At 36.5% G+C, this 230686-nt stretch carries 213 protein-coding genes, 4 tRNA genes and 1 pseudogene (2 of these 218 running past the window's edge); 126 read left to right on the forward strand and 92 right to left on the reverse strand.

The features are described 5' to 3' along the window. Nucleotides 1–399, reverse strand: partial view of an HYC_CC_PP family protein gene (locus APB85_RS08380; RefSeq protein WP_027884435.1) — the 5' portion only. It extends 18 nt beyond the left edge of the window; 399 of the gene's 417 nt are visible here — the first part of the coding sequence; it begins with the start codon at nt 397–399; its stop codon lies off the left edge, out of view. Between the two features lie 237 nt (nt 400–636). Here APB85_RS08380 and APB85_RS08385 point away from each other — a divergent pair, with 237 nt between their 5' ends. The 29 genes and pseudogenes from APB85_RS08385 (at nt 637) to APB85_RS08530 (ending at nt 30849) form a co-directional block, all read left to right on the forward strand. Next, nucleotides 637–1053: an HYC_CC_PP family protein gene (locus APB85_RS08385; protein ID WP_057481156.1), complete on the forward strand. Its 417-nt coding sequence runs from the start codon at nt 637–639 to the stop codon at nt 1051–1053. A gap of 135 nt (nt 1054–1188) precedes the next feature. Further along, nucleotides 1189–4971 carry an efflux RND transporter permease subunit gene (locus APB85_RS08390; protein WP_057481157.1) on the forward strand — a complete coding sequence of 1261 codons (3783 nt, stop codon included), beginning with the start codon at nt 1189–1191 and terminating at the stop codon, nt 4969–4971. 64 nt (nt 4972–5035) lie between these two features. Further along, nucleotides 5036–6244 carry a TolC family protein gene (locus APB85_RS08395; RefSeq protein WP_057481167.1) on the forward strand — a complete coding sequence of 403 codons (1209 nt, stop codon included), beginning with the start codon at nt 5036–5038 and terminating at the stop codon, nt 6242–6244. Nucleotides 6245–6269: 25 nt separating this feature from the next. Continuing rightward, nucleotides 6270–8099, forward strand: coding sequence for an efflux RND transporter periplasmic adaptor subunit (locus tag APB85_RS08400; RefSeq protein ID WP_057481158.1), 1830 nt, complete (start codon nt 6270–6272; stop codon nt 8097–8099). A 43-nt stretch (nt 8100–8142) separates the two neighbouring features. Next, a complete protein-coding gene (locus tag APB85_RS08405) occupies nt 8143–8655 on the forward strand; it encodes a DUF3347 domain-containing protein (protein WP_034892138.1) in 513 nt (170 codons plus the stop codon). Between the two features lie 73 nt (nt 8656–8728). Further along, entirely contained in the window at nt 8729–9175 is a 447-nt protein-coding gene (locus APB85_RS17410) for a hypothetical protein (protein WP_037314436.1), read from the forward strand. A 245-nt stretch (nt 9176–9420) separates the two neighbouring features. Continuing rightward, nucleotides 9421–9546 (forward strand): annotated as a pseudogene (locus APB85_RS17665) (P-II family nitrogen regulator); the annotation flags it as partial. Between the two features lie 124 nt (nt 9547–9670). Then, complete coding sequence (locus APB85_RS08425) at nt 9671–10258, forward strand: DUF3347 domain-containing protein (RefSeq protein ID WP_057481159.1); 588 nt, start codon at nt 9671–9673, stop codon at nt 10256–10258. Then, nucleotides 10259–10711 (forward strand): heme-binding domain-containing protein, encoded by a 453-nt coding sequence (locus tag APB85_RS08430; protein WP_057481160.1) that lies wholly within the window; start codon nt 10259–10261, stop codon nt 10709–10711. It abuts the gene before it with no gap. A 301-nt stretch (nt 10712–11012) separates the two neighbouring features. Next, nucleotides 11013–11909, forward strand: coding sequence for an IS1595 family transposase (locus APB85_RS08435; protein WP_057481168.1), 897 nt, complete (start codon nt 11013–11015; stop codon nt 11907–11909). 48 nt (nt 11910–11957) lie between these two features. After that, a complete protein-coding gene (locus tag APB85_RS08440) occupies nt 11958–12527 on the forward strand; it encodes a helix-turn-helix domain-containing protein (RefSeq protein ID WP_057481177.1) in 570 nt (189 codons plus the stop codon). A gap of 77 nt (nt 12528–12604) precedes the next feature. Next, the gene (locus APB85_RS08445) at nt 12605–13150 is read left to right on the forward strand and encodes a DUF3347 domain-containing protein (RefSeq protein ID WP_083482177.1); all 546 of its coding nucleotides are present in this window, start codon (nt 12605–12607) and stop codon (nt 13148–13150) included. A 32-nt stretch (nt 13151–13182) separates the two neighbouring features. After that, nucleotides 13183–13677: a DUF305 domain-containing protein gene (locus tag APB85_RS08450; protein ID WP_057481170.1), complete on the forward strand. Its 495-nt coding sequence runs from the start codon at nt 13183–13185 to the stop codon at nt 13675–13677. 11 nt (nt 13678–13688) lie between these two features. Then, entirely contained in the window at nt 13689–16139 is a 2451-nt protein-coding gene (locus APB85_RS08455; RefSeq protein ID WP_011709133.1) for a multicopper oxidase domain-containing protein, read from the forward strand. A 5-nt stretch (nt 16140–16144) separates the two neighbouring features. Then, entirely contained in the window at nt 16145–17461 is a 1317-nt protein-coding gene (locus APB85_RS08460) for an APC family permease (protein WP_057481171.1), read from the forward strand. A 107-nt stretch (nt 17462–17568) separates the two neighbouring features. After that, nucleotides 17569–19248: a multicopper oxidase family protein gene (locus APB85_RS08465; protein WP_057481178.1), complete on the forward strand. Its 1680-nt coding sequence runs from the start codon at nt 17569–17571 to the stop codon at nt 19246–19248. A gap of 75 nt (nt 19249–19323) precedes the next feature. Continuing rightward, nucleotides 19324–19938 carry a hypothetical protein gene (locus APB85_RS08470; RefSeq protein ID WP_057481172.1) on the forward strand — a complete coding sequence of 205 codons (615 nt, stop codon included), beginning with the start codon at nt 19324–19326 and terminating at the stop codon, nt 19936–19938. Nucleotides 19939–19948: 10 nt separating this feature from the next. Continuing rightward, nucleotides 19949–20140 (forward strand): SHOCT domain-containing protein, encoded by a 192-nt coding sequence (locus tag APB85_RS08475; RefSeq protein WP_034892159.1) that lies wholly within the window; start codon nt 19949–19951, stop codon nt 20138–20140. 3 nt (nt 20141–20143) lie between these two features. Then, a complete protein-coding gene (locus APB85_RS08480) occupies nt 20144–20530 on the forward strand; it encodes a DUF302 domain-containing protein (protein WP_034892162.1) in 387 nt (128 codons plus the stop codon). Nucleotides 20531–20563: 33 nt separating this feature from the next. After that, nucleotides 20564–20722, forward strand: coding sequence for a hypothetical protein (locus APB85_RS17290; protein ID WP_160319236.1), 159 nt, complete (start codon nt 20564–20566; stop codon nt 20720–20722). A 170-nt stretch (nt 20723–20892) separates the two neighbouring features. Next, nucleotides 20893–21057: a hypothetical protein gene (locus tag APB85_RS17480; RefSeq protein WP_229792230.1), complete on the forward strand. Its 165-nt coding sequence runs from the start codon at nt 20893–20895 to the stop codon at nt 21055–21057. A 63-nt stretch (nt 21058–21120) separates the two neighbouring features. Continuing rightward, a complete protein-coding gene (locus APB85_RS08485; RefSeq protein ID WP_229792231.1) occupies nt 21121–21582 on the forward strand; it encodes a DUF2231 domain-containing protein in 462 nt (153 codons plus the stop codon). Between the two features lie 9 nt (nt 21583–21591). Continuing rightward, a complete protein-coding gene (locus APB85_RS08490) occupies nt 21592–23088 on the forward strand; it encodes an FMN-binding glutamate synthase family protein (RefSeq protein WP_057481173.1) in 1497 nt (498 codons plus the stop codon). Between the two features lie 102 nt (nt 23089–23190). Beyond that, the gene (locus APB85_RS08495) at nt 23191–23898 is read left to right on the forward strand and encodes a PepSY domain-containing protein (protein ID WP_057481174.1); all 708 of its coding nucleotides are present in this window, start codon (nt 23191–23193) and stop codon (nt 23896–23898) included. Between the two features lie 37 nt (nt 23899–23935). Continuing rightward, entirely contained in the window at nt 23936–24508 is a 573-nt protein-coding gene (locus tag APB85_RS08500; protein WP_051931246.1) for a DUF3347 domain-containing protein, read from the forward strand. 340 nt (nt 24509–24848) lie between these two features. Continuing rightward, entirely contained in the window at nt 24849–25127 is a 279-nt protein-coding gene (locus APB85_RS08510) for a helix-turn-helix domain-containing protein (RefSeq protein WP_051931248.1), read from the forward strand. Between the two features lie 78 nt (nt 25128–25205). Continuing rightward, entirely contained in the window at nt 25206–26219 is a 1014-nt protein-coding gene (locus APB85_RS08515; RefSeq protein ID WP_057481175.1) for a potassium channel family protein, read from the forward strand. Nucleotides 26220–26906: 687 nt separating this feature from the next. Beyond that, nucleotides 26907–27071, forward strand: a complete 165-nt coding sequence (locus tag APB85_RS17295; RefSeq protein ID WP_169929152.1) for a hypothetical protein — start codon at nt 26907–26909, stop codon at nt 27069–27071. Nucleotides 27072–27840: 769 nt separating this feature from the next. Beyond that, on the forward strand, nt 27841–30849 hold the full coding sequence (locus APB85_RS08530) for an efflux RND transporter permease subunit (protein ID WP_262506235.1): 3009 nt from the start codon (nt 27841–27843) through the stop codon (nt 30847–30849). Between the two features lie 86 nt (nt 30850–30935). Here the strand turns inward: APB85_RS08530 and APB85_RS08535 are convergent, their stop codons facing one another. The 16 genes from APB85_RS08535 to APB85_RS08605 all read right to left on the reverse strand — a co-directional run bounded on the left by APB85_RS08535 (nt 30936) and on the right by APB85_RS08605 (nt 40625). Further along, nucleotides 30936–31421 carry a heavy-metal-associated domain-containing protein gene (locus APB85_RS08535; RefSeq protein ID WP_034892175.1) on the reverse strand — a complete coding sequence of 162 codons (486 nt, stop codon included), beginning with the start codon at nt 31419–31421 and terminating at the stop codon, nt 30936–30938. A 27-nt stretch (nt 31422–31448) separates the two neighbouring features. Next, nucleotides 31449–32288, reverse strand: a complete 840-nt coding sequence (locus APB85_RS08540) for a hypothetical protein (RefSeq protein WP_103294440.1) — start codon at nt 32286–32288, stop codon at nt 31449–31451. Between the two features lie 11 nt (nt 32289–32299). Next, a complete protein-coding gene (locus APB85_RS08545) occupies nt 32300–32698 on the reverse strand; it encodes a hypothetical protein (RefSeq protein WP_013073423.1) in 399 nt (132 codons plus the stop codon). 25 nt (nt 32699–32723) lie between these two features. Beyond that, nucleotides 32724–33101: a heavy-metal-associated domain-containing protein gene (locus APB85_RS08550; RefSeq protein WP_197055441.1), complete on the reverse strand. Its 378-nt coding sequence runs from the start codon at nt 33099–33101 to the stop codon at nt 32724–32726. Nucleotides 33102–33235: 134 nt separating this feature from the next. Further along, complete coding sequence (locus tag APB85_RS08555; RefSeq protein WP_034892182.1) at nt 33236–33583, reverse strand: nuclear transport factor 2-like protein; 348 nt, start codon at nt 33581–33583, stop codon at nt 33236–33238. Between the two features lie 54 nt (nt 33584–33637). Then, nucleotides 33638–34093, reverse strand: coding sequence for a hypothetical protein (locus APB85_RS08560; protein WP_075327054.1), 456 nt, complete (start codon nt 34091–34093; stop codon nt 33638–33640). Further along, nucleotides 34090–35283: an MFS transporter gene (locus APB85_RS08565; protein WP_103294441.1), complete on the reverse strand. Its 1194-nt coding sequence runs from the start codon at nt 35281–35283 to the stop codon at nt 34090–34092. The genes APB85_RS08560 and APB85_RS08565 overlap by 4 nt, the downstream gene beginning before the upstream one ends. Nucleotides 35284–35308: 25 nt before the next feature. Next, nucleotides 35309–35527, reverse strand: a complete 219-nt coding sequence (locus tag APB85_RS17415) for a hypothetical protein (protein ID WP_201780895.1) — start codon at nt 35525–35527, stop codon at nt 35309–35311. 69 nt (nt 35528–35596) lie between these two features. Beyond that, nucleotides 35597–36430: a permease gene (locus tag APB85_RS08570; protein ID WP_201780896.1), complete on the reverse strand. Its 834-nt coding sequence runs from the start codon at nt 36428–36430 to the stop codon at nt 35597–35599. Between the two features lie 144 nt (nt 36431–36574). Continuing rightward, nucleotides 36575–36787 (reverse strand): hypothetical protein, encoded by a 213-nt coding sequence (locus APB85_RS17300; protein WP_169929153.1) that lies wholly within the window; start codon nt 36785–36787, stop codon nt 36575–36577. Nucleotides 36788–37134: 347 nt separating this feature from the next. Beyond that, complete coding sequence (locus APB85_RS08580) at nt 37135–37407, reverse strand: thioredoxin family protein (protein ID WP_013073416.1); 273 nt, start codon at nt 37405–37407, stop codon at nt 37135–37137. A 158-nt stretch (nt 37408–37565) separates the two neighbouring features. Beyond that, complete coding sequence (locus APB85_RS08585; RefSeq protein ID WP_011709211.1) at nt 37566–37940, reverse strand: metal-sensitive transcriptional regulator; 375 nt, start codon at nt 37938–37940, stop codon at nt 37566–37568. Nucleotides 37941–38002: 62 nt separating this feature from the next. Further along, entirely contained in the window at nt 38003–38209 is a 207-nt protein-coding gene (locus APB85_RS17485; RefSeq protein WP_075325753.1) for a GDCCVxC domain-containing (seleno)protein, read from the reverse strand. 13 nt (nt 38210–38222) lie between these two features. Further along, nucleotides 38223–39569 (reverse strand): dihydrolipoyl dehydrogenase family protein, encoded by a 1347-nt coding sequence (locus APB85_RS08595; RefSeq protein WP_103294442.1) that lies wholly within the window; start codon nt 39567–39569, stop codon nt 38223–38225. Next, nucleotides 39570–40211: a mercuric transport protein MerTP gene (gene merTP / locus APB85_RS08600; protein WP_103294443.1), complete on the reverse strand. Its 642-nt coding sequence runs from the start codon at nt 40209–40211 to the stop codon at nt 39570–39572. A 42-nt stretch (nt 40212–40253) separates the two neighbouring features. Next, the gene (locus APB85_RS08605; protein ID WP_103294444.1) at nt 40254–40625 is read right to left on the reverse strand and encodes an ArsR/SmtB family transcription factor; all 372 of its coding nucleotides are present in this window, start codon (nt 40623–40625) and stop codon (nt 40254–40256) included. A gap of 702 nt (nt 40626–41327) precedes the next feature. Here APB85_RS08605 and APB85_RS08610 point away from each other — a divergent pair. From APB85_RS08610 to APB85_RS08640, 7 genes are all read left to right on the forward strand, one after another. Beyond that, entirely contained in the window at nt 41328–41675 is a 348-nt protein-coding gene (locus APB85_RS08610; protein WP_037314305.1) for a single-stranded DNA-binding protein, read from the forward strand. 104 nt (nt 41676–41779) lie between these two features. Next, entirely contained in the window at nt 41780–42229 is a 450-nt protein-coding gene (locus APB85_RS08615; RefSeq protein ID WP_037314303.1) for a JAB domain-containing protein, read from the forward strand. Between the two features lie 691 nt (nt 42230–42920). Next, nucleotides 42921–43322 carry a BfmA/BtgA family mobilization protein gene (locus APB85_RS08620; RefSeq protein ID WP_057481270.1) on the forward strand — a complete coding sequence of 134 codons (402 nt, stop codon included), beginning with the start codon at nt 42921–42923 and terminating at the stop codon, nt 43320–43322. An 11-nt stretch (nt 43323–43333) separates the two neighbouring features. Next, nucleotides 43334–44365, forward strand: a complete 1032-nt coding sequence (gene mobB, locus APB85_RS08625; RefSeq protein ID WP_057481271.1) for a MobB family relaxase — start codon at nt 43334–43336, stop codon at nt 44363–44365. An 11-nt stretch (nt 44366–44376) separates the two neighbouring features. Next, complete coding sequence (locus tag APB85_RS08630; protein ID WP_057481272.1) at nt 44377–45966, forward strand: type IV secretory system conjugative DNA transfer family protein; 1590 nt, start codon at nt 44377–44379, stop codon at nt 45964–45966. Between the two features lie 102 nt (nt 45967–46068). Then, nucleotides 46069–46794, forward strand: a complete 726-nt coding sequence (locus APB85_RS08635; protein WP_057481273.1) for a DUF6088 family protein — start codon at nt 46069–46071, stop codon at nt 46792–46794. Continuing rightward, a complete protein-coding gene (locus APB85_RS08640) occupies nt 46794–47771 on the forward strand; it encodes a nucleotidyl transferase AbiEii/AbiGii toxin family protein (protein ID WP_057481274.1) in 978 nt (325 codons plus the stop codon). The genes APB85_RS08635 and APB85_RS08640 overlap by 1 nt, the downstream gene beginning before the upstream one ends. 34 nt (nt 47772–47805) lie before the next feature. On the opposite strand, the gene APB85_RS08645 is transcribed toward APB85_RS08640, so the two are convergent. The 8 genes from APB85_RS08645 to APB85_RS08680 are packed head-to-tail and all read right to left on the reverse strand — an operon-like array spanning nt 47806 to nt 54772. Continuing rightward, a complete protein-coding gene (locus APB85_RS08645; protein ID WP_057481275.1) occupies nt 47806–48639 on the reverse strand; it encodes a DUF4138 domain-containing protein in 834 nt (277 codons plus the stop codon). Between the two features lie 10 nt (nt 48640–48649). After that, nucleotides 48650–49636, reverse strand: coding sequence for a conjugative transposon protein TraM (gene traM / locus APB85_RS08650; RefSeq protein WP_057481276.1), 987 nt, complete (start codon nt 49634–49636; stop codon nt 48650–48652). Between the two features lie 11 nt (nt 49637–49647). After that, nucleotides 49648–50262: a hypothetical protein gene (locus APB85_RS08655; RefSeq protein ID WP_057481277.1), complete on the reverse strand. Its 615-nt coding sequence runs from the start codon at nt 50260–50262 to the stop codon at nt 49648–49650. A 46-nt stretch (nt 50263–50308) separates the two neighbouring features. Further along, a complete protein-coding gene (locus tag APB85_RS08660; RefSeq protein WP_373295156.1) occupies nt 50309–51154 on the reverse strand; it encodes a hypothetical protein in 846 nt (281 codons plus the stop codon). After that, nucleotides 51154–51735, reverse strand: coding sequence for a hypothetical protein (locus APB85_RS08665; RefSeq protein WP_057481279.1), 582 nt, complete (start codon nt 51733–51735; stop codon nt 51154–51156). Before APB85_RS08665 ends, APB85_RS08660 begins: the two co-directional genes overlap by 1 nt. Before the next feature lie 29 nt (nt 51736–51764). Continuing rightward, a complete protein-coding gene (locus tag APB85_RS08670; protein ID WP_057481280.1) occupies nt 51765–54167 on the reverse strand; it encodes a TraG family conjugative transposon ATPase in 2403 nt (800 codons plus the stop codon). After that, nucleotides 54154–54438, reverse strand: coding sequence for a hypothetical protein (locus APB85_RS08675; protein WP_057481281.1), 285 nt, complete (start codon nt 54436–54438; stop codon nt 54154–54156). The genes APB85_RS08670 and APB85_RS08675 overlap by 14 nt, the downstream gene beginning before the upstream one ends. A gap of 46 nt (nt 54439–54484) precedes the next feature. Then, nucleotides 54485–54772, reverse strand: coding sequence for a hypothetical protein (locus APB85_RS08680; protein ID WP_083482182.1), 288 nt, complete (start codon nt 54770–54772; stop codon nt 54485–54487). Between the two features lie 183 nt (nt 54773–54955). Here APB85_RS08680 and APB85_RS17210 point away from each other — a divergent pair, with 183 nt between their 5' ends. The 6 genes from APB85_RS17210 (at nt 54956) to APB85_RS08705 (ending at nt 61958) form a co-directional block, all read left to right on the forward strand. Further along, a complete protein-coding gene (locus APB85_RS17210; RefSeq protein ID WP_111327969.1) occupies nt 54956–55171 on the forward strand; it encodes a hypothetical protein in 216 nt (71 codons plus the stop codon). Nucleotides 55172–55616: 445 nt separating this feature from the next. Continuing rightward, nucleotides 55617–56705 carry an AAA family ATPase gene (locus tag APB85_RS08685; protein ID WP_057481283.1) on the forward strand — a complete coding sequence of 363 codons (1089 nt, stop codon included), beginning with the start codon at nt 55617–55619 and terminating at the stop codon, nt 56703–56705. A 1-nt stretch (nt 56706) separates the two neighbouring features. Continuing rightward, a complete protein-coding gene (locus APB85_RS08690) occupies nt 56707–59394 on the forward strand; it encodes a S8 family peptidase (RefSeq protein WP_057481284.1) in 2688 nt (895 codons plus the stop codon). A 271-nt stretch (nt 59395–59665) separates the two neighbouring features. After that, nucleotides 59666–60109, forward strand: a complete 444-nt coding sequence (locus APB85_RS08695; protein ID WP_057481285.1) for a multiubiquitin domain-containing protein — start codon at nt 59666–59668, stop codon at nt 60107–60109. 20 nt (nt 60110–60129) lie between these two features. Beyond that, nucleotides 60130–60471, forward strand: coding sequence for a hypothetical protein (locus tag APB85_RS08700; RefSeq protein WP_146035376.1), 342 nt, complete (start codon nt 60130–60132; stop codon nt 60469–60471). A 14-nt stretch (nt 60472–60485) separates the two neighbouring features. Next, nucleotides 60486–61958 (forward strand): ThiF family adenylyltransferase, encoded by a 1473-nt coding sequence (locus APB85_RS08705; protein ID WP_160319237.1) that lies wholly within the window; start codon nt 60486–60488, stop codon nt 61956–61958. A gap of 389 nt (nt 61959–62347) precedes the next feature. On the opposite strand, the gene APB85_RS08715 is transcribed toward APB85_RS08705, so the two are convergent. The 5 genes from APB85_RS08715 to APB85_RS08735 all read right to left on the reverse strand — a co-directional run bounded on the left by APB85_RS08715 (nt 62348) and on the right by APB85_RS08735 (nt 67636). Then, nucleotides 62348–63010, reverse strand: coding sequence for a hypothetical protein (locus APB85_RS08715; protein WP_057481288.1), 663 nt, complete (start codon nt 63008–63010; stop codon nt 62348–62350). Beyond that, entirely contained in the window at nt 62994–63746 is a 753-nt protein-coding gene (locus APB85_RS08720) for a hypothetical protein (RefSeq protein WP_057481289.1), read from the reverse strand. The genes APB85_RS08715 and APB85_RS08720 overlap by 17 nt, the downstream gene beginning before the upstream one ends. A 2-nt stretch (nt 63747–63748) precedes the next feature. Next, on the reverse strand, nt 63749–64030 hold the full coding sequence (locus APB85_RS08725; RefSeq protein WP_057481290.1) for a helix-turn-helix domain-containing protein: 282 nt from the start codon (nt 64028–64030) through the stop codon (nt 63749–63751). 253 nt (nt 64031–64283) lie between these two features. After that, nucleotides 64284–65117 (reverse strand): RteC domain-containing protein, encoded by an 834-nt coding sequence (locus tag APB85_RS08730; RefSeq protein WP_057481291.1) that lies wholly within the window; start codon nt 65115–65117, stop codon nt 64284–64286. 101 nt (nt 65118–65218) lie between these two features. Continuing rightward, the gene (locus tag APB85_RS08735; protein ID WP_057481292.1) at nt 65219–67636 is read right to left on the reverse strand and encodes a bifunctional aminotransferase class I/II-fold pyridoxal phosphate-dependent enzyme/GNAT family N-acetyltransferase; all 2418 of its coding nucleotides are present in this window, start codon (nt 67634–67636) and stop codon (nt 65219–65221) included. 224 nt (nt 67637–67860) lie between these two features. On the opposite strand from APB85_RS08735, the gene APB85_RS08740 reads away from it, so the two are divergent. From APB85_RS08740 to APB85_RS08750, 3 genes are all read left to right on the forward strand, one after another. Beyond that, nucleotides 67861–68232, forward strand: a complete 372-nt coding sequence (locus APB85_RS08740) for a DUF7793 family protein (RefSeq protein ID WP_057481293.1) — start codon at nt 67861–67863, stop codon at nt 68230–68232. Between the two features lie 20 nt (nt 68233–68252). Continuing rightward, on the forward strand, nt 68253–69176 hold the full coding sequence (locus APB85_RS08745) for a helix-turn-helix domain-containing protein (RefSeq protein ID WP_057481294.1): 924 nt from the start codon (nt 68253–68255) through the stop codon (nt 69174–69176). Between the two features lie 218 nt (nt 69177–69394). Further along, on the forward strand, nt 69395–69682 hold the full coding sequence (locus APB85_RS08750; RefSeq protein WP_037321861.1) for a DUF6520 family protein: 288 nt from the start codon (nt 69395–69397) through the stop codon (nt 69680–69682). Nucleotides 69683–69745: 63 nt separating this feature from the next. Here APB85_RS08750 and APB85_RS08755 read toward each other — a convergent pair whose 3' ends face one another. Genes APB85_RS08755 through APB85_RS08765 form a run of 3 tightly spaced genes read right to left on the reverse strand, consistent with a single transcriptional unit; the run spans nt 69746 to nt 77043 of the window. After that, nucleotides 69746–72634, reverse strand: a complete 2889-nt coding sequence (locus APB85_RS08755) for a M16 family metallopeptidase (RefSeq protein WP_057481295.1) — start codon at nt 72632–72634, stop codon at nt 69746–69748. A 1-nt stretch (nt 72635) separates the two neighbouring features. Further along, nucleotides 72636–74042 carry a RagB/SusD family nutrient uptake outer membrane protein gene (locus tag APB85_RS08760; protein WP_057481296.1) on the reverse strand — a complete coding sequence of 469 codons (1407 nt, stop codon included), beginning with the start codon at nt 74040–74042 and terminating at the stop codon, nt 72636–72638. Nucleotides 74043–74052: 10 nt separating this feature from the next. After that, nucleotides 74053–77043, reverse strand: a complete 2991-nt coding sequence (locus APB85_RS08765) for a SusC/RagA family TonB-linked outer membrane protein (protein ID WP_057481297.1) — start codon at nt 77041–77043, stop codon at nt 74053–74055. A 713-nt stretch (nt 77044–77756) separates the two neighbouring features. On the opposite strand from APB85_RS08765, the gene APB85_RS08770 reads away from it, so the two are divergent. The 16 genes from APB85_RS08770 to APB85_RS08845 all read left to right on the forward strand — a co-directional run bounded on the left by APB85_RS08770 (nt 77757) and on the right by APB85_RS08845 (nt 96875). Next, the gene (locus APB85_RS08770; RefSeq protein ID WP_057481298.1) at nt 77757–78005 is read left to right on the forward strand and encodes a helix-turn-helix domain-containing protein; all 249 of its coding nucleotides are present in this window, start codon (nt 77757–77759) and stop codon (nt 78003–78005) included. Nucleotides 78006–78087: 82 nt separating this feature from the next. After that, complete coding sequence (locus APB85_RS08775) at nt 78088–78297, forward strand: hypothetical protein (protein ID WP_083482184.1); 210 nt, start codon at nt 78088–78090, stop codon at nt 78295–78297. A gap of 153 nt (nt 78298–78450) precedes the next feature. Further along, a complete protein-coding gene (locus APB85_RS08780) occupies nt 78451–79875 on the forward strand; it encodes a KAP family P-loop NTPase fold protein (RefSeq protein WP_057481300.1) in 1425 nt (474 codons plus the stop codon). A gap of 163 nt (nt 79876–80038) precedes the next feature. Continuing rightward, a complete protein-coding gene (locus APB85_RS08785) occupies nt 80039–81115 on the forward strand; it encodes a serine hydrolase domain-containing protein (RefSeq protein ID WP_057481301.1) in 1077 nt (358 codons plus the stop codon). 103 nt (nt 81116–81218) lie between these two features. Next, nucleotides 81219–81881: a DUF6904 family protein gene (locus APB85_RS08790; RefSeq protein WP_057481302.1), complete on the forward strand. Its 663-nt coding sequence runs from the start codon at nt 81219–81221 to the stop codon at nt 81879–81881. Between the two features lie 356 nt (nt 81882–82237). Continuing rightward, complete coding sequence (locus tag APB85_RS08795; RefSeq protein WP_057481303.1) at nt 82238–82756, forward strand: GNAT family N-acetyltransferase; 519 nt, start codon at nt 82238–82240, stop codon at nt 82754–82756. Nucleotides 82757–82983: 227 nt separating this feature from the next. After that, a complete protein-coding gene (locus APB85_RS08800) occupies nt 82984–83679 on the forward strand; it encodes a cyclase family protein (RefSeq protein ID WP_057481304.1) in 696 nt (231 codons plus the stop codon). 55 nt (nt 83680–83734) lie between these two features. Further along, complete coding sequence (locus APB85_RS08805; RefSeq protein WP_057481305.1) at nt 83735–84295, forward strand: GNAT family N-acetyltransferase; 561 nt, start codon at nt 83735–83737, stop codon at nt 84293–84295. Nucleotides 84296–84634: 339 nt separating this feature from the next. Then, entirely contained in the window at nt 84635–88465 is a 3831-nt protein-coding gene (locus tag APB85_RS08810; protein WP_057481306.1) for a DUF7149 domain-containing protein, read from the forward strand. Further along, complete coding sequence (locus tag APB85_RS08815; RefSeq protein ID WP_057481307.1) at nt 88458–89195, forward strand: hypothetical protein; 738 nt, start codon at nt 88458–88460, stop codon at nt 89193–89195. Before APB85_RS08810 ends, APB85_RS08815 begins: the two co-directional genes overlap by 8 nt. 346 nt (nt 89196–89541) lie before the next feature. After that, entirely contained in the window at nt 89542–90429 is an 888-nt protein-coding gene (locus APB85_RS08820) for a hypothetical protein (RefSeq protein ID WP_057481308.1), read from the forward strand. Between the two features lie 144 nt (nt 90430–90573). Next, a complete protein-coding gene (locus APB85_RS08825) occupies nt 90574–91380 on the forward strand; it encodes a deaminase (protein ID WP_057481309.1) in 807 nt (268 codons plus the stop codon). 87 nt (nt 91381–91467) lie between these two features. Next, a complete protein-coding gene (locus APB85_RS08830) occupies nt 91468–92430 on the forward strand; it encodes a competence protein CoiA (RefSeq protein WP_057481310.1) in 963 nt (320 codons plus the stop codon). A gap of 101 nt (nt 92431–92531) precedes the next feature. Further along, on the forward strand, nt 92532–94490 hold the full coding sequence (locus tag APB85_RS08835; RefSeq protein WP_057481311.1) for an AAA family ATPase: 1959 nt from the start codon (nt 92532–92534) through the stop codon (nt 94488–94490). Between the two features lie 420 nt (nt 94491–94910). After that, a protein-coding gene (locus tag APB85_RS08840) for an IS3 family transposase (RefSeq protein ID WP_103294447.1) occupies nt 94911–96043 on the forward strand; the annotation gives its coding sequence in 2 pieces (ribosomal slippage) (nt 94911–95172 and nt 95172–96043; 1134 coding nt in all). Between the two features lie 211 nt (nt 96044–96254). Next, nucleotides 96255–96875 carry an SOS response-associated peptidase gene (locus tag APB85_RS08845; protein WP_057483007.1) on the forward strand — a complete coding sequence of 207 codons (621 nt, stop codon included), beginning with the start codon at nt 96255–96257 and terminating at the stop codon, nt 96873–96875. Here the strand turns inward: APB85_RS08845 and APB85_RS08850 are convergent. Together APB85_RS08850 and APB85_RS08855 are read right to left on the reverse strand one after the other, a co-directional pair. After that, nucleotides 96872–97273 (reverse strand): hypothetical protein, encoded by a 402-nt coding sequence (locus tag APB85_RS08850; protein WP_057483008.1) that lies wholly within the window; start codon nt 97271–97273, stop codon nt 96872–96874. The genes APB85_RS08845 and APB85_RS08850 overlap by 4 nt on opposite strands. Nucleotides 97274–97697: 424 nt before the next feature. Continuing rightward, nucleotides 97698–97771 (reverse strand) — tRNA-Met (locus APB85_RS08855). 182 nt (nt 97772–97953) lie between these two features. On the opposite strand from APB85_RS08855, the gene APB85_RS08860 reads away from it, so the two are divergent. Together APB85_RS08860 and APB85_RS08865 are read left to right on the forward strand one after the other, a co-directional pair. Beyond that, on the forward strand, nt 97954–98343 hold the full coding sequence (locus tag APB85_RS08860; protein ID WP_057483009.1) for an START-like domain-containing protein: 390 nt from the start codon (nt 97954–97956) through the stop codon (nt 98341–98343). Between the two features lie 51 nt (nt 98344–98394). Further along, nucleotides 98395–99240 (forward strand): aminotransferase class IV, encoded by an 846-nt coding sequence (locus tag APB85_RS08865; RefSeq protein WP_057483010.1) that lies wholly within the window; start codon nt 98395–98397, stop codon nt 99238–99240. Here the strand turns inward: APB85_RS08865 and APB85_RS08870 are convergent. The 5 genes from APB85_RS08870 to APB85_RS08890 form a co-directional block, all read right to left on the reverse strand. Continuing rightward, a complete protein-coding gene (locus APB85_RS08870; protein ID WP_057483011.1) occupies nt 99237–99797 on the reverse strand; it encodes a YqgE/AlgH family protein in 561 nt (186 codons plus the stop codon). The two genes, APB85_RS08865 and APB85_RS08870, sit on opposite strands and share 4 nt — an antisense overlap. A 121-nt stretch (nt 99798–99918) precedes the next feature. Further along, a complete protein-coding gene (locus tag APB85_RS08875; RefSeq protein ID WP_057483012.1) occupies nt 99919–100191 on the reverse strand; it encodes an HU family DNA-binding protein in 273 nt (90 codons plus the stop codon). 185 nt (nt 100192–100376) lie between these two features. Then, on the reverse strand, nt 100377–101324 hold the full coding sequence (gene fmt, locus APB85_RS08880) for a methionyl-tRNA formyltransferase (protein ID WP_083482232.1): 948 nt from the start codon (nt 101322–101324) through the stop codon (nt 100377–100379). Beyond that, a complete protein-coding gene (locus APB85_RS08885) occupies nt 101324–103225 on the reverse strand; it encodes a RecQ family ATP-dependent DNA helicase (RefSeq protein WP_057483014.1) in 1902 nt (633 codons plus the stop codon). Before APB85_RS08885 ends, fmt begins: the two co-directional genes overlap by 1 nt. 5 nt (nt 103226–103230) lie before the next feature. Continuing rightward, nucleotides 103231–103767 carry an AAA family ATPase gene (locus APB85_RS08890; protein WP_057483015.1) on the reverse strand — a complete coding sequence of 179 codons (537 nt, stop codon included), beginning with the start codon at nt 103765–103767 and terminating at the stop codon, nt 103231–103233. Nucleotides 103768–103851: 84 nt separating this feature from the next. Between APB85_RS08890 and APB85_RS08895 the strand changes: the two genes are divergently transcribed. The 3 genes from APB85_RS08895 (at nt 103852) to murA (ending at nt 106403) form a co-directional block, all read left to right on the forward strand. Next, complete coding sequence (locus APB85_RS08895) at nt 103852–104145, forward strand: DUF493 family protein (protein WP_057483016.1); 294 nt, start codon at nt 103852–103854, stop codon at nt 104143–104145. 279 nt (nt 104146–104424) lie between these two features. Further along, nucleotides 104425–105072 carry a DUF4290 domain-containing protein gene (locus tag APB85_RS08900; RefSeq protein ID WP_057483017.1) on the forward strand — a complete coding sequence of 216 codons (648 nt, stop codon included), beginning with the start codon at nt 104425–104427 and terminating at the stop codon, nt 105070–105072. A gap of 17 nt (nt 105073–105089) precedes the next feature. Continuing rightward, on the forward strand, nt 105090–106403 hold the full coding sequence (gene murA, locus APB85_RS08905) for a UDP-N-acetylglucosamine 1-carboxyvinyltransferase (RefSeq protein ID WP_057483018.1): 1314 nt from the start codon (nt 105090–105092) through the stop codon (nt 106401–106403). Nucleotides 106404–106513: 110 nt separating this feature from the next. Here the strand turns inward: murA and APB85_RS08910 are convergent, their stop codons facing one another. Beyond that, nucleotides 106514–107974, reverse strand: coding sequence for a hypothetical protein (locus APB85_RS08910; protein WP_057483019.1), 1461 nt, complete (start codon nt 107972–107974; stop codon nt 106514–106516). 105 nt (nt 107975–108079) lie between these two features. Between APB85_RS08910 and APB85_RS08915 the strand changes: the two genes are divergently transcribed. Both APB85_RS08915 and APB85_RS08920 read left to right on the forward strand, forming a co-directional pair. Continuing rightward, nucleotides 108080–108841 (forward strand): MBL fold metallo-hydrolase, encoded by a 762-nt coding sequence (locus APB85_RS08915; RefSeq protein WP_057483020.1) that lies wholly within the window; start codon nt 108080–108082, stop codon nt 108839–108841. Nucleotide 108842: 1 nt separating this feature from the next. Beyond that, nucleotides 108843–109340: a hypothetical protein gene (locus APB85_RS08920; RefSeq protein ID WP_057483021.1), complete on the forward strand. Its 498-nt coding sequence runs from the start codon at nt 108843–108845 to the stop codon at nt 109338–109340. Here the strand turns inward: APB85_RS08920 and APB85_RS08925 are convergent. From APB85_RS08925 to APB85_RS08965, 9 genes are all read right to left on the reverse strand, one after another. Further along, the gene (locus tag APB85_RS08925) at nt 109337–109996 is read right to left on the reverse strand and encodes an alpha/beta hydrolase (protein WP_057483022.1); all 660 of its coding nucleotides are present in this window, start codon (nt 109994–109996) and stop codon (nt 109337–109339) included. The two genes, APB85_RS08920 and APB85_RS08925, sit on opposite strands and share 4 nt — an antisense overlap. Then, nucleotides 109997–110323 (reverse strand): DUF4870 domain-containing protein, encoded by a 327-nt coding sequence (locus tag APB85_RS08930; protein WP_057483023.1) that lies wholly within the window; start codon nt 110321–110323, stop codon nt 109997–109999. It lies immediately after the preceding gene. Between the two features lie 44 nt (nt 110324–110367). Then, complete coding sequence (locus tag APB85_RS08935) at nt 110368–111618, reverse strand: dihydroorotase (RefSeq protein ID WP_057483024.1); 1251 nt, start codon at nt 111616–111618, stop codon at nt 110368–110370. A 90-nt stretch (nt 111619–111708) separates the two neighbouring features. Next, nucleotides 111709–113631, reverse strand: a complete 1923-nt coding sequence (locus APB85_RS08940) for a BatA domain-containing protein (RefSeq protein ID WP_057483025.1) — start codon at nt 113629–113631, stop codon at nt 111709–111711. A gap of 43 nt (nt 113632–113674) precedes the next feature. Further along, nucleotides 113675–114877, reverse strand: a complete 1203-nt coding sequence (locus APB85_RS08945; protein WP_057483026.1) for a sensor histidine kinase — start codon at nt 114875–114877, stop codon at nt 113675–113677. Between the two features lie 40 nt (nt 114878–114917). After that, nucleotides 114918–116129: a sensor histidine kinase gene (locus APB85_RS08950; RefSeq protein ID WP_057483027.1), complete on the reverse strand. Its 1212-nt coding sequence runs from the start codon at nt 116127–116129 to the stop codon at nt 114918–114920. 59 nt (nt 116130–116188) lie between these two features. Next, nucleotides 116189–116953 (reverse strand): TIGR02757 family protein, encoded by a 765-nt coding sequence (locus APB85_RS08955; RefSeq protein ID WP_057483028.1) that lies wholly within the window; start codon nt 116951–116953, stop codon nt 116189–116191. 5 nt (nt 116954–116958) lie between these two features. Next, nucleotides 116959–117633, reverse strand: a complete 675-nt coding sequence (locus tag APB85_RS08960; RefSeq protein WP_057483029.1) for an ABC transporter ATP-binding protein — start codon at nt 117631–117633, stop codon at nt 116959–116961. A 50-nt stretch (nt 117634–117683) separates the two neighbouring features. Further along, nucleotides 117684–120122: a DUF5916 domain-containing protein gene (locus tag APB85_RS08965; protein ID WP_057483030.1), complete on the reverse strand. Its 2439-nt coding sequence runs from the start codon at nt 120120–120122 to the stop codon at nt 117684–117686. 134 nt (nt 120123–120256) lie between these two features. Here APB85_RS08965 and msrA point away from each other — a divergent pair, with 134 nt between their 5' ends. The 5 genes from msrA to APB85_RS08990 all read left to right on the forward strand — a co-directional run bounded on the left by msrA (nt 120257) and on the right by APB85_RS08990 (nt 123210). Continuing rightward, the gene (msrA, locus tag APB85_RS08970; protein WP_057483031.1) at nt 120257–120799 is read left to right on the forward strand and encodes a peptide-methionine (S)-S-oxide reductase MsrA; all 543 of its coding nucleotides are present in this window, start codon (nt 120257–120259) and stop codon (nt 120797–120799) included. Between the two features lie 4 nt (nt 120800–120803). Then, the gene (gene folE / locus APB85_RS08975; RefSeq protein ID WP_057483032.1) at nt 120804–121400 is read left to right on the forward strand and encodes a GTP cyclohydrolase I FolE; all 597 of its coding nucleotides are present in this window, start codon (nt 120804–120806) and stop codon (nt 121398–121400) included. A 45-nt stretch (nt 121401–121445) separates the two neighbouring features. Beyond that, complete coding sequence (locus APB85_RS08980) at nt 121446–121754, forward strand: hypothetical protein (RefSeq protein WP_057483033.1); 309 nt, start codon at nt 121446–121448, stop codon at nt 121752–121754. Nucleotides 121755–121940: 186 nt separating this feature from the next. Further along, nucleotides 121941–122789 (forward strand): YihY/virulence factor BrkB family protein, encoded by an 849-nt coding sequence (locus tag APB85_RS08985; RefSeq protein ID WP_229792222.1) that lies wholly within the window; start codon nt 121941–121943, stop codon nt 122787–122789. 181 nt (nt 122790–122970) lie between these two features. Then, entirely contained in the window at nt 122971–123210 is a 240-nt protein-coding gene (locus APB85_RS08990; protein ID WP_103294448.1) for a hypothetical protein, read from the forward strand. A gap of 96 nt (nt 123211–123306) precedes the next feature. Here APB85_RS08990 and APB85_RS08995 read toward each other — a convergent pair whose 3' ends face one another. From APB85_RS08995 to APB85_RS09030, 8 genes are all read right to left on the reverse strand, one after another. Next, on the reverse strand, nt 123307–125649 hold the full coding sequence (locus APB85_RS08995; protein ID WP_057483035.1) for a TonB-dependent receptor: 2343 nt from the start codon (nt 125647–125649) through the stop codon (nt 123307–123309). Between the two features lie 47 nt (nt 125650–125696). Then, nucleotides 125697–126014, reverse strand: coding sequence for a hypothetical protein (locus APB85_RS09000; protein ID WP_057483036.1), 318 nt, complete (start codon nt 126012–126014; stop codon nt 125697–125699). Nucleotides 126015–126020: 6 nt separating this feature from the next. Beyond that, entirely contained in the window at nt 126021–126323 is a 303-nt protein-coding gene (locus tag APB85_RS09005) for a DUF6787 family protein (protein WP_057483037.1), read from the reverse strand. Between the two features lie 44 nt (nt 126324–126367). Continuing rightward, nucleotides 126368–126787, reverse strand: coding sequence for a DUF6146 family protein (locus tag APB85_RS09010; RefSeq protein ID WP_057483038.1), 420 nt, complete (start codon nt 126785–126787; stop codon nt 126368–126370). 99 nt (nt 126788–126886) lie between these two features. Next, nucleotides 126887–127507: a DUF937 domain-containing protein gene (locus tag APB85_RS09015; RefSeq protein WP_057483039.1), complete on the reverse strand. Its 621-nt coding sequence runs from the start codon at nt 127505–127507 to the stop codon at nt 126887–126889. Nucleotides 127508–127571: 64 nt separating this feature from the next. Next, on the reverse strand, nt 127572–128525 hold the full coding sequence (locus APB85_RS09020) for a D-2-hydroxyacid dehydrogenase (RefSeq protein WP_057483250.1): 954 nt from the start codon (nt 128523–128525) through the stop codon (nt 127572–127574). 152 nt (nt 128526–128677) lie between these two features. Continuing rightward, the gene (gene serC / locus APB85_RS09025) at nt 128678–129742 is read right to left on the reverse strand and encodes a 3-phosphoserine/phosphohydroxythreonine transaminase (RefSeq protein ID WP_057483040.1); all 1065 of its coding nucleotides are present in this window, start codon (nt 129740–129742) and stop codon (nt 128678–128680) included. A gap of 32 nt (nt 129743–129774) precedes the next feature. After that, complete coding sequence (locus tag APB85_RS09030; RefSeq protein ID WP_057483041.1) at nt 129775–130824, reverse strand: acyl-CoA reductase; 1050 nt, start codon at nt 130822–130824, stop codon at nt 129775–129777. 134 nt (nt 130825–130958) lie between these two features. On the opposite strand from APB85_RS09030, the gene APB85_RS09035 reads away from it, so the two are divergent. Further along, complete coding sequence (locus APB85_RS09035) at nt 130959–131312, forward strand: 4Fe-4S dicluster domain-containing protein (RefSeq protein ID WP_057483042.1); 354 nt, start codon at nt 130959–130961, stop codon at nt 131310–131312. A gap of 73 nt (nt 131313–131385) precedes the next feature. On the opposite strand, the gene APB85_RS09040 is transcribed toward APB85_RS09035, so the two are convergent. Beyond that, on the reverse strand, nt 131386–132264 hold the full coding sequence (locus tag APB85_RS09040; protein ID WP_057483043.1) for an AraC family transcriptional regulator: 879 nt from the start codon (nt 132262–132264) through the stop codon (nt 131386–131388). 218 nt (nt 132265–132482) lie between these two features. Here APB85_RS09040 and APB85_RS09045 point away from each other — a divergent pair, with 218 nt between their 5' ends. The 7 genes from APB85_RS09045 (at nt 132483) to mscL (ending at nt 143789) form a co-directional block, all read left to right on the forward strand. Then, nucleotides 132483–133055, forward strand: a complete 573-nt coding sequence (locus APB85_RS09045) for a T9SS type A sorting domain-containing protein (protein WP_057483044.1) — start codon at nt 132483–132485, stop codon at nt 133053–133055. 279 nt (nt 133056–133334) lie between these two features. After that, nucleotides 133335–137678, forward strand: coding sequence for a PAS domain-containing protein (locus APB85_RS09050; RefSeq protein ID WP_057483045.1), 4344 nt, complete (start codon nt 133335–133337; stop codon nt 137676–137678). 113 nt (nt 137679–137791) lie between these two features. Next, a complete protein-coding gene (locus tag APB85_RS09055) occupies nt 137792–138220 on the forward strand; it encodes a response regulator (protein WP_057483046.1) in 429 nt (142 codons plus the stop codon). A gap of 123 nt (nt 138221–138343) precedes the next feature. Next, complete coding sequence (locus APB85_RS09060) at nt 138344–140206, forward strand: DNA topoisomerase IV subunit B (RefSeq protein WP_057483047.1); 1863 nt, start codon at nt 138344–138346, stop codon at nt 140204–140206. Next, nucleotides 140203–140685, forward strand: a complete 483-nt coding sequence (locus APB85_RS09065; protein ID WP_057483048.1) for a hypothetical protein — start codon at nt 140203–140205, stop codon at nt 140683–140685. Before APB85_RS09060 ends, APB85_RS09065 begins: the two co-directional genes overlap by 4 nt. Further along, entirely contained in the window at nt 140685–143333 is a 2649-nt protein-coding gene (locus APB85_RS09070) for a DNA gyrase/topoisomerase IV subunit A (protein WP_057483049.1), read from the forward strand. The genes APB85_RS09065 and APB85_RS09070 overlap by 1 nt, the downstream gene beginning before the upstream one ends. Beyond that, nucleotides 143334–143789: a large-conductance mechanosensitive channel protein MscL gene (mscL, locus tag APB85_RS09075; RefSeq protein ID WP_057483050.1), complete on the forward strand. Its 456-nt coding sequence runs from the start codon at nt 143334–143336 to the stop codon at nt 143787–143789. Nucleotide 143790: 1 nt separating this feature from the next. Here mscL and APB85_RS09080 read toward each other — a convergent pair whose 3' ends face one another. Then, entirely contained in the window at nt 143791–144165 is a 375-nt protein-coding gene (locus APB85_RS09080; RefSeq protein WP_057483251.1) for a hypothetical protein, read from the reverse strand. 49 nt (nt 144166–144214) lie between these two features. Next, the gene (locus tag APB85_RS09085; protein ID WP_057483051.1) at nt 144215–144625 is read right to left on the reverse strand and encodes a helix-turn-helix domain-containing protein; all 411 of its coding nucleotides are present in this window, start codon (nt 144623–144625) and stop codon (nt 144215–144217) included. A 248-nt stretch (nt 144626–144873) separates the two neighbouring features. Between APB85_RS09085 and APB85_RS09090 the strand changes: the two genes are divergently transcribed. The 6 genes from APB85_RS09090 (at nt 144874) to APB85_RS09115 (ending at nt 151504) form a co-directional block, all read left to right on the forward strand. After that, nucleotides 144874–146067 (forward strand): M14 family metallopeptidase, encoded by a 1194-nt coding sequence (locus APB85_RS09090; protein ID WP_229792220.1) that lies wholly within the window; start codon nt 144874–144876, stop codon nt 146065–146067. 75 nt (nt 146068–146142) lie between these two features. Beyond that, nucleotides 146143–146622 (forward strand): Lrp/AsnC family transcriptional regulator, encoded by a 480-nt coding sequence (locus APB85_RS09095; RefSeq protein ID WP_037314044.1) that lies wholly within the window; start codon nt 146143–146145, stop codon nt 146620–146622. A 95-nt stretch (nt 146623–146717) separates the two neighbouring features. Next, nucleotides 146718–149291 (forward strand): phosphoenolpyruvate carboxylase, encoded by a 2574-nt coding sequence (locus APB85_RS09100; RefSeq protein ID WP_057483053.1) that lies wholly within the window; start codon nt 146718–146720, stop codon nt 149289–149291. 1 nt (nt 149292) lies between these two features. Then, on the forward strand, nt 149293–149817 hold the full coding sequence (locus tag APB85_RS09105) for a DinB family protein (RefSeq protein ID WP_057483252.1): 525 nt from the start codon (nt 149293–149295) through the stop codon (nt 149815–149817). 41 nt (nt 149818–149858) lie between these two features. Then, a complete protein-coding gene (locus tag APB85_RS09110; RefSeq protein ID WP_308430025.1) occupies nt 149859–150824 on the forward strand; it encodes a YihY/virulence factor BrkB family protein in 966 nt (321 codons plus the stop codon). Between the two features lie 131 nt (nt 150825–150955). Then, nucleotides 150956–151504, forward strand: coding sequence for a type 1 glutamine amidotransferase domain-containing protein (locus tag APB85_RS09115; RefSeq protein WP_057483253.1), 549 nt, complete (start codon nt 150956–150958; stop codon nt 151502–151504). A gap of 81 nt (nt 151505–151585) precedes the next feature. On the opposite strand, the gene APB85_RS09120 is transcribed toward APB85_RS09115, so the two are convergent. Next, nucleotides 151586–152875, reverse strand: coding sequence for a dipeptidase (locus tag APB85_RS09120; RefSeq protein WP_057483055.1), 1290 nt, complete (start codon nt 152873–152875; stop codon nt 151586–151588). 163 nt (nt 152876–153038) lie between these two features. On the opposite strand from APB85_RS09120, the gene APB85_RS09125 reads away from it, so the two are divergent. From APB85_RS09125 to APB85_RS09135, 3 genes are read left to right on the forward strand one after another with little or no spacing between them, the layout of a single operon-like run. After that, on the forward strand, nt 153039–154490 hold the full coding sequence (locus APB85_RS09125) for a RimK family protein (RefSeq protein WP_057483056.1): 1452 nt from the start codon (nt 153039–153041) through the stop codon (nt 154488–154490). Between the two features lie 2 nt (nt 154491–154492). Continuing rightward, a complete protein-coding gene (locus tag APB85_RS09130; protein WP_057483057.1) occupies nt 154493–155713 on the forward strand; it encodes a carboxylate-amine ligase in 1221 nt (406 codons plus the stop codon). Continuing rightward, the gene (locus APB85_RS09135; protein WP_057483058.1) at nt 155710–156393 is read left to right on the forward strand and encodes an N-formylglutamate amidohydrolase; all 684 of its coding nucleotides are present in this window, start codon (nt 155710–155712) and stop codon (nt 156391–156393) included. The genes APB85_RS09130 and APB85_RS09135 overlap by 4 nt, the downstream gene beginning before the upstream one ends. Nucleotides 156394–156467: 74 nt before the next feature. Here APB85_RS09135 and APB85_RS09140 read toward each other — a convergent pair whose 3' ends face one another. Beyond that, on the reverse strand, nt 156468–156881 hold the full coding sequence (locus APB85_RS09140; protein ID WP_057483059.1) for an OsmC family protein: 414 nt from the start codon (nt 156879–156881) through the stop codon (nt 156468–156470). Nucleotides 156882–157125: 244 nt separating this feature from the next. Then, on the reverse strand, nt 157126–157557 hold the full coding sequence (locus APB85_RS09145) for an FKBP-type peptidyl-prolyl cis-trans isomerase (protein WP_057483060.1): 432 nt from the start codon (nt 157555–157557) through the stop codon (nt 157126–157128). 286 nt (nt 157558–157843) lie between these two features. On the opposite strand from APB85_RS09145, the gene APB85_RS09150 reads away from it, so the two are divergent. Genes APB85_RS09150 through APB85_RS09160 form a run of 3 tightly spaced genes read left to right on the forward strand, consistent with a single transcriptional unit; the run spans nt 157844 to nt 160864 of the window. Beyond that, a complete protein-coding gene (locus tag APB85_RS09150) occupies nt 157844–159310 on the forward strand; it encodes a Gfo/Idh/MocA family protein (RefSeq protein WP_057483061.1) in 1467 nt (488 codons plus the stop codon). Between the two features lie 25 nt (nt 159311–159335). Further along, on the forward strand, nt 159336–159794 hold the full coding sequence (locus tag APB85_RS09155) for a 3D domain-containing protein (RefSeq protein WP_057483062.1): 459 nt from the start codon (nt 159336–159338) through the stop codon (nt 159792–159794). Beyond that, nucleotides 159794–160864, forward strand: coding sequence for a transporter substrate-binding domain-containing protein (locus tag APB85_RS09160; protein WP_057483063.1), 1071 nt, complete (start codon nt 159794–159796; stop codon nt 160862–160864). Before APB85_RS09155 ends, APB85_RS09160 begins: the two co-directional genes overlap by 1 nt. Here APB85_RS09160 and APB85_RS17590 read toward each other — a convergent pair whose 3' ends face one another. After that, nucleotides 160865–160996 carry a hypothetical protein gene (locus APB85_RS17590; protein ID WP_262506276.1) on the reverse strand — a complete coding sequence of 44 codons (132 nt, stop codon included), beginning with the start codon at nt 160994–160996 and terminating at the stop codon, nt 160865–160867. A 151-nt stretch (nt 160997–161147) separates the two neighbouring features. Here APB85_RS17590 and APB85_RS09165 point away from each other — a divergent pair, with 151 nt between their 5' ends. Both APB85_RS09165 and APB85_RS17305 read left to right on the forward strand, forming a co-directional pair. Then, nucleotides 161148–162026 carry an NHL repeat-containing protein gene (locus tag APB85_RS09165; protein ID WP_146035377.1) on the forward strand — a complete coding sequence of 293 codons (879 nt, stop codon included), beginning with the start codon at nt 161148–161150 and terminating at the stop codon, nt 162024–162026. Between the two features lie 61 nt (nt 162027–162087). Further along, a complete protein-coding gene (locus tag APB85_RS17305; protein WP_169929154.1) occupies nt 162088–162243 on the forward strand; it encodes a hypothetical protein in 156 nt (51 codons plus the stop codon). A gap of 107 nt (nt 162244–162350) precedes the next feature. On the opposite strand, the gene APB85_RS17310 is transcribed toward APB85_RS17305, so the two are convergent. Both APB85_RS17310 and APB85_RS09170 read right to left on the reverse strand, forming a co-directional pair. Continuing rightward, on the reverse strand, nt 162351–162506 hold the full coding sequence (locus tag APB85_RS17310; protein WP_160319259.1) for a hypothetical protein: 156 nt from the start codon (nt 162504–162506) through the stop codon (nt 162351–162353). 90 nt (nt 162507–162596) lie between these two features. Continuing rightward, entirely contained in the window at nt 162597–163241 is a 645-nt protein-coding gene (locus tag APB85_RS09170) for a hypothetical protein (protein ID WP_057483065.1), read from the reverse strand. A gap of 141 nt (nt 163242–163382) precedes the next feature. On the opposite strand from APB85_RS09170, the gene APB85_RS09175 reads away from it, so the two are divergent. Then, nucleotides 163383–164720: an aspartate kinase gene (locus APB85_RS09175; RefSeq protein WP_057483066.1), complete on the forward strand. Its 1338-nt coding sequence runs from the start codon at nt 163383–163385 to the stop codon at nt 164718–164720. A 174-nt stretch (nt 164721–164894) separates the two neighbouring features. Here the strand turns inward: APB85_RS09175 and APB85_RS09180 are convergent, their stop codons facing one another. Further along, the gene (locus tag APB85_RS09180; protein ID WP_057483067.1) at nt 164895–166136 is read right to left on the reverse strand and encodes a glycosyltransferase; all 1242 of its coding nucleotides are present in this window, start codon (nt 166134–166136) and stop codon (nt 164895–164897) included. A 42-nt stretch (nt 166137–166178) separates the two neighbouring features. Then, nucleotides 166179–167990 carry an SLC13 family permease gene (locus APB85_RS09185; protein ID WP_057483068.1) on the reverse strand — a complete coding sequence of 604 codons (1812 nt, stop codon included), beginning with the start codon at nt 167988–167990 and terminating at the stop codon, nt 166179–166181. 136 nt (nt 167991–168126) lie between these two features. Between APB85_RS09185 and APB85_RS09190 the strand changes: the two genes are divergently transcribed. Genes APB85_RS09190 through APB85_RS09200 form a run of 3 tightly spaced genes read left to right on the forward strand, consistent with a single transcriptional unit; the run spans nt 168127 to nt 171871 of the window. Then, nucleotides 168127–168621, forward strand: a complete 495-nt coding sequence (locus APB85_RS09190) for a GreA/GreB family elongation factor (RefSeq protein WP_057483069.1) — start codon at nt 168127–168129, stop codon at nt 168619–168621. Then, nucleotides 168621–170525 (forward strand): NADP-dependent phosphogluconate dehydrogenase, encoded by a 1905-nt coding sequence (gene gndA / locus APB85_RS09195; RefSeq protein WP_201780901.1) that lies wholly within the window; start codon nt 168621–168623, stop codon nt 170523–170525. Before APB85_RS09190 ends, gndA begins: the two co-directional genes overlap by 1 nt. Then, nucleotides 170525–171871 (forward strand): GntP family permease, encoded by a 1347-nt coding sequence (locus APB85_RS09200; RefSeq protein WP_057483070.1) that lies wholly within the window; start codon nt 170525–170527, stop codon nt 171869–171871. The genes gndA and APB85_RS09200 overlap by 1 nt, the downstream gene beginning before the upstream one ends. On the opposite strand, the gene APB85_RS09205 is transcribed toward APB85_RS09200, so the two are convergent. The 7 genes from APB85_RS09205 to APB85_RS09235 form a co-directional block, all read right to left on the reverse strand. Beyond that, nucleotides 171872–174439, reverse strand: a complete 2568-nt coding sequence (locus tag APB85_RS09205; protein WP_057483071.1) for a carboxypeptidase-like regulatory domain-containing protein — start codon at nt 174437–174439, stop codon at nt 171872–171874. It abuts the gene before it with no gap. Between the two features lie 17 nt (nt 174440–174456). After that, nucleotides 174457–174975: a DUF4402 domain-containing protein gene (locus APB85_RS09210; RefSeq protein WP_083482233.1), complete on the reverse strand. Its 519-nt coding sequence runs from the start codon at nt 174973–174975 to the stop codon at nt 174457–174459. Between the two features lie 10 nt (nt 174976–174985). Continuing rightward, nucleotides 174986–178600, reverse strand: coding sequence for a hypothetical protein (locus tag APB85_RS09215; RefSeq protein ID WP_057483073.1), 3615 nt, complete (start codon nt 178598–178600; stop codon nt 174986–174988). Nucleotides 178601–178613: 13 nt separating this feature from the next. Next, nucleotides 178614–179432 carry a fimbrial biogenesis chaperone gene (locus APB85_RS09220; RefSeq protein WP_083482234.1) on the reverse strand — a complete coding sequence of 273 codons (819 nt, stop codon included), beginning with the start codon at nt 179430–179432 and terminating at the stop codon, nt 178614–178616. An 81-nt stretch (nt 179433–179513) separates the two neighbouring features. After that, nucleotides 179514–180008, reverse strand: a complete 495-nt coding sequence (locus tag APB85_RS09225; protein WP_057483074.1) for a DUF4402 domain-containing protein — start codon at nt 180006–180008, stop codon at nt 179514–179516. 91 nt (nt 180009–180099) lie between these two features. Next, nucleotides 180100–180576 (reverse strand): DUF4402 domain-containing protein, encoded by a 477-nt coding sequence (locus APB85_RS09230; protein ID WP_057483075.1) that lies wholly within the window; start codon nt 180574–180576, stop codon nt 180100–180102. 174 nt (nt 180577–180750) lie between these two features. Then, on the reverse strand, nt 180751–181251 hold the full coding sequence (locus APB85_RS09235; RefSeq protein WP_057483076.1) for a DUF4402 domain-containing protein: 501 nt from the start codon (nt 181249–181251) through the stop codon (nt 180751–180753). A gap of 264 nt (nt 181252–181515) precedes the next feature. Here APB85_RS09235 and APB85_RS09240 point away from each other — a divergent pair, with 264 nt between their 5' ends. Both APB85_RS09240 and APB85_RS09245 read left to right on the forward strand, forming a co-directional pair. Continuing rightward, nucleotides 181516–181932: a DoxX family protein gene (locus APB85_RS09240; RefSeq protein ID WP_057483077.1), complete on the forward strand. Its 417-nt coding sequence runs from the start codon at nt 181516–181518 to the stop codon at nt 181930–181932. After that, nucleotides 181932–183323 carry an amidohydrolase family protein gene (locus tag APB85_RS09245; RefSeq protein WP_057483078.1) on the forward strand — a complete coding sequence of 464 codons (1392 nt, stop codon included), beginning with the start codon at nt 181932–181934 and terminating at the stop codon, nt 183321–183323. Before APB85_RS09240 ends, APB85_RS09245 begins: the two co-directional genes overlap by 1 nt. Before the next feature lie 71 nt (nt 183324–183394). On the opposite strand, the gene APB85_RS09250 is transcribed toward APB85_RS09245, so the two are convergent. Then, on the reverse strand, nt 183395–183682 hold the full coding sequence (locus APB85_RS09250) for a hypothetical protein (RefSeq protein ID WP_057483079.1): 288 nt from the start codon (nt 183680–183682) through the stop codon (nt 183395–183397). A 137-nt stretch (nt 183683–183819) separates the two neighbouring features. Then, nucleotides 183820–184647 carry an OmpA/MotB family protein gene (locus APB85_RS09255; RefSeq protein ID WP_057483080.1) on the reverse strand — a complete coding sequence of 276 codons (828 nt, stop codon included), beginning with the start codon at nt 184645–184647 and terminating at the stop codon, nt 183820–183822. Between the two features lie 720 nt (nt 184648–185367). Between APB85_RS09255 and APB85_RS09260 the strand changes: the two genes are divergently transcribed. The 4 genes from APB85_RS09260 to APB85_RS09275 all read left to right on the forward strand — a co-directional run bounded on the left by APB85_RS09260 (nt 185368) and on the right by APB85_RS09275 (nt 194647). After that, entirely contained in the window at nt 185368–190266 is a 4899-nt protein-coding gene (locus APB85_RS09260; RefSeq protein WP_229792218.1) for a translocation/assembly module TamB domain-containing protein, read from the forward strand. 94 nt (nt 190267–190360) lie between these two features. Beyond that, complete coding sequence (gene tamL, locus APB85_RS09265) at nt 190361–192631, forward strand: translocation and assembly module lipoprotein TamL (protein WP_057483082.1); 2271 nt, start codon at nt 190361–190363, stop codon at nt 192629–192631. 106 nt (nt 192632–192737) lie between these two features. Continuing rightward, complete coding sequence (locus APB85_RS09270) at nt 192738–193310, forward strand: Crp/Fnr family transcriptional regulator (RefSeq protein WP_057483083.1); 573 nt, start codon at nt 192738–192740, stop codon at nt 193308–193310. Nucleotides 193311–193534: 224 nt separating this feature from the next. Further along, complete coding sequence (locus APB85_RS09275; RefSeq protein ID WP_057483084.1) at nt 193535–194647, forward strand: alkene reductase; 1113 nt, start codon at nt 193535–193537, stop codon at nt 194645–194647. Between the two features lie 188 nt (nt 194648–194835). On the opposite strand, the gene APB85_RS09280 is transcribed toward APB85_RS09275, so the two are convergent. Both APB85_RS09280 and upp read right to left on the reverse strand, forming a co-directional pair. Next, entirely contained in the window at nt 194836–195849 is a 1014-nt protein-coding gene (locus APB85_RS09280) for a zinc-binding alcohol dehydrogenase family protein (protein ID WP_057483085.1), read from the reverse strand. Between the two features lie 97 nt (nt 195850–195946). Continuing rightward, the gene (gene upp, locus APB85_RS09285) at nt 195947–196606 is read right to left on the reverse strand and encodes a uracil phosphoribosyltransferase (protein WP_057483086.1); all 660 of its coding nucleotides are present in this window, start codon (nt 196604–196606) and stop codon (nt 195947–195949) included. Between the two features lie 195 nt (nt 196607–196801). Here upp and APB85_RS09290 point away from each other — a divergent pair, with 195 nt between their 5' ends. Both APB85_RS09290 and APB85_RS09295 read left to right on the forward strand, forming a co-directional pair. Beyond that, nucleotides 196802–197419: a hypothetical protein gene (locus APB85_RS09290; protein WP_057483087.1), complete on the forward strand. Its 618-nt coding sequence runs from the start codon at nt 196802–196804 to the stop codon at nt 197417–197419. A gap of 92 nt (nt 197420–197511) precedes the next feature. After that, nucleotides 197512–197973, forward strand: coding sequence for a universal stress protein (locus APB85_RS09295; RefSeq protein ID WP_057483088.1), 462 nt, complete (start codon nt 197512–197514; stop codon nt 197971–197973). A 174-nt stretch (nt 197974–198147) separates the two neighbouring features. Here APB85_RS09295 and APB85_RS09300 read toward each other — a convergent pair whose 3' ends face one another. After that, a complete protein-coding gene (locus APB85_RS09300; protein ID WP_057483089.1) occupies nt 198148–198759 on the reverse strand; it encodes a thioredoxin family protein in 612 nt (203 codons plus the stop codon). Nucleotides 198760–199182: 423 nt separating this feature from the next. Beyond that, nucleotides 199183–199256, reverse strand: a tRNA-Arg gene (locus APB85_RS09305). Between the two features lie 288 nt (nt 199257–199544). Between APB85_RS09305 and APB85_RS09310 the strand changes: the two genes are divergently transcribed. The 4 genes from APB85_RS09310 to APB85_RS09325 all read left to right on the forward strand — a co-directional run bounded on the left by APB85_RS09310 (nt 199545) and on the right by APB85_RS09325 (nt 203527). Beyond that, the gene (locus APB85_RS09310; RefSeq protein WP_057483090.1) at nt 199545–200261 is read left to right on the forward strand and encodes a glycosyltransferase family 2 protein; all 717 of its coding nucleotides are present in this window, start codon (nt 199545–199547) and stop codon (nt 200259–200261) included. Beyond that, nucleotides 200254–200883, forward strand: a complete 630-nt coding sequence (locus APB85_RS09315; protein ID WP_057483091.1) for a lipid-A-disaccharide synthase N-terminal domain-containing protein — start codon at nt 200254–200256, stop codon at nt 200881–200883. The genes APB85_RS09310 and APB85_RS09315 overlap by 8 nt, the downstream gene beginning before the upstream one ends. Further along, complete coding sequence (locus APB85_RS09320; protein WP_057483092.1) at nt 200867–202492, forward strand: ArnT family glycosyltransferase; 1626 nt, start codon at nt 200867–200869, stop codon at nt 202490–202492. The genes APB85_RS09315 and APB85_RS09320 overlap by 17 nt, the downstream gene beginning before the upstream one ends. A gap of 63 nt (nt 202493–202555) precedes the next feature. Continuing rightward, complete coding sequence (locus tag APB85_RS09325) at nt 202556–203527, forward strand: type I phosphomannose isomerase catalytic subunit (RefSeq protein ID WP_057483093.1); 972 nt, start codon at nt 202556–202558, stop codon at nt 203525–203527. 51 nt (nt 203528–203578) lie between these two features. Here the strand turns inward: APB85_RS09325 and mgrA are convergent, their stop codons facing one another. The 5 genes from mgrA to deoC form a co-directional block, all read right to left on the reverse strand. Next, nucleotides 203579–204577 (reverse strand): L-glyceraldehyde 3-phosphate reductase, encoded by a 999-nt coding sequence (gene mgrA, locus APB85_RS09330; RefSeq protein ID WP_057483094.1) that lies wholly within the window; start codon nt 204575–204577, stop codon nt 203579–203581. Between the two features lie 42 nt (nt 204578–204619). After that, nucleotides 204620–205384, reverse strand: a complete 765-nt coding sequence (locus tag APB85_RS09335; protein ID WP_057483095.1) for a 3-keto-disaccharide hydrolase — start codon at nt 205382–205384, stop codon at nt 204620–204622. A gap of 23 nt (nt 205385–205407) precedes the next feature. Beyond that, nucleotides 205408–206295 carry a serine hydrolase gene (locus APB85_RS09340; RefSeq protein ID WP_057483096.1) on the reverse strand — a complete coding sequence of 296 codons (888 nt, stop codon included), beginning with the start codon at nt 206293–206295 and terminating at the stop codon, nt 205408–205410. A gap of 135 nt (nt 206296–206430) precedes the next feature. After that, nucleotides 206431–207129: a purine-nucleoside phosphorylase gene (gene deoD, locus APB85_RS09345; protein ID WP_057483097.1), complete on the reverse strand. Its 699-nt coding sequence runs from the start codon at nt 207127–207129 to the stop codon at nt 206431–206433. A gap of 1 nt (nt 207130) precedes the next feature. Continuing rightward, nucleotides 207131–207781, reverse strand: coding sequence for a deoxyribose-phosphate aldolase (deoC, locus tag APB85_RS09350; protein ID WP_057483098.1), 651 nt, complete (start codon nt 207779–207781; stop codon nt 207131–207133). A 193-nt stretch (nt 207782–207974) separates the two neighbouring features. Between deoC and APB85_RS09355 the strand changes: the two genes are divergently transcribed. The 5 genes from APB85_RS09355 to APB85_RS09375 all read left to right on the forward strand — a co-directional run bounded on the left by APB85_RS09355 (nt 207975) and on the right by APB85_RS09375 (nt 215668). Further along, nucleotides 207975–208712 carry a hypothetical protein gene (locus tag APB85_RS09355; protein WP_057483099.1) on the forward strand — a complete coding sequence of 246 codons (738 nt, stop codon included), beginning with the start codon at nt 207975–207977 and terminating at the stop codon, nt 208710–208712. Continuing rightward, the gene (locus tag APB85_RS09360) at nt 208709–211462 is read left to right on the forward strand and encodes a TonB-dependent receptor (RefSeq protein ID WP_057483100.1); all 2754 of its coding nucleotides are present in this window, start codon (nt 208709–208711) and stop codon (nt 211460–211462) included. The genes APB85_RS09355 and APB85_RS09360 overlap by 4 nt, the downstream gene beginning before the upstream one ends. A 5-nt stretch (nt 211463–211467) precedes the next feature. Then, nucleotides 211468–212634 (forward strand): DUF4249 domain-containing protein, encoded by a 1167-nt coding sequence (locus tag APB85_RS09365; RefSeq protein ID WP_057483101.1) that lies wholly within the window; start codon nt 211468–211470, stop codon nt 212632–212634. A gap of 15 nt (nt 212635–212649) precedes the next feature. Next, on the forward strand, nt 212650–214359 hold the full coding sequence (locus APB85_RS09370) for a hypothetical protein (RefSeq protein WP_057483102.1): 1710 nt from the start codon (nt 212650–212652) through the stop codon (nt 214357–214359). Nucleotides 214360–214567: 208 nt separating this feature from the next. Continuing rightward, nucleotides 214568–215668, forward strand: a complete 1101-nt coding sequence (locus tag APB85_RS09375; protein WP_057483103.1) for a DUF4249 domain-containing protein — start codon at nt 214568–214570, stop codon at nt 215666–215668. 25 nt (nt 215669–215693) lie between these two features. Here the strand turns inward: APB85_RS09375 and APB85_RS09380 are convergent, their stop codons facing one another. Next, on the reverse strand, nt 215694–215921 hold the full coding sequence (locus tag APB85_RS09380) for a hypothetical protein (protein ID WP_057483104.1): 228 nt from the start codon (nt 215919–215921) through the stop codon (nt 215694–215696). 1201 nt (nt 215922–217122) lie between these two features. Here APB85_RS09380 and APB85_RS09385 point away from each other — a divergent pair. The 8 genes from APB85_RS09385 (at nt 217123) to APB85_RS09420 (ending at nt 226602) form a co-directional block, all read left to right on the forward strand. Then, nucleotides 217123–217437, forward strand: a complete 315-nt coding sequence (locus APB85_RS09385; RefSeq protein WP_146035378.1) for a hypothetical protein — start codon at nt 217123–217125, stop codon at nt 217435–217437. A 475-nt stretch (nt 217438–217912) separates the two neighbouring features. Continuing rightward, entirely contained in the window at nt 217913–221377 is a 3465-nt protein-coding gene (locus APB85_RS09390) for a sensor histidine kinase (protein ID WP_160319260.1), read from the forward strand. A gap of 10 nt (nt 221378–221387) precedes the next feature. Continuing rightward, nucleotides 221388–222713: an ATP-binding protein gene (locus APB85_RS09395; RefSeq protein WP_057483107.1), complete on the forward strand. Its 1326-nt coding sequence runs from the start codon at nt 221388–221390 to the stop codon at nt 222711–222713. Nucleotides 222714–222722: 9 nt separating this feature from the next. Further along, entirely contained in the window at nt 222723–223097 is a 375-nt protein-coding gene (locus APB85_RS09400) for a response regulator (RefSeq protein WP_057483108.1), read from the forward strand. A gap of 21 nt (nt 223098–223118) precedes the next feature. Beyond that, nucleotides 223119–224162 (forward strand): response regulator, encoded by a 1044-nt coding sequence (locus APB85_RS09405; protein WP_057483109.1) that lies wholly within the window; start codon nt 223119–223121, stop codon nt 224160–224162. Nucleotides 224163–224227: 65 nt separating this feature from the next. After that, complete coding sequence (locus tag APB85_RS09410; RefSeq protein ID WP_057483110.1) at nt 224228–225118, forward strand: YitT family protein; 891 nt, start codon at nt 224228–224230, stop codon at nt 225116–225118. An 18-nt stretch (nt 225119–225136) separates the two neighbouring features. Continuing rightward, nucleotides 225137–226024 (forward strand): YitT family protein, encoded by an 888-nt coding sequence (locus APB85_RS09415; RefSeq protein ID WP_057483111.1) that lies wholly within the window; start codon nt 225137–225139, stop codon nt 226022–226024. Further along, complete coding sequence (locus APB85_RS09420; RefSeq protein ID WP_057483112.1) at nt 226021–226602, forward strand: HD domain-containing protein; 582 nt, start codon at nt 226021–226023, stop codon at nt 226600–226602. The genes APB85_RS09415 and APB85_RS09420 overlap by 4 nt, the downstream gene beginning before the upstream one ends. A gap of 43 nt (nt 226603–226645) precedes the next feature. Here APB85_RS09420 and APB85_RS09425 read toward each other — a convergent pair whose 3' ends face one another. The 4 genes from APB85_RS09425 to APB85_RS09440 form a co-directional block, all read right to left on the reverse strand. Next, complete coding sequence (locus APB85_RS09425) at nt 226646–226858, reverse strand: hypothetical protein (RefSeq protein WP_057483113.1); 213 nt, start codon at nt 226856–226858, stop codon at nt 226646–226648. A gap of 215 nt (nt 226859–227073) precedes the next feature. Continuing rightward, nucleotides 227074–227148 (reverse strand) — tRNA-Pro (locus APB85_RS09430). Nucleotides 227149–227367: 219 nt separating this feature from the next. Further along, nucleotides 227368–227450, reverse strand: a tRNA-Ser gene (locus tag APB85_RS09435). 146 nt (nt 227451–227596) lie between these two features. Then, a complete protein-coding gene (locus APB85_RS09440) occupies nt 227597–228835 on the reverse strand; it encodes an NAD(P)/FAD-dependent oxidoreductase (RefSeq protein ID WP_057483114.1) in 1239 nt (412 codons plus the stop codon). A 119-nt stretch (nt 228836–228954) separates the two neighbouring features. On the opposite strand from APB85_RS09440, the gene APB85_RS09445 reads away from it, so the two are divergent. Continuing rightward, complete coding sequence (locus APB85_RS09445; protein ID WP_057483115.1) at nt 228955–230490, forward strand: HAL/PAL/TAL family ammonia-lyase; 1536 nt, start codon at nt 228955–228957, stop codon at nt 230488–230490. A gap of 53 nt (nt 230491–230543) precedes the next feature. Next, a protein-coding gene (gene fabG, locus APB85_RS09450) for a 3-oxoacyl-ACP reductase FabG (RefSeq protein WP_057483116.1) crosses the window boundary here: on the forward strand, nt 230544–230686 show its 5' end (the start). It continues 589 nt past the right edge of the window; the window shows 143 of its 732 coding nt (coding positions 1–143); it begins with the start codon at nt 230544–230546; the stop codon falls past the right edge of the window.

Here is a 230686-nt window from a genome sequence, read left to right on the forward strand (position 1 = left end):
GTGGAGTACTTGAAAATCTTTCGGTATGAGGGGTGGGTCATAATCCCTAAAAGGGATTATATTTTGTTCCAACCCTTCGAATAGATTTACGTAAGTGTAAAAAAATGTGTGTAGGAAAATCAGTTTATGATTTTCCATCTCAAATGAAGCTTTTTGAAAGTTATCGCCACTTTCTTTAACTATAGATTTATTAGCACAGCAACCTTTTTTTTCGAACGAACATTTTTTTGAAGGATTGGTCTGAGCCTTCACCGCATTATCACAAACCTGAGCTTTATTTAAAACCGCCATATCCACGAGTTTATCACAGCAGAAATGCATATTCACAGTAAAAGACGATGAAGCAAACATTACTGCAAGTACCAATGAAACAGCTATTATTTTATTAAAGCTTTGCATAATACGAATATAAAAAAAATTAACAAATGTTAACTAATTTTTAATAATGAATTTTTTAGGACTTATTTTTGCCGAACATACTGCAAAAAAGAAAATAAAAATATGATATTTATCATATTTTTAGAAGTTTGATTCTTTTATTTTTGTCGAAAATAGTATAGGAAGTAAAAGTTTAACATAACGAAAAGAATTATTAATGTTTTTATATTTCGTTGTTTTATATATATTTGCAATCTTATGAAATCGTTTTTCCATAAAATATTATCTGTAGCCTTGGCGAGTTTGGTATTTGTTACCACTATGTCGTTTACTGTAAATATGCATTATTGTGGAGATTCATTGGTTGATTTTGCTTTATTTCATAATGCTCAAACCTGTGGTATGGAAAATCAATCATCCCAAAAAAGTTGTGAAGCAGGTTTTTCGGAAAAATCTTGCTGTTCAGATGCACAAATAGTGAATGACGGTCAAGATGATTTAAAAACATCTTACACCAATTTAAGCTTTGAGCATCAAGCCTTTGTTGCTACTTTCTTTTATACTTATATTAATCTTTTTGATGGACTGGATAAGAACATTGTTCCATTTAGAGATTATACACCTCCTTATCTTGTAAGGAACGTACAAAAACTACACGAAACTTATTTAATTTGATTTTAAACAGTTTCCGATAATTATCGGAAAGATTTGCTCTATGGTTACTTCCATCTTGGGCTTACTTTGTTGTGTTTAATTTTCTGATATTATCAGAAAGTTATTCAATGTATAACTGTTTAATTATCAATAAAGATGCTAAATAAAGGCATAAAATTTCTTATAGAAAACAAACTAGTAGCAATTATCCTCCTAGTCCTTTTTGTAGGCTGGGGCGTGGTAAATGCCCCTTTTAATTGGGAAACCGGTTTAATTCCGCGCGATCCCGTGGCGGTAGATGCCATCCCCGATATTGGCGAGAATCAACAAATTGTCTTTACCAAATGGGAGGGGAAATCCCCCCAGGATATAGAAGACCAGATTACCTATCCCCTTACTACTTCGCTCCTGGGAATTCCCGGTGTGAAAACCATCCGGAGTTCCTCTATGTTTGGGTTTTCCAGTATTTATATCATTTTTGAAGAGGATATTGAGTTCTACTGGAGCCGTAGCCGGATTTTGGAAAAACTCAATTCCCTGCCGGCAAACCTGCTTCCCGAAGGTGTAAACCCTGCCCTGGGTCCCGATGCTACCGGGCTGGGCCAGGTTTTTTGGTACACCTTAGAAGGACGTGACAAAGATGGCAATGTTACCGGGGGCTGGGATTTGCACGAACTGCGAAGCATTCAGGATTATTATGTGAAATATGGACTTTCCGGTGCCAGCGGGGTTTCCGAAGTTGCATCCATAGGTGGCTATGTGCAGGAATATCAGGTAGATGTGGATCCCGAACTGATGCGTCAATACGATATTTCCCTGGCACAGGTGGTAAAGGCCGTAAAGGAAACCAACCGTGATATTGGTGCACAAACCTTGGAAATAAATCAGGCCGAATATTTGGTACGTGGGCTGGGCTACGTTCAGGAAATAGAAGATATTGAAAATGCCGTGGTAACTTCAGAAGAATTTACCAGTATCAAAATAAGCGACATTGCCAAAGTAAACCTGGGTCCGGAAACCCGCCGTGGTATCCTGGACAAAGAAGGTGCCGAGGTGGTTGGCGGAGTGGTTGTGGCTCGTTATGGCGCAAATCCGCTGGAAGTAATCAATAATGTAAAGGATAAAATAAATGAACTTAGCCCCGGCCTGCCCACCAAGGTGCTGGAAGATGGTCGCGAGTCGCAGGTAACTATTGTTCCATTTTACGATCGTACGCAACTGATTCAGGAAACCCTGGGCACGCTTAATGAAGCCCTTACATTGGAAATCCTGATTACGGTACTCGTAATTATCGTTATGGTTTTTAACCTACGGGCCTCCATCCTCATTTCCGGTTTATTGCCAGTAGCGGTTTTAATGGTCTTTATCTCGATGAAGTTCTTTAATGTCGATGCCAATATCGTGGCCCTTTCCGGTATTGCCATTGCTATTGGGACCATGGTGGATGTGGGCGTGATCTTATCTGAAAATATCATCCGGCATCTCGATCAGGACAAAGAACGGAAATATTTGACCACGAATGAAATCGTGTACAATGCCACTGCCGAGGTTTCCGGGGCAATTATGACGGCCGTGCTTACCACCATTATCAGTTTCCTTCCCGTCTTTACTATGGTGGGGGCAGAGGGGAAACTGTTCCGCCCACTGGCATTTACCAAGACCATGGCACTGGTGGCTTCCCTAGTGGTTGCGCTTTTCCTTATTCCGCCATTTGCCGCATCTTTCTTTAAGAAACGGACCCGGCGTACTTCCGCGGGCTGGGTAATACAGGGGATTCTGATAATTGCAGGGCTTACCGCTATTGTTTTTGGATATTTCATCGGTATTGTCCTAATTGCTTTTGGCGTAACCGGAATACTGCTTCTTAAAAAGAAAATTAGTTCCAAAAGATCAAATGTTATCAATATAGCTATTTCGGCTTTCGCCATAGTGCTACTTTTAGCCGAGTATTGGCGTCCGTTGGGTCTGGAAAAAAGTGTTTTCTGGAATTTTATTGTGGTAGGGATTATATCCTTTGGTTTGCTGGGTGTTTTTGCCCTGTTCCAAAAATTTTATACCCGCATCCTCAATTGGGCCTTGCGCAATAAGTTGTTGTTCTTGTCGGTGCCCACCGTTTTGGTTATTCTCGGTTTTATGATTATGCGCAACATTGGGCAGGAATTTATGCCCTCACTCAATGAAGGCTCCTTCTTGTTGATGCCCACTTCGCTGCCCCATGCAGGTGTAGAGGAGAACAAGCGGGTCTTGCAGCAGCTGGATATGGCCGTGGCCGCTATCCCGGAAATTGAGACGGTAGTGGGCAAGGCAGGTCGTACAGAGTCTGCCCTGGACCCTGCACCTATATCCATGTATGAAAATACAATCCAATACAAACCTGAATATATGCTGAATGAACACGGCGAACGCCAGCGCTACCAGGTAAATGAAGACGGTTTATTTATGTTAAAAAATGGCAAATTGGCAATAAACCCAAGTTTAGAGGTGGACGAAGATGCAGCTGGCAGTTATAATGACAGCGAAATCGTGGAATTCCACCGCGTAAAAAACAAACAGCTCATTCCAGATGATGACGGGGAATATTACCGTAACTGGCGCCCCGAAATAGAGTCGCCAGATGATATCTGGAACGAGATCACCGCCGCCACCAAGCTGCCGGGGGTAACCTCGGCGCCCAAGCTCCAGCCCATCGAGACACGGCTGGTAATGCTTCAAACGGGGATGCGCGCACCTATGGGAATCAAAGTGCAGGGGCAAAACCTTCGACAAATAGAAGATTTTGGACTCCAACTGGAAGACCTGTTAAAGCAAGTGGAAGGTGTAAAAGACGAAGCCGTTTTTGCCGACCGTATTGTTGGAAAACCTTACCTGCTTCTTGATATCAAGCGTGAACGTTTGGCTCGTTATGGTATTAGCATAGAAGAAGTTCAGCAACTTTTGGAGGTTGCTGTGGGAGGAAAACGCCTAAGTCAAACGGTGGAAGGACGCGAACGCTACGGTGTACGCGTGCGCTACCCAAGGGAATTGCGGGACAGCCCGGAAGATATGGGCAATATCTATGTTCCGGTTGAGGGCGGCTCGCCGGTGCCGTTAGATGAGTTGGTAGATATCCGTTACGAGCAGGGGCCGCAGATAATAAAGAGTGAAGATACCTTCCTTATTGGCTATGTGCTTTTCGATAAACTCGATGGTTTTGCCGAAGTGGATGTAGTAGAAAATGCCCAGGCCCTTATTCAGGATAAAATCAATAACGGGGAGCTTAGCGTGCCCAAAGGCCTCAGCTATAAATTCACGGGGACTTACGAAAACCAGATTCGCGCTGAAAAAACGCTGAGTGTTGTGGTGCCACTGGCACTGATGATCATCTTTTTGATCCTGTATTTCCAGTTCAAAAAGGTTTCGACCTCATTGATGATCTTTAGCGGCATCCTGGTGGCATTTTCCGGTGGGTTTATCCTCATTTGGCTCTATGGCCAGGGTTGGTTCCTGAATTTCGACTTTTTTGGCGAAAACCTTCGGCATATGTTTCAGATAAAAACCATAAACCTGAGTGTGGCGGTATGGGTAGGCTTTATCGCCCTCTTTGGCATTGCGACCGATGATGGCGTTGTAATGGGGACCTACCTTACTCAAACCTTTGATAGGAACGAACCCAAGGACCGGGAAGAAATCCGTAAATCAGTAGTGGAAGCAGGGTCCAAGCGTGTTCGCCCCGCCTTGATGACCACGGCTACAACAATCCTGGCACTCCTGCCCGTACTGACGTCTTCGGGGCGTGGCAGCGATATTATGATCCCTATGGCCATCCCCGCGGTTGGAGGTATGTCTATAGCACTAATCACATTGTTTGTAGTGCCGGTGTTGTTTAGTTGGAGAAAAGAGGCCGGTTTAAAAACCCTGGAGACGGCGAATAATGACAAGAGAATAGAAAATAGAAATTAGAAGAAAGCTTTTTACTATGAAATCAAAAGATATTTTAATAATAAAATTGAATAGAAGAAGCGGAATGCTGACGGTGCTTGTCTCTCTTTTCTTTTTTCTTACAGGAACAGCCCAGCAGCTACAGCCTTATCTTACCGAGGCTTTGGAAAACAACCCGGACATACAGGCCTTTGAACTGCGCTATGAGACGGCAAAAGAAAAGGTGGAAGAAGTGGGGGTGCTCCCGGAAACCCAGTTCAGCGTAGGCTATTTTGCCAGCGAACCGGAGACCCGAACAGGCCCGCAGCAGTACAAACTATCGGTACAGCAAATGATTCCGTGGTTTGGGACTATTACGGCAAGAGAGAATTATGCATCAAGCCTTGCCGATGCACAATATGTGGAAATCGCCACGGCCCAGAGGCAACTGCTGCTAAATGTGGCCGAAAATTATTACAGGCTTTATGCCATTAGGGCAAAGCAACGCGTATTGGAGGAAAATATAGACCTGCTGGAAGCCTATGAGCAGCTTGCACTTACTTCCCTTGAAGTGAACCAAGCTTCATCGGTAGATGTGCTTCGCCTGCAAATGCGGCAAAACCAGCTACGGGAACGTTTTGAAAACTTCGATGAAGAATTTAAAGCTGAACAAGCTACTTTCAATGCCTTGCTCAATACCAGGCCCGGTGCCGCGGTAGAAGTTTACGATTCTCTGGCGGTGCCACAGGAAGACCCGGTACAGTTGCCAGAAGTTCCACAGGTGCACCCGGAGTTGTTGCGTTTTGACAAGCTGTATGAATCGGTAGGGGAAGCAGAAAAAATGAACCGAAAGGAAGCCCTGCCCGATCTGGGATTTGGCCTGGATTACGTTGCGGTGGGGGAAGCCACTGCGATGCAAGCCCCGGATAGCGGAAAGGACATCCTGATGCCGATGGTCTCTATAACGGTTCCAATTTTCGGTAATAAATACAAATCGGTTACGCGGCAAAATGAACTGAAGCAACGTGAGCTAAATGCACAACGGGAGAACCGGCACAACGAATTGGTGTCGCGCCTGGAAGCCGCGGTGAGCAATAGGGCAGAGGCACGCATAAGCTACCGTACCCAGTTGCTCAACATCGAGCAAGCCAATGATGCCGAAGAAATCCTCAGGCGGAATTACGAAACCGGTACCATAGATTTCAATGATGTGCTGGACGTACAGGAGTTACAGCTAAATTTTGAGCTGAACCTGATAGAAGCGGTAAAAAACTATTACCAAGCCAGTGCGAACATTAATTATTTAAGTGAATAATTCAGAATAAATTAAAACAAAAACGATGAAGAAATATATCATTTACACCGGATTAGTGTTAGCAGGATTGCTCCTTGGCTATCTGTTCTTTGGTGGCAATTCGTCTGAAAAAAATGTCGAAACAGCCACTACAGAAGAACACAATCACGAGGAGGAAAACCAGCTGTGGACCTGCTCTATGCACCCGCAGATTATGCAGCCCGAACCGGGCGATTGCCCCATTTGCGGGATGGACCTTATCCCTGCCGAGAGTGGCGGCGGCGAGGTTGGGCCGCAACAAATAGAAATGTCTGAAACCGCCCTGGCTCTGGCCAATATCCACACCGTGGAGATCGGCGATAGCCTCTTAGGGGATCACGACCTGGTGCTCTCCGGGAAGATCGTGGAGAACGAAGAGGTGAAAAGTGTGCAGGCTTCTTATTTTGGCGGCAGGATAGAAAAACTTTATATAAATTACACCGGGGAGGAAGTACGCCGCGGGCAGGTGTTGGCCACTATTTATTCCCCAGAGCTGGTCTCTGCCCAGCAGGAATTGCTTACCGCTGTGGGGATGAAGGACTCTCAGTCCCGGTTATACGAATCTGTACGCCGAAAATTGAAATTATGGAAACTCAGCGACAAGCAAATTGAAGAAATTGAAGCTTCTGGGGAAGTTAAAGAATATTTCCCTATTTATGCTACGGTTTCAGGTACGGTGACCGAAAAACTGGTGGAAGAAGGTGATTATGTAGAGCAGGGCCAGTCCCTTTATGAGATTGCCAACCTTAGTATTGTATGGGCACAATTTGATGCTTATGAAAACCAGATTGCCCAGCTTGAAGAAGGGCAACAGATTAGCGTGACTGCCAATGCCTTGCCGGGAAAAGAATATGAAGTGCCCATTACTTTTATTGAACCACTGCTTAATACTGCCACCCGTACGGTAACTGTACGTGCAGTCCTGCCCAATAAGGAAGGTCGTCTAAAACCCGGAATGTTCGTGCGTGGAAAAGTGGCACCGGCCAAGAAAAAAAATGCAGATATTGAAGAACCCCAGCTTATTACAGTGCCAAAATCGGCCGTGATGTGGACCGGGGAACGTTCGCTGGTTTACGTACAACCCAATCCAGACAGGCCTGTCTTTGAAATGAGGGAAGTGAGCCTGGGTGCCGCAGCGGGTGGTAATTATGCGGTTACAGATGGCTTGAGTACCGGAGAGCGCATTGTGGTAAACGGTGCCTTTACCGTAGATGCTGCCGCACAACTCCAGGGCAAAAAGTCTATGATGAACAAGGACGGAGGCAAGACATCTACCGGTCACGAGGGCCACGCCGGTATGGACATGGCAGGTAGCGAGGGTAATGCCAATATGGAAACGGCAGGAACCGGCAACGTTGACCATACCGAAATGCAGGAACGCATCGTGGTACCTGAAGAGTTCACCAACCAGCTAAATGGCGTTTTTGATCAATATTTGAAGTTGAAAAACGCCCTGGTGGAAGATGAGGCCAAAACCGCCCAAGCAACTGCAAATAAAGTACTGGAAGCAATGAACAAGATAGATATGAGTCTTTTAGAGGATCGTGAAGCTCACGACCACTGGATGCTGATTTCAAAAGAAGTAATTGGTGCTGCGGAAAAAATAACGGAGAGTGAAGATATTTCTACTCAGCGGGATCATTTTAAACACCTGTCTGCCCATTTGAGCAAAGCGATGCAACTTTTTGGAGTGGGACAGACCGTTTATAAGCAATTTTGCCCTATGGCAGATGACAATGCGGGAGCCTACTGGCTCAGCCGTTCAGAAGAGATCAAAAACCCTTATTACGGTAGCGCAATGTTAACCTGCGGCGAAATCGTGGAAACTATAAACTAAAGCAGGGAAGAACAAATTTTTATAACCTTTAAAACCTATTAAGATGAAAAGAACAATGATGATGCTCCTTCTAACTTTGTTAAGCATGGGAGTTTATGCACAACACGACCACGACAATATGGCTGGTCATGGTGAAGAAATGCAAATGTCGCCTAAGTTCAAAGACAAAGATCTGGGCGCTGCTTATGAACATTACCTATTGGTAAAGGACGCTTTAGTGGCTTCAAATGATGCAAAGGCCGCCAAGCATTCGATGAAACTCGAGAAAACTTTGGCAAAAGTGGAAAATGCTGAGACGGCTCGCAAAGAAGCTTCGCAAATGGCCGGTGCCACTTCTCTGGAAGACCAACGTGACAATTTTAATGCTCTTAGCGATGCAATGTTGAAACTGGTTAAAAATGGGAAGCTTGCCAAAGGTGAAATTTACCTGGAATATTGCCCTATGGCAAACTCTAATAAAGGCGGCTATTGGCTTTCCAATGAAAAGGCGATCAAGAACCCATATATGGGCCAAAAAATGCTGAAATGTGGTAGTGTAAAAGAAACTATCAATTAATAAAGTCCTGCAAGGTATGGATAGACTCTTTTTTATAGGTCTATCCATTTTGCAGGCACAAAATTAGAATGAAATGAAAAATACATTCAAAGTTCTAACAGCGGTATTTCTTCTGGCCGTGGTTTTTGGTGCTTGTAACTCCTCTGGGGAGCAGCAAAAACAAAAAAAGCAAGACAAACTGGCTACAGAAATTAGTACAAGTACCGCCAATAAACAAACCTTTTCTTTAGATTTTCAGATAGGAGACAAGTTGCCTAATGACCTGGTATGTATGGTAAACGATGCCTATATGGCCAAACCGCAAATCCCGGTTCCGGTAAACGGGAAAACCTATTATGGTTGCTGCGAGATGTGCGTGGGCACCTTGAACAACGAAGAATCTGCAAGGATGGCCACCGATCCCCAAACAGGGGAAAGAGTGGATAAAACCGAAGCCTTTATTGTACTGCTTGACGCGAATGGCCGGGTTGGCTATTTTAATTCAGAAGCGAATTACACAGCTTACACAAAAAAGAGCTAAGCATAACAAAACTTATTTCAACTTAAATTTAGAAGATATGAATGAGATCAAAGCCTTTATCAGACCCGAAAGACTTAGTGAAGTGACCATGAATCTGCGGGAAGAAAACTTTTGTTGTTTTACCGTATTTCAAGGCGAGGGGGTTGGAGATTACACTGATTCCAAAACCGCTTCCCCCAGTTTGAATTTTCCATTTATGCACAGCAAAGTCATTAAAATGGAGATAGTGTGCGAAAAATGAGGATGTAGATAAAATTGTAAATATTATAAAAGTAAGTGCCCGTACTGGCAAAAGCGGGGACGGGCTCATCTATGTAAGCGACGTGGAACAGCGTATAAAAATAAGGACTGGGGAAAAGGAAAGCCGGTAAGTGCTTTTTTTGTTTCCGGTCGAACAACCAAGTAAAATACTAAGTTCCGGGCTGTGTTTTATGGCATCCGGAAAATTTAATTAATTGCAGTAACAGAAATATCAACCTTTTAAAAACAAGAAAAATGAAAACAGTAAAAGTAAGTTTGGGAGTGATGGCTATGGCATTTGCCGTAATAAGCACTTCTTGCAAGAACAACGAGAAAAACAGCAATACAACTATTGAAGACGCGGCGACCGAGCGCGCTGTCCCGATGGAAGAAAACAGGATGGAAAGCAGCAATGCTGCCCAAACCGATGCCAGCCTGACCACATACTTGGAGCTTAAAAATGCCTTGGTAAATGACGATCAGGAGGCCGCGGCCAAAGCCGGGGAAAAAATGGTGGGACAGTTAAAGACCTTTAAAACGGAAAACTACGAACAGAACGACCAACAAGAACTGCAAGATATCATAGAAGACGCCACTGAGCATGCCGAACACATTGCGGAAAGCCCCATAGGCCACCAGCGGGAGCATTTCGACATTTTGAGCAAGGACATGATAGACTTGGTGGCCATTACCGAAACCGACCAAAAGCTGTATCAGGCTTATTGCCCCATGTACAATAATAACAAAGGTGCGCAGTGGTTGAGTGCAACCAAAGAAATCAAAAACCCCTATTATGGAAGTAAAATGATGAACTGTGGAGAGGTGCAAAGAGAGATTAACTAAATGAAGACAATCAAAATCATTGTACTGGTTTTTTTTGTTGTGTTCGTGGGTATCCAGTTTGTGCCCACCAACCGCAACCAAAGTGAAGTGGTGCCAAAATCCGATTTTATGCTGGTGAACAATGTCCCGAAAGACGTACAGGATAAATTAAAGGTTTCCTGTTATGATTGCCATAGCAACAATACAGCATACCCTTGGTACAATAAAATACAACCAGCTGCCTGGTTTTTAGAGGATCATATAAAAGAAGGAAAAGATGAATTGAATTTTAATGAATGGGGTGAATATTCCGACCGAAGAAAAAACAGCAAACTCCGGTCAATCATCAGTCAGATTGAAGATGATGAAATGCCGCTGGATTCCTACACTTTTATCCATTGGGATGCTAAATTTTCAGAATTGGAGAAAAAGGAAATCATAAAATATATGACCCAGCTTAAAAATAGTTTATAGGGGATTTTTAAAATAAACAATATCATATCCCAAAAAAGGAAAGGAATTTTTTCATTGATTGGTTAGTTAATCTTTTTCTTTTGAGAGTATGATGTTAAAGTCCTGTGAGGGAAGGGTATTCTTAAATTTAATTAGTTTATAAAGCCTCTTCCCTTGACAGGCACAAAAACCAAAAAATGAAATATTGTTGGGCCGCTTGGTAAAATGAGCATGGTAGCTTAATTAAATACTTAGGGTATGATAAAAAAATAATTGAGTTATACATATAAGAGCCGTATATTAGCCCTTGTAAACATTGATTATGGATAAATTTAAAGGTAAAAATATCCTAGACTTTATGAAAGTCTTTCCGGATGATGGGTCATGTAGGGAATATTTGGCTAACTTGAAATGGCACGATGGATTTACTTGTCCAAAATGCGGTCATACTAAAGGATGCTTAAAAAAAGACCATAAGTATCATTGCTATGGTTGTGGAAAGGTAGAATCTTCAACGGCCGGAACACTTTTTCATAAGGTCAAGTTCGGGCTACGAAAAGCCTTTTGTATCGTTTTTGAGATGAGTACAACTAGCAAAAGCCTCTCCAGTATCCAAATGGGCGAACGTTATGGTATCCGCCAGGGCACAGCCTGGTATTTTATGCACAAAGTACGCTCGGCAATGGAAAGCAGCAAAAAACATCCTTTGAAAGGTTTGGTTCATGTCGATGAATTTATCATTGGCGGACAAGAAGAAAATGCTCCTGGCAGAAGCTACAACACCCGTAAAACCAAGGTTATAATAGCGGTGGAGCTTAATGAAGAACGCAAAGTTAAACGTGCCTACGCCAAGGTAATTGACGATTATTCCGCCAAGTCATTTACCCCATTGTTCGAACAGCATATATCTGAAGAAGCAAAGGTGGTTACCGACAAATGGCGAGGTTACAGCCCATTAAAGAAAAAGTATAATATCGAGCAGGTACCTAGTAATAAAGGAAAAAATTTCAAGGAACTTCATATTATAATCCACAAGATAAAGTCTTGGTTGAGGACAGTTCATGCGCCTATTTCAAAACAACATGTCAGAAGGTACCTGGATGAATATTCATACAGGTTGAATCGATCACAGTCAAAACAAACCATTTTTCACAATAATATAAAGAGAATGATACAAGGAAAACCACGGCTACATTCCCAAATTATTAATGGTAGCTAAATGTATAGCTCAATAAAAGAGATTTTCAGAAAACATTACCAAAAAATTATGATTATAGAAGTCTTTGTTAAAAATATGGTTTGCAATAGATGTATTAAGGTGGTAAGGAATGAGTTACTTGAAGCAGGTATAGATCTACAGGAGGTTGAGTTGGGTCGTGTAGTTTACCAAAGTAACCACCCTGATATGGATCATGCCAAGTTGCTTAAAGTACTTAGCGAAAACGGCTTTGAACTATTAGAGAGCGATGAAAAAATTTTAATCGAAAAGGTAAAACTTAGTCTAATACGGCTTTTGGAAAACCTTCCCCTGCAAAAATCAGGGACTTTATCCCGCTACTTATCCAAAGAAACCAAAATTGATTATTCGCGGTTGAGTCGGATTTTTTCCTATACCGAAAACATAACGGTAGAAAAGTATTTTATAAAGCTGAAAATTGAAAAAGTAAAAGAGCTCATTCAGTCCAAACAATATAATTTTACCCAGATTAGTCAGCTATTGGATTATACTAATGTAAATTATCTTTCCAGGCAATTTAAAGCAGAAACAGGGATGAATTTATCTCAATATAAAAAACTTAATAACAATTTTAGAAATTCTTTAGACCAAATTGTGTAAGTATCTATCATAATTGTAACAATATAAGTTGCCGATAAAAAGTAATTTAGAAAATTGTAACCAATCAAAAATATCAAATGAGAAAATTATCAAAAATTGGGATGTTATTTCTAGTGGTCTTGATCTTTGTTTCCTGTATGGATAAAGAAAAAGGCCAAAGTGTAGAAATTAATACTCCAGAGGAAGTAAAAAATGCTGAAAAGCAAACTGAAGATATTGCTGACCAGGATTTTATAGATGGTATGACTGGAAAAATCTGGCATAATTACCTGGAAATTAAAATGGCACTTACCAATGATGACTCCGGCCAGGCAAAGGATGCAGCGAAAAGTATGGCCGATTCTTTCTCAGAAGAGCGTGCAGAATTAAAATCTATCGCTGAGCAATTGGGAGACACTGATGATATTGGGGAGCAGAGAAGATTATTTTCAAAGTTTACAGAATTGGCTGGGCCTATGTTTGAGGAAGCCCTATCCGGTGGGACCATTTACAAGAAATTCTGTCCTATGGCTTTTAATAATGATGGTGCATACTGGTATGCTGATGTAGAGGAGATTAAAAATCCATATTTCGGTGATAAAATGCTGAATTGTGGTTCCGTAAAAAAAACTATAGAAAAGTAAAATTTCCCAATAAACCTTAAAAACCCAATTAGATGAATTCAGAAAATAACAATAACCACAAGTCTGGTGGAAGCAATTATGGTCGGTTTTTCCTAATGCTCGGCTTGTCTTTCGTAGCCATGTATATCACGATGTATCTTAATACTTATGAATATGATCATGTGTACTTTAGTTTAACCCGTTTCTATATGACCTGTCTGGGAATAGCGGCTATGGCAGTAATCATGTTATCTCTTATGCTGAAAATGTATAAAAGTAAGAAGAAGAATATCGCTATTTACATCGGTAGCCTGGTGTTATTTGTTTCAGCCTTAGGTTTGGTAAGGGCACAACGTCCCATTATTGGAGATGTCTTATATATGAAAGCGATGATCCCTCACCATTCCATTGCAATTTTAACCAGTAAACGGGCAGACCTTCAGGATCCTGAAACCAAGAAACTGGCCGAAGAAATTATTGAGGCCCAGAAAAGGGAAATCGCCCAAATGAAGAAGATCATTTATCGTTTGGAGAACGAAAATAAATAAAATAACAAACTATGAAATTGAAAAATTACTTTCTAATCCTACTGATATTTTTAGGTTTTTCGGGTTACAGCCAGGAAGAATTAGAGGCATCCGTAGAAGGAAACGTTGACGATCTGCCTGTGCGGGAATACACGTTGACCTTGCGGGAAGAACAGGTCAACAAGGCTGGCAAGCCGGTTATGGGTATGACCGTAAACGGTCAGATCCCCGGGCCCACATTAGATTTTAATGAAGGGGAATATGCCATAATTTATGTGAAGAATGAAATGAGCGTAGAGTCTTCCATTCACTGGCACGGTATGTTGCTGCCCAATTTTTATGATGGTGTACCCTACCTTTCTACCCCACCTATAGAACCCGGCAAAACCTTAAAATATGAATTTGCAATAAAGCAAAATGGTACCTATTGGTACCATTCCCATACGATGTTGCAGGAACAGAGTGGTGTTTTTGGCTCCATCGTCATACAACCGAAAGACAAAACATTGGAGTATGATAAAGAGCAGGTTTTGGTATTGTCTGACTGGACCAATGAAAAGCCCCAGGATGTAATGCGGTTTTTAAAACGGGGCACAGAATGGTACAATATAAGAAAAGGGACGGCCACACCGCTCAACCAGGTTATTGCCAGGGGGGCACTGGGCGCGCAGGTCGATTTTTGGAGACAGCGTATGGAAAGCGCGGATATAGCGGACATATATTACCCGGCGTTCTTAATAAATGGAGAAGAAAATGTGGAATATCCCGAATTCAAACCTGGGGAGAAAGTACGCCTGCGCATTATTGACGGCTCTGCATCAACTTCATTTTGGATGGCCTTTGGCGGCCCAGACCCTTTGCTTGTCTCGGCAGATGGTAAAGATGTTGTTCCTGTTAAAAGAAACAAAACCTTTATTGCCGTTGCGGAAACCTACGATTTTATCGTGACCATACCGGAGAACGGCAAACTGGAATTTAAAATTATGGCCCAGGATGGCTCCGGAACCGCAACTGCTTACTTGGGCCAAGGCCCTATCGTTGCCGCCCCTGATGTTTCCAGACCGGATAAAATCGGGATGATGCAGCAAATGGCCAAAATGAAAATGAAAATGGGTGCACCCGCTTTAAAATTCCGCCCGGGCAAAGACGAGCGATATCAGATGAAGGAGAAATGGGGCATGCAAATGGACGATAATATGCAGATGGAAGGAATGAAGGAAATGAATATGGATATGATGAATGGGGACAAGTCCAATGGTAAGGATATGGAAATGAAGAAAGATGAAATGGACGGAATGCAAATGGATATGAAAAAGGATTCGATGCAGATGGACCGTTCCAAAATGGCCGGGATGGATACGAAAAAGGATACCAAAATGAAAGAGGCCTCTCAAATGGAGGATATGAACAAGACGAACCCGACTGCCGGACGGGAAGTAATGGACGAAGCAGATGGCATGCAGGGAATGGCTATGTTTTCGCAATACAACTATGACTACCTGAAGTCGCCAGAGAAGACCAGCTATGATCCCGATGTGCCCGTATCCGAAATCCTACTGAACCTTACCGGGAATATGCAACGCTATATCTGGAGTATGAACGGTGTCCCTTTATCTGAGGCAGATAAAATAAAAATCAAGGGAGACGAGGTGACCAGGATTACTTTTAACAACCTGACTATGATGCACCACCCCATGCACCTTCACGGCCACTTCTTTAGGGTCATCAATGAAAACGGGGAATATTCCCCTCTAAAACACACGGTCAATGTACCGCCAATGCAAAAGGTGACCATTGAATTCTATGGCAATGAATACGGCGATTGGTTTTTCCATTGCCATATCCTTTACCATTTAGTAGGTGGTATGGCACGCATTGTAAGCTATGACACCCCTAGGGATCCAAGGTTAGAGGAATATCCTGTCTCCAAGCTCTTGGATGAGACCGATCAGTATTATTCCTACGGAATGATAGATGCGGCATCGCATATGACCACATTGAACCTGATATCGTCCAATATCCGAAATCAATTCAGTTTTCGGGGGGAATACGGGTGGAACAAGAATATGGAGGTGGAAGCTGCTTATGATAGATACCTTTATGATTATTTGACAGTTTTTGCCGGTGTAAATGTCGAGAACGGAATGGAGGATAGCCTCGATGAGATAACAACAACAGCAATAGCAGGTGTACGATATCTCACTCCTTACTTATTTACGTTGGATGTGCGAATGGACAGCAAATTGCGCCCGCAAATTAGCCTGAGCCGTGCGATCAGTATTTTTCCGCGAACAATATTGTTCGGAATGTACGAGTACCAGGCAGATTTTGGGTGGGTAGATGAACTGCCTCAAGGAAATAATTTCAAAAAAGAGGTTACCTGGAGTACAGGTATTGAATATTTTTTATCCAAGAATTTTTCCTTGATGGGAAGCTATGACAACCGTTTTGGCGCTGGTGGTGGATTATCATTACGATTCTAAACAATATGGGAAATTATAAAGAAAACAGTCTAAGCCTGGTGGGTGCAATATCAATGGGAACCAATGTTATGATTGGTGCAGGGATCTTTGCGCTTCTTGGTCAAGTGGCAGAACTTTCTGGTGAGTATTTTCCAATAGCTTTTATTGTGGGTGGAATTATATCAGGATTTAGTGCTTATTCCTATAACAAGATGTCTAATGCGTATCCATCTGCAGGAGGTATCGCCATGTATTTGGAGAAAGCTTATGGAAAGGGACTTGTAACTGCTTTTGCAGCTTTACTGATGACGTTCTCTATGATTATTAATGAAAGTCTGGTGGCCAGGACCTTTGGTAGTTATACGTTGCAATTGTTCGATGCGCCAAAAGACAGTTATCTCATTCCCGTTTTAGGGGTGGGCCTACTCATTTTTGCCTTTGTAATTAATATTGCAGGCAATAAGGTAATAGGGAAATCCTCCCTTGCCATGGCGATCCTCAAAACCGGTGGGTTATTGATCTTTGCCGGAGGAGCTATCTATGCCTCGGGTTTTGTAGTATCAGATTTAGTACCTTCAGGAGGTACCGGCGGGGAAAGGGGAGTAATGGAGTACCTTGGAGCACTGGCTTTATCTATCCTTGCCTATAAGGGTTTTACTACTATAACCAATAGTGGTGGTGAAATTGTGAAACCACACAAAAACGTGAGCAGGACCATTATCATTTCATTGCTTATTTGCGGGCTAACCTATTTACTCGTTTCGTGGGGGGTGATTTCCAACTTGAGTATTCCTGAAATCATTGAGGCCAAAGATTATAGTCTAGCTGAAGCTTCCAGGCCATTATTTGGTCAATTTGGTTTATGGTTTACCGTGGCTATTGCTATTATCGCCACTATTTCTGGAGTAATTGCCAGTGTTTTTGCAGTTTCAAGAATGACTGCTATGTTAACTGACATGAAGTTGATACCTCACAGTCACTTTGGTATGAAAGGGAGTATACAAAAGCATATGCTGGTGTATATTATAGTAATTGCCATTGTGCTTACTATCTTTTTCGACCTTTCCAGGATAGCCTCCCTTGGCGCAATATATTATTTGGTGATGGATATTATTATTCATTGGGGAGTGCTTACCAAAATGAGAAAGGACATAGAAGCCAAAGCTGGGATCGTAATAAGCGCAATAATTTTGGATGTGGTAGTTTTGGGTTCCTTCGTTTATATTAAAATAGAACGTGATCCCACCCTAATTTGGATAGCATTTGGTTCTATGTTGCTCATATTTTTAGGTGAAAAATGGTTTCTAAATCGAAAACCTCCAGAAAAAGGGGCGGTAGATTAGCTGTTAAGCAGCCTGCGACTTTTAAGTTGTCGAAGTATCTAAAATTTAAGCGGGGCTGTAACTTTCCTTGTGCTGAAATTGTTACGGATGCCATTCAAAATAATATAATGATGAAAAAAAACGTAAACAGAAGGAATTTTATACAAACTGCAAGCCTGGCAGCAGCAGGTTTCTATGTAATGCCTTTTTTTGCCTCCTGTAAATCGGATACCTCCACCCGGCATCCTGAGACCGTAAATAAAATGGACAAGGATTTTATTGCCGATTTAGATCTACAACTTACCGCATTACCTTCCCAGACCAGCATCTATCCAAACAGTAGTACCAAAACATATTCCTATAAAGCATCTATCATAAAAGGTAGCGAAGATAATTTACAAAATATAGAGGGTAGCTATTTAGGACCTGTTATTCGGGTAAAGAAAGGGGATAAGGTTAGGGTGAGGTATGAAAACCAGATTCCGGCCGAATCTATTGTGCACTGGCATGGCCTGCACGTGTCTCACGAGAATGATGGCCACCCAGAGCATGTAATAAGTGAAGGCGAAACCTACTATTATGAATTTGAAGTAATGAACAGGGCTGGAACGTATTGGTTTCACCCACATCCGCATAAACATACCGGGGAACAGGTATATAAGGGACTGGCAGGATTGTTTATCGTATCTGATAAAGAAGAAGGAAAATTAAATCTACCCCAGGGTGAATATGATATTCCCGTGGTGATCCAGGACAGGACTTTTAATGATAATAAACAGCTCCAATACCTGGGCGATGGAGAGATGGATCGAATGCAGGGTTTTTTAGGTGAGCAAATATTGATCAATGGTAAAATTGATAATACCCTGAACCTGGGCGCAAACGGGAAATATCGTTTAAGGCTCTTAAACGGTTCCAATTCCAGGGCTTATAAGTTGGCGTGGGACAATGGTGAACCTATCACAGTATTTGGTGTGGACGGGGGGCTATTGGAAGCGCCAAAAAAATTGCCCTTTCTAATTTTAGGGCCAGCGCAGCGGGTAGATGTATGGTTGGATTTATCTCAACAGTCAGAAAATAGTCGTATTAAACTGGTCCATTTACCTATCCCACTGGACATGATGGGTGGTGGCATGATGAATGGCGGGATGATGGGAAATAGCAGTAGCAATCACTTGCCTTATGACACTCAGTTTGATATTCTGGAAATAAATGTGGGGGCTTTCGCAGAAAACAATGCTCAATTACCTGGTGAGCTCAGTTCTTTCAATACATTGGCGGCCACAGATGCCATCAATAAAGACAATCCCAGGACTTTCACCTTCGCTATGGGCGGAATGATGGAATGGACCATTAACGGTCGCACCTATAATGGCACCGAAGTAGCTGAAGAAGAGACCGTGAAATTAGATACTACCGAAATTTGGCGTATCAATAATGGAAACCAGTTTTCTTCAGATCCTGATGATGACAGCGGAATGATGGGCGGCGGAATGCATGGCAACGGCGGAATGATGGGCGGTCAGGGAGGCATGGGAAATATGATGCAAATGCCACATCCTGTTCATATCCACCAATTACAATTCAACATCTTAAACCGAAACGCTGATAAGGTAGATGATAAGCTTTGGGAAGCAACCAAAGACGGTTTTATCAACGAAGGCTGGCAGGACAGCGTTTATCTTTTACCAGGAATGCAAATGGATTTGATCATGCGATTTGAAGACTATAAAGGATTGTTTCTATACCATTGCCATAATCTGGAGCATGAGGATATGGGCATGATGAGGAACTTTAAAATAGTGTAGAAAGAACAGGATAAGAGAATTATAAAAAAATATAACTGAACGATGAAAATTTTATTAACTCTAAAACAAAGTAAAATGAAAACAATTGTAAAAACCTTAATGATTATAGTAGCAGTAGGAACATTGGTAAGCTGTAAATCAACATTTAACGCTTCTGAAGCAATGGATGTTCCAGACAATCGAAACGCTGTTTACCAGGAAATTATTTCGAACCCAAACCAATTCAATGAATTTATTGATCTGGCACAACAAGACGAAGGGGCAAGAAAACTCATGATGCAAAACCATATGCAAATGATGGAATCTGGCAAAATGAAAGCCATGATGCAAAAGAACCCGGGGATGAAAAAAAAGATGAAATCCCACATGGAGAAAATGATGGATGATCCTGAAATGAAAGAAATGATGGGGAAAATGATGAAGAAGAAAATGAAGGAAAATCCGGAAATGAAAGAAAAAATGATGCATGAGATGATGCATTCCATGGAGAATGATCCTGGATTCAGAAAAAAAATGATGCAGGGGATGATGAAAAAAATGAAAGAAAACCCGCAAATGATGCAGGAAATGATGGAAAAAATGCATGATGATCCCGAGATGATGGAAAGAATGAAGCAACATATGGATAAAAAGAAAGGGGATGATTCCAAAAAAGAAGCCGGAAAACATGAACATAATCCAAAACCATAATTAGGGGATAATGATGATGTTTTGGTGGATTGTAATAGGGCTTATTGTCGTGGCAGCAGTCTTTCTGCCCTTAAGTAATTGGTTAGGTAAAAATCAGAGAACAGGCGATAGCCCTATACAAATACTTGAGAAAAGATACGCAAAGGGAGAAATAAGTAAAGAAGAATTTGAAGAGCAAAAAAATAATCTCAAAAGAAAATGACTTATGAAATACTATTTTAATAAAACGATAAAAGGAGATTTTGAGCAGGTAATTGATCAGGTAACCCGGGAACTGGAAAAAGAAGGCTTTGGCGTTTTAACTGAAATTGATGTTACTGGCACTTTAAAGAAGAAACTGGATGTGGATTTCAGAAATTATCGCATCCTGGGAGCATGTAATGCGCCTTACGCCCATAAGGCATTAGAGGTCGAAGATAAGATTGGCACCATGCTGCCTTGTAATGTTATAGTTCAGGAGAAAGAATCGGGCCAAATTGAAATTGCGGCCGTTAACCCTATAGCCTCGATGCAGGCTGTAGAAAATAAAGCTTTGGGAAAAGTTGCCCAGGAAATAAAAGGGAAACTCGAAAAAATTATTTCAAAATTATAGTTAGACGTTTTTAAAACTAACCAGATGAAAAATATGAAATTTATACTGTTGCTCGTTTTTATTGTAGGAATTAATTTTTCTTTAATGTCCTGTAGGGAAACCACAGAGACAGAGCATGACGATATGGATGATATGGAAATGCAGGATGAAGGGATGATGGAAGAAGATGATATGCAAATGGATCACGACTAGGATATGGATCTTGAAGGAGGTCACGATCATTAAACAACATATTTGATCAAAGTTTTTTGAAAATGGAGGGATTTTGTCTTAATATTAATTAGTTGAAAACTTCGATTCCTCTCCATTTTCTTTCCTACTTGCTTTATGACATATTTCTAATAACCAAAAAAAGATAACAGATGAAAAATTTTTTTCTCATATGCCTTGTTTCTTTGGTGCCAATTATGGTACAGGCTCAGGAAAATCATGAAAGCCACGAACACCCTTCAAACACTGAAGAACGAAATATTGAAAAGGATTCAATTCCTGCTCAAGATTTGGAGTCTAAAGAAACCAATGAATAAAATTTAGAACAGCACAAGAATGAAGTGAAAGCCGGGTTGGACGAATTTCCAAACCTGCATCCTATGGTTGTTCATTTTCCTATTGTCCTACTCATTTTTGGGGTAATTTTACAACTTATCCAAATTTTTATATTAAAACCTAATATGGATTGGGTGATTTTGCTTATGGTGGGTGTTGGCTTTATGGGAGCTTATATTGCCGGGGTATATGCCCATCCTCATACACATGATTTAACTGAAACAGCCAAAAGTGTGCTGGAACAACACGATAAATTTGCTGAATGGACTATCTATTCCAGTGCCATCGCGGCTACTTTAAAATTGGTGAGCGTGTTTTTACTTAAACAGAACCGCCTTTTTGAAATTTTAGTTTTTCTGGTGCTGGCTTTTTCAGCTTATTCAGTTTCAGAAGCTGGGCACTATGGCTCGCAATTAGTTTACCTTGAAGGCGTAGGACCACAGGGCAACTACCTGGAACCTGAAAAAACAAATGAGAATAGCAAAGACGAAGGACATTCGCATTAAATTGCATTTATGAGAAATTCTTTTTTAATAGGTTCTTTAGTGTCCGTGGTAGTGCTCACAATCCTTATATTGTGGCAGCCGAATTTATGGTGGGTAGCGGTTTTACTGCTTCCTGTTTATATTTTGGGCTTTAAAGATTATTTTCAAAAAGCGGACAACATACAGCGTAATTATCCTTTATTTGGTAGGCTTACCAATCTTTTAGAAGAACAACGCCACGTTTTGCAAGAAGCTTTGTTCCTTAATCGCACCGAGGGTATGCCCTTCAACTGGATCCAGAAAGAAATCGTTTATAAGCGGGCCGCAAACGCAAACAAGAATCAGCCCTTTGGCACCCAGTTATCTTATGAGAGTGTTGGCCGAGAACGGTTTTTGCATTCTACATTTCCGTCAAAGGAATTCCGGGATAATTTTCGTATTAATATTGGAGGCCCAAATTGTACTAAACCCTACAGCTCAAGTATTTTAAATCTCGGGGCGATGAGTTATGGCTCTATAAGTAAAAATGCAACTTTGGCATTAAATGCTGGGGCTAAAATTGCAAATTTTGCACAAAATACAGGAGAGGGAGGTTTAACCCCATATCACAGGAAATACAAAGCTGATTTAATTTTTCAATTTGGCACGGGTTACTTTGGTTGCAGGAATAAGGAAGGGGATTTTGATGCTAAAAAATTTAAAAAAATAGCTGAAGATAAACTCGTGAAAATGATAGAAATTAAAATCTCACAAGGAGCTAAGCCAGGTTTTGGTGCTATACTTCCTGCCAGTAAAAATACCAGGGAGATTTCAGAATATAGGGATATTGAAGCACATACAGAGATTCATTCCCCGGCGCACCACAGTGCTTTCAGTAACCCTAACGAGTTGCTTAAATTTATCAAAGAATTACGTGATCTTTCCTCTGCAAAACCTATAGGGATTAAACTCTGTATTGGTTTAAAACTCGAATTTGATGAGATGATTGAAATATTTTCGAAAAATAAAGAAAATAATTTTCCAGATTTTATTGCGGTAGATGGAGCAGAAGGTGGTTCTGGGGCTGCAAGCATGGATGGATTACATTGGGGCGGAACACCTTTATTTGAGGCGCTCCACTTTGTGGATATAACTTTAAAAAAATATAATCTGCGCAAACATATTAAGGTTATAGCTGCGGGAAAAATAATTTCTTCTTTCGATATTTATAAAGCATTAGCCGTTGGGGCCGATGCTTGTTACAGTGCCAGGGGTATGATGTTTGCCCTGGGGTGTGTCCAATCTTTAAAATGCAATTTAAATACCTGCCCTACCGGAATAACCACTATGGATTCAAAGCGGGTAAAGGCTTTGGTAGTTGAGGATAAGAAACATAAAGTGGCTAATTATCATAAAAACACCATTCAGGGTTTAAAGGAATTGTTACTATCAATGGGTATCTCAGATAGAAATGGAATAAACAAAACCAGTATTGTAAGAAAAATTAGTGAGTCGGATAGTAAATCCTATAGTGAACTTTATAAGTGATCTTTAATGACTAAAAGTAAATTTGTAATGGATTACGTAGGTAAACGTAAACATAATTGCAAACGTAAAAAGAATAATCTAATATATGGAAGTTAATTAGAAATGGTGAAGAGAAAAACAGCGATGAAAATTCGTAAAGCCCATCGATATCTGGGAATCTTTATAGGCATTCAGTTCTTGATGTGGACTATTAGCGGGATGTATTTTAGCTGGACCGATATCGATGAAATTCACGGAGATCACTTTAAAAAATTGCCTCCTGAAACTTCAAATTTTGAAAATCTTGCCGGTATTTCCACGCTCATTCCAGAAATGAAAATTCATAGTATTAGTTTAAAAGAAGTTTCGGGAATGCCTTACTATTTTGTAAACAACGAAAAACTGGTACACGCACAAGATGGCAAAGTTATCGATGAAATTTCAGAAGAAGATGCCAAGAATATTGCGCAACGATATGTAAAAGATGATTTTAAAATAATTTCAGTAGAAAAAATCAACAAAGTCGGGGATCATCATGAATACCGTAGTGGATCTTTTCCGGCTTATGTTATTAATTATGCCCAACCTAAAAACCTAAAAGCCTATGTGGGTGCTACCGATGCAAGTTTTAAAACGGTACGTTATCGCGACTGGCGTTGGTTCGATTTTCTTTGGATGACCCATACCATGGATTACGAAGGAAGGGACGATTTTAATAATCTTATACTACGTATTTTTTCTCTTATGGGCCTTATAACGGTCTTGAGCGGTTTTTTACTCTGGTATATTTCATCACCATCAATAAGAAAATTTCAAAAAAAATTCAAATAAACCTAATTTTGAACATTAATAGCGATAAAATCGGAAAATGAAAAAAATAATTAGAAGTATAACAGTTTTAAGTCTCATTGCTGGAAGTTTAGCGATATTCTCCTGTAAAAATGACCAAAACACAAAGGATGCCCCAAAGCCTATGCAAAATGAAATGCACCAGCCAAACATTGATGAAAATGCTGAAGCAAAAGGCTATGAGGATGAAGGATTGCAAGCAGAATTTAAGGATGAAAAAACTGCTGATCTCTATGACCTGTATGTAGCTATTAAAGACGCATTTGTAAATACCAATTCCCAAGCCGCTAGTGCAAAAGCAGCAGAACTTGCGGAAACGGCAACCAATAAGAAGGGTATAGTGGCTATTGCAAATGAAATTGCAGAAAGCGGTAATATAAATAAGCAGCGGGAAGCTTTTTCTAAACTTACAGAAGCTATGGAACCTGTTTTAAGGAATGCATTAGCCTCTGGAGAAATCTATAAGCAATACTGCCCCATGGCTTTTGAAGGAAAAGGAGACTATTGGTATTCAAATTCAAAAGATATTTTTAATCCATATTACGGAAATAAAATGTTGAAATGTGGTAGAGTTCAAGAAACAATCAAATAAGCGTAAGAATAACTTGCTTGGTTTTCGCACCTTGTAGGTTGTTCAAAAGTTTTTGGGTCAAAGTAAATAAAGGGTGCATAAATAAACGTGGTGTGCTAGAGGTGCTTATAGTGGTAAAAGAAATTTTTAATAATTTGAATATTCCTTTTTCCGTGGTAAACCTTTGTGAGGCCATTATAGAAAGGAAGCTCTCTGCTGTTGAGAAAGAGCAACTATAAACAGAATTTGAAAAATTAGGGTTCGAGATCATTGAAAGCCGTAATGAAAAATTAATTAGATAAAATCCTTAATTATTAAAAAGGTTTATTCAAAAGACACCGCAAACGATAAATTTTCAACTATGCCTAGCTCGCACCTGCACTTCGATTATAGACATATAACCCACATCTTTACAGATAGGGAGGGACAGAGTATTCAGCAGCTTTACATCTCGGTTCGAATTGAACGCGTAAAAGAACTTTTAAATTACGATGATTGGAGTATCGCGATGATTGCAGATAACCTTGGATATTCCACAGCCGCCTATCTTTCAACTTCATTTAAAAAGGCAACTGGGCTTTCCCCTTCAGGTTATAGGAAGTTACAAGTAAAAGACCGGAAAAGTATAAATATGGTCTAAGTTTCCCTTGGTATGGAAGTTTAACAGGGTTAGCTTGTTCAAGGGGCTACTTAGGTCAAATAAAATAAAGCATAAAATATGAACATTCTTTCAATCTTAGGCATAATTATTTATCTATTAATTGTGTTAGATGTTATTCAAACAACTCTTTCCTTGCAGGGTGGGGGGTGGTTAACCAGCCGGTTTTCCCATTTTTTCTGGAAAGGATTTTTAAATATTTCTGGCAAAGACGGAAGCTCAAAATTTTTAAGTCATGCAGGTTATATCCTGCTTATTGCAATTGTAATAATTTGGGTCTTTGCCCTGTGGAGTAGTATGGTGTTGATTTTATATTCCAATCCTGGATCAATAATTCAAAGTTCCACCAAGACCACCGCAGGATTATGGGAGGTAATATATTATAGCGGTTTTACCCTCTCCACTCTGGGCGTTGGTGATTTTATAGCGGCAGGAAATTATTGGAGGCTACTAACCACTATTTATTCCTTTACAGGTCTTATTCTTCTTACTATGTCGGTAACTTATTTTATTCCCGTTCTTTCAGCAGTTATAGACCAACAAAAATTGGGGATAAAACTTAGTACCTTAGGAAGCACACCGCAAGAAATTGTACTTAATTCCTGGAATAAAAAAGACTTTTCAAGACTGACGAATAAAATTGATGATATATCCGACTCTATTATTAAATACAGCCAGCATCATAGAACATATCCGGTTATTCATTATTTCCACAACCCAAATCAAAGTAACAATGTAGTTTTGCAACTGGCGCGCCTATACGAGGCATTAGTTATCCTTACCCATAAAATAAAAAAGGAAAAACAGCCCCCCTTAGAAGATATTCGGCCTTTGATTGTAGCTTTTGAAAATTATTTTAAAATTATATCTGAAGTTACCCATATCAATATTAAAGAAAAAAATACTGCAAAAATTTCGGTTGCAATTTTGCAGGAACACGGCTTGGTGTCTACCACTATAGAACAAAAAGATATAGAAGAAAATATTATGGAAAAACGTAGGTTTTTTAAAACCTTATTATATCAGGATGGTTGGGAATGGGCTGATGTTGAGAAAGAAAAGCTTAAAATTTAAAGTGCTTTGTTAAATATCTTTAGAATTGAAACATCTTGGTAGAATTTTAAAACCCCATTTAGTTTTTAGTTTATAATTTCAACATTATGAGAAATGAGAAATTAATTCATGCGTTTCGACGTTACATTATTCATTACAGTTATTGGCTGATGCCTGTCTAGATGAAAATAATGTAAAGATGATGAAAGATTGGATTAGAATTGACAAGATATGTGCTGAAGTTTATGCCACTTAAAACCATTTTAGTACAAGCTATAGCGATGTGAATGACTTAATATTGTAAAAAAGTATGTCTGGATTGTGTGCAGGTTTGTAAAGAATGTGTAGAAGCTTATTTGACTTAAGTGGACGTGAATTAGTTATTTGATACCCGTTTAGCCCAGATTTTTTATTTACGATTTAGCGGGATACGTCAGTTTTTGAACCTATTGGAATATTACGTCTTTTTTGAGGTCGCGACCGGTGAATTGCCAGCTTGAGGCTCTTAATCTATAATATTTAGTGTTTTTGTAGTTCTTGAAAATACTCTTTCATTTCACTGTCAAATATGCGTTTAAAGTAATTTCAGGGCGATCTTTTGCCTATGACTACTTAATAAATTAGGGCGATCATAACTTTTGATTTTAGCTAATTATAAGAAATAACTCTTAACTGGGCAATTTTGACTAATCATATAAATATAATATAATGAGTGCAAATAGAAGAGAGAGAAGAAAAAATAAAAACAGGAAAAAGTCAAAATCCAAGAAAGATACTGTTTCCAAAAAAGATAAAATTTATGGTATTCTTGCTTTAATTATTTTGTTTTTTGCAGCCTTATTTGCTGCCATTTCTTTTGCTTTTATGGCTTAGAGTATATATTTAAAACCTAAATTATGATTAATACTCTTTATCGAGTTATCAATTTAAGTTCCATTTTAAATGACCAGAATAATGCGGGTACTTCTAAATAATTTAAGATGTTTGGGCCTAATGAATTTACCTTAAAGACATATTTATATTATATTCTGCCACCAATCCACGAATACTTTCTACAATTTATTGGTGGATTCGTGGCTCCTTTGCGCATTTTTGGGCAGACTAAGAATATTCTATGGTCCCGGTAATTGACTTTATAACTCCAACTCTTTATATTAAAAATATGGTGTGTGCACGCTGTATAAGCTCAGTCGCGTTTATCTTAGATAAGTTGAAAATTTCTTACAGTGTCATCAAACTGGGTGAAGTATATTTAGAATAAGAATTAAATGAACAAACAAAAACCTTTTGAAAAAAGAACTTCGGAATTCTGGTTTTAGTCTAAAAACCGATCGAAAAAGTCAACTCATTGAACAAATGAAAAGCCTGGTAGTGGAAAAAATTCACCACTCCAATAAGTTTTTCGATATAAAATGGCCAGAATTTATAAGTGAAAAATTACATCTTAACTATAAGTACCTTAGCTCTTTTTTTCTGCTGTAGAAGGCATAGCATTTGAGTTATACATCATCAACCAGAAAATTGAATGTGTTAAAGAATTCATTGATTATTATAAATTGACTTTAAGTGAGATAGTTTTTAAACTAGATTATAGTAGCGTTGCCTATTTAAGCAATCAGTTCAAAAAAGTAATGTACTGAGCATCACCGGGTTTTACCTCGCACGTAATATGAACGTGGATGTATTTCCAGACCTTACCGCGCCTACCGTGACCATACTAACGGAAGCACACGGAATGGAAAGTGAAGAGGTAGAGAAACTAGTGACCTATCAGCTCGAAACCGCGATGAACGGTTCGCCGAATGTAAGAAGGATTCGTTCTTCCTCAGCCGCCGGGATCTCCATCGTTTGGGTTGAATTCGACTGGGGTACTGATATTTACAAGGCAAGACAGATCGTAAGTGAACGTATTCCAATGGTTCGTGAAAACCTACCCACAGGAAAAGGAGCTCCTACTATGGCACCCATTTCCTCGATTATGGGAGAAGTAATGCTATTGGGAGTCACTTCAGATAGTTTGAACCCAATGGAACTAAGAACATTATCTGACTGGCAGATACGTCCACGGATCAAAGCCATCGGAGGGATTGCAAACGTGGTGGTGATTGGAGGAGATTATAAACAATACCAGGTTTTTGCCGATCCCGGAAAAATGAAATATTACGATGTAAGTCTCGAAGAATTAACCGAGAAGGTTAAAGAGGCAAATACGAATGCTCCCGGTGGTTTTCTGAATCAATACGGAAATCAATACATCATCAAAGGAAGTGGTAGGGCTTATGCGATAGATGATCTGGAGGAAGCTGTGGTAAAACAGGTAAACGGTCAGAGTATTAAAATAAAGGATATTGCGGAAGTACAGATAGGCGCTGCCGATAAGATCGGGGATGGCTCCCTGAATGCGGAACCTGCGGTTATTTTGACAATTTCCAAGCAGCCCGATGTCAATACGCTGGAACTCACGGAAAGACTGGATGAGGCCATTGCCGAACTGGAAACAAGTCTCCCTGAAAGCGTGGAGATCAAAAGTCAGATCTTCCGACAGGCAGACTTTATTGATGCTTCCATCAGTAACCTGAATATGACCCTGCTGGAAGGTGCCTTTTTCGTGGTCATCGTGTTATTCATATTCCTGATGAACTGGCGTACTACCCTAATTTCGCTATTGGCGATCCCAATTTCGTTACTGGTATCGATTATCGTATTAAAAATGCTGGGCTATACCATCAATACCATGAGTTTGGGTGGAATGGCAATTGCAATTGGAGCACTGGTAGATGATGCTATTATTGATGTGGAGAATGTTTATAAACGCCTGCGCGAGAATATTCGAAAACCTAAAGCTGAAAGGCAGTCGGTGATCACCGTGGTAAGGGATGCATCGGTGGAAATTAGAAGTTCCATCATCATAGCAACCCTTATCATTATCGTCTCTTTTGTGCCGCTGTTTTTCCTTGGCGGAATGGAAGGCCGATTGCTGAAACCTCTGGGAATTGCTTTTATCACTTCAGTATTGACGTCGCTGATTGTAGCGGTAACCGTTACTCCCGTGCTGTGTAGCTATCTTCTGAAAAAGGAGAAAATGCTGAAAAAGCAGTCCGAAGGAACAAAAGTGGAAAGATGGTTACAGAAGGCCTACGCCGATATTCTAAATCGTGCCTTAAAGATCCCTAAAACCGTGATCACGGTAACAGTGGTTGCTTTTTTACTGAGTATTGCGTTATTTACGCAATTAGGAAGAAGTTTTCTTCCTGAATTCAACGAGGGATCACTAGTGATAAGTGTGGTGGGGCCTCCATCCATGTCGCTAGAAGAAAGTAATAAGACTGGAAACCAGGTAGAGCAATTATTGCTTGAAATGGCTGAAGTGGATGTGGTTACCAGAAGGACTGGTAGGGCTGAACTGGACGAGCATGCCCAGGGAGTAAATGCCGCCGAGATCGATGTACCATTCACCCTGGAAGATAAATCGAAGGAGGAGTTTTTTGAAGAGGTACGGAAGAAATTAAGTATCGTTCCGGGGGTTAATATTACGCTGGGGCAGCCCATTGCTCACCGTATCGATCATATGCTTTCAGGTACGAGAGCCAATATCGCAATTAAGATCTTTGGACCCGATCTTCAACAGCTATATGAAATAGGTAAAAACGTGGAGGAGAATATTACTCCTATCGATGGGCTTGCCGATGTAGCTGTTGATCAGCAGATCGAAGTACCACAGATCAAGATAAGCCCAAAACGACAGATCCTTTCAGCTTATGGAATGACCGTAGGACAGTTAATGGAGCAGGTAGATATCGCCTTTGCCGGTCACGAAGTTGGTGAGATTTATGAAGGTCAGAAGTATTTTGACCTGGTGGTGCGTTATAAGGAGGATGTTAGAAACAGCATTGAAAAAATCAGAACTGCCTTGATAGGATTGCCAAATGGTTCACAGGTTCCATTGGAACAGCTCGCTAGTGTTTCTTCTGTAAGCAGTCCTAATACCATTAGCCGGGAAGATGTGCAAAGGAAAATCGTTGTTGCTGCCAATGTGCAGGGTCGGGATTTAAGAAGTGCGGTGGAAGAGATCCAGGTAACCGTGAATTCTTCAGTGACTATTCCCGAAGGTTACAGGGTACAATATGGCGGACAATTTGAAAGTGAATCCAGAGCTTCACAAATGCTGTTGATCACTGCCATTATTGCAATCTTCGTGATTTTCCTCCTGTTGTATTTTGAATTCAACAATGTGAAACTCGCTTTTGTTGTGCTTATCAATTTACCCCTGGCTTTGATTGGTGGAATCTTAATCGTATACTTTACTTCAGGAATTGTAAGTATAGCTTCCACGATAGGTTTTATCAGTTTATTTGGGATCGCGACACGAAACGGAATTCTGCTGGTTTCGAGATATGAAGATCTGCGGAAGGAAGGCCTTAGGGGTTATGAGCTCATTAAATCTGGTGCGCTCGACAGGTTAAATCCAATTCTGATGACCGCGTTTACCACAGGACTGGCACTTATTCCGCTAGCTTTAAAAGGAGGCGAACCGGGAAGTGAGATTCAAAGCCCAATGGCGGTGGTGATACTTGGAGGATTGCTCTCAGCAACGGTACTAAACCTGGTTGTGATACCTTGTGTGTATGAATTAGTTACGAGGGAAGATTAATTCATTTCTAAAATTTTAAAAAAAATTGGCGGGCTCGATGTAGAGTCCGCCATTAATTAATGTTCTTTAAAACTCCCTTTTTCCGGCTAATAAACCTGGGTGATATTTAATTTCCACTTATTAGTTAAATTACCGTCTTCTTCATCCTGAACTATCCCTTTTACTTTTACAATTCCGGGTTTTAACCTGGAACGTAAGTTGGTAGAAGTTGCTTCAGCTATCTTAAAAGTTTCTTTCCCGGTTTGTATTGCATAAGTGCCATCCTGCTCAACGAAGTTGCCCTTTATAACTATTTCGGCATTCTTAGCTGAAAAACCATTCTTTTTTACTTCCTCCTGAATTTGCCTAAGGCTCAAGTTATTGTTATTTGCCAAATCAAGATAAGCTTTACCGTCATTCAGGCTAACCTGCACTTTTTCCAGGCCATCCAATTTTTCAAGACCTCGCTCCAGTCCATAAGCACAGGGGGCACAGTCCATTCCAAACACTTCCTGATCTATTTTCTGAATCTGGGCATTGGAACTAAAACTTCCAAATACAACAACTACAATTAATAATACTATTTTTTTCATCTGTTTATTTTATTAAATTTATTTATACTATAACCAATAACTTAAATTAATGGATACCCGATAGTTTTCTTTGATTGCCTTTGGGGTTAAATCCTGTACCACTGGAAACAGCGCTCCGAAAGAAATACCCCAAGCCCCGTAAAGTCCTAAGAATGAAGGTCCCACTAATACTTTTTTGCTACGTTCGTCTGTAAAATTTTGTTGACCGGTATATTTATTGTCTCCTGGAAACTCGACTAATGATTCAATAAAAACCCGCCAATCGGGTTTAGGATAATCCCCCATAAAAACATCGGGACGATAACCTATCACCATGCTTGCATAGGGTAAATCGCCTAATTGCTCGTTGTCCTTTTCAAAATAATATTGGTAACCGCCACCTAACCAGGCGTACCAGGTACGTGAGGCATATCCCGTAGAAATGGCCCCATGGATAGAGTTCCCTACATTCACCTGTCCGCGAACATCCTCAGTAGGGGCAGATACACCTAAAATTGCTGTGGATTCAAACCTCTTTCCTACCCCAAAAGCATTTGAAAAAAAACGATACCACAAAGCAGCCTCGATATCTCCATTGGAAGGCATCATACTATTTCCACGGGTTCGTGGAGCATTTTCCAGACGCTCAATCACAGTAGGAGTGGTAAGGGTAACCTGTAAATCTTCCGTAATGCCATAGAAAAATGTATACCGAAGCATATAAGAGGCCTCGTCTTCGGTCGCTATACTCATTCCGGAAGCGTTCATGATTATACCGCCTTTTGCCAGGGTGGGGGTTTGTAATCCATAAATTGGGCCATGCCCCTGGGCTTCTACTTTATACAGTGTCGATAACCCTATGAATAGGATCAAAAAATAATTTTTCATGTTTTGTAAATTTAAACTTCTAAAAATCTTTGAATGGGCAATAGTAAATAAGCAGCAAACAATCCAAGGACATAAAGGCCAAAGGAAAACCAAAGAATGGCTTTGCTCCATCTTGTTGCTGTATCACATGCGGTCTCATTTCCGTTTTCATCGATCTCGCAGGTTTGGTTTCTTTTTCTTCCGTAGAACAACCAGAAATTAAAGCCTATCATAATCCCGGCAATCAGGAAGGTCCAGTCTTTATATTTGCTCATGGTAATGAGCCAGGGCAGGTCAGAAGCCAATCCCGCAACCACAGCTCCCATTCCCAGGGCAACCAGTAGCGAAGGCAGGGCGCAACACAGTAAGGTGGAAACCGAGGTAAAAAGGGATCCTATACTTACGAAGTCTTCTTTTATTTTAGCAAACATCTTTATTGTTTTTATACAGGTATCTCTATCCGTTTACAGAAGCCCCCTTTTCGGTTACAACTTCCACTTCAAACCCACGGTCTTTGATAAGGGAGAGTATCTTTTCTTCTGAAATCTGCTTTGGATCATATTCAATTATCGAGGAGCTTTTATCAAAGCTTGTTTCACTTTTAATAATGCCTTTTTGCTCCTTCAACATTGAATCGATACCATTAGCACAACCGGACTGGCAATGCATGCCTTTAATTTTTAAGTGTAAGATTTTTTCCGTCATCTCCTTTTGGATTTTAAATTCAATTTGATTTTCATTTTTCTGATCCATAGCGCTAGCGGTATTTCCAGAAAACGCAAGGGTCGTTCCGGTTAACAATACCGCGAATAATTCTTTATGTAAACCTATCATCTTATAATTGATTTTTAAAAATTAACTATGTCAAAATTAGGGGCAGCAGGGGGGTGGTAACCAAATTAGATTTTATTTTTTTCTTTAAAAAAATCCTACTGCTTAATCTTCTAAAAATCTGAAATATTCTTTTTTCATTTTTTCTTTCGGATAGTATAATGAATGGTCTGGGCAATTATCAGCCCCTCGCGCACTATGTAGGAATCTGCTCCGTCATCTATTTGTGAACTGTCTGAATATGCAGTCCATTCCAGAAAAGCTATTTCATCTTCAAAAAGAAAATTGATATAGTTAAACTCCGCTTCGGGGAAATCCTTTATCAGCATTTTATTTAATTCCCTTAGTCCTTCATGTCCTTTATAAATACCATGCGTAGTAAGCAGGATCAAATCTTTGGAAAAGTTTTTCTGCAGATCCTCTTCTATAGATCCCTTTTTAGAAAGTTCTAGATGATCTTTTAATACTTCTTCTGTAGTTCTCATAGGCTAAAAATTTTAAATTTAAACTAGGCTTTAAAAAATTGTTTGCAGCACATTCTATTTTTCGGGATTAGCCCTTATGGATACCTTATTTGTTGTTGAGACCCAAATATTGATCACTGCTGCCAGTATAATTATATTTTTCATTACATATTGACCTTTCATAGTTAATACAAATGGGAAATGGGAGAACATTTTTTCGGGAAAAATGAAGAAGGTTGAAAAAGTTCCTAACATATGCAGGAAAAGTAAGCCTAAAGCCCATTTCAAAAACTTCCCCGATAACAAGCATATGCCAATAAGGCTTTCACAAATAGCCAATACAGGCATACAACTTCCTTGTGGAAAGAAATGGCCGCTCAGGGTACAAATGGTTGAGGAAGCTAAATCTTCCGCCGGGCTCAGCCCAACAAAAAATTTAACCATCCCAAACCAGATGAAAATTATGCCAATGCTCCACCTTAAAAAGGTTATGGCCTTACCAGAATCTAAATGGTTGTTGTAGCTTATCATTTAGTTGATAATTTTATTTCTGTCTTTAAAAGTTTTGCGGCTACAATCGTAAATACTACCTGTACAACCGCAAAAATAATTAACGCCTGATCTAACCCTAATTTCAATAATTCCCCAAACAATAAGCTCCCAAGGCCAAAGCCGGTAAACAATGCAAAAACATTCAGTCCCATGGCCTGGCCTCCCTTTGTTTTACCACCCAATTCGGTTACTATACCTGCAAATAGAGGTTGAGTGAGGTCGTATCCCAAAGAGATCAAGGTGACTGCAAGGGCCGCGACAAGAACGGGTATTTCCAGGGCGAGACTGGCTGTTGCTATGGCCGCTGTTGCCAAGCCTGTTAAAATAATAGGATATCGCCCCCTGCGATCGGCTGCGCGCCCTATAAGGGAACCAAAGAAAAATCCTGGCAGGCCATAACCCAGAATGGCCAAACCAATTTCTATTGGCCCCAGATCATACTTTTGTACAAAATAGACCCCTAACCAGGTATAAATACCTGAATGGAAGATCCCATTCCAGAATACAAATAAATAGGTCCTTAACCCGCGTGGGAAAGCAAGTAGCCTGTAAAACCCACCTACCATTTTTTTGAATGAAGTACGATTGGATTTATGAGGTTCCTGTTTCCAGCCCATTCGGGCTACCTGTATCCACAAAGCCAAAGCGGCCAAGAGGACAGTTGCCAAAAATAACATACGCCAGCCTGTATAAGGTTCCAACATTACCCCGGCGGTAGAACCTAAAGCCATTCCCCCTTCCATAGCGGCAAATAAAAGTCCCAGGGGTCTCCCTCTCTCTGAAGGTTTGAACATATCTCCTACAAGTGCCAGGGACATTGGCACCACACCGCTTGCCCCTAAACCCGTTAGCAATCGTAACAGGATGAGTTGTGAAGCAGATTGCACCAGGGCGGTTATCGCTGTTAATACAATAAAAGCCAGTAGGGATATTTGAAGTATGCGTTTTCTTCCAAATTTATCGGATATGAAACCATAAAACAGGACTGAAACTCCGTAAGCCAGCATATAAGCTGGTACTATAAGACCAATCCGCTGTTCTGATACATTAAAAATAGTTGCCAGTTTAGGAATAAGTGGCGCTATCATATACGCCTGAAAAAATATTAAACCCGCTGCCATGGCCAGGGGAGCAAAAATGGTTTTTAAGGGTTTATTTAGATTGTCCATTATTGGAAGGTTTTGAAATTTATATTCATTTGGCTTTTTGAATAAACTGCCATCTCACAATTAGCAGAACAATCCCGATGATCCCAAAAATAATATTCAGATAAAAAGTATGGGAATTGGTATCAAAACTTAGCATGTTTTGTAAAGATTCAGGGCGTGCTGTGGGAATTGCATTAAAAACGGCAAAAAGATAATGTACGGTTATCCCGGCAGCTACCATACATACGTATAGCAATAGAGACATATAGATGGTAAATTTCCAGCCGTAGTACTTTGCATTAAGATATATTACCGTAGCCGCAACCAGGTCTGCTCACAGGAAAGCCATTACCCCGGCAAAAGAAGCATTTTTTGACCATAAGATCGCCGCCAATGGTATATTGCCCAGGGAACCAACAAAAGTAAAGACAGCCAGGATAGGAGCTACCAAAGCATGTTCCACTATTGCGAGGAAAGACTGGGTTTCGGCACCACTTTCAAGAAAAATTGAATTCCAAAAACTGTCGGGTACAAAAGCCGAAACGATTCCTGCAATGGTAAAACCTATCAATACTTCTTTGTAGGCCATTTTCCATTCTCCAAGAAATTTATAGCTGATGATTTTAATCCCTTTCTTAGAAGTAAGCTTTTCATACCATTTCATTCCCTCGGGAGAAGGGTGTTTCAATTCTTCGGCTTCCAGTTTTTCGGCATGTTCCTTTCCGGCCCGGGCAACTTTTTTTGATATAAAAAAGCGGTACAATAAATAAGCATATATAATCATTATTGTCCCGAGTGCGAAATTGGCAACAACAAATTTCCATCCTACCAACAGCCATAATACTATTCCTGTTTCTATTACAAGATTTGTAGTGGCTATTAAAAAAGAAATAGCATTTTTAGGATGGGCACCCTTTACCATTACTGATCGCGTGGCCGCCAGAGAAGCGAAAGAACACGAAGAAGATATAAAACCAAAAAATCCGCCAAGACTCATTTGCTTTATCCCGGTTTTACCTAACACATTGGACATTTGTTCCCTGGTGACCAAAGTTTGGATAGCAGCGGAAAGGATATAGCCTAAAATAAAAGCCCATAAAGTATACCATATTAATAATCCGGTAGTTTTTAAAGATTCGACAAGGAGTTGTAAAATATTTGATTCCATAATGGGTTGGTTTTGATAAATATTTATTTAAAAATGCATTAAACAAAAATTAAAGAGGTGCCAAACATAAAATCGAACATAGGGTGGTATCCTAATGTTAGCTTTCTTTATTAAAAAAAAGGAGCAACTTTTTAGCCGCTCCTTTTAAATTTTTTTTACATTTTTTTTAAGCTGCCATTTCTTTACAGCTTTCGGCACAGGTTCGACATTTTTCTGCGCATTGCTGGCAAACTTCACTGTCAAACTTTGCACATTCATCAGCACAGGCTTTACATAAGTCGGCACAAATGGCACATAGGCGTTTTGAATAATCAGACTGGCTTGCAAGTAGTTGAACACAGGCTGTGCATAAAGCAATACAATCCAGACAAAATTTGTGGCATTCTTTCATGTCTGGTTCCCCCAAATGTTGGTCAAGGCAAATTCTCGCCGCAGTAATGCAGGCGTTGCAATCATCGATACATTTTTGCATTTCTGAACTTAATGGTTTCATAATTTAAATGGTTTTAGTTACTTCCTGATTTGCTCGGAAATCAGAAATAAAAGATTAAGAGCCGAACCTCTTTTCAAATATCGACTCATAGCCCGGGGGGTAGGCAAGCCGATTAATAAAGATTTAACATTTTAATTTGATTAAAAAAAAAGGCAGCCAAAAATGGCTGCCATAAAAAGTTTCAGATTTTAATTTCAGTACGATGGTTTTGCTAACTGGCTTTTCCTATTCCTGCTTCGATAAGTTTTTCTTTGCTTATACCATTGTTTGTACAGCACTCAAGCAATTTTCCATCAACCGCCACCGCGGGAATTCTCTTTACACCGTACTCCTGCACTTTGTCTATACAGGTCTTATCCTCACATTGTTCCACCAGGTTATAGGTGGTAATCTCGCAACTATCGCAGGACAACTCTTTCACCATTTTTACAACCGGATCACAAACCGGACAATTTGCCGTAAATATTTCTATTTGTCTTTTCATTTTTTTTTGAATTTAAATTAACAATCAGTTTTATCCTTCTTATTAAAGAACAATCCAAAGATAAGAGCGGAACCGGGGTGGTCTCCAAATAAAAAAACCTGCTTTTTTACGACAGATTTTTATTAGTATTAAAATTAAATGGAAAATTTTTGAATGTTTTACTCTGATCTATTTTCGGAAATGTAAGATTCCAGCCTTCGTTTAAGTTCATCAATCTCCTTCATTTTATCGGTAAGGCTGTTAAGCTCAAGGTCGGGAAATTGTTTGCGAATAAATTCAATTCGCTCTTCATTACCGCAATTACCGGGACAGGCTTCCACAGTTTCTGAAATTGTGATCGCCAGCGCTTTGCGGTACACTTCATCTAAAAGAAGAAAATGCGCCTTATCAAGTCCTTTTTGCGCCGCTTTGAACTGGATCAGAATCTTTTCTGGATCTTTATTTTCATCCAGCATTTTTATAAGTCCGTTAAGCTGGCCGCTGATGCTCTGCAAGCGAGTTTTTATATCTTTACTTAGATCTCTAGGAATCATACTTTTAATTTTCAGCAAGATACATCTGGAGTGGGGGAGGTCACCAAAAGTATTTTAAATTTTTAGCAGCAATTTGTTCCTTCCTGAATGGGTGGACAGGCAACATTACCATAAGAACAATAAACACAGCAATCACCTTCTTTTGGTTTTAATAAATGCTTGCAATTATCACATTGGTAAAAAAACTGACAGGCTGTTGTGGGCATTTCCTCTTCTTTTGTGTGTCCGCAACCAGGACATGTAATGGTAGAAACTAGTTCTATTTCCATAATCTATTTATTTTTAAAGCATATGAGGGATATCTGATGACAAAGTCGGATACGTAAATATCATCGTCCTTAACTCATTAATTTTCATTTTGGTCTTTATCGCCATGGCGAATAAATTGATGGTTTCTTCCGCGTTAGGGCCTATTAGATGTGCGCCAAGAATAGTCTGATTTTCTTTATTAATGATGGTTTTATAGGCATATTCCTTAACATTCAGTCTTTTTGCATTGAACCAGCTTTCCGCATGGTTATAATTGACCTGATATTCTATCTGTTTTGATTTGGCTTCTGCTTCGGTCAATCCTACTGATGCCAGGGTAGGTAAAGTAAAAACTACGGAAGGCATTGGTGGATAATTAACTTTTTTCTTGTTCCCTTTGATGATGTTTGATGCTACAACATGTCCTTCCATCACCGCGACCGGTGTAAGGGGCAAGCCTCTGGAATCTGCCGAATCTCCTGCTGCATAAATATTAGGGTTAGAGGTGCTTTGAAGGTATTCGTTGACCAGGATTCCTTTTTTTGAAAAAGATATCCCTGCTTTTTCCAAATCTAAATCAAAAATAGCGGGAGGACGACCGGCCGAGTTAAAGACAGAGTCAGTCCTATAAGTTACCTCTTTTCCATTGGATTTTCCTGTTACTACAAAATGATCTTCTTTCTTTTCAATTTTTGAGACTTCAGTTTCCAAAACCAGTTTAATTCCCAGGTTTTGCGTTGCATTCACAAGATGTTGTACAATGTCATGGTCAAAGTTTTCCAATGGATGATCACCACGATGTAATATGGTTACATCGGCACCGGCCCGCGCAGCGATATGGGCAAATTCAAAGGCAATGTAGCCTCCTCCAATAAATAAAAGTGATTCAGGTAGCTTTTTCAGGTTAAGGAAATCTGTACTTGAAAGTGCTAATTTTCCACCTTCAAAATCCAGTACCCGGGGTTTTGCACCTGTTGCGATCACGAATTTATCAGCTTCAATAACTTCATCACCTAACTGTAAGGTGTTATCAGATAAAAATTTAGCTGAAGTGTGATAGGTGTCTATGTCTTTATTCTTATATCCTTTTTCAATTTTAGGAGGCATGGCATCGACAAAAGATTGCTTAAAAGCCATAATATCTTCCCAATTGACTTCAGGCACAGTATCTATTCCATTTCCTTTAAGTCTTTGGGCAAAATCACGTACTTCCGTTGCTCCTATAATCACCTTTTTAGGATCACAGCCTCTTAGGGCACAGGTTCCACCGTAGGGAAGTTCATCAGTAATGCCCACCTTAAGGCATTTGGAGGCACATTTATTAGCAACAGTCATACCTGACATCCCGGAACCTATTACAAATACATCATATTTTTTCATCTACTTCTCTTTTTTATTTTCTGTATCGATTACTTTATAACCAGTTGTATTTATTGCTTTTCTGATTGCGGTTAAATCGACTTTAGTTTTATCATATTCTACCACGGTATTGGTATTTTCGTAACTCGCTTTTACTTCTAAAATCCCATCTAATTGATTTACTGCGTGTTTTACGCTTTCTTCACAACCAGCACAAGTCATTCCCTCAACATCAAATTCTATAGTTTGAATATCTGACTGGCTAACCACTACAATATCTTTTTTATTATCAGGATAGAATATTTTTGAATAGTATGGGAAAGCTAACATTAACACGGAGAAAATAGTAACTATACCCAGAAAAGCTTTGGATTTAAAGAAAGAAGGCTTTTCGTCTTCGTCACAGGCGCAGTCTATCTCCTCCTGGGTTTTTGGTTTTAATTTTTGATACCAGGCAAAAGCCAGTACTAAGATGGTAATACCAATAAGATATGGTCTGAAGGGTTCCATCCAGGAAAAAGAGGAGGCGATGCCGGCGCTGCCTGAAATCAAGGCCAATATCGGTGTGATACAGCAAAGTGAGGCCGCCGCCGCTGTAAGCAATCCAGCTCCTAAAAGTCCGCTGGATTCATTTTTTTTAGGTGATTTAGAATTCGTTTTCATTATTTAAGCTATTTTATTTTTGTGATTTATTTATTAAACTATTTAAACGGCTATTTTAGATTGTTTTATTCCTTGAAATATATAAGAAAGGATTTTTTCCCCTCCATCGTTTAAAGAATAAAATAGGGTTTGACCTTCCCGTCGTGACGAAATGATTCCGGCATCTTTGATTTTTCGGATATGCTGGGAAACTGCCGGCACGCTCATTTCCAGAATATCAGCGATATCACAGGGACAAAGTTCATTTTCCACATCTAACAGGAAAAGGATTTTTAAACGTACCTCATTTCCCGCAAGCGTTAAAATTTTACTCATTGTTTGAAAGCTGGAAGAAGATTTGTCAATAGTGTTCTTACAGCGTAATATTTGCTTATGATCAGCTTCATTTCTGGTACAGGTTATTTCTAAACTCATAAATAGTATTTTTAATTACGAAACAAATGTATCATTAATATATTATTTAAGCAAATTATTAAATAATAGTTAGTATAAATATTCTGCTTCATACATTTAAGAGATTATGACCACTAATTTCAAAGACCTTCTGGTTGTAAATCGGTCAGCACATTACCGCTTCATTCTGCGAAATGCTCCATTTCGGGTAAAGAGCTTCCCTAAGAATATCTTGGGCATCCTTTTTATTTTCCTAATGATGTATCCGCTATATAGTAGTTATCGCTCTTCGTGTAATCTTATACTTAATTAAGTAAAAAAGGACGCCCGCTAAATCGGAATTCCATTCTTGCATTTACTTCGCTTCCAGTTGTTTTTCAATTTCAGTATTTCCATTTCCTTCCCGGCCGTTGCTGTCCCTACCTTTTTTGTAATGCAAAATACCAATATTTAGAAGTTAGTCCAGGTTGCATAAGCCAGTCGCTTACTCCTTTTTATAAACCTTCCCTAATTCTAAATATTGAAAATGTATCAGCATCAAAAAAGGTAATAGCAAACGGCGCTATAGGAAGTAAATCAACAAATAAAAATTATGAAATCATTTCAAAACAACATACCCGGAAGCAAAGTGAAAAAATCAAAAAAGGAAAACGCTCCGGATATAATAAGTAAATCAATGTTTAATCAATCTGCTTAGAAAGCAGGTATCTAAATCTTTTAATTATGAGTAATCTAAGAAACCAAGTACAGTTAATCGGAAATGTGGGGAACACCCCGGAAATCAAAAACTTTGAAAGTGGAAAAAAAGTAAGCACTTTTTCACTGGCTACCAATGAATACTACCACAAGGAAGGGGAAAAAATTCAACAAACCGACTGGCACAATGTAGTGGCCTGGGGAAAGCAGGCTGAGCTTATCGAGAAATATGTCGATAAAGGTAAAGAAGTGGCCATCCGCGGAAAACTAACTTCCAGATCCTATGAAACCGAAACAGGAGAAAAAAGATATGTAACTGAAATTTTAGTAAGTGAAATCCTGTTTTTAGGTAGTAATGAAAGTTCATTTAATTAAAATATCGAAGATCTTTTAATTCTTAATTATCAAAAAAATAAAGAGGGCGCTCCCTTCGAAAGTTGCTCCCTCTTTTAATTAGTAACCCTTTAAATAAGATAATAATGAAATCCAAAGTTAATGAAATAGCGATAAGCTACACCGGAAGTTTAAAAACAAATTTGCTACCCAAAATTTCAAGTTCCAGAAGTGCAGCAGATTTAGCGTTCGCACAATGGAATAAAAACGAGATCGAACTGCAGGAAACTTTTAAAATAATGCTACTTAATAATGCTAATAAAGTAAAAGGTATTTACGAAGTTTCTAAAGGAGGTATTACCGGGACACTGGTCGATGTTCGAATCTTATTCGCAGTTGTATTAAAGTCTTTAACCACGGCACTAATCTTATTGCACAATCACCCCAGCGGAACCCTTAGACCAAGTGAAGCGGATAAAAGCCTGACCAGGAAAATTAAAAATGCGGCATCATTTTTTGATGTGAAAGTCCTGGATCATATTATCCTTATGCCTGATGGTAATTACTACAGTTTTGCAGATGAAGGAATTTTGTAATTTACCTGGCACATTCTAACTAGATTGTAAGCACTTCTAATTTTAGAAGTGTTTTTTTAGGCTCAAATATTTCAATGAATCTTCTAAGCAAAGCAGTTCTATAAAAGGTCATATAAAAATAGCTTGGTTGGTAGTGCTTAACAGTAAGGAGCATTTCAAGCTCAATCAATTAAAAAAGGGAAAATTCGCTGTTACCTGAATTTTCCCTTTCTTTTTAGGTCATTGAAACCTACTCAATAAAGATAAAAAAAAATCTTGAATCTGGACACCCTTTTGAATAAGAATTATTTATTACTCGCTACCTGTTACTAAAAAAATCCTTATATTTATTTCGCTGATCTTCAGCATTCAAATTTATGCAGGGCTATCCATTTTTGACTTTCGCCGATAATCCTGCACATCAAAAAAATATTAATTCGGAAATTTTTTCCGGGAATTGGCAAGTGGCTTTTGACTGTCTATTAAGACAGCCAACAGACCAAATTGTACGGAATTTTTGTCCCGCGTTGCGGGACGAAAAGGAGTAGCAAGAGGGTAACACGCTACGCGATGTTAAGCACTCCTTTTCGGTTTTAAATAACTGAAAATCAATTGTTTAAAATTTATTTAAATTCCTGATTTTAAGCAATTTGCCACAAATGCCCTGCCAGAGCCCATTTTTAGGGAAGAATTTGCGACAAATCGGCGAATTATGGACTCATTTATCGGCATCAGGTTCAAAAAGGAAACAGCTAAACGTTTCCAGGAATTTTCAAGAACACACTTCAAATCGCACACCGAAGCCCTGGAAACAATGCTCGACTTTTTCTTTTATAATGAAATCTCCCCACACGAAAGATTGGGCCCAACCGGGAGGACTATCGAAGCTTCTTTTAAAAAACGTATCAATGCGGTTATTGCCATTATGCGTGATATGGAGAAAACCCAAACAAAACCTACCGCGGCGATGATCGCTTCACTTTTCCAAACCGAAGTACCTCAAAAGAAACCACTCATCCTGGAAAAGAAAATCCTTCGGGAGAAAAAGGATGGTATTCCCAAACAGGAACGAGATGGTTTGGGTGAAAAGAATTTTTCTGATAATAACCTGTAAAATTTCCTGCTATGTATATCACCATCACACCTCAAAAGTTAGGGGGGAATTACTCCCAAAGTACCGCCGGTTTTGTTAGCTATCTCGAAAAGGAAAACGAAGGCGTAGAAGAAGTGGCAAAGGAACATTTCTTTAATCAATATGAGGATGCCATCACCCCGGAGGAAGTCGTAAAAGAAATTGATAACAATACCGCCAAGCTCAAAAAGAAAGAACCGAAGTTCTATTCCATTACTGTTAGCCCTTCCAAATACGAATTAAAACGCCTGCAAAATAGTAGCAAGGATCTAAAAAGGTATACCCGGGAACTGATGAAGGATTATGTGGCCTGTTTTAACCGGGAGATAGACGGAAGGCCAATTAATATCAATGATATTAAATATTACGGTAAAATTGAACATAGCAGGAGTTTTAAAGGTACAGATCGCCAGGTTCGCGAAAACCAGCCTTATGCTACTAAAATTCTTCAACTCAAAAGTGAAATCCGAAAAATAGAAACCGGACTGATGCAAGGAAGTATTCAAAAACGGGAAAAAGAAATTGAGAAACTGGAAGCACAGGCGCCACACTGCCAAGATGGTAAGCGAATCGTACAAGGAATGCCCAAAGCAGGCAACCAAAGCCATATCCATATTATCGTAAGTAGAAAAGATGCTTCCAATTCGGTTAGCTTATCCCCGGGAAGTAAATACAAAGCTTCGGAAGTTAATTTTAAAGGTAAGACCGTTAAACGCGGATTTGACCGGGACCGCTTTTTTGAAAAAGCAGAAAAGACCTTTGATAAAACCTTCGGCTATCAGCGCAATTTTGTGGAAACCTATACGGCTCGAAAGGAATTTATTAAAAACCCGAACCACTATTTTACCGCGCTAATGGGATTACCGGCTAACGAAAAAGCACTTGCTTTTAAGCTTATCCGGGAATCAGGGATCCCGATGATGCCCAGCATTCCAACTTCCCAGGCACAACTTGCCCTCAAAATTTTTAACAGGCTTAAGAAAGGGGTGGAGGTAGCCGTTAAATCAAGTTCAATCGGTATTTAATTTTAATTATTATGGACATAGAAAATCTTGTTAGACTGCTTCTGATCATCGGGCCGGTAAGCATATTGTTCTATATATGTTTTAGGCTGATCAACCGCTTTGCTTTTATTTTGAATTTATTGCTGATGGTGGCCCTTGGCATTTATGGGGTCCAGGATAACCAGTGGATTCCGGCTTTGTTATTCCTGGGTTGTCCGTTGCTCCTGATCAATACCCTGATGTATGTTTTTTTACATACTCACCAGGATAATAAAAAGATCAATAAAAAATACCAGATCGGTTTTGCAACCACCAAAGGAAAATTTAAACTGGAAAATATTAAACGGGGCGCTTCCGTTATTGGCTCTGCCGGAAGCGGGAAGACCGAAAGCGTAGTGTATGGCTTTTTAAAGCATTTTCAACAGGAAAATTTTTGTGGGGTGATCCACGACTATAAGGACTTTGAGCTCACTGAAATGGCCTACCCGCTTTTTAAAGACCGGGAAATTCCCTTTAAGATTATTTCCTTTGATAAGATCCTCCATCGGGTGAATCCCATCGCTCCACCATACCTGGAAAATGAGGAAAGCGTCAATGAAGTCTCCCGGGTACTGGTGGAAAACCTATTGGAACAACGAGAGTCAGGTACCTCGGGGACTACAAAATTTTTTAATGATGCCGCGGAAGGGCTAATCGGAGGACTGATCTGGAAATTAAAAGCGGATTATCCGAAGTTTTGTACCCTTCCACACCTTATCGCCATCTACCAATACCTGGATACCGATAGCCTTATCCAGTTTTTGGAAACCAATACCACCTCTCGAGCGATGGCCGATGCCTTTATCAGCGGTAAAGATTCTGAGCGGCAAACGGCCGGGGTAAAAAGTACCCTGGCCAATGCCCTTAAAAGGATCAGTACCCAACAGATCTTTATGGTCCTTTCTAAAGATGAAGTTCCGCTTCATATTAATAGTGAGCAAAACCCTTCGGTTATTTCAGTGGTCAATAATCCCAAATACGAAGCTTCCTACTCCCCGGTCATAGCCACTATTATCCATACCATCACTAAACAAATGAGTGTGCGTAACTCTAAAGCTTCTTTCCTGCTGATGGAAGAAGCGCCAACACTTCGTTTGCTGAATATGCACCGCATTCCTGCCACGCTGAGGAGTTATGATATCGCTACTATTTATGTAATGCAGGATAAGATCCAAAACGATATGATGTATGGGGATAAAGCCAGTAAGGCAATCCTGAGTAATCTTTCCTATCAGTTCTTTGGAAAGGTAAATGACCCCGACACCGCCAAATATTACGAGCGCTTTTTTGAAATTGTGAAAAAGCCCACAACCAGTGTCAACCGCGGGTATAGCCTGGATTTTGACACAAGGGTGACCACCGGGGAGAAGGAAATTCCAAAAATCAGGGCTGATGTTTTCTTTCGGTTAAAACAAGGAGAATTTATAACCTATGCAGACGGGAAGGATAAAAAAGTACAGTTTAAATTGCAGAAGATTTACCGCGATCTACCTTCAGCTAACGACCAAAAACCTTATTCCAAAGCTGATTTAGAAGCTAATTTTGAAAGGGTGTATAAGGAGGCCAGGTCTATATTTGAGTAAGCTGAAAATAGTTTTTAATATCATTTCATTTTTGGTAGATGTCAAGTAAATACTGTAAAAAACTTGACAATTTATATTTTAATTCATTATCTTTGCCATATTATGAATATTGCGACATCCATAAAGTATCAAGTAGATCGTATAAATACCGGGAAGGTATTTACCTATGATAGCCTATCCATTCCCCAGAATGAATTCTCCGCTGCTGCAAAAGCTTTAAGCAGGATGGTTGCCAGGGGTGTGATTAAAAGATATAAAAAAGGGATGTATTATAAGCCCAAACAAACTATTTTTGGGGAAATAAAACCAAGTGAGGAAGAATTACTTTATAGTTATCTTTTTGAAAATGGTGAGCCAATTGCATACATAACAGGGACTCGGTTATATAATGAACTTGGCCTTACTACTCAAATCCCTACAACACTAAGAGTGGCCAGTTGGGATAAGATGATAAAAACCAAGATTGGAAACCTTGTTGTAAAGCCTGCTAAAAGTTATGCACCTGTTTCAAAAGAAAATATTCCTTTCTTGCAATTACTGGACGTAATGAAAGATTTTAAGAAAATTCCGGATCTGGATAAAAAGAAGGGGGTTGATTTTTTAAAGAAAAAAATCAAAGGGCTTTCTCACACCGATAAAATACAACTAGTTGATCTTGCTAAATCCTATCCTCCCAAGGTGAGGGCATTTTTAGGAGCTCTTCTTGAAGCACTCTCTTTTAAAGAAATGAGTGAATCGCTTAAAAACACCCTTAATTATTTAAGCAACTATGAATTCGGAATATCCGAAAAAATACTGACCACCACTACAAACTGGAAGATTTCCTGATGAAATTACATGATTTTAAAAATGCATTTCAGGGGGCTATTGTAGCTACTGCTCAACATTTTGGAATTTCTGAAATCTATGTGGAAAAGGACTATTGGGTTACTTTAGCACTTAAAGAGATTTTTACCAATGAATCAACCAGGGAGCTCGCCGTTTTTAAAGGTGGAACATCCCTTTCTAAATGCTTCAGGATTATTGAGCGCTTTTCCGAAGATATCGATTTGGTCGTTATAAAAGAGGAGGGGGAAACCGATAATTCCCTAAAACGAAAACTCAAAAAAGTCACTGGTGCACTGGAACCTGTTATGACTGTTATTCCCGACCATCCTTTAGAAAACAAACGAGGCAAAATTAGAAAAGTGGTCTATGGTTACGATAAAGTAGGCGTGGAGGGTGCCTTCGGCCAGATCCGGGATCATATTGTAGTGGAAGCTTCAAGTCTTGGGAAATCCCATCCTTCAGAAATAGTCAATGTCCATTCTATGATTACGGCCTTTATTGCCACGACTAATAATGTAGATCTTATCAATGCGTACCACCTTGAACCTTTTAAGGTTACGGTATTAAGTATAGAACGTACCTTTTGTGAAAAAATAATAAGCCTGGTCCGGTTTTCCTATACCGAAAATCCTTTGGAAGATTTAACAGATAAGGTTCGCCATACTTATGATTTGCATCAACTGCTGCAACAAGATAAAATCTCTTCGTTTTTGCAATCTGATGATTTTGAAAAAATGCTGCTGCAAGTAGGTAAAGATGATGATAAGGCCATTCCCAAGGATAAGGAGTGGTTACTGAAACATCCGTCCCAGTCCCTGTTCTTTAGTCAAACAGAGATGGTTTGGAAATCCTTGAGCAAAACTTATTCTGGTTCGTTTAGTGAGTTGCTAACCGGAGACCTTCCCGAAGAGAGGGAGGTTCTAAAATCCCTGATGAGGATTTCGGGAAGGTTAAAAGAAGTGAAATGGGAAATTTAAATTTTAGAGCTTCTAATTTGATAAGCTTTCCTTATCAATTCGGATTATTAATTAACCGATGCGATACCTTTAGTTTTAAATTTCGTTCCCCGTCTTTTTCATTGAGCTCCAAAATCGCCCTCCTTTCTTTAGACAATGAAAACTTTGGCAGTACATAAACTATTTTTACAGTTTTATTTTTTCGAACCTTGGTCGGCATCTTGTATTTAAAAACCGGATCCTGGTATAAACGCTGCAGGGATTTCTTCTTTCCCTTTTTGCGTGTTTCACTGACCAATTTTAAGAAATTGAGATCGTAATCCAGACCTGATCTATTCTCAATTTTGATCACAAAATAGAGCTGCTCCTTATTAAAAACGATATCCTCAACACTTAATATGATACCGTACTTACGTTTTTTTATCCGGCCAATACGTTGTTTCTTACTAAGCAAGTAGCTGCAGAATTTTCGGTAATAATCTTCCTTATCGCTTAAGTATTTTTGTGAATTACTGGTCTTAATAGAAACCATAGCAACAGGCTTTTCCTTTCCTATACTTTCGGCTTTCGGGATAAAATAGTTCAGCCTGGTAAGTTGTTCCTTATACTTCAGGATGTAGGAAAAGACCGATCCATCTTCGCCGATAACGAGCAAGTTACTTTCCTTGCCGGGTTTGGCTTGCAGTAGGCCAAAATGCTGTTGTTTTTCCCGATTATAAGTAAAAATAAAATTTGCTGCACCCGTAATGCCCTGGTTGATCGCTTTAGGGAAAAATAGAGCAACATTTTTATAATCATTGGCGTAAATGGTGTCCAGTTTTTCCTGGGTTTGTGCACTGGTGATGATAAAAACCAGTAGAGCGGCCTTGGTTAAAATATACTTTTTCATAATGATTGTTTTATTGGTTAGCCATTCCCCAGTCGGGTTCAGGTTTGCTGGCTTTGAGAATTAATCGGTAATTATTTAGAATAGTCACTTTTAGGTTGCGGTTATTTCGCCGAAACACTTTGCTTATCCCACTGACTTGGGGTAAGCTAGGGATATTGATATCACTAATTACATCGTCCAGGACTTCCGTAGTAACTTCCGCTCGGAAATTATTCTCGATGTAAATACCTTCGCTACCATCTTCAAGGTCAAAAGCTTTTAAGCTAGTTTGATGCTTATTGATATTTTCGATCTCAATCAAGACGCGATTTGGCTGAAAACTCACAAAGCCGAAAACCGGAGTATTTTTGGGGATAAATTTGTCACGAATCCTGGCAGGTTGTGCAAGTCGCATTCGAAGCCTGGAGTTTGCTTTCACCACTTGGGTACCATCAACCATCACTTTAATTTCCTTATCGGTAATATTTGTAAAATGATCCTTAGATTCCTTGGGAGCAGAAGCAAAAAATAATTGATGTTCCAGTCCCATTTCTTTGGCTTCGATTTTTCGCTTTACTTCAATTTCCGAAGTATCTACTTTTGGTACTGTTTTTATTAGGCCCGGGCTGTTATTCTCCGGTGGGCTGGTTGGCCGCGTTTGTGTAAGCTTTGCAATTTGGGCCTGCCGGGCTTTTCCCAGCTCATAAATACTATCGATCTTGCGCTCTTTTTCTTTTTCCAAAAGCTCGGTGTCGTAATAGCCTAAAGAATCTAAAAACGTTTCATCATAAATACTTGGCGCATTCTTATCCCGAACTACTTTAAGGTTGTCAATAGCCTCCAGTTTGGAATCATAGGTTTGCTGGCTTTCTTCTTCAAGGTCCGGGATCTCCGTTTGCCGGAGGTTTTCCTGTTGCTCTTCATCCTCCCCGGTGATCATCAAGGTATAGGAGATAAGAAAAATCACAATGACCGCCAGAACGCTAATGAATACGATTTTGTTCTTTTCAATTTTCATCCGTTTTAATTTTAATTTTGTGAGGGTACTTTTCTTAAACTGTTTTCGAAATAATCCGCAATGAGAAGTCCGTGTGGATTATGGGGGAAGTGACGATCTACGATGAGCAGTTTTCCCGTGGTAACCAGTTCGTAGGTATCCACAATGCTGCCGCGGTTAATCTCGAAAATAACAGTGGTTTTAAAACCATAGGAACCTTCCTTTTCTTCGAGCTGTGAATCGATCGTTAATACCTTTTGAACCAGCGAGTACTGCAATAAGCGGTTGTAAACCCCTTCCGCCTTTTTCTGCCTGTATAGGTTGTCTACCGAACTATTGCCAAGCCATAATGCTTTTTCCAGGTTTTTCTTAAAGCTATTGGCATCAATATTATAGAAGTAGGTGTGAAACAGCTCCAGGTGGGCAAGGGCCTCCACCTGGAAGTTTTCTTTTTGAGTAACCAGTTTTAATGGAATAATACTGCCATCGGTGTTGATAGCAAAAGCGGTGTTTAGCGCCTTGTTCCGAGTGGAGATAGCCATCCAAATGGCAAAGGCACTGCAACTCATCGAGCAAACCACTACGGCTAGTACGATAAAACGGTTGAGTTTTAAAACTGAGTAGATATTTTTATAAGGTGTTTTCATATTTAAAATTTTTATTGATTTTAATCGGATAAAATCCTAATGAGCTTTATGTGGTGAACAGTCTCAGTGTAAAAGAAATAGCACGCCTGTAGAGTTTGAATTTTAAAATCACGATAAAAGCTATAGATCCCAGCTCTACAACCGGGGCAAAAAAACCGCTCCCGTAATCCGTACCGAATAGGTTTTCCCAAAAATTGGTATTAATTTCTGTGTAAAGGGCATTGATAAACACATTAACCAGGAAGAAGGCTGGGACCAGCATATATACCGCCGCATACAGCCTGAAAAAGCCATAAGCCATCGAGCGAAACTTCTCAAATACCGCCAGACTAAGCACCAGGGGAAAAAAGGCCTGCATTATTCCTAATAGGAAATAACGTTCCGCCAGGAATAAGGGATAGATGAATAAATCCAGCATCCATAAGAACAGGCTAATTAAAAATGCAAAGGTTTTAAAGCCGTAAAGGGGTGTCACCAGGGCCTCATAAAGTAAGGCCATGGCTTTGCGCATCGCCCCCATAGGGGAGACATCTTCTTCTATAGGAATCTCTTGCATCTGAAGAGGTAATAGGGCAGGGGCGGTGTCGCGATACTGGTTTTCAATGGCCACAAGAATGTTGTCAAAGAATCCCAGGATTTGCGTTGAAAAAATAACCAGCAGAACTACCGCAAAGTTTTTCGCCAAATCACCGGGGGAAAGCCCCCAGGTATAGCCCTGCCTATCGGCTACCCCTTCATTATACTTTTTAAGGATGTTGACCAAAAAGAAGAGCACCGCCAGAGTTTTCATACCTACGATTGTATACTGAGAAAATTCGCTCTCCTGGATGGTTTGGAAAACGCTGTCGATATATTCGACACCTACGGCCATTATGATCATTCCTTCCATCATCAAAAGCCTGTTTCCCGGTTATTGATCTTATCCTGCATTTCTCGAAAAGAAATGATCTCGCGGTAACGCTTGGTCTTTAACCGCACATCGGTGACCATTTCTTTAGACTCGAGTTCTTTTTGCTTTAAAACCTCCGCCCGCTCGGCATCACTCATTTTTAAATGATCACTTGATAAGATTTCATCGATAAACCTTGCGTTCTCCAGGGAGTTTTCTACGACGGCACTGAAGGATTCGGTGACCCGACTTACTTCTTCTGGTTTGATGTAAGGGGAATTCAAAATATCCCGAAGGTCATCCTGCATCACCGCAATAAGGCGTTGGTTGTTACGACCTATCTCACGAACGGCTTTTAAATCCTGCACTACGCTATTGACCTTCTCAATACTCTCTTTCTGTGCCTTTAAAAAGTTGACGGTCTTGACAAGATTAGCGGTTTGCTTGGCCGATTCAACCAGGGATTTAACCAGGCTGACGAAGTTCGTATTATCATACACCGGCATCCCCTGGCAGGCAGCGCCTGCAGGCAAGCATAAAGCAAGGGCTATTGTAAATACTAAAGTTTTGTGTTTATTTTTCATATCAAAGTGTTTTAAATTGTGATGTGCGCTTAGGGCTGTTTGATAAATTCCTTGATAGCCTTTTCCATATTTTTGGTCTTTTTATAAATGGCCATTATGGCCTCGTTTTCGGTTCCGTCGGTGAGATAGGCAGCATAGACTTCGGGTGGTACTTCCAGGCGGAAAATGTTACTTTCCTTACCGATCTTGATAAAGATCTCGGTGTACTTCCGTTTTCCGGTCAAATTATTCCTGATCGATTTCAACTGCTTGCGATCATGGCTGGAGAGGCTCAAGCGCTTGACCAGTTCTTCATAACCTTTTTCATTATTCAGGCTGTAAATCACCTGGGTGTTTTCCAGGATGCTTGAGGAAGTCGCATTATTAGGAAGCTGATTTATGGATTGTAAGATAATTCCAATGGCCCCGTTCTGTTTACGGATTGCCTGGTAGTAGAATTCCACGCTTTCCAAGACATTTTCAAACTTGAGTTGCTTGGCGAATTCATCAAAAAGGATGATTCCCTTTTCTGCTCTGTTTTTCCAGATCGTACGTTGGATCGCTGACTTGATTAGTTTGAGCATCACCGAGAGAATCTCTTTATTGTCCTTGACTTCATCGAGTTCAAAGACAATCAGCCGCTTATCTTCGATCTTGTAAGTTTGATCTTCGCTAACTTCAAATAAGAAGCTGTATAGACCATCGCCGACATACTCCGAGAGCACGTGCAAAAAGTTGGTAACATTGAAGTAGTCGGGATGGATTTTAAGGGTCTCCAGCAGCTCATCTTTTCGGTGCTCGATAAAACGGTAAAAACTATCTAAGGAATGGTTTCCCGTGGTGTTTTTGTAATAGTAACGGAGGATCTTTTTTATGGCTACGGATTGTGCTTTAGTAACCTTGTCATCTGCAGCAATGAGTTCCAATAGGAACACCGAAAGATCCTCCAGCCGCTCTGGACTTACATCATCGATATTTGATATGTAGAAAGGATTAATACCTAGACTTTTTCCGCTCTTGTAGCGCAAAACAGTGTACTTATCAGGATAGAGTTTAGCGAACTTGGTATAAGAACCTCCTAGATCGATAATCACCAGGCGTACCCCGTTTTCAAAATATTGACGTAGAATGTTATTGGCCAGAAAGGATTTTCCTTCCCCGGTAGGGGCGAAGATGGCAAAGTTCCGCGCCTTGATGCGTTTCTTTCCCTCATCCCAAACATCTTTTAGTACAGGAATATTATGCTCACGGTCATTAAAAATGATGCCGGTAGGGTCCGATTTATAATTGGTATTATTGATATAGAGACACAAGGCATGTTTCATATCGGTCACATAGAGATCTTCATCGGAAAAATTGGAAGAGAAGCAGCAGTAGCTGTTTAGCAGGTAATTCTTTCGTTCCTCACCCCGTGGAGCGTAAGGGGTAATATCGAGTTCCTTGAACTCAGCCTTAATTTTAGAGGCAATGCCTTCCAAATTACGAGGATCACGATCCCAGAAGATCACATTAAGATGGCCCCGGATAATCCGCGAGTTATCATCGCTATTAATCTTTTCCAGGATTTCCTGGATCTTTCCTAAAATGACTTTGTTTTGAGACCCGAAATTTGAACTTTTGCTGAGCTCTTCAACTTTTTTATCCAGTAGCTTGCGCCATTTGTGTTTATCATCCAGGTAGAGTACCTGGTTGACTATATGGTTCTCTCTTAAATGAAGCCCCAGCCCATCAATAAACCCCTGGTGAAATACAAAGTCATCAGATGTGAATTTCTCATTGGTTTTGCTCGACTGTACCCTTTCGCCAAAGCACAGCTCGCTATTGATAGCCAGGGCATCAAAATAATTGTCCCCCGTTTGAATATGTTGTTTTTCGAGTAGGATATCAGTATCGAAACCTTCATTAAAACCGTTGAAGTATTCGGTAGTTAGGGTAGTGATTTCTTCTGGTGGTATTGCTTTTATAGAAACCTTTCGGCTGTTAGCAATAAAGGAAACACAATCGTTTACTGAGCCGATAAAGCTTTTAAAGTTGGCATCCAGTTCACTTACAATTTCTTTGGAGACTTTCCGAAAAGGGTTTACATATTTGAAGTTGTTTAAAGCTTTGTTCCTGGTCAGGGTGAAAAATATTAAAGAGCGGTGCGCTATATATTCCCGATCTTTAAAATGATCCCGTGTGGCTTTTTCTAAAAAGGTTATGTTTGGAAGTGAAGTTGCAGTGAATGCTTTCTTCTCATAAATATCCTGCTTTTGCACTACTGTACCCACCGGCAGGGACTTAAGCGCCTGAAACCAGGTGGCGTGCAGGTCTTCAAAATCTTTTTCCGATAAGGAGTAAATTTCAGGTAGGTCAAGCCGGTAACATAGGACGATGTTACCGTTTGCGGTAAAAACAACATTGTCCCGAATATCTGTAATAGGCCAGTGAGAGGCGAGGTTAATCTTTTTCATAATGGATACCTGAGTTTCTTTTATTACTGATCATTTTTGGAAATGCCCCGGTCATCTGTAGAAATTCCAGGAGCCGACTGATACGGTTTAACCCGATATACAAGAATGCATTAAAGAGCAGGGCGCTAATAATCACATCCAGACTGAAGGAGAAAATGATCACCATTAGGGACGCGATTATCGAAAGCATCATTAGCGCGAATAGGGGAAGGGAAAGTCCAAAGATGACGGCACCCTTGCGAATGTTCTTATAAGGACTATATTTTTTCATAAGTTTTCTTTTATGATTTCCAAATGTCGCTTAGCGACGGATTGACCTAGACTACAATGGTGATCAAATAGGTGAAGATGCCTACCACAGCGCCTGCGATAAGAACAAAGACCAACACCCTGGTTATTCCTTTTTTCAAATCGGAGTTTTCCCCAAAGAAGTGGCCGGCATTAAAAAGAAAGCCGACTAAAAAGATGACTCCAAGGATGATTGGAAATATATTCCTTATAGTATCGGAAATATCGGCTACGGAATCTTCGATCCCACCGATTTGCGCAAAAAGTGACGTGGATAGCAACAAGAAGAATGTTGACAGAAAGATTGATTTTTTCATAACGAAGGATTTTAAATTTTTGACTCGTTTTCGTTATGAGAAAATTAGAAATTTAATGACTTAAATAATTGGAAATCAATAATTTGTGAATAAAATATAATTTGTAGTTAATTGAATTTCAATACTTTCATTTAGCATTAAATAATATTAGTTTTTGGAAGGGGGGTGTTGATAACTTAAAATGTGGAAAGGGGAGATGGATACAAAAACGTCAATTTTGTGATTTTGTTCCTTCAACTATACATGGTTTTTGGACAAGAACCGGCAAATAGAAAACGAATTGATATTAATATTGGACACGGAGGAAAAGATTCCGGTGCCATCGGAATAAAAGGCATTAGTAATCGAGATGAAAATCACTATTACAATAGAACAGTTTGTATTGTGCAGTGGCTTTAGTAGTAGTTAAATATTTATTTAAAATTGAAGAATTATGAAAGCGTTGTGGGCTGAAATTATGAAAGTTATAAATGATATCGTAGGCGAATTTAATAAGACTTCTATTTGCAGACACCGGTTAAAAGTTATAATCTACAAAGCAGCCTTTTGGACTATAATTTTCCGTAATATCTAACTTTAGCTTTGGTTAAGGGCCAAAGTTTATGCTACATTTTTTGAAAAGAATTTTTAAAAGTTTCTTCTTCGATGTTAATGGAACCCTTTTTATAAGAGGAGAAGAAGCATGTGGTGTTTTAAAGTCTTAATATGCAACGTAGTAATCAATATTAATTACGATTTAATAGGTAAAAAACACGTTAAAACGAAAAATAATTACGATATGATGTTTTAATATTACATTTTTAGTTATATTTGTAACGTAAACTAAAAATAATATCACAGATAAATGTATACAGAGCTTATTAAAATAATTGAAGGTGGTCTTAATCACAATCCAAAGAAAGTTGTCAGTTATTCTAAACACTTGGCCAAAAAGTTAAGAGAAGATGGAGCGGATAAACTTGCAGATAAGATTATGAAAACTATTGAAGGTTCAACAGGTATTCCTGTATATAAAGATCAATTATTTGATGCACCTGTAGATAATGATACAAGACTAAATATTGCTGACATTATTCTACCTCAAGATATAAAGTTAGATATTTTGCTTTCTGAAAGTATTCAAAACCCTGTGAATAATTTTATCTCTCTGGTTAATTCAAAAAATGAAATAGAAAGTAAGGGCCTGGAAATGAATTTATCATTATTGCTTTATGGCCCACCTGGATGTGGGAAAACAACATTAGCTAAGCATATTGCTAAAGAATTAGATATTCCTATAGTGATAGCTAGATTTGATTCTTTAATATCATCACTTTTAGGTAATACCGCAAAGAATATCAGAAAATTGTTTGATTATGCAAAAAGTAAACCATGCATATTATTTCTTGATGAGTTTGATGCAATTGCTAAAGCAAGAGACGATAATCATGAAACAGGTGAGTTAAAAAGGGTAATCAATAGTTTGCTTCAAAATATTGACGATTTTTTAGAAACAGGTATTCTAATTGCTGCTACAAATCATGAACAACTGTTAGATAGCGCCATTTGGAGAAGGTTTGAAAAGGTAATTAATGTAAACAAACCAAATTCAGACGAAATTAAGAACCTTATAGGGAGCTATTTTAATAAAGTAGACTCAAAACTAGATATTGAAGACAAGAAGTTTGATATGTTATCTTCTTATTTAAATGATTTCTCACACTCTGAAATAATTAAGATTATAAATAGTGCCTTTTACAATTCAATTATTAAAAACAAAGAATTTGAATATGATGAAATTTTTTCTGAATACTTCAAATACAAACACAACAATAGGTTTACGCCAGAAGAAATGATACGTTTTTTAAATGAGAGTCATATACCTCAAAAACAAATTGCCAGTTACCTTGATATTTCAATAAGACAAGTGAGAAACGCATTAAATGTAGAATAAGATGGCAAAAAAGAATTTACCTATAAAGTTATTTCAAAAAAGGGAAAAAACTGATGATAGAAGAGTCGAAGGTGGGGGTGGTGATTCAATACCAAAATGGCAACTCGAAGGAGAAGAGCTTTCAGCAAGAGCTCAGAGTCTTTTAGAACCGCTAAATGAGTTAAATATAATTTTTAAAACTCGTGATAATACAAGGAGTTTTATTCCTGCAACTTTACGTGTAGATATTGATGATTTAGCTATTGCAAAAACTCATAGAAAAGACATTCAGAAGTTGTTCAACGGTCGGTATACTAAAAATAATATTATTGGTTTTATAGATTCTAATAGTGCTATTGTAAAAGTAGATAATATTGAAGATAGCAACGCTATAAGAAGGAATATCAAAAATTATCACAGTAACCCTAAAGCGGTTTCTGCTGTAGAGACTATTGAAATATATGAACCATTTATTGTAGATTTTGAAGAGAATGAAACTGTAAAAATTTCGCTGATAGATTTTCTAAACTATGAAGTAAATAACGCAGTTAAGCGATCATTCGAAAAATACTGTGAGCAAAAAAACGTAAATATTATAGAAACAAATTACTCGTCAGGCTTAATCATTTTTAAAATCAAAAATGCAACTAAAGCACAATTAGATAGTATTAGTGATTTTGAAGCCTTAGAATCTATAACGTTTATGCCAAAATATAGCGTGGGTATGGATCTTTTGGAAACAACGGAAGCACTTGATATTAAGGAACCCATTAAGGATGAAAAATATCCTATTGTTGGAGTTCTTGATTCTGGTATCTCGAAAAATAAGTATCTAAAACCTTGGCTTTTGGATAGAAATTATTCGTCATATCCAAAAGAATTAATAGATCCAACTCACGGTTCTTGTGTTTCTAGTATTATTATATATGGTGATGAATTGGAAGGGCTAAACTGGACAGGTAATTCTGGGTGTAAACTTTTTGACGCAACTGTATTTCCTGATGAAAAAAAAGAAAGAATAGATGAGGATGAGTTAGTTCTAAATATTAGAACAGCAATAAAGAATAATTCTGATATTAAAATTTGGAATCTTTCCTTAGGTACAGCATCTGAATCGGATTTAAGTGATTTTTCAGATTTTGGAAAAGCCTTAGATGATATTCAAATATCAAATGATGTGATTATTTGTAAGTCTACTGGAAATTGTAGAAACTTTGAGAAAGGTTTTCCTAAAAGTAGAGTTGCTCGGTCTGGTGACTCAATGAGGTCACTAGTTGTAGGCTCAATAACACATTCCAAAAATGAGAGTGATATTGCAGAAATAAATCATCCATCACCTTTTACTAGAATTGGTCCAGGTCCTGCTAATAGTATTAAACCAGATTTAGTCTCATATGGTGGCAATGCTGGAATGCATGAAGGGAGAAGAATTGAAAACGGCGTTAAAGCTATTGCAGCAGATGGCAGTTCTGTAAAAATAATTGGAACTAGTTTTTCAACACCAAGAGTAACTTCGCTATTGTCAGAATTAAATTTTAAAGTAAAAGAAAACTTTAATCCAACTTTATTAAAAGCATTAGCTATTCATTCAGCTAAATATCCTTCAGGTGTAAATTTTACGATAGGCGAAAAGGTGAATCAAATGGGTTTTGGTGTAGCCTCTTCAGCAGACGAGATTATCTATAATGACCCGCACGAGATTACTTTGGTATTGCAGGAGAACATTAATAAAGGTGAATTTATCGAGATACTTGATTTTCCTTTTCCAGAAAGTTTGATTAACGACGACGGCTTCTTTTATGGTGAAATTAAAATAACATTGGTAGCGCAACCTGTATTAAGAGAAAAACAAGGAGCTGAATATTGTCAATCACATTTAAAATTACGATTTGGTACTTATGATGATATAAAAAATAGAGATACAACTAAAGCAAATATTCTAAATCCAATAGGGCCCGGTGATCCAAAAAATGTAATACTAGATTCTAATTACGGTAGCGTATATAAAAAAGATACCTCTAGCGATTATGCTAGAGAAAGAATGCTTTTAAACTATGGTAAAAAATACCAACCTATTAAAAAACATTCTATTAATCTTGATGAAATGACTGCATCTAGACAAAGAGATAGTTTGGCAGCGGGAAGAAAATGGTTTGCTGAGATAAGAGGAATTTATCGCGATTTTGCTCTAACAAGATCTGAAGAAGATGGAGAAATTTTAAATCAAGATTTTACTTTAATAATAACTATTAGAGATACCAAAGGAGAACAGCAAGTTTATAACGAAGTGTCTAGATTATTGGCGGATAGAAACTTTCTCCACTCTAATATAAAAATAAGGGAAGAAATCCGAATAGAGGTTGATTCTTCAGTAGGTGCAGAAGTAGTAGATGATGAGCTACAACTTTGGGAAATTGAAGCAATTAAAAGAGCTGAAATACTCATGAATATAGCCCACCCTGATTTAGAGAATAATACCTTGATTTTCGAATATGATATTGATAATCAAATTGAAGGATTCACAGCAAACGACTTAGACACGTTATCTAAATATTTAGAAAATCAAGTTGAGAAAGTAGCAATTAATTATATGCCATTAGATGAAGAAATTAGAAAAATGGAAATTAATAAATTGGATAGTAATAAATTAATACAATCTGGTATCAATGATAATATAGATAAACTATTAATGCTAGGTTGGGTAAGATAATATATGTTTAATCTTAAAAATATGAGCCGATAAGAGAAATAAAAAATCCAATCTATTGCTTGAACAATAAATTGGATTATAAAATGGGATTTAAAGTTTTGACGGACTCTATAATATAAGGCTTATCTACCTTATAACTCCCTTTGTACTGTACTACAATGGTAATACTTTTTTAAATATTACACAAGTTTTGTTGTCAGATACGTCAAAACAGTAACCGTTCTCATACTGAGAATAAATGAGAACATTAATATTTAATATAATTATTACAATGAAAAATTTTATTTACAAAGTTAACAGAAAGAAATTTGAGACAGTTAACACAATTATTACAGGAAAAGAAATTTTAGAAAATGCAAATTTGTTGCCTGTAGAAGATTACGAATTATTAATTAAGGTAAACGAAAAAGGTTTCGAACCAGTTCAATTAAATGAAGAAATTGATTTAAAAGGAGCTGGAATTGAAGGTTTTTTTGCTAAACCTTATAAGAAGCTAATAATTTATGTTGATGACGAACCTGTTGAAGTTGATGAATGTTTTATGACACCAAATGAAATACTAACTGCTGCTGGGAAAAATGCTAATGGTTTTTATTTAAAACAAATTAGAGGACATAAGGAAGTTAGTTACAAGAATGACAGAGAGCATAAAATTGCCATTAAAAATGGTTTAAAATTTAGTTCGTGTAAACTTGAACCTACAACTGTTTCATAGTTATGGGAAATCAAGGGTTAATGAGTCAGTTGCAAAACAAAGGGCTCGAAACTTGGATGCACACAAATAACTTTGTGTGCTTCAAGTTTATCGTACCAATAGGAAGATTTAAAGGACAAGAAATTGAAATCGCTTTACAAGGTCAACAATTTCCAATGTTACCGCCTTCAGGTCCACATATAAAACCGCATTTACTTCCTATTACTGGGGGTGGAGGCACACATCCTTATGGTGGAATACACGACAGAAAAGTTCCTACACAAGAATATCAGTATTGGAGTAGACCATTTAAAGGCTGGACTTCTGGTATGACTGCAGATGATTATTTAGCATTTTTAAGAACATTATTGGATTTCGAATGAAGTATAGTATAACAATGACAGAAAATGTCAATAGGATATTTTTTGAGCACCTCATTCGAGAGGATGGTCAAGAAGATTTATGCTTTGCTTTTTATAAATTATCTTCTGGTAAATCACGAAAAACAGGAGTGATTAATGAAGTAATTTTACCAGAATTTGGAGACAGAAATGTACACGGAAATGTAAGTTTTAATTCAGCTTATTTTGATAAAGTCACATCTTATGCTTTAGCTAATAATTTTGGTATCTGTTTTATACATAGTCATCCTTATCCAGGTTGGCAAGGAATGAGCTTTGATGACATAGAGGCAGAGAAAATGTTAGCTCCAAGAGTTAAGGCCGTAACAGGATTACCTCTAGTTGGTATGACAATTGGGACAGATAATTATTGGAGTGCACGCTTTTGGATAAAAGAAACTCCAAATACTTATGAGAGATATTGGTGTGAATCTGTAAGGGTAGTAGGGAAGTCCCTAAAAACCTATTTCTGTGATGATATTTTTCCAAAGTCTAATTTCGGAGAAGAGTTTAAACGTACTATTTCATCTTGGGGGGATTTAAAACAACATGAAATTTCTAGGTTAAAAATCGGAATAGTAGGATTAGGTAGTGTGGGTTCTATAGTTGCTGAAGCTATTATAAGGACAGGAATAAGGAATTTAACACTTATCGATTTTGATCTAGTAGAATTGAAAAATTTAGATAGATTATTAGCAATAAATAGAGTTGATATTGGAAAATTTAAAGTAGATGTTCAAAAAGAGCGTTTTTTAAAAACTGAACTCATTTCAGATTTAAGTATTAATGCTGTTCCGTATAGTATTACTGAAAAAGAAGGACAAGAAGCAGCTCTTGATTGTGATATTTTATTTTCCTGTGTAGATATGCCTTTACCAAGATATGCTTTAGATTGCTTGTCATTTGCAAATTTAATTCCAGTAATTGATGGTGGAATTGATACAAATCCAAAGGATGATTTATCAAATATTGACCAAGCAAGATGGAAGACTCACACAATAGGACCTGAAAGAATATGTATGCAATGTTTAGGTCAATATAAACCTGAAGATGCTGCATTGGAAATATCAGGAGAGTTGGATAATCCGAATTATATTAAAGGATTACCAAAGAATCATTTTATTAATAGAGGTGAAAATGTTTTTGGTTTTAGTTTGAGTTTAGCAGGAATGGAAATACAACAATTCTTATCCTTGATTTTGAAACCAAGAGGAATTAATTATGGTCCGAAAGAAATGGATTTCAATACAGGGAATATAGATTTCGATTTTGAAAATGAATGCAGACAAGATTGTGCAATTTCTCAAGGTTTACTTGGTTGTGCAGATGAATTGAATAAAACTTTGATAATAAAACATTTAGGAGCAGAAAATAATAGAATGAAACATGAAAATTCCATAGTAAATAAAAAGAACAAAGGATTTTATACATTTTTCAAAGAATCTATAAATTCCTTGTTTAGTTTTTAATTTTTTTAGCTGCATATAGTGAGTCGTTATTTCAAAAGCTATTTGCAGCCTTTAATTTTTGTTTCTTTTGTTTTAAGGCAAAAGATAATTTGGAATAAAAAAAGATTAATTGAAGTTCTTCCTATAAAATGTGCTTAGTGTCGATTTTATTAATCCTGGATTTAGTTTTACTGCTAATTTCCTTAATTGAGTTTGTAATAGAAAAGCTTCACAAATATTTTGAATTATTAAAGTATGGAGGATTTCCTTTAAATTTTTCTTCTTCATTATTCCAAAAAAAAGCACCTGACAACTTGATTTCCAGGTTTTTTCGCTCCAAAAAAAGCCGTGTCTTAAATTTGCTTGGTAATCTTGCTCATAAATATTCAATAATCCATTAGAATCTATATTTATTCTCTTTTATCACGACTACTTTTCTCAAAAGCAATCAAATTAAATAACTCCCGCATTCTGCTTCTAACACGGTTCCCATAGCGCTCTTCCAATTCTTCAGCATTTAAATTTGTAGTAGCGTGTGTCTTCAATCTTTTACGGGTTTCAAGGTAGAGTTCATATCTTGAAAGCAATACTTCACCCATCACATTCAAATCTTTGCCATAGAATCTCCCAGGGGGCTCTACACCCAGGTCATCAAAGCAGAAAAACTTAGTATTACCATAATCTTCAATGGTTTTATAACCCAAGTGGTTAAAACTAAAAGTAACGTTGCGGCAAGGAATCATTTCATATGGACGTTGCCTGGGAGCCAAATGCCTTAATAATTTCATTAATGAAGTCTTTCCACATCCTACCGGTCCGGAGAGTAAAATTCCTTTCTCAATATCCAATCCATATTTTTTGCAGTTGTCTTTATCCCTTAGGAAATATGAAATTAGTTTTAGCAGAATAGTTTTGTCTTCTTTGTAAATCTTGAATTGCTTTCCAAAAAGAAGCTTTCCCTTGGCATTGAGATAAATTAAGATTTTTTTGAAATCATAGTGCACGTAGCTCCCATCAAATTTGCCCAGGGAATACTCCACGCCACCTTCGGTTATTTTAGAGGGGTTGACCATAATCTTTATTTTTACTGGTTCGCAAGTTGTCCCGGAATTGGGACGCCCCGTTTTGGTATGTCTTCTTTTTTTCTTTGGCCAGCATAAATTTATCCATCCAATGCATGGCTAGTGCCTGCCAATCTCTGATCTCTAATCCATCACTGGTTTTCCATTCCCTACTTTGATAATATTCAAAGAATTTTTTTCCGTAATCCGAATTAAAATTTTTACTATTAAAAAAATCTAAAATTACCTTCAAGCTGTTTGGTTGTTTATTATGTTTTCTTTGTTTGGTATTGTTTATAGTAGATACCAATGCTTGTCCACCTATGGGACGCTGTGAGTACACAGCTTGTCCATTATTGGGAGGGTGCCGATTCATTACAGGTTCTTCTATGGGATGGTAGCGTTCCGCAAGTTGTTCTAGTTTGGGATCGTAATGTCCCTGATCTGGTTCATCGGTTGTCCCAATAATGGCCATCTTAATTTTACTGCCTTTGTAGGGATTATTTGATGGGAAGTAGCTAAGGTATTCCCAAGTATCAAGATCGGTTACACACCTATGATAAGTAGATTTTGAACCGATCTTGGCTACCTTCATTAAATCCCTTCGATTAACAAAAAAGTTATCTGCAAACCGGCTGCTATTCCATTCCTGGAATAAGGCCATATACAAACTGATATGGGTAGGATTTAAACGGTCATCAAAATAGAATTTCTCAAAAGCGGCGTTTAGTTGCTTGATATAGTTCATTGTTATAGATCTAAATTAAGTACACGATTATCTTCCATGACCTTTTGGATTTCCGCAGCATCATAATAAATAATCCCGCCTATTTTGGTATAGGGTAGCGTGCCGTTTACTCGGAGGTTTTGAAGTGTTCCCGGGCTTATTTGTAAATAATCCATAACTTCTGAAGATTTCAGATATTTTTTTATTCTACCTGGTTTCTGCTCGTTCAGTAGTTGTTTAATGTCTTCGAGTAACTCTATTTTGAAATCCTGAAGATCGTCTGTAGTAATAATTGATGTTGGCATAATAGAACAAATTTTATGGCTGGGAACATTTCATTTGTTAGTTCCTGACCTGGTTTATAATTGTTCTATAAAATTGAAATTGTTTCCAGGAAATAATTCCCTAGGTTTTTCGTAGTACGAAAAAGTTTAACGTTTAATAGAAAACGATGAGAATTGATTCAATTTAAGATTCAGGTAGGAGGGAAGAAGTAGAAATTCTTTGTAAAATTAATGGAGCGCTGATTTTCGTAGTAACGATTTACTTCGAAAAAAATTATTTTTCATCATCCTGTCGCATTTTGGCTTCCAACTTTGCAGCTATTTGGTGAAGATATTTACTCCTAGGATCTTTTCTGGCTCTCATCTCACTATAAGTCTTATGATAATTATCGAGCTTAATATTAAAAAAGTCTTCAAATGCAGAGATAAGTGTTTTAAGATCTGCAGTCCCATGGTTGATATCCCCTTTAAGGTATAAACCATAAATTACTTCTACTAAGGAAGTTTTAGATCCAGACCATAGTAGAAGATTTGGTTGACGTTCCCGGAAATCTCCGCTACTTCCCGGTTGAATCAGTTCCAACTTCTCCCGAATATAATGTATGTAGCGGTAAAGCGCCTGGACCTTAGACCAAAGCATATCGTGGCTGGTCGAAAATTCAGGATTTTGATAATAGTTTATAGTAGGGCTAAAGGAGAAATCCATCTTACCACTGCGGCTGAAAAATTGTGGATCCAGGTAATTGTGGTTTTGCTCCATATAGTTGACAAAACTGTTATTTTCAGAAAAAAATCTATTGATCTTTTTAACCTCCTTTTCCAAATAACGAACTTTATGAGAATTACCGACTTTTGGGAGCTTTAATTCACAAGACCGGACTTCGGTGAAATAAATAAGATAGCTCATAGGTAACGGTTTTATATTTTTAAAAAACTCGATTTCTGCTTGAGTATTTTCAAAATCATCCTTATCTACTTGCTTTTGCAATTTGGAAAGAATTTTAATGCATAAACTAATGCCATCTTCAGCTTTCTTCAAATCAGGTTTACCTGACTGAATTAAGCTTTCAACATTTTCGCTGAATATAGACATTGTTTTCTCGAACATGAGATTTGTATTTAATGAAAACAAATAATGCCTTTGCTGTGCTATTTTCAATACGGCTTTTTAAAGGGTAAATATTTAAAAATATGCTTCAAAGGGGGGTGTTAATCTTTTTGTAGCCAATCTAAAGCTTCAAGACTGAAGTTATCATCCGCTTGAACATAGGCTATTTTTGGTATTAAAGTGGCTCCCAATTTCTTTTTTTCAAAACTTGCACTAAAGCCAAAGTTAATTTTATCGAATTTTAAAGTCCCGGCGGTTTTTATTGACTGGTATAAAAGCTGACGATAGACATTGAATTTTTCATTATATCCATAATCCATCCCTACAAAAGCAGGTATAAAAGTTTTGCCGGATCGCGTTATAAACATCACACCTAGGATCTTATCCGGTACGTCGGGATTATCTGCTTTAAGATATAATGCTAGAAAATCCCACTTCGGACTTTTAACCATTTCAGCAAATAGCTTTTTAGGAAATTTAAAAGTGTTAATTCCTAAGTTGTTTCTCCAAACCTGTTCAAATAATTGGTGATATTTATCAATTTCTTCTGGGGTAGGTGAGCATACAATCCTGGTTTTAAAGTAATTCTCAAATGCCTTGATATCCTTTTTGAAATGTTTCCTGGAGCGTTTGCTGAGTGTAGAAATATATTGTTCTTCATTCTCCCAGTTAAAATTGGCAATTTCGCAGGAATCGGGCATATCTACGGAAATGAAACCTTGCTTGTGAAGAAAAGTGTTCAGCGTATTTGTTTTTTCAAAATCCCTTAAAATGATGAGTTTAGCCCCTACGTTAGATTTTATTTCATCAATTTTCTCTAAAAATAACCGCATGGCTTGAATGCGTTGAGGATGATCATCGTCTAAAAACAAATGGGCTCCTTCTGAAAAAACGGATCCTAAGGATAGCACCATATCCGTCATATAATAGGGGTCCTTTAAGCGCATTTCTTCAATGGCTTTCGAGGTTTTTGCATCAGACAGCATATCATTTTTTAAAAGCGCACTGGTAAGAGGTGCCGCCAAAATGATTTTCCCTGTTTTGTCTTTTATGGTAATGTAATGGAAGCCCCAATTATGCTCCTTTAAATTATTATTGGTAAAAACTTTCTCTAAAAAATCAAGACCGTCCCAGTCAAAAGTACCTTTACCGGAAAAGCAGGTATCCCATTCCGATTTATTTATTTGTTGAATGGTTTCGGTATATTCCAGGTTTAGTTCATCGATTTGAGTAGTGGCAGGATTATTTTTTTCAGTTGTTCGAATTCCAAATGATTTGTAAATGCTGGTTAAATCAGTATGGGTTTCTTCTATAGCCAGGGGAAAGTGATAGCTCATCGCATCTACCAGTGCTTTTATATCTTTCAATTCATTATGCCTGGAAATCGTAATTCTAACTCCGGTATTTTTAACCGGAACTGCCGGAAACAAACCAAGGTTAACAAAAAAACCGGCCTCCATCATTTTACTTACAAAATTATACCCTGTAGCCGGTAGCCCTGTACCAATATAAAATACCGGGGAGGTATTCTTATGTACCAGCGGTAGATCAGAAGTCTCTAATAATTGATTAAAATAATCAATTTTAGCAGCTAAGTCTGACTGTAATTCATAGATTTCAGAAGATAGATGAATCTCCGCAGAAGCGGTTGCAGCAGCAACTGAAGCAGGTTCCAATTGGGCTGAAAATGTAAGGGGTCCTCCGAAATTTTTAATTTTTTTATGCAATTTTTTATCAGGACATACCAGCACCGCACCACTAGCCCCAAAAGTTTTACTCAACGTGCCGAACAGTAATATATTTTCTGGAAGGTCTTGAAATACAGACATAACATAACCCGAACCGTGCTTTCCTTTCCAACTCATTCCGTGAACATCATCAATGTAAAGATTTAACTGCGGGTATTTTTTGGATAACTCCATTAAGTCTTTTAAAGGGGCAAAATCCCCGTACATGGAATAAACCCCGTCTGCCATATACCAAATTTTATTGGCCTTATTTCTTAAGTCTTTGATATAATGTTCCAACATATCCATATTGCTATGCCTAATCATCCTTACTGTGACTCCTTTTGATTTTAAAACCTCCGTGGCACTTTGAACACTCCAGTGTACCTGGTGATCCAAGATTACCGCATCACCATCCCTTACCGCTGTGGGAATGACTGCTAAATGCCCAAGTGTACTATTTTTAGTGATGAGTATGGGATGCTGGTACATTTGGAAAATTTTTTCTTCCAAGGGCGCATAGAGCGGATGTGAAATATATGTTTTGGATAAAGGAAACTGGGTTCCGTATTTTTCAATAGCATTTATTGCTGCTCTTTTTAACCTTTTATCTTGTTCAAGTCCCAAGTAACCCGTGGTTCCGAAGTGATAGGAACGTTTTCCGTTGATGGTTATATGCCGCCCGTTTAATTCATTGCCCTCTGCATGGAGATGGATTACCCCAGCATTGGTAGCATTAGTTATTACTTCATCAACCGTATCCAGGAAATTATTGTGTTTAACTTTAGCCATAACTTTTGATATGAAAATTTCCTTTTCAAGCTATGATAAAAATCTATTAAAATCCTGAGCGTTATAATAAAAAGTCTTTTCAGAACAGTTATTCGGCTTTTCGTTCAAATAGCACTAAAACCTATGAGATTAACTTTATCACATAATATATAATTCAAGAAAAATGTTCTGGTAAGACGTATTGGAATTTTATTTTATATTAGTGATATCCAAATTATTACGGGATGGTTGTGGATGGTACTTATGCAAAAATGTGGATTTCCAGGGGGATCCTATACTTTGTCTATAAAGAAATTTATGAGATCAATAGGAGTATGGCCAAACAGATCGTAAGCCAGCGATTACAGCTGCAGAATGAAAATTCATATCCTATATTTTGTGATCTAAGAGCCGTTACCCTTGCACAAAAACAAGCCAGGGACTATTTGGCTATTGAAGGTGCATATATGACAACGGCACTAGCCCTACTAGTTGAAGATGAGCACGCCATGGTAATCGCCCAGATGTATATTAAAACAAATAGCCCGGCTTATCCTACCCAAGTATTTACTAATAAGGAAAAGGCACTTTCGTTCTTGCAGGACTATAAAAAGTAACCATTAATAAAATAATAATTATGGAAAAGCAAATCAGCAACGAGGAGAAAATGAGGTTCAATTCTTTGTACCAACAAATCATCGAGATTGCCTGTGGTAATTTTATGTTTCGCCAGGAACCGACTGGTCGCCGAGACCCACTAGATACTATTGGCGTATTACTAAATATGATGTCCGAGGAAATTTATAATTCCTGTTTCAAATCCCAGGAGCAGGAGGAACCTCCGGAATATCATTTTTCAATATTCCTGGATAATAGCTATCATATAACTTCCTATACTACCAAAACTCCCAAAATCCTGAATTGGGAGGACAAAAAAATTGATAGGCCAGTTTCAGAAATTCTTTCAAATAATTCTGTAACTATTTTAAAAGAGGAATTGGAGTCTAATGGAGGGAAAACTTATCAGCGATTAATTTCATTAGACTTTCTAACTGAAAATAAAAGCCTATACAGGACTCCCTGCACTATTCAGAAGATGACGGGAATTAATTCAGAATGTTCTTATGTAATTACCGCTTTTCGTTTCGAAAATAAAAATGAGGAGGACGAGAAAGATAGGAATACCACCCGTTCTTCAAAATCAGGAAAGAAGGAAAGTACAGCAACAAAATTACTCCTAAAACAAGTGCGTCTCTATATTCTCCGGAACCTACATACGGAACTACCTTCCCTTAAGGAATTGGGACTTATTCACCGTACGAATAAAACCAAGCTCAAAGAAGAATTTAAGAAAATGTATGGCACTACCATACCTCGGTTCCATATGAAAAAAAGGCTCGAAAAAGGTGCTCTTTTAATTCGAAGTACGGAATTGCCTATTTCCATAATTATGCAGAAATGCGGTTTTAAAGATCACTCACATTTTTCTAAAAATTTCAAGCTTCAATATGGTCAGACGCCTTCGCAATATAGAATGGAAAATGCCTGGTCAATTCAATAACAGAATAGTTTTTCGGCTTTAGCGACCATTTTGTTTGAGTTTATTTGATGAATTTTACTATTGTAAATGATAGTAGCCATAAGCTTATACTACTTTCAAATTTCAGGAATGCACTGGAATATTTACACCATAAAAGAAATGTTACAAATCTTTTTGCGCAGAAAGTAGGAGAAGCCGAAAATCCTTCAAAGAGTAGGTATATATTAAAACTTTATATTATGAAAAAGTTATTTTTAATTCCAGCAATGGCGCTTCTTGTTGTTTTAGGTATGTCCTTTACAAGTTTAGGAAGTGAAACCGATATTCAACCGGAACCGGTTGCGAATGATTATGTGCTGCTCAATGGATCTTGGCAGTCTATACCAGAACAAGCTTGTGATCCGGGAGGAGAAATTTGCCAAGTTCAGTTTGGTGAAAATGGTCCTGTTTATGATGTTTATGATGAAATGGACAGGAATACGCGTAAATCGAGTACCTCTGAAGATCCGACCATTATTAATCCCTAATTGAATACTTTAGGTATAAGGCACATCACCACTAATTGGGATGTGCCTTTTTATATCTTATTTCTATTCAGCTAACTCTTCTGGGTGCAATATTAATTCATATGAATGATCCTCTTTTAAATATTTTATTGCAGTATTTGTAATATCTTCTCTTTTTAAAGAATTTAAATATTCTTCCCAGTCTTTGGAACCATTTATTCGCTCACCATACCTATAATGCTTGTATAAATTGTCCAATTTATTACTAAGCTTTTCTTGATTTATTCTACTATATTGAGCTAAAAGCTTATTTATGGCGTTAGAAAAAATATTTTGATCTATTTTTCCCAGTTTTATATTACTTATAAGTTCTTTGGTTAAGTTCCTAATTTTAGGAAGCTCTTCAGGGACACAATTGAATCTAAACATGATTTCATACCTTCCTAGAGGTCTATTGTAATTACCGCCAGCTCCGTAGTGATAAAGTGAAAGTCCTTCATCTGAACGGAATTTAAATAATAAATCGTTTAGAATCATCCCTAATACCTTTACCTTAACCTCTTCTTTCCAAGTATCCTTTTTCGCACGAGGTTTTACAAACTCCAAACCAAAATAGGAGTTTATATTGGTATACAAATCCGAAATGTTACCCTTTTTAAAAACAGGTCCTTGAGTTAAAGTTTCTGAATGCCTCTGATTGGAACATTCTAATTTTTTATGATTGGGTAAGTTTCCTAAATACTTCTGGAGTAAGGGAAGAATGTCTTTTTTATCAAAATGACCAGTAACAATAAAAGTAAAATTTTCCGCACTGTTAAATAGAGCTCTATAAATCTCGAAAGCGCGATTTAAATTCACTTTTTTAATTCCTTTTATTCTATCTGAGGAATATGGTGGTTGGGTCGAATCTTTTGTGAGCGTATTTATGGCATCAATTAAATCATTCACAGGATTTAAAGAATTATAGGAATTGCTTAAACTTTGGTGTTTCCAATCTTTAAATGCCAATTCATTTATTTGAGGTTGTGAAAAATATAAAAAGATTATTTGTAAGAAATCTTCAAATTCCTCCTTAGTAACTTTACCCTTAATACCAGCTTCTTTAAAAGAAATGTAAGGATAAATACCAGTTTGAATTGAATTAAATTTTTGAAAATAACGTTCAAGATCAAATTTTGAAAACTGCCCTATTCCTGTATTTTTAATTATGGAAGGAGCATATATAGCCGAAAAATAGTCGTTCTTAGGGAAACAGGCTGCCCCAAATGGGGTAAAGGCATGAAGTGATATTTTGCCTGAGGACGAATTACCCTTTAACGGATTTAATACTATTTTGAGGCCGTTTTCAAGCACATACTCCTTAATATTACTGCTTTTTTCAAAGGTTGAAGCGATTTTTCGTGGCTCTAAGGCTTGAACCTCTTTTTCATTTAGTAATTTGGTTGGAGCTCGAGGAATTTTAAATTGATTTACTGGTGATTTAAAAACTTCTCTTATTATACTTCGAACCTTTTTTTCGTTCTCTAAAAGACTAGAATAATCTGAAGGTAAAATAATTCCTATATCTTCAGGTTCATTTGAGAATAGTCGCTGGACGCTATTGTTGATCTCTTCTTTGCTAAAATTCGCTATAATATCCCTGGTACAGGCGTTTTTATTTTTAGGTAATATATCGTGATATACAAAATGTTTTTTGATTTCTGCAAGCCAATAATCTGTATTACTTGTTTGAGTTAAGGAAAAATCCTTTAGAAATTGTTTCCTGGTTTTTTCTAATTCTCTTTTTGAAATTCCATATTCCTTAAGTTGTTGTATTATAGAGATAGTCTTTTCAAGGGCTGCTACTTCCTCATGCATTCTGGTTCTGATAATAACCTTTAAAGCGCTTTCCGGTTTTCCCGAATTGGAAGTTTTTGTTTCCATAGTATGAATACTAAATCTTCTTGCGTTGTGGTTGTAAACCTTCGCTTCTTCTCTAAAACGCGTGTTTAGAATCTTAGTAATAAAATGAGCTTCTAGCAGACTTTTATAACCAGATAAAGAATTTCGCTTCTTTAAAGTAGTCTGGTCTCTAAAATATAAGTTTAAATTTATAGGTTTTCCAAAAGACTTCTTAATTGAATTTACTTCTCTTTTGACAATTGAAAATTTATGATCGCTATTAAAGTACAATTCAGTACAATTCTCTTCCTTAAGAACCTTAGTTCTTCTTTGAATGGCTGAGAAGTTTTTTTTGATCAGGGATTCTAACTCCTTTGGATTTTCAATATTTCCCACAATGCTAATAGCCATAAGGTCTGGACGATACCACTTTCGATGAAATTTTTGTAAATCCTTATAAGGAAAGGTCTTGTTGTGAACTATAAAATTCTGATTATCTTTATGCATGCATGGGAATAACTTACCATTTAAAATTTCTTCTGTAGCTAACTCCTCCCTGGATGCAGACATTGCTAAATATTCTTGCAATAAGACCCCTCTTTCTCTGTTAATATTATTTTTTGACAAGTTTAATTCTGTAGCAATATCCCGGAACCATTTTAGTCCAACCAATATTGACCTTGTACTGGATTGGGGAATTTCAAAATCATAAACGGTTGCTTTTCCTCCGGTTTTACCACTTACATTCCGAGCATTCATTCCCAATGATAACAGTAGTCTTTCGTTACTCTTTAAACCTTCCGGGAAATTCGTCGTTTCCCGAAAGGCTAAATGTTCAATATGGTGAGCAAAATTATTTTGGTGAGGTTTTTCTTTAAAACTACCAGTTTTCACAATGAAGTTCATTTTAACTTCGCCAGATACATTGTTTAATGGTTTTATATAATATGTTAAGCCATTATCTAAAACTCCATGTAGGATGCTGGTATCTATTTCCTTAGTTTTAGTAGTACTATCTAGATCATACTGAGAATAGCCAACTTCAGAAAGGAGTGTTACTAAAACTCCAAAAATAAAACATATATTTTTCATTTTAATAACCAGGATTTTGAGAAAGGTTTGGATTCTTCATTCGCTCCTGGGCAGGTATTGGATAAAGTACATCTGTATCTTCCCACGTAGGATTACTATTTCCTAAAACTGTACTGGCTCTTTCAGTTCGTTTTAAATCTAGCCACCGATGACCCCATTCCGAAAATAATTCCCTTCTGCGCTCCTGTGCTATTTCCTTTAATAATTGCGCTTTACTCAATTCCGGAAATATTTCAGATATAGGATCTAGACCAGCTCTAGTTCGAATCTGATCCAAATCTTCTTTAGCCCCTGGGAGGTCATTGAGTTCAGTCCTGGCTTCAGATCGAATTAAGAACTGCTCTGCCAGGCGTAATACCATCGAGTTTTCCAGGATTGGAAGTTCACTGCTATTTCTAATTTTATATTTATAAGGGAAATAGGCATCCCTACTAGCATTATAATCTATCCAATTCAATAATCTTTTGTCTTCTGGCCTAAAATCGGTTAATAAACTTTCCGGAAGTTTAGCAATCGCAAAGAAGGAAAAGAAAGGATCTATTATAAAAAGATTTCCTTCATTGGTATGAGTAACGATTGATCCATTTCCTAATGGGGAAATTTGCCATATAGCTTCTCTACTATTGGCTAGAAAAACCTCGTCAAGATCATCCGGTAATTCATAAAGGCTTTCTTCGGCAATAACTTGCGAACTTAGTTCTTCTGCTTTTTCCCAATCCTTTAAGTATAGATATACCCTGGCCAATAGGGCAGTAGCAGCAAATTTGTTAACCTGGGTCCGATCTGCATTTCGATACTCTACAGTTAATGATTCCCTGGCAATTTCTAAATCATCTATTATTTGCTTATAGATTTCACTTGCGGAGACTCTTGGTGCCAGTTCATTATTCTGGTAATTTGTACTTAAAATCAGAGGCACTTCCTCATAAAGATTTACTAAATAGAAATAGGTGAATGCTCGTATAAATTTTGCTTCTCCATTTAATTGCGAAATAAGATCTGGAGAAAGATTTTCTGCATTCTCTATTCCTTCTATATAGGAATTAGCCATATAAATTATGTTGTAAGCACTTGACCACAAAGCGAGGTTATTTTGGTTGTCTGGGAATAATTCGTTTTCCTCGAACGCCATGCGCTCAGGATTGGTAGTTGTTATATTCTGTATGTTATCCGCCGATAAGCCAGATAGAAACGTGACGCTACGGGTATAACCGCCACTAAAATCTGCAACAAACAGTTCATTATAAATACCTTGCATGGCACTAATAGCAGTTTCATCACTCCCAAAAACTTCGTCTCTAATTAATTTGTTGTTGGGAGAATCTACTTCAACGAAATCTTCACAGGAGATCAATAAAAAACTCAAGATCAAAATCGTTAAAATGCTTATTGGTAATTTCGTTTTCATAAGATTAGTTTTAAAAAATTATTTGTAAGCCTCCAGTAATTGTTTTCAACGTTCTAAAACTAGAGCCAGAAGAAGGAAACTCAGGATCCATTCCTTCATAAGGGGAAAGTGTGATTAGATTTTGTCCGTGAGTAAAAAGTCTCAATTGTTCAATGCCTATTTTATCTAGAAATTCTTCAGATAAATTATAACCGAGAGAAATAGTTTTTAATCTAAGAAATGAAGCATCCTGGATAGGAAATAAAGAATTTTCTACAAAGTTAAATGCAGTATTTGCCTGTCTTGATTGAGAAATGGTCTGGTAATTACCTTCATTTTCTAAAGCAGGTAAAACCTTAGTTGATACATTCCGAGGCCTACCTGCATTAAAGACAGTAAATCGTCCTTTTTGTTTTACAAATTCCCATAAAAATTGAAATGAGAAATTTTTATAGGAAAAGGAGTTATTTATACCACCAAAAAAGTCTCGATTCAAATCCTGTATTATTGTTCGATCCTGATAATCAAAACTGCCATCATCATTAACATCCCGTACTGTATAAAATCCAGTCTCAGGATCAAGTCCCGTATATTCATACAAAAGCGATATATTTAAAGGATGGCCAACTTTATAGGTATTGGCAAAAGATGATTGTTCCAGGTCGGGATAGTTTACCAATTCATTACGAGGAAAACTTATGTTAAAAGAAGTTTGCCATTGAAAATTGTCATTCCTGAAGTTTTCACTAGTAGCCTCAATTTCCCAGCCTGTATTTTCTACAGTGGCAGGGAGATTAGCCTGGACTGAGCTAAACCCTGTAATAGCCGGAAGAGGATAGCCGACCAGCTGGTTGTCAGATCGGTTTCTGTACCAACTTACACCTAATCTAAATTTATCTTCAAAAAAGCCAAGCTCTACAGCACCTTCAAGCTTTTTATTCTCCTCCCATGAATAATTGGGGTTTGCCAGTGTGGTAGGGTATAAACCTCCTGGTCCAACAGTAGCCTCGTAGGCATCAAGGTAACCATAATCACCAATCTGGTCATTTCCTGTGGTTCCAAAACTGCCTCGAAATTTACCAAAAGATAAGAACGGGAATGCTTTTTTTATAAATGGTTCATCAGAAAAAATCCATGCAGCTCCGATTGCACCAAAATTTGAAAAACGGTTGTCCGGACCAAATCGTGAAGAACCATCCCGACGCCCCGTTAAATTAATATAGTATTTGCGCTGCCAGTTGATACCTATGCGTGAAAACAAGGCACTGTATCTGTATTCTGTAGTTACACTTTCAGCATTTAGAATTCTTTCGGCAGCTGCTAAATTTCCAATGAGAATTTCAGAGGAATAACCACTTCCCTGAAACCTTATTCGATTACTGTTATTTTCCTGCAGTGTAGCACCTATAATAGATTCTATACTTAGTTTTCCTATGCTCGTATTATAGATAAGCTGCGGTTCTATAATCCAAGATTTCCTTTTGGTATATAGATGTGATGAACTATTGTCAATAGCTTCTGCCGGGTTATAAGAACGTCTCGGTAACTTTATGTTCTCTTTACTATCAAATGAAGTGTAACCTAAATTGGTTTTAAATCGTAAATTGGAAATAAGTTTATAAGATAAACTTAAGTTGGTGATAAGGTTATTTGTGGTAGTTACACTATTGTTGTAATTCCCTTCAAGTGGATTATCCAAACCGGCCAATGACCACTCTTCCCAGTTTAAAGTATTATCATCATTAAAAACTTCAGGTGCGTTGGGGGGCAGCCTTGAAATGGATGAAGTAAGATTTATATTCCCTACTAAATTATTAATATCTACCCCGTAATTAACCGAAAGGTTTAAATTGAATTTATCATCTTTTGACTGGTGATTAAGATTTAAATTACCGGTTACCTTTTGATAATCATAATCTCCTGGATAGACCGTACCCTGGGTAAAATAAGAACCACCTAATCTATAAGAAGTATATTCGTCTCCTCCTGAGAAAGTTAAATTGGCATTAGTGGTCTCCGATGTGCCCCCAAATACAAAATCCTGCCAATCAGTGTACCGATCCTGGTCCCACAATAATAGATCATAAGCATTATTCTCCGTCGGTTCAACTTCATCATTCTCGAAAGCTCTTCTTCTTATTTCTAGATATTCTTGGGTGTTTAATAAATCCAATCGATTCGGGACAGTCGTTACACCGGTATAAAAATTTGCTTCGATGCCGGTGCCAATTCCTCTTCCTTTTTTGGTGGTGATTAAGATCACCCCGTTAGCCCCACGCGACCCGTATATAGCAGTAGCATCAGCATCCTTTAAAACTTCAATACTTTTTATATTGGAAACATTAAGGTTGTTGAGTGGGTCTAAACCAGCATTCCCTATTATAGTGTTAGTCTCTACGGGGATTGAATTAATAGGGACACCGTCAATAATATACAATGGGAAATTTCCTTCTTCTCGAAGGCTGTTTGTGCCCCTTATTCTAATGGTGGAAGCTGTCCCTGGATTACTGCCTCCGGGAGTAATCTCAACCCCAGCCATTCTCCCTTGCAAGGCTTGTATGGGGCTCACCACCGGCTGTAGTTCTATTTCCTCTGCGGTAACTCTTGAAATATTCCCTGTACGTTCCCTTTCAGTTGTGGTATAATAACCAGCATTAATTTTCACTTCACCAAGGGCAGAAACATCCTCCTCTAATTGAATACTAATTTCTTCGTTGTTATCTACCGGAATTTCTACAGTTTTAAAACCTATATAAGAAAAAACCAAAGTCCCATTGGCAGGGGCAGTAATACTATACTCGCCATCCAGGTTAGTTACTGTTCCTCTACTGGTATTTTTAACCGTTATAGTTACGCCTGGAATGGGAAGGCCGTTCTGATCTTGTACTACACCCACTACTGCTTGCTGCTGCAAGGGAAGGGGAGTAATGGTTGCTGCCTGTGCAGACTTTGATAGGAAGAAGAGTATCCCACCAAGAATAATTAGCGCCACCCATTTGAGGCGCGAGTAATTATTTTTCATAATTTTACGTGTGATTTAAATGAAACATTGTTTTATTTAAGCTTAGGCCTTCCCCGCTCAGACTCCAATCTAGAGGGAAGGCTTTTTGGCTTAACACCTTTAACTAAGGCTAATTCACTTTTTCTTTACATAACAATTTCTTTTTTGCTAAACTTAACGGCCCTACCCGTTAACACCTATTAACCCAAATCAAATATTCCCAGTGCCTCGAGGAGACCCCACCCAAAGCTGTTTTTGAATACTAGGGCACAAAACAGCAACCCACGGGATTGTTAAAGTGATTTCCTTGTTCCCGCAAACAAGAATTAGCGAATACAGTACTAGTTACTGCCGACCACTATGGCCTATAATAATGTAGGGGCAAAAAAAGCGAGACTTATAGCTTTTAAATTGTAGAAGATAACTTTGAAAATTAAGAAGAGTTTAAAACCAAAAAAGACGTGGTGACTCAACTTATGCCATCAAGGTACTGGTATACCGTGCAACGATAAGAGAGCCCACGCCTAGGTCGTGAGCATCCTTGCTTATCATCTCGTTGCATAAATTACCAGTTTTTGACGGCGAGATTCAAAGCGAATGCTTCTAATATTTTACTTTAAGAAGTTTCGCAAAAATAATAATATGAGGTAAATATAATAATTATTTTTAAAATTGGGATATATCCCAATAATATTTTTTGCCATTTACAAGAAATTGCTTTGAAATGGTTCATTATGGATATAAATAAAGATTTTCTTAAGGAAATAGGTAAGAAAATTATTGAGATCAGAGAAAAAAAAGGTGAAAAACAATCGGATCTTAGTTTCCATACTGGATTAGAAGTTTCAGAAATCAGTAAATACGAGCAAGGAAAAATAAATATGACCTTTAAAACATTTTTAAAATTTGCTCATGTATTAGATGTTCATCCCAAAGAACTGTTGGATTTTGAATTTGATATTAAAAGGCATAAGATTAAGTAGATTTCGCTCTTACGGAAATCCGTAAATTTCTTCGGCTATATAGTTTTATATTTAAGAATTATTCATTTAAAATTATACTGTTATGCAAAAATTTTATGTCAACACCAATGCTCAGTCTAATGGAGATCACGAAGTTCACGAAGATACCTATTGTTCTAATGCTCCATCGCCAGAAAACCGCAGGGATCTGGGATATCACCAGGACTGCCACGGTGCTGTTAGGGAAGCCAAAAAAATATATAATAAATCCAATGGTTGCTATTATTGCTGTAGGGCTTGCCATACTAGTTAATTCAAAGCTAGGTAATCTGCCAAAATAGTATAATCCCCAATTCTTATTTTTAATCCAACTTTGTTTATTCCTGTGAAAGGTGTATTAAATTTGTATTTTGTTTGGGATAAAACGAATTAGCTGCAAGCTTTCAAGAAAAATTCCAAAAAAAATATGAGTCTGAGAAATCCTGTTTTAGAAATCGAACCTGGAAAACCATTCGAAAATTGTAAATTAGAAAGAGAGAAATATTCCGATGTTTTAACAGAAATTGTTAGTAGCTACTATGACGGGTTTGTACTAGCAATTAATAACAGGTGGGGTGAAGGAAAAACTACCTTCGTAAAGATGTGGCAGCAAGCATTGATAGATAAAAAATTTCAAACAGTTTATTTCAATGCTTGGGAAAATGATTTTGAGGATAATCCATTAACTGCTTTGATGGGAGAGTTGAAAACTCTTACAAACAAAGAAACTGAACCGAAATTTCAGAAAGCACTTAAAAATGCTTCGATTCTAACTACTCATATAGCACCCGTTTTGGCACAAGCATTAGTCGATAAATATGTCGTTGATACGAAAGGAATAAAAGACATAATTGTCAATGCCTCCAAAGGTTTAGCAGATATTTTCGAAAATGATGTAAATAACTACCAAAAGAAAAAAGTAGGAATATCGAACTTCAAAAAAAGTCTAGCAAAATTTATTGCGGACAGTAATAATGGAAAACCTATAATATTCATAATTGATGAGTTAGATAGATGTCGCCCCAATTATGCCGTTAGTATCTTGGAGCAAATCAAACACTTTTTCTCTGTACCCAATATCGTATTCGTACTTTCAATTGATAAAAAACAATTAGGAAATGCTATTAGAGGAGTTTACGGGAGTGATAGAATAAATTCGGATGAATATTTAAGAAGATTTATTGATGTAGAATATTCGATTCCTAGACCTCCAAACGATTTATTTTATAAATACCTAATTGACAAATTGAATTTTGATGAGTTTTTCCAATCCCCAGAAAGAAAAAAGTATCGAGAACTAGTTGATGACAAAGAAAGATTTTTAAATACGTGTCGACTCCTATTTAATAATTCGAATATTGTTCTTCGTCAACAAGAACGAATTTTAATTTTGTCAAGGTTGTCCCTTAGAACATATACTTTCAATAATTATGTTTATCCTTCAGTTTATTTAGTCTTGATCTATATTAAAATTCTCAAGGATGAATTTTATCAAAAAATAATTAGTAAGAAACTTTCATTTTCAGAATTACAAAATGAATTATTTAATTTGTTTGCAGACTCTGTTACAGATAGAAATCGAAGAGAGATTATGTTTATTGAAGTTTATTTTTTGATGTTCTATAATAATTTCAAATATGAACATCACGAAAAAAGAGAACTATATGACCGGGGAGAAAGTTTTGAGGATAAGGACAAAAAACTACTCATTCATTCAATGTTTGGAAAGGACTATGATTCAGAATTTCTCTTTACAATAATAAATATAGAAAGAGCAAATTATAATTCTAATTCTTTTAGTTTGGAACACATAATCAAAAAAATAGATTTGCTGGAATCACTTAAAGCATAAAAGACAGCAGCTATGTCGGTTATAGAAAACAGCGGGTTTTGCCGAAAAAGTTCAATTTTAGAAAGCAAGAAAGAAAATGATTAAGCCGGAAAGTCCGTGTACCAAATAGAGCTATCTGAAAACAGTTAGCGTTGTACACTATTTTTATCAAAATTTAATTTCAATGAAAGTTAAAATTCTACTGCTATTTACCTTAATATTTACTTCTACATATTCTCAATCTACCAATTCTCAAATTAAAAATTATTTAGATAGCGTTGATGATTCAGATTTTTCAGGAGCAATACTAGTAGCTCAAAAGGATAAAATAATTGCCGAAAGGGCTTATGGATTTTCAAGTATAGAATACGATGCCGAAAACAAAACTGATACTAAATTTAATATAGCTTCCATCACAAAAATGTTTACCGCTGTGGCAGCTTTACAACTTTATGAGCAGGGGAAAATAGCGCTTAAGAAACCAATAGGGGAGTATCTACCAGATTACCCAAATAAGACTGTTAGGAATTCCGTTACAGTCCATCAACTCTTAACACATACTTCGGGATTCAACAATTTCTATGTTACTGATTTAGATAAAATCAGGCATTTAGAATATGAAGAAATTTCTGACTTCGTTCCGCTATTTGTAAATGACACGTTACTATCTAAACCAGGAACTAGATATGACTATAGCGGCACTGGATTCGTGGTTCTAGGTTTAATAGTTGAGAAAGTTTCCGGAGAAAATTATTATGATTATATAAGGAAGCATATTCTTGAACCCTCAGATATGATGGCAACATCAGAAATCCAAGTAGACTCTATCGTTAAAAATAAAGCAAGCGGATATACTTCACAATTTGGTCAAAATAAAGCTTTAAAGAAAAATGAGTATTACTTAACGAAAGCATCCCCCGCTGGATTCTACTATTCTACAACAGAAGATTTATTTAAGTTCTCGAAAGCGCTGAGAAATCATAAATTATTAAATAAGGAAACAACAGATTTGATGTTGGAGCCAAAAGTAAAGGGATATAACACCTATCTAGGATATGGGATAGATATTGATAATAGATACAACCAAACTATAATTGGTCACAGCGGCGGATGGTATGGAATCCATTGTGAATTAATGGATTTTATGGAAGATGATTATACAGTAGTTATTTTATCAAATATTGATGATGGTGGGAAAAAAGGAGCTTCAAAAGTAGCAGATTTCTTTAAGAATTTGCTCGCCGATAAAGAATTGAACTAATTAATAGGTAACTAAAAAAGGTAGCCTTTCTAGATATGGAGGGGAATTCCTTGATTTAAAAGTGATATTTGAAAGATGAATATAAAATTAAAATGCTTTTTATATGCTTCAAAGTAACCCAACGAAGAAAGGTACAGGAATCGAATTGTGGGGGGATTACGGTGACTTAACGAGTCTTTATGAAACCATTCACAAAATAGGAGAAAGACTAAATGAATACAAAAAAGAAGAAAAGGGACAGTCAGATATAATAATGGGCTTTGCTTATGAGGTTCGCAAAGCATTCCAGTATTCAAGGATGAAAGAAAAATTTATTTTTGATTCTGAAAACAAGGTTGAATATTTTGGCTTTAAATATTTATGGACAGATTTACTTTATTTAATTTCTGTTCTTCGCTATAATGCTGGATATGCAGTATTAGATGGAATAGATCAAGCTAATCTTTATATTTTGGAACATAGCTGTAAAAAGGCTTTGTTTGATTACGATCCGCAAGGTGCACAGCAGATTCAACATTTTATAGGGCAAAAAATTGATATACATAATTACCTGGTTTTTTTAGTACTTCAGGGTATTAATATAGAATATTTAGGCAAGACCCCGGGGAAAAGAAGATTTAGAGGGATACCTAATTTATTAATTGCATACTCCCCATTTTCCCCAGCATATAAAATGTGGAAATCTGATATGGAAAGTAGTGCTAAGGCTTTAAAATGTGAAGTGCACGAAATAGGTTATGATAATTATCCGGAAATAGTGTGGTAGAAAAAGTAATTAACCCTTGAAAAAAAGAGATAATCAATCTCTTTTCGTTTGCGATAACCGGAGACCTTTGGACACAGGAAAAAATAAAATTAGAGCATAAAGACTGGAAAATTCTACCATAACTAAATACTGTATTTGAAAATGAATTATTTGTTCATGAAAACCTTGATCCTTTTTTTGATAAATTGGTACCGAGAAACAATTAACCACTACTCGGGGATTTGAATGTTCATGTGTAGATATTCTCGACGATTTTGCTTGAAAATAACAGCGCAAACGTATAGAATATAAAAGGATTATATAGAGTTAATAATTGTTTGTTCAGGCTGAAAATAATCCAAATCTAAATTTACAATTTGAAGGAAATTGCAAGCATAAAAACCGACCGACTTTTACTAAGAGCGATAAGATCATCTGATCTTGTGAACATCTATAAAGGGCTTTCCAATCTGGAGGTAATCAAACATTACGGGGTAAGCTTTGAAAGTCTGGAAGCTACAAAAGAGCAAATGGACTGGTTTGCTGGTTCCAAGCAATTTTGGTGGGCAATTTGCTCTCCTAATAATATATTCTATGGAGCTGGCGGTTTAAATGATTTATCTATAGAACATAAAAAGGCAGAGATCGGACTTTGGTTAATGCCTGATTTTTGGGGTAAGGGAATTATGACAGAAGTAATGCCATTAATTTGCAGTTACGGTTTTGAAAAACTTGGAATTCATCGCATAGAAGGTTTTGTAAATACCGATAATAAAAACTGTAAAAAGGCTATGGCAAAACTCGATTTTCAGCACGAAGGAACGATGAAAGAGTGCGAAGTAAAAAACGGTCAATTTGTAAGTGTTGATATTTACGCAAAGCTAAAGACCAGCTAGTGATCCGTTTATAGCAAAAAGAATAAAGTAATTAACCCTACTGCTAGTGTCAACCTAGGTTAGAACCTCTCAACTGGTCTTTAAATTTTATGAAAAACTAGGTTTTCAATTAATTAAAGTGAAAAAAGATTTCTGGGCGAAAGGATATGCTCTATATGAACTGGAAATAAAGCTTATTTGTTAAGCTCATTGTTAAAGCAAAGATGGGCATTACATAAAAAACTAAAATGATAGATATTATTGATTTGAGTCAGGAGATTTATGAAGGAATGCCGGTTTTTAAAGATCTACCACAGGTTAAAATGACCATACATAATTCTCATGAAGAATGGAGTGGAATTAAAAACCCAGAAAAGAAAACACCAGCCGTACATAAGTTAGAATTAGGCGAGCACACCGGGACGCACGTTGATGCTATAAATCATATGGCAAAACAATATGAAGGGCAATCAATAGATACCATGCCTTTGTCTATGTTTTACACAGAAGGAATTTGTCTGGATTTTTCCCATAAAAACTTAAAAGAATTAATTGAGCCTGAAGAAATTGAATCAGCGTGTTTAAAATCAAAAATAGAAATTAAAAAAGGGGATACGGTTCTACTTTATACTGATCATTATCGTAAATATTTTAATACCGAAAATTGGGGTAGTGGTCCTGGAATATCAGCCTCTTGTGCAAAGTGGTTAGGGGAGAAGAGAATCTTTGCTTTTGGTGTAGAAACAATGTCTCCTGGAGTATCTGGAATTTCAAATAGAGAAGTACATCATATTTGTGGGGAAATGAAATTTACCCACTACGAAAATATGGTGAATTTATATAAATTGATAGGAAGAGGAAGATTTCGCTTTATAGGATTACCACTAAAAATACGTGGTGGTACAGGTTCGCCAGTTCGAGCTGTGGCTGTATTTGAGAATTAGAAGCTAATCACTTGTGTATTGATAATACCTTTATTGAAAATTTTAAAATTCCCTTATGATTATTGAATTTCAAACTAATCGCCTACTCATATCACCTATTTCCTTATCAGATTTAGATAAGATACATAGTTTACATTCGCTTCCCGAAACTGATAAATTCAATACGCTAGGAATTCCTGAAAATATTAATCAAACAGAAAAAATAATTGGAGATTGGATTGAAAAGAATAGCAATCCAGAAAAGAGAAATCTTACATTTAAAGTGGAATTATTGGAAAACGAATTGTTTCTTGGTTTGATATCATTGAATTTGGGTAAACCTAAATTTAAAAATGCAGAAGTTTGGTATAAATTTCATTCTGATTTTTGGAATAAAGGCTATGCGACAGAATCTTTAAATAGAATCTTAACTTTCGGATTTGAGGAACTTAAACTACATAGGATTGAAGCTGGATGCGCAGTAAATAATATAGGCAGTATTCGTACCTTAGAAAAAGTAGGTATGCTTAAAGAGGGGAGAAAAAGAAAAGTTTTACCCCTTAAAAACGGTTGGTCTGATACTTTTGAATATGCTATTTTAGCAACTGATTATAGTAATACATCTAATATATCTTAAAAATAGAAAAGGACCAGAATTATTGCTCCCAAACTAAACGCCAGGCTGGCACCTAGTATAAATCCAATCAAGAGGTTATGTCTTATTTCCTTCTTTATAAAAGATTTTGGGATGTAATGCTTGTAAAACTCTTCATTCATAAAATCGAAATTAAATTATTTGAATGAAATACTTTTACGGATTTCCGTAGACCATAGTTTTTTATAAAAATTCTCTCTTTCTCAGTATTATCTACGATATCTTTAAATTTTTTTCTATTTTTAAGATCTCTTTAACAGAGAACGGGCAAAAGCAACTCCCTACGGTCTTTTGCACTTATCAACAAACCCCAATTTCTGCATGCAGACGGAACAAGAAATCAATTCTGGTAACCTATCTATACTCAAGCCTCGCAAGGCGCTCAACAAAGCTTTTCTAAAGGTAAAACCTAACCGTTCCCAAATAGAACAGTTCAAAGAGAACCTTATTCAGTTACTGGATAGGACCAATGATACGGAAAGTGAAGAATTTCATAAAAATCTGGTTACCGATTTCCTTAAGAAAACATACTACGATCCCAATCATTTTATAAATACAAAGGGCAGGAATGACCTGGTGATCCATAACGGAAACAAAGCCAAAAGCAGTGTTGGGGTTATTATAGAAGCAAAGAAGCCTACCAACCGGGCAGAGATGCTGAGCAAGGAGAAGTTGAACGTAAAGGCCTTCCAGGAGTTGGTGCTTTATTATCTTCGGGAGCGCATTACCCATAAAAACCTGGAAATAAAATATGTGATCGCCACCAACATAAATCAGTGGTTTATTTTTGATGCCAATGTTTTTGAAAAGGCGTTTGCACAGAACAAAAAGCTGGTAAGTCAGTTTACCGATTTTGAAGCAGGAAGACTTAGTGGAACAAATACCGACTTCTTCTATAAGAATATAGCTGAACCTTTTATTTCCGAAAGGAAACAGGAACTGGAGTTTACCTGGTTCGATATTAATAATTACGAAAAGCCACTTCGGAATAATAATCCTAAGGATGACAATAAGCTGATTGCCCTTTATAAATTATTGTCGCCGGAACATCTTTTAAAGCTTCCTTTTACTAACGATAGTAACAGCCTCGATAAGCGTTTCTATGGCGAGCTACTTCATATTATAGGCTTAACAGAAACCAAACAGGGCGGTAAAAAATTAATTGAACGCCAGAAAGAAGGGCAGCGAAATACCGGTTCATTTTTGGAAAATGCCATTATTCAGCTGGATAGTATGGATAAGATAGGCCGTTTGGAAAATGCATCCCAGTTTGGAGAAAACCTCCAGGAACGGCTTTTTAATGTTGGGCTGGAACTTAGTATTACCTGGCTAAACAGAATCCTTTTCCTAAAGCTTTTAGAAGCGCAACTGGTCACTTATCACAAAGGAGATAGATCTTATGAATTTCTTAGCCTTGACAGAATAAATAATTATGATGATCTAAATAGCTTGTTTTTCCAGGTATTAGCTCGTCAATATTCTGAAAGAAATGATGATGTAAAAGCCCTTTTTGAAAAGGTACCGTATCTCAACTCTTCCCTTTTTGAGCCTACAGATATTGAGCACAGCACGCTTTTTATAAGTAATCTTCGGGACGATAAGACTTTGCCTATTTACAGCGCCACGGTGCTAAAGGATAAAAAAGGGAAAAAACGCAGTGGTGAACTTAACGCCCTGGAATATTTATTTGAATTCCTTAACGCTTACGACTTTAGCAGTGAAGGCGGGGAGACCATACAGGAAGATAATAAGACCCTCATTAACGCTTCTGTACTGGGACTTATCTTTGAAAAGATAAATGGCTATAAAGACGGCTCTTTCTTTACGCCCGGCTTTATTACTATGTATATGTGCCGCGAGACCATAAGAAAAGCGGTGGTGCAAAAGTTTAATGAAGCCAAAGACTGGAATTGTAAAGATCTGGATGAATTATATGATCGTATTGAAGACCGTAAGGAAGCAAATGAACTCATCAATAGCTTAAAGATCTGTGATCCTGCTGTAGGTTCGGGGCATTTTTTGGTTTCGGCGCTTAATGAAATGATTGCGATTAAGAACGATCTTAATATTCTACAGGATCGGTCAGGAAGAAGGCTTAAGGAATACCAGGTGGAAGTGGTAAACGATGAACTTATTGTGACCGATGAAGACGGAGAACTTTTTGAATACAATCCTACCGCGAAGGAGAGCCAGCGTATACAGGAAGCACTTTTTCATGAGAAGCAGAAAATTATTGAGAACTGCCTTTTTGGAGTAGATATCAACCCGAATTCGGTTAAAATATGCCGGCTCCGGTTGTGGATAGAGTTGCTGAAAAATGCCTACTACAAGAATGAAACGGAACTGGAGACCCTGCCGAATATTGATATTAACATCAAATGCGGAAATTCCCTTATTTCCCGCTTTGATTTGGATGCCGACTTAAGCAAGGCGCTAAAAGACAGTAAATGGAATATTGACAGCTATCGCAATGCCGTAGATACCTACCGGAATGCTCAAAACAAGGAGCAAAAGCGGCAGATGGAAAAGATTATCCGGGACATTAAAAGCGATTTTAGGAGTGAGATTTCGGCTAACGATCCCAAGGTGAAACGCCTGCAAAAAGTAAAAGGCGAGCTCTTTATGATGTCTAACCAAACTCAGATGTTTGAGCTGTCTAAAAGGGGAAAAGCCGCCTGGAATAAAAAGCTGCAAAAACTCACCAAAGACAGCAAAAAACTGGAAACCGAAATCCAGGAAATAAAAGACAATAAAATTTATGAAAATGCTTTTGAGTGGCGGTTTGAGTTCCCGGAAGTGTTGGATGAGAACGGGGCTTATGTGGGGTTTGATGTGGTGATTGGAAATCCGCCGTATATAAGAATTCAAGATTTAGTGTCATCTGATAAAGAGGCTGTAGACTTTTATAATGAGCGGTATGTAACAACTGGAAAAGGAAATTATGATTTGTATGTTCCTTTTGTAGAAAAAGCGATTTCTTTATTATATAGCAAAGGGATAATGTGCTTTATAATGCCTCATAAATTTATAAATGCCAATTACGGAAGGTCTTTAAAAGGATTTATAGGAGCAGGAAAGCTTCTTGAGAAAATTGTTCATTTTGGATCTTCTCAAATATTCGAAGATGCGACCACCTATACCGGTTTGTTCTTTTTATCTAAAAAAGAGAATAAAACAGTCTCTTATTTGGAGACAGAAGATCTGGAGGAATTTAAAAATGACAGGTTTCTTAGGTTCCAGGAGTCAACAGCATCATTATTAACAGCAGATCAATGGGTTTTTCTAGAACCACAGGCAGCAAGCCTATTGAAAAAATTACAATCCTTTGACAATACATTAGAATCTAAAACCGAACGGATTTTTCAAGGAATTAAAACCAGTGCCGATAAGATATTTATCGTGGAGCAGCTAAATGATATAGGGGATCTTGTAGAAATTTATTGTAAAGAAAATGAGAAGAAATATTTTATCGAAAAAGAAATTTTAAAGCCTTTGATCAAAGGAGGAAACAGCAGACCCTATCAAATTTCAGATACAGATTTACTTCTATTGTTCCCTTATAAAGACGGTGAATTATTAACGCCTGAATTTCTTGAAGCGGAGACACCAAAAACCTGGGATTATCTTAACGAGCATAAACTATATTTAGAAGGAAGGGAAAAAAACAAGATGGTAGGAGATAAATGGTATGGATATGTGTACCCTAAAGCATTAACTGTCATCAACAGTGCCAAAATTTTCACTCCCGACATAGCACCTTCTCCACGTTTTTCTTACGATAGCAAAGGTGAATTTGCCTTCACTGGTGGAGCAGCGGGCGGATACGGTATCTTACCAAAGAATGATGAAGATTTTAAATTTTTGTTAGCCGTTCTAAACAGCACTGTAATCGCCTGGTATATTTCGAAGACCTCCACTCAAATGAGAGGTGGCTGGTTAAGTTTTGAATCAAGGTTTATAAGAAGTATCCCTATTCCTGTTGGACATTCAGAAATAAAAAAAGAAATCGATATGCTTGTTAGCGAAATTTTGAAAGACACCCAAGAAAATCCTACTATAGACATCACTGCCAACAAAGCAGAAATTGACCGGTTGGTTTATGAACTTTATGGGTTGACGAAGGAGGAGATTCAAATAGTAGAGAATGGGTAAACTCCAGTATAATTATAGCAATTTAAAAATCTACGATACAGCAATGTTTCCAAAGTTAAAACGAGAAGATTTTTTGAGAAAAAATCATATGAATTTTCTCGAAATGGAATTAAAGGCTTATGAGAGATATATTGCGTTTACCGAAGACTATTTAGACAAGGCAGTATTAGATTATCAATTAAAACATAAAGATGCTTTAGAAGAAGATACGCTGGACAGGAAAGCAGCTGAAGAATACAGAAAGAAAATGTTCGAAGTAGATGGAAATTTCACACAAAGATTTAGAGAATCCATAATTGTACAATTGTTTTCGTTTTTTGAAAAGGCTATTTTAAATTCTTGTGAAATGTATTATTTCAATAAAGAATTAGACGAAGGCCATCAGGAAGGTATGAATACAAAGGCAGGTTTTGAAGAAGCAAAAGCTTTCTTGAAAAAGGAAGTACGCTTAACTTTAAATGAACTGAACCCTGAATTAGATTTCTTCTCCAAACTTTCTACGCTTCGAAACAAAATTGTTCATCATCAACTAGGGAATCTTTCCGATGATAGGAAAAAGATAAATGATATTAGAGCGTTGTCAAAAAATCGATTTATAATACAAAAGAAAAGGGATTTTTTAACAAGCTATTTTATTCATTTCGATAAGCCCGAATTTTCTTTCGAAATAATCGATAAAATTAAATTATTCTATAGAAAATTAGAAGAAAAAGGAGTCTATTATCTATAGCAGTATTAGTAAAGGTAAAAAACAATTTTTAAATATAATTACCATGGCAAAAAAGACAGTTCCAGTAAAACCGCACAGAAGGTCAACCCCTTCTACAACTCCAAGAAAAAACCCTAATTCACCTAAACCTGGACCATAGATGATCCAGACAAAAGAACTCCGCCAAAGAAATAAAGGGATAGAGGATAGCTACAAGCTTATAGGACGGTTTATGAACTTTATGTGTTGAGTGAGGAGGAAATTGAGAGTTTAGGGTGATAAATAATTAATAATGCCTTGTGAATAAAGATTGTGAATTATTAGAAAAAGATTATATCACGAGTTATATGCAATTTTAGATAGAAATATGACAAATATTTATTGGCCTGTATACAAGAACATAGAGTCAGAATTGGTTAAATTAACCTATGATATACATATTGATGATAACCAAATAAATGTTTACTCATCTAAAATTTCTGATCTAATATTAAGATCTGCTGCAGAGATAGAATCCGTTGCTAAAGAACTATACAAAAGGTATGGAGGAAATAAAGAAAAAAGATTATTATTTGATAAAGATTGTATTAAGTTTTTAAACCAATTATGGAAGTTAGAAAATAAATTAGTTATAATAAGTTCTTCTTCCTGTTTCCAATCTCAGAAGATTATTACACCTTTTATAAAAACTGAAAAAAATTTAAGTAACAAATTAACTTATGGTTGGAATAACGCCTATCAACATTTAAAACATAATCGATATCAATCTTTACATTTAGGATCATTGAAGTACTTATTTGATATCCTTGCGGCACTATTCATATTGAACCTGTATTTTAGAGATGAAGTCTTTGAAATCACACAGAATTCTGAGGTACCACAAAATATGGGATCAGAAATATTTTCAATAAAAATTCATAAATGGCGTAGTTATGATGCTGAAGGAGTATATGGTAAAAATGAAGACTTTGATGAGTGTATCTACCTAACAAAAAAAACAGATGAAGCTCACAAAAAAATGATTGAGTCCACTAAAGCAATGTTAAAGGAACAGCAGGAAATGTTTTTAAAACATCCAAAAACCTTAGAATTTGTGAAAAGTGGAAAATTAAAAAATTACGAAGGGGATAATTTAATGTGGGATGTTTTAGGTGAAAATGATTATTGGAATATCATTAATATTACTTCCGAAAAACATACTTTGGATTCAAAGGACAGAAAAATGGAAGGTGTATTAAACAAAAACTTGATATAATAACTAAGCGTTCAACATCGGCTATAGCAAGTAGTGGTTTTTGTCAAGACGTGGAATTTAGAAGACCTAGAAACAAAAAGTTAAGCTCAGAAATCTGTTTCCCCCTTTGTCCATAACATAACCGCTAGTGTTAATAAGAAAAACATGATAAAAAGTTATTCTAGAAAAGACTTAATGAAAATTTCAGTTGAGGAACATCTCAAATGCACAGAATTTCCTCGTGTTGGTGCTGTAATTGAAAAGGATGGAGCAATTTTAAGTACAGGCTTTAGAGGAGAATATGACAAAATGCATGCGGAAAGAGTTGCAATAGAAAAACTGACCCCTGAAGAATTAGAAAACTCTACTTTGTACACAACACTTGAACCATGTGTTTCGGTTAAAGAAGATCAGAAAATAGAATCATGTGCTGATCTGATTATCCGTTCAAGAATTAAAGAAACTGTTATCGGAGTATTAGACCCAAATGGTACTATTTACACTCAAGGATATAGAAAGCTATTAGAAAATAATATTAGTGTGGCATTTTTTAATCGCAAATTACGAGAAGCCGTTGAAGAAGAAACTTTCGAGTTTGGAGAATTACACAGTATTACCGGACCAGGCAAGAGAAGAATTCCTATCGTACATAGTGGCACAAGCTTAACTGTTCAGTTTTCAGAAAATGATAAAAGATCTTTTCAAATCCGCTGGACCACTCTTCAACCAATTTACGGATTTGTTGATTTAATAAGTACAAATGGAGCAGTAAGAGTAGCATCTGGCGCTACAGAATTCATGGAAATTACTGATCCGTTGGTTTTTAGATTTCCAAGTCATTTTGCACGGATGAAAAAAGGAATGATAGCTATAGTTTGTCCAGTCGGAGCTACTTTTTGCCTATTGGTCAAGCTAATTGAAGTGTATAAAAATGATATTCAATTTCAATGGGAGATGAGAAACTTAAATTAAAAACAAATACTAACAAAGTTTACACTGTTTAGCAGACCACGGGATGCTACGACACTATCCAGGAGACGTTGTTACCATTTTACGCCAATGAGATATGCATTGAATTCAAATAAAGAAAGAGTTGAAGTATCATATTCAAAGGAAAAAGCAGTTTGTCAACTTTGTGGTGAAACTGTTAATGGAAGAAAAGGTGAAGAAAGGAAAAAACATTGGGCGCATAGAAAGAAATGCGATCATTGGTATGAACCAATAACTGCCTGGCATCTGAAATGGCAAAATCATTTTCCAAAAGAAAATCGAGAAGTAGTTATTAAAAAAGGGGATGAAAAACATCGAGCCGATATTCATTTAGATAATGGAATTATAATCGAAATTCAAAATTCACCAATAAAACCTGCCCACATTCGAGCGCGAGAAGAATTCTACGGTAAAGAACAGTTAATCTGGATCTTGAACGGGAAAAATCTATTAAGCCATTGCAATATAATTCAGAGTGAAATTCCTTTTAAATATAGCTTTACCATAGATTTTCCTAAAAATATCTCAAACAACATCAATTATTTTAACCCTAAATTCTGCAAAGAATTTTTAAAGGTTGGTATATTAAAAGATTTTTCCAGGTCCTCTTTGGATACTCAAATTGATTACGAAAATCACAAAATAAAATTTGAAGCCTTAGGTGATTTATTCCATATGGATTATGATGAAAAGATTAGACAAAAATATTATATGGTAAACTTTTATCAATATTACTTTGAACTAGAATATGTTGCTGAATTTCGAGATAATATAAAATTCAGAACTAACAAGTGGCGTGTAGATTTAAAAAAATATCACTTGAACAAAAAATACTGGAAGAAATTTATTGATAAAATGTCAGCGCCAGTATTTCTAGATAACTTAGAAGGTATAGAAGAAGATGAACTTTTTTGGTTTCAAAAAAATAAAACTGTTCGTAAAGATAAATTTCTTAAAAAATATAGAGAGTTTACAAAAACAGGCAATATTAAGGATTCATCAGAAATAGCGGGTTTTAACGAAAAAATGTAATTTAGAAACCAAGGCAAAAAGGGTTAAGTCGACAATTCCGCATTTCACATTTCACTATTTATCCATAGCCGTAATCGCTTTAATTAATTAAACAATACTGAATGATAACATCAATTTTTCTCAGACATTTTAAAATTTATAAAGGAATTACTTTTATACCTATTTCAGAAGGAGTAGGTTTCTCTAGTTTAATAGGAGAAAATGGCGTTGGAAAAAGCTCAGTTTTAGAAGCTATCGATTGTGTACTTAATCAAAAAAATAACAATTGGCCAATTAACAACGAGGCAAAAAATGAAGGTGTAGGGGGAGATAATTTTCCATATATCGCACCAATTTTTTTAATAAAAAAGGACCAATTACGTAATTCTAAAATATTAGATCAAGAACAATTTAAGAAGGCTCAAAAACTATCAGATTTTATTTGGGACAACAATTTAAAAGCACCTACTAAAAGTTCCTCAGCATTTAATGCCCATAAAAATGAATTAAAGAAGTCTTATGGTAAAAATGATTATTTTATTCTTATCGTTGGTAAAAAACATAATGATAACTCAATATATCTTGGAGGTTATCAAAATTATATTGACTTTATAGGAGAGAAACCATCTATTAAGCCAAGTGAACAAGAAATTCAGAAATACTTTAAAGGATTTTATGATTATATAATATCACATTATTCTTACCTCTATATTCCTGTAGAAACAGACGTTTTTACTTATACCAAATTAGAAACTGTGGAAATGCAAAAACTGATGGATAAAAATATTCAGGATGAAATAATAAAAGCAATAAAGCCAGGTACTTTAAAACAAATCAACAAAGATCTAAGTTTTTTTGTAAAAGATGTGGAAAGTATTTTAGAAGAATATGAATACAAAGGGCATTACAAAAACAGTCTAACAATGCCTGACCTGGTATCTAAAATTATAGAAGCATATTTTTCGATTAAAGTATTAAATAAAAAAACTAAGTCCGGTAAAAAAATTATCCCAGTAAGTGAATTAAGTTCTGGTGAAAAAAGAAAAGCTTTAATTGATGTTGCTTATTCATTTTTATTTAAAAATCAAAATTCAAATACTAAAATAATTTTAGCTATTGACGAACCAGAGGCATCTCTTCATATTTCGGCTTGCTATGACCAATTTGAAAAATTATTTGGTTTAAGTAAAAATGACCATCAAATAATTGTATCGACTCACTGGTATGGTTTTCTTCCAATCGTTTTAAATGGAAGCGCTACATCAATCAGAAAGGATAACACCAACGAAACAACAGTTGACTTTTTGAACTTATATAATTACAGAGAGACAATTACTCAAGCTAAGAAAAAAATAAAAGGTCAGTTACCTATTGATTACAATATTAAAAGTTATAATGATTTAGTTCAATCAATATTATTTTCAATTCTGAAAGAAAAACCATATAACTGGTTAGTTTGCGAAGGACTTTCTGAAAAAATTTATTTTGAAATATACTTTAAAGATGAAATTGAAAACAATAAATTAAGAATATTACCATTAGGTTCATTTAAAGAAGTAAGAAAATTATATAACAACTTATTATCGCCTATTAAAGATCCAGACTATAAAATAAATGGAAAAGTAATTTGTCTTATTGACACTGACTCAGAAAGAGTCGAGGTGGATTATGAAAATAATAATAAAAATTTATTTTTCTTTAGACTTTGGAACAATAAAAAAAATAATCTCAAAACGGAATTAATAGATGTAAACAAAAACTCTATGAATCCGCCAACAGAGATTGAAGATTGTTTAAGTCCATATATCTACAAACAAGCATTAATTGAGTTTATTGAGGAATACCCATCAATTAAGAACGTAATTGATAATTGCACTGTACGAAATAATGCTACAAATTCATACTCGACTTTTGATTTAAGAGACAGTGAAAAAGAGGATATTAAGGCGTTTTTTGATGACCATGAGGGTTATAATAAAATTAGGTTTGCCGAACAATACATTGAAATATTACAAAAACCATTGTTTCAAAATGAACCTGAAATGGAATGGTTATTAAAAATTAAAAATATACTAAACTAGTAAATTAACTCTAAACAGTCTTAACCAAATTTAATTTTTACCGATTCTCCCTGGCCAGTTTGCATTTCTTCAAGGTGCAACCTTATTTGGATCTCTTCATTGGTGATAGGGGAGCGGTAATAATAATCTACGTATAAAAATTCCTCCTGTTCTTTAGGAAATACAATTGTTATTTTACGTTTACTTCTGTTTTCACAAATTAGTATAAGTCTGTCATCTAAAACTTGGGTTTCCTGGATATTTAATACTTCAATATCCTTTCCCTGTTTTGTTTCGGTTACAATAGTTACATCATTGGTTTCAAAAACGATCCTCCGGTCAACCCATTTAAATTCTGACCTGTAGATGTTGGGGTGTAAGCTACCCTTAAAAACGAACTGTTTAAAAGTATAATATATTTTATAACTTTAAACAGTAATTATGAAGAAGAGTAGATATTCACCACAGCAAATCGCAAAGATTTTAAAGGAGTTTGATAACGGAAAAACGGCCGTAGAGATCAGCCGTGAATATGGTATTAGTACAGCTGCATTCTATAAGTGGCGGGAACGTTATGGCGGGATGAACGGCAAAGAGCTGAAGCGCCTGAAGGACCTTGAGGAGGAGAACCGAAGGCTGAAGCAGATGTATGCCAATCTATCCCTGGATCATCAAATGGCCAAAGAAATCATCGAAAAAAAGCTTTAAAGCCCTGCCGTAAAAGAACCATAGCCAAAGAACTTACGCGTTACGGTATTAGCAGGGCGTGCCGTGTTTTAAATATGAGCAAAAGCGTTTTTTATTACAGGCCAATTCCAAAGGATGATACTGCTATCGAAGAGGCTCTACAACAGAAAGCTAAAGAACATAGCGAAGAAGGCTTCTGGATGGCTTACGATCGTCTAAGGAGTGAAGGCAAGCCCTGGAACCATAAACGGGTGTACAGGGTCTATAAAAAACTTGGTTTAAGTTTGAGACGAAAGGTAAAAAAGCGTTTACCTGCCAGGGTTAAAGAACCCCTGGAGGCTCCCATAGCTCCTAATCGTTGCTGGAGTATTGATTTTGTGACCGATGTCCTAGAAAATAAAAGACGCTTCCGTGGCTTAACCGTAATTGATGATTACAACCGAGAAGCATTGCATATAGAAATTGATTTTTCACTGCCTAGCAAACGTGTCGTCTGGGTATTGAACCATTTGATTAATCGCAGGGGAAAACCCAAAAAAATAAGAATGGATAATGGTCCTGAATTTGTTGCTAAGATCGCTTCAGAATGGAGCCAGATGCAAGAAATCGACTTTCAGTATATTCAACCTGGGAAACCAACCCAGAATGCTTTTATAGAGAGATTCAATGGAACATATCGAAGAGGCGTTCTCAATAAGTACCTCTTTGAAGATCTAAATCAGGTAAGGGAACAAACCGAGACCTGGATGGAAGATTACAACAATGTAAGACCACATAATGCACTGGGAAAAATGGCCCCCGTAGCATACGCAAAAACTCATTCTCCTGTCGGTACCGACAGGAGAATGAAAAATGAAATTTTTGGACAATCAAGCAGTTCTAATTAGGGGAAGCTTACAGGGGTACGTTTCAGTAAGAAAAGAGTAATAAACCTCCTGCCCAAAAAAGTTAAAGTGTATAAATAAAAATATTAGGCAAAGAGTTTTCATTCTATTAAAGATATGATATTAAACTGATTAAAGCTGTCACCTCGCATCTTTTGGTTTACCTGCCCTTCAAATTCAACAGACTTTAGTAAATTAATATAAAATTCGAACTATGTGCTATAGAGCTAAACTCAATGCTAAACTCAGTGCTATAGAGCGAACTTTAGAGGCAAGGTTTATAGAACCCGAAGCCTATAAACCACAACTGGAGATCAATGCGTTTACATTTTCAAAAACTCCAGTGATTTCAGATGAAAACCAAGGGGAAATCCAAATGTTTAATTGGGGATTAATACCTTTTTGGGCCAAAGATGATAAAATCAAAAAAATGACACTGAATGCTAAAATTGAGACTATATTTGAAAAACCATCTTTTAGGAATTCAGTGAAAAAACGTTGCTTGATTATTGCTGATGGTTACTATGAATGGCAATGGAAAGATCCCAAAGGAAAAGACAAACAAAAGTATCTAATTACACCAACAGATCAAGAAATTTTTGCATTCGCAGGAATTTATTCTAACTGGATAAACCCACAAACAAACGAAGCTCTTAATACTTATTCCATTGTAACTACGGAAGCAAATGAATTAATGGCTGAAATTCATAATAATAAAAAAAGAATGCCAGTAGTGCTAAAACAAAAGGATCATCAGGCCTGGCTAAATGGTCAGGATCATTCTAATTTTGCATTTCCCTATGAAGTACCATTAATAGCAACTGAAGTAGCTTAATTTTCTTTAAATCGTCTCATTTTAGATTTTGTTTCCAAAAATTTTTTTTCAAAAGATTCAGTAGGTAAATATTTTTCTGATTCTACTTCAAAATATCTCAACCGTCCACTAGCAACTTCCTTGCTTACATTTATATCATACATAAGCTTTTTTAATTGTTCGGTAATTTTGTCTTTCCAGCTTGTTTTATCTCCCGAATAAATAGTATAACGAATAAATATGTTTTCCACATCGTCCATTATCCAGGTTACTACAAATAAATCGATAAGATCCTTTCTTGATCCAATTCGCTTTCCCGAGAAGAAATAATCAAAACTATATTCAGCCATATCAGAGTTAATATTCGCTTTATCAAAAAAATCAGTTCTTGAAAATTCTTTTAATGGTAATTCGTACATAATTTTTTGAAATAGTATTTTATTTCAAATATAGGAATAAATCCAAAATTAGGAATATATCCATTTTAAATAATAGTATACCTCTTGTGGCATCAAAATAATTGTAGGTTATACAATGCGTCACAAGGCCTGTATTTTAGAATTTTCCGATGGTAAAGGGATGTATTTGATAAAGTTTAATTTTCGAAGAAGGCGGAAAAATATCCTCTATAAGGAGTAAAGGAAATCATTCAGAAAGTTATGGTCAGGTATGCGAGGTGGTTGTGAATGAATAAACATAAAACTTAATTTCATTGGCTACCAAATGGCAATATTGAAAATTTTTTTCAACAATTTTTATGCAAAATTCTTCATTCTGTACTTATTCTGTACTATGTGTAAAAATAAAAAGCTTCACATCTCTGTGAAGCTTTGATTTTACTAGTAGCGAGACCGAGATTTGAACTCGGGACCTCCGGGTTATGAATCCGACGCTCTAACCAACTGAGCTACCTCGCCATAAATTACCGTAAAACGCCTGCTGGCGTGACTTAGCTAGCATTAACACTCATTGTGAATGCGGGTGCAAATATATAAACATTTTGTTTTGACGCAAACATTATTTTCTAAAATATTTATTTTGTTTTCTTTTTATCCTTCCAATTAATATCTATATTGCCCGAAACTAATTAAATCTAAAAATGGAAGATAAGATCAAGTACGAAATGGAATTTCCCATTCACGCTTCTCCTTCATTGTTATACCAATATATATCAACCCCTTCAGGATTAAGTGAATGGTATGCCGATAATGTAAATTCAAGGGGCGAATTGTTTACTTTTATTTGGGAAGGAAGTGAAGAAAAAGCCAAATTGGTAAGCAAAAAGAGTGATGAGCGCGTAAAATTTAAGTGGCTGGATGATGAAGACACTCCATATTTTTTCGAAATAAGAATTCAGGTAGACGAAATTACAAAAGACGTTTCAATAATGATTACCGATTTTGCCGAAGATGAAGATGAAATGGAAGAAGGCAAAATGTTATGGGAAAATATGATTTCAGATCTTAAACAGGTACTAGGATCGGTTTAATATTTCTAAGATAAACATTACCTTTGCCCCGTTCTAAAACGGGGCTTTTTTATGATAAATCTAGACGGAAATTTAGTAGAGGAAAATAAAGCATCACTTTCGATAACCAATCGTGGATTTGCCTATGGAGATGCTGTTTTTGAAACCATTCGCGTAATTAGCGGAAAAATAATGTTCTGGGAAGATCATTATTTCAGGTTAATGGCTTCAATGCGCATCATGCGAATGGAGATTCCTGCAAATTTTTCTCCTGAATTTCTCGAAGAAGAAATTTTAGATCTAGTAAAAGAAAATGGCCTGGATACCACTGCAGCGCGTGTGAAATTTTCGGCCTATCGTAAAGAGGGCGGCTACTATAGACCTGCTACTCGTGAAATTGGATTTATTATTACTACAGAAGAACTTGCAGACGCATTTTATTTGCTGAACGAAGAAGATTATGAAGTTGAGCTCTTTAAAGATCATTATATAACCAGTGGATTATTTTCTACCATTAAATCGAATAATCGCGCTATTAATGTTCTTGGAAGTATTTTCGCTTCAGAAAACGGGTATGAAAACTGTTTCCTGATTAACGAAAAGAAAAACGTAGTGGAAGCCCTTAACGGAAATCTTTTTCTCGTAAAAGGTGATAAGATCAAAACCCCACCGTTAACAGACGGTGCATTAAACGGGATTACCAGGAAAAAGCTGCTTGAAATAATTAAGACCATACCCGATCTAACTTTAGAAGAAACTTCAATTTCTCCTTTTGAGCTTCAAAAAGCCGATGAATTGTTTATCACTAATGTGATTACAGGAATTCAACCGATAACTAAATATCGTAAAAAGAAATTTGAGAATAAAATAGCTAAAGATCTGCTTTCAAAATTAAATGTAAAAGCAAGATTAGGTTAATTATAGCTTGGGTTTTCTGGTGCGTTAGACCATAATATATATTCTCCGCCCAGTTGCATCATTTTATCTTTCCAAAAAGAACGGTAAGGACGCTCTATAATGTCTTTTGTATCTTCATTGGTGGTAATGATCCAGGAATGTGAATTTAGTTCTTCGTTTAACTGGTTAGCGTCCCAACCGGAATATCCCAAAAAGAATCGAATCTCTTTTTCGCTAATTAAGCCTTGATTAATTAGTTCTGTAACCACATCAAAATTGCCACCCCAATAAATGCCATTCGCTATTTCTACGCTTTGCGGAATAAGATCTGGTATTTTGTGAATAAAGTAAAGATTGTCCTGTTCTACCGGGCCGCCGTTATAGATCTTAAAGTTAGCAGAGAGATCGGGAACAAGATCTTTTAAAGTGAAGTCCAGCACTTTGTTGAGTATAAAACCTACAGAACCCGCCTCAGAATGCTCGGCAAGTAGCACCACAGAGCGGTTAAATGCAACATCTCCAATTATAGATGGTTCTGCTACCAATAGATGGCCTTTGGTTGGTTTTAAAGCGATCATTTTAGCGTAGTTTTACTCTAAGCTACCATTTATTTAAAAAAAATCAAATAAAATGCTAAAGTATTTTCATTAAAAAAGCCTCCCATAGAGGAGGCTTCCAATGTTTTACTAATACAAATTATTAGTTTACAGCTTTTTGTAAATCTGCACCGGCTTTAAATTTCACTACATTTTTAGCAGCAATTTTAATAGTTTTTCCGGTTTGTGGGTTTCTTCCTTCACGGGCAGCTCTTTTAGAAACTGACCAAGATCCAAATCCTACTAAAGAAACGCGATCTCCTTTTTTAAGAGAACCTTCTACGTTTTCCAAGAAAGATTCCAGGGCTTTTTTTGCTGCTGCTTTAGAAATTCCAGCATTTTCAGCCATTGCGTCGATTAAATCTGTTTTGTTCATAATTTGAATTTTAAATAAATTGTTGGTTAAACATTCTGTTAAATTGCTCTACAAATTTATATGGAATTCTCGGCCGTGCAAGTAATATCAAGGGAAATGCAGGATATTGTTAATAAGTCGGTCATTTTGTTAATAAACAAGTCTCGATTTAGTTGATTTTTTACCGTTTCAGTAACCATAAGGCCTTAGAGGAATTTTGCTCCTTTTGAAAAATCGTAACCGTTTAAAAGCGATTTTACATCCATCTTTCGTTTTCCGGGAAGTTGTAATTCTTCAATTATAAGATAACCTCCCTCTGTTGCTACCTTCAGCTTTTTATCTTCAACTAGAATACTTCCATTTTCTAAAGAATGACTGGCAATTTCTTTTTTACAATGATAGATCTTAACTTTTTCTTCTTTTCCATGGTTAAACAAAATAGACCAGGCTGCCGGATAAGGGTTGAGCCCGCGAATTAGGTTATAGATTTGATCTAATGAATCGTCCCAATTAATCTTCGTATTCTCTTTATTAAGCTTTGGCGCGTCTTTTAGTAACTGGTCAAATGGCTGCGGAGTGGGGGTGAGGTTACCTTTCTCTATAAGCTCCAAAGTTTCAACTACCACTCCAGCTCCTAATTCCATTAGCTTATCATGGAGTTCTCCAACGCTTTCTTCTGCAGCTATATTTATTTCCTTCTGAAGGATCATTGCTCCAGTATCAATTTTTTCATCTAGAAAAAAAGTAGAAACGCCGGTTTTTTTCTCGTTATTGATAATAGCCCAGTTAATTGGCGCCGCACCCCGATATTGCGGAAGCAGGGAAGCATGTAGATTAAAAGTGCCAAATTGTGGCAAATCCCAAACCACCTTAGGTAACATTCTAAAAGCAACTACTACCTGTACATTGGGATCTAGAGCTTTTAATTCGTCAATAAAAGCTCCATCTTTTAGATTTGTTGGCTGCAACACTTTTAAACCTTTGCTTATCGCGAATTTTTTAACCGGGCTTTCCTGTAATTTTCTTCCTCTACCTGCGGGTTTATCGGGAGCGGTAATTACACCAACTACATTATAATTTGCGTCTAATATACTTTCCAGGCTGGCCACGGCAAAATCTGGCGTGCCCATAAATACTATTCTCAATGATCTCATTAATTATTAATTTTATAGCTATTCCCTGATTCACGGGAAATTAATTCTTTATCTAATAATAAGCGTAATACTTCTAAAACCTGGTCTTCCGGATAATTTATTGCTTCAGTAAGTTCGCGGGAAGAAGCTTTAGAGGTTTTTAAAACTTTCATAATTTCCAGGTAAATAGCGTTTTTAAGCTCCCTGGTTAGCGGTGCTATTTGTTTTTGACAAACCGAACAAATACCGCAGTTTTCAGTTTTTTCCTCTCCAAAATAAGCTAAAAGTTGTTTACTGCGGCAAATTTTATCGTTTTCTAAATAGCTTAAGACCGCATCAATTTTTTCTTTTTTAGATTTATTATGCTGTTTTATGTAGGGTGCAAGCGGAAAAATAACCGAATCGTCTTCCCTTGGAACCAAAAATAGCACAGTAGCATCATGTTCGGCATAAACATATTCCAAAACCTGGACTTTTTCTAATTCTTCAAGATATTTAAGTGCTGTTCTTTGATCGGTATTAGATTTTTTGCAAACCGAAGCCAGATCTATATTCGTTTTGTTTTCTAAAATTCCGCCATAGGTTCTTAAAAGAGCCTTGACAAAGTTTTCGTATTTCTGGTTCTGGTCTAAATAAAACTGAAGCTGTTTTCCTGAAACCGTAAAATGTATACTTGTTTTTTTATGAAATTCCTTTGAAAGTTTTAATACGCTGCACCGGTCTAAAAGCTGAAGTACTTCGTAAGTTTTAGAAAACGGAAGTTCATATTGAGCACAAAATTCAGAAAAACTAAAATTATGTTCGGTTTGCTCCCCTTCGCCATAAGCGATCCTGAAATAGGTGTTTAGTTTTTTATAAACCAGTTTTACATCTTCCAGCTGCGGTAAATTTGCAAGGAACTGATTTTTTAAAATAGGAATATCGCTCTTATTGGTTAAAATAGTGGCGATCGCTTTTTTTCCATCTCTCCCGGCACGGCCGGCTTCCTGAAAATAACTTTCTAAAGATTCCGGAAGATTAAGATGAATAACCTGCCGTACATCGGCTTTGTCTATTCCCATTCCAAAAGCGGTGGTGGCCACCATGATCTGATGTTTATTTTCTAGCCAGTCGCTAAGTCTTTTCGTCTTTTCTTTTGGTTGTAATCCGCCGTGAAAGGCATCAGCTTTAAAGTTTTTTTTATTTAATAGATCAGCAATTTCAAGGCTGGCTTTCCGACTTCTTACATAGATTATCGCAGGCTCGTTTTTGTTATTCAATAGTTGATCCAGGCGATAATATTTATCTTCAGCTTTTAGTACATTATAAGCTAAGTTGGCCCGGTAGAAGGAGTCTTTGAGGACTTCTATATTTTCAAGTTCCAACTCTTTCACAATGTCTTTAACTACGCCCGGGGTTGCAGTGGCGGTAAGCGCAATAAATGGTGTGCTGGGTTTTAAGTCTTTTAATTGAGAAATATTGCGATAAGCCGGTCTAAAATCATGACCCCATTGCGAAATACAGTGGGCTTCATCTACAGCAATAAGGTTAACATTCATCAACTTAATGCGTTCCTGCACTAGATCTTGTTGAAGCCTTTCAGGAGATAAATAGAGAAATTTATAATTTCCGTAGATACAATTATCAAGAGCAGCATCTAGATCGCGATAGGTCATTCCGCCGGTTAAAGCCATTGCTTTGATACCTTTTTGCTGAAGCGCGTTCACCTGGTCTTCCATTAAAGCCACAAGAGGAGAAACTACTATACAAATTCCTTCCTGCATTAACGCAGGGATCTGGAAGCAAAGCGATTTTCCGCCTCCGGTAGGCATTAAGGCAAGCACATTTTTTTGCTCCAGGAGTTTCTCAATTACGGGTTCCTGCAGCGGCCTAAAGGACGAATGTCCCCAGTATTTTTTTAATATGTGATGTGCATCCTGCAAATAGCTTATTCAATTTGATTTAAAATAAACTGAGTTCTTTCAATAATTGAGGTTTTAGGGACTTCAATGGGGTTGTAACCGTAAGTTTTATATGTTTCAAAAAGATATTTTGAAATTAGACTGGCTTCTTTAAAAGATTCGTAACGCTCGTTATCACTCTGATAAATTTCCTCCCAGGGCGGTAAAAAGAATATTTTATCGTAAGTATATTCTGTACAGGCATCAGTAAAATATGTAGAATACTCTGTTTTAAAATAATCCATATATGCCAAAACATCTGGAATGCCGCGATCTATAAATATAGTAGAAGTAGGGATCATATCGGCTTCCCTGTGCTGAATTTTTCGTCCTTCCAGTAACTTTTCGCTAAATAGCACTGGTTTTTCGAGAAATAACTGAGCAATTCCCTGTTTTTGTGCTTCTAAGGTTACCTGCCGGGAAATCTCATGCAGGCATTCGTGCCCGTGTTTTTCCAGTTGGCGAATTATTGAAGACTTCCCTGTACCGGGGCCGCCGGTAATTACTATTTTTTGTTTTTTCACGCTGCAAATTTCGACATTTGAAATTGATTATAAAAATGTATTCAATCCATGTATCTTTGCAAACTAAATTTAAGTTAGAAAATTATGAGTGGAGCGAAAGATCAGGAAGAGTTTTATAGCAAATTAAAGTCGCAATTGCAGGAAACATCTCTTTGGCCATCTGAGTATCTTTATAAATTTATAGTACCAACAAAGTCAAATCAGGTGAAAACTATTGAAGATATTTTTGATAATATGGGAGCTGTAATAACTACTAAAAAATCAAAAAAGGGAACGTATATAAGCACTTCTGTAAATGTGCGAATGAAAAATCCTGATGCTGTAATTGAAAAATATAAGGAAGTTGCAAATAAAGTGGAAGGAGTGATTTCCCTTTAATCAATCTAGAAACAGTTGTAAATTATATTAAGCTAGTTCTGAGGAAAGAAATAAGTTTCAATTTCCTGAGCGAGCTTTAAATGGCCTTATTTTTTAAATTCTTAAAAATTTTATCTATCCCGATAATATTTAGTATTTTGCAGCGATTAACTTCTACAGTAAATTACCTCTCGGGGAAGCCTATGAGGCATTAAAGGGAAGATTTTTTGATTTTGAGCCTGAGCTCAAAGTATTTAAGTCTCGATTATCGAGTAAAGTATCATCTTATAAATTTCAATTTTGACACACGCATTAGAATATAACTCCGAAAGGAGCCACTTAATTATTCCTGAATACGGAAGACATCTTCAAAAAATGGTAGAGGAAGCCGTAGAAATTGAAGACGATAAAGAACGTAACCAGGTTGCGAAATCTATAATTGCCGTAATGGGTAATATGCAACCGCATCTACGTGATGTGCCAGATTTTCAGCATAAATTATGGGATCAGTTATTTATAATTAGTGATTTTAAACTTGATGTAGAATCACCTTTCCCTAAGCCTAGTAGAGAAATGCTGGAAGAGCGACCTGAAATGTTAGGTTATCCGCAGAATTTCCCAAAATATCGTTTCTACGGAAACAATATTAACCGTATGATCAACGAGGTTAAAGATTGGGAGGAAGGCCCTTTAAAAGAAGGTTTGGTTTTGACGATAGCCAACCATATGAAGAAATCTTACCTAAACTGGAATCGTGATGCAGTAGAAGATGATGTGATCTTTGAACATCTTCGTGAACTTAGCGGCGGTAAAATTAATTTAAAGAATGCCGACGAAGATCTTAGCGATGCTTCCAGTCTTGTTAGAAATAAGAAGAAACACAGCAGTAAAAACAATCATCCTAAAAAGTCCAACCGCAAAGGTGGAGGTGGACGTAAGCGCTACTAAAAAAATACTTTACTTTCATGGGAACTTTCCAAATTGAAGGCGGGCAGCAACTTAGTGGAGAAATTCAGCCGCAAGGAGCCAAAAACGAAGCCCTGCAAATTCTTTGTGCCGTATTATTAACTTCAGATGAAGTTGTTATCAATAATATTCCAGACATTCTGGATGTAAATAAATTAATTCAGCTCCTGGAAAACCTTGGAGTTAAGATCAAAAAGCTTGGAAAAGGAAGTTATTCTTTTAAAAGTGATGATCTAAACCTTGATTATTTAAGCAGCGAACAATTTAAAAAAGACGGTAGCGGTTTACGAGGATCAATAATGATCGTAGGGCCACTTTTAGCAAGATTTGGTAAAGGTTTTATTCCTAAGCCGGGTGGAGATAAAATTGGTAGAAGAAGACTGGATACACATTTTGAAGGATTCATAAAACTTGGTGCTAAGTTTAGATATAATAAAGAAGAGCGATTCTACGGTGTTGAAGCACCAAATGGATTAAAGGGAGACTTTATGCTTTTAGAAGAAGCTTCAGTTACCGGAACCGCCAATATAGTAATGGCTGCCGTACTTGCCGAAGGAACTACTACTATTTATAATGCAGCCTGCGAACCTTATTTACAGCAACTTTGCACCATGCTAAATTCAATGGGCGCTAAAATTAGTGGTGTTGGTTCTAATCTTTTAACTATTGAAGGAGTAGAGTCTTTAAAAGGTTGTGAACATCGAATTCTTCCAGATATGGTAGAAATAGGTTCCTGGATTGGGATGGCTGCAATGACCAAAAGCGAAATTACAATAAAGAATGTTCGCTGGGATATGCTGGGTATTATTCCAACTACCTTTAGAAAATTAGGAATTACCATTGAGCGCAGGGAAGACGATATTTTTATTCCTGCACATACAAATGGCTACGAAGTACAAAGCTTTATAGATGGTTCTATAATGAATATTAGTGATGCGCCGTGGCCGGGATTTACACCAGATTTATTGAGTATTCTTCTGGTAGTGGCTACACAAGCTCGCGGAAGTGTACTAATTCATCAAAAAATGTTTGAAAGCCGTTTATTCTTTGTGGATAAACTGATAGATATGGGCGCAAAGATTATTTTGTGTGATCCGCACCGTGCTACAGTAATTGGCCATGACTTCCAGTCGCAGTTAAAAGCTACTACAATGACTTCACCAGATATTAGAGCAGGTATTTCTTTGCTTATTGCAGCGCTTTCAGCTAAAGGAACTTCTACGATTCATAATATTGAACAAATAGACAGAGGTTACGAAAATATAGATGAACGTCTTAAAGCCATTGGCGCCATAATAGAGCGAGTGGCTTAAGGTCAAATTATTAAACCATAGATCTCCGAATAAATTTCGGATAATCATTAAACATAAAAAATCCGGATGATGATTCATCCGGATTTTTTTATGCGCTAAAGTGTAGGAAACTATACTTCAGTTTCTGCTTTTTTCTTATTTTCCTTATAATGAAAAAGATTATGCTCTTTAATCATTCTAGTAGTTTTTTCGGGTAACATATCTTCCCAACCTTCTTTTCCTTCACTAATCATTTGAAGTACTTCCCTGGAGTATATGTCTAGAATATCAGGATTGTAATTTTCTATATCCTCAACTCTTCCGTTATATTTAAAGAATTTATACAATTCTTTCATTCTAGGATGCACTTTAAGATTATCACTGGTAGTGATTTCTCCGGTTTCAGGATCTTTAAGAGGGTAGAGGTACACCTTAAGATCTTTAAAGAATAATTTTCCGAAGGCTTCCAATATTCCACCACTTAAATGCCTGTAATATTTCTCATCAAATACATCAACAAGATTATTCACACCCATACCTAAGCCCATGCGTTGTTTAGAATATCTTGAGAAGTATTCAACCACACGGTAATATTCCTGGAAATTGGAGATCATTACGGTTTGTCCCAGAGAACATAAAAGTTTTGCCCTGTCCATAAAGTCACGTTCATCAATTTCACCTTCGGCCCTGAGGTTAGATAAGGTGATTTCAAAAATAACTTCGGTGTTTTCTTTTTCAACCTTGCTCTCCTTAAGGAATAATTCAAGCGAACGCTCGTACATATCCATATTAACCTTAGTCACCGGTCTAAAACTTCCGCGGAAAGCAAGAATATTCTTTTTATAAAGAATTTTAGCAGGCAGAACATTATTTCCATCAGGCGCAAACATTACGGCATCTGTCATTCCGTTTTTTACCAATTGTAAACTCATTAGGCGATTGTCTACACCTTTAAATCTAGGTCCGCTAAAGTTTATGGTATCAATCTCTATTTGATCTTTATCTATATGATCGTAGAGGTAACGTAAAAGTTTCTTTGGATTATCGTATTTGTAATAAGCACCATAAATAAGGTTTACACCAAGTATTCCTAAAGTATTTTGCTGGTGACGTGCGTCATTTTCGTGAAATCTTACGTGCAGGCTTATTTCATTGTAATCTTCTTCCGGGCTTACCTGGTATTTAATGCCTACCCATCCGTGACCTTTATATTTTTTTGCAAAATCTATAGTTGCAACGGTATTGGCATAACTAAAGAAAAGTTTATTAGGATGTTTTTCGCGGGAAATTCGCTGTTCAATCAAGCCAATTTCATGAGAAAGCATCTTTTTTAATCGCGCTTCAGTTACATATCTCCTGTCATTTTCAACTCCATAAATAGCATCACTAAAATCTTTATCGTAAGCACTCATAGCTTTCGCAATAGTACCAGAAGCGCCTCCAGCTCTAAAGAAATTCCTTACAGTCTCCTGGCCGGCACCAATTTCAGAAAAAGTTCCGTAGATATTTTCATTTAAATTAATGCGAAGTGCTTTACTTTTTATAGAAGGAACATTTTCAAATTCCTTATCGCCCATTATTGTAATTGGCATAATTTTTCTTTTAAGTGTGATTTCTTTTTGTGTATACCAAAGGTACTAAAAACGGTAAGGTATAGAAAAAAATTATCTTTACTTTTGCGGGAAAACATATAATTCTTGGAAGTAATATTTTTAGGCACAGGCACCTCTCAGGGAATTCCAATAATAGGTAGCAAGCACCCAGTATGCCTTAGTGAAAATCCAAAAGACAAGCGTTTGCGGGTTTCGGTTTTGGTAAAATGGGAAGGCAATAATATCCTTATTGATTGTGGCCCCGATTTTAGGATGCAAATGCTTTCTAATCCTATAGAAAACCTGGATGCGATTTTGTACACGCACGAACACAATGATCATACCGCAGGTTTAGACGATATTAGGCCATTTTTCTTCCGGCAGGGAGATATTCCGGTTTTTGCCCATAAACGGGTACTGGATTCCTTAAGAAAGCGCTTTGAATATATTTTTACTTCAACCAACAAATATCCCGGAGCTCCAGGGGTAATTGAGCACGAAATTGTAAATAAACCTTTTTATTTTAACGATCTAAAGATCACACCAATAGATTATAAGCATAATCGCTTACAGGTTTTTGGATTTAGGCTTAAAGATTTCGCTTATCTCACCGATCTAAAATCTATTGAGGAAGAAGAAGTACAAAAGCTTGATGGTGTAAAGGTTTTGGTAGTAACCGCCTTAAGAATTGAGCCACATCATTCTCATTTAAACCTTGAAGAAGCTTTAGAGTTTATAGAACGGGTAAAGCCAGAAAGGGCCTATTTAACCCATATTAGCCATTTGCTCGGCTTTCATGATGAAGTTCAGGAACAACTACCGGAAAATGTATTCGTTGCCTTTGATAACCTAGAAATCACTATTTAAAATGCGTAAAAACTTATTACTCTACCTTTTTATTTTTTCTCTTTTGTTTACCATTTTTATTTATGTGAATGATAAGAAGATCCTTGATTCGAGAGATGCTGATATTCAGGATTTAAAAGGAGAGGTAGAAAGACTTGAGTTTGAAAATGACTCTTTAGCTGAACTAAACGAAAATACTGGCTATTTTTCTTTGATGGATAATGAAGACGCCATGAGCTTTTTTGAAAATAGAGGAATTGAAGCGGTAAATGTTTCTGAAGCTATAGAGAACGAACTCATGAGTCAGAATAAAGTAGATGCCGATAACTCTTATGTGCCTTTCGCTGGAATGGAAGGTGATATGCGCATAAATAAGATCAAGATTCTAAATCATAAATGGGTTATCGCCGATTTTACCGATGGTAAGTATTGGGGCGAAGTATTCTTTACTTATGAAATAGATGAAAATGGAGAATTAGCGTTAAATGCAGAAAAGTCATTTCTCTATCCTGCAAATTAGATTCTTTTTTTAAGCCACTCCCGCAATTCATAAAAATTTTGTGGTGCCACACCGTGGCCTACCGGGAATTCTGAATAGCTGTTTTCAATCTTAAGCTCGTCTAATACAGGTTTGGTTTTTCTTGCCCATTCTACAGGAATAACCTGGTCTGCCGAACCGTGTGAACAATAAAATGATAGGTTTGAAAAATCGTTTTTCTCAAATCCTGGTTTTATAATCCCCTTGTTGATATAACCGCTTAGTGCAGCTATATTTTTCACTTTTTCCGGGTAGGAGAGTGCTACTGCATAACTTAAAATACTGCCCTGGCTAAAGCCTAAAAGGGTAACATTTTTAGCATCTAAATGATAAGCTTCTACCGCTTCATCTATAAAATCAACGATTTTTTCACGAGATTCTTTTGCCTGCTCATCGTCGCTAAATTTTCCATCCTGGTTATCCCAATGGATTGCATACCACGCATTACCGTAAGGTTGCATCGCGTAAGGCGCTTTTACTGAAATCACGAATAACTCATCTGGTAACTCTTCAGCAAAAGAGAAAAGATCGTTTTCATCGCTTCCATAGCCGTGCAGCATAATAAGCATTGGCGGCATTTCAGATTCTATTTTGGGTTTTCTTATAAGATGTTGTAGGGAAAGTTGTTTGGTATTCATTTATTGTATTGTACTAAACCATTTTTGAAAATATGCACCAAGAATTGGTACTTCTTTTTGTTCGCCCTGTATGGCGGTTACCAGCCCGTAAATGCCTAAAACGGCGATAAAAATATAAAAGGCCGATGAAATTAGCCAGCTGTCAAATAAGCCCACCAGGACTCCCAACACGTAAAAAGTCACGTGTATTCCTAAAGCCTGCCTAATGTGAAAGGAGGCAAAAGGATTTTTATGCTCATTGTTCATAAAATAGGCTATAATAGTACCTATAATCGTGAGATAAGCAACTATAGCTGGGGTTTTTCCTTCTTCGGCCACTGTTTTCATAGCTGGTTTTCTATGTTGTAAAGGTATTAAATTTATAGCGAAATTTATAAACCGAAATCCCCCGCTTTGGTAATAACTCCTAAAGCTTTTCCCTGAAGTGAAGAGTTTTTGAAAATACTGTTCTTAGAAGTTGAAAAAATATGAGCTTCGGTGAATTCATATTTTTCCTTCGGAATAAATAGGGTTAGATCTGCTGCATTGCCTTCTTTAATTTCTATATCTTCCAGGCCAAAACGTTGCTTTCCTTTTGTTAATACTTCAATCACTTCTTCCGTAGAAAAAATAGTACTTAAAGCGCCAAATGCCGATTCTAAACCAATAGTCCCATATAAAGCATTATCAAACTCCACTTTTTTGTGCTCGGTGTCAATTGGAGTGTGATCGCTGGTTAGCATATCTATAGTCCCGTCTTTTATTCCCTTTATTAAGGCTTTTATATCTTCTTTGGTTCTTAGCGGTGGCAAAACTTTAGCATTAGTATCAAAGTCTTGCAAAAGTTCATCAGTAAAGATTAGATTATGAATGGCTACACTACAACTAACATCCAAACCTTTCTTTTTGGCTTCCTTAATTAGCGCCACCGATTTCTTAGTTGAAATTGTAGGAATATGTAGTTTTCCACCGGTGTACTCCAATAAATAAAGGTCTCTTGCTATTTGTAGTTCCTCTGCGAGATTAGGAATTCCTTTTAAACCCAGCGAGGTACTGCTTTGCTCTTCGTTTACCATTCCTTTCCCGGCAATGCGATCTTCCTGCGGAAAAGATTGCACCAGCGCATCAAAATTTTGAGCATATTGAAGTGCAATCTTCAGTAGATTAGGATTTTTAATCGCTCTTTTATAATCTCCAAAAGCTACGGCACCGCCTTGTTTCATATCATATAGTTCGGCTAGATCTACACCTTCACCTTTAACAGTTAAAGCCCCGATGGGAAATAATTTAACCGGGTGATGCGCTGCCTTAGATTTAACCGAAGTAATCGCACCATTATTATCAATTATAGGGTAGGTATTGGGATTTAAGGCAATACTGGTAAAACCACTTCTAGCGGCAGTATCTAGTCCGTTTGCAATGGTTTCACGCTCTTCAAAACCGGGTTCTCCAAAACTTACGCTACTATCAAACCAACCCCTGGAAATATGAAGATTTTCTTCATTAATCACTTTATCGACCTCTGTGGAAATGTCTTTGGCAATCTGTTTAATAATTCCATTTTCAATTAAAATATCCAGCTTTTTATTGTTGTAAACCGATTGTTTATCAATGATAGTGGCCGATTTTAAAAGTAGTTTCATTTCTTTATAAATTTAATCCCAATGTGGGAATTTATTACAGGCTTATAATCATTTCCCTGTATATTTTTTGAGTCCAATATCGTGCTGATTTCACTTAAGAAACCTTAAGAGTAGCATCTCTACAATTAGAAATAACAATGCAAAAATAACAAAGCTTTTCCAAAGCTCGTGGCTTTGGCTGGCTACTTTTAGTTCATTAAAATAAGCACCTATATTTTGATGAATTTTTATGTTTTCTGTTTCTTCTGGGATGTTATACTCAAGTTCACTCTCGCTTCTGGGAGAATTAAAACTCAGGTAAGTCTGTTTCTCGCCCCTATATTCTAAAAAATAATTTCCTGACGGAATTTTAAGTGAATTCGTCTTAATTTCAACATTATCACCAAGAGATCGTTGCTGGGGAATAAAATCTTCGGTTTCTGAAACTAAATGAACTACTTCGTCTTGGTGGGTTTGAAGCGGAATTTTAATTTCGATGTCTTTGCCTGTTTCGTAATATAGGTCTGGGCTTTTTAAAGCGCTAAGCCCTACATTATAAAATACAGGAACTATAAGTGGGGAATTTCTGAAATTAGAATTTTCATTATTCAGCGGTGCCGAGAATAGAAAAACTCCATTTCCTTCCGCTAGAAAACCTGAATTATTCTCAAAAGAAATTACGTTATTTCCATTTTGGATTTCATAATAAGTCTGCACTTTGGGATAATCGAAATTTTCAACTTTTTCGTTGAATACACCAGCGAGTAAAGGATGATCAAAAGCAAGTTCGGTAATTAAGGTTTCTTTGTTTTTCAATCCAGAATATAAAGGAGCATTTAGCTGAGTAAGGAATTTATTGTAAGAATTGAGATCACTATTTCCTGAAGGAATTATTACCAGCGGCACTGCCTTACTATGAAGGTTTACTAAATTAGTTTTTAAAGCTGCTGAGACTGATTCCAATTCGTTAAGAATTACAAGATCGGCAGTGTTTAGTTTATTAAAATCGAGCTGATCTATTTCAAATATTTCTGTATTAAACTCGGGAGGAGTAAGAATACGATTTAAGAAAGTAGCATCTGTATTTGCAGTTATAACCACCACCTGGGCAGGGTTTGGTTTATAAAAGCTAAAAAATAACGTATTGTCGTATTCCAGCGCAGCATCTTCAATTTTTATCATTCCATCTTCAATTTCTTCTGCATTAATTTTAAAACCGGCTTGCGCGCTTTCATTTTCCTGAAAACTCACCGCAGGTTTTGCCAAAAGATCTTCCCCGTTATAAACTGATACACTTATGCTTTCTGAATAAGCAGAGGAACTGTTAAGCAGCACCTGAAAATTAATTTCATTAGCTTCCCGATTGCTAATAAACATGGAATCTATACTTATATTCTGAGTGTTTTCGGGAACCAGGGGAATAAAATGATAGTTAGTAGGAGAGTCTATTGATCTATCTAAATTTAAATTTTGCTGAAAATCGGAAATAAAAATAAAGTCTTTGTCTTTAGCAGAAGCCTTTAACAGCTGATTTGCTTTTAGTTTTAGAGTGTTGAAATCTAAAGGATTTTCGGCAAAACCAAGATTTTGAAGTTCTGCAGTTAATTCTTGCGCAGAAAGATTTCTAAATTCATCATTATGCGTAAATAGACTTATTTCTTCATTTTCAGGAAGGCTTTTAATCAAATCCTGAATCGCAGCTGCGAGAAGCTCGCCATTTTGTCCAACGGCTTGCATACTATAAGAATTATCTAGAAAAACGACTTTTTCGCTCGAGGCAGCTTCTGGATCTTCTGCAGGAAAATAGGGTTGGGCAAAAGCAAGGATCAAAAATGCAAGCATCAGCATTCTTGTAGTTAATACCAGCCATTTCTTTAATCGAGAACTTTTTCGGGTTTGGCGGATAACTTTTTTGAGAAACTTTACATTGGTAAAATCTTCTTTTTGAAATCGGCGGAGTTGAAATAAATGAACAGCCAGTGGGATGATTAGTAAAAACAGGGCATAAAGAAGTTCCGGCTGTTTAAATTCCATAAAGCTTTAAAAAGTTTATCAAATATAGGAAATGGAATTTAAGCTAAGGGCGTTTAATTTTGAATTTAAAAGTGCTGCCTTCACCTATTTCAGAAATTACATCTATAGAACCCTGCATTTGCTCTATATGCTTCTTAACTGTTGCGAGGCCAATGCCACTGCCATGATTTCCGTCCCTATCTTGTGCATCTAAAGTTGTAAAGAGTTTAAAGATTTTATCAATATCTTCTTTTTTTATTCCATTCCCGTTATCGCTTACGGCAAAGCAGTAATAGGAATCTGTAGTTTTAAAAGTGATATCTACTTTTCTCTGGTTTTTTTTATTGTATTTTAAAGCATTACTAATCAAATTCATAAAAACCTGACTGAGTGCAGCTTTGTTTACCTTTTTTAAATGCCCTTTATCGGGATACGTAATTTGTACATTTTCTTCTAAGCTATATAGATCGGTGATTTTTTTTAGTAGCGTAGGGAGGTGCACGTCTTCAAAATCTTTTTCCAGAATGTGATCACTGCGGTAAAATTTTAAAATTCCATCGACATAATTACGCAGGGAATATGATGATTCTACTAGAAAATCAAGATACTGCCTGCTTTGGTCATCCAGTTTTTCTTTATTTTCGTCTTTGAGCAATTCGGTTAAAGAAATGATATTGGCTAAGGGTGATTTGATATCGTGCGAGACCAGGCTGGCAAATTTCTCTAACTCTTTATATTTCTGCTTTAATTTTCGCTGAACGTGTTGAAGTTTAGTTTTGTGTTTACGCGCCTCGAAAAGGTTCATACACTGGTTGGCTAAAGCCAGTAAAGACTTCTTTTGCTCTGTATCTAACTTCCTAATTTTTGTATCGAAAATGCTGAAGACCGCTATGGCGTGGCCATTTGCGTTTAATAAGGGCACACCGGCATAAAATTGATAATTGCATTGATAAACTCCTTTAGCCTGCTCAAAGAATTCGGGATGATCTTTACTGTTAATGCTAAAAATTTCTTCTCCAGCCCAGATACTTTGTTCGCAGAAGGAGTTTTTTCTTGAGATTTCGTCTTGCTCTACGCCATATACAGATTTATACCAGATCTTATTTTTACCTATTATACTTATCTTAGCAACAGGAACCTGGCAAATTTTCGCCGCCAAATAGGTAAGCTGATCATAATCTTTGTCTTCTCCAGAATTAAAAATAGCATATTCTGCAAGAGCTGCCCGGCGTAATTTTTCTTTTGAAGAAATATATTTTTGCTGCATACCTTTTGCCAGTTTAGCTTTATATTAAAAAGTATATTGTCTAAAGTTTTCTTCTAATCGAAAAATTAAAACGAGTGCCTTTACCCACTTCAGACTTCATTTTTAGGTTTCCGCCCAAATTACTTACCAGTCTTTTTACGGTAGATAAACCTATCCCATTACCTTTATTTCCAGAACGGTCGCTTTTTGCTACAATGGTAAATAATTTAAAAATATCATCTTCTTTCTCTTTTGGAATGCCTATACCATTATCCTTTACACTGAAATAATAAAAATCGGGAGTTTGAGAAAATTCGATATCGATTTTAATTTTTGGTTTGTCGTTATATTTGAGGCTATTACCTAACAAGTTTAAAAAAATCTGTTCCAGTGCCGCCCGGTTAGAGCTGATTATAATATTTTCTTCCGGAAGATTTATAATGCAATCTTCTGTAATATTTAGTAGGTCTATAATCTCTTCCAGCAAATGATTAACATCGAACTCTTCATTGTTAGAAGCAGCAATACTATCGCTTTCATAATGATCAAGAATACCATTAATATAGCCGCTAAGCCTTAATCCGGCTTGTTTGAGGTTTTTTAAATAAGATAAACCTTCCTCTCCTAATTTCTCTCCAAACTTTGCCTTAAGAATATCGGCGGTGATAATCATATTTGCCAGGGGCATTTTCATATCGTGAGAAACCACACCGGCAAAATCCTTAAGCATGGCGTTGTGGTCGTTCAGTTCCTTTTTTACGTTCTCCAGGTAATCGTTTTTCCGGTTTAATTCTAAGAGAATCTCCACTTGTTTGGCAAGAGATTTCAGGGCTTTTCTTTGATCTTGATCTAATTTGTTTGGTTTGGTATCAATCACGCAAAGCGTGCCCAGAGCCATTTTATTAACGTCTTTTAAAGGCATTCCGGCGTAATATAGAACAGGATCATTTTCGGAGAGCACAAAGGGATTGTCTTCAAAACGCTTGTCCAGCCTGGTATCTTGTACTTCCATTAACTCCTCCGGATTTAGGATAGCGTGACTGCAAAAAGAAATGTCACGATCTGAGGTGCAGAGATCGGTGCCATATTTAGATTTAAACCATTGCTCGTGCTCGCCAACCAAAGAAATTAAGGAAACCGGTGTCTTGCAAATAAAGGAAGCTAACTGGGTAATATTATCGAATTCTTCCTGGGTAGGAGTATATAAAATGTTAGCATCCTGAAGCGCTTTCAGTCGTTGACTTTCGTTTTCTGGAATCGCAGGACGTAACATAAATGTAAAATTGAATTAAATCAAATTTAACAAAATTAACGGACGATGTTAAATTTTTACTAATATTTTTCAAAAACTCCCAGGCCAAATAAAGCGAAGTCATATTTTACGGGATCGGAAGCATCAAGTTTTCTTAACGAAGTATCCAATTCGGCTAAAGCTTTTGCATCGTTAGCTTTTCTTTTTAAAAGTTTTAATTTTCTTGCCACGTTTCCCGAATGCACGTCTAAAGGGCAACTCAATTGAGATGCATCGAGTTTTTCCCATAATCCAAAATCTACCCCGGTCTTATCATTTCTTACCATCCATCGTAGATACATGTTAATTCGCTTGGCTGCGGAGTTCTTAAGGGGATCACTCACATGTTTTTGCGTTCTGGCCGGATGAGGAATTTCAAAAAAAACCTTTTTGAATTCATGAATAGCCGGTTGTAAGGATTTTTTTTCAGCATTTTCAGTGAAGACATTTTCAATACCGCCGTGGTTTGTATAGATATTCTTTAAAGCTGAAATAAAATAAAAAAGATCTGTTTCATTGAAAGTACGATGCACAAATCCAGACAGATTTTCAAGATCGCTTTCAGAGTGATTCAATATGAAATCATAGGGACTGCGATCCAACATTTCCATTAAACGATTAGCATTTTTAAGAATGCTTTTTCGGTTTCCCCAGGCAATGGTCGCCGTAAGAAACCCGGCAATTTCAATATCTTCTTTTTTACTGAATTGATGCGGAATTTGCACCGGGTCGGTAGCTATAAATTCAGGAGTATTGTATTGTTCGGCTTTGAAATCGAGAAAAGATTTGAGTTCACTTTTTTTCAAACTGGTTAAATTTCCTTTTTATCAATAATTTTTCCATCCTGCATCGTGATTTTCCTGTCGGCCATATCAGCAAGTTCCTCGTTATGGGTTACAATGACAAAAGTTTGTTCAAACTCATCCCGAAGCTTAAAAAATAACTGGTGAAGATTTTCGGCAGATTCACTATCTAAATTTCCCGATGGCTCATCGGCAAAAATTACCGCGGGATTATTTATCAATGCCCTGGCTACCGCAATACGTTGCTGTTCGCCACCACTAAGTTCCCCGGGTTTATGGTTGGCCCTGTTTTTAAGTCCTAAGAAACCTAAAAGCTCTTTGGCGCGTTCTTCAGCTTTTTCTTTTGGAGTATTGTGAATATAAGCAGGGATACAAATATTCTCTAGTGCCGTAAATTCAGGTAATAACTGGTGAAACTGGAAAATAAAGCCAATATTCTTATTTCTGAACTTAGATAGTTCTTTTGAAGAAAGTCGGTAAATATTGGTATCGTTGATCTGCAGGGAAGATTCCTTATTTTTTTCGGGTTTATCTAAAGTCCCTAAAATTTGAAGTAAAGTGGTTTTCCCGGCTCCAGAAGCTCCCACTATAGAAACAATTTCGCTTTTTTTAATATGAAGATCAAGACCTTTTAGAACGTGAAGGTCTCCGTAGTATTTATGAATATTTTTAGCTGAAATCATTTCTTCTATTTAGGCCCGGAAAATTAGCCAAATTAAGGAAAACCCCCAAGCTAAGAATTGAATATGTTTTTGACCCGGTTATAATCTACGTAATATACAATACGCAAGCTAATATTATGTCTTGCCGGCCTGGCGAAAAGATTATCCATACTTTGCTGAAAGTCAAGATCACTCAATTCATCCTGGTTAAAAATTGAGTTTCTGTATAATAAAATGGCTTCACTACCGGGTGCAAATTGCCAGCGATAACTTAGATCAAGATTCCAAATATTAAAATTAGCATCGGGATTATAATTTTCTTCAGGGTTATAATCTACAGCCGATAAACTGCCGTCTTTATTTAATTTTGAAAATTTATCTTCTTCAAATTGAGCAACTGACCAAAAATTACGAAAGCTTAAGTTTAAACCCTGCCGTGTGGTAAAATTATAATTTGCCTGTAGCGAGTTTTCAAAACTTCTCATATCTCTGTTCCCAAAAATAATATCGCGAGGTTGAAGGGTGACAAAACTGGGACGATTGATCTCATTGTCATATTCAAAACCATAAATTACCAGGAATTTATTACTTATTCGAACCCTGGGCTTAAAGATAAAATTGAATCTTTCGCGAGAATTCTCACCAAAAACCTGGTAAGTAGAGCGAATATCTAAAGCTAATTTCTTTCTATAATCTGAAGAGATCCAGGCATTCCCGGTAATATTTGGCTGGTAAGTGATAAAAGTGTTCTCTCTGCGCGGTTCAAAAAAGTCTTTAAAAGCTGAATTCACTTCTGCAAAACCACCAAAAGCAAATCTATCCCTCGTCATTGCAAATATGCTTGCACCGCCGCCGGTGGCTACATTAATATCTGGCCGGTACCTGCGTTGATGATTGCCATACAATTCTATATTATACTGATTGAAAATTCCGCTGGGTTCAAAAATTTGATAGGAAGTGTTGAGGTAAAAGTTGTTGTAATTATTGGTGAAACTAATTCCAAGATCGTTAATGTCATAGGTTTCGTTGGCTAATTCGTGAGAAATGCCATACCTGAAATTGCCTTTAGTTCGGTTCAATGAAAATTCAGAAGCAAAGCCGGTTTCATTTTGTCCAGCTAAATTTACATTACTCATTTTTGCTTCCCCTGTTACATTAAAGGAATTCGATCTATTAAAAACATCAAATAGAAAGCCAGTTACATTTCCATCTCTAAAATGTCCCTCTCTTGTAACATTCGTATTTATTAAAGTGATAGAAGAATTCTTATTAAAACGCTGGTCCAGGACCAAAATATTATAATTAGCTAGTGGTTCGGTAACTTTCTCGCGATTATTACCGGTTATGGTGTCTCTAAAAATTGCTTTAGTTTCAGCCGTAACCGCATTAAAAAAACCAACTCCAAGGCCGCGCTCTGTTCTTCCCGAAACTTTTAATGCATTTAGAAGATCTGTTCTTACCGGGTTTTCAAGAATTTCTTCATTTTCAAGCTTTTCACGTTGTGCGTTGTTAAATCCTATAGGTGTATTTCCAACTCGTCTGGAATAAAAGAGATCTCCTTTTGTAAAAAGCTCGGTTCCTTCAGTAAAAAAAGCACGATTTTCCCCAAAGATTTGTTCAAATGGGCCCAAGTTAAGTTCTACGTCATCGTAAGCAGTTTGACCAAAATCCGGAACCAAAGTCATATCTAAAGTAAAAGCTTTGCTAATCCCGTATTTCACATCTAAACCTGCATTGAAATTAGTCTCGGTTTCCCCATCAAATCTATCTACTTCAGCAGAAGTATAAGGGTAGAAACTCAATCGGGTAGGAGGATTTATATTTCTTATTCCACTAATTAAGCCTGTTTGCTGACTCATTTGCCCTACGGCTTTGTTTACATAATTCCAGGTGTAACTTTCATTTTTATGAGAAATTTGCCTTAAAAACTGAATTCCCCATTCCTGTTCTTTACTCTCTGGAAATCGTAGCGCAGCATAGGGAATTCGCATCTCTGCGTACCAGCCATTTTGATCCTGGGAAACCGCTGCATCCCAAACAATATTAAAACCAAAATCTGTATTCTCACCTGTTATTTTGGCATCGGCACGGGTACCAGCCGCTGTTACCGCAAACCTAATTTGATTTTCACCATCGTCGTAAGTATTAATATCTACCTGAAAATAATCACTTTGTTCCAGGTTATCTCTTTGTGTAAATTGCCTTACAATTTTTTCAGGATTTTTATCAATCAAAGTAGCGGCGATATATAGTGCATTATCATCATAAATCACTTTAATCGTAGTTTTATGAGTTTCAGGAATTGGATCGCCATCTCCGGGGTAATACATTACAAAGTTATTCGCCGCAGGCGCTTTATCCCAGGCCTGATCATCTAACACTCCATCTATTATAGGAGCATTTTGCGTTGCTACGGCTGTATAATTTTTACGCTGAAGGCTGTCAATTTGAGCAAAAATTTGATGAGTAAAAATGAAGAAAATTGAAATAAACCAGAATTTCGAAAGCATTAATTGATGATTTGGGTAAAAATGAGCTCAAATATATCATAGTTCTCAATGGAGAACAAGCTATAATTTAAATTCAAGTTAAACTCGATATTTTTGTTTATTAATACCTTAAATTTGCTAAACAAAATTAATCTATGAATTCAGAAAATTTAGAACTTGCAACTTTAGCAGGAGGTTGCTTCTGGTGTACAGAAGCAGTTTTTCAACGTTTAAAAGGAGTAGAAGAGGTGCTTTCAGGATTTACCGGGGGAAATATAAAAAATCCTGCTTATCGTGAGATAATTACCGGTAGAACCGGCCACGCAGAGGCTATTCAAATAAGGTTTAATCCTACAATTATAAGCTTTCAGGAATTATTATACGTATTCTTGGCAACACACGATCCTACAACGCTAAATCGCCAACAGAATGATGTAGGCACTCAATATAGAAGTGCGGTATTTTATCATTCTGAAAAACAAAAGGAAATAGCTGAAGAAGTAATTCAGGAACTTGAAAATAAGGAAATTTTTCAGAATAAAATTGTTACCGAAATTAGTGCAGTAAAAGATTTTTATATTGCCGAAAAGGAACACCAGGATTTCTATAACCAGCATAGGCAGCAGCCGTATTGCCAGTTTATAATAGATCCTAAAATAAAGAAACTAACAGAAGTCTTTGCGGACAAATTGAAATAGAAAGATGGCTTACAAATTTAAAGAAGAGTATAATATTGAAGTCACCGATGGGCTTCAGGAAAATTACAGAAATATCCTTGAAGGAATAGGAGAGGATATTAGCCGTGAAGGCATAGAAAAAACACCCGAAAGAGCGTCTAAAGCCATGCAATTTTTAACGCAAGGCTATAAGATGGATGGTGAAACCATTCTAAAAGAAGCCATGTTCAGGGAAAGTTATGACGAAATGGTGGTGGTAAAAGACATTGAGTTATACTCGATGTGTGAACACCATATGTTGCCTTTTTTTGGAAAGGCGCACATAGCCTACATTCCCAATGGTCATATAGTAGGTTTAAGCAAATTGCCAAGGGTGGTGGATGTTTTTGCCAGAAGGTTGCAGGTACAGGAACGTTTAACCCATGATATTCTTGAATGTATAAATAAAACTATGAAACCAAAAGGAGTTGCTGTGGTGATAGAAGCTGTGCATATGTGTATGATGATGCGCGGTGTGCAGAAACAGAATAGTGCTACCACGACTTCAGGATTTAGGGGACAGTTTGAAAAAATAGAAACCAGGAATGAATTCTTAAAACTTATCAGCTCAAATCTTAAATAGTGACTTGGCACTTTATTTGCTTTATTATGTTTAAAAGCAATCAAAATGAAACTTTTAAAAGATAGATTATTTATAAAAGGCCTTATTTACGATGCGGTAGGTATGGCTACTATGGCGATTCCTTTGGTGGGGCCGTTTTTAGATTTATTATGGGCACCATTTGCTGCCAGGAAAATGGGCGAGATGTATCCCGGTAAAAAAGGAAAAGTGGCATCGGTATTAGTATTTTTAGAAGAGATTTTACCTGGAACAGATATTATTCCAACCTTTACATTAATGTATTTCTATACTTTTGTTTGGGGCAAAAACAAACAAGGAGATAACCGAGTTATAGATGTTGAAATTATAGAATAAAATTTCAACATAGTTCTAATATAATTTAAGAAAGATCCCATAATTGGGATCTTTTTTTGTTTTAATATAAATTATTTAAAAACTCTTTAACAGCTATATTTCTATGATTTAGAGCTCATTTATGTACTTTATTAGGGAACAGAGATTGAATGCTCTGAAGTAGTTTACTCAAAAATAATTTTTAATATGTCAAAATTTGAAAACGGCAGGCCAGAAATTTCTAAACCTTCCAAAATATCATTTTCTGGATGGAAGAAAATAGCTTTTACAATAAAAGACAAAATAGAGGAAAACAACCTGGGGATTGTATCGGCTGGTGTAGCTTTCTATTCATTTCTAGCCATTTTTCCTGCTATAATGGCTTTGGTTTCTATCTATGGTCTGGCGGTAAGTCCGGCTCAAATTGAACATCAATTAACTCAAATTGGGTCTATGATTCCGGAGCAAGCTTTTGGAATTGTAGAGGAAAGGTTGCAGGGATTTATTTCTACTTCGGGAAGTACTCTCGGTTGGGGTATGGCCTTCGGGATTCTTTTTAGTATTTGGAGTGCCAATAAGGGAATGAAATCATTGTTCAAGGGTGTAAATGTAGCTTACGCTACCCGAAGTAAACGTGGCTTTATAAAAGAAAATGCACTTACCTTACTATTTACTTTTGGAGCTATAATACAGATAATTCTAAGTATGGCTTTAATTGTAGCTTTTCCGGCTATTGTAGGCGAATTTGGTTTGCCTAAAAATATTGAAATCCTAATTAACTGGCTGCGTTGGCCTCTTTTAGCCATAACTGTGGGGTGCTTCCTTTGTGTTATTTATAAATATGCACCACAAAGAACTAATCCTAAACTAAAGTGGGTAATTCCCGGTGCGCTGGTTGCTACTATTTTGTGGCTGATAGCTTCCTGGGGTTTTTCATTCTACGTAAGTAACTTCGGAAGTTATGGTGAAGTTTATGGCTCTATTGCTGCCGTAGTTATTTTGATGCTATGGCTTTCTATAACCGTGTTTTACGGTTTTATTAGGAGCTCAAATTAATTCTGCTTCAGAAAGGTATGCCAGGAAACTTACTTCTTTTAGTTAATAGCTGCCCTGAATTCTATAAATAAACTTCATATCGTTAAAACTGTGTTATTTGAAATCTCTTTAACGCTTATACTATAAAATTACTGCGACATTTATACTACCGACAATGGTATCAACCAGTAAACATACAATTATGAATAATCAAGTAGTAGAAAAAGGTATAAAATGGCTTAAAAGAGCTGTTATTCTTAAAGCGGGTAAAGCTATCCTGAAAAAACCGGCAAGTGCACTGGGAGTTGGAGCATTGGCCGCGGGAGCAGGAATTGCTGCTTACAGCATTATCAAGAAAAGAAAAAAGAACGATTTAACTCATATAGACAATATTGAAGACAATAATCCTGAAGTAGAAGGAAAAAAGAAAATAGTAGTATAAATAATTGCTAAATAAAAAAAAGTCCTCACAGGTTTCAAAAACTTGAGAGGACTTTTTTGTTTATAGCCAAGCTGGTTTAGCTTATTATACAAACTATTATAGCAACCATCTAACGGAAACCGAAATGTTTCTCCCAATATTTGAAATGCCATCAGGTTTTAAACGGGAAAGATGTGAGATATAATCTTTATTTAAAATATTATTTCCACTTACTCCAATTATCATTTCAGTTGAATTAATAGCAAACTGTCCTCCAAATCCGGCACCTAGAAGACCGTAGCCTCCGGTTCTGGTTTCAAAAGCACTCACATTATTTTGATCAAAAACATTTTTTAATCGAATAAATGCATATTTGCTATAAATTTTTTCATCTACGTCTTCAAACTCTACTCTAAAAGTATTGGTTAAAGAGTTCGCCGGAATTAATGGTAGGTATTCACCATTATTTCTTTTTCCAGTCACTGTTTCGAAACTACTTTCCAGGTGTAACCAATCTAATGGGTGAGGGTGAATGTGAAGCCCGATTTCTCCACCATACAATTCAGCATTATTCTGTGTATACTCAAAAACGGGATTTACTTCAATCAATTCTCCGGTGGGTTGTAAGTAGATATAATCGCTTATTGAGTTATGAAAACCGTTTACGAAAGCTTCAAAATGCTTATTTCTCCATTCTAAAGATAGATCTACCTGGAAATTTTGTTCGTTTTCAAGGGTTTGATCTCCAATTTCATATCTATTAGTCCCGTGGTGAGCTCCATTAGAAGTCAGTTCAGATAGGTTAGGAGCTCTAAAACCAGTAGCAAGATTTAAACGAGCACTTAGTCTATCTGTAATAATATATTTTGCCCCTATGGCTCCATTTATACTTTTGTAAGACCTATCTACAGCTGCAATTTCTCCGCTTTCGTGGGCGTGTTCACCCTCGTCTGCATATTCTTCTTCACTGTGTTCATCTTCGTGAGGCTCTACCGCTTCGCTATCGATATTTCGTATATCATATCTAAGTCCTCCTTGAAAATCCCACTTATCAAAATGCACGTGGGTAGTAGCAAATACGCCAAAATCTGTAGTTGTTGCATCGGGAATTAAAATCTCTTCACCGTAATTTGTATTGGTTTGGTGCATTCCCTGAACTCCCAAGATGGTTTCAAACCTTCCAGTTCGTGGTAAAATATATTTTAAGTTATAATTTAAAGTTTCAAGATGCATCTCTAACGCAGGATGATCTACACCTTCTTCTTCGTGCTCTTCTTCAGCGTGTTCTTCCTCACCTTCGTGCTCATGTTCCTCTTCTCCGTGTTCTTCGTGATGATGTTCTTCAAATTCTTTTCGGTCATTATATTGATAACCAATCTTAAAATCCAGACTTGATTTGTTGAAGTAAATCTTGTTTTCTAAACTTAGAATATGATTATCTATTTCCTGATAGGGAAGAAGAGGGGCTTTATCTGTAGATTGTACACCAATCTCTTCCGGAATTCCAATATTAGATTTATTGAAATTGTACCTTAAATCGGTTTTGAATTTAGCATCCTGGTAACCAATTCCGGCTTTAAAATCGGTTTCATTAAAACGGGTATTGGTAACTCTTTCACCATCTCCTGTCTCATAATCACTATGCGCGGCATAACTCCCCCGAGCAAGAAACTTCAATTTTTCTCCTGAAGTCTTGGCCATCAAACTTCCCTGGTAACCCTGGGTATTGCTAAAATAATTAACGTCTGCTTCAGCATTGGTTTCATTTTCTGCAGCATAGCGTTCAGGGTTTAGATAAAGTACCCCACCAATAGCGTCACTCCCATAGAGTAGGGAAGCGGGACCTTTTATAACCTCAACACTTTCTATTCCTTTAGAGCTTATTCCCAGCCCGTGTTCATCCCCATATTGTTGATTTTCCAACCGTACGCCCTGGGTGTAGACCAAAACGCGATTAGAACTCAAACCACGTATCACAGGTTTGCCAATTCCCACGCCGGTGGTTAAGCTTTCTACCCCGGCAATTTGTGTAATCCCATCGCTTAAAGTGATCGCACCTTTTCGGTTTAATTCTTCCACATTTTCACGCTCTACCCGCATTACATTTTCACTTTGTAACTGGTGAAAAGGAGTAGAGACGATCACTTCTTCCATTTCTATGGCAGATTTTTCTAAAGTGATGTTTAAACTTGAAGTTTCAGGGAAATCCAGTTCATTAGAGTAAGTCGCGAATCCTACCGATGAAACCACAACTTTAAATTTTCCATTAGGAATATTCTGTATGCTAAAATTTCCATCAATATCGGTCATATCGCCTTTACCGAGTTCTGGGAAATAAATATTTGCGCTAAATACTGGTTCTCCGGTTTCAGCATTGTTAATATTGCCAGAGAAAGTATTCTGAGCATATATAATAGGACTCACTGCTAAGAATAGCAATGAGAAAAGTAAACTTTTCATAGTAATTTTTTAAATAATTGTACTTCTAACAAATAAAAATCGAAATGTTAGGCAGTCGCTGGCGGACCGCGAAGCTGGAAAGGTAGCTTCTGATAATCACTTAAAAATTGATAAAAATCGAAGAATTGTTTTTTTACCTGCTTTTCTACAAAAGGTTCAAAATTAATGAAGTTGGCAACTAGTGCAGGGTTTTTATGAAAAGAGTGTAATTCACAGTCAATGCTGCTTGCATGAAAATGCTCATCGGCATAATTATAACACAATTCGTGCCCGTGCCCGCTAAAGATATGCGAGAAGCTAATAGCCGCGGGAATTAAAAGTAAAACTCCCAGTGAGATGGCGAATATGTGTTTAAAGATCTTCAAAAAAAATTATTGAAATAACTTAGCAAGTCCCATTCTACTTAACATTTTCTTCTGGAAAGACCAAAAGAACTGAAACTGGCCAAAGATCCAGCCGAAGCTAACCAATAATACCTGGTAAATTGGAAAAATCAGGAAAATTCTGGCACTCCAATAAACGGCCCAATGGGAAGTGGTTTCATAAATACCTAAAAAATTACATAGGGGTTCAGCTAATTTAGCCGATGTAGATCCCGTAATAGCGAATACTATAAGAATTATAAATATTTGCCAATTAGAATCAATACCCCAACGCGCTTTTAATTTATTCATACGACAAAAGTACTAAAAGCATTCAAGAATTAAAATAAACACTGTTAAATGCGTGTAGGGACAGAGAATTTTTGGTTATAGTGCCTGCTAAAAAAGACAAAATAATTGTACAACAAGTAATTCACTTCGTAACCATAATCTATGGAAGGATTATAATTTATTTCCTGAAGATAGAGATCAGGATTATAATTCTGCGGCTGGCTTACCCGTTGATTAAATTCTGATACCAAAAATCTATTTTTGTTTTCTAAATACTGCTGAGAGTAATAACCTTCAGGTCTCGCGATGGAATTTATAAATAAATTAAAACCGGGCTCAATGATAATTATTTCATATTCTAAACTATCATTAGCAATACGCACGGTGTCCTGATTAGTTTGAGAATCCCCAAGTTTTCTATCCCTTGTGCTTCCACAACTGTAAACAAATAATCCTAATAATATTATATATATGAAATTTTTCATTCTTGTTCTTTAACTCAGCTTGTGAGCTTATTTTTTTAATTGAAACTTACTTTTAAAGGTGTTCAGTAAACAAAATAGGACAAAAATTATACCTTATTTTTATTTACCACCCAACATACCGCCAAGCAAACTTCCACCTTTTTTTCCTTTTTTGCCGCCCAGTACCATTCCTGCGACATCGTCTATCACGCTACCGTCGCCATCGGCATCTAATAAAGTTTCCACTAAAGATTGATCGTGGGAAGAATTGGATCCCATAACAGAGCCTAGTAAGTCAGATAATCCTGAAGCGCCTATATTATCTTTTCGCTTTTGTTGCCCTAATAGCCCCATTATAACAGGAGCAGCCATTTCCAAAATTTTGTTTACAGAAGTTTCGTCCATATTTAAAGCTCCGGCAATGGTTTTACTTATTCCGATTTGCCTGGAACCCAGCACGTGGTTTAAAATCTTACTGCCTTCGCCGGTAAGTTCTTCAGCATCTTTTTCTTCCAGGTTGTTTAAGACGTCACCATTATGTTTTTCGCTCTGTAAGGCTTTATCTAAATTTTCAGCACCTTCCGGATCTTTAGTGTTTCGCTTCATCGCACCAAGAATTAATGGCAAAGCCATTCCAAGGGCTGATGTCACTTTTCCCTTATCTTCAGAAGTTTTTGAACTGGCTTTCTTTACCAGTTCTTCTCCCATTTGTGTGTTCAGTAAATCTAATATAGAAGCCATAAATTATTTTTTTATTGAATTTACGGCTTTTAACCAGTATGAGGCGTTAAAGCTTTACTATAATCTACTTTTTAAAGTGTGAAATTATTTGTTGAGCAAGTTCTAAACCTATACGCTCCTGTGCCTCAAGAGTAGAAGCGCCAATGTGCGGACTCAAAGAAAGCTTTTCGTTCATCAACAATTTTATGGCCGGTCTTGGTTCTGCTTCAAAAGTGTCTAAACCAGAAAATGAAACCTTACCTTCTTCTATAGCCTCCAAAAGTGCTACTTCATCTATTACGCCGCCGCGGGCGGTATTAATTATACCAACTCCGGGTTTCATCGCATCCAGCTCCTTCTTGCCAATTAATGGTTTAGTTTGCGCAGGTACGTGCAGCGTTATAAAATCTGAATGTTTTATGAGTTCTTCAACAGGCTCAGTTTTAATGGGTATTTCTATACTTTGATGATTGTAAAATTCTAAAGTGATTTTTACTTCTCCTACTTCCTTATCGCTCGCAATTACTTTCATTCCGAGGCCTAAGGCTATTTTGGCGACTTCTCTACCAATTCTTCCAAAACCAATAATTCCCAGCGTTTTTCCTCTAAGTTCTATTCCTGCGGAATAAGATTTCTTTAATTCTTTAAAGCGCGATTCACCTTCCAGGGGCATATTCCTATTGGCATCGAATAATTTTCTAACTCCGCTAAAAAGATGGGCAAAAACAAGTTCTGCCACAGAAGCTGAAGCTGCCTGGGGTGTATTAATAACTTTTATGCCTTTGCTTTCAGCATAGTCTACGGCAATGTTATCTAAACCAACGCCGCCACGACCTATTACTTTTAAATTCTTACACGCATCTATAACAGCCTTATCTACCGTGGTGGCACTACGTACCAATAAAACTTTTATGCCTTTAGAATTAATATAATCGGCAAGTTGTTCCTGGGCAACTTTGGTGCTAACAACTTCAAATCCTGCGTTTTCAAGCTGTTCTATTCCAGCTTTTGCAAGACCATCGTTGGCCAAAATTTTAATCTTTTCAGGTTGAGTTGGAGTAGTAGGTTTATTAAAAAAATCTTCAGGTTTCATTTATTTTATAATTTAATCCCTGTATGGGAATTTTCAGGAATATATTTTCCTGTACGTTTTCAGTTTATTAATACTATTTCAGCTGGTTTTAGGCTTTTTTAGGACTGTTTTTCGAGCTTTTGCATGGTTTCAACCAGTACTTTTACGCTTTCAATATCTAAGGCGTTATACATAGAAGCCCGATACCCTCCAACACTTCTGTGACCGTTAAGTCCGTTAATGCCGGCATCTTTCCAAAGTTTGTCAAAATCTTCTTTCTTGCTTTCGTCTACAAGATTAAAAGTGGCATTCATTGTAGACCTGTCTTCAACTTCAGCAAAACCTTTAAAAAGCGGATTTCTATCTATTTCTTTATAAAGTAGATCGGCTTTTTCGGTATTTCGTTTTTCCATGGCTGCAATTCCGCCGTGATTTTTAATCCATCTTAGGGTTAAAAGCGAAACATACACCGCGTAAACAGCCGGAGTGTTAAACATACTATCTTTTTCCAGGTGTACATTGTAATTGAGCATAGATGGAATTTCACGATCAACTTTTCCTAAAATATCTTCTTTAATTACCACGAGTGTAGTTCCCGCAGGGCCCATATTTTTTTGAGCGCCCGCATAAATAAGATCGAATTTTGAAAAATCGAGTTCCCTGGAAAATATATCGCTACTCATGTCACACACCAATTGGGCATCAACATCAAGGAAATCTTTTATTTGCGTTCCGAAAATGGTGTTATTGCTGGTGCAATGAAAATAATCTACATCAGAAGGAATTTGATAATTCTTTGGGATATAATTGAAGTTTTTATCTTTAGAAGAGGCCACTTCAACTACTTCGCCAAAAATTTTCGCTTCTTTTATCGCTTTAGAAGACCAGGTACCGGTATTTAGATAAGCTGCTTTTTTAATCAGTAAGTTATAAGCCGTCATTAGAAATTGCATACTGGCACCTCCTTGCAAAAACAAGGCTTTATAGCCTTTATTTTGAAGCCCTAAAAGTTCCAGAGAAAGGTTTCGGGCTTCTTCCATCACGTCTACAAAAGCTGTGCTACGATGGGAAATTTCCATAATAGACAAGCCTGAATCCTGGTAATTTAAAATGCCCTGAGCCGCTTCTTTAAAAACTTCCTGCGGTAAAATACAGGGCCCGGCGCTATAATTATGTTTTTTCATAGTTGGTTTATAAAAGTGGTTAGTCTTATGTTTTAAAGTTCTTCTAAAAATTTTAAAGTATCTACGCCATCAGCATAATCCCATAATTTTGGTTGTTGGGTTTGGCCAAAATCAACTTCAGCATTTGTTCCTACAACGCATTGCAGGTTTTCTTTATTTTGCTCAAGCTTTTCCTGTAATTCCTTTTCATCCTCATATTTTTCATAAAACAAGGTGGCGATAGGGGAACCAAAACTTTCGTCTTCTTTTAGAATAAGAAATCCGTTTTCCAGCAATTTAAATTCACTCATTAAATACACTGCTTTATTATAATCGTAGTTATTGGAGTATTTAGCTGAATTCAATAAAGTATTCCACGGGTACATCGCCTTAAAGAAAGCATCAAAATTATAGTTTTCGGGAACATAAAGTTTAGAAACATTGCGGCAACCTAAACCAAAATATCTAAAAACATCTTCGCTTAGAGCTTCCAGTTCTTCTTTACTTTCATTACCGGTAAGAATGGCAACCGAATTTCGGTTTTTTCTTATGATATTAGGTTTCCCAGAGAAATAATACTCAAAATAGCGTGCGGTATTGTTACTTCCGGTAGCGATTACCGCATCAAAATTGGTAAGTTTATCTTCAGTAAATCTTATTCGTTCTTCAAATTCTGGCGCTATATTCATTAGAAACCCGGCAATTACCGGTAACAATTGTTTATCGTTAGAAGATTGTTTTACCAGTACTTTATGCCCTGAAATTAAAACCGAAACAAAATCGTGAAATCCAACTAATGGAATATTGCCGGCCATAATAATGGCTACGGTTTTTTGTTCTGGTTTATCGAATTTATAAGGTTCAAGCCATTGGTCCAAATTGCTTTGCGTTAGCGCTTTGCTCCATTGCTGAAGTGAAAAAATCACGTTTTCTCGAGTAAACCAGCCATTATAATGAACAGCCTGATCAATTTTATTAATTAATTCATTAAAAAATCTTTCGTTTTCAGGCGTTATTTTTATTGAATTATTAGTGGCATCCCCAAAAAGACTCAGGAATTTTCCCACTTGAACAAAATATGATTTTCTTTCTTCGATTGTCATTTCCTTATTTGGTTATGATAGCCAATGGCTTTAAATTTGTAGCGCGAAATTAAAACTTAAGGCGGCAAACTCCTAAAAAACGACGGGAAATACCAACTAAGTTTTATGATAATTAAATTACAAAGAAAAAAGCTATGGCAATTGTTATAACAGATGAGTGCATAAACTGCGGTGCTTGCGAGCCCGAGTGTCCAAATACAGCAATTTACGAAGGTGCAGATGACTGGCGTTATGCCGATGGTACAGACCTGGAAGGTAACGTAGTACTACCCAACGGGAAAGAAGCCGATGCTAACGAAGCCCAGGAACCTATTAGCGATGAGATCTATTATATTGTACCAGATAAGTGTACAGAATGTAAAGGATTTCACGAAGAACCACAATGTGCTGCGGTTTGCCCGGTAGATTGTTGTGTACCAGATGATGAACACGTAGAAAGCGAAGAAGAATTACTCGCCAAGCAGAAATTTATGCACGAGAACGAATAATTTCTGCTGAATTTAGAATATAAAAGATCCCGTTTTAGTTGAAATGGGATCTTTTTTTATATAATAGAAATGCTTATGAAACCGCGAACTTAATCTCATTACGATAAACCGAAGGTGACTTGCCGGTAAACTTTTTAAACTGCTTGTTAAAGTGACTAAAATTATTAAAGCCACTTTCAAAGCACACATCGGTGATACTTATTTGCTTTTCGTGTAGTAATTTTGCAGCGTGTACCAGGCGATATTCGTTCACGAATTGTACAAAAGTTTTTCCAGTCGTTTTTTTGAAATATCTACAAAAAGCCGGCACCGTCATACTCACCACATCGGCAATTTCTTCCAGGGCAATATTTCTTTTAAACTCGTTCTTTACAAAATTAAAGATCACGTTAATTCTATTGTGATCTTCAAGTTCGGTATCCAGTACAAAGCCTTCGGCATTTAAAAGCGTAAAATCTTTTGCATTTTCCAGCATATTAAGAACATCTAGCAAACCCAGTAGCCTTTTATAGTTAGTTAATGAGCTTAAGGCTTCTATTTTTTCCCCAATAAGGTTTTTATCTTCTCCGTGAAAAACAATTCCATTTTTGGCCCGCTCAAGTAAAACCCGCACATTTCTCATTTCAGGAATTTCCCAGAAATTTTTTCCGAGGAAATCGGGACTAAATTGTATTACGGTTTCCTTATCGTTATCGGTTAAACTATCTGTAAAGCCGCAATGCGGCAGGTTAGAGCCAATTAGAATAAGATCACCGTGTTGATAGTATGAAATGTGACTTCCAATTTGCCTTTTTCCCGAGCCCCCATTTACATAAACAAGTTCAATTTCTGGATGGTAGTGCCAAAAAGTATGATTTCTGTTTTGATTCTCCTGGTTAAAACTTTTAAAGGAAAATGAACTTCCAAAGCTTGGATCGACTTTTTCAAAAGAAGGTTTACTAATTTTTACCATATTGTCAATAAATTAACTTTTATATAATGTGCACTTAATATTCCACTCTAAAACAAAATTAACTCAAAAATATGCTATTTGTACAATAATTAAGTATTAAATAATTGTAAAGGTTAATAATGAACATTTTCTTGTTTATTCACTACTATTCTAAAGGGAAACCCTGGCTTATCTTTGTAAATGAATACAAGGAGTATTAACAGTTAAAAAACAGTATTATGAAAAAACTATTGAAAAATTCGTTATTGCTAGTAGCTTTAATTACAGGAATAAATATTTATGCAGCTGATCGTGTGGAGGTTAGTGTAAAAGAAGAGCAAACTCTTATTATAGAGTTAGATGAGGTAAGTACTATAAGTTTAAAAGACATTTCTGGCTTTATCTTATTTAAAGATAGCCCGGCATTAGATGGCAATTACAGTAAACAAATTGATTTTAGTCGAATTCCTGCCGGAACTTATTTCTTAAATACTGAAGATCTTAATGGTGTTTATACTACGGTAATTAAAAAATCTTCTAGCGGGATTAGAATTGAAGCTAAAACAGCAGCCGTAGTGTTTAAGCCTATTTATAAGGTTAACGATAAAGAGGTGAAGTTTTTCCTGACTAATCCTTCAAAAACTTATGCCAGCCTAAGAGTATACGATGCCAGTGGTGAGTTAGTTGGAGAGATGAGAGAGAAAACTTACACTATGAATAAAACACTTGACTTTTCAAAAATGCCAAAAGGTGAATATATTTTTAAAGTAAGTGTTTCTGGCGAGGTTTTTACTGAAAAACTAGCTATTTAATTAAGCTGATTGCATTAAACAAAAGCAGGGATTTAAGCCATAAATTCCTGCTTTTTTTATGTCTAATTTAAATGTTTGAGGAGCAGCTCAAGGTCAGGAGGTAGTGGAAGTATTCTTTTGAATGAAATAGAATTATTTTATGTTTTCTTATAAAACCGAAGTACTAAGTATAAGCTTCGGTTTTTTTGTGCCAGGCTGTTAAATTATTTCAAAGATTTTAAGTATTTTCAGCCTGAAATGGAGTTTTGTATCCATAGTGAAATTCGTAATTAGCCTACAATGATAAGCCCTGACCAATTAAAGGAAATATTCCAGTCTTTTCCAGACAACTGTGTGTTATTAAAACCAGATTTGCCGAGATTCAATATAATTGAGGTTAATCGTTCTTTTGAAGAAATTACCGGAATCAAAAAGGAAAAGCTTTTAGGGAGTGATCTAATAGAATTTTTTACCGGTGAGAGCGTAGGTAAGGAATTTGAAGATATACTTTCTTCCTCTTTGCAAAATGCAATGGAATCTGGAAAGCCAGATCATATTTCATCGTTTAGATACGATCTAACCGACTCGGAGACCGGAACTTTACAGCGTAAATTCTGGGAGGCAGATAATATTCCTGTTACAAACGATAAAGGGGAAACCGACTTTATATTGCACCGTCTTCGGGATATTACGCATACCGTTGTAGCTAAAGAAAAAGAGCAAAATTCCTTAAAAAATCTTAGAGATAATGAAAATCTATTAAAGGAAACTCAGGAGTTAGCGCAAATAGGAAGCTGGGAATTAGATCTAGAAGAAGATAAGCTTCATTGGTGCAATATGCTTAAGAAGATTCACGAAGTTCCACATAATTATATCCCTAAACTGGAGACTGCCATAGCTTTTTATAAATCAGATAAAGATAAAGCCATAATAAGTGATGCGGTTTCCAACGCTATTGAAACTGGAAAGGGTTTTGACCTTGAACTGGAAATAGTTACCGCTAAAAATAACGATAAGTGGATTAGGGCTACCGGAAAGGCAGAGTTAAGAAATGGAAAGTGTATTCGTCTATACGGCGCTACCCAGGATATTACTGCTCGAAAATTGGTTGAAACCAGGCTTAAGCATATAAACGATAATATTCCCGGAGTTGTATTTAGATATAAACTTAAACCTAACGGTGAGGATGAATTAATGTATGTGAGTGAAGGAGCGAAAGAGGTTTGGGGTGTTTCTGCAGATGAGGCTACTCTCGATAATAAAAGAGTATGGGATTTATACAGTAAAGAAGATTTTGAATATGTGAACCAAACTATTATGGAGTCTGCTAAAAATTTGCAGGTCTGGTCCAAAGAATGGCGAATAAACCACCCAGATAAAGGGATTAGGTGGAATAGAGGAATTGGAGCTCCTCAAAAACTTTCTGACGGAAGCATAGTTTGGGATTCTATAGTGCTTGATGTAACCGAAGAAAAAGTAGCTTACGAATTATTGGAGATCAATGAATCCAGGCAGAGTAGTTTGCTGGATTCGCAGACTAATTATGTGATTAGAACAGATATTTACGGAAATTATACTTATTACAATAATAAATTTAAGGAAGATTTTGGTTGGATACACGAAAAATCTGGCGTAATAGGAGATAACTGCATGGTTGCTGTAATTGAAGAAGATAGGCCTAAAGTTGAAGCTACAGCCCTAAAGTGCCTGGAAAACCCTAACGAAACCTTTCAAATAGAAATAGGGAAACCAAGACGTGATGGGAAGGTGCGCACTACAGTTTGGGATTTTGTAGCTCTTACTGATGCTGAAGGGAATCCTACAGAAATTCAATGTATAGGAATAGATATTTCAAAGAAAAAAGAGGCCGAAATTGCTTTGAATAAAGCAAAGGAACAGTACGAAGGATTGATACAGAGTATTGAAGGTGTTTTTTGGGAACTGGATATTGAAACTTTTGAATTCACTTTTGTAAGTAGGCAGGCTATAGACCTTATAGGAATTGAACCTTCCAAATGGTATAATGATCCTAAATTCTGGGAAGAACACATTCATCCTGAAGATAGGGAATATGCCATCAATTTCTGTATGAATCAGGTTAGAGAAGAAAAAAACCACAGTTTTGAATATAGGATGCTAAAAGGGGATGGCAGTTATGTTTGGGTAAGTGATGTGGTTTCAATAGTTAAAGAAAATGGAAAGGTAAAGTGGCTTAGAGGTATAATGACCGATATTTCAAAGAGGAAACTCGCAGAAGAGCAGCTTCAGCTTAGTGAGCAACGTTTTAAAGGCCTGGTGCAGGAGGGGGGAGATCTTATTGCTTTATTAGATGAAAATGGGGATTATTTGTATGCCAGCCCTACTTCCATTTCCGTATTGGGATATACTCCTGAGGATTTCAGTAATCGAAATGCTTTTGAGTTTGTTCACCCGGAAGATGTGGAAAGAGTTCAGGAGAAATTTGAAAAGATTTTATTTAAGAAAAGGATAGAAATAAGTCCGTTTAGATTTAGCCATAAAAATGGTGGCTGGCGTTGGTTGGAAACTACGGTAACCAACCTTATGGACGACCCAGCTGTAAAAGGTTTTGTTGCAAATTCCAGGGATGTTACCGAAAAATTGCGTTTTCAGGAACTGGAATACCTGGAGCGCAAAATCCTGGAAATGAACTTTAAAAAAGGTTTAAGACTAAAGCAAATTTTGAATTTTTACCTCGAAAAATTAGAGGTTATAAATCCTAATGCTTTTTTCATTATACAGAAATTGGAAAATGGCAAATTACATAATTGGGCTTCTGGAGGCACCCCTCTAACTTTGGTTGATGCCCTGGAGGGGCGATCAATAAAGGAGGAAAATGGAATTTGTTCGTTAAGCTTTAAGGGAAAAGAATCAAATATCTTAAAAACAAAAGATGCAATAGATTCACCATTGAAAACCATAGCTTTAGAAAATAAAATTGATTGTTGTTGGTCTTTTCCTATTATAGATTCAAAAGGAGAAACGCTGGGAATATTTTCTGTTTTCTATAAAAATGATCCCTTACCAGAGAAAATCCAGGAGAAAAGAACTATTAGGAGAACAATTGGGCTGCTACAATTAATTATAGAATTTCATCTTAATGAGATCGCCTTAAAACGAAGTAACCAGCGTTTCGAATTTGTAAATAAAGCTACCGAAGATGCTATTTATGATTGGGATGCTATAAACGATGAATTACAATGGGGAGATGGTTTTTATAAAATGTTTGGCTATGAGCGTGACGGCAAACATTCTAACTTAGATAAATGGAGTTCTGGTGTGCATCCCGATGATGTTGCTGCAGTAGAACGAGATCTGGAAGCCAGCCTAAAAAATACTAATATAAATAGATGGTTTTCTGAATATTGCTTCAGGAAAGCTGACGGAAGTTACCTTGATATTATTGAAAGCGGGTATATTATTAGGAATGAAGAGGGCGAAGCGATAAGAATGATAGGGGTTTTACGTGATGTCACCAATATAAAAGCCTACGAGAAAGAACTTGAAAATGCGAATGAAAGATACCGTTTTGCCACAAAAGCAACCTCAGATGCTATTTGGGACTACAATGCCGAGGATGAAAGTGTAGTTTGGGGTGCCGGTTTTGAAAATTTATTTGGTTTCAAACTCAAAAATTTAAAGCCAGACCTTAGCCCGTGGTACGAAAATATTCATCCCGATGATCGCAAAAGAATTGATGAAAGCTTTCAACAAGCAGTAAGTGATAATACTGAGATTTGGGAAGAGGAGTATAGATTTAAAAATGTTCACGGGCAATATCTAGATGTTTTTGACCGGGGCTTTATAGTTAGGGACAAAAATGGAATAGCCAAAAGAATGGTTGGAGCAATGCAGGATATCACCCGCAAGAAACAGTATGAAAATTCACTTGAAAAATTAAATTTAGACTTAAAAAAGCGGGCTAAAGAACTTGCAATTTCTAATGCCGAATTAGAGCAATTCGCCTATGTGGCTTCTCACGATCTCCAGGAACCTTTAAGGATGGTAACCAGTTTTCTTACCCAATTAGAAAAGAAGTATGGTGATGTTTTAGATGAAAAAGGTTTGTTGTATATAGATTTTGCGGTAGATGGCGCAAAAAGAATGCGGCAAATTATCCTGGATCTTTTAGAGTTTTCCAGGGTAGGGAGAACCGAAGATAAATTGGAGACAGTTGATATAAATGATGTTCTGGATGATGTAAAACACCTTTATCGAAAAAAGATTTCAGATAAAAAAGTAAAAATTATAACCGAAACCCTTCCGGTAATAGAAGCACCTAAAAGCCCGATAAGACAGGTTTTTCAGAATTTAATTAGTAACGCTATAAAATATAGTAAAGAAGGTATAAGTCCGGAAATAAACATAAAACACAACGAAACTGAAGATTTCTGGGAGTTTACTATTCAAGACAATGGGATTGGAATAGAGCAGGAATATTTTGATCGTATTTTTGTAATATTTCAGCGCTTGCATCGCCGTGAAGAATATTCCGGTACCGGAATGGGGCTTGCAGTGACGAAAAAGATCATAGAAAATCTTGGCGGTAAAATATGGCTGGAATCCCTGGAAGGTGAAGGGACCAAATTTCATTTTACAATTTCAAAAAGTATTGCTAAATTGTAATATAATTCTTACATTTTAACTCTTATTGTTAATTAAAGTAATAAGGATTTTGGTTAAGCATTATTAATATCCTTATATTATACTATTAAAATTTTTAAAAGAATTTTATTGCTATGGAATCTATACATATACTTTTAGTTGAAGATAATGAAGGAGATATAATCTTAACTACAGAGGCTCTTGAAGAAGGTAGAATTCTCAACAAGTTAAGTGTGGTTAGAGATGGAAGGGAAGCCGTAGATTTTTTAAATAAAGATGGAGCTTTTAAAAAAGCACTTACTCCAGATCTGATTCTATTAGACGTGAATCTTCCAAAAATGAATGGGCACGAAGTATTAAAATATATAAAGCAACACGAGAAATTAAAAAAGATACCGGTAATAATGCTTACCACTTCCTCATCCCAGGAAGACATTGATAACTCGTATCAAAATTATGCCAACTGTTATATCACAAAACCTATAGAAGTTGGCGATTTTATGAAAGCCATTAATCAAATTGAAGAGTTTTGGGTAAATTTGGTAAAACTTCCTTCTAAATAGTTATTTTCCCTTAAAATTATAATTAACATTAAATTTTAAATCTTTGTTAATTAAAATAGTCCAGCTTTGTTTTAACTTTTTGGGCTATGCCTTATATTAGCGCCACAACTCCATGAACTACTTATGAGCCAGGAAACGAAGTATACTGAAGATAATATACGGTCTTTAGACTGGAAAGAACATATTAGAATGCGTCCCGGAATGTACATTGGTAAGCTGGGAGACGGCTCCAGTGCTGATGATGGGATTTATATTCTCCTAAAAGAAGTACTGGATAACAGTATTGATGAATTTGTAATGGGATCTGGCAAAACCATTGAGATCTCGGTGCAAAATCAGCGTGTGATTGTTCGGGATTATGGTCGTGGTATTCCTTTAGGAAAAGTAGTTGATGTAGTTTCAAAAATGAATACGGGCGGGAAATACGATACCCGTGCCTTTAAGAAATCGGTTGGACTTAATGGAGTTGGTACTAAAGCCGTAAATGCACTTTCTTCATATTTTAGAGTTGAATCTTCCAGAGATGGGAAATCTCACGCTGCCGAATTTGAGCAGGGAGAATTAAAGGATGAAGAACATCTTGATGAAACTTCCCGTCGTCGCGGAACCAAGGTTACCTTTGTTCCCGATGAGGTTATTTTTAAGAATTTCAAGTTCAGAAATGAGTATATAGAAAAAATGCTGAAAAATTATGTGTACCTGAATCCAGGGTTAACCATAATTTTTAACGGCGAAAAATTCTATTCAGAAAACGGACTTAAAGACCTTTTAAAAGATAGTATTCACGAAGATGAGCGTTTATATGAAATTATTCATATGCGCGGTGAGGATATTGAAGTTGCATTAACACATAGTAAAGCCCAATATAGTGAAGAATATCATTCTTTTGTGAATGGGCAAAATACTTCCCAGGGAGGAACACACCTGGCGGCTTTTAGAGAGGCAATAGTTAAAACGGTACGCGAGTTCTACGGAAAAAATTACGATGCCAGCGATATTAGAAAATCTATAGTATCGGCAATTAGTATTAAAGTAATGGAGCCTGTTTTTGAAAGTCAGACTAAAACAAAACTGGGTTCTACAGATATGGGTGGGAAAATGCCCACCGTACGGACATACATTAACGATTTTCTAAAAACACAGCTGGATAATTACCTGCACAAAAACCAGGAAACTGCCGATAGGCTTCAGCGTAAAATTTTACAGGCCGAAAGGGAGCGTAAAGATCTTTCGGGAATTAGAAAACTTGCAAAGGATAGGGCTAAAAAAGCCAGTCTTCACAATAAAAAATTACGTGATTGCCGTATTCATCTTGGAGACAGTAAGAAAGAACGCTATTTAGAAACTACTTTATTTATTACCGAGGGAGATTCGGCGAGTGGTTCTATTACCAAATCTCGTGATGTCAATACTCAAGCGGTTTTCAGTTTAAAAGGGAAACCTTTAAACAGTTATGGTTTAAGTAAAAAGATTGTTTACGAAAATGAAGAATTCAATTTATTGCAAGCCGCACTTAATATTGAAGAATCTTTAGAAGATCTTAGATATAATAATATTGTAATTGCAACTGATGCCGATGTAGATGGAATGCATATTCGTCTTTTGTTGATTACATTTTTTCTCCAGTTTTTTCCCGAATTAATCAAGGAAAATCATCTTTATATCCTGCAAACTCCGTTGTTTAGAGTTCGTAATAAGAAAGAAACTATTTATTGTTATAGTGAACAGGAACGTAAAAATGCGGTAGAAAAATTAACCGGAAAAGCAGAAATTACTCGATTTAAAGGTTTAGGGGAAATTTCACCAGATGAATTTCAGCATTTTATTGGTGAAGATATTCGATTAGATCCAGTGATGCTGGACAAAGAAAAGTCTATAGACGAAATGCTTAATTTCTATATGGGTAAAAATACGCCAGACAGGCAGGAATTTATTATCGACAATCTTAAAGTTGAACTTGACCTTATTGAAGAGTTGGGCTTATGAGATTCACCAATAGAAATGAAGTAAAAATAGTTCCTTCAATGTACATCGTTTTGGTGGCGATATTTGTCACCAATATTTTTGTGAATATTGAGCTAATGAGTAGCGAAGAACCGGTAAGGTTCAGTCATTATGTACCAAATATTGTGGTGCTTATACTTGGTTTTTATGTGCATAAAATAGGTCAGAGTTTTGACTTTGACAGCGATGGTGAAACCCTAAATCTAAAGAATAACGGTGTTTTCTTTTCAAAATTTATGGAATACCGGGTAAAGAAGGCAGAATTTCCCAAGCGTAAGTTGGGTAAATTTAGATTTAGTGATTACTTTTTTTATTCCGCAGTAACAATTTATATAAGTTCGCGCAGAAGACGCGGTTACAAAAAATATACTTTTAATACTACTTTTCTCAGCCGTAAAAAGAAGCGTGGCATGATAGCTTCTATGCAGAAAATAGTGGAAAATCAAAAAACTACAGCTTAATGGAAGAAAACCAGGAAGAAGCTAAGGATGAACATTTAGAACAACCAAAAGAAGAGCTTATAAAAGTAACCGGAATGTATAAAGACTGGTTTCTTGACTATGCATCTTATGTGATTCTGGAGCGTGCGGTACCTGCCATGGAAGATGGTTTCAAACCGGTGCAGCGCCGTATCATGCATTCTATGAAAGATCTGGACGATGGCCGTTACAATAAAGTAGCAAATATCGTAGGGCATACCATGCAGTATCACCCACACGGCGATGCCAGTATTGGTGATGCAATGGTACAAATGGGCCAGAAAGATATTCTCATCGATACCCAGGGAAACTGGGGAAATATTTTAACCGGAGACCGATCTGCCGCGCCAAGATATATTGAAGCCCGTTTATCTAAATTCGCGCTGGAAGTCTTATTTAATCCGAAATTAACTGAGTGGCAACTTTCTTATGATGGGAGAAAAAAAGAGCCTGTAAACTTACCGGTTAAATTTCCTATGTTGCTTGCTCAGGGAGCCGAAGGTATTGCTGTAGGTTTGAGTACTCGTGTACTTCCACATAATTTTAATGAACTTATAGATGCTTCTATAAAACATTTAAAAGGAAAAAAATTCACTTTATTCCCCGATTTTCCTACGGGTGGAATTGCTGATATTTCAAATTATAATGATGGAATGCGGGGAGGTCGTGTAAGAGTGCGGGCTAAAATTAGCCAGTATGATAAAAATACCCTGGCAATTACCGAAATCCCCTATGGAACCACAACTACCTCGCTAATAGATTCTATTCTAAAAGCGAACGATAAGGGCAAGATTAAGGTCAAGAAGATTGAGGATAATACCGCTGCCGAAGTTGAGATACTTATTCATTTGCCAAATAATATTTCTCCAGATAGAACTATAGATGCGCTGTACGCATTTACCTATTGCGAGAATTCTATCGCACCGCTAGGCTGTGTAATTATTGATAATAAGCCTATTTTCCTTGGTGTTTCAGAAATATTAAGAAGCTCTACAGATCATACCCTTCATTTGCTGAAAAGGGAATTGGAGATCACGCTTGACGAATTGGAAGAGCAATGGCATTTTTCATCTTTAGAGCGAATTTTTATTGAAAAACGAATCTACCGTGAGATAGAAGAGGAAGAAACCTGGGATGGCGTGATCAATGCCATAGATGAAGGTTTAAAACCACATATAAAACACCTGAAGCGTGCCGTAACCCGCGAAGATATTACCAGGCTTACCGAAATTAGGATCAAAAGAATTTCGAAATTCGATTTAGATAAGGCGCAACAAAAAATTGAGTCTTTAGAAGATGAGATCGCCAATGTGAAGCATCATTTAGATCATTTGGTAGATTATGCCGTTGCCTATTTTACTAAACTGAAGAAAGATTACGGGCAGGAGAAAGATCGAAAAACCGAGCTTCGTATTTTTGATGATATAGAAGCAACCAAGGTCGTAATTAGAAACTCAAAACTTTATGTAAACCGTAAAGAAGGTTTTATTGGTACTGCACTTAAGAAAGACGAGTATGTCACCGATTGTAGTGATATAGACGATATTATTTGCTTTACTGCAGATGGTAAAATGATGGTCACCAAGGTAGATACTAAAACCTTTATTGGAAAAGATATTATTCACGTCGCTATCTTTAAGAAAAAAGATAAACGAACCATTTATAATATGATTTATCGCGATGGTAAAGGCGGAGCATCGTATATAAAAAGATTTTCGGTGACCTCGGTAACCCGCGATAGGGAATACGATTTAACCCAGGGTAAAAAAGATTCAAAAGTGCATTACTTTACAGCAAATCCTAATGGGGAAGCTGAAGTAGTGACTATTTTCCTAAGACAGGTTGGGAGCATTAAAAAACTAAAATTTGATGTTGACTTTGCCGATATGCTTATTAAGGGCAGAAATGTAAAAGGAAATATTGTTACTAAATACGCTGTAAAACGCGTAGAGCTAAAAGAAGAAGGTGTTTCTACCTTAAAGCCAAGAAGAATCTGGTTTGATGAAACGGTAAAAAGATTGAATGTTGATGAACGCGGAGAACTTCTTGGAGAATTTAGGGGAGAAGATCGCATTTTGATCGTTACCCAGGACGGAACTGCAAAAACCATAATCCCTGAACTTACTACCCGTTTTGATGAAGAAATGGTAGTATTGGAAAAATGGGTGCCGAAAAAACCAATTTCAGCAATTTACTGGGAGCCAGAAAAAGAGCGTTTTTATGTAAAACGTTTTTTAATAGAAAATCCGGATAAGGAGGAAAAATTTATCAGCGAACATGAAAACTCCTATTTAGAACTGGTTTCTACCGATTATTACCCGCAAGCGGAAATTGTATTCTCAAAACAACGTGGTAAAGAACAGCGTCCTAACGAAGAAGTTAATATTGAAGAATTCATTTCGGTAAAAGGTATTAAGGCTCTTGGAAACCAATTAACTACAGATAAGGTTAAACAGATAAATCCGTTAGAACCTTTACCCTACGAAGAGGAAGACGAAACACCTGCAGAAGATATTGAGGTGGTAGATGATGAAGCGGTTTCGGATGAAAAGAATAAGTTAAATATCGTTGGTAAAAAGGAAGATAAAGCTGACTCTTCTGAAAGCCAGGGGACATTATTTGATGAGTAAATGGGAATTATAAAAGAATTTAAAGAGTTTGCCATAAAAGGGAATATGGTAGATATGGCGGTAGGTATTATAATAGGTACCGCTTTTAATTCTGTTGTCAACACCCTGGTTAAAGAAGTGGTGATGCCACCTTTAAGCCTTATGACTAACGGTATTGAATTTGCCGATAAGAAATGGGTGTTACGCGATGCTGTTGCAGAAACAGAAGGTATTACCGCTATTGAGGAAGTGGCGATAGGCTACGGTGCTTTAATAGAAGCTTTCCTGGATTTTATTATTATTGGTTTTACTATTTTTCTGGTCATAAAAGTGATGAATCGTTTTAGAACTAAAGCCGAGAACCCTGAAGACAAGCGGGAAGTGACTCCAAAAGATATTGAGCTTTTATCGAAGATGAACCATTTAATGGAGGAGCAAAACCAGTTGCTTAAAAAGAATTTTTCGAATAAAGATTAATCTATTTAACGCGGTCTACCTGGCCGCGTTGTTTTTTATCCTGGCCTACAATCCCATATTCAAAAGTATAACCATCTTTATTGGTGGTTAAGATCTTCATATGAATGGGTTTTTCTTCAGCCATACTCTTTGGATTTAGATTTTTAAGAATATACTCGCAGTCGTTGATCCATCTAACCGATGAGGTGTCTGATTTCCCCTGGAATTTATCAATTTCTATAGAATCGTTCCTTATAAAGGTAGAAGTGGCTAATTCGCCATTTAAATAGGTTTTATACTCAAATGTGCCGGTTTTAAAATCGGTGCAGTTTCTTTCCGGTTCAAAACAGCCTGTAAAAATAAAAACCAGGCTTAATATTAGTAAAAGCTTCTTCATTATTGCAATTCCTTTTGAACTGCAAAATAAACCTATTTTCACCGGACTGTCAATTTTCAAAGGCCTCAAAAGTGCCATCTTCATAAAAAATAACAATCTTTCTAATGGGTTTGCTTTTTCCTTGCTGCGGAAAAGGAAAAGGCATTTCACTTTTCTCCTGGATATTTTGTTCGCGTGGTGGTTGCGTTGTACTAATTTCCGGTTTGGCCACAGGTGGAGGTGTGGGTTTTTCTGAAGGAGGAAAACTTCCTTTTCCATTTAACAGCCAGTATAATTCTACCTCTGGAAAAGACTTTACGATCTTCATTACAAAATCTAAACTCGGTTTATTTCTACCCGATAAAATATGCGAAATAGAAGAGCGGCCTACCTCAATTTTATCGGCAAAACCAGCGGCCGATAATTCATAAAATTCCAGTATTCTATGCAACCTTTTAGAGAAATCTTCCGTGTTTACCATTGTAAATTATATAAAGCCAAATTGCTATTTACAAATGTAATCAAACCCTGAATAGCTACCAAATTACAATTGTAATTAATTAAAAATGCATAAAGTTTAACTTTACTTGTTTATATTTAATTAACTAAAAATAAACAATTTAGATATTTAAAATAAAGGGATAGGATTTATTCCAATTTGGAGGTTGGTGAGAATGCCGCAGTGTTTACACTTGTAACTAACAAAAGTAAATTTAACTGTTTACAATTGTGAAATTTGTATTGTTTACTTTTGTAAACATGGAAGAAACAGGATTTATTAAAGCGCTTTTTGAAGATTATAATTCATTTAAAAACCATAAAATTTCAGGGCGGTATATCCAGCAAAAAGACATTCAAGTTTTGCTGGATAATTTGGGAGAGGAATTTTCGCTAAAAGAAATTGGAACATCGGTTTTAGGAAAACCTATTCATAGTATTCAATTTGGTAATGGACCGATTAAAATTCTTGCCTGGTCACAAATGCATGGAAATGAATCTACCACCACCAAGGCCGTTTTTGATCTGCTTAATTATATAAGTATACATAAACAAGAACCTTTAGTGCGGTCTATTTTGAATAATTGCAGTCTTTGTATTATCCCGATGTTGAATCCAGATGGAGCGGAAGCTTACACTCGCGTAAATGCTAATAGAATAGACTTAAATAGGGATGCGCAGGATTTGAGTCAGCCAGAAAGCAGAATTCTTAGCCAGGTTTTTAAGAATTTCAATCCTGATTTCTGCCTTAACCTACACGATCAACGCACTATATTTAGTGCAGGTAATAATCCTGAACCGGCTGTATTGTCGTTTTTAACGCCTTCAATGGATAAAGACCGGCAAATCTTCCCTTCGCGGATTAAGAGCATGCAGCTTATCGCTAAAATAGCGCAGGATCTTTCTGAATTGTTGCCGGGAAGAATAGGAAGGTATGATGATGGGTTTAATATAAATTGTACCGGAGATACTTTTCAAAGTACAAAAACTCCTACCATTCTTTTTGAAGCAGGGCATTTTCCGGGGGATTACAAGCGGGAAGAAACCAGGAAATACGTCTTTTTAGCGCTGGTTTCGGTTTTAAACTCTATTAGTGAAAATAATTTCCAGCAGATAGATTATCAGAAATACCAGGAAATTCCTGAAAATGAAAAATTGTTTAACGATATTATTTTGAGGGACGCTAACTCAGAAAATGGAGTAGTGGATATTGCTATTCAATATAAAGAAATAATAAAAGATCGAAAATTGTCCTTTTTCCCGGAAATTGAAAAAATAGCACCTAAAATTAAGAAGTTCGCACATAAAGAAATATTTTGTGAGAATAAAAAAATTGAAATTAACGATGAAAATACGCTCACCGAAAACGTTATAGTTAATAAAATAGTCTTAAATGGTGTGGAATTACCTCTTAAATGTGAATAATTCTCAAAAACCTTAGCAATAATTCAAGGATTTTGTATTAATTTTGAATTTCATATAAATAAAGAAGTTTAAAAAATGGCCAAGTTTAAATTAGACGAAACAGATCACCAGATTCTCGATATGTTAATTGAGAATACGAGGACCCCATTTACCGATATCGCGAAAAAGCTATTAATATCAGCTGGAACCGTGCACGTGCGTGTAAAGAAAATGGAGGAAGCAGGAATCATTAAAGGTTCTTCACTAACCCTTGATTATAAAAAATTAGGTTATGCGTTTATCGCCTACGTAGGCGTATTCCTAAAGAATACCTCGCAAACAAAATTTGTACTAGAGCGTATTAACGAAATTCCGTTTGTAACTGTAGCCCACGTTACTACAGGTAAATTTAATGTATTCTGTAAGATTAGAGCGCGCAATACACAACACGCTAAAGAAGTGATCTTTCAGTTAGACGATATTGAAGGAGTTTACAGAACAGAAACTATGATTTCTTTAGAAGAGAGCTTAAACGATAAAAAACGCTTAATGCATTCTATCTTTCAGGATATGTAAGCAATCCTAAACTTATTATAAAAACCCTTTAGGCTTACGTGTTTAAAGGGTTTTTTTATAACTTTAAATTTAATCTTAATCAACTAAAATTTATTATGCACAGAGAACCAAAACTAGAACGTTTTAATGAGAGCGTACTTTCAAAATATCAGGTTTATAACAGTATATTTTTAACGCTGCCTTTTGACGATATTAGTAAAACAGGATCGCTGCTGCCTCTTTTTCAGGAAATTTGCGAAGCGGGCTTTAAAGACAACAAAAACCCTTCAGAAATTATTGAAAATTTCTTCAGTAAATATCAGGATGATCCTTCAGAAGAAGACCAGATCAGTTTACTTTTTAGATTCATTCAGTATATAGAAAGACAGGTAGTGCTTTTTGATGCTATTGAAGATGCCTCTTTTACTACGGTGAATAATATGGATGGTCGTGGTACCCTTAGAAACGTTAAGGAAGAAGCCGAAGCTAAAGACAAAGTACCACAGCTTCGTGAATATCTTAAACGTTTTAATGTGAGGCCAACTTTAACTGCTCACCCTACACAATTCTATCCGGGTGCAGTTTTAGGAATTATAACCGATTTAGATAAGGCGGTTCAGAAAAATGATATTACCCTTATCAAAAAGCTTTTAGCGCAACTTGGAAAAACACCATTTTTCAAAAAAGAAAAACCAACCCCTTACGATGAAGCCGTAAGCCTTATCTGGTATTTTGAAAATGTATTTTACCAGAGTGTAAGTAAGATTTATAATTATATTCAGCAGAATATTTTTGATGGCGAAGATATAGGCAACCAGGTTATTAATTTAGGATTCTGGCCAGGGGGAGACCGTGATGGAAACCCGTTCGTAACTACCGAAATCACTTTAAAAGTAGCCCAAAGATTAAGAAGTACAATTTTACTGAATTATTACAGGGATCTTCGAGCTCTTAAAAGAAGAGTGACTTTTAACGAAGTAGATGTGATTATTTCCGAAATGGAAACACCGCTTTATCAAAGTGCAATTTCCAAGACTGGAAAGATTAAAATGTCACTTGAAGACTTTAGATCTAAACTCTACCAGATCAAAGATATAGTAGAGAAGAAACACCAGGGTTTATTTATTGAAGAGATTAACGATTTAATCAATAAAGTAAATATTTTCGGATACCATTTCGCAACCCTGGACATACGTCAGGATTCCGGAAAACACGCTGAAGTTTTAGAGGAAGTAATAAAAAGTCATCCAGAAATATTTCCAAAAAACTATGCTTCACTTTCTAATGAAGAACAAATTGAAATCCTAACAAAAGCTGAAGGAAAGATAGATCCTGATAAGTATGAAGATGGAATAACAAAATCTACACTTTCTTCTATTTATGCGATGCAGGAAATTCAGAAGAAAAATGGAGAGAATGGAGCCAATAGATATATAATTAGCCATAGTGAAGTGCCACAAAGTATTTTAGAACCTTTTGCCTTCTTAAAACTATGTGGATGGAAGAAACCAACAGTAGATATTATTCCTCTTTTTGAAACTGTTCCCGATTTAAAGGCTTCTCCAGATGTGATGGAGACTTTATATAACAATCCTGTTTACCGTGAACATTTAAAAAGAAGAGGAGATAAGCAAACAATTATGCTTGGTTTTAGCGATGGTACTAAAGATGGTGGATATTTAATGGCCAACTGGAGTATCTATAAAGCTAAAGAAATGCTTACAGAGGTTTCCAGGAAACACGGTATTAAAGTCGTATTCTTTGATGGTAGAGGAGGACCACCGGCACGTGGTGGTGGTAAAACTCACCAGTTCTACGCATCTTTAGGGTCTGGTATTGAAAATGAAGAAATTCAATTAACCGTACAGGGGCAAACCATTAGTTCTAATTTTGGAACGCGGGATTCTTGTAGATATAACCTGGAGCAATTGTTAAGTTCGGGGGTTTCTAATGAAATTTTTAGTCAGGATAAAAACCAGTTAACCGATGAAGACCGGGAAACAATGACGAACCTGGCTGAAATAAGTTATAAAACATATACAGACTTTAAACAGCACGAAAAGTTTATTCCTTATTTGGAAAAAATGAGTACGCTTAAATATTATTCTAAAACCAATATTGGTAGTCGCCCTTCTAAAAGAAATAAATCGGCTAAACTTAATCTAGACGATCTTAGGGCAATTCCATTTGTTGGAAGCTGGAGCCAGTTAAAACAAAACGTTCCAGGATTTTTTGGAGTAGGAACCGCTTTGGAAAAGTACGAAGAAGCAGGCGAATTTGAAAAAGTAAAGCATCTTTATAATAATTCGGTTTTCTTTAAAACTTTACTGGAGAATTCTATGATGAGTCTTACGAAATCTTTCTTTGCACTAACCAATTATATGGAGAAGGATAAAGAATTTGGTGAATTTTGGAAGATCATTTATGCTGAATATAAGCGTACCCATGCCATGTTACTTAAAGTAACGGGTTATGCTGAGCTTATGGAAAATCAGCCTGCCGGTAAAGCTTCAATTCAGGCGCGAGAGCGCATTGTATTACCATTGTTAACCATACAGCAGCACGCGCTTAGAAAAGTGCAGGAATTGCAGGATCAAGGTAAAAGTGCAGAGAAAATGCTGGAAGTTTACGAAAAAATGGTTACTCGTTCCCTTTACGGAAATATCAATGCAAGTAGAAATTCAGCTTAATATGATAGCAAACAGCTTAAATTCTGATGAGTACAATGCGTACTACGACAGGTATTTACAAAAAATCCCCGGCAATTTAGAGCTGGGGATTTTACTTCTGGAAAATAAGGAAGAATTTCTTCGTTTACTGGATAAGATAAAGCCTGAAGACCTAACTTATAGCTATGCCGAAGGTAAATGGAGCGTAGCAGAAGTTATTCAGCATCTTATAGATGTGGAAAGAATTTTTCAATATAGATCACTTACCCTGGCTAGAGAGCCCGGAATTAAATTGCCCGGTTTTGATCACGATGCATATGTTCCTATGAGTTCTGCCCAAAATAGAACTTTGAAATCTTTTAAAAAGGAATTTAAAGCAGTTAGAGACTCGGGAATATCGCTTTATCAGAGTTTTTCAGAAGAAATGTTGGTACGAAAAGGATTTGTAAGTGGCAGCGCTACAAGTTGCCGTGCCTTAGGTTTTATTTCCGCAGGGCATACCAAACATCATATTGAACTCTTTAAAGAGAATTATAATATTATATGAAGTTTTTTAAAACTGCATGGTCGCTGTTTAAACAGGCCTATTTGAGCTGGATAAAGAATGAACCATACGCCCGAAGCGCTACTATTGCGTATTACGCGTTGTTCTCTCTACCGTCTTTGCTGATAATTGTAGTGACCCTTGCAGGATATTTCTTTGAACAGGAGGCTGTTCAGGGAAGATTAACTTCAGAAATTAGCGGTTTTGTGGGGGAGGAGCCTGCAAATGCTATAGAAAATATGATTGCCAGCGCCGCCCTGGCCACAGAGTCTACCTGGGCCATTATATTTGGTATAGGAACTTTGCTTTTTGGTGCTACCGGAGTGTTTTTTCAGCTTAAAATGGCGATGAATAATATTTGGAATGTTGCCGAAAAACGAACCGATTTTTTAAGAATGCTGCTTGATAGATTGATCTCGTTTGGAATGGTGATGGTAATAGGGCTTTTGCTTTTGTTATCTCTTGTTATTTCTGCTTTAATTCGAGTATTAAAAGATGAAATAGAACAATATGCGCCAAACATTACCGAATTTATGGTAGAGGTAGCTAATTTTAGTATTTCATTTCTGGTGATCACAACTTTATTTGCGGCTATTTTTAAATTACTACCCGATATTAAATTGCGCTGGAAAATAACCTATTTGGGAGCTGCAGTTACTACCATCCTATTTTTGCTGGGAGAAGCTCTTATAAGTTTTTATTTTGGCCAAAGTGAACCTGCTTCGGTTTATGGTGGTGCTTCTTCGGTGGTCCTTATCTTGCTGTGGGTTTACTATACCTGTTTAATTTTATTTTTTGGAGCCGAATTTACTGTACAGTACGCCTTGCTTAAAAATGAAAGGGTAGTACCCAATAAATATGGTGAACCTGCAATTTACCAGGAATTGGAAAAACTGCAGGAAAAGCGTACACAACTAGAGGAAGAAAAGGAAATAATAGATACGCTTAAGAATAATATGGACTGGGAGAAGAATAGAGGGAAGAAAGGGAAATCTAAAAAGGAGAAATAACTTCATTTTAGAACCTTTTAAGAGAATTAATAAAGTTTAACTTTAGCCAGCTTTTCTTTTATAATGTCCTTAGCACACTATCCTCTAAACGTATTTTATCTTTGTATAAACCAAAAAACGAAGATAGAATTATGGAAAAGAGAATTGCAATTTTAGCCACAAACGGATTTGAAAAAAGTGAATTATTTTCTCCGAAAGAGGCTTTAGAAAATGAAGGCTTTAAAGTTGACGTTATAAGCTTGGAAAAAGGAAAAATTAAAGGCTGGGAAGGTACTAACTGGTCTGGAGAAATAGATGTTGATCGCACCATTAATGAGGTAAGCGCTAAAGAATATAATGCTTTAGTACTTCCAGGTGGGGTAATTAACCCAGATCAACTAAGAAGAAACGAAGATGTACTTGTATTTGTACGTGACTTCTTTAAGCAAAGTAAACCTGTAGGCGCTATATGTCACGCAGCCTGGACTTTAATTAATGCAGAAGTTGTAGAAGGTAGAACAATGACATCTTTTAACTCTATCAAAAAAGACCTGGAAAATGCAGGAGCTCTTTGGGTAGATAAAGAAGTGGTTGTAGATGAAGCTTTTGTAACTTCAAGAAATCCTGACGATCTTCCGGCTTTTAATGCTAAGATGATCGAAGAGATTAAAGAAGGAAAACACGATCTGCAACACGCATAATCTAAATTTAAGATATTAGAATTAATAAGCCTGTCTGGTAAATTTACCAGACAGGCTTTTTTTAATATTCAAATTTTAAAATTATGCTTTCTGAAGTTCGGCAGCTACTGCATCAACTTCATCCATGACTCTAAGTAAATTCTCACCCCAAAGTTTGGCTATTTCCTCTTCGGTATAACCTCTTTTCACCAGTTCTTTGGTAATATTTAAAGTTTCTGAAGCATCTTCCCAGCCATCAATGCCGCCACCGCCATCAAAATCTGAACTTATACCTACGTGTTCAATTCCTATTAGATCTACCATATAATCTATATGGTCTACAAAGTCTGAAACTCCTACAGGTTCAATTTCTTCTTTTAGCAACTCAATGTCTGGAGACGCTGCATTTCTCACTTTTTGGTAATCTGCATAATAAGCATTTCTTTCGGTATTACTTAAAGCTCTAACGGTATCTCGCGGTAGAATTTCAAAATTCATTTCGGCAGCTTTTTCCTCATAAACTTTTTCACTTGCCTCAGAGAATGCTTTATCTTTTTCAGTATTTACATATGCGCTAAAGGCAACCGTTTGTACAACCCCACCGTGTTTTTTAAATAACATTAAAAGTTCATCATCTAAATTACGGCTGTGATTACAAAGCTCGCGTGCAGAAGAGTGGGAAGCAATAAGCGGGGCTTTAGAAAGTTCAAACATTTGTTTGATAGCTTCTTTAGAGGGATGTGAAACATCTATCATCATTCCCAGGCGATTCATTTCTGCAATTACTTCTTTTCCGAGATCGCTAAGTCCGTTATGCATCCATTCGTCGTTTTCTTCGCCGGTATTAGAATCGCTTAACTGGCTATGGCCCTGGTGTGCGAGGGACATATATCTGGCGCCAAGATCATAGAATTTTTCAACATTTTCCACATCAAGTCCTACTGAATAGCCATTTTCAACACCAATCATTGCAACTTTTTTACCTTCAGAAACCAATTTGCGCACCTCCTGAGAGTTGGTGGCCAATCCTATTTGATTCGGGGCAAAGTCTTCTACCAGTTTATGGATCGCATCAAACTTACTCATCGCATTTTCGTAAGCATTTTTGAAGCCTTCCTCGGTAAGTTCATCCTGTCCGGTATACACAATAAACCAGGCAACATCAAGTCCGCCGGCTTCCATTTTAGGAAGGGTAACCTGGTTTCCCAGGTCCATGGTATAATTCCTCTCTTTCTTGAAATTATTGATATTGATATCGGCGTGCGTATCTATGGTAATTACATTCTCGTGAATTTCTTGGGCTTTTTCCAACAGAGCTTGATCGTTATTTTCTTGAGCAAACGCCAGACTACCCGTAAATAAAAGGGCCAGCCTAAAAAGGTTTAATTTCATATAAAGTGTATTTCAATTTAGTGAAGCCCTGAAATTACTAATAAAAATTTAAGGAATAAATTGAATAGACCGTTTTGGTGAATATTAATCCAACATTGAAGTCAAGATTTATTTATAGCGTATTTGATTTTCGACTACATTTGATAGAATTTTCAATTTTTAAATGAAAAAATATATTATTGTAAACCACCCTGAAAAGTGGAAGTTAAAACTGGATCATATAGAGATTGTTTCAGCTCAATCCTATCTTACCAATCCAGAATTTTCCCGGCTTAAAAACGCCAGAATATTCAATCTTTGCAAAGATTATTCTTACCAGTCTAAAGGTTATTACGTTTCTCTTTTAGCCGAAGCACGAGGACATTTGGCGATTCCAACGGTAAAAAACATTGTGGATCTTAGGGAACCAAAGTTGGTGAAAATAGTTTCTGAAGAGTTTGACGATCTAATGCAAACCAGCTTAAAAGGAATCAAATCGCAGGAATTTACGCTGAGTATTTATTTTGGACAAAATGTGGCTCAAAAATATAAAGAGCTAAGCGCGATGTTTCATAGACATTTCCAAATTCCGTTTTTAAGAGTAAAATTCAATTTCACCACGAAATGGAATATTAAAAGTATAAAAGCGATTTCTGAAGCTGAAATTCCGCAAGAACATTTGGAAAGTATGTATGCGTTTGCAGCTCAGTATTTTGCTAAAAAGCGCTACGATACACCGCGAGCCAGTACTGCTGATTTTGACCTGGCTATTCTAGTGCAACCCGAAGATCCGGCGCCACCAAGTAATGCTAAAGCATTAAAGAAATTTGTGGAGATTGCTGAAAAGATGAATTTCTATGTAGAAATAATTTCTCCTAAAGATCTCTCGCGTTTATCTGCTTTTGATGCCTTATTTATTCGCCAAAGTACCGAAGTTAATAATGAAGCCTATGCATTTGCCAGGAAAGCCCAGCAGGAAGGCATCGCCATTGTAGATTATCCCGATGCCATTCTTAAATGTTGTAACAAGGTTTTTATGGCCGAAGCATTGGAAAACGCCAATATTCCTACACCAAAAACACTTATAGTTCATAAAGAAAATATAGATAAGGTTTTGGAAATTACAGGACTGCCGGTGGTTTTAAAATCTCCCGATTCTACTTTTTCCTTCGGAGTAAAGAAAGCGACCACCCCTGCGGAATATCAGGAGTTGGTTAGCACGATGCTTAAAAAATCTGAACTTGTTATTGCCCAGGAATTTTCTCCTTCTGAATATGACTGGAGAATAGGAATATTAGACAATAAACCTTTTTATGCCTGCCGATATTATATGGCCAAAGGCCACTGGCAGATTTACAACTGGGACGCAAAAGCGAAAGATGACCAGGATGGAAATGCTGATTGCTTACCTATAGAAAAGGTTCCGAAGAAAATATTGGAAGCCGCATTAAAATCGGCTAAACTAATGGGAAAAGGACTATACGGCATAGATATCAAAGAAGTAGGAGGAAAGCCGTTCGTTATTGAAATTAACGATAATCCGAACATCGACTTTGGTGTGGAAGATGGCTACTATGGCGATCAGGTTTATATCGACATTATTTCGGCGTTAAAAGAAAGATTAGAAAAGAAGTAATTATGAAATATCATCTTTTTGAAGTTTTTGGAATTGAACTGGAATATATGCTTATCAATGAGTCCAGTTTTGAAGTGAATCCAATCGTAGATCAACTTTTTATTAGCAAACATGGCGAAATCACTTCAGATATTGAAAACGGTGAAATTGAATGGAGCAACGAGCTGGTAGGGCATGTAGTAGAACTTAAAACCAATGGTCCAACCGGAGATATAGAAAATCTAGATCTACTTTTTGCTGAAAATATAAAGGAAGTAAATCTATTGCTGAAGAAAAAAAATACCAGGCTTTTACCTTCGGCGGCACATCCTTTAATGCATCCTGAAACCGAAACCCAATTATGGAAACACAGTTCCAGCAAGATTTACGCGCTTTATAACAGAATTTTTGATTGCAGTGGCCACGGCTGGAGCAATGTGCAAAGTATGCATATTAACCTTCCGTTTTTTGATGATGGAGAATTTGAAAAACTGCACGCTGCGGTGCGTTTACTTTTACCTATAATCCCTGCGTTAAGCGCCAGTTCTCCTATTTTTGAAGGAAAATATACCGGTTTTAAAGATGCCAGGATGCAGGTTTATAAAACCAACCAAAAAGAAATTCCACAAATGACGGGAAAGGTAATTCCGGAGCAGGTTTTTTCTAAAGACGATTATTACAAAACTATTTTTGAACCCATCAATAAAGCAATAAAACCGCACGATACCGAAAATATCCTGGATCATCACTTTTTGAATTCTCGTGGTGCCATTGCTCGTTTTGATAGAAACGCCATTGAAATTCGCGTAATAGATGTTCAGGAATGTCCTAAAGCAGATTTAGCGATTGCTATTTTTATTATTGAATGTTTAAAACTGCTGGTTAGTGAAGAATTGATTTCTATTGAAGATCAGAAAAAGTGGCACGAAAATGAGCTCTTTGAGATTTTTGACGTGGTAATTAAAGATGCTGAAAATACCAAAATCAGTAATAAAGACTACCTCAAGATTTTCGGACTTTCACAAGCGATAGAAGTGAAGGAAATTTGGCGTATTTTATTTTCAAAAGTAAAAAGAAATATTGCGGAGAAACACCAGGAAAGCATCAAGTTTTTATTTAGCAATGGGAGTCTTTCTACCCGCATTTTAAAAGCAGTAGGGAATGATTTTTCAGAAGAAAATATCAAAAAAAACTATTTTGAGTTAGCAGATTGCCTGGAAGAAAATAAATTATTTATTCCGTGAAACTGATTCTAACCTGCGAGCACGCATTCAATACTATTCCGCAGGAATATCAGGCTTTATTTATTAATGCCCAGGAAATTCTGGAATCTCATCGTGGTTATGATCCCGGTGCTTTCGATCTCTTTAATGAGCTGAAGGACTTAGCCTATTTTTCATTTTTCTACGAAACAGGACGTTTGTTAGTTGAAGTAAATAGGTCTAAAGGACATTCTAATTTATTTTCTGAATTCACTAAAAAGCTTTCCGAAACATCGAAAACTAAGCTTTTAGATCAATACTATTTTCCATATCGAGATTCGTTAGAAAAGCAAATTTCAAACTTAATAGGAAAAGGGGAGACAGTACTACATTTTTCGGTACACACTTTTACTCCAAATTTAAACGAAGAGATTAGAAATACAGATATTGGATTACTTTATGATCCAGCGAGGAGTGCAGAAAAAGAATTCTGTATAAATTTCAAGCGAAATTTGAAAGATCAGAATCCTGAATTAAAAATTAGGTTTAATTACCCTTATTTGGGAAAAGCAGATGGATTTACTACTTATTTACGAAAGAGATTTCCTGAAAATTATATTGGAATAGAACTTGAAATGAACCAGAAATTTGTGAATAATAACAAAATGAAATCAGCCTTTAAACAGCAAACTTTTATAGCTTTAAAAGCTTCATTAAAATAAAGAAAGCCACGAATTCACTAATTTATATTGGTGAATTCGTGGCTTATATTCTTTAGGATAAGCTCCTCAAAAGTTTATTGAATCAATTCAGATTCTAATGTTATTTCTGTATCCAGTAATTTAGAAATAGGGCAATTTTCTTTAGCATCGTTGGCTATTTTCTCGAACTGCTCTTTCTCAATTCCTTTTACTTTTGCTTTTAAAATTAAGTGTGACTTTTTCACCGCTCCATCTTCAAAAGTGATTTCAGATTTAGTTTCTAATTCATCAGGCTCAAAACCTTCTTCAGTAAGATTAGCCGAAAGCTGCATGGTAAAACACCCGGAATGTGCAGCACCTATAAGTTCTTCAGGATTGGTGCCTTTACCATCTTCAAACCTGGTTTTAAAAGAGTACTGCGTTTTATCCAAAATACCACTTTGGGTACTAATTGTTCCTTTACCTTCTTTAAGACTACCTTTCCAAATTGCGGTTCCATTTCTTTTCATAATATTATTTTTTTTGATTTAGTTCTAAGATAGGAATCATTAAAGGCAATCTAAAATTATTATCAAAACCTTAACCCAAATCTCACTCGATAGTCTAGATTTTACTATTTATGGATTATTTAGAAATTCTAAAATTGCCTCGAAAGGAACAATTGCGATTAACCTATTTTAATTTTTTGCATTTATAAAACAAAAAAGCCCGAAACCAGGAGGCTTCGGGCTTTTATATATAAGTTTTAGAAACTTACTTGATCTCTACTACTTCAAGATCAAATACCAGGTCTTTACCTGCTAGTGGGTGATTTCCATCTACCACAATAGTGTCTTCTTTTACATCTTTAACCACAAGATTCATTTCCTGACCGTCAGGGCTTTTAGAAACAAGTCCCATTCCTACTTCTGGCTTAATTTCTTCCGGAAGCTGGCTCTTTTGTACTTCTTGTACAAGCTCTTCTCTTGGCTCTCCGTAAGCTTCTTCTTTAGGAATATTTATGGTTTTCTTTTCGTTCACTTCCATATCGATAAGGCCTTTTTCGAAACCAGGAATTAACTGTCCCTGTCCCATAGTAAATTCTATAGGCTCACCTCTTTCTACGGAGCTATCAAAAACCTGCCCGTCAGCTAGTTTACCTGTGTAATGTACCTTTACCGTGTCATTTGCTTTTACTTGACTCATAATGTTGTTTTTCAAAAATTATAATGGGCTTTATTAACATGCTGCCCGTTAAAGAATGCAAAGGTACAGTTATTAAATGCGCTTCCAAATTGTGGCAGTTATAATCCCAAAATCTTTAAAAAACATTAACATTTCAATATGCATATATTCTCGAATGTTAGGTATTGAAAGACAATGGCTTAATATTAAAATTGGAATTTTGGTAATAAGTAAATACATTTATTAACTTAACTTTTAGAAAATTATAGCGTAAAACCAATCAACTACAATTAAATACTCCGAAAAGATGAAAGAAAAGCACACCCCAAAAACAAATTCCAGAAGAAGTTTTTTGAAAACCACAGCATTGGCTACTGCCGGAATTAGTATTATTCCCAGGCACGTTATGGGTGGTCCCGGGTTTTTAGCACCGAGTGATAAATTGGTGGTCGCAGGAATAGGAGTAGGAGGAAAAGGAGAGAGTGATATCAATAGTTTTTATCAATCTGGAAAGGCCGATATTGGTTTTTTATGTGATGTAGATAAAAGAAGAGCGGCAAATTCTATAGCTCGATTTCCAAAGGCTAAGTTTTATACCGATTACCGAGAAATGTTAGAAAAAGAAGCAAAAAACATAGATGCTGTTTCTATTTCAACTCCAGATCATGGTCACGCTGTACAGGCATTGGCCGCCATGGAGCTAGGTAAACCGGTTTACGTTCAAAAGCCTTTAACACACGATATTTATGAAGCCAGGCAACTTACCGAAGCTGCAGAAAAATACCAGGTTGTTACCCAAATGGGAAACCAGGGAGCTTCTGGTGACGGAGTTAGAAAAATGCGAGAATGGTATGATACAAATCTAATAGGAAAAGTGCATACCGTTTATGTTTGGACAGATCGCCCGGTTTGGCCACAGGGAATTCCCTGGCCAAAAGGAAAAACCACTGCGGTTCCTGAAGGTTTAGACTGGGATTTATGGTTGAATACTGCTCCCTATAAAAATTATATAGAAGGACTTGTTCCTTTTAACTGGCGAGGCTGGTGGGATTATGGTACCGGCGCACTTGGTGATATGGGATGTCATTTAATTGAGGCACCTTATCGTGTTTTAGGTCTGGGCCATCCAAAAGATGTTCAGTGTAGTGTTGGAAGTGTTTATATAGATGAGTTTAAGAGAGGGTATTTCCCTGAAAGTTGTCCGCCATCAAGTCATGCGGTAATGACATTCCCTAAAACCGAAAAAACCAATGAAGATGTAACTTTGCATTGGATGGACGGTGGAATTAAACCAAAGAGACCGGAAGAACTTGGTCCAAATGAAACCTTTGGCGATGGTGGAAATGGCGTTTTATTTATTGGTGATAAAGGAAAAATGATGTGTGGTACTTATGGAAGAAATCCACGTTTATTGCCAACTTCAAAAACCGATGAAGTTAATGTAGCCGAAAAATATGATCGCGTTCCCGGAGGAGAAGAAGGGCATTATGCACAATGGGTAGAAGGAGCAATTGCCGGTTACGGGAAAAAAGAGTTGAGTTCTCCTTTTGAAATTGCCGGACCTTTAACTGAAACGCTTTTAATTGCTAACCTGGCCATCAGAGGTTACGATGTAAGGAATGAACAAAAGCGCGCTAATGGAGATGTTTTTTATAATTATCCCGGGCGCGATATTAAAATGCTTTGGGATTCAGAAAATATGCGGGTAACTAATTTCGATGAAGCCAATCAATTTGTGCGCAGAGAATACCGCGAAGGTTGGAAGCTGAGCTAAAATAATAATCCAAAGAATATATCGTATGAAAGTTGGAGTAATTGTATACCTGGTAATTTTTTACTTCAGCTTTTCAGCTTGTAACTTTAATAATAAAAATTCTGATGAAACACCTACTGTTTGGGATACTTTAGAAGTTTCGGTTTCAGCATATAATTCGGTGAGTTGGCAAACGGGAGCCGGCGGTGCAAATATAACTGCCTGGGGAGATACTCTAAAACCCGGACTAAAAGCTATTGCAGTTTCCCGGGATCTTATAAAAAAAGGTTTAGATCACAATACGCCGGTTAAAATAGAAGGTTTTGAAGGGGTTTTTCGAGTAAAAGATAAAATGCATTATAGATGGAAAAATAAAATAGATATCTATATGGGTGAGGACGTCAAAAAGGCCAGAAAGTTTGGCCGTAAAAAATTAAAGATCTATTATGAGGTTCCACGAGATTCAATTTCAAATAATAACAAAACGCAAAACGAAAATTCTTAATGATTAAAAAATACTTTTTTCTATTTACCCTTCTAATTTCCAGTTTAAGTTTTAATGCACAGCAATCGCCAGATAGCCTGGATCTTTCCAAAAAAATGATAATTGGAGTTACGCCAACTCCACCATTTGTGATGGAGGAAAATGGCGAATATGCCGGTTTGAGCATTGATTCCTGGGAATTGATCAATGAAAAAATGAATTTAGATTATGAATTTAAGGAATATGGCTCTCTGGCCGAGCTTTTAAACGGAATAGAAAACAACGAGGTAGACTTTAGTATTAACCCGGTAACCGTTACCGATAATAGAATGAAGCGAATGGATTTTTCCCAGCCATATTTTATTTCGCATACAGGCGTGGCCAAAAGAAGTGAGTCCCAAATCTTTAGTTATTTAGGAAATCTGTTTAGCTGGAATTTTATTTCGGCAATTTTAATTTTATTGGCGGTAATCTTTATTTTCGGATTTCTGGTATGGGTTTTTGAAAGAAAAAAGAATGCCGAAGAATTTGGAAATGGTTCTCGTGGGATTCTTCAGGGATTTTGGTGGAGCGCTGTAACTATGACCACTGTTGGCTATGGAGATAAATCACCCAGAACAACCGGTGGACGTGTAATAGCGCTTATTTGGATGTTTATGGCTATAATAATTATTTCCAGTTTAACAGCAGGAATCGCTTCATCCTTAACCGTGCAAACTATGAACGATGAGATAAATTCTGTACAGGATCTCTCTAAATTTGAAGTGACTAGTGTAGAAAGTAGTAGTGCGCAAGAGCTACTAAACCTTTACAATATAGAACATAATGAAGTGATAGACGAAAAGGAAGGTATAGCATTGCTGGAAAACGAAGAAACCAAACTTTTTGTATACGATGAACCCATTTTACGCTATGAAATTAAGAGAAGGGGTCTGGAAGATGAAATAGAAGTTCTTCCCAAAACCCTTAAAAAAGATTATTACGGCTATAGTTTTCCTAAGAATTCTGTTTTAGTAGACGAGATTAATCCTGTACTTATCGGGGTTTTAAAAACTATGGAGTGGAATAGTATAATGAGTAAATACGAATAATTAACCCAATCCCAGGTAACCAAGAATTATCCAGAGGATTATAAATACCACGATTATTCCAAAACAACCACAACCACCGCCTAGTTTTTTGGCGCCCCAGCCGGCTAAAATAGCCCTTAAAATACTTTTCATAATAAGGATGTTTTTAGGTTAAGTCAATACTAATTTAGTTGAAAAGGCATTTTGAATTTTAGAATTAGCAAATATTTAGCAGCATGGGCGGGTAAACCTTAAATTCTCTAAAACTTCCAATTTTGTATCTTTATGAAAATCAAAACTTAATATGATGAAAATACATACATTCAAATTGCTTTTACTAAGCTTAATGATATGCAGCGGACTTTATGCGCAAAGCACGTCGGCTAAACTGATTAAGAAAGTTGAAGGTTTCAGTCATCCGGAATCGGTGGTTTTTAATCAAGATAAAAACGAATATTATATTTCGAATATGGCCGATAGGGAAGAAGGCGATGGATTTATCTCCAGGGTTTCTGCTGAAGGTGAAATTATAGAGCTAAAATGGATAGATGGCTTAAAAGATCCAAAAGGTTTGCTGATAAAAGACGATAAAGTTTATGTAACCAATAATAATGAACTTATTGAGATTAGTATTGAAGATTCAAAAATACTTCGTAGAATCCAGGTAGAAGGCTCAAAATCATTAAACGATATCACTGTTGATGCTGTTGGAAATATTTTCATTTCAGATTCAGGGAAGAGTGCTATTTATTTAATGCCTGGCGATTCAGCAAATATGATGATCCCTGAAGATAAAAATGGCGAAATAATTGAATATTTAGATAGCACGAGATTAGAATATGTAAACGGACTTTTTGCACAGAAAGATCATCTTTACGCAGCTGCCTGGGGAGAAAATAACGATGGTAATTTTCTGAAAGTGGATATGGATACTCGTGAAATCGAGAAAATATCAAAAGAAGGAATTGGAAATCTGGATGGAGTACAACCGGTTGGTGAAGATGCATTTTATATTTCAGACTGGGGTACAGGAAAAATTCATCTTATAAAAAAAGATGGTGAAATAGTTGAAGTCTTAACCTCTGAAAAAAGCGCAGGAGACATCTTTTTTGATGTTGAAAAAGATCAATTATTACTACCAATGAATCATCAAAACGCTGTTTGGTGGTACCAGTTGCAATAATTTATGATATTGTTATCAATTTCATATTTCTGAAATTTTATTTTTGATATAAACCAATCAAATGCAACTAAAGAAAGATAAAAACGATAAAGGGTCTGAAGATTATATCCTTAAAGAAAATAAGAAAACCAATTTTGGAATTGGCTTTATCATCACTGTACTTATTATTTTGATTATTGGTGTAGCGATTTCAGGATTCTACTTCGAATTGTGGTAACTAACTGGCAACATTCTAATCACAGTCCTGAAACTTGTTTATTAATCAATTTTATCAGTTTTAATTAAAGCTTGACAATAAGGTTGTTGTATCAGAAGCTCTTGTTCCTAGGACTTTTTATAAAATAACTTCCCACTTAGAAATAAAAAGGCTAGCGGGATCAAACCAATGGAAGCATATTCTTCTTTTTCAAGAAAACTAACAAAAAGAAGTATTACCGCTACAGCAAGAATCATTAAATTATCGAATGAATTTTTATTCATTTCTATGCAAATTAAAGATTAGATCAGTTAGAGTTGGTTATTTCAGACTTAGTTAAAGGTTTCGTTTTATAATTTTTTAATGGCTTACTATTACTTTTTTATTTCGTTAATCAGCAAAAATGCCTGGTTTACATATTCTTCTTCTAAAAAGAGCGCGAAATAATTCGAAGTAGAGATCATTTCGAAAATTGGAATCCCTTCGTAAGCCAACAATTTAAATAAATAAAAATAAAGCCCTACAAACTGCGAACTGTTTTTAGGTAGAGCAATGGTTATCGAAGAAAGTTCTTCTTTAATAGAGACGCGTCTCTCGCTTCTAAAACAATCTTCAACCAGGTTAGTAAGACTGGAAGATACCAGGATATTACTTTCCTGGTAATTACTGAAATAATTAAGGTAAACTCCGGTTTGATCCTTTACTGCATCCAGTAATCGGGCTTTATTAGCGATAATTGTGTTGGAATTTAAAAAAGTGTATTCTGTAATTCCAGATCTAACTACAATATCTCCCAACTCCCTTAAATGTTGCATATTTATTTTCGTCCTATGCGGCGCGTAACGGCGTAAAGCCATAATAATAGAACCCTGTTTTACAGGTTTCCGCATTTCTTTTTCTACCTGGGGCTGGATATCTTCTGCGAGTCCACTAAAATTTATAATATCACGTGCAATAGCATCATCCAGGAATGGTTGGTGCCTTATAATATCGTGAACACAAGTAGTTATCGTCTTCATTGTTAAATATTGTACATTTTGTGCAAATGTATATAAATTGAGAGATATTTTTTGTCGCAGGAAGCTTAAATTCTAATTATGCATTCAGTTATTTTAGTAACCAACTAAGTTAAAAACTGAAGTATAATAAAAGACTTAGCGATGAAAGTATTAAAGTTTGGTGGAACATCTGTAGGCTCTGTAGAGAGCATCAGGAATGTAAAAAATATTTTAGCATCCAGGGAAGGGAAGAAGGTTCTTGTTCTTTCTGCTATGGCGGGGGTGACAAATAAATTGGTGGAGATCACTGAACTTATTAAATCTGAAGATAATTTAGCAATTGCTAATATTATTGCTGAATTAAAAGAAAAGCACGAAAATACCATTGATTCACTTATAAATGAACCTGAGCTAAACATCCAGGCGAAGAACTTTGTAAGTAAAGTACTTAACAATTTAAAGGAGGTTTGTAAAAGTAATTATTCAGAAAGAGTTTATGCTGAAGTGGTTACCACGGGCGAAACCATGCTCACTTACATTTTCTCTACATTTTTAACTAATTCAGGAATTCAGAATAATTTTCTGAATGCTAAGGAATTTATGCAAGTCTCAAACCTTGAAAATCCCGATACTAATTTAGTAGGAAAGCTTTTTCAAAAGAGCATAGAAAACCTTGAAGCATCAGACATTTATATTACTCAGGGTTTTGTTAGATTAGATGCACAGAACTCAATTAGCACATTAAAAAGAGGTGGTAGCGATTATAGCGCAACTATTCTGGCTGCAGCGGTAGAGGCTGAAGAAGTCCAGATCTGGACTGATATTGATGGTTTTCATAATAACGATCCAAGATATGTTGAAAATACGCACGCGATAGCCGAGTTAAGTTTTGAAGAAGCATCAGAGCTGGCTTATTTTGGAGCTAAGATTCTGCATCCACAAACTATTTCTCCGGTTATAAAAAAGCAAATTCCGTTATTCTTAAAAAATACATTTACACCTGATCTTCCGGGAACAAGAATTTCCGCAGAGATCCACTCCCGGGGGCTTAAAGCGATTTCGGCAAAGGACGGAATTACCGCCATTAAGATCAAATCGAATAGAATGTTGATGGCACACGGTTTTCTTAAAAAAATATTTGAAGTCTTTGATAAGTATGAAACCGCAATTGATATGATTACCACTTCAGAAATTGCGATTTCCCTAACCATAGACGACGACAGGAATTTAAATGAGATCCTGGAAGAATTAAACGACTATGGTGAGATTACCGTAGAGAAAGATCATAGTATTATTTGTATTGTGGGCGAAGGCCTTATTGAAGATAAAAGCACCAGTCGCTTATTTGAATTACTAAATGATATTTCTGTGAGAATGATTTCTTACGGTGGTAGCAATAACAACATTTCTCTGTTGGTAGATACAAAAAACAAGGTGCAGACCTTAAAGGGTCTAAACCGAAAATTGTTTGAGGAGCGAATAATGCCTCAATTTGTTTGATTTTCTGTTTGTGAACAGGAGACTGTTCCTTTTGTGTAGTGAAAACCGCCGGTAGGCTAATTTTAACCGGCGGTTTTTTTATTTCTTGATATTCGAGATTGAATGCTCCGTCCCAAGTCGGGATGCCTCGAAATCAAATTATATTTTTCAATTCTAATGCTTAATGAGCTTGCTTTAAAGTAGTTTACTTTTCTCCTTTTCTTCTATGAATTTAGCCATAAAATAAGTGCTTCTATGCTGATGATGTTGTAGCATTCTACCCACAAAATTCTCTCTTCTGTAAACACTTATATTCTGAATAAGCTCAGCTAATTTTTTAGAAAATTCCTGTTGATGTTCTATTTTGTTAAATCTTGAATTAATAATTCTAAATCCATTTTCTATTGCATCTTTCCAAAGATTTTCCTCGGTATATAAACACACGGCTTTTTTTGCAAATTCTTGCTGATCGTTGGTGATATATCCATTCCAGGCTAAATCTCCTGGAATTCCTTCAGCTCCAATTGAGGTAGTTACAGCAGGTGTGCCGCATTGCATTGCCTGAATGAGTTTTCCTTTTAAACCGGCGCCAAATCTTATTGGTGCGAGACAAACTTTTGCATTTCGCATTATAGCTTCAGCATTTTCAGCCCGGCCTTTTACGATAAATCCTTCTTTCTCATTATGCAAATTCCAGACTTTCTGGGAGGGATAAGCGCCGTAAATATAAAGTTTCGCCCCGGGTACTTCCTTTCTTATCAATGGCCAAATTTCCTCTTTTAGATATAGAATGGCATTCCAGTTGGGTTCGTGAAGAAAATTACCAATACTTATAAAATTATTACGCTGTTCGAATCCAGGCAGGTTAATTTTCTCTTCTTCGGAAATGGGTTCCAGCTGGAAAGGAAGATAGTACAGAAGTTTAGAACTTATTCTAAATTCCTCTTGCAGTAATTTTATTTCAGCTTCCGAAATTATGAGACTAAGATCACAACGATAAATGCTCGCGATCTCCCTTTTTGTGATTTCGGCATCAAAATAAAGATCTTTTGAGTTTTTATTCTTCTTAAAAGCTTCTATTCTTGTTTTTCGTAAGAAATGAAGATCTTCCGTATCCAGAATTTTAATGGCTTCCGGACAATTTTCATCTACTCTCCAGCCAAATTGCTCTTCGGTCATAAATCGATCAAAAAGCACTAGATCTGGTTGAACATTTTTTAATAATTCATCAAATGAAGGATGATTCATTTTAATCACTTCAGAAGCAATATTCATTTTTTCCAGATCTACAGCAAATTCACTTCTGGCCGCGGTAGTTACAAAGGTGATCTTATAATTTTCAGCAAGAAAAAATTCCAGTAATTGAAGCATACGGCTACCGGCGGCAGAAGAATTAGGTTCGGGCCAAACACAACCAATAACAAGAAGACACTGCATAATTTTTTTTCAAAAATACCTGAAATTGTACCAGATTCCTAATTAAAAACTAGCAGAAAGCAGGAGGGAGGCTGTTACCCAAAGTACCAGAGATACAAGGCCACCAATAATAAAGAAATGCCTAAAGCGATAAATACCCATTCCGTAAATTATGGTATTTGTTTGGTAGCCAACCGGCGTAAAAAAGCTAAAATTGGAAGCAAATAGAACCGAAAGTATAAAAGGCTTAGGATCCATTTGCATACTAGCAGCAATACTTATTGCGATAGGTGTGATTATAATTGCCGTGGCATTGTTAGAGATAAATCCGCTTAAGATCATGGTTACCAGAAATAAAATTCCAATAATAATAGTATCGGTTTGATTTTCAAAAACCAGCAGTAATTGATCTGAGATCCATTGGTCTGCACCGGTATTATTCATAGCCACACCCAGGGGAATCATCCCTGCCAGCAGGAAAATAATTTGCCAGTTTACCTGCTCATAGATCTTACCAAGGTCTATACATTTAGTGAAAATCATAAGAAAGCAACCAATAATTGCGCTTTTTAATATTGGGAAAATAGAAAATGCAGAGAGTCCAATAACCACTAATAAAATTCCTAAAGAAAGATATCTTTTTGTGACTGTGGTAACTTCAATATTTTTATGCTGTTGCAGGATAGTGACGTTTTCAATTTTTTGCAACTCTTCCAAAGCGCTTTCGCTAACTTCTACCAGTAAACGATCTCCAACCCTTAATTCAATTTCATCCTTTCCACGGTTAAAAATTCTTCTCCTCGGGTTTCTAAAGTTTCTACGTTTTCTAATGGCTAGAGGAACAGCCCCGTGAAGATCGTACCACCCCACTGTTTTAATACTTTTACCAATGAGGGGAGAGTTTGGTAACATTAGAATTTCTACTACCTGTACGTTTTCCTCCAACTCTTCAGAATCGATAATAGGATCTGCCAGTTTCTTATTGTCTTCTTCTTTAATTACGGTAAAACCTTCTGCATCTTTTAATTTTAATAAATTTTCAAGGTTGCAACGCAATAAAAGTTGATCTCCGTCTTTAAGCGTGGTAAATTTTCCTGGCCAGTCATTAATAATTCCATTTCTCTTAAGTCTCAAAACTTCAATATCGTCTTCATCAGACAAAAAGCTTTCTCCAATACTCTTTCCAATCGCGCTGGAGTTACTTTTAATAATTACTTTGGTGATATATTCATCCAGATTATAGTCTTCACTAATTTTTGTTTTTTTGCTTCTGGGCAGGAATTTGATCATAGAGCTCACTACAACTATGGTAATTACCATAAAAATTACACCATACCAGGTAAATTCAAAAAAGCCAAAGCGTTCTACACCGCGATCTATTGCTACAGCATTCACAATAAGGTTGGTAGAAGTACCCATAAGCGTGCAGCTTCCTCCAATAATTCCGGCAAAAGAAATAGGTAAGAGTAATTTTGAATTTGGGATATCGTACCGGGCAGATAACTCTGTAATAATTTTAATAAAAACAATCACCACGGCCGTAGTATTGATAAAAGCTGAAATGCTTCCTGCAATAAACATAAAAACAGGAACCATTAGAAAAACGGGGAGCACTCGTAAATTTTTGAGGCCGCTAGCCAACCAGTCTATAACTCCGTTGGTTTCCAGCCCAATGGCGATAATCATTAAAGCCAGCACGGTGATAGTTGCAGGACTTGAAAATCCTGAAATAGCTTCTTCGGGACTTACCAAATTTGTGAGTAAAAGCGCTGCTAGAATAAAAAAAGCAATTTTATCTACAGGAAAGACTTCCAGGGCAAATAGAATGATCACCACAATTATAATCAAAAACAATATGGCTATCTCGAGGCTCATTATTTAAATTTATGAAATAAAAATAAGCGAATAGCCAACGTTTAAAAGCTTCTTCTGAAATATTTATGATTTATTAAATGCAGATAATTTTTCATCGAGCCTTTATAATTGCTATTTTGAAGCTTAAAACAGAAAGATGAGTAGAGGATTTGTTAAAGAAGACGACCAGGAAGAAGCTCCAATAATTCCGCCCAGAGCGGCGTTACCGGCGGGAGAAACAAATTATGTTACGCCAAACGGTTTAAAAGAATTAAAAAATGAAGAAGAAGCGCTTATTGAGGAAAGAGCCAATCTTGATAAACAAAATGATACCGAAAGAAGAAGGGCACAGGCAGTTATAGACGGAAAACTAAAACTTTTGCGGGAAAGAATTAGTACTGCAAGATTATTAAAACCGGAAGACCAGCCTGCAGACGAGGTTCGTTTTGGTGCATTAGTAGAATTATTACAGAATGGAAATAAACAGGAGTTTCAAATTGTAGGTGTAGATGAAGCCAATGTAAAAAAGCAAAAGATCGCTTTTGTGGCACCTATTGCTAAAGCCGTTACGGGAAAGAAGGTTGGCGATAAAGTAGACTTTAAACTGGGGGAAGAAATTCGAAAGCTAGAAATTCTAAAAATAACCTACTAATGGCGGTATATGTTATGATGGGCGTTTCTGGATCTGGTAAAACTACCATCGGAAAATTGCTTGCAGAGAAACTAGATCTGCCCTTTTACGATGCCGATGATTTTCATCCTCCGGAAAATGTGGAAAAGATGAAAAACGGGATTCCACTGGAGGATAAGGATAGAAAAGGTTGGTTAAAGGTTTTGGCTCAAAACATTATAAGGTGGAACAAAAATGGTGGAGCGGTATTGGCTTGCTCAGCTTTAAAAGAGAAGTACCGAAAACAATTAACATCAATTCCTGAAAAGGAATTGTACTGGATTTTTCTTCAGGCGGAATTTCAGGTGATCTTAAACAGGTTAAAATCCAGAAAAGGACATTATTTTAAGCCTGAAATGCTCAACTCTCAATTTGAAACCCTGGAAGAACCAACTTATGGATTAAGAATTAACGTAAATACTTCTGAAGAAAATATTTTAAAAGAAATTATGGCGAATTTAAATCTTCCCGAAGCAGAAATCGGGCTTATTGGTCTTGGAGTAATGGGAAAGAGTCTTGCTCTAAACCTGCTTTCAAAAGGTTTTAAGGTATCGGTTTTTAATCGGCACGTTCCCGGTAAAGAAGAAGGTATCGCTAAAGATTTTGTGCAGGAAAACGCTGAAAAATTCATCTTTAAAGGTTTTGACGATTTACAGGATTTTGTGAAATCACTACAACGCCCCAGGAAGATAATATTAATGGTAAATGCCGGCGCTGCCGTTGATACAGTAATAGAAAACCTGCTTCCTTGTTTAGATAAAGGAGATATCATTACCGATGGCGGTAATTCTCATTATAAAGATACTTTGCGGAGGGAACAGGCTTTACAGGAGCAGGGAGTTCATTTAATGGGCTGCGGTATATCTGGCGGCGAAGAAGGAGCTTTAAAAGGCCCCTCTGTGATGCCTGGTGGTTCTGTGGAAGCCTATAAGCAATTGGGGCCATTTCTGGAAAAAATAGCGGCCAAAGATAAGAATGGAAATCCATGCTGTACCCATATAGGACCAGACGGCGCCGGGCATTTTGTAAAAATGCTGCACAATGGAATTGAGTATGGCGAAATGCAACTTATTGCTGAAATTTATCATCTTTTGCGCTTTTATACCCAAATTAATCCTGAAGCGATAGCCGATCTTTTTGAAGTCTGGAACAGAGAAATGAAAAGCTATTTGTTAGAAATTTCGGTGGATATTCTTCGGAAAAAAGAAAATGAAGGTTTTCTTATAGATAAAGTCCTGGATGCTGCGAAGCAAAAGGGGACAGGTGGTTGGTCTACTAACGCAGCTTTAGAGCTTGGAGTGCCTTTAGATACAATTACGGCAGCGGTTTTGGCCAGGAATATTTCAGGAATGAAGGAAATTCGAATAGAAGCTTCGAAATTATATAACCCCTCAAATAATCAAGAAGGGAAATTAGATGAGATTAAAGAAGAATTATTTCGCGCCTATAAATCAGCGAGTATTATTAATCATGCAATAGGTTATGATCTTCTTCGAGTTGCGTCTTCAGAATACAACTGGAAGCTCAATTTATCAGAAATTTCCAGGGTTTGGACCAATGGCTGCATCATAAGATCTGGCTTAATGGAAGATCTGGTAGAAGTTTTTAAAGATTCAGATGCCCATTTATTACTGGATAAAAATATGATATCAGCAATAAAACAGTATCAGGCTTCATTAACCAATATAGTTGCTACCTCATTGCAGGCGGGTTATAGCGTTCCGTTCTTATCAGCTGCCGCGAACTACCTATTAAATTTTACTTCAGCACAAAATGCAGCAAATATGATACAGGCGCAACGAGATTATTTTGGAGCTCATACTTATGAGCGAAACGATAAACCGCGAGGTGAATTTTTTCATACCCAATGGAAAAGCAATAATTAATGGAACTACAATTACTCTTTGCTGTTTTTGCCGGAATCGCTCTTTTGCTATTCCTTATTTTAAAATTAAAAATACAGGCATTTTTATCTCTTTTAATTGTTTGTATAGCCGTTGGAATTTTTGCAGGAATGCCCGCTACCGAAATCCTGGAGACTATGAAAGACGGGATGGGAAGCACACTTGGCTTTGTAGCGACGGTAGTTGGCTTGGGGGCTTTATTTGGTGGAGTTTTAGAACAATCTGGTGGTGCACAACGTTTGGCTTCCTTCTTACTAAAGAAAACCGGTGATAAAAGAGCACCCTGGGCAATGATGGTTACCGGTTTTGCAGTGGCCATTCCCGTTTTCTTTGATGTTGCTTTTATTATTTTGGTACCCGTAACTTATGCCCTGAGCAAGAGAACAGGAAAATCGCTTTTGCTATATGCATTGCCTTTATTGGCCGGTTTGGCAATTACTCACGCTTTTATTCCGCCAACTCCGGGACCAATTGCGGTTGCCGATATTCTGGGAGCCGATTTGGGCTGGGTAATCGTTTTTGGTTTCCTGGCAGGAATTCCCGCCGCAATTATCAGCGGACCTATTTTTGCTCGTTTTATTTCAAAAAGAATAAAAATTGAACCAAAAACATTTTCTGAAGAGATTGAATACGATGAAGAAAAAGCACCATCCCCGGGACTTATTATTTCTATAATTCTAATTCCTATTTTCCTAATTGTGGCAAATACTTTAGTGCAAAGTCCTTTATTTGATGGAGTTTCAATTCCGGGAAGTATTTTATATACCATAGAATTAGTAGGACATCCTTTTTCAGCTTTAATTATTGCGAATCTTATTGCCTGGTATTTTTTAGGTGTTAAACGAGGAATGCAAAAGGAATTTTTAAAGAAAGTGGCTACAAAATCTTTTCAGGCAGCAGGAATAATAATCTTACTTACCGGCGCCGGCGGTGCTTTTAAACAAATCCTGATCAATACCGGTGCTGGTGAAATGATTGCTGATGCATTAAACAATGCCTGGTTTAATCCTTTGCTTTTTGGATTTATTGTAGCAGCGCTGGTGCGGGTTTTACAGGGATCTTCTACCGTAGCTATGATCACCGCTGCAGGTATTACCGCACCCGTTCTAACAGGTGGTGAGTATTCTATGGCCCAAACTTCACTAATTGTTATTGCGATTGCCTCAGGAGCTTCAATATTATCTCACGTAAATGATAGTGGATTTTGGTTGGTGGGACAATACTTGGGACTCACCGAAAAACAAACTTTTAAAACCTGGACGGTAATGACCACCTTGATTGCGGTTGTAGGTCTTTTAGTTTCCCTAATTCTATGGTTTTTGATCTAATTATTTTTCTTCGATAGTAAATTCAAGCGTATCTACAATATCACCGTATTCATCTACCTGAATTTCGAAATCTATGGCGTTCATGGCTTTGTAACCAAGTTTCTGCATTTGAACAGGATCAATTTCAGCGGTATAATTCCCTGGTTTTAATCCCAGGTAAGTAAAGTAACCGTCTCCTTCAGTTAAAATTTCTTTTACAATGCTTCCGTCTTCATCTATAATATTCACTGTAATTCTACCCTGGCCACGAAGGCTGTTACCTTCTTTAAAATAAACCATCCCTGCAACTTCACCTAAAACTTCTACAGGAACTTCAATTTCCTGGAACTGGTTTGGAATGGTATGCACTTTTATCTTTTCATTCTTAACCTTCCACGCAATATTATCCAGGCTGTTTGGATCAACTTCCAGGATGAGATCAATATAGGGTTGAAGTTCGGTAATTCTAAGTACCGTTTCGTCTTCATTATAGGAAAGCCTGCCAGACATGTTTTTAATTTCCATTCCACTTACCGCAGGCTCCATAGGATCTCTTTTTCCATTGGTATTATAGTCTAAGAACGGAATAATACTTAATGCGGCTTTAGACATAGCAGTACGATTATTCGCCATTATATAGCCTGTATTGTCGTCTAACAGTAAACTTCCGCGAGCAGATTGTACAAAAGAATTATTTCTATTCCCAAGCCTTGAAGTTACCGAGGTTTCGGCAAAATTGAAAGCATACCTTAAACCGACTTCAAAAATATGAGCGTTTCGCAAAAGATTGTTTTCGTAAGCAAAATTGACAAAACCCTGCTCAAAAACCGGGCGTTCTATTTCAAGAATTATATTATTAAATTGATTTCGACTAAAATCATATTGTACTTGTGGTGAAAAAAGGAATTTATTCGGAAGCCTGTAATTCTGAGAAAGTGAGGTATAAATTGTGGGCTCCTTTACCCGATCATTATAAATCCCGTAAGTAGTTAGGTTTGTGCTAATACCCATTATTGCACCAGAAAGTAATAATTGAGCTGTGGTAAACTCGGTAGTAGGCATAATGATCTGGTTTACACTAAACCGACTAAACATCGAGAAATTTTTAGCTCGAATAGGTGCCGAAAAGCTTATTTTTCTTTCTTCCAGGTAATTAAAATTAATTGCGGTTTGATCTTCATCATATTTTATATAATTAAGGTCTACCTGAAGATTCCCCGGGGTTCTATAACTCAAAATCCCTTCTCCTTTAACGCCATGCATGTATTCACCCGTAAAGAGAAAATTTGAAGCAAAACGAATGGAAGAATTTACAAAAGGCATCACTTCCCCACTGGTAACACCGGTAAGATATTCTGCTCCACCACCTATAGTTACAGCATTACTTAATCCGTAATTAAAATTTACGCGAGAAAAGCGATTTAAATCATCATTTTCAACGATTCCTGCGCTAAGCGTATATTCCAGTTCATTTTTAGGAACAAAATTATACGGAATATTAATTACTCTTTCCTGAATTCGTTCTTCCCCGTATGGGCCGTAAAATCGGAGGCTCACCGCGGTGTTTCCATACATTAGCGGAACATCAAAAGTATAGAAACCCGAGGCATCTGCCTGGGTAAATTCAACTAAAACATTATTCACATACAATTCTACCGTCCATCGAGGTTCGGTATAATCGTTAAGCACATAGATTCCAAAAGACCTGCGGTTTTGAAATGGGCTATTGCTAATTTGTACACCACTAACCGGCGCAAATAGAGAAGAGGTAGCACGAGTAAAAATTCTACCTGCTGTTACCTGTTTAAAAATTTTACTTTCATTATTTATATAACGCCATTGGTAAAATTGGTTTCTGGAATCAAAAGGAACCCGAGTAGAATAGTTAAGCATGAGGTTGGTTTCCCCACCTAAAAACATCGTACCAAGCCCTAGAGATAGACGATTATCATCTTCAAATTCACTTTGCTGTGTAGTGACTACACCCCAATCTAGAGCACCTCCCTTAAAAAAAGGATAGCGCCTGGCCATGGTAGTATCGGGCTCTATAATACCTTTTACGCGATTAAGATTCTCCCTTACTTTTTTAAGTCGCATTTCTTTTATAACAGGCAGGTCTTTTTCAGTCTTCATAGTTACTGAGAGACTTCTAAATGAAAAGTTTGTGTTTAAGCCGAAAATTTGCCCAAAAAGATTTGATTTCAAATAGAGGTTTAGCGGTGTTTTTATGTATTGCTCATCACTAAGACCAAATTCCCGGTCTTTATAAAGAATTCTATTCTCTGAAGGGTTTATAACGTAAGAAGAATCGGGATTAATAATAAAGCCTTCTACACCATTCTCGGTTTCTTCGTTCTTGATCTTGAGATAATCAAAAAGCTCTTTAACAGGAATATAGGCATCCTGACCTTTAATAGCGATTGGAATTTCTATCACACCAAGATCGGGTACATTCATTTCTACGCTTAACTCATCGTATTCAGGAAAATCTTCCTGGGCCGTTCCCGGAAGAGTAAAGAATACTAAGAATATGAATAGTGAAAGTTTTATGTAAAACTCAACAGTAAAAGCGCAGGGTAGTGTTTGCATCAAGCGAAGCGTTCTTGCTATTGGTGAATAAAATTAAGCGTAAAATTTCCAAAATATGTGCCCGGCAGGTTACCTGAATTATCGGATGGAATTCTTAAAGTTCCACCTACAAAAATTTCGTTAGGAGTTTGAGCATTGGGAGCCTGGGTTACAAATGTTCTTTGACCGGTGCTAAAACTATTGATAAAAAGTTGAATTTGGAGCCCGGTCTCCTGGTTCTCTAAAGTGAAGGGTCCCATATCTTCAATTTGAATGATTGTACCCGGATTGGCATAAACATCGAATAAAGCTGCAGATACGGGTTGACCGAAATTCAGTTCAAAAATATCCCCATCTACGCTGCGCTGATCGTCATAGCTTACCGTAACATTTCCGCCACTATTTCCAGCCGTAAATGAACCAAAATTAAGGTTTCTGGAAGTTCTTACTTCAACTTCAATGGGAATAGGAGGATTCTCCTGAGCGCTAACTTCCATTACTGAAAACGTAAATAGCAAGAGCCAAAAATAGGTTTTATTAAAACTGAAGTTATACATATTGTTTTCTCTACTTTTTTATGACTACTTTTTTGGCGTGTCTTTCTTTACCTACCTGAAGGTTAATAATATATACTCCGTCACTGGTAATACCATCAAAAATCACCCGGTCTTTTCCACGCCCTTGTTTAATTTGGAGTATTTGCCCGGTAATAGTACTCGCTCTTAAAATTCCTTGCTGGCTTTCTTCTAAATTTAGCTCTATCACTACATTATCATTTTCAACTTTAACATCAAAAGGTTCATTAAACGCAATTGCCGGACTTGGAACTTCTTCTTCAGAAAACATTAATTCGAACCTGGAATTATGGGTTCCTGCTTTAATATTAAAAGTGTATTCAGGATCTCTATTTAAATTCTGACCGATACTTTTTACGTGATCGATTAAATAAACATTAAAATTCGGATTTAAATTTTCTATGGAGGCTAAGTTGATTTGCATCGGGCCATTTTGATCAGCTTTTATTCCCAGTGGAATTTTTTTATAACTCCTGCTTTCCGGAAATGGAATTGCATTAATCGCGAGTTCTTTTTTATCTGTGGTAATATTATAAAAACTGGGTACTGCAGGATCTGTATTCATTAATTTATGAGCATCCATTTCTTTTTCAAAATTAGGAGTGGCATACGAGGAAAAATAGATTACCATAGCATCTTTTCGGTTAGCTCCTTTAAAACCTGCTTCTAAACGAAGAAGTGATTTTTGCTCGGTAATTTGCGCCCTATAGAATTCCTGATTAAAATTGTTTGTACGCACCCTGTTATCCATTCCAAAACTACCGGTTATCAAATCCTGAGTATCAGAATCGCTAACCTTAATAAAAAAGCCCTGCATAGAAGGAATAATATTCTCTGAACTGCCATCTACATTTGAATAACCAGTGGAAATATCGTTAACAAATGCAGTATATGTACCGGTGTATTGGTTATCATCACTTGCGGTAAAGAAATAAATTCCATTATCAATATTATCTCGAGTCCATCCATTGGTGGCATTCCAATCTATTGGTGAAGGGTAGGGGTTCCCTACTAAATGAAAACCTTTGGTATATTTGCGATGATTGTTTTCTAATTGTCCGGAAGAAATTGGTCCATTATTAACTTCTCCAATCAATTCTATGGTTTGTGGAGCAGAAAAAGTACCGAAGTTTAGTGCATATCCTTCAGAAATATTCAAGGTGTTAGTAGGCTCGATGTAAGCTTCCCATCCCGTGGCATCAAGGTCCAGACTGTCTACTCTTCGGTTTTCTTCATATCTATAAAAATGTGGAAAACCACTTTCAGGATCTGAGAAATCCATAAAAGGAGCAAAATCGCCTACAACCGAATTTTGAAATGGCGAACTAAAATATTTATAGCCAAAGGCTTTGTCCAGGTAACGCTGCATACTCACCAGGCCAATTACTTCTCCATTTCCGCTACCGTCTATAAATGCAGTTTGGTTTTCATTTGAAATTAAGGTCAATTCATTTCCGGTATCTAAATTTCCATCCTCAACTTTTAAAGTTCCTGTAATTTCAATAATCGCCTGGGAAGTTACTCCCAAAGGATTGTCGATTTGTAGATTTTGTATTAGATTATTTTCAAAAGCTGAATTTGGAATGATCTGCGCTGAAGTTCCTTCAAAAGAAACGCTTCCGGTTTCGGTATTTAGAATTCCATTATTAGTCAAATTCCCTGAAATACGTAACCAGTTATCAGTTACTTCTACACTCGCATTATTTTCAATCGTTAAATCTTTAGATAGGGCATTAGTTCCGGCAGAAATTTTGGGATAATTTCCTGAAGCTAAATTTTCGGGAATTAAGACATTGGTTTCTAAAGTTGGTAGGCTATTGCAACTCCAGTTATTGGTATTGTTCCAGTTGGTGTTCTCGGTGCCGGTCCAGGTGTTTTCAGTTTCACATAGATTTTGTCCAACATTCAAAACTGCCACCTCTGAGATAGAAATACAACCATTTTCATTAGTTGCTAAAAGTCTGTAACGTGAACCATCTTCAGGCCAATATCCTACAGTGATAAGTTCCAGTTTTTCGGTTTTGGTGCCGCTGTAATTCTCACTATCATTGATATCGTACCAATTTGAACTATAAGTTTGCCATTGATAAGTTATATTGTTACCAGAAACTTGAGTTTCAAAAATAGCATTTTCACCGAATGGGGTAGTGATATCCTGAGGTTGCCTAGTAATTATAGGATTGTTATAAACACTTAAACTTGCAGGATTGGAATAGACACTACAGTTTTGATTAGAAACTTCTAACCGGTATAGATTCTGATCAAAATTTACAGGGGTTTTTACAATATCCAGTCTTTCTCCATTCACATTTTGATAATACTCGCTATTAGAGATATAGCTCCAGGTATTTCCATTATCTTCACTAACCTGCCACTGGCGTTGGTTGTTTGATGTATAAGTTTGAAAGGATATATCATTGCCTTCACAAACTACCTCATTTTTAGGCTGAGTATAAATACCTTGTGGAGCTTTATTCACTGTTAAAAGAGCAGAATTCGAAGTAAGGGTATAACCATTTTCAGCAGTGATTTTTACTCTAAATCTTTTGCTATCTAACCAGGTTTCACTAGCATTCACTATCAAATTAGCAGTTTGCGTATTTTGAAAATACGTATTATTACTGATATCGAAGAAATTCTCAGAATTTCCTCCATCGTTTCGCTGCCATTGATAAGAGATAATTTTACCTTCAGCTTTTACATTAAAATTAACCTCATTATTTTGGCAGATGATTACATTTTTAGGTTGGTCAACTATTTCAATCGGTTTTACAACCCTTAAAACAGCAGAATTTGAAATAGAAATTTTACAATGATCATTACTTCCCTGAACGATAACTCGATATTGTTTTCCCGAATCTTCTAATTCTGGATTATTAATTTGGAATTCAAATTGATTTTCCCCAGGAAGATTAATCCAATTACCTTCATTATTTTTTGTTTGCCATTGGAAGGATTCAACATTTTGAAGATTAGCTTCGGAAGCAGTAAAAATTGCATTACTCCCTAAAAAAATATTTTGATCATTTACCTTTAGATCATAACAATTACTAAGTTCAAGTATATCATCAGGAATATCAGGATTATTTATAAAATCATCCTCAGTCCCGTACTCGCACTCCTGCTCATTAATTTCGTTAGTATTTCCTAAATAGTCTCCGCAGGTAGTAAAATCACTACCCCAATTATCCACTTCACCATAAATATAAATATTTCCATCGTCTACATTTAATTCTCCCTGATTAGAAGAACCTCCTTTTATAAAGTTACCGTGGATAATTAAATAACTGGATACTGATAATTCAACCTGATTGGAAGCATCTAAATCGCCAAAAATGATAACTCTGGCATTAGAACCCATTTTAAATTGGGATTTGTTTCCTCCCATTATAAAATCTCCATCAACTACCAGGGTTCCATTCACAGTTAAAACTGAATTGTTTGAGGGTAAAGACACATTATCATATCTCTCAAAACCATTAATAGTGTAAGAATTATTTACATTTAGATTATTCTGTGCGAAACTAAATAATGAAAAAAACAAAAAAACCACCAGAAAAAATCCCGGCTTAAAATAAGAGGAAAGTTGAGGGTAGTTTTTTTTCATACGCCTTAAAACCCTAAAGTTCTATTTCTCTAGTAGCTAAAGTGTCTCCTTTATCTTCAGAATAGCTTACTTTTAGAACTCCGCCAGTCAAATCTACTTCGGCAGCGTTTCTAAGTTCAAAACTGAAATACCTCTTGCTGTTTGGGGTGTAAACTGAAACTCCCTTTACCATCCCAACTTCGGTTTCGGTACCATCGGGGGCAATATGAGTAGCGGTAAGATTCCCGTAAACTGACATGTTTCCGGAGCGATTAATAACTAAAGATAGTTTTGGATTCTCTCCTTCGGTATTTAAGGAAAGCTCATTTAGATCAATTTGGGTAGTAGATTCTCCTTCACGTATAATAATTGGAATACTAATCCCAAATACGGTTTTGATATTGATGGAGATTCCTTCGCTTTCTTCTGTTTCTTCAGCGCCAAGGGCAGTTTGCTCCTCCACAGCTCGAAAATACATATGCGAACGGTATTCGCCCTGTTCTAAGTTTCCGGTTCTGGTTAATTGAACACGGATGGTTTGGGCCTCATTCGGCGCTAAACTAACACGACGTGGGAAATACCTTAGAAAATCTTCGGCAAAACGCTGACCATCTTCTTGCTCTTCTACCTGTTCAAAATTTCCTTTTTCGGTCATTTTATAATTCACAAAAGAAATGGCATATACAGCCGTATCGCTACCGGTATTGGCAAGGTTTATTTCCTGGGAACGTTCGGAACCGTCAAAGACCAAACGTTTAGGCATAATCATAAGATCGCCTTGCGCGTAAGTGCCCAATCCTGAAAAAATAAAAATGAATAATAAGAGTAGGGGGCTAAGTAGTTTTTTAATCATATCCGTGGGGCGGGATTTTTATGTTATAATGTTGGTTTCAAAGATAATAAATAAGAATTTGCCTGTTAAGGAAATCTAAATTTAATTATAAGAAACCGTCACGTTAAAACCGGAGGAATTCGTATAAAAGCCGGAAGTCTGATTAGCTTCCAGGTTTAAAGTACCACCAATTTTAATAATATCGGTTACATTGCCTTGCTGGGGAGCAACCGTAAATTGATCTATTGTAAGAATTTGGTTAGGATTTTCCTGGTTGTATAAAGTGAATTGTTCGGGCAGCGTAATGGAGTAATTGTTATTACCGTGGGTTACCACTGCTTCTGCAGGATTTACCGTTCCAGGAATAGAGTTGGAAATCTGCACTCCGTAAGCAACCCGTGAACCATCTGGCGATAAAATCACCTGGCCGGGGTTATAAGCACTAATTACATTTCCAAAATCAAGGTCTACTGTTTTATCAATTTTAATAGGATCTATAACCGTTGCCCTACTATTTACCGTAGCGGAAGCTGAATTTTGCGCATATACGCTAAATCCGAATAAGCTAAAAAATAAAATGAAAAGATAATTTTTCATTGTGATTTTTGTAAAAACGATTAGATAAAAATTAGTTTAAACTAAAAAACGCCGCCACAGGGGCGGCGTTTTCTATATAAGTTAATATGATTTATTCGTAAGAAACAGTTACCTGAAATTCACCTGTATAATTTCCAGTAGCTTGTCCGTTAGCAACTGTTAAAGTAGCACCAACTCCAATTGTTTGAATTCCCCCTGATCCAGTTGGGTTTGCTCCAGCGTTATCTGTAAATGAATCTACACTAATTTCATCATCGCCACTTTTTAGCGTAACAGTAGTTGGTAGAGTCACAGAGTATGCGTAGCCATTTGCAGCAGTAACATCAAAAGTAGCAGCTTTAGGTGTAGTTGTTCCTATTTGTGATAGGCCTGAAGCGCTTCCATCCGTAGCTACGACTACGGTACCAGCTGTATTATTTGCAACTTTTCCAAAATTTAAATCTTCCTGTCCTTCAATTGTAATTGGGCTAACAATATCAGCGGATGCTTGAGCAGTGCCAGTAGCTTTCTCTTGCGCAAAAGCAGTTCCAGAAATAAGGGCTAGTAGGATAAAAGTAATTTTTTTCATTTTAATTGTATTTATTTTGATTTGGGTTCAAATGTTTAACACTGCAAATATGGGGGTAAACCCTCACACGAATGAAACTTATTCGATAATCAAGATAAAATACTCGTTGAAATGCACCTTTAGATAAAATTATGATAAAACTACAACGATATAGTAGTTTTTATTGAAGAATTTTCAATTGTAATTCACGGTAACTTGTAAATCACCATTGGTTTTGTAATTGCCGGGTTGCTGATTAGGATTTACAATTAAACTTGCTCCAACTTTAATAGTTTTACCGTCACCGGCTATTGAAGAACCATCATAATTAGTTGTAAAATCCTGAAGAAGCATACTTTCACTACCGCTACTTAACCTATGACTTCCTTTTGGTAAACTAATACCAAACGCAAAACCCGTTTGGCCGGTAACCTCGAAAGTCGCGGCAGAAACAGTTCCACCTTCAGCAAGTTCAATGTCTCCATTGGTTATTCTGGTATTTTCAGGAGTTAAAATTACAGCACCACCATTTCTAGCATCAATATTGGCAAATTGCATATTATTAGTGGTGGTAATTCCAATAGGTTGAATAATGGTAGCTGAAGCTGTAAAATTAGCCGTGGCAGAAGCCTGAGAAAACAAGCTATTTACTGTTATAATTGATAAAAATAAGATTAGTGTTGTTATTCGTAACATCTTCAAACTGCTTAAATAGATTTTCGTATTTTAAAGATATAAAATAATTCCAGTTAAAATCGTTGAAATGCATGAAAAATCGACGAAATGCATCTTTTTTATGATTTATTTAAGTTAGCTAGTTGAAAATGGCTAATATTTTATTTGGTTTTTGCTGTACTAATAATTGCTTATAGCCTATACAGCTTAACTTTAAAATTTTAGGTTGTGAGAAGAATATGAGTAAATTAGGGGTCTTAACTAATCAACTTAATTTGCTTATTTATGAAAAACTCTTACTCTACAAGTCTTAATCTTCAAAACACCGATTTTGGACTTTTACTATTTAGACTAATTATTGGAGGTCTAATGCTTACGCACGGAATTCCAAAACTGCTTACATTTTTCGGAAGTGAGGAGATTGTTTTTGCAGATCCTATTGGATTAGGAGAGACTGTCACCTTTACATTTGCAGTTTTTGCAGAATTTGTTTGCGCTATGCTTATTATTCTAGGCTGGGTTACGCGCTTTGCTTCGATACCTTTAATAATTACGATGGCTGTGGCCGCAATTATTGTTCACTGGACAGATGGTTTTGGTAGGCAGGAATTACCTTTATTATATATGGGTGGCTTTCTTTTACTTTTCTTTACAGGCGCAGGAAAATTTTCACTGGATTACTATCTTTTAAAGAAAAAATAATGGCAAAAGATCGCAGGGAATTCTTAAAGAATAGTGGAGTCTTGGGCTTAAGTGGACTTATTGGTCCGTTTTCTGTGTTTTCTGAAGATCATGATTTCCTGAATTTTCAGCAGAATTCCTACCTGATAAAAAACACTGAAATTTTAAGCATGGACGATTCTGTGGGCGATTTTTTGGGAATGGTTTTAGTTGAAAACGGAAAAATTTCCGAAGTTTCAAAGAATATCGAGATTCCGCAGGGAATTGAAATTATTGATGCTGAAGGCGGAATTCTAATTCCGGGGCTTATAGATTGTCATTGGCATTTATGGACTTCCTTGTTAAGAAGTATGTCAGGAAATTCCCTGCAGGAAGGGTATTTTAAAATGACCGCAAGGTATTCCGAACTATATTCACCGGAGGACATGAAACTTGCGGCAAAATACGCCATTGCAGAAGCAATTCATTCGGGGATAACCTGTATTAGCGATTACAATCATAATGCAAGAAGTTGGAAATATGTAAAAGCTAGTTTTGATGCTATGGCCGAAATGGGCCTTCGTGGTCACGTGAGTTATGGAACTTATCGAAATATGAAAGAAAGTGATTCTACAGATTTTAGGGGAATAAAAACCTTAAAAGAGCTGATAGAATCAGATTCAAAATATAATGATATCAAGTTAGGTCTGGGGTCCCGTTATGCTAATTATCAGGATATTATGTTAGATTGGAAACGTGCCCGGGATTTAGGCTTAAGAATTACTATTCACGCAAGTTCTAACGAAAGTCAGAAAGGGCAAATAGCCTCACTTTATAACAAAAACCTTTTAGCTGAAGATGTCAATATTATTCACGGTAACGCTATTACTCCCAGGGAAATTGAATTTGTAGAAAAAACTGCTGCGAGTATTACCATGACCCCATATTCCGAAATGCGTATTGGTTACGGCCTGCCTAAAATTAATCAGTTAAACGAGTCGCAAATTAATTGTTGCGTTGGTATTGATACTACTGCTTTAACCGGTAATGCACATTTATTGGATACATTAAAATTGCTTCAAAATTTAGCAAACGCAAATGCTAAAAACGAATTCTATATTAATCCGAAAAAGCTTCTGAAAATGGCTACCATTCAAGGAGCAAAAAATCTCGGTATTGATAATGAAACCGGCTCTATAACTCCAGGTAAAACCGCAGATTTGGTCCTACTAAAAAAAGATGATCTTAATTTCTCTACCGGAAATAAAGCTTATCACTTGGTAATTGAAGCAGCATTACCCAGCAATATAAATATGGTTATGGCTAAAGGAAAAGTTTTAAAATATAAAGGAAAGCTTACCGGAATTAATTCTGACGAATTAATCAAAAAAGCTAAAGAGCGTTTTTCTGAAATGAATCAGGAAATTGGATAAAAAAACCTCCTGCTACTATATTTTATTACAGGAGGTTTTTTAAAGATATTCTTTAAATTAAGTTAGTTATCTTATTTTGTATCAGGATCTGGTAAATCGTCCAGACCTTTCTTTTTATCAGAAGTTCCTTTTTTATTAAAACGATAGTTTTCCTCGTCTACCAGTTCCTCTTTGTCCTTTTTATTGTTTTGATTACTTCCCGGGATATCCAAATTATCAGCTGTAAAATCTACCGGTTGTTCACGATCCAAATCTTTATCCTGACCTTTATTCATACTGCGACCTTTTTCATTCAAGGCTTGTTTGTCTTCCGCAGTGATATCAGAATTATACTTTTTCTTATTTTCTTCTTTACTCATAATTTTTCTTTTCTTGAAATTAACAAATAGGAGGAAACTTAAAGAAAATACGAGGTTAAAATCTGGTTAAATAAAAATGGCCTAAAAAGAAAATCAATCTTTTTAGGCCATCTATATTTTTAATGGGAAAATGAGTTTTACTCAGACTCCAACATTGCGAAGAATTTATCCAGGTTAGGTATAATTACAATTCTGGTTCTTCTGTTTTTTGCTCTGTTCTCGTTATTAGTATTGTCTACTAAAGGTTGGTAACTACTTCTTCCTGCTGCAATAAGTTTCTCTGGTGCAACATCATACTTGTCCTGAAGTAAACGTACAATTGAAGTTGCTCTTCTTACACTAAGGTCCCAGTTATCCTGGATATAAGAACCTTCAACCATTGTACGGTCATCTGTATGTCCTTCAATCATAACTTCCATTGCAGGCTCAGAATTGATCACCTCGGCAAGCTTTTTCAACAAAGGTTGAGCATTATTAGAAACTCTGTAGCTTCCGCTTCCAAATAATAATTTATCTGAAACGTTGATCATCACTACAGTTTCATCAACGGTGATATCAATATCCTCATCGTCAGATCCTTCAGAAATATTACTCTTTAAGTTATGAGAAACCGCAAGGTTAATAGAATCCTCTAAGGTTTTAGCCTCTGCAACTTTCTCAGGATTCATTTTTGCGATGGTAGCTCGCATTTTATCCTTATTGTTATTAGACATCACGGTAAGATCGTTCATTTCCATCTTACTATCGTTCTCCTCACGTAAAGAATTGATCTTTGAGTTATAATCTGCAACACGTTCTTCTATTCGAGCGTATTTTTCTTCAATTTCTTCTTTTTCTACTTGCGTTTTTTGCAGTGTACTTCTGGTATCATCAAGTTCACTTTCCAGTGCAACGTATTTTTTCTTTGATACACACGAGCTTAGCATTGTTGCTGCTAAAACTGTAACTGTGATTGCTCTCTTCATATTTCGGATTTTTTTAAGTTAGGCCTTAGTTTTAGATTTGGTTATTTAAAGGCTGATACATTTTAGGCGAGAACCATACCAGTTGAGCATAATAATCAACATTTTACCAGGAGCCAATATTTATTAATTTCTGAACTTCTCATTCTATGTGATTTACGGGGCTTCCAGCTACCGAAATTAAATTAAGGGAATAATTTATTTGTGATTTAGCATAAGTCTAAAATTGTGGATTTCCACTAAAAACTGTGGTGAAATTGCACACTTTTAGTTGGGGAATGCTAAAAGAAAAAGAAACTCATGTGTTGTTACACAACTAAATTTCAGCGTTTTATATTTTTTCCTGATTTTCCGCAGTGATAATTTAAAATAGTGATTCAGACTCTCATCTTGCTATAGTGAATATTGGAATTTTAAGCTTTATTGCAGCTGAAGCATTAGAACTGTATTTTTTTGCAATAAACCCCTCTCGAATCTTCTTCAGGACCAGAGGACACCGCTAAATCTACAACAATTCCGAATATGGAATTGAACCCGTTAGAATAGAGCTTAATTAACTAAATCTTAGGTTTAAAAACTTTAAATTACTCCCGGAATACGATAAATTTGAAGTTCTAGCGATTATAGGATTTGGAAAACGAAAAAAAGAAGAAGAAAAAAAGATATAGAATATTAAAGGTCCTCGCAAAATTCTTTGCGGGGCTCTTTATTTTTATAATACTATTGTTACTTTTTATTAGAAGTCCCTGGGGACAGGATATAATAAAGAATCAGGTGGTAAAGAATATTTCCAGTAAAACCAATACTGAGATCGCGCTGGATAAACTTTTTATTACTTTCTCCGGAAATATTCAATTAGATGGTCTCTACCTGGAGGATAAAAAGGGAGATACCCTGGTTTACTCACGTTCACTAGAAGCCGATATTCCCATTTGGCCAATTATTCAGGGGAATGCTATAAGTGTAGACAATTTAGACTGGGAAGGCTTAAAGGCCAATATTGTTAGAAAAGATTCTATTGACGGTTTCAATTATGAGTTTTTAATGGAAGCTTTCGCAACAGATTCTACTCAAACCACCCAGCAATCAACTCAACAAGACACTACAGCTACTCAAGAAATTAATATAGGTAATATTAATTTTAAAGATTTCAATATTACTTTTAAAGATGATGTGATGGGTATCGATACCCAAATTTCTCTGGGTGAGCTTATCCTGGAATTCGAGAAAACCGATCTGGAAAAAATGGATTTTCGAGCAGAAAATGCCAGTCTCAAGAATACAAAAGTGACTTATTTGCAGAACAAGCCGTTTCCCGTTCCCGAGAATGAGGAGCCTGCGCCAATGCCTTATTTAGTGGTAGATAATTTTAATTTGGAAAATGTACAATTAAACTATAATTCTGTTCCCGATGGAATAAATGCCAATATTGATATAAATGAATTTTTAGCGGAAGTTCCTTTAATGGATCTCAAAACCCAGGAGATTGAAGTCGCTGAAATTGCACTCCAAAATTCAGATATAAAACTAGAAATGCAAACTCTAGAGAAGTCGCAGGATAGCACGGTGACTGAACCTGTTCCTTTTACCTGGCCCGAGTGGAAAGTTTCCGTAGATAAAATAGACTTTTCTGAAAATCACTTAAGTTATATGGTAGACGGGGCAGAACCCAAAAAAGGGGAATTTAATGCTAATGCATTGTTTTTAGATTCTCTAAATTTTAGAGCAAATAATTTATTTTTTAAAGATAAAAGTGCAGAAGCAGAAGTTGCTGCTTTAAATTTCAAGGAAGCTTCAGGACTTAATCTAAATGAACTTCATTTTAATCTAAATTTTAAAGATACGCAATCAAGCCTTTCAGAGCTTGTATTGGCTTTAAATGGAAATCAATTAAAAGGGGAGGCGAGTTTAAATTATAATTCTGTTCAGGAATTGATAGACAATTACGAAACGGCAGAACTTTCAGTCAATTTACCAACAATTCTGGTAGATGTGAAGGAGGCTTTTAGGTTTCAGCCAGATTTAAAGTCTAACCCTTATATGAAGGAATTGGCTAGCAATAAAGTTTCAGGGAACCTTAAAGCTTCGGGTAAATTATCTTCTATTGGAATTTCAAGAGCTAATTTTAATTGGAAAAACACTTCATTTTCCGCTAACGGAAATATTTATAATGCTACCAATCCAGATAACATAAGCTTTGATATTCCTCGTTTTAGCGCAAAATCTAGAAAATCAGATCTTACCGGTTTTGTAAGCAAAAAAGACCTTGGCATAAGCATCCCGAAAAATATTCAGCTAAGTGGAAACTTCAGAGGAAGTCCGGAAGACCTTTCTGCTAAAGCCTTTTTACAAACTTCTGAAGGAGATATTCGTATTGACGGGAATTTTACCAATAAAGAAGAGATCGCTTTTAAAGGAAAAATGTCTTCTGAAGAACTTCAGCTCGGAAATCTTTTACAAAATGAAAGTCTGGGTGCTTTAAACCTGGAATTGGAAACCACCGGAAGTGGAAGTACCGTAAATACCCTCGATGCCACTTTAGACGCTACTATCACTTCATTTTCATATAACAACTACGAGATAAATGATCTTAATATTACCGGCGAGATCGAAAATGGTAAGGGCGATATAGCCTCCAGCTATAAAGGCGAAAATTTAGAATTGGAGCTTACTTCCCAGGTAGAACTGGATTCAGTGAAACCAAAGGCTAATCTAAATTTAAACCTTAAAGGCGCAAGGCTGCAGGAATTAGGACTTGCTTCCCGGGATATTAGACTAGGTTTTAAATTGAATGCAGAGTTTGAAGGAAATGCTGAAGAATATGAAACCTATGCCGATTTTACTGAAGCGGTGGTGGTTTATGATAATAGCACCTATCTCCCGGGAGATCTAAATGCGCATGCTTTTGTACGGCCAGATTCCACTTCGGTACAGATTAGCAATAAAATTCTAGACCTGGATCTGAAATCGAATGCTGATCCTGCAGATTTTACAGCGGCATTAAATAGACATTATGAGTCTTATTTTACCGAGGTAGATCCTTTAGATACCGTGCATCCGGTAAGTTTAAAACTACGAGGTATAATTAAGGATGCGCCTGTTTTAAATGAAGTTTTTCTATCTAATTTAGAACAATTGGATACCATAAATATTGAAGCAGACTTTAATGAAAAAGAGCGAAAGCTGGATGCTTTGGTGAGCTTGCCATATATAAATTATTACAGCAGTGAAATTGACAGTCTTGAATTCAGGTTAAATTCAGATCCTGATAACTTTGATTTTAATCTTGGGTTTAAAGCCATTAATTCGGGTCCAATCGCTATTCAAGAAACCGATTTTAGCGGAAGTCTTACGGAAAATAAACTTAGCCTTGATTTTACCTCTATTCAGGGGGAAGAGCGCTTATTTCACGTAGCTTCAGAAATCACAAAACCCGGAAACAATCTTAGGTTTCATATAAATCCTGAAGATTTGATTTTAAACAAAAAAGAGTGGAACATCGCTGAAAACAATGAAATGCTGGTTTACGATCAGGAAATTAGTGCTAACAATTTTAGGTTAAATCGTAATGATCAGGAAATGATTTTAAGCGATGAACTTTCGTATTCAGATAAAAATCATATTGGGTTACAATTTAATAATTTCAATTTGGGAGTTTTGCTTAATTACATTAATCCTGAAGAAAAACTTGCCACAGGCCAATTAAACGGACACCTGGTTTTTGAAGATCCTTTACAGAAAATTGGGATTTTAGCAGGCCTGGAAATAAATCAACTAAACGTAATGGAGGTTCCTTTAGGCCAGCTAAGCTTAAATTCTACCCCAAAAGCCGATTTTCAATATAATGTTGGTCTTGCGATAAAAGGAGAAAATGTAGATTTGGATATGGACGGTGATATCCAGGCCTTGGATTCTACCACTGTGGTAGATATGAATATGGATATTAATAAGATTAGTATGAAAACCCTGGAAGGATTTTCTATGGGTGCCATAACCAATGGAGAAGGTAGCCTTTCGGGTAATTTAACTCTTGGGGGTACAACCACAGAACCAGAATACAATGGGGAGCTTAAATTTGACCAGGCTAAATTTAGAGTAGCTTTATTAAATGCTCCGTTCACATTTCCGTCAGAAACATTAGAATTTGATAACAAGGGAGTTTATTTTAATGAATTTAGGGTGGAGGATAAAGATTCCAATTCGTTTGTAGTAAATGGCGAAGTGCTTATAGATAACCTGCTTAATCCTGTATTCGATCTTGATCTAAGAGCTAGAAACTTTCAGGTACTAAATTCTACAAAAGAAGACAATGAGCTCTTCTACGGAACCGCCACCTTTGATGCCGATGCCACACTTACCGGAGATCTTAATGTCCCAAACCTAGATATGGATATTACCATAGGTTCTAATACCGACTTTACCTATGTAATGCCGGAAGAGGAACTGGCAATGCAGGAAAGGGATGGTATCGTGATCTTTACAAACAGGGAAGATCCAGATGATATTTTAACCGGAAATGAGGAAGAAGAATCGGCTACGCTTACGGGGTATAACATTAACGCACTAATCAATATCAATGAAGAAGCTGCTTTTAATATTATAATAGACGAGCAAACCGGTGATACTTTCAGAGTTAAAGGGGATGGAGAATTAGATTTTAATATTTCTCCTAACGGAAGAATGACGCTGGCAGGCCGTTATACGATGAGCGGTGGTCATTATGAAATGAGTCTTTATAATTTAGTAAAAAGAAGATTTGAAATTGCCGAAGGTAGCCGTATTACCTGGGCAGGAGATCCTTTTGATGCTACTTTAGATGTGAGCGCTATTTACCGGGTAGAAACTTCACCTGCATCCCTTATGGCTACCGGTGAAGGCAACCAGTTTAGACGGGAATTACCATTTTTAGTCTATCTAAATGTAGATGGTGAATTAATGCAACCTAAATTATCTTTTGGCCTCCAAATGCCCGATGATGAAAGAGGTGCAGGTGGGGGAGCTGTTTATGGAAGATTGCAACAGCTTAATTCTCAGGAAGCCGAGTTAAATAAACAGGTCTTTTCCTTATTGGTTTTGAATCGCTTCTATCCATCCTCCAATAATGCGGGAGACAGCGGTGGAAATTTATCGATTGCCCGAGACAATCTAAACCAGGCTTTGGTCGATCAATTAAATATGTTTTCCGATAAATTATTGGGAGACACCGGTATACAACTTAATTTTGGCGTAGATAGCTATACCGATTACCAGGGAAGTACTGCAACGCAGCGCACCCAGGTTGATATAGAAGCCCAAAAGTCTTTACTTGACGATCGTTTAATTGTGAGTGTAGGTAGCGAGGTAGGCGTCCAGAGGGGCAATAGGCCGGGAGAAGAAGCCAGCCCGTTAATAGGAAATGTAAGTATTGAATATTTACTTACCGAAAATGGCCGTTTTAGATTAAAAGGTTTTAGAAGAAATGAATTTGAAAATGTTATAGATGGGCAGCTCATTGTTAGCGGAATAGCCTTTATTTTTACCCGCGAATTCAATGAATTTCAAGAATTATGGGATAATTTCTTTTTAAAAGAAGAGGAAGAAGAAAATTCAACCGAAAATAACGAGAGGGAAAATAATGAATAAAACCAGAAAGGTACTGGCTAAAAAGTGTCTTTAATAATTGGAAGAATTATAAACTCTGGAAAAAATCAAAGCTTAAGATTGAAGTTATAAATAGATGAAAATATACTTAAAATATATTATGCTTGCTTGTTTAGTTCTTGTACTATTTCAGGCTTGTAATGTAAAGAAATTTGTGCCAGAGGGTAAAATGCTATACACCGGGGCAACAATTTCTATAAAAAGTGATACAACTATAAAACAACGTTCCCAATTAAAGACCGACTTAGAATCTGTTCTAAGTCCGGAGCCTAATAGCTCATTTTTAGGAATGCAGCCAGGATTATATTTTCATTATAAAGCCCAGCGCGAGAAGCCGGGTTTTATAAATAAGTTTTTAAATAAAAAGATAGGTGAGGAGCCGGTTTATGCTAGCGATGTAGATCCTGTAAGAACAGAAGACTTACTTAAAAACAGGCTGCAAAATCGAGGTTTCTTTTACAGTAATGTTATTTCTACGGTTAATAGGAAAGAAGAAATGAAGAAAATGAGTGTGGCTTATTCGGTAGATGTGCCCACACCTTATTTGCTCGAAAAATATAAATTAGATTCAGACAGTCTTCAAATTTATAAGGAGATAAGTAAGAGTATAGAAAATTCGCCCCTGGAGGAAGGAATGCGGTTTGATCTTTCGACAATGAAACTAGAAAGGGAAAGAATTGATAGAGATTTAAAGGCTAAAGGATATTATAATTTTAATTCTGGCTTTCTAATTTTTGAAGCTGATACCAATCAATATGCACAAAAAAAGTTTGATCTTTTTTTAAGGTTAAAAAAAGATGTTCCTACGCCAAGTATTATTCCTTATAAAATTAAGAGTGTTAACGTTTACCCGAATTACGAGGTAGGAACCGATAGTTCTACAACCAAAACACGTTATGCGGAAAAGAATTTTTTCCAAAAGGAACTTTTCTTTAAACCTAAACATTTAGATCCTTACCTACTTATTGAAGAAGGGCAGCTTTATGATCCTGAAACTTCCCGGAATACCGCCAGAAGGTTGGGAAATATTGGCGCCTATAAATTTGTAAATATCAATTACCAGGAAATAGATAGTCTTTCTACCGACAGTCTCGGGGTTTTAGAAACTAATATTTATTTATCTCCTTTAAAGAAGCGCTCGTTAAGAGCAGAAGTACGGGCAGTAACTAAATCTAATGGTTTTACAGGACCAAGTTTGGCCTTAGGTTACACTAACAGGAACCTTTTTAAAGGTGGTGAAATTTTAAATATTACCGGAGATTTTGGCTATGAGTTCCAGGTTGGTGGCGGTACCCAGGCCGGTTTAAACAGTATTCAACTAGGGCTGGAAGGTGATCTAATTTTTCCCAGGATGTTATTTCCTATCGATATCAACGAAAACTGGTTTTCGTACTCTATCCCTAAAACTAAGACCAGTTTAGGCTTAGATTACCTTAGCCGGAGTCAATTATTTAGCCTCGGTTCGGTATCGGCTAAATTTGGTTATATCTGGAATGCTAATCGCTACGTTACCCACGAGTTTAATCCTGTTTCGGTAAATTATGTAAACCTGGGACAAACCAGTCAGGAATTTGAGCAAATCCTTAGAGATAATCCATTTTTACAGAACAGTTTTAACCAGGAGTTTATTTCAGGTTTAACTTATTCTTTCACTTATAACGGACTTATTGATGAAAATAAAACGCATCAGTTTTTTCTGAATTCAACCTTAGATGTAGCCGGAAATTTAGTGGACGCTATTAGCGGTCATAGCGAAGAAGATCCGCAAACATTTTTAGGATTGAGATATGCCCAATATGCAAAAGCCGATATAGATTTGAGGTATCACTTAAAAACAGGAAAGGATTCAAAAATAGCTTCAAGGCTATTCGCCGGTTATGGTTTACCTTATGGGAATTCTGATGTTTTACCATTTACCAAACAGTATTTTGCCGGAGGACCATATAGTGTTAGAGCTTTTAATATCCGCTCTTTAGGTCCCGGAACTTACGAACCGGAAGGTGAAGATGGTGCTTTTTTTGACCAAGCCGGGAATATAAGGTTAGAAGCAAATCTTGAATATCGCTTTCCACTTTTTCCATATTTATACGGTGCTGTTTTTGCCGATGCCGGAAATGTTTGGTACACAGGAGAAAATAGTACGTTAGATGGTGGCGAATTCAGTAAAGATTTTATGAATGAATTAGGTATTGGTACCGGGTTTGGCTTAAGGGTAGATATTCAAAGTTTTGTGATTCGGGTAGATCTTGCAGCACCGCTACACGATCCTGCTTTAGCTGAAGGTGAGCGTTGGGAGTTTGATTATGCAAATCCCGTGTTGAATTTTGCTATTGGATATCCTTTTTAATCCCTCCAAAGGGTTTAGTAGTACGAGGTTTCCTCGAAACTTTGCAAATCTTTTACCTAATTATAGCTCTGGGTTACCCCCTAAATTCTTAATTTATTGTTGAAAAATGCACCAGGAAATACTAAAACACGTTACTTCAAAAATTGAACTTTCTAAGGAGGAACAGCGTGAATTTGTAGGAATTCTCACCGAAAAGAATATTGCTAAAAAAGAAATCTTAATTGCACCCGGGCAGGCCGTAGATTGCGAATATTACGTGGTTAAGGGGTGTTTAAAGGCTTACTATCTCGACAAAAATGGTAATAAGCATATTATTCAATTTGCTTTAGAAGATTGGTGGATAAGCGATTTTGAAGCTTTCTTCGGAAATTACCCCGCACAGTTATATGTGGAAGCCATAGAAGATTCGGTGCTTTTGGGGCTTCATCGCGATACGCTTGAAACCTTATATAAAAGGATTCCAAAATTTGAACGTTTTTTCAGAATAAAAACTACTAATGCCTTTGTAGCTTTAAGAAGTAGAATTTTATCTTCTCTTCAAAAAAATAACAAAGAGCGTTACCTTGAATTTTGTCAAAAATACCCAGAGATCGAGACTCGGGTACCTAATTACCAAATAGCAAATTACTTGGGTATAAAACCTGAAAGTTTAAGCCGACTTAGAAAGGAGCTTTTTTAGTTTAATAATATAATCGGTCTAGGAAAAGCGCATCAGTTCGAATCTCCCGATTTCTCACGACTAAAAAAACAGGTCTTTAAACTATAAAGCTTAGCAAGAACTTAGCTTAACATATCTTAACAGCTGCTACTAACATATATCAACAAATTTCTCCCTCCTTTAATTTACTTTAGCGCTGAAAAAATTGCTAAGAAAAAGATTAATAAATTTAATTTTATAAAACTATGAGTAAAGAACAAGCTTTATTACAATCATATAATTTAAACGGATTAGAACTTCCGAATAGAGTGGTAATGGCTCCAATGACGAGAAGTAGAGCCGATAATCCTGAAAATGCACCTATTGAAGGCCTGCATGATGTTTATTATACCCAAAGAGCTTCTGCCGGCCTAATAATTACCGAAGGTTCTCAGGTATCTAAAGAAGCTGTAGGTTATGTGAATACGGCAGGTATTTACAGTAAAGAACAGGTGCAAGGCTGGAAAATGGTAAATAAAAAGGTGCACGAGGCTAAAGGCCGAATGTTCATTCAGCTTTGGCACGTAGGCAGAATGTCTCATCCGGATTTTCATAATGGAGATTTGCCATTATCTGCTTCAGCAATAAATCCTGAGTCACAATCTTATACCTATGAAGGCTTTAAGGATACGGTTACGCCAAAAGAAATGAGTATTGAAGATATTAAAAGAACTGTTCAGGATTTTAAAAATGCTGCCAAAAATGCTATGGAAGCAGATTTTGACGGAATTGAAATTCACTCTTCAAATGGCTATTTATTTCACCAGTTTTTCAATGGGACTTCTAATAAAAGAAATGATGAATACGGCGGAAGTATAGAAAACCGGGCAAAAATACTTTTTGAGACAATAGATGCGATTAAAGAAGTAATGCCTGAAAATAAAATTGGTTTAAGACTGAATCCTTCTCTGCACGGAATTTTTGGGATGACGATGGATGAAGAAACCATTCCTACTTTCGATTATATTATCAAGAAGCTTAACGATTATGATCTTGCCTATTTACATTTATCAGAACCTTTTAATGATGTTTCTGAGGTACCATACGCGGTAACAGAGATCGCGAAAAGATACCGACCAATGTATGATGGAACTTTGATGATTAATGCCGACTTTGATCAGGAATCTGGTAATAGGGTTATTGAAGAAGGTAACGCAGATCTGGTTGCTTTTGGTAAACCTTATATTTCAAACCCAGATTTAGTTGAGCGTTTCGCTGAAAACATTCCGCTTTCAGATTGGGATACAGATACTTTTTATGTTCCGGGAGCAAAGGGATATATAGATTATGAATCTAAAGCCAGAAAGCAAGAAGTTTAAATTTCTATTTAATTGCAATTATTGATTATTAAAGAGGTTGTTTGGATTTAAGTTAATTCGTCATTCTGAATTATTTCAGAATCTAATATTTTTGATGATTAATCATATTAGACCCCCGATGAAAATCGGGGCAGGCTCGGAAACCAAGTCAGGGTGACGGTTTAAACTTTCCAAACAACCTCTTTTTCTTAAAATGAAATCACATTCTTCCCAATAGATTTCCCTGATTCCTGCAGGCTATGAACTTCTTTAAAAGATTCGGGATCTAAACCTAGAAAAGTTTTATTAAGCGTAGTTTCAATGGTTTCTTCTTCTAAAAGCTTTGAAATTCTTTCCAGGATTTCGTGTTGCTTATGCATATCTGGAGTTTGAAATTTTGCCCGGGTAAACATCAATTCCCAATGAAAAGCCACACTTTTATTTTTCAGTTTATTTAGATCTACCGTGTTTTTAGTTTCCACAATAGAGCAAATATTTCCCTGTGGTTTTATGAGGCTTGCCATAGCATCCCAGTGCATATCGGTATCAGAAAAATTCAGGATATAATCTACATTTTCATATCCTTTTGCCTTCATTTCTTCCTCCAGATTTTTATGATTTACAATCACATCAGCACCCATATTTCTACACCAGGCTTCTGTTTCATTTCTAGAAGCGGTAGCGATCACATTAAATTTAGTGAGTTTCTTTAAAAGTTGAATAGCAATAGAACCAACGCCGCCGGCGCCACCAAGAACAAGAATATCCTGGTTTTCTCCTGAATTTTCTTCAATATTCAAGCGTTCAAAAATGCATTCCCAGGCTGTGAGTGAGGTTAGGGGCATAGCAGCGGCTTCTTCAAAAGAAATATTTTTAGGTTTATGCCCGGCTATATTTTCATTGACCAGCTGAAATTCGGCATTACATCCGGGCCTGTCTATTTCCCCTGCATAATAAACTTCGTCTCCTTGTTTGAATTTGGTGACTTTATTACCAACCCGTTCTACAATTCCGGCAGCATCCCATCCAACGATTTTTGGCTCTTCCAGTTCCTTATCTTTAGCAGCATTCTGCCTCACTTTAAAATCTACAGGATTAACCGAAACGGCTTTGATTCTTACTAAAAGATCTGACTCGCCCGGTTTGGGTTCTTCGGTATTAAATTCAATAAAACTATCAGGATGATCTATGGGGTGTGATTTTCTTATTCCTACGGCTTTCATATGCTAATTTTTAATTTCTACTTTAATTCAATTTCAATGTAAGAAATATAAAAACCAGCGCCCAGCACTTAAGAAAACTATAAGAGATTTTAGATGTTTAATGTTGAAGTTTGCCACCATAGCAAAGGTCTCCGGCGTCACCAAGACCGGGTATAATATAACCTCGATCGTTTAATTCTTTATCAATGGTAGCGATCCATAGTTTCGAATCTTCAGGGAATTCTTTCTCCAGGTGTGAAATACCTTCTTCGGCACCAATTACGGCAACTAAATGAATTTCCTTTGGTGTCCCCATTTGCTTTAGAGCCTTCATAACATTTACGAAAGATCCACCGGTGGCCAGCATAGGATCAGCAAGAATAAGGGTTTTTCCTTCCAGGGAAGGGGAGGCCAGGTATTCTACTACGATTTCAAAATGCTCATCATTATTTGGATGATGGCGATAGGCTGAAATAAAAGAGTTTTCGGCATCATCAAAATAATTCAATAAACCGTTGTGTAGAGGAAGACCTGCACGTAAAATTGAGCAGACCACAATTTCACTTTCCGGTAATTGAACTTCAGAATTTCCTAGAGGAGTTTTGATATTTTTAGCAGAAAATTTTAATTGTTTACTTAGTTCGTATCCTAGAATCTCACCTAAGCGCTCAATATTTCTGCGAAAGCGCATTCTGTCTTTTTGAATTTCTACATCTCTAAGTTGTGCCACAAATTTACCGGCTATTGAATTTTCTTCCAGAAGATGATTTACCTGCATAGTAGTTTTTAATTTTTGCTTGAATATTACGAACCAGGGTCGAATATTTTAAACTCGCTTAGAAGTGTAAAGGTAAGTAAATGTTTTGCGAATGCGTAACCAGATAAATTGCCATTTGACAATTAGTTTTAAAAGATTTTACTTTAAAGTAATTTGGTCGTATTTTTGATAATACAAGCTTAAAGAATTCATCTTATGAAGTTTATATATACTATTTCATTCCTTTTCTTTTCAGCGCTAAGCTATGGGCAAATAGATCTTCCGGCTACAAGCAACACAGGAGGGATTTTAAAGGCAGAACCAGAAAAAAGATCCTCTGGTTTTCCTATACTTCGTGCTGAAGAATCTAATGAAGAAAGTAAATATCTTAGGGAAAAACCAAAGGAGATAGATTTCAGAGAAAAACCGAATAATTTGAAGACCGCTGGAGATGCTGTTAAAGAAAGATGGACAGAAGATAAAGAAGCGCTTGAAAAATATAGAGAAGATCAATATTTAGGCGATTTTAAAACTACCGGGAAGTTTGTAGAGCTTTATTGCCGTGATCATCAGTTTGTAGATGGAGACCAGGTGAATATATATGTAAACGGGAAATTTATTCAACGCGTAGTTCTTGGAGGTGGTTATCGTCCAGTTTTAGTTACATTAGAAAGCGGATTTAATAATATAGAATTTCAGGCTTTAAACCAGGGGTCATCGGGCCCTAATACTGCTCAGTTAAAAGTACTGGAAGAAAACGGTAACCTGGTAGCTTCTAAAGAATGGAACTTGCTAACCGGCGCTAAAGCCAGTTTAATTGTGGTTAAAGAGTGATCTATTTTAAAATGCAGTCTGCATAGAATTATTCATCTTTAAATTTCAACATTTTAAATTTCATTTAATAACTTTATAAGAAATCCAATCTTATGAAGCGTATATTAATTGCTATAGATTATCATCCGGTCTCTGAAAAGGTAGCGGAAGCCGGTTATAAACTTGCTAAACAGCTGGATGCTAAGGTTTGTTTACTTCACGTAATGGCCAATGTAAGTTACTACGGAATTGATTACCCTACTTTTATGGGCTACTCGGGTTATGATGAAATTGCTGTAAACCTGGATATTGCCCAGGAAATGCGAGGTGTAGTAGAAGATTTTCTGGAAACTGCTGCAAAACATTTGGATGATGAAAAAGTAGAGACACATTTAGCCGAAGGAGACGCAGCTGTGGCGATTCTTGAATATTCTAAAACCTGGAACGCAGATCTGCTCGTAATGGGAACTCATAGTCATTCAGTTTTTGAAAAACTCTTAATGGGAACCGTAGCTTCAAATGTCCTGGAAAAAACCGAAGTACCGGTTTTTATGGTGCCGATAAAGAAAGATTAAAATAAAATTTAATCCCTCCAGAGGGTTTAATTCCCCGAGGCTTGCCTCGAAATTTTAAAAATTTTTTGCAATTCATACCTTATGGGCTTGGCCCGAGGTTCTTGATTATATAAAACAAAAAAGTCTTGCAATATCGGGAGACTTTTTTGCTTTAAATGGAGGAATAAAATTTCCTTACATAACTTCTGAATTCTTTTCGCAAAGCGCCAGGTCTTGCATTTCTGCTATTATAGCTTCACCTTTATTTTTGTTATACCATAATTGTAGATCTGTTTTAAGTTGCTCATCAATCTTGGCATGTTTCTGAACATAGTCGTCTACTACTTTGGTTGCTGCTTTAGAGCGAGGTCCCCAATGATTAACTACCTCCAGGTTTTTGTCTAGAACAATAAGTTTTGGGATAGAACGGGAGCCATAGGTTAAAAAAGAATCCATTAGCTCTGGATTCTCATCACGTAGAACGATCTTTAACTCAATATTTTCTGAGTTTTCAGCAATTTTATTGAAGAACGGAAGACTTTGGGCAGCATCCCCGCACCAGGGCTCGGTAATTACCAGCCAGGTTTGTTTTACGTTTATAGCCTGGAAGTATTTATTTTGCTCTTCTGAGAGCTTTATGGTTTTATCCAGACGTTTACTACGGCTAAAATTAAGTTTAGTATAGTTTATTTTTTCGCTGGTAGCTTCTCCGGTTGTTCTTCCTTCTGCTACCAATTTCTTAAAAAGTACATTGTATTCCTCGTAGCTTATTGCTTTTGCTAGAGACTTTTGTATTAAATCCTTCATTTCTTTAAAATTTAATTTCAAATAGAGGGTTTTAGTAATAGTTCTGATTGGTTTTAAAAGACATATTTACAATATCCGGGCCATACAATGAAACTTTAAAACCTAAGAACCGGGAATATTTCCATTGTTAAAATTAAGTTGGTAAAGGTGTTCAACTTTAAACACCTAATATATGAGCCCGATCATACATTGGTAAATTTCTGACACCTTTCTAGCTTAGGTATCATTTTAAGATTCAAAGTGTTGAATGGATATTTTTAAGATTAAGAAGGGAAGAGTAAGGCAACTTAAATGATTTGAGTAAGCTTATGCCAGGCTGTTCTCCAGAGTTAACCAGATTAAAAACAAGCATTTAAGATTAGATTATATTCATTGAAAATGTATATAAAACAAAAAAGTCTTCCAAAATTGGAAGACTTTTTGTGATCGCGCCAGGATTCGAACCTGGGACCGCCTGCTTAGAAGGCAGGTGCTCTATCCAGCTGAGCTACGCGACCGTTTTTGCGGTTGCAAATATAAGCCTCTTTCGAAATAAAACAACCTTTTTTTAATAAAAAATGTATTTTTTTATTCGGCCCCGTTTTAGATCCCTTTTAATCTCTTTTTAACTTAATTTTTATTTTGAAAGTTTTTCTAAATTATATCCTTAATTTTGCTGCGGTAATTTTTTAATACCCCCATTACTAAATTAAACCTGCTTCTTGTTACTCTATGTTGGTTCACTATACCAGGTTTTAAAATTACGGTCTTTATTACCAAATCTTAATTACAGTCTATAATTGTGTATGGAGTTTCAGTTTACGATTATTGTTCCGGTTTATAATGAAATAGAAAGTCTACCCAGGCTTTTTGAATATTTGCAGAAATATCTAAAGTCTGCATCGCTTAGATCTTGCGTATTACTGGTGGATGATGGTTCTAGTGATGGTAGTGCTTCTGCAATAGAAAAATTTTGTCTGGATCACGATGATTTTAATTGCCTGTTATTTGATAAGAATTATGGAAAAGGAGCCGCTTTAAAAGCCGCTTTCGATTATACTAAAACCCCTTTACTTGGCTATTTGGATGCTGATCTACAAACACATCCTGAGGATTTTGAATTGCTATTCCCTTATATTGAAGATTACGGTTTAGTTACCGGCTGGCGTAAAAACAGAAAGGATACTTTGGTAAAGCGTATTTCCTCTAAAACAGGAAATGCAGTAAGAATATTTTTCACCAAAGACAATATACACGACACCGGTTGTCCGCTTAAAATTATGCATACCGCATACGCTAAAAAAATCCCGATGTTTAAAGGTTTGCAGCGGTTCTTACCGGCAATGATATTGCTGCAGCAAAAGGAAATTAAAGAGGTGGTAATAAATCATTATCCCAGAATTGAAGGCCAATCAAAATACAATTTTAAAAATAGGTTTCTTGGCCCACTGCTAGATTGTTTTGCCTACGTCTGGATAAAAAAATCTTATATAGATTACAGTTTAAAAGCGAAACATGGATAGTTCGCTAATAATTTATGTAATAGGATTTACTGCTCAAATTCTGTTTTCTTCCAGAATGATTATGCAATGGATACTTTCTGAAAAACAGAAGAAGGTCCTCACACCAATTCTTTTTTGGGAATTAAGCTTAATGGCTTCTTTCTTATTATTTATTTACGGTTATGCCAGGGACGATTTTGCCATTATGCTGGGGCAGAGTCTTACTTACTTCATTTATATTAGAAATTTACAATTCCAGGGACAATGGAGTAAACTTCCTTTTATTATTAGATTTTTGATCTTTGTTTTCCCGGTTATAGTAGTGGTTTACAGTTTTTTTAATAATGAATACGACCTTCAAAAACTATTTCAGAATGAAGCTATCCCTTTATGGTTACTGATATTAGGGATTGTTGCTCAAATAATTTTTACCCTACGCTTTTTATATCAATGGATATATTCTGAGAAACAGAAAAAATCTTCTTTACCGCTGGGATTTTGGTGGCTAAGCCTTGCCGGTTCTTCTTTGATTCTAATTTATGCTATTTTGAGAAAAGACCCGGTTTTACTTATTGGGCATTTATTTGGCGCATTAATGTACATTAGAAATATTATAATTCATCATAATGAAATTAGAGAATAAATACCTGGTCCTGCTAGTTCTTGTGGGAATTGCTGTGTTTTTTGTGAATCTTGATGCTATTTATATCAACATCATGGAGGCGCGTAACTTTATTACCGCCAGGGAAATGTTGAACGATAATAACTGGATCTTCACTACCATGAATGCCGAGCCGCGTTATGAAAAACCTCCATTACCAACCTGGCTAACCGCTATTTCTATGTCTGTTTTTGGCATGGAGAGCCTTTTTGGTTTGAGACTTCCTTCTGCGATTATGGGATTGATCCTGGTGGTGTTTATTTATAAATTTCTGCTTAAGATTACCAGAAATATTGAACTGTCTTTTTTGGCCGGTATTATTGCTACAACCTCATTTTATATCGTTTTTTCCAGTAGAGACGGGCAATGGGATATTTATACCCATAGCTTTATGATGCTTGCTATATTTTTTCTCTATAAACTATATAACACGACAAAAAACTGGTACCTCTTTGCCACAATCAGCGGTCTCTTTATTGGTTGCTCTATTTTGAGTAAAGGCCCGGTTTCTCTCTATGCATTATTTCTTCCATTCTTAATTGCGTATGGGTTTATTTATAAATTCAAAGGAACTAAAGAACGTTCGAAAGCGATAGTGCTTTTGGTTGTAGTAGCTTTAATATCCGGGGGTTGGTGGAATCTTTATGTTTATTTATTTGATACCCGTGCCGTGGCTGAGATCACAACCCAGGAAACCGGAAGGTGGTTAAATTATAATGTTAGACCATTTTATTATTACTGGAGCTTTTTTATACAAAGTGGATTATGGACCATTCCTTCTTTTGTAGCACTGCTTTATCCATATTTAAAAGACAGGGTTAGCAACAAAAAAGCTTATAAATTCACGCTTTTCTGGACTTTGGCTTCGGTATTTTTATTATCAATAATTCCAGAGAAAAAATCGCGTTATCTGTTGCCGGTGCTTATTCCAATGGCAATGAACACTTCTTTCTATATAGAATATCTTTTTAATCATTTTAGAAGTATAAAAATAAAAGAGGCTGCAGTAGCGTATTTTCATTTTGGAATATTTGCTTTAGTAGGCTGTATCTTCCCAATTGCTGCATATTTTTATTTTGAACGTATGTTGCAGGACATACTGCTATGGTATATTTTAAGCTCAATTTTCTTATTTTTCATTGGCATTTTAATGTTTAGGTTTTTAATGCTGAAGAAAATTAAACCAGTATTTTATTTAAGTATCTTTTTTCTGATAAGTGTAGTATGGTTCGGCTTGCCGATGGCTGATAAGATCAATGTAAATAAAGATTACAATAGCATAGTTAATATAGATAAGCATCTACAGAAGTACGATACAAAGGTCTATGAGTTTAAGACCTTTACTCCTGAAATTATCTGGGAATATGGGAAGCCTATTCCGGTTTTAACCCAGAAAAATAAGGAAAAAGCAACAAGCTCAAATAGGTTTTTAATTCTAACCGGAGCTTATCTTAGTGACAGCTTGAAACAGATTTTTAGTAATTATAAAACAACAAAAATAGATAGTGTAGATATGAACCCGGTAAGTACTAAACATAAACGAAGGTTATATCGCGAGCTCTATTTACTTGAAAAGACAGAAAACCAGTAAATCATCCATTTTCTAACACGGCAATATTTGATTATATTGAGACGATTTTAAACTAACCAACAAATGCTTGATTATCCGATTAAATTCAATCCCATTTTAAAGGAAAAGATCTGGGGTGGTGAAAAACTCAAAAATATTTTAAATAAACAAACCAACCGTGACGATCTTGGCGAAAGCTGGGAAATTTCTGGCGTAGCTGGAGATATTTCTGTAGTTGCTAACGGTGAATTTAAAGGTTTTTCTTTAAAAGATCTTTTGGAGGAATACAAAGATAGAATCTTAGGTGAAAAGATTTACAGAGAGTTTGACGCCGACTTCCCTTTGCTCATTAAATTTATAGATGCCAACACAGAGCTTTCTGTTCAATTGCATCCTAACGATGAACTTGCACAGCAACGCCATAATTCTTTTGGAAAAACCGAAATGTGGTATATTATGCAGGCCGATAAAGGAGCGAAAATCAATATCGGGTTTAAAGAAAGTGTTTCGAAAGAAGATTATATAGCCAGATTAGAAGAAGGAAAAATTGTAGAGCTTCTTAATTTTGAAAAAGTAAAGAAGGGAGATAGTTTTTTTATAAATACCGGCAAAGTACACGCAATAGGAGCAGGGGTGCTTTTAGCTGAAATTCAGCAAACCTCTGATGTAACTTATAGAATCTACGATTGGGATCGTACCGATGATGAAGGAAATTCCAGAGAACTCCATACAGCCTTAGCCATTGATGCTATAGATTTCGAAAAGAAAGATGATTTTAAACTGAACTACAAAAAGGAAGTAAATACTTCTTCTGAAGTAGCCAGTTGTAAATATTTCACCACCAATTATTTACCTGTGAAAGGGAAAATAGAGAAAGATTATAGCAATTTGGATTCTTTTGTAATCTATATGTGTGTTGGTGGGGAAGGCCATGTTTCAGTAAATGGTAATTCAGAAAAGATCAGGCAGGGAGAAACCTTACTTATTCCTGCGGAAAATAAAAACGTTCAGCTTTCAACTAAAAATTGTGAACTCTTAGAAGTTTATATCAAATAAAAGAAAGCTGTTTGAATTATTTTCAAACAGCTTCTATTCAATAAAATCCTGCTATGTATTCTGCAGGATTTTTTCTATTTCATTCAATTCAGTTTTACTAAATTCGAGGTTTTCTAAAGTATTTATATTCTCTTCTAATTGGGAAACCTTACTCGCTCCAACCAATACCGAAGTCACCCGGTTATCCTTTAGCAACCAGGCCACAGCCATTTGTGCTAAGCTTTGGTTTCTAGATTGAGCGATTTCATTTAGTTTTTGCACTTTAGTTACTACTTCAGGAGTGATTTGCGATTCATCTAAATAACTACCCTGGGTTGCCGCACGGCTATCTTTTGGAATTCCGTTTAGATATTTATCGGTTAAAATTCCCTGTTCTAAAGGAGAGAATACAATGCTGCCAATTCCTTCGCGTTCCAGGGTATTTAACAAACCGTCTTCTACCCAGCGGTCCATCATATTATACCTGGGTTGGTGTATTAGAAATGGAGTATTTTGAGCTTTAAGGATTTTAGCCGCTTTAGCCGTATCTTCTGCAGAGTATTGAGAAATCCCCACATAAAGCGCTTTTCCCTGTCTTACAATTTGATCTAATGCCCCCATTGTCTCTTCTAAAGGCGTTTCAGGGTCTGGACGGTGGTGATAAAATATATCTACATAATCTAACCCCATTCTTTGCAGCGATTGGTCTAAACTGGCAATAAGGTATTTCCTGGAGCCAAAATTTCCATAAGGTCCGGGCCACATATCCCATCCGGCTTTTGTAGAAATAATTAATTCATCGCGATATTGTTTAAAATCTTCAGCAAAGATCTTCCCGAAATTCTTTTCGGCAGAACCATAAGGTGGGCCGTAATTATTGGCAAGATCAAAGTGTGTAATCCCATTATTAAAAGCAGTTCTTAATAGATTTCTGGAATTTTCAAAATCATCCTTATCGCCGAAATTATGCCATAATCCCAGGGATAGTAATGGAAGTTTAATCCCACTTTTTCCACAGCGGCGGTATTGCATTTTCTCGTAACGATCTTCTGAAGCTTTATAGTTATGCATAAAGTCTAGTTCTATTTAATTTAAATAATTAGTGATTCAAAATTATTCAAGTTCCCTTACCCAAATATTTCTGAAACTCACAGGATTCCCGTGATCCTGGAAATGAATCGGAAGCTTTTCTTCATGTTTGGTGTAATTGGGTATTCCTATATATTCTGTTGGGCCTCGTAACTCATAATTGTTTTGAACTACCACACCGTTATGGAGTACCGTTAATTTAGCCGGACTTAGTAACATTCCGTCTTCATTGAACCTGGGAGCGGTGAAAATAATATCGTAAGTATTCCATTCGCCCGGAGCTTTTGTTGCGTTAACTAAAGGCGGAGATTGCTTATAAATACTGGCAGCCTGTCCATTTGTGTAAGTATCGTTCTCATAAGAATCCAGGATTTGCACTTCATATTTCCCCATAATTATCACCCCGCTATTGCCTCGTCCCTGGCCTTCGCCCTTAATTTCTGAGGGTGAGCGCCATTCTAAATGCAATTGCATATCCCCAAAATTCTCTTTGGTTACTATACCACCGGTACCAGGATTTACCGTCAAAACATCTCCTTCTATATTCCAGGTGGGTTCAGAACCATCTTTCTCATTTAAAAAAGCCGAAAGATCTGAGCCATCAAATAAGATTTTAGCATCAGATGCTGGTGTATTTGTAGATTCGCCTGCTTCAATTTTTTGAGGAACCGGTTCATAGAATTCCGTAGCTTCCGGTGGTAATTCGATATTTTTTTCCTGGGCAATCGCAGTGATTGAGGCGAATACAAATGTACCTGCCAATAAACCTGATTTTAATGATATGTTCATTTTAAAATTTTTAGTTGAAAAAATTAGTTATTGTTTACGTGATCGTAGATTAGCTTAGAAACTTCTGATAACATTTTGGTGCCCGCCTCCATATCTTTCATATTTTTTGAAAGCAGCACCAAAACATATTTCTTGCCATCGGGTAATTCAATTAGAGCTGAATCGTGGTGTACACCCGTTATCCAGCCGGTTTTATTAGCAATTTTTAAATTTTCTGGAAGTAAAGCAGGAATAAGATCGGTGTGTTTTTGTTGCTGTAAGATGTGGAGCATTTCCTTATCTGCTTCGGCATTTACTGCTTTTCCTTTGGCAAGAGCTTCAAAAATTAACATCAGATCATAAGCAGTAGTGGAGTTGCTCAAACCAGCTTCATAAGCTTTCATATCTTCAACACCGCGAAGTACATTGATATCCATTGCGCCCATTTCGCGCATGGTTTGATTTACATTTTTAGCATCAACCAGCTCAATGATGATATTGGTAGCCAGGTTGCTGCTGTAAATAATCATATCGGTTACCAGGTCTTCAATACTTCTTTTTTGACCTATTTGTTCGTAGAGATGTTCCCCGCTATCCCGACCAAGTTCCATAGAATAAGAACTTCCGTCTAAAATACTTTTAAATTCATTCTTTATTACCAGGGAATCCTGAAGCGAAAATTTTCCTTCAGAAGCTTGTTTAAAAACCTCGATCATTACCGGGGTTTTCATTGTACTTGCAGCGTGGAAATTTTCGTGAGCATTTATTAAAATACTATCTTTTTCTTCGGAAATATTCTTAAAAGCAATAGCGAATTCTCCCTGATTTTCTTCAAAAATAGAAGCTATTTTATTTTGAAGCTCTTTTGTAGAATTTTGTGCATTGGCTAGGAAACCAAAAAATATAAAAAAGACAGCTGGGAGAAACTTCATTTTATTCAGGATTTACTCGATAATCGAGATTAATTGCTTTTAGGCTTACCGCTAAATTGAAAAAAATAGATTTAATGGCTTACCCGAAGTGATTTTTATTCTTTCCCGAATTTAATGAAATTTCCCCAAACCAGCTTAAATACTGCCTAATGCTATTTCTACCATTCGGCTAAAACTTTGTTCCCTTTCTTTTGCAGGTAAGTGTTCACCGGTAACCAAAGAATCTGAAACTGTAAGTACAGAAAGTGCCTGTACGTTATATTTGGCAGCAACCGTATAGAGTCCTGCGGTTTCCATTTCTACACACAACACCCCATAATCGGCCCATTTTTTATAACCGAGATCGTTTTCCTCGTAAAATATATCGGACGAAAGCACATTACCTGCTCTGAACGGAATATCGTTAGTTTTGGCAAATTTTACCGCATTCATAAATAATTCGAAATCTACGGTAGGAGCGAAGTCGGCGTGTTGAAATTTGGCTTTATTAAAGCCTGAATTTGAAGATGCAGCCATAGCCAGAACCACATCGTTAACTTTTAAATCTTTTTGATAGGAACCCGCAGAACCAACTCGAATAAGCTTTTTAGCTCCGAATTCTGTAATTAATTCTGTAGCATAGATCAAGGCCGAAGGAATCCCCATACCTGTGGCCTGTACAGAAACCTTGTTGCCTTTATATGTTCCGGTATAGCCAAGCATTCCGCGAACTTTATTATAACAAACAGCATCTTCCAGGAAGTTTTCGGCAATCCATTTTGCTCTTAAGGGATCACCCGGAAGTAAAACATTTTCTGCGATTTCACCTTTTTGTGCTTGTATATGTACACTCATACTAGTTTTCTTCTGAAGTTACTAATTTTATACCCGAGGAAGTTCCCAGTCTTGAAACTCCTAATTCTAGATATTTGATAGCGGTTTCTCGATCTTTAATTCCGCCTGAAGCTTTAATTTGCATTTTATCTCCTGCAATTCTTTTCATAAGGTCTACATCCTCAAATGTAGCGCCGCCAGTTCCAAAACCAGTAGAAGTTTTTACGAAATCGGCATTTGCATTTAGAGCAGCTTCACAGGCAGCTTCTTTTTCAGCATCGGTTAAATAGCAGGTTTCAATAATCACTTTAAGAATTTTAGAGCCTATGGCCTTTTTAATTTCAGCAATTTCATTTTCTACGTAATTGGCCTCACCACCTTTTAGCATCCCAATATTAATTACCATATCAATTTCATCGGCACCATTTGCAAGGGCATCTTTGGCCTCAAAAACTTTAGCTTCTGTGGTCATAGCTCCTAAAGGGAAACCTATTACCGTTGCTAATTTTACATTAGAGTCTTTTAAAACCGATTTAGCGTGCTTTAAATAAGAAGGAGGAATACAAACGGCAATAAACTGGTGCGCTATCGCCTCCTTGCATAAGCTTTCAATATCTTCAGGTGTTGCCGTAGGTTTTAATAAGGTGTGATCTATAAATTGGTTGAGTTGCATCGTATATTTTTAGGATTTACAAATTTATAACTTTCTAACAGATGTAATTTATGATTGTTCTCAGCTTTCTGGATTAAAAAATTAATGTTTTTAGTATATTTTTTTGTTTTTTTTGGACAAAAGCTTGAAAAACATCTAATTTGTTTTGTAGTTTTCCAGAATATTTGTGAATTATTTATCTATTAGTTGTTGAATGTATAAAAATTACTTTTTTTTCTTTTCGTTTGTTGTAACGACATTTTCCACTTTCTCCCAAAATTACTCTCAAGAAAAAATCTTTTCCTGGTATGATCAAAATATTGGAATTGAGAATACTACACTTTTTCAGGGAATTGAATACGTGGAAACAGATAGGATGATTAATGAAAAACATAAATTTTTTGAAACGCAAGAGTTTCAAAATGGAAGTGTTACCTATAACGGTCAAACTTTTTACGAAGTACCTTTAAAATATAATATCTACGACGATCTATTGTTGGTTAATCTCAAGCAAGATCAAAGAAATTTTATTTTTCAACTCATAGATAATCAGGTTGATCAATTTCAGATAGATGAGAATAAGTTTAGATATCTAAAGGCTAATAATAACTCAGACATCCTGGGTTTTTATGAGGTGATTAATGAAGAAGGAGCCTTTAAAATTTTCAAGAAACATCTTAGAAACAGAATGGAAATTAGGGATAGGAGTGTGGCTTATAGTGAATTTAATCCTGCCGATCCCGATTATATTTTTCAGTTTAAAGATGATTTTTTTGAGCTAGATAACCGAAGAAATCTATTTTCTAAATTTCCAGATCTTAAAAGTGAAATAAGAGGTTTTTATAGCAAATACAGGAAACAATCACGGAATAATCCAGACCTTTTTATGAAAAACCTGGCCAATGAAATAAATAACCTTATTCCTTCTGCGACAAATCAAATTCAAGAATGAGAAAATATTTACTCCTTTTTTTACTTATATATTTCCCTTTCACTTACGCACAAACAGCCGATCCAGAAATATCTATAAGTTTTCAAAATAAAGAATTACCTGATATTTTAGTTGAAATTGAAGCAAAAACCGATTATCAATTCTTTTTTGATGAAGACTGGTTTGGCCTCACTAAATTTTCTGGCGAATATTCACAAACCAAAGTAACAGAAGTACTGGAAGACTTATTGGAAGAAACCAATATCAATTATTTTGTTAAAGGACAGCGTATTATTCTAACTAGCGGTAGTATAATTTATGACCGGTTACCTGAAGGCTTTCTAAAAACTCAGGAAGAAACTGCAGTTGCAGAAGAAGAAAATCAAAGTACTGATCCTGTTTTTTATAATGATAATGAGGAGCAGGCTGAAGTAGTGGAAACCGTTTTAATAGGAAAGGAAAATAGACAGTCTAACAGAAGTACTTATAAGCTTAGCGGCCGGGTAGTTTCCGAGAAGGGAGAACCTATATCTGGTTTAAATATTTTGATCCCTAATCAGGATAAAGGAACGGTTACAGATATTAATGGGAATTATGAAATTAGGCTTCCCAAAGGAATAAACATTTTTGAAACACAGGCACTTGGGGTTGATAAAGTTAAGAAGCGTCTCGTAGTATATAATGACGGGGTTTTAAATCTACAACTAAAAGAAAGTTTTGAAGAATTGGGGGAAGTTTTGGTTGAAGCCAACGCCAGGGATAATGTTAGAACTGCCCTTACCGGGGTAGAAAGAATAGACGTAGCCGAAATTAAGAATATTCCACTGGTTTTGGGTGAACGCGATATTTTAAAAGTAGCCACTACCTTACCTGGAATTTCCACGGCCGGCGAGGGCGCAAGCGGTTATAATGTAAGAGGTGGAAAAACCGACCAGAATTTAATTCTGCTTGATGAAGGTGTAATTTATAATCCTGCCCATTTCTTCGGAATATTTTCAGGGCTAAACCCTTTCACTACGGGAGATGTGAGTATTTATAAAGGAAGTATTCCAGCGGAATATGGAGGGAGATTATCTTCGGTCTTTGACCTTAATACTAAAACTGGAAATAAAGAAGAATTTACCGGCGAAGTTTCTATAGGGCCGGTTACCGGGAACCTAAGTTTGGAAATCCCAATTGTTGAAGATAAATCGAGCTTAATTGTAGGTGGCCGTGGTACTTATTCAGATTGGATATTAAACCTTCTAGAAGATGAATCTTTAGAAGGCAGCCAGGCTTCATTTTATGATGTTGTGGCTAAATACAACCACAAATTTGATATTAGCGACGAGTTAAACGTTAGCGGATATTATAGTAGTGATGTTTTTAGTATCACTTCAGACTCTTTATTTAGTTACACCAACAGGATGTTTTCGCTTTCCTATAATAAGTATTTTAATGAAAAACATCAGGGGGAGCTGGTACTAACCAATAGTAATTACGATTTCAATTTAGATTATGCTAGTGATTTCGATAATGATTTTGAATCGGGATACACCATCAATGAATCTGAAGTGAAATTAAAAATGAAATACTTTCATAGCAAGGCACATACTTTTAACTATGGAATAAGCGGAAAATATTATATGGTTTCTCCCGGCGAGATTAATCCCGGAAGTCCCGAATCTCTTATTGAACAAGTTAGTATACCCGAGGAAAGGGCTTTAGAAACCGCTGTTTATATTGAAGATAGTTTTGAAGTAACCGAAAAGCTATTGATTAATGCAGGTTTACGATATTCCTTTTATACCGCCTTTGGGCCAGCTCAGCTAAACACCTACGAAGAAGGTTTGCCAAGAAATGATAATACCGCAACAGGTGTAGAAAACTATGATAGTGGAGAAGTAATAGAAACTTATGGCGGTCCTGAAGTTAGGGTTTCTGGTAGGTATTTTATTACACCAACATTTTCAACTAAAGTGAGTTACAACAATACTTATCAATACATTCATACCTTATCTAACAATACTACAGCCGCTCCAACCGATACTTATAAACTTTCAGATTCTTATATAAAACCTCAGAGAGCCAATCAATTTGGTTTAGGATTCTTTAAGAATTTTGACGAGAATATTTACGAACTTAGTTTAGAAGGCTATTATAAAACTTCAGATAATCTCTTAGATTATAAGATTGGTGCCGACTTATTCTTGAATGAAAATATTGAAACCGAAGTTTTACAGGGTGAGGGAGAAGCTTACGGAGTTGAATTCCTGGTTAGAAAAAACAAAGGAAGGTTAAATGGATATTTAGGCTATACATATTCCAGGTCTTTTATAAAGTTAGCAGGAGATTTCCAGGAAGAAACAGTTAACAACGGCGAATTTTTTCCTACAAACTTTGATAAACCACACGATTTTAGTTCTGTATTAAATTATAAGCTTACGCAACGTTTTAGTTTTTCAGCTAATTTTGTGTACCAAACCGGGAGACCGGTAACCTATCCAATTGGGAAATATAATTTTAACAATTCTGAATATGTATTGTATAGTGACAGGAACCAGTTCAGGATTCCAGACTATTATCGATTGGATTTGAGTTTTAATGTGGAAGGGAACCATAAGATTGAAAAATTTGCGCATAGTTTCTGGAATATTTCGGTCTATAATGTGCTAGGGAGAAACAACCCCTACTCAGTATTTTTCGTAACCGATAGTGGAGAAGTGAAGGCTTATCAAAGTTCAATTTTCTCTATTCCAATTCCTACAATCACCTATAATTTTAGATTTTAATAGTAATGAAATTAATAAAGTATATTCTGAAATATAAAAAGACCTTTTTTCTATTAGCTATTGCAATTCTAGTAGCTTCCTGTGTGGAAGAAATTCCATTAGAATCTGAAGGTTTTGAGGAAGCCATAGTAATAGAGGGATCTATTAGTAATGAACTCAAACAACATGAAATTAAATTATCCCGAGTGTATGCCATAGACTCTACAGGACCAAGTGCTCTATCTGGTGCCGATATTAGAGTGATAGGAAACAGGGAGTTTATATTTCAGGAAAGCGAACCCGGAGTATATGTTTCCAGAGATAGTTTTGCAGCACAACCAGGCGTTAATTATCAATTACAAATTTCAGCAAATGGGGAAGAGTATGAATCTACTCCTATGCAATTATCCGGTAGCAGCAGTATAGGTGTATTGCAAGCCAATAGAATTGACTACAGTGGGGAAAATGGGGTTGCAATCACTTTAAATAATCAAAGTACAAATGAGTCTGCCAATTACTACAGGTATGAATATGTAGAGACCTTTAAATTTAACTCAAACTATTTTAAAGTAAATGATCTAATTCTTGTAGATGGCGAGCCTGTAGAAGTACCAAAACAAAAAGAAGAATATACTTGTTACCAAACAAATAAGTCACAGGAAATAATACTTTCAAATACAAACTCACTCTCAGAAGATAGTGTAAACGATCTACTAATTAAGTTTATACCTTCAGATAGCCCAAGTCTATCTAATAGATACAGTTTACTTGTAAAACAGTATGTTATAAGTCGGGAAGCATATACCTATTATGAAATTTTGGAAGAGTTATCTGGCCTGGATAATGTGTTTACGCAAAGCCAACCGGGGTTTTTAGCAGGTAATATTTCCAATATTAATAATCCAGAAGAAAAAGTGATTGGATACTTCGATATATCTTCGGTTTCAACAAAAAGAATTTATTTTGATTATGAAGATTTTTACGATCCTGAAAGTATAAGACCTCGATTTGTGCCGTATGCATCCTGTGAAGCAAGCCTACCTAGCACTGCCACTCTAATAGCTCAATTAGAACAAGATATTGTGAGATGGTCTTCAACAACTCCTAGTGGGGCTTTTATGGTAGTGCCAACGCGTTGTGTAGATTGTACACGTTTTGGATCTAATGTAAAACCAGAATTTTGGGAAGATTAATTAGAAAACAAGAAAATGATTAAAAAGATTTTCATAGTATTTTTAGCTTGCCTGGGACTTAACCTGTCTTATTCGCAAGGCAGCTCAAACATAGAATTCCTTCAAAAAGAAATTCCTAAAGAACAGGTTTATCTTCACTTAAATAGTAGCTTATTATTTAGTGGGGAAAAGCTACTTTACAAGTTTTATAGCCTTAATGCGGAAACCCAGAAGCTTAGCAAGTTAAGCAAAGTTGGCTGGGTAGTTCTAGTAAATTCAGATAAAGAAATTGTTTTTCAGCATAAATTAAACCTGGAAGAAGGCCAGTCATATTCCGATTTTTTTATTCCTTCTGATTTACAGTCGGGAGCATATAAGATTCTAGGCTATACTTCCTGGATGCTAAATGCTGAAGAAAATTATTTTGAACAGGATATTCAAATTTTAAATCCCTATCAAAAGAGTAATGAAGGGCTTGTAATTCAGGAAAATCCTGCATCTACTTCAGAAAATAATGCAAGAGAATCGGTAGCTGATCTGGATTTAAAATTGAACAAAGCGTCTTTCTCAACGCGGGAAAAAGTAGTCTTAATTGTGGGGAACACATCAGATATGTTGGGTGATTTTTCTATATCTGTAAGGCGAATAGATAGTTTTAATAAACCTACGCTACTTAAAAGCACTAATTTCCACAAGCTCTACGAAAATAAAAGCTGGAATTTTTCTGAAAATATTATTCTACCGGAAGTAAGAGGTTCTCTTATTAGCGGAAGAGTAAGCGCTAATGACAATTCGGTTTTAAAATCTAAGAATTTAATAGTTTCCTTTCCTGGTGAAGAAAGTCAGGTAAACATTGTTTCTATAGACGATAAAGGGGAGTTTAGTTTTATAATAAATAAGGAGCTGGCAGTTGAAGAGCTATTGTTGCAACTTACAGACTATAATCAAGATGATTATAGTGTTGAATTATTTCCAACTACTCAACCAGATTTTTCTTCCTTAAACTTTAAAAAACCGGTAGTTCAAACAGGTTTTAAAGATTATATTCTGGAAAAAAGTATAAATAATCAAATAGAAAATGCATACTCGGCTACAAAGGCAGACCGAACAGTCTTTCCCGCAGATGATGGATATTTCTTTGGTGAAAAGCTTTTTAAATTCAATCTAGACGATTATACAAGGTTTCCCGAGGTTACCCAGACTTTTGTGGAAATCATTGAATCTGGAAGGGTTAAAAGAAATCAAGATGGAACTCATAGTATTATGGTTAGAAATCAAAATATCAATGGTGAATTTACGCTGCCTGCTTTGTTGATCGTAGATGGAGTAGTGGTGCAAAATCATGATAAACTGGTTTTTTTTGATGCAGAAAGAATTGAAAGCATTGGCATTCTTAGAAGCAAGTACTTCTTTGGTCCTGCAATTTACCAGGGCGTGGTAGTGGTAGAAACTAAAGATGGAGATTTCCCGGAAGTATTTAGAGAAAATCATATTAAATCTAAACTTGTGGCCAAAGCACAAATTCCAAAGAAATATTATAGCCCAAATTATAAGACTGAAGAGCTAAATAGAATCCCTGATTATAGAACGCAGCTCTGGTGGAACCCCAATTTAGATTTGGGAGATTCGGCTAATGAGATTAGTTTTTATACCTCAGACCTTGAAGGAAAGTTTGAAATTAATCTGGAGGGGTTTACCAAACAAGGTCAACCGGTATCGATAATAAAAACTTTTAGTGTGGAATAGTTCCGAATAGCAATCATTATTTTTCGTATCTTATTGTATAAATTTCTCAACAATTTTTGGAAATTTATTTTTAGTTGAAAATCTGAAACTGAAAGTTAGTAGGCTATCATACAAAGGCATACCCAACCTAATTTATACCTTATTATTTTTAATGATTTCAATTCGGAAATATAAAAAGCTTTTCATATTCATCGGTTTCGTTATAATTATGTCGTCTTGCGTGGAGGAAATTGCTTTAAATTCAGAAGACTTTGAAGAAGCTATTGTGATTGAAGGTTTGGTAACTAATGAATTGAAAAAGCACGAGATTAAAATATCACAAACCTTTGCCATAGATTCTACCGGTCCTAAACCAGTGTCGGGTGCAGATATTAGTGTAACAGGAGAGGAAGAGAATATTTTTGAGGAATTAGAACCTGGGCGCTATATTTCTATAGATAGTTTTGCTGCCCGTCCAGGAATTGATTACCAGCTTAGCATTTTGGTGAATGGTAACGAATATATCTCTGAACCAACACAATTATCGGGAACCAGTAGCATTGGTGAATTGGAAGCCAATAGAATAAATTACCGAGGTGAAGATGGAGTTGCAATCACCTTAAATAATCAAACTTCTACAGGCGGGGCTAATTATTATAAATATGAATATGTTGAAACTTTTAAATTCAATTCAAATTATGATAAGGTAAAGGATATAATTCTCGTTGATGGCGTCCCAGTGGAAGTACCGAAACAGAAAGAAGAATATACGTGTTATCAAACGAACAATTCGCAAAAAATTATACTAGCCAATACTAATTCCCTCTCTGATGATAGTGTAAACGACTTGTTGATTAACTTTATAGACTCTAAAGATCCCAGTCTTTCCAATAGGTACAGCCTTTTAATAAAGCAATATGTAATAGGCAGGGATGCCTATAATTATTATAAAATTTTAGAAGAACTTACAGGATCTGAAAACATTTTTTCTCAAACTCAACCAGGATTTTTAGAAGGAAATATTACAAATATTACTAATCCTAATGAAAAAACAATCGGTTTTTTTAATGTTTCATCAGTTACTAAAAAGAGAATTTATTTTAATTATGAAGATTTTTATGATCCTGAGGGCATTAGACCTCGATTTGTACCCTTCGCCCTTTGCGAAGAAACTTTACCCGGTATCGATAATTTAATAGAACAAATAGAAAGAAATGCTGTAAGATGGGCGGGAGTACTTCCAGGAGGAGGTATCCTGGTGGTACCGGCGCGCTGTGTAGATTGTACATTTTTTGGAACTAATGAAAAACCTGATTTTTGGGAGGACTAATTAAAAACTTAAAGATTATAAAAAATTAATTTTCCTCGTTCTTATGAGAGCGATCTTCGTACCAATCATCAAAGGTTCTTTCTGTTTTGTAATTATCGGTAAGAATTCTATAAACGCTATAGATCAATAAGCATTGCCCAAAGAAGGTTAGATAGAAAATCAATGGGAAATTGGTATTAAAATATACGAGTATAGTAATTATTACCAATAAAATACTGGTTAGAATTAAGTATGTAATACCATTATTTTTCATAATACTTAAATTACGAAAGAGTACCTAAAACCTGTCTTAAAATACCTATAAAATTTCGCTGTCATTAACCATTATTGGTAGACAAAAAGCTTTTTATTTAATTTTTGTATTAAAACTTCCTGGAACTAATTCCTGAATTTCCTTAGATATAATTATTCTCGTTATACCAGTAAATTCAGTATTTTTTGTTTTTTCTTTCCTTAAGGTGACCGATTAGGTAACTCTTAGAATGATTTAATTAGCTTTTTAAAGGCGCTTGTTTGTTCGTAAGTATAAAAACTTGGAACTACACAGGTCTTGCAGGAATTGTTTTGAAGTGTCATATTGAGCTTTTAGAAAATTCATCAAAATAGCTTTGCATATATTATTATTCATTAATTCTGTGATAGATACTTAAAAAGCTTCTTTGCATTGCTGATGGCTCTATTGGCCCTAAAGCAACGATTTGAACACTGGAACTGCCATTTAGCTTTTAACCAGTAATGATCTCTACAAAAACATTTTATGGAGGTCAAACCTGCTTCCAATCAAAAGTTAAAACCCTTTAATATCAGAAAGTCTTGCACTGCTGAAAAGGCGAGAAATCAAATTAAGGAATTATTTCGATAAAATAAACAATAGATTCGGACAAAAAAATCTGTATTTCGTCCTAAATATTTGAATGTTAGAATCGTAAGATATATATTTATATCACTCCAAAGCCTGATCCTTTATCTTAAATGGTCGTAACACTCCACTACTTATTATATATTTTTTAGTACAATTTTTAAAAGAAGGTGTCAGGCATAGTGCAAGTCATCATTAACTGAAACCAAAAAATATGCTTAAAATAACAATCGCATCAGTCTTGATGCTAGTAATGGTGTTTGCATTTTCAATAGATGCAAATGCCTAAGAAGGCTATAAAATAGGGAAGATATTATGGTTCCTCCAGATTTCAACAAATTTAAAACTGTAGAAACCATCAAGCTGAAGCATAACCAAACTTATAGAGACATTCCTGGCTAAGGGATCTGTTTTTACCATGTAACCAAAGCAATAAATTTTAAATAGATAAAAAATATCCATTAACTAAAACAAACAAATTATGTACTTAAGAAACATTCAGATTTTCGCCTTTTTGAGCTCCCTACTTTTCTTTTCAAGTCAAAATAACAGCTATTTTTCAGTAGAGGAGCTGCTTGATCCTGAACCACAACCAGTGGAATATCGGCTAGTTGTAAAAATTATCGACGATGAATGGAGGGTAGTTTTCGAAGATGATGAAACTAAAAGTGATGTCACTTTAAGAAGAGGCGACCGGATTCGATGGGTGGTTGAGGGGTCTGATGCCTCTTTTTCGTTTCCTGAGATTCAGATTTTTGGACTTGAAACAAGAGATGTAAAAGATGGAAACCCTTTGGTGATGGCAATTTCAAGAAATGCTCCTGATGGAACATATGCCTATTCTGTATTTGTACACGAGGACATGACCTATGCTCGTGGTCAATCCCCGCCAAGAATTATCATTAGATAATAGATTCAAAAAGACTGTCTAATGCAGTAATGGATCATTGAAATATTCTCAGAAAATAGGACAATTATTCAAAGTATCGAATTTTGATTACCTGACTCTTTTCAATATGCTAATAATAACTAAGAAATTTAATTCGATAAAGCCTGACTCTAATCGGTGTGGTATTAAGAGGAAGGCCTTTGATCTTTTCTTTCTAGTTGGCTGCAGAAAATTTGTAGGATCAATAGTAAGCTTAATCTGCCTTCTAGCGCAATTTAGCTGTCAAAATATTGATAATAAGAGTTTCGATCAAGGTCTAAAGGATACAGCGAATATTTCAATCCCAAAAATTATTTATTTAGACAGTCTTTCTGACACCCTTCAGCCAAAAAAGATCTGGATCAAAGACAATTCTCCTCGAAAAGTCTTACCAATCCCAGGAACACAGACGGAGGCCTATACTATCCAAGATGGGCACAATGAATCTCTAACTATCTTGCCTCCACAAATTATTCAAAGGTCTTACCTAAAAAATGAAAAGGGAGAGGCTATTTTAGATGAGGAAGGCAATCATTACTACCTGGGGGATGGTGGGATTTCCCATTTCAAAACCTTCACTACAGATGATGGCTTAAGCCTTGACAATATCACCTCCTCCTTATTAGACCAATCAGGAAATTTATGGCTTGGTACCTGGGGAGGAGGAATTTCGAAATTTGACGGTATTTCTTTTACCAATTTTACTACAGCACATGGTCTTTCCAATAATTTGATTCACTGCCTGGCAGAAGATCAGGAAGGCAACATTTGGATCGGTACAGAAGGAGGAGGGATTTCTATCTATGATGGATATACTTTCACAATTAAAAACACCTCTGATGGACTGGCAAATGACGTTATCTACGGAATCACCCAGGTCGGCAATGGAAATATCTGGATAGCTGCAGGAGAAGGAGGTGCTTCCAAATACGATGGTGAGAACTTTACCACTTATAATCAGAATAATGGTCTCCAGGGAAATTCAATTATTAAAATCGCTGAGGATAATAATGGCTTCATCTGGTTTGCGACCGGAAGCAACGGGATTTCAAGATTTGATGGAGAATCTTTCCTTGATTTTTCCGAAAAAGATGGATTGGCAGAAAATGCCATCAATTGTATCAAGATAGATAGCTCAGGTAACATTTGGATAGGTACCAAAGGCGGTGGTATTTCAAAATATCAAGAAAGCCCTGATTTGGAGGAAAAAGGAACCTTTACGAATTTTACTACTTCTAAGGGACTTGGGCATAATGATGTGTGGGATATTGAAGAAGACCTGGAAGGTAATTTGTGGTTTGCTACAGATGGAGGTGGGGTTTCAAAATTTGATGGAGAAAAATTCACAACCTATACTACTGCCCAAGGATTACCTGAAAATGTTGTCTATAGCATTTCGATTGATGGAAAAGGAAGTCTCTGGTTTGGAACCGCGGGTGGAGGCCTTTCACTTTACACAGGTTCTGCTTTTAACAATTTCACATCAGATTTTGGCCTGGCCAACAACAGTGTTTATGGCATCCTTGAGGATGATAGTGGCAATCTATGGTTCGGCACAGACGGGGGAGGCATTTCAAAATACAACGGCAAATCCTTTACTAATTTTACAAGTGATCAGGGACTGCCAAACCCACTGGTGATCAGTGCACTCAAAGACAAAAAAGGCCAGCTTTGGTTTGGAACCGGTGGTGGAGGTATTGCGCTTTACAAAAAGGAATCTATTCAGAGTAAAAAACCGAGTTTTACCGTTTTTGACACTTCTAATGGTTTACCAAATGATATCATTTATGCACTCAAAGAGGATAGTCAGGGAAATATTTGGATAGGTACTATCGGGGCAGGTTTGGTAAAATTCGATTGGAATACCGAACCATCTGGCCAGTCGGGTTTTATTACATTCAATGCAGATCATGGATTGGGCAGCAATTACATTTATAGCATTCTTGAAGACCGCAAAGGAAACCTTTGGGTAGGTACTGCCGGTGGGGGTGTTTCCAAGTTTGATGGTAAATCCTTTATCAATTTCACCACTGCCCAAGGATTATCTAATAATATTGTTTGGAGCATATTAGAAGACAAAGCAGGAAACCTGTGGTTTGCGACTCAGGGGGGAGGAGTTTCAAGGTTTGATGGACAATCTTTCAGTAGCTTCACCATAAAAGAGGGGCTGAGCGATGACACTGTATACGATCTTTTAGAAGATAAGGAAGGGAACATTTTTATCGGCTCCAATCACGGTTTTACCGTAATTCCAGCAAAGGTAGCCACACTTCCTTTTCCTGAAATTAGTGGAAGCTTAGAATACTACAACACAGCTAATGGCTATCCGGTCAAAGATGTAAACAAAGGCATGTACCTGGACAGGTCCGGAAATATATGGGCCGGTAATGGAAGTGATAAAACGGGTTTGGTGAAATTTAATTACCAGGCTTTGAGAAAAAATCAAAAAAGACCATCTTTAAAAATCAAAAACATTGGAATAAATGAACAGCCAATTAGTTGGATTTCCCTGCAAAAGTTCAATGATGAAAATGGGGTTTCTGACTCTTTAAAATCTCTGGCTTATATCACAGATGAAGTCAGGGTATTTGGTAGAACCCTTACCGATGAGGAAAGAAAAGCCCAACAAGAAGAATTCTCTAAAGTCCAATTTTCCGAAATAACGAGGTTTGAGAATTTTCCTGAAAACCTAACACTTCCCTACTCTCAAAATCAAATTACCATAGATTTTGGGACAGATGAATTGATAAGGCCCAATTTGATTGAATACCAATATATTCTTGAAGGTTATAGTAAAAGTTGGAGTCCTGTCATAAAAAATAGCCTCGCTACTTTTGGTAATATCGGTGAAGGTGATTACGTGTTCAAGGTAAAAGCAAGATTTAAAGGGCCTGCCAAAGGGGAGGGAAAAGAATGGTCTGAAGAAATTTTTTATAGATTTTCTGTTCTTCCCCCTTGGTACAGAACCTGGTGGGCCTATTTGATCTACTTGATACTTTTTATGGTGGTTATTAGAAGGATTCATGTATTTCAAAAAAACAGAACCATCCGCAAAGAAAGGGATCGAATGCAGCAAAGAGAGCTGGAGCATGCAAAGGAAATAGAAAAGGCTTATTTAGATTTAAAAACCACTCAAGCCCAACTCATCCAACAGGAGAAACTCGCCAGCCTTGGGCAACTCACCGCAGGCATCGCCCACGAGATCAAGAATCCGCTGAATTTCGTGAACAACTTTTCGGAAGTATCTCGTGAAATGATGCAAGAAGTACGCGAAGAGATAGAAACAGTAAAAGCCTACCGCGACAGGCCTCTTCCCACGGGTTCACTAGATGAAATTTCAGCCATCCTTGACGATATCGAATCCAATCTTGAAAAAATACACCATCACGGCACCCGCGCTGATGGTATTGTGACCTCCATGTTACAGCACAGTCGTGGTGGCAGTGATAAAATGGAACCCACAGATCTAAATGCCCTCATCAAAGAATATGTGAACCTGGCCTTTCACGGTATGCGCGCCAAGAAAAACCCAATCAATGTAGACATTGATTTGCAACTCGACCCAAAAATCAAAACATTAGACTTAATTGAAGAAGATTTCAGCCGGGTTATTCTCAACCTAACTAACAACGCATTTGATGCCATGTGGGAAACAGCAGATCAACGACCACTAAAACTAACGGTGCGCACCAAACAAAAACTAAATGCCATTCAAATTGAAGTAGAAGATAACGGTACCGGAATTCCGGATGCAATTAAAGACAAAATTCTTCAGCCTTTTTTCACTACCAAAAAAGGAACGGAAGGCACTGGTCTGGGACTGAGTATCACCAACGATATCATTAAGGCGCATGGTGGTAAATTGGAAGTCACATCACGTGTAGGAGAGGGAACCAAATTTATGATTATCTTAGAAAGGTAAAAAATTGCGTATGGATAAAGCAATCGAAATAGAACTAAAAAAAGTTTACGATACTTGGCTTAATGCATATCTCAATGGGGATGTAAAAACTTACGATGCTTACTTTGATACCGATTATCGTTTTATTGGTTCTGCCAACAATGAGGAGTATTTAAATCGAAAAGACACCACAAAGTTCTTTGAAGCTACGGCTCACCAATTGGCCGGAAAAACAGAATTACGAAAAAACGAAATAACCATTTCACAATATACAAATGTGTTTTTTATCACCCATTTTTTTGAAGCCTATTTTTTACATAACAGTCATTGGGAATATTATGGTAGGTTTCGGTTTAGCTCGGTAATGATCAAAACTAAGAATGGTTGGAAATTTATTTACCAACATTTTTCGATGCCAGACAACAAAGTAAATACTGGAAAAACCATCGGCTTTGAAGCAGTTACTTCGGAAAATATGCAACTTAAAGAAGCCATTAAACGCAGAACGGTTGAATTAGAACAAAAAAATGAGCAATTACAGATTGCCTTAGAAGATTTAAGAGCCACCCAAGCCCAACTCATTCAGTCGGAAAAACTGGCCTCGTTAGGACAATTGGCTGCCGGAATTGCCCATGAGATCAAAAATCCGATGAATTTTATCAATAATTTTTCGGAGTTGAGTTTAGAATATGTAGAAGAACTAAAAGAAGCCCTTGCAAAACTCGAAAAGAATGATACCACGGCAGAAATGGGTGAATTGCTAGATAATGTATCCGAGAACCTTAAAAAGGTTCACCACCACGGCACACGGGCCGATAACATAGTAAAATCGATGTTGATGCATTCGCGTGGCGGTTCCGGCAAGTTAGAACCTACAGATTTAAATGCATTAATTAAAGAATATGTGAATTTGGCATTTCACGGTATGCGTGCCGGTAAATATGCCATTAACGTCACCATTGACTTGAATCTTGATGAAACTGTTGGAAACGTGTCTTTAAACACTGAAGATTTTAGTCGGGTTATTTTAAACCTATGTAAAAATGCTTTTGATGCCATGCGAGCTAAAAGGCAATTATCAGAAAACGAGACTTACCAACCGGTCCTTAATATTCAAACTTATAAAGATGAAGCTCAAGTAGTGCATGTAGTAATTCAAGACAATGGCCCGGGTATTCCAGACAGTAATAAGGAAAAACTTTTTCAGCCGTTTTTCACCACCAAAAAAGGAACCGAAGGCACCGGATTGGGTTTGAGTATTACTCACGATATCATTACGAAACACAAGGGACGTATTGAAGTGAGTTCAGAAGAAAACAACTTTACACGCTTTCATATTTATTTACCACAGAAATAAAATAAAGCTATGAAAATATTAGTCGTTGATGATGAAAGAGATGTAGAAATATTATTTCGTCAGAAGTTTAGAAAAGAAATTAAAAACAAAAGCTTAGAATTGGTGTTTGCTTTTTCGGGCCAGGAAGCATTGGATTTATTAGAAAAAACAGATCCACCCGAAGTGATGTATATTTTTTCAGATATCAACATGCCAGGTATGACCGGATTAGAATTGCTTGACATAGTAAAAGCACGTTTTCCAAACATAAAAATAAGTATGATTTCGGCGTATGGTGATGCAGAGAATTATAACAAAGCCATAGATTCTGGTGCAAAACAATTTTTTACCAAACCCATTGATTTTGTATCCTTAAAAAAAGAAATCACCAGTTTATTAAACTAACGAACAACAATTCAATAAGCCATGAGGAACAAGATAATGGTAGTAGATGACGAAGAGGATTTAAAAGTGCTAATAAAACAGCGCTTTAGACAAAAAATTCGTCAAAATGAATATGAATTCATATTTGCTCAAAACGGAAAGCATGCTCTTGAACAATTGCTTGATCATCCAAATGTAGACCTTATTTTGAGTGATATAAACATGCCCGAAATGGATGGTCTCACTCTTCTTACCAAACTGGCAGAGCAAAACTCCCTTATTAAATCTGTTATCGTTTCAGCCTATGGAGATATGGAAAATATCCGTACGGCAATGAATCGTGGTGCATTTGATTTTATTACTAAACCCATAGATTTTAAGGATCTTGAAATTACTATTGAAAAAACAATAAACCACGTTACGGGAATAAAAAAAACTTTGCAGGCTTTAAAAGAAAACAACATCCTGAAGATGTATGTTGATGAAACAGTGCTCAATTTCATGGGAGGAAAGAAAATGGAAAGCGCGCTCTTTGATAATGAAACTGTAGAGGGATCGGTCGCATTTATAGATATCTGCGGCTTCACAGCAATTACCGAAAATGAACCCGCAGATAAAGTAGTAGCTATGCTTAATGCCTATTTTGATATCATTGTTCATGAAATTATAAAAGAAGAAGGCATCGTAGATAAATTCCTGGGAGATGCTGTTATGGCCGCGTTTAAAGGAAAATTTCATCTGGATAGGGCAATGGATGCCTGCCTCTCGATTAGAAAAGCAATTCATAAATCAGATATTTCAATTGGATCGAAAACCTACAAACCAGAAGTTTCCATTGGCATAAACAGCGGTGAGATGGTATGGGGCAACATAGGATCTGCTACATTAAGAAGACTTGATTATACAGTTATTGGGGATGCAGTAAACGTAGCAGCCAGGTTACAGGAGGCAGCTAAAAAAGGCCAGATTCTTATAAGTCAATCCAATTATGAAAAAGTAAAGGAATCTTTTTGCTGTAATCTGGTAGCTGAAATAAAAATGAAAAATAAGGAAAAACCCCTAACTGTTTATGAAGTCCTGAGTTAAGAATAATCCTTTAAAAAATAAAAAACATGCATTTTATTCTAGAAATTGAGCGACCACATTTTTAAATGAGTAGCTCTAAAAAAATAAATTGGCATTCTATATGTTCACTGCACTCCATTCTCTTCACAGTACTTGGAGTTCTCTTTGCGGTGGTGGGGCTGAAGGGATTTCTTGTTCCAAACAACTTCCTCGACGGCGGGGTGACCGGGATCTCTATTCTTTTGTTAGGAATAAGTCCACTTCATATTAGTTTGTTATTACTGATCTTCAATTTGCCTTTTGTGATTATAGGATTTAAGAAAATTGGCTACACATTTGGAATTCATGCAGGTATAGCGATTTTGCTACTTTCTGCCGGAATGTATCTATTAGAAATCGAAGTATTTACTGAAGATAAAGTGCTTATCGCAATTTTTGGAGGTTTTTTCATAGGGCTCGGGATTGGTTTTGTTTTAAGGGGCGGAGGAGTTATAGATGGACTCGAGGTCATCGCCCTACACACCGAAAAAAAGTCGGCTTTCACTTCAGCAGAGATTATTTTGACCCTTAACATCCTAATTATTATGGGAGCCGCATACCGGTTTGGTATCGAAACGGGGATGTATTCTATTCTTGTTTATTACACAGCCATGCTAACCACCAATTACGTTGTTGAAGGGTTTGAGGAATTTACAGCTCTCAATATTATTTCCAAAGATGCAGCCGAAATCCAAAATATGATTGCAAACGAGTTTGGAAAAGGGATCACTATATTTAAAGGGGAACGTGGCTATCTCCCAAAACTTCATAAGAAAAAAACAGATTGTGATATTATAGTAACCGTGGTGACACGCCTGGAAATCCACCGGATTAAAAATTCAGTGATGAAAATAGATCCCCAGGCATTTATCTTTGTAAACACGATAAAAGAAGTAAATGGCGGATATTTAAGTAATACAATAAAGGAAAAGTATTAACCAATTAAAATTAAATTTATGAGTAGTACAGATCGTATCGATTGGAAATCCATTTTTTCCCTATCTTCAATGATGTATACCATATTGGGGGTGTTTTCTGCCCTGATTGCGTTGCAGGGGTTTATGATTCCTAACCATTTTCTGGATGGCGGTATAACAGGGATTTCCATTTTAATTGAAGAAGTTTTCCACATTCCCTTCAGCCTACCTTTTATACTTTTAAACCTTCCGTTTATCTTTATGGGGTTTAGAAAAATCGGAAAAACTTTCAGTGTAAATGCTTTAATAGCAGTTATACTTCTTGCAGTACTTATGACGTTCATCACCTTTCCCCAAATTACCAGCGACAAGGTGCTTATAGCGGTTTTCGGAGGGTTTTTTATTGGACTGGGAATAGGTTTAGTTATACGGGGCGGCGGGGTTATAGACGGGTTGGAAATCATTGCCCATTATACCAATAAAAGAATTGGTTTCTCAACCAGTGAAATTATTATGACCATTAATACCCTGCTTTTTATTGGAGCGGCTTTTGAATTTGGAATTGAAACAGCCATGTATTCTATTCTTGTTTATTTTACAGCCATGAAAACTTCAGATTATGTAGTTGATGGATTTGAAGAATTTACGGCTTTAACTATTATTTCAAAGGAATTTGAAACGGTAAAATCGGTGATCGTAAATGATTTTGGTAAAGCCGTAACCGTTTATAAAGGAGAAAGAGGTTATCTTCCCTCCAGTTATGATATAAAACAGGATTGTGATATTGTGATGACTATAGTAACGAGAATAGAAATACACAGGATCAAAGAGGTTATAAAGGAATTGGATCCCAACGCATTCTTTTATGTACAAAGGATAAAGGAAGTTAAAGGAGGATTAGGTAAACATAATAGCATGCAGCATTGAGCAAGATTCTATTTGAAAATATTTATAAGAAAATTATTTCCAGATTAGATCAGGAACTTCCCGGGTCGCTTGTCTACCATAACGTAAATCACACAAAATATGTCTTGGAAAAGGCAGTGAAACTTGCTGCAAGTGAAAACATAACCGGGAGGGAACTCGAACTTATAAAAATTGCTGCTTTATATCATGACACGGGATTTTTGCTTAGTCATATAGAGCACGAGAATCTGGGATGCCTAATCGCCTCAAGAGACCTGCAGGAATTATTTTTAGACCCAGTAGAAATTGATATGATATGTGGCATGATAGCCGCAACAAAAATTCCGCAAAGACCAAAGAATATTTTTGAAAAGATAGTCGCAGATGCTGATTTGTTTTATCTGGGAACTCCTAATTATAATCAGTTTAGCAAGAAACTTTACAAAGAATTAAAGCATTTTGATCCTTCCATCAATGATGAAAAGTGGTTAAAGATACAGGTCAATTTTCTTTCATCTCACAGCTATCATACAAAATATGGTAAGGAAATCTTGGAACCGGTTAAAAGAGACATTTTAAACTCTCTATGTTTAAGGTGAAAACTAAGCTTTTTAGGAATTTTAAGCTGGTCTACAATTTCTTTTAAATAGCTATTTGTATTGCTATACGCCGGTAATAGAAATTCTGAAGTTGGGTTTTCATATTTATCCATTTATTCACTGAAGTTTTCATTTTCAGGCTCATTTCAGCGCATTTTCCATTTACCGTCATACGGGCGTAAATGGATAATTCTTTTTTGTTTCGGTTGAGTTTTCTTGTAAAGAAAAGTACAGAGAATGTAGTAAAATCAGGCATTTCGAATGTCTTTAAATTAAACAATACGTAATAAAGACGAAGGTCAAATCAATCTAATGATCATTCTAAGATAGTGAAATGCTGGAAAGAAAGTATTCACCGAATCATTCACTGGATAGGGTGATATCAAACCATATCAAATGATATCGTAAAAACAAAAAACACTGAAAATCAATAGATTAACAGTGTTTTTATATCCTTTTAAAGAAGGTTCGTCGGGGTGGCAGGATTCGAACCTGCGGCCTCCTGCTCCCAAAGCAGGCGCGATAACCGGGCTACGCTACACCCCGAGTAATTTCTTAATCGCGCTCGGCGCGATAATTGGGAAGATTTATTTTAGCTAAACCCATAAATAAACCACAAAATTAATAGTCTAAACTATTAACGGAAATTTTAGCCTTTTCCGATCCAAAACACTCTTTAAAAAGCAGTCCGGGAGACGGAGGAAGATTATCCCTATCTTTTCCATAAGAAAAGGAGAATAAAAATCCGCAGACTAAAAAATCTTGCGGAGAGACCGGGATTCGAACCCGGGCATCCAAAAAGGATGACAGCTTAGCAGGCTGCTGCATTACCACTCTGCCACCTCTCCAATTTTAAAGAACGCGCAAACAATTTTGCGGTTGCAAATGTAACTTTTACTTACTTACCTTCCAAACTTTTTTGGGCTAAAGAACAGAATAAAATTCGCCGTTTTTTTTAATCGCTTTGACATCAGAAATTTAAGCTTAGAAATTTCTAAATATTTATTTCTTCCCGATCTATCATACGGGCTATATTTCCAATAATTCGTTGATGATTCTTCACAAAAGGATTATTTTTATCCCAAACATATCCCGCCAGAACCGCACAAATTTGCTCTCTAATATCGGTTCTGGGATTCTCGTGAAAAAATAATTTCTGTAGATTCCCGGTGTACCATTCTTTTACGTAACTACTGAATACAGAGATACCGGCTTGCATATATTCCGCATAATCTTTCTCCCAATCAACTTTTTTACCTTCTACTTCAAGTTTAGTCAATTTAGCGGCTCGCAAACCAGATTCGGTGGCAAAGGCAACTCCAGAAGAGAAAATAGGATCAAGAAATTCTGCACTGTTCCCGGTTAATGCAAATCCTTTGCCATAGATCTTTGTTACGTTTCGGGAGATATTCGGCAACTTAACCGGTTCAAATAAAAAAGGATAGGAGTTAAACCTGTTGTTATAATATTTCAGATTTTTCAACATCTCTTTAAAGGCAACCGAATTATTTTCACTGAAACCTTCAAACCATTCATTTTCACTTACAAAACCAAGGCTTGAATTTCCGTTAGAAAAAGGAATATACCAGAACCAGGTTTTAGTATCTAAAACTTCAAAGGTAATAAGTTCACCTTCTTTGCCTTTTGGTCGATTGGTTTCTTTAATATGGGTGAATATGGAAGAATTACCGGAGATTTTTGGGGAAGCATTTAAATTTAATTGTTCTGCCAATACGCGACCGTTTCCACTCGCATCAATTATAAATTCAGCTTGTATTTCAATTTTTTCTTCAGAATTTATCACAACTTCGGTCAAAGATTGTTTTTCTTCAAAATTCACGTTTTTGACTTCCGCATTAAAATAGATCTTTACGCCTTTTCGTTGAATTTCATTCGCTAAAACCAGGTCGAAATCAGCTCTCGGAACCTGCCACGTCCAATCCCAGCCTTTTCCAAATTTTTCAGAAAAATCAAATTCGCCAAGTTTATCTTCTTTTATAAACCTGGCACCGAATTTCTTTTGAAATCCTTCGGCTTTTATAGCCTCTAATAATCCTGCTTCCTTAAAGTTTTCCATGCTTTTAGGTAACAGGCTCTCACCAATACTAAAGCGCGGAAATGAACTTTTTTCCACAACCAAACATTCTACACCTTGTTTTTGCAAATACCCGGCTGCGACCATCCCAGAAGGGCCGGCGCCAATAATTAAGATCTGTGTGTTGAGCTGTTTCATTTTTTGGACTTAGCCAACTTACGCTTGCTATGAATATTCGTTCTAAATCTAAAATAGGCAATTTAAAATACGGGCTAAATATAGTACATTTGTTAAGATTCTTAACAATTACGCGGTCTATGCTCCAAATCAATAACACCCTTAGCCTCGATGATTTTCATAAGGTTTTATTTGAAAATACTGAAATTAAGCCTACTTCAAAAACCCTTAAAAGAATTGATGCTAGTTTTAAGTTTTTAAAGGAGTTTTCTAAGAATAAGGTTATTTATGGCGTTAATACCGGTTTTGGGCCAATGGCCCAGTATAAGATCAAAGATAAAGATCGCATTCAGCTTCAGTATAACTTAATTAGAAGTCACGCTTCAGGCTCAGGAAAGGCAATGGAGCCGCTTTATGTAAAAGCTTTAATGTTGGCCCGTTTAAATACACTTTCCCTTGGAAAATCTGGTGTACATAGATCAGTGGCCGAGGTAATGCAGCAACTTATCAATAAAGATATTACCCCACTAATTTTTGAACACGGTGGAGTAGGAGCTTCAGGAGATTTGGTGCAGCTAGCGCATTTAGCATTAGTGTTAATTGGTGAAGGAGAGGTTTTTTATAAAGATAAACGTAGAGATACCAGCGAAGTTTTTTCCGAAGAAAATATTAGTCCGATAAAAATTGAAATTAGAGAAGGACTGGCTTTAATGAATGGTACTTCGGCAATGACCGGCATTGGAATTGTCAATATTATTTATGCCAAGCGATTGTTGAACTGGTCAGTTTTTTGTTCTGCAGCGATTAATGAAATTGTGCAGGCTTATGATGATCATTTATCTGAAGAACTCAATGCAGCAAAGAAACACCAGGGGCAGCAAAAGATTGCAGAAAAAATGCGAGATCATTTAAAAGACAGTAAACTCACTCGCGATCGTAACGAACATTTGTATAATGATGCGGCTGATAAAAACACTTATTTTAAAGAAAAAGTTCAGGAATATTATAGTTTGCGCTGTGTGCCGCAAATTTTAGGACCGGTTTACGACACCATAGAACATACCGCCAAAATCCTTATCGAAGAAGTGAATTCTGCCAACGATAACCCTATTATAGATGTGGAAAACAAGCACGTGTATCACGGGGGAAATTTCCATGGCGATTATGTAGCCCTGGAGATGGATAAATTAAAACTCGTGGTTACTAAACTATCTATGCTTGCTGAACGCCAACTCAACTATTTGCTCAATAATAAACTCAACGATATTTTACCACCTTTTGTGAATTTGGGAAAACTAGGGCTTAATTTTGGGATGCAGGGAGCCCAATTTACCGCGGTTTCTACCACGGCAGAAAACCAAACCTTGTCTAACCCTATGTATATTCATAGTATTCCCAATAATAACGATAATCAGGATATTGTGAGTATGGGCACCAATGCGGCAAATATTACAAAGACTGTTATTGATAATGCTTTTGAAGTGATTTCAATAGAACTCATTACTATTGTCCAGGCTCTACGTTATTTGAATTTCGACGATAAATTATCGAATAAAACCAGGCAGGTTTTAGAAGAAATGAACAAGATAATTCCTGAAATAAAAGAGGATTCTCCACTTTATAAAACTAATGCTGAAGTAAAAGAATACCTTAAAAATAACGAAGTTTATAAATAAAAAATGATTGCTTTTGCGAGCTTTTTTAATCTTAACCAGAAAATAAGAACTCAATGAAATACGCACTCATTACAGGTGCTTCCCGCGGAATTGGAAAAGCCATTGCTGTTAAACTTGCCAAAGAATTGCAATATAATATTTTGTTGAATTTCCATTCTAACATCGATGCCGCTAATGCCACAAAAGAACTGGTTGA

Origin of the sequence: Salegentibacter mishustinae, from assembly GCF_002900095.1 — a bacterium.
GTDB lineage: Bacteria > Bacteroidota > Bacteroidia > Flavobacteriales > Flavobacteriaceae > Salegentibacter > Salegentibacter mishustinae.

Excerpts from the sequence above, each read along its gene's own strand:
- APB85_RS09270 (WP_057483083.1), top strand. The coding sequence starts at position 192,738 with ATGCACCAGGAAATACTAAAACACGTTACTTCAAAAATTGAACTTTCT.
- APB85_RS08465 (WP_057481178.1), top strand. The coding sequence starts at position 17,569 with ATGATGAAAAAAAACGTAAACAGAAGGAATTTTATACAAACTGCAAGC.
- APB85_RS08730 (WP_057481291.1), bottom strand. The coding sequence starts at position 65,117 with ATGTTCGAGAAAACAATGTCTATATTCAGCGAAAATGTTGAAAGCTTA.
- APB85_RS08940 (WP_057483025.1), bottom strand. The coding sequence starts at position 113,631 with ATGGAATTTAAACAGCCGGAACTTCTTTATGCCCTGTTTTTACTAATC.
- APB85_RS09245 (WP_057483078.1), top strand. The coding sequence starts at position 181,932 with ATGGCAAAAGATCGCAGGGAATTCTTAAAGAATAGTGGAGTCTTGGGC.
- APB85_RS08810 (WP_057481306.1), top strand. The coding sequence starts at position 84,635 with ATGCAGACGGAACAAGAAATCAATTCTGGTAACCTATCTATACTCAAG.
- APB85_RS08960 (WP_057483029.1), bottom strand. The coding sequence starts at position 117,633 with ATGATTTCAGCTAAAAATATTCATAAATACTACGGAGACCTTCACGTT.
- APB85_RS09200 (WP_057483070.1), top strand. The coding sequence starts at position 170,525 with ATGGAACTACAATTACTCTTTGCTGTTTTTGCCGGAATCGCTCTTTTG.
- APB85_RS08705 (WP_160319237.1), top strand. The coding sequence starts at position 60,486 with ATGACAGAAAATGTCAATAGGATATTTTTTGAGCACCTCATTCGAGAG.
- APB85_RS08535 (WP_034892175.1), bottom strand. The coding sequence starts at position 31,421 with ATGAAAAAAATAGTATTATTAATTGTAGTTGTTGTATTTGGAAGTTTT.
- APB85_RS09370 (WP_057483102.1), top strand. The coding sequence starts at position 212,650 with ATGATTAAAAAGATTTTCATAGTATTTTTAGCTTGCCTGGGACTTAAC.
- APB85_RS09005 (WP_057483037.1), bottom strand. The coding sequence starts at position 126,323 with ATGAATAAATTAAAAGCGCGTTGGGGTATTGATTCTAATTGGCAAATA.
- merTP (WP_103294443.1), bottom strand. The coding sequence starts at position 40,211 with ATGAAAACGAATTCTAAATCACCTAAAAAAAATGAATCCAGCGGACTT.
- APB85_RS09070 (WP_057483049.1), top strand. The coding sequence starts at position 140,685 with ATGGAAGAAAACCAGGAAGAAGCTAAGGATGAACATTTAGAACAACCA.
- APB85_RS08630 (WP_057481272.1), top strand. The coding sequence starts at position 44,377 with ATGGACATAGAAAATCTTGTTAGACTGCTTCTGATCATCGGGCCGGTA.
- APB85_RS08825 (WP_057481309.1), top strand. The coding sequence starts at position 90,574 with ATGATAAAAAGTTATTCTAGAAAAGACTTAATGAAAATTTCAGTTGAG.
- APB85_RS08980 (WP_057483033.1), top strand. The coding sequence starts at position 121,446 with ATGAAACTTTTAAAAGATAGATTATTTATAAAAGGCCTTATTTACGAT.
- APB85_RS08695 (WP_057481285.1), top strand. The coding sequence starts at position 59,666 with ATGAAAAATTTTATTTACAAAGTTAACAGAAAGAAATTTGAGACAGTT.
- APB85_RS08835 (WP_057481311.1), top strand. The coding sequence starts at position 92,532 with ATGATAACATCAATTTTTCTCAGACATTTTAAAATTTATAAAGGAATT.
- APB85_RS09015 (WP_057483039.1), bottom strand. The coding sequence starts at position 127,507 with ATGGCTTCTATATTAGATTTACTGAACACACAAATGGGAGAAGAACTG.
- APB85_RS08475 (WP_034892159.1), top strand. The coding sequence starts at position 19,949 with ATGATGATGTTTTGGTGGATTGTAATAGGGCTTATTGTCGTGGCAGCA.
- APB85_RS09140 (WP_057483059.1), bottom strand. The coding sequence starts at position 156,881 with ATGAAAAGAAATGGAACCGCAATTTGGAAAGGTAGTCTTAAAGAAGGT.
- APB85_RS09165 (WP_146035377.1), top strand. The coding sequence starts at position 161,148 with ATGATGAAAATACATACATTCAAATTGCTTTTACTAAGCTTAATGATA.
- APB85_RS08565 (WP_103294441.1), bottom strand. The coding sequence starts at position 35,283 with ATGGACAATCTAAATAAACCCTTAAAAACCATTTTTGCTCCCCTGGCC.
- APB85_RS08985 (WP_229792222.1), top strand. The coding sequence starts at position 121,941 with ATGTCAAAATTTGAAAACGGCAGGCCAGAAATTTCTAAACCTTCCAAA.
- APB85_RS08870 (WP_057483011.1), bottom strand. The coding sequence starts at position 99,797 with ATGATCGCTTTAAAACCAACCAAAGGCCATCTATTGGTAGCAGAACCA.
- APB85_RS09045 (WP_057483044.1), top strand. The coding sequence starts at position 132,483 with ATGAAAAAACTATTGAAAAATTCGTTATTGCTAGTAGCTTTAATTACA.
- APB85_RS09115 (WP_057483253.1), top strand. The coding sequence starts at position 150,956 with ATGGAAAAGAGAATTGCAATTTTAGCCACAAACGGATTTGAAAAAAGT.
- APB85_RS08990 (WP_103294448.1), top strand. The coding sequence starts at position 122,971 with ATGAATAATCAAGTAGTAGAAAAAGGTATAAAATGGCTTAAAAGAGCT.
- APB85_RS09400 (WP_057483108.1), top strand. The coding sequence starts at position 222,723 with ATGAAAATATTAGTCGTTGATGATGAAAGAGATGTAGAAATATTATTT.
- APB85_RS09155 (WP_057483062.1), top strand. The coding sequence starts at position 159,336 with ATGAAAGTTGGAGTAATTGTATACCTGGTAATTTTTTACTTCAGCTTT.
- deoC (WP_057483098.1), bottom strand. The coding sequence starts at position 207,781 with ATGCAACTCAACCAATTTATAGATCACACCTTATTAAAACCTACGGCA.
- APB85_RS08820 (WP_057481308.1), top strand. The coding sequence starts at position 89,542 with ATGACAAATATTTATTGGCCTGTATACAAGAACATAGAGTCAGAATTG.
- APB85_RS09440 (WP_057483114.1), bottom strand. The coding sequence starts at position 228,835 with ATGAAACAGCTCAACACACAGATCTTAATTATTGGCGCCGGCCCTTCT.
- APB85_RS09120 (WP_057483055.1), bottom strand. The coding sequence starts at position 152,875 with ATGAAATTAAACCTTTTTAGGCTGGCCCTTTTATTTACGGGTAGTCTG.
- APB85_RS08555 (WP_034892182.1), bottom strand. The coding sequence starts at position 33,583 with ATGAGAACTACAGAAGAAGTATTAAAAGATCATCTAGAACTTTCTAAA.
- APB85_RS09250 (WP_057483079.1), bottom strand. The coding sequence starts at position 183,682 with ATGAGTAAAGAAGAAAATAAGAAAAAGTATAATTCTGATATCACTGCG.
- APB85_RS08405 (WP_034892138.1), top strand. The coding sequence starts at position 8,143 with ATGAAAAGAACAATGATGATGCTCCTTCTAACTTTGTTAAGCATGGGA.
- APB85_RS08910 (WP_057483019.1), bottom strand. The coding sequence starts at position 107,974 with ATGCCAATTACAATAATGGGCGATAAGGAATTTGAAAATGTTCCTTCT.
- APB85_RS08925 (WP_057483022.1), bottom strand. The coding sequence starts at position 109,996 with ATGAATACCAAACAACTTTCCCTACAACATCTTATAAGAAAACCCAAA.
- APB85_RS08935 (WP_057483024.1), bottom strand. The coding sequence starts at position 111,618 with ATGAAACTACTTTTAAAATCGGCCACTATCATTGATAAACAATCGGTT.
- APB85_RS09280 (WP_057483085.1), bottom strand. The coding sequence starts at position 195,849 with ATGAAAGCCGTAGGAATAAGAAAATCACACCCCATAGATCATCCTGAT.
- APB85_RS08425 (WP_057481159.1), top strand. The coding sequence starts at position 9,671 with ATGAAAACAGTAAAAGTAAGTTTGGGAGTGATGGCTATGGCATTTGCC.
- APB85_RS08690 (WP_057481284.1), top strand. The coding sequence starts at position 56,707 with ATGGCAAAAAAGAATTTACCTATAAAGTTATTTCAAAAAAGGGAAAAA.
- APB85_RS09085 (WP_057483051.1), bottom strand. The coding sequence starts at position 144,625 with ATGGTAAACACGGAAGATTTCTCTAAAAGGTTGCATAGAATACTGGAA.
- APB85_RS09205 (WP_057483071.1), bottom strand. The coding sequence starts at position 174,439 with ATGCAAACACTACCCTGCGCTTTTACTGTTGAGTTTTACATAAAACTT.
- fmt (WP_083482232.1), bottom strand. The coding sequence starts at position 101,324 with ATGAGATCATTGAGAATAGTATTTATGGGCACGCCAGATTTTGCCGTG.
- APB85_RS08515 (WP_057481175.1), top strand. The coding sequence starts at position 25,206 with ATGAACATTCTTTCAATCTTAGGCATAATTATTTATCTATTAATTGTG.
- APB85_RS09375 (WP_057483103.1), top strand. The coding sequence starts at position 214,568 with ATGTCGTCTTGCGTGGAGGAAATTGCTTTAAATTCAGAAGACTTTGAA.
- APB85_RS08615 (WP_037314303.1), top strand. The coding sequence starts at position 41,780 with ATGAAATCCAAAGTTAATGAAATAGCGATAAGCTACACCGGAAGTTTA.
- APB85_RS08800 (WP_057481304.1), top strand. The coding sequence starts at position 82,984 with ATGATAGATATTATTGATTTGAGTCAGGAGATTTATGAAGGAATGCCG.
- APB85_RS09225 (WP_057483074.1), bottom strand. The coding sequence starts at position 180,008 with ATGAAAAATTATCTTTTCATTTTATTTTTTAGCTTATTCGGATTTAGC.
- APB85_RS08570 (WP_201780896.1), bottom strand. The coding sequence starts at position 36,430 with ATGGAATCAAATATTTTACAACTCCTTGTCGAATCTTTAAAAACTACC.
- APB85_RS09190 (WP_057483069.1), top strand. The coding sequence starts at position 168,127 with ATGAGTAGAGGATTTGTTAAAGAAGACGACCAGGAAGAAGCTCCAATA.
- APB85_RS08860 (WP_057483009.1), top strand. The coding sequence starts at position 97,954 with ATGGAAGATAAGATCAAGTACGAAATGGAATTTCCCATTCACGCTTCT.
- APB85_RS08545 (WP_013073423.1), bottom strand. The coding sequence starts at position 32,698 with ATGTTTGCTAAAATAAAAGAAGACTTCGTAAGTATAGGATCCCTTTTT.
- APB85_RS08550 (WP_197055441.1), bottom strand. The coding sequence starts at position 33,101 with ATGATAGGTTTACATAAAGAATTATTCGCGGTATTGTTAACCGGAACG.
- APB85_RS17590 (WP_262506276.1), bottom strand. The coding sequence starts at position 160,996 with ATGAAAAGTATTTTAAGGGCTATTTTAGCCGGCTGGGGCGCCAAAAAA.
- APB85_RS08595 (WP_103294442.1), bottom strand. The coding sequence starts at position 39,569 with ATGAAAAAATATGATGTATTTGTAATAGGTTCCGGGATGTCAGGTATG.
- APB85_RS08770 (WP_057481298.1), top strand. The coding sequence starts at position 77,757 with ATGGATATAAATAAAGATTTTCTTAAGGAAATAGGTAAGAAAATTATT.
- msrA (WP_057483031.1), top strand. The coding sequence starts at position 120,257 with ATGAATTCAGAAAATTTAGAACTTGCAACTTTAGCAGGAGGTTGCTTC.
- APB85_RS09425 (WP_057483113.1), bottom strand. The coding sequence starts at position 226,858 with ATGCCTGATTTTACTACATTCTCTGTACTTTTCTTTACAAGAAAACTC.
- mscL (WP_057483050.1), top strand. The coding sequence starts at position 143,334 with ATGGGAATTATAAAAGAATTTAAAGAGTTTGCCATAAAAGGGAATATG.
- mobB (WP_057481271.1), top strand. The coding sequence starts at position 43,334 with ATGTATATCACCATCACACCTCAAAAGTTAGGGGGGAATTACTCCCAA.
- APB85_RS08950 (WP_057483027.1), bottom strand. The coding sequence starts at position 116,129 with ATGTTACGTCCTGCGATTCCAGAAAACGAAAGTCAACGACTGAAAGCG.
- APB85_RS08455 (WP_011709133.1), top strand. The coding sequence starts at position 13,689 with ATGAAATTGAAAAATTACTTTCTAATCCTACTGATATTTTTAGGTTTT.
- APB85_RS09175 (WP_057483066.1), top strand. The coding sequence starts at position 163,383 with ATGAAAGTATTAAAGTTTGGTGGAACATCTGTAGGCTCTGTAGAGAGC.
- APB85_RS09395 (WP_057483107.1), top strand. The coding sequence starts at position 221,388 with ATGGATAAAGCAATCGAAATAGAACTAAAAAAAGTTTACGATACTTGG.
- APB85_RS08850 (WP_057483008.1), bottom strand. The coding sequence starts at position 97,273 with ATGTACGAATTACCATTAAAAGAATTTTCAAGAACTGATTTTTTTGAT.
- APB85_RS09170 (WP_057483065.1), bottom strand. The coding sequence starts at position 163,241 with ATGAAGACGATAACTACTTGTGTTCACGATATTATAAGGCACCAACCA.
- APB85_RS17410 (WP_037314436.1), top strand. The coding sequence starts at position 8,729 with ATGAAAAATACATTCAAAGTTCTAACAGCGGTATTTCTTCTGGCCGTG.
- APB85_RS09320 (WP_057483092.1), top strand. The coding sequence starts at position 200,867 with ATGAAATTAGAGAATAAATACCTGGTCCTGCTAGTTCTTGTGGGAATT.
- APB85_RS17480 (WP_229792230.1), top strand. The coding sequence starts at position 20,893 with ATGAAAAATTTTTTTCTCATATGCCTTGTTTCTTTGGTGCCAATTATG.
- APB85_RS08965 (WP_057483030.1), bottom strand. The coding sequence starts at position 120,122 with ATGCTTTCGAAATTCTGGTTTATTTCAATTTTCTTCATTTTTACTCAT.
- APB85_RS08480 (WP_034892162.1), top strand. The coding sequence starts at position 20,144 with ATGAAATACTATTTTAATAAAACGATAAAAGGAGATTTTGAGCAGGTA.
- APB85_RS08635 (WP_057481273.1), top strand. The coding sequence starts at position 46,069 with ATGAATATTGCGACATCCATAAAGTATCAAGTAGATCGTATAAATACC.
- APB85_RS08735 (WP_057481292.1), bottom strand. The coding sequence starts at position 67,636 with ATGGCTAAAGTTAAACACAATAATTTCCTGGATACGGTTGATGAAGTA.
- APB85_RS08460 (WP_057481171.1), top strand. The coding sequence starts at position 16,145 with ATGGGAAATTATAAAGAAAACAGTCTAAGCCTGGTGGGTGCAATATCA.
- APB85_RS08485 (WP_229792231.1), top strand. The coding sequence starts at position 21,121 with ATGGTTGTTCATTTTCCTATTGTCCTACTCATTTTTGGGGTAATTTTA.
- APB85_RS09405 (WP_057483109.1), top strand. The coding sequence starts at position 223,119 with ATGAGGAACAAGATAATGGTAGTAGATGACGAAGAGGATTTAAAAGTG.
- APB85_RS08995 (WP_057483035.1), bottom strand. The coding sequence starts at position 125,649 with ATGAAAAGTTTACTTTTCTCATTGCTATTCTTAGCAGTGAGTCCTATT.
- APB85_RS09215 (WP_057483073.1), bottom strand. The coding sequence starts at position 178,600 with ATGAAAAAAAACTACCCTCAACTTTCCTCTTATTTTAAGCCGGGATTT.
- APB85_RS08715 (WP_057481288.1), bottom strand. The coding sequence starts at position 63,010 with ATGGTCAACCCCTCTAAAATAACCGAAGGTGGCGTGGAGTATTCCCTG.
- APB85_RS09290 (WP_057483087.1), top strand. The coding sequence starts at position 196,802 with ATGAAGTTTATATATACTATTTCATTCCTTTTCTTTTCAGCGCTAAGC.
- mgrA (WP_057483094.1), bottom strand. The coding sequence starts at position 204,577 with ATGCATAACTATAAAGCTTCAGAAGATCGTTACGAGAAAATGCAATAC.
- APB85_RS08700 (WP_146035376.1), top strand. The coding sequence starts at position 60,130 with ATGAGTCAGTTGCAAAACAAAGGGCTCGAAACTTGGATGCACACAAAT.
- APB85_RS09360 (WP_057483100.1), top strand. The coding sequence starts at position 208,709 with ATGAGAAAATATTTACTCCTTTTTTTACTTATATATTTCCCTTTCACT.
- APB85_RS08685 (WP_057481283.1), top strand. The coding sequence starts at position 55,617 with ATGTATACAGAGCTTATTAAAATAATTGAAGGTGGTCTTAATCACAAT.
- APB85_RS08445 (WP_083482177.1), top strand. The coding sequence starts at position 12,605 with ATGAGAAAATTATCAAAAATTGGGATGTTATTTCTAGTGGTCTTGATC.
- APB85_RS08675 (WP_057481281.1), bottom strand. The coding sequence starts at position 54,438 with ATGAAAAAATATAGTCCTTATAAGAACATTCGCAAGGGTGCCGTCATC.
- murA (WP_057483018.1), top strand. The coding sequence starts at position 105,090 with ATGGGAACTTTCCAAATTGAAGGCGGGCAGCAACTTAGTGGAGAAATT.
- APB85_RS09355 (WP_057483099.1), top strand. The coding sequence starts at position 207,975 with ATGTATAAAAATTACTTTTTTTTCTTTTCGTTTGTTGTAACGACATTT.
- APB85_RS08875 (WP_057483012.1), bottom strand. The coding sequence starts at position 100,191 with ATGAACAAAACAGATTTAATCGACGCAATGGCTGAAAATGCTGGAATT.
- APB85_RS09300 (WP_057483089.1), bottom strand. The coding sequence starts at position 198,759 with ATGAAGGATTTAATACAAAAGTCTCTAGCAAAAGCAATAAGCTACGAG.
- APB85_RS08510 (WP_051931248.1), top strand. The coding sequence starts at position 24,849 with ATGCCTAGCTCGCACCTGCACTTCGATTATAGACATATAACCCACATC.
- APB85_RS08765 (WP_057481297.1), bottom strand. The coding sequence starts at position 77,043 with ATGAAAAATAATTACTCGCGCCTCAAATGGGTGGCGCTAATTATTCTT.
- APB85_RS09315 (WP_057483091.1), top strand. The coding sequence starts at position 200,254 with ATGGATAGTTCGCTAATAATTTATGTAATAGGATTTACTGCTCAAATT.
- APB85_RS08740 (WP_057481293.1), top strand. The coding sequence starts at position 67,861 with ATGGTTGTGGATGGTACTTATGCAAAAATGTGGATTTCCAGGGGGATC.
- APB85_RS09145 (WP_057483060.1), bottom strand. The coding sequence starts at position 157,557 with ATGAGTCAAGTAAAAGCAAATGACACGGTAAAGGTACATTACACAGGT.
- APB85_RS08580 (WP_013073416.1), bottom strand. The coding sequence starts at position 37,407 with ATGAAAAGACAAATAGAAATATTTACGGCAAATTGTCCGGTTTGTGAT.
- APB85_RS08760 (WP_057481296.1), bottom strand. The coding sequence starts at position 74,042 with ATGAAAACGAAATTACCAATAAGCATTTTAACGATTTTGATCTTGAGT.
- APB85_RS08655 (WP_057481277.1), bottom strand. The coding sequence starts at position 50,262 with ATGAAAACACCTTATAAAAATATCTACTCAGTTTTAAAACTCAACCGT.
- APB85_RS08395 (WP_057481167.1), top strand. The coding sequence starts at position 5,036 with ATGCTGACGGTGCTTGTCTCTCTTTTCTTTTTTCTTACAGGAACAGCC.
- APB85_RS08540 (WP_103294440.1), bottom strand. The coding sequence starts at position 32,288 with ATGAAAAATTATTTTTTGATCCTATTCATAGGGTTATCGACACTGTAT.
- APB85_RS08920 (WP_057483021.1), top strand. The coding sequence starts at position 108,843 with ATGCGTAAAAACTTATTACTCTACCTTTTTATTTTTTCTCTTTTGTTT.
- APB85_RS08400 (WP_057481158.1), top strand. The coding sequence starts at position 6,270 with ATGAAGAAATATATCATTTACACCGGATTAGTGTTAGCAGGATTGCTC.
- APB85_RS09415 (WP_057483111.1), top strand. The coding sequence starts at position 225,137 with ATGAGTAGTACAGATCGTATCGATTGGAAATCCATTTTTTCCCTATCT.
- APB85_RS09095 (WP_037314044.1), top strand. The coding sequence starts at position 146,143 with ATGGCCAAGTTTAAATTAGACGAAACAGATCACCAGATTCTCGATATG.
- APB85_RS08470 (WP_057481172.1), top strand. The coding sequence starts at position 19,324 with ATGAAAACAATTGTAAAAACCTTAATGATTATAGTAGCAGTAGGAACA.
- APB85_RS09150 (WP_057483061.1), top strand. The coding sequence starts at position 157,844 with ATGAAAGAAAAGCACACCCCAAAAACAAATTCCAGAAGAAGTTTTTTG.
- APB85_RS08830 (WP_057481310.1), top strand. The coding sequence starts at position 91,468 with ATGAGATATGCATTGAATTCAAATAAAGAAAGAGTTGAAGTATCATAT.
- APB85_RS08750 (WP_037321861.1), top strand. The coding sequence starts at position 69,395 with ATGAAAAAGTTATTTTTAATTCCAGCAATGGCGCTTCTTGTTGTTTTA.
- APB85_RS08605 (WP_103294444.1), bottom strand. The coding sequence starts at position 40,625 with ATGAGTTTAGAAATAACCTGTACCAGAAATGAAGCTGATCATAAGCAA.
- folE (WP_057483032.1), top strand. The coding sequence starts at position 120,804 with ATGGCTTACAAATTTAAAGAAGAGTATAATATTGAAGTCACCGATGGG.
- APB85_RS09040 (WP_057483043.1), bottom strand. The coding sequence starts at position 132,264 with ATGGTAAAAATTAGTAAACCTTCTTTTGAAAAAGTCGATCCAAGCTTT.
- APB85_RS08845 (WP_057483007.1), top strand. The coding sequence starts at position 96,255 with ATGTGCTATAGAGCTAAACTCAATGCTAAACTCAGTGCTATAGAGCGA.
- APB85_RS08385 (WP_057481156.1), top strand. The coding sequence starts at position 637 with ATGAAATCGTTTTTCCATAAAATATTATCTGTAGCCTTGGCGAGTTTG.
- APB85_RS08725 (WP_057481290.1), bottom strand. The coding sequence starts at position 64,030 with ATGCCAACATCAATTATTACTACAGACGATCTTCAGGATTTCAAAATA.
- APB85_RS09340 (WP_057483096.1), bottom strand. The coding sequence starts at position 206,295 with ATGAAGTTTCTCCCAGCTGTCTTTTTTATATTTTTTGGTTTCCTAGCC.
- APB85_RS09010 (WP_057483038.1), bottom strand. The coding sequence starts at position 126,787 with ATGAAAAATTTCATATATATAATATTATTAGGATTATTTGTTTACAGT.
- APB85_RS08670 (WP_057481280.1), bottom strand. The coding sequence starts at position 54,167 with ATGAAAAAGATTAACCTCGCCTCTCACTGGCCTATTACAGATATTCGG.
- APB85_RS09055 (WP_057483046.1), top strand. The coding sequence starts at position 137,792 with ATGGAATCTATACATATACTTTTAGTTGAAGATAATGAAGGAGATATA.
- APB85_RS09105 (WP_057483252.1), top strand. The coding sequence starts at position 149,293 with ATGATAGCAAACAGCTTAAATTCTGATGAGTACAATGCGTACTACGAC.
- APB85_RS09275 (WP_057483084.1), top strand. The coding sequence starts at position 193,535 with ATGAGTAAAGAACAAGCTTTATTACAATCATATAATTTAAACGGATTA.
- APB85_RS08560 (WP_075327054.1), bottom strand. The coding sequence starts at position 34,093 with ATGATAAGCTACAACAACCATTTAGATTCTGGTAAGGCCATAACCTTT.
- APB85_RS08660 (WP_373295156.1), bottom strand. The coding sequence starts at position 51,154 with ATGATGGAAGGAATGATCATAATGGCCGTAGGTGTCGAATATATCGAC.
- APB85_RS09080 (WP_057483251.1), bottom strand. The coding sequence starts at position 144,165 with ATGAAGAAGCTTTTACTAATATTAAGCCTGGTTTTTATTTTTACAGGC.
- APB85_RS08785 (WP_057481301.1), top strand. The coding sequence starts at position 80,039 with ATGAAAGTTAAAATTCTACTGCTATTTACCTTAATATTTACTTCTACA.
- APB85_RS17305 (WP_169929154.1), top strand. The coding sequence starts at position 162,088 with ATGCAACTAAAGAAAGATAAAAACGATAAAGGGTCTGAAGATTATATC.
- APB85_RS08390 (WP_057481157.1), top strand. The coding sequence starts at position 1,189 with ATGCTAAATAAAGGCATAAAATTTCTTATAGAAAACAAACTAGTAGCA.
- APB85_RS09180 (WP_057483067.1), bottom strand. The coding sequence starts at position 166,136 with ATGCAGTGTCTTCTTGTTATTGGTTGTGTTTGGCCCGAACCTAATTCT.
- APB85_RS09335 (WP_057483095.1), bottom strand. The coding sequence starts at position 205,384 with ATGAACATATCATTAAAATCAGGTTTATTGGCAGGTACATTTGTATTC.
- APB85_RS08865 (WP_057483010.1), top strand. The coding sequence starts at position 98,395 with ATGATAAATCTAGACGGAAATTTAGTAGAGGAAAATAAAGCATCACTT.
- APB85_RS08680 (WP_083482182.1), bottom strand. The coding sequence starts at position 54,772 with ATGAAAAAATCAATCTTTCTGTCAACATTCTTCTTGTTGCTATCCACG.
- APB85_RS09185 (WP_057483068.1), bottom strand. The coding sequence starts at position 167,990 with ATGAGCCTCGAGATAGCCATATTGTTTTTGATTATAATTGTGGTGATC.
- APB85_RS09230 (WP_057483075.1), bottom strand. The coding sequence starts at position 180,576 with ATGAAAAAAATTACTTTTATCCTACTAGCCCTTATTTCTGGAACTGCT.
- APB85_RS08720 (WP_057481289.1), bottom strand. The coding sequence starts at position 63,746 with ATGAACTATATCAAGCAACTAAACGCCGCTTTTGAGAAATTCTATTTT.
- APB85_RS08435 (WP_057481168.1), top strand. The coding sequence starts at position 11,013 with ATGGATAAATTTAAAGGTAAAAATATCCTAGACTTTATGAAAGTCTTT.
- APB85_RS08775 (WP_083482184.1), top strand. The coding sequence starts at position 78,088 with ATGCAAAAATTTTATGTCAACACCAATGCTCAGTCTAATGGAGATCAC.
- APB85_RS08895 (WP_057483016.1), top strand. The coding sequence starts at position 103,852 with ATGAGTGGAGCGAAAGATCAGGAAGAGTTTTATAGCAAATTAAAGTCG.
- APB85_RS09365 (WP_057483101.1), top strand. The coding sequence starts at position 211,468 with ATGAAATTAATAAAGTATATTCTGAAATATAAAAAGACCTTTTTTCTA.
- APB85_RS09295 (WP_057483088.1), top strand. The coding sequence starts at position 197,512 with ATGAAGCGTATATTAATTGCTATAGATTATCATCCGGTCTCTGAAAAG.
- APB85_RS09065 (WP_057483048.1), top strand. The coding sequence starts at position 140,203 with ATGAGATTCACCAATAGAAATGAAGTAAAAATAGTTCCTTCAATGTAC.
- APB85_RS08450 (WP_057481170.1), top strand. The coding sequence starts at position 13,183 with ATGAATTCAGAAAATAACAATAACCACAAGTCTGGTGGAAGCAATTAT.
- APB85_RS08745 (WP_057481294.1), top strand. The coding sequence starts at position 68,253 with ATGGAAAAGCAAATCAGCAACGAGGAGAAAATGAGGTTCAATTCTTTG.
- APB85_RS08610 (WP_037314305.1), top strand. The coding sequence starts at position 41,328 with ATGAGTAATCTAAGAAACCAAGTACAGTTAATCGGAAATGTGGGGAAC.
- APB85_RS08620 (WP_057481270.1), top strand. The coding sequence starts at position 42,921 with ATGGACTCATTTATCGGCATCAGGTTCAAAAAGGAAACAGCTAAACGT.
- APB85_RS08815 (WP_057481307.1), top strand. The coding sequence starts at position 88,458 with ATGGGTAAACTCCAGTATAATTATAGCAATTTAAAAATCTACGATACA.
- APB85_RS08645 (WP_057481275.1), bottom strand. The coding sequence starts at position 48,639 with ATGAAAAAGTATATTTTAACCAAGGCCGCTCTACTGGTTTTTATCATC.
- APB85_RS09235 (WP_057483076.1), bottom strand. The coding sequence starts at position 181,251 with ATGTTACGAATAACAACACTAATCTTATTTTTATCAATTATAACAGTA.
- APB85_RS08755 (WP_057481295.1), bottom strand. The coding sequence starts at position 72,634 with ATGAAAAATATATGTTTTATTTTTGGAGTTTTAGTAACACTCCTTTCT.
- APB85_RS08805 (WP_057481305.1), top strand. The coding sequence starts at position 83,735 with ATGATTATTGAATTTCAAACTAATCGCCTACTCATATCACCTATTTCC.
- APB85_RS17310 (WP_160319259.1), bottom strand. The coding sequence starts at position 162,506 with ATGAATAAAAATTCATTCGATAATTTAATGATTCTTGCTGTAGCGGTA.
- APB85_RS08945 (WP_057483026.1), bottom strand. The coding sequence starts at position 114,877 with ATGCAGCAAAAATATATTTCTTCAAAAGAAAAATTACGCCGGGCAGCT.
- APB85_RS09130 (WP_057483057.1), top strand. The coding sequence starts at position 154,493 with ATGAAATATCATCTTTTTGAAGTTTTTGGAATTGAACTGGAATATATG.
- APB85_RS09030 (WP_057483041.1), bottom strand. The coding sequence starts at position 130,824 with ATGACAATCGAAGAAAGAAAATCATATTTTGTTCAAGTGGGAAAATTC.
- APB85_RS09210 (WP_083482233.1), bottom strand. The coding sequence starts at position 174,975 with ATGTATAACTTCAGTTTTAATAAAACCTATTTTTGGCTCTTGCTATTT.
- APB85_RS08930 (WP_057483023.1), bottom strand. The coding sequence starts at position 110,323 with ATGAAAACAGTGGCCGAAGAAGGAAAAACCCCAGCTATAGTTGCTTAT.
- APB85_RS09125 (WP_057483056.1), top strand. The coding sequence starts at position 153,039 with ATGAAAAAATATATTATTGTAAACCACCCTGAAAAGTGGAAGTTAAAA.
- APB85_RS09100 (WP_057483053.1), top strand. The coding sequence starts at position 146,718 with ATGCACAGAGAACCAAAACTAGAACGTTTTAATGAGAGCGTACTTTCA.
- deoD (WP_057483097.1), bottom strand. The coding sequence starts at position 207,129 with ATGAGTGTACATATACAAGCACAAAAAGGTGAAATCGCAGAAAATGTT.
- APB85_RS09380 (WP_057483104.1), bottom strand. The coding sequence starts at position 215,921 with ATGAAAAATAATGGTATTACATACTTAATTCTAACCAGTATTTTATTG.
- APB85_RS08440 (WP_057481177.1), top strand. The coding sequence starts at position 11,958 with ATGATTATAGAAGTCTTTGTTAAAAATATGGTTTGCAATAGATGTATT.
- APB85_RS08665 (WP_057481279.1), bottom strand. The coding sequence starts at position 51,735 with ATGAAAAATAAACACAAAACTTTAGTATTTACAATAGCCCTTGCTTTA.
- APB85_RS08495 (WP_057481174.1), top strand. The coding sequence starts at position 23,191 with ATGGTGAAGAGAAAAACAGCGATGAAAATTCGTAAAGCCCATCGATAT.
- APB85_RS17415 (WP_201780895.1), bottom strand. The coding sequence starts at position 35,527 with ATGTCTCTATTGCTATACGTATGTATGGTAGCTGCCGGGATAACCGTA.
- APB85_RS09220 (WP_083482234.1), bottom strand. The coding sequence starts at position 179,432 with ATGATTAAAAAACTACTTAGCCCCCTACTCTTATTATTCATTTTTATT.
- APB85_RS08640 (WP_057481274.1), top strand. The coding sequence starts at position 46,794 with ATGAAATTACATGATTTTAAAAATGCATTTCAGGGGGCTATTGTAGCT.
- traM (WP_057481276.1), bottom strand. The coding sequence starts at position 49,636 with ATGAAAATTGAAAAGAACAAAATCGTATTCATTAGCGTTCTGGCGGTC.
- APB85_RS09060 (WP_057483047.1), top strand. The coding sequence starts at position 138,344 with ATGAGCCAGGAAACGAAGTATACTGAAGATAATATACGGTCTTTAGAC.
- APB85_RS09325 (WP_057483093.1), top strand. The coding sequence starts at position 202,556 with ATGCTTGATTATCCGATTAAATTCAATCCCATTTTAAAGGAAAAGATC.
- tamL (WP_057483082.1), top strand. The coding sequence starts at position 190,361 with ATGAAAATATACTTAAAATATATTATGCTTGCTTGTTTAGTTCTTGTA.
- APB85_RS17290 (WP_160319236.1), top strand. The coding sequence starts at position 20,564 with ATGAAATTTATACTGTTGCTCGTTTTTATTGTAGGAATTAATTTTTCT.
- APB85_RS08490 (WP_057481173.1), top strand. The coding sequence starts at position 21,592 with ATGAGAAATTCTTTTTTAATAGGTTCTTTAGTGTCCGTGGTAGTGCTC.
- APB85_RS09410 (WP_057483110.1), top strand. The coding sequence starts at position 224,228 with ATGAGTAGCTCTAAAAAAATAAATTGGCATTCTATATGTTCACTGCAC.
- serC (WP_057483040.1), bottom strand. The coding sequence starts at position 129,742 with ATGAAAAAACATAATTATAGCGCCGGGCCCTGTATTTTACCGCAGGAA.
- gndA (WP_201780901.1), top strand. The coding sequence starts at position 168,621 with ATGGCGGTATATGTTATGATGGGCGTTTCTGGATCTGGTAAAACTACC.
- APB85_RS08500 (WP_051931246.1), top strand. The coding sequence starts at position 23,936 with ATGAAAAAAATAATTAGAAGTATAACAGTTTTAAGTCTCATTGCTGGA.
- upp (WP_057483086.1), bottom strand. The coding sequence starts at position 196,606 with ATGCAGGTAAATCATCTTCTGGAAGAAAATTCAATAGCCGGTAAATTT.
- APB85_RS17485 (WP_075325753.1), bottom strand. The coding sequence starts at position 38,209 with ATGGAAATAGAACTAGTTTCTACCATTACATGTCCTGGTTGCGGACAC.
- APB85_RS08430 (WP_057481160.1), top strand. The coding sequence starts at position 10,259 with ATGAAGACAATCAAAATCATTGTACTGGTTTTTTTTGTTGTGTTCGTG.
- APB85_RS09160 (WP_057483063.1), top strand. The coding sequence starts at position 159,794 with ATGATTAAAAAATACTTTTTTCTATTTACCCTTCTAATTTCCAGTTTA.
- APB85_RS09240 (WP_057483077.1), top strand. The coding sequence starts at position 181,516 with ATGAAAAACTCTTACTCTACAAGTCTTAATCTTCAAAACACCGATTTT.
- APB85_RS09035 (WP_057483042.1), top strand. The coding sequence starts at position 130,959 with ATGGCAATTGTTATAACAGATGAGTGCATAAACTGCGGTGCTTGCGAG.
- APB85_RS08585 (WP_011709211.1), bottom strand. The coding sequence starts at position 37,940 with ATGATTCCTAGAGATCTAAGTAAAGATATAAAAACTCGCTTGCAGAGC.
- APB85_RS09310 (WP_057483090.1), top strand. The coding sequence starts at position 199,545 with ATGGAGTTTCAGTTTACGATTATTGTTCCGGTTTATAATGAAATAGAA.
- APB85_RS09445 (WP_057483115.1), top strand. The coding sequence starts at position 228,955 with ATGCTCCAAATCAATAACACCCTTAGCCTCGATGATTTTCATAAGGTT.
- APB85_RS09050 (WP_057483045.1), top strand. The coding sequence starts at position 133,335 with ATGATAAGCCCTGACCAATTAAAGGAAATATTCCAGTCTTTTCCAGAC.
- APB85_RS17295 (WP_169929152.1), top strand. The coding sequence starts at position 26,907 with ATGAGTGCAAATAGAAGAGAGAGAAGAAAAAATAAAAACAGGAAAAAG.
- APB85_RS09255 (WP_057483080.1), bottom strand. The coding sequence starts at position 184,647 with ATGAAGAGAGCAATCACAGTTACAGTTTTAGCAGCAACAATGCTAAGC.
- APB85_RS08790 (WP_057481302.1), top strand. The coding sequence starts at position 81,219 with ATGCTTCAAAGTAACCCAACGAAGAAAGGTACAGGAATCGAATTGTGG.
- APB85_RS08780 (WP_057481300.1), top strand. The coding sequence starts at position 78,451 with ATGAGTCTGAGAAATCCTGTTTTAGAAATCGAACCTGGAAAACCATTC.